This window comes from Erwinia pyrifoliae DSM 12163, from assembly GCF_000026985.1.
Lineage (GTDB): Bacteria > Pseudomonadota > Gammaproteobacteria > Enterobacterales > Enterobacteriaceae > Erwinia > Erwinia pyrifoliae.
In genome coordinates this window covers 633,287-863,972 of record NC_017390.1, presented here as the reverse complement: position 1 = coordinate 863,972, position 230,686 = coordinate 633,287, and the positions used below count along the sequence as shown (strand labels likewise).

Here is a 230,686-nt window from a genome sequence, read left to right as displayed (position 1 = left end):
GGTTGCTGCAACAGCGTCAGTGCAGGCAGGCCAATATTGCCGCCTGTGCCAACCTGCCAGCCTGCGGCTTTTGCCATCTCGCCAACCAGCGTTGTCACGGTGCTTTTGCCGTTGGAACCGGTGATCGCCACGATCGGTGCCTGTGCTTCACGACAAAACAGCTCGATATCGCCAATGATTTCCACCCCGTTTTGCGCCGCAGCCATCAGCGAAGGATGCGCCAGCGCCACGCCCGGGCTGGCAACAATCAGATCGGCGTCCAGCAGCCAGCTATCGTTCATCGACCCCAGCCAGCACTCCACGTTTTTCGGCAGCTTTTCCAGCCCCGGCGGCACGACACGGGTATCTATCATGCGCGGCACAACGCCGCGCGCGATAAAGAAATCAATACAGGAGAGACCGGTCAGCCCCAACCCGATAATGACCACTTTTTTACCCTGATAGTCAGCCATAATTAACGTACCTTCAGCGTTGCCAGGCCAATCAGCACCAGCATCAGTGAAATAATCCAGAAGCGGACAATGACGCGCGGCTCCGGCCAGCCCTTCAATTCATAATGATGGTGGATAGGTGCCATGCGGAAAATGCGCTGCCCGCGTAATTTGAAGGAGCCAACCTGCAGGATCACCGACAGGGTCTCTACCACAAACACCCCGCCCATAATCACCAGCAGGAACTCCTGGCGCAGCAGCACGGCAATGGTGCCCAGCGCGCCGCCCAGCGCCAGCGAGCCAACGTCACCCATAAAGACCTGGGCTGGATAGGTGTTGAACCACAGGAAGCCTAAACCGGCACCGACGATGGCGGTGCAGACAATCACCAGTTCACCGGCATGACGCAGATAGGGAATATGCAGATATTCAGCGAACTTTACGTTACCGGTAGCCCAGGCAACCAGCGCAAATCCTGCCGCGACAAACACCGTTGGCATAATGGCCAGGCCATCAAGGCCATCGGTCAGATTCACCGCATTACTGGTGCCGACAATGACAAAGTAGGCCAGCAGCAGATACAGCAGCCCCAGCTGCGGCATCACATCTTTAAAGAACGGCACCACCAGCTCGGTAGCCGGGGTATCTTTGCCAATCATATACATGACAAAAGCGACCACCAGCGCAATCGCCGACTGCCAGAAGTACTTCCAGCGCGCAATCAACCCTTTGGTGTCTTTGCGCACCACTTTGCGATAGTCATCGACAAAGCCGACGATACCGTAACCGACCAGCACAAACAGCACGCACCAGACGTAGGGGTTAGAGGGATAAGCCCACAGCAGCACCGAAACGGTGATCGAGGTCAGGATCATGATCCCGCCCATGGTTGGCGTACCGCGTTTGCTGAAGTGCGACTCCGGCCCGTCGTTACGCACCACCTGACCAAATGACATTTCTTGCAGTCGGGCAATCATACGCGGCCCCATCCACAGGGAGATAAACAGCGCGGTCAGCAGGCTGACAATGGCGCGAAACGTCAGATACGAGAAGACGTTAAAGCCGGAATAAAAAGTGACCAGATGCTCGGCCAGCCAGACTAACATGCGCCTTTCTCCTGTAAAATTTGCACTACCTGTTCCATAGAGGCACTGCGTGAACCTTTCACTAATAAGGTGATATGTTGATGTTGCGCCAGGAGTTCGATCGCCCGTGCGCCGAGCGCCGCTTTGTCAGCAAAGTGCTCACCAACGCCGCTGGCATCAGAAATTCCGTGGCTGAGTAAACCGGTGCTTAAGACTTTATCAATGCCGGCATGGCGAATGGCGTTGCCCACCTGACGATGGCACTCGGCGGCTTCTGCCCCCATTTCCGCCATATCGCCGACGATCATCACGCGGTAGCCGGGCATCCCGGCCAGTACCTGCGCGGCGGCGGTCATAGAACCCACGTTGGCGTTATAGCTGTCGTCCAGCAGCAGCTTGTCCGCACTGAGCGCCAGCGGGAACAGACGGCCCGGCACCGCCTTCAGGGTGCTTAACCCCCGGCGCACCGCGCTGAGCGGCGCACCAACGGAGAGCGCCAGCGCGCTGGCCGCCAGGGCATTGGCGATGTTGTGGCGACCCGGCAGCGGCAGCGTGACATCCACGTCACCCTGCGGCGAATGCAGGGTAAAATGCGTTCCCTGTGCGCTGATGATGACATCGGAAGCATAAAAGTCGCTGTCAGCCTGCCCGGGTGAGAAGCGCCAGACTGTTTTGCCGTGCAGCGCCTGCTGCCAGTGCGGCCAGTCGTTGCTTTCACCGTTAATAATGGCGGTGCCATTGAGCGGCAAACCGCTAAAGATTTCGCCCTTCGCTTTCGCCACGCCGGCCAGAGAACCAAAGCCCTCCAGATGCGCCGCCGCAAGGTTATTGACCAGCGCCGTTTCCGGGCGCACCAGATCGGTGGTGTAAGCAATTTCGCCCTGGTGGTTGGCTCCCAGTTCAATCACCGCATAGCGATGTTGCGGCTTCAGGCGCAACAGCGTCAGCGGCACGCCAATATCGTTATTGAGATTTCCGGCGGTATAAAGCGTCTCGCCGCATTCGCGCAGAATGGCCGCCGTCATCTCTTTTACCGAGGTTTTCCCCGAAGATCCGGTCAGCGCCACGATCCGTGCATCAGACTGCTGGCGCACCCATGCCGCCAGTTGCCCCAGCGCAGTGCGCGTATCGGCGACCACCACCTGGGATACATCTACTGGTAAGCGCTTACTCACTAACAGACCTGAACAGCCCGCATTGATGGCATCAAGGACAAAATCATGTGCATCAAAACGTTCGCCCTTCAGGGCGATAAACAGGCTTCCCGCCGTTGCTTTACGCGTATCGGTAGTCACATCCGCAATGGTCACGTCGCTGCCGTGCAGCGTACCGCCGGTTAGCTGTGCAATGTGCTGTAAAGTGACGGAGATCATGCCAGTCCCCCCAGCAGGCGGGCGACCGTGTCACGGTCAGAGTAGTCAAAACGCTGATGGCCGATAATCTGGTAATCTTCGTGGCCTTTACCGGCAACCAGCACAATATCGCCTTGCTGTGCCTGCATCACGGTGTTAGTGACCGCTTGCGCACGGCCCATTACCACCCTGGCACGTCCGGCATCAAGCAGGCCGCTCAAAATATCGCGGACAATCGCCGCCGGATCTTCACTGCGCGGATTGTCGTCGGTGATCACCACCACATCAGCAAACTGCTCGGCAATCGCTCCCATCAGCGGGCGCTTGCCTTTGTCGCGGTCACCGCCGCAGCCAAACAGACACCACAGCCGCCCCTTGCAGTGCAGACGTGCCGCCGCCAGCGCTTTTTCCAGCGCATCGGGAGTATGGGCATAATCCACTACCACCGTCGGTTTGCCCGGTGCGCTGAATACTTCCATGCGCCCGGTAACGGGTTGCAGCTGGCTGGCGGTAGCCGTTAGTGCGTCCAGCGGATAGTCCAGGGAGAGCAGTGTTGCCAACGCCACCAGCAGATTGCTGACGTTGAATGCGCCCATCAGACGACTGTCAATGTTGCCCTCTCCCCAGCTGGAGGAAAAGTGCACCCTGGCCCCGCCGTCGTGGTAATCCACCTTTGTCGCTTTCAGCCAGCGGCCATGACAGCCCGGCTGAAGGTTATTTTCCATCGTGACGGCCACCGCATCCGGCAGTTTTTCCAGCCAGCGGCGTCCGACTTCATCATCGGCATTGATGATGGCTTGTCCGACCTGATGTTCGGCAAACAGCAACCACTTGGCGGCCTCATAGCGCGCCATATCGCCGTGATAATCGAGGTGATCGCGGCTGAGGTTGGTAAATGCAGCCGCCGCAAAAGGCAGCGCGGCCACGCGGTGCTGTACCAGGCCGTGCGAAGAGATCTCCATCGCTGCCAGGCTTGCGCCTTTGTCCACCAGCGATGCCAGTAAATGCTGGATATCCACCGCCGATCCGGTAGTGTTTTCCGCCGGGGAGAGCTGCCCGTAAAGACCGTTACCGACCGTTCCCAGCACCGCGCCGGTTTCACCCAGCAGCTGCGCCCACTGCGCCAGCAGCTGGGTGGTGGTTGTTTTGCCATTGGTGCCGGTAACGCCAATCAGCTTTAGCTTTTCGCCGGGCTGCTGGTAGAAACGCCCGGCAAGCGCCGACAGACGTTGAGAAAGCTGCGCCAGGTAAATCACCGGGACGCCGTGCATCTCCACAATCTGTCCGTCTTCTGCTTCGCCTTCCGCTTCGGCAATCACCGCCGCCACGCCCTGGGCAATCGCCTGAGGAATAAAACGCCGCCCGTCGGCCGCGTGGCCCTTAATCGCCACAAACAGATCGGCCGACGCCGCTACACGGCTGTCCAGCGTCATTTCGCGCAATGCGCGCTCCGGTGCGCCAGGCACCCACGGAGCCAGTAAGTCACGCAAGTTACGATCTGCCACTGAGTGCCTCATTTTTGTTAGTTACCATCTCGTTCTTATCCGTAGTGGGTAACGCATCCGGTTCAATGTTCATGGTACGCAATACGCCGCCCATGATCGCACCAAACACCGGCGCGGATACCGCTCCGCCGTAGTATTTACCCGACTGGGGATCGTTTATGACCACTACCAGCGCAAAACGCGGTTTGCTGGCAGGGGCAACCCCGGCGGTATAAGCAATGTAGCGATTGACGAATTTACCGTCTGGCCCCACCTTTTTGGCGGTACCGGTTTTGATCGCGATACGATAGCCTTTGATGGCCGCTTTGACGCCGCCGCCGCCCGGCAGGGCAACGCTTTCCATCATGTGCAGCACCGTACGCACCAGCGATTCAGGGAAAACGCGCTGCCCCGCAACCGGTGGGTCAACTTTGGTTATCGACAATGGGCGATAAATGCCATAGCTGCCCATCGTTGCATAGACTCGCGCTAACTGTAACGGCGTGACCATCAGCCCGTATCCGAAAGAGAAGGTGGCCCTCTCTATGTCGGCCCACCGTTGTTTTTGCGGATAGAGACCGCTGCTTTCTCCAACCAGTCCCAGATTGGTCGCTTTGCCTAAGCCAAAACGTGAGTAGGTGTCCACTAACGCGTTGGAAGGCATCGCTAACGCCAGGCGGGAAACGCCGACGTTAGACGATTTCTGCAGTACTCCGGTCAGGGTCAGTTCGTTGTAGCGGGCCACGTCCCTGATTTCGTGGCCGTTAATCCGGAAAGGAACGGTATTCAGCACGCTGCTGTCATGGACTACGCCACGCTGGAGTGCGGTCATCACCACCATGGGTTTCACCGTCGAGCCAGGCTCAAACATATCGGTGATGGCGCGGTTGCGCATCACGTCTTTGGTGGTTCCGCTCAGGTTATTCGGGTTATACGCCGGGCTGTTGGCCATCGCCAGCACTTCGCCGGTATTGATATCCAGCAGAACCGCCGTACCTGATTCCGCTTTGTTAAAAGCCACCGCGTTATTGAGTTCGCGATAGACCTGCGCCTGCAGGCGTTCATCGATGCTCAACGCCAGATTATGTGCCGCCCGACTGTCCACCGAGGAGATATCCTCAATCACCCGGCCGAAACGGTCTTTACGTACCGTACGTTCGCCTGGCTGTCCGGTCAGCCATTTATCGAAGCTTTTCTCAACGCCTTCAATGCCCTGCCCGTCAATATTGGTAAAACCAATCAGGTGAGAAGTGACCTGCCCGGCGGGATAATAGCGGCGTGATTCCTCGCGCAGAAAGATGCCTGGCAGTTTCAGCTTCTTAATGTAGTCACCGATCGCCGGATTGACCTGGCGCGCCAGATAGACGAAACGACCATTAGGATTGGCATTTACCCGGGCTGCCAGCTGGTCGAGCGGGATCGAGAGCGCGTCTGACAGCGCTTTCCAGCGGCTGTCGAGCGTAATCCCGCCCTTGTTGTGTAGCTCTTTCGGGTCGGCCCAGATGGCATTCACCGGCACGCTGACCGCCAGCGGGCGACCGGCGCGATCGCTGATCATGCCGCGCGATGTCGGGATCGCCTGCACGCGCAGTGAACGCATATCCCCTTCACGCACCAGCCGGTCGGGGTTGATCACCTGCAAATAAGCCACGCGCAGCAGCAAACCCACCAGCGCGAGGAAAATACAGCCACACAGCAACGCAAAGCGCCAGCTGACAAAGCTGGCCTGATCTTCTACGCGTTTCGATTTCTGCTTCTGCGCTTTTTTTGCGGCTCTCATCCAGTCCTTGTGCCCTTAGTTGTGAACCACAATATTTTCCTGAGAAGGATCAACATGCTGCATCTGTATTTTCTCCGTGGCGATACGCTCAACCCGGCTGTGATCGCCCAGGGCATTCTCTTCCAGAATCAGATTGCGCCATTCAATGTCCAGCGCATCCCGCTCCAGCACCAGCTGCTCGCGCTGGGCGGTGAGCAACCGCGTTTTATGCGCGGTCGTCACGACAAACAACGCAGAAATCAACACCGCGATAAAAAGCAAAACCGGGATCTTACCGTGGCGTATCAGATCTCCGCCTATTACCCCCGGCAGGCTATGACGCTCGTTGCCGATCATGAGGCGGTACGCTCTGCGATGCGCAGCACAGAACTGCGCGCGCGCGGGTTATCAGCGACTTCGCTTTCGCCCGGCATCATTTTTCCCAGCGCCTTGAGTTGACGCCCGCCCATGCTGCTAAGCTGCGCTTCCGTCATCGGCAAACCGTGTGGAACCTGCGGCCCACGGCTTTGTTCGCGCATAAAGCGCTTCACGATGCGGTCTTCCAGCGAATGGAAACTGATCACCGACAGACGGCCGCCTGCCGCCAGCGCGCTAAGTGCCCCTTTGAGCGCCTGTTCAATCTCTTCCAGCTCGCTATTAACCCAGATGCGAATCGCCTGGAAGCTGCGCGTTGCCGGGTGTTTGAATTTGTCTTTGACCGGGGTTGCGGCGTAGATCACATCAGCCAGCTCTTTAGTCCGCGTCATTGGCTGCTCGCGATTGCGCTCGACGATGGCACGAGCGATGCGCCTGGCAAAACGCTCTTCACCAAAGGTCTTCAGCACAAAAGAGATATCGCTCTCTTCCGCTTTCAGCAGCCATTCCGCCGCCGACAGGCCGCGCGTAGGATCCATACGCATATCCAGCGGTCCATCGCGCATAAAAGAAAAGCCGCGTTCGGCGTCATCCAGCTGCGGGGAAGAAACGCCAAGATCCAGCAAGATGCCGTCAATTTTCCCCGTCAGTCCGCGTTGTTCGGCGTATTCTGCCAACGCGGAAAACGGGCCATGAATAATGGTGAAACGAGGATCGGTAATTTCAGCGGCGGCGGCAATGGCCTGCGGATCGCGGTCAATGGCGAACAGGCGACCGTGCTCACCAAGCTGAGAAAGGATCAGGCGCGAGTGCCCCCCGCGCCCAAAGGTGCCATCAATGTAGATGCCGTCAGGCTTGATATTGAGACCGTTTACCGCCTCGTCTAACAGCACCGTGGTATGTTTAAAAGTATCCTGCATCGTTATAATGACAAATCCTGTAATCGCTCAGACATCGGCTGCTGAGAAGACTGTTCCGCGTCTATATCTTCCTTGACTTGTTGATACCAGGTCTGTTCATCCCACAGTTCAAATTTATTAAACTGCCCAACCAGCATCACTTGTTTACTCAGGCTTGCATGTTGGCGCAGCGTACTCGCCAGCAGTATGCGGCCTGCATTATCCATCTGGCATTCACTGGCATGCCCCAACAGCAGACGTTGTACACGGCGCTCGACAGGGTTCATGCTGGACAGGCGAGACAGCTTTTGTTCAATGATTTCCCATTCCGGGAGGGGGTAAAGCAGCAGGCACGGTTGATGCAGGTCAATGGTACAGACCATTTGCCCTTGGGATCCCTCGTTCAGCATGTCGCGATAGCGCGTTGGCACGGCAAGCCGGCCTTTACCGTCGAGATTGACTAACGTTGCCCCACGGAACATGCCAGCCTCACTCCTCATCCACCCGATTTCACCACTTTACTCCACATTTTCCCACTAAAAGAGTGTACGGAGCGGAGGAAAACATTGTCAAGCCGCAGTATCGGTGGATTCGTAATATTTCTGTGCGAAATAAAACTTCTGCAAGTTACAATCGAGGCGCAATACGGCAATTTAAAAATAAGCCAATGAATAATGTCAGAAATTTTTCGCGCCATGCGTAACTGCTCAAAAATATACCAGTTCTTAACCGCCGAAAATAGGTTGACTGCTTTGTAACATAAATTGCATTTTAAGTAAGTTCTTACCCTTTGCTCAGTACGCCAGCACCCGCGCTGGCGCACAGGGTGCTGACCCGGCAGCATATTAATAAAGGTCATTTTTATAATGAGATGCTGCAGTGGGCTCTTTTTTTACCTTTATTTACGCGCCAGTTACCAGCAGGCCGATTAAATGAACTGAATCATCATCTGCCGCCGTTAACATCGTGGAATAAGAATAGACCAGATAAGTGACAGGCCGCTTTCGCCACCAAAAAGAGTTAGTTTATTTTACGATTTAAACGACCGCGCCGGTAAAGGTTACGGCGAATACGCGTCAGCCCCACCTTCGGCTTACGCGGCTCGTCAAGGCTGGCCAGCACCAGCTCAAGAACACGCTCTGCCACATCGCGATGCTTCTGCCCGACCGACAGCACCGGGCATTCAAGAAAATCAAGCAACTCATGATCGCCAAAAGTGGCAATCGCCAGATTTTGCGGTAAGCGCCCTTCGCGCCGCAGTGTGACATCCATTACCCCCTGCAGCAGCCCGAAGGAGGTGGTAAACAGCGCCTCCGGCATATCATGCGTGTCGAGATAATTTTCGAATAGCGCTGCCGCCGCACTGCGCTCAAAGCTATTGGCGTAGATAAAGTCGGGCTGGCGTTCATCTCCTTTCCAGGCATCGCGAAAACCCAGCTCACGCAGAAAGCTGACGGACAGCTCCGGCAGCGCGCCCATAAACAGCACGGACTTCGCCGGCAGCTTGCGCAGCTCTGCGCCCAGCTCCTGTGCGTCATCCTGGTCTGCCCCCACCACGCTGGTAAAATGTTCACGATCCAACGCACGATCGAGCGCGATAATCGGCAGCGGGTCGTTAATCCAGCGCTGATAGAATGGATGCTCCGGCGGTAATGACGTGGAAACGATAATGGCGTCTACCTGGCGTTGCAGCAGGTGCTCCACGCAGCGCATTTCATTATCGGGCTGATCCTCTGAACAGGCGATCAGCAGCTGATAGCCCCGCTGCCGTGCCTGGCGTTCAAGATAGTTGGCAATGCGCGTGTAGCTGGTATTTTCCAGATCGGGAATAACCAGTCCAATAGAGCGCGTGCGGCCAGCGCGCAATCCTGCTGCGACGGCGTTAGGATGGTAGTTGTGCTCGCGCACCACCGCCATGACTTTCTCGACGGTTTTATCGCTGACGCGATACTGCCTGGCTTTGCCATTAATGACATAGCTGGCCGTGGTACGCGAAACCCCTGCGAGGCGCGCAATTTCATCCAGTTTCACAATAACCCCATACTTTTCTATGGATTAGAATTCGTAACATCTAACCGCAGAAAAGTGTGGCGAGCAACCGCTTTCGTGCAGCAACCCCGGCTTTATTGTAAAAATAAAAAAACCCGACATTACGCCGGGTTAGCTGACATTCCTGACAATCACTGCAGGAAACTAACGCATAATACGATCGCCGCGCGCCACGCCAACGAGGCCAGATCGGGCCACTTCTACGATTTCCGCTACTTCACGCACGGTGCTCAGGAAAGCGTCCAGTTTGTCGCTGGTGCCTGCCAGCTGAACCGTATAAAGCGTCGGCGTGACGTCGACGATCTGTCCACGGAAGATTTCTGCGCTGCGTTTGACCTCTTCACGACCATAACCACTGGCCTGAATCTTCACCAGCATGATTTCGCGCTCGACGAAAGCGCCCTGGCCAAGCTCGCTGACGCGCAGCACGTCAACCAGCTTATGCAGCTGCTTCTCGATCTGCTCGATCACCTTTTCGTCACCCACGGTCTGAATAGTCATGAGTGACAGCGTTGGATCGTCCGTCGGCGCCACGGTCAGGCTCTCAATGTTGTAGCCGCGCTGGGAAAACAGCCCCACCACGCGGGATAATGCGCCGGATTCATTTTCCAGCAGAACCGATAATACGCGACGCATAATTAAGTCCTCTCCGTTTTGCTCAGCCACATTTCGTCCATGCCGCCACCGCGAATATGCATCGGGTAGACGTGCTCGCTGCCATCAACGTTGACATCCACAAACACCAGGCGATTTTTCGCTAACTGTTCCAACGCCTGCGCCAGTTTTGACTCCAGCTCGTCGGGGCGGGAAATGGAGATACCCACATGACCGTAGGCTTCCGCCAGACGGACAAAGTCAGGCAGCGATTCCATATAAGATTGCGAATGGCGGCCGGAGTAAATCATGTCCTGCCACTGCTTCACCATACCCAAAACTCGATTATTGAGGTTTAGCACCAGCACCGGAATGCCGTATTGCAGCGCGGTCGACAGCTCCTGAATATTCATCTGGATACTGCCGTCCCCCGTCACGCATACCACCGTTTCATCGGGCAGAGCCAGTTTCACCCCGAGGGCTGCCGGCAGGCCAAAGCCCATCGTGCCGAGGCCGCCAGAGTTGATCCAGCGGCGCGGTTTATCAAACTGATAGTAGAGCGCAGCGAACATCTGATGTTGTCCGACATCGGAAGTCACGTAGGCGTCGCCTTGCGTCAGGCGGCAAATGGTCTCGATAACCGCCTGCGGTTTAATGTTGTCACTGGTACGATCGAACTCCAGGCAGTGACGGGAGCGCCACCGTTCGATGCTCTGCCACCAGTCGCGCAGCGCGTCAAAGTCCTGCCGGGTTTCATTCTGCGCCAGCAATTCCAGCATCTGTTGCAGAACCTGTCTGGCATCACCCACGATTGGCACATCGGCAGCGATGGTTTTTGAAATCGACGTTGGGTCAATGTCGATATGCAGCACGGTCGCGTTCGGGCAATACTTTGCCAGGTTATTGGTGGTACGGTCATCAAAGCGCACGCCAACGGCAAAGATAACGTCGGAGTGATGCATGGTCATATTGGCTTCATAGGTGCCGTGCATGCCCAGCATACCCACGCACTGGCGGTGAGTGCTGGGAAAGGCCCCCAGCCCCATCAGCGATGTGGTAACCGGCACGTTCAGCGCTTCGGCCAGCTGGCGCAGCTCGTCATGACAGGCGGCATTAATCACCCCGCCGCCGGCATAAATCACCGGGTTTTTCGCCGCCAGCAAGGTGTGTAATGCGCGCTTAATTTGGCCTTTATGCCCCTGTGTCGTCGGGTTGTATGAGCGCATACTGACCTCATCAGGCCAGACGTACGGCAGCTTATTCGCCGGGTTCATCATATCTTTTGGCAGATCGACCACGACCGGCCCCGGACGGCCGCTGGCAGCCAGCCAGAACGCCTTCTTCATCACGGTCGGGATATCTTCTACCCGCTTAACCATAAAGCTGTGTTTAACCACCGGGCGGGAGATCCCCACCATATCGCACTCCTGGAAGGCATCGTAACCAATCAGGGAGGACATCACCTGGCCGGACAGCACCACCATAGGAATCGAATCCATATACGCCGTGGCGATACCGGTAATGGCATTGGTTGCACCAGGGCCGGAGGTGACCAGCACCACGCCGACATCACCGGTGGCACGGGCATAGCCATCGGCCATATGCACCGCGCCCTGCTCGTGGCGCACCAGGATATGATCCACGCCGCCAACGGTTTGCAGAGCGTCATAAATATCAAGGACCGCTCCGCCGGGGTAGCCGAATACATGTTTTACGCCCTGATCGATTAACGATCGGACCACCATCTCGGCTCCTGACAACATCTCCATTTTTGCCTCCAGGCTTTAAGGTGCTGATTTATCTGTCGCTGAGAGCACAGCTTTGCCAGACAAGGTCAAAACCTGTTTTATGCTGAGATTTTGGAAATCATTTCCGAAATCTGGGTACGGGGCTAAGCCCCAGTGTAGAGGTTATGGCAAATACCATAACCGTAGAAAAGTTGACAGGCAAACGGCAAACCCCGGTGCGGGTGCGGAAAACGTGTATTAAGGCTCTGCCTCATCCCCCAGCCAGCGGCAATTACACTAAGAATAAAGCGTTATAAAAGCGAAATGTACTGCTACAGCGTTATTTTTCAGCGCGATCGTGTTGTTATAAAAACCACATCACGGTCAGAGAACGGTTAGCCGTTCTAACCAGCGTTAATTTCTAGTTTTATATGCTAACTTTCAGAGTAAAGATGGAATATTTATCCAGAATGTTCAGCGCTGACAGCAGGTGAAAGCGATGTGCCAAAAAAAAATAAACCAAGCTAAATCATAATCATAAAGAAAAACAGCGCGCTAAATATGGCGATAATGACCGCCGTGATTGACCTGCATGGCCATCATTTTTCGCTATTCTGCTGCTGCCTGGTCCGTCGCCAGAATAATTTCCTTATGGCTTTCTGCGCAGCACATTCATTGTACGGGCATTTCAGTTGACAGCCCCGACCGTTATCGGGTATCAATATTGCCACTTTGAATTAATGAGGTCTGAACCAATGATTCGTTTCAACCGCCTACTCGGCCTACTACTCAACGCATTCTCAATGCGCGGTAGGCTTGTGGGCGGAATCAATCACTGATTCAGACTTGCAAAACTAAGAAACCCGCGCCGATGCGCGGGTTTTTTTATGCTCGCGAAAACCGGCGACATACTGACGACAAGGAATCACCCAATGAGCGAACAAGTCATTATTTTCGATACCACTCTGCGCGATGGCGAGCAGGCATTACAGGCCAGCCTGAGTGTGAAAGAAAAACTGCAGATTGCCCTGGCGCTGGAGCGTATGGGGGTTGATGTCATGGAGGTCGGTTTCCCGGTCTCTTCCCCCGGGGATTTTGAATCGGTACAAACCATTGCCCGCCAGATCAAGAGCAGCCGGGTGTGTGGCCTGGCGCGCTGTGTGGAAAAAGACATCGACGCCGCTTATGAAGCGCTGCGCGTGGCGGATGCTTATCGCATTCACACCTTCCTGGCGACCTCGCCTATGCATATCGCCACCAAACTGCGCAGCACCCTGCCGGAAGTGATTGAACGCGCCGTGAAGATGATCAAGCGCGCACGTAATTATACCGATGACATAGAGTTCTCCTGCGAAGACGGCGGTCGCACGCCGATTGACGACCTGTGCCGCGTGGTGGAAGCCGCGATTGATGCCGGTGCCACCACCATCAATATCCCGGATACCGTGGGTTATACCTTACCTTACGAATACGCCAATATTTTCAGCGCTCTGCGCGCACGCGTGCCCAATATCGATAAAGCGATTCTGTCAGTGCATACCCACGATGACCTGGGCATGGCCGTGGGTAACGCCCTGGCCGCAGTGAATGCCGGTGCGCGTCAGATAGAAGGGGCGATGAACGGACTGGGTGAACGTGCCGGAAACTGCGCGCTGGAAGAGACCATTATGGCGATCAAAACCCGTGGTCAGCTGATGAACGTGCACACCCGCATCAATCATCAGGAAATTTACCGCACCTGTCAGACCGTCAGCAAAATTTGCAATATGCCGATCCCGGCACATAAAGCGATTATCGGATCTAACGCTTTCGCTCACTCCTCCGGTATTCACCAAGATGGCGTGCTGAAAAACCGCGAAAACTACGAAATTCTGACGCCGGAATCAATCGGCCTGAAACAGGTGCAGCTAAACCTGACTTCGCGTTCCGGTCGCGCCGCCGTGAAACACCGCATGGAAGAGATGGGCTACGGCGAAACCGAATACAACATGGACAAGTTGTACGACGCGTTCAAGGCGCTGGCCGATAAAAAAGGTCAGGTGTTTGATTATGACCTGGAGGCGCTGGCCTTTATCAATCAGCAATCGGAAGAGCCGGAATACTTCAGGCTGGATACGTTCAACGTGCAGTCAGGCTCCAGCGTGATTGCCACCGCCACCGTGCAGCTGCGCTGCGGCGATGAACAGAAAACCGAAGCCGCTACCGGAAACGGCCCGGTTGATGCGGTTTATCAGGCGATTAACCGTATGGCGGAATTCAACGCCGAACTGATCGGTTATCAACTGACCGCCAAAGGTCACGGTAAAGACGCGCTGGGCCAGGTCGATATTGTGGTGCAGTACAACGGACGCAAATTCCACGGCGTCGGTCTGGCGACCGATATCGTCGAATCCTCCGCCAAAGCGATGGTCAACGCGCTGAACACTATCTGGCGCGCACGTCAGGTTGAGCAGGAATTGCAGCGCAAGTCCCAGGTAAAAGATCAGAAGGAAACCGTATAACATGTCTCGCATTTACCATATCGCAGTGTTACCCGGTGACGGCATCGGACCGGAAGTGATGGCCCAGGCCAGCAAGGTGCTTGACGCTATCCGCCAGCGTTTCGATCTGCGGATCACCACCAGCGAATACGACGTCGGCGGTATTGCTATCGATCGCCACGGCGTACCGCTGCCGGACAGCACGGTGAAAGGCTGTGAGCAGGCTGACGCCATCCTGTTTGGCTCGGTCGGTGGGCCAAAATGGGAACACCTGCCCCCGGCAGAACAGCCGGAGCGCGGTGCGCTGCTGCCGCTGCGTAAGCATTTCAAACTGTTCAGCAATCTGCGCCCCGCCAGCCTGTACCAGGGACTGGAAAATTTTTGCCCGCTGCGCCGTGATATCGCCGACCGTGGCTTTGATATTCTGGTGGTGCGCGAGCTGACCGGCGGCATCTACTTCGGCCAGCCGAAAGGCCGTGAAGGCAGCGGCATGCATGAACGTGCCTTTGATACCGAGGTTTATCACCGTTTTGAAATCGAGCGCATTGCGCGTATCGCCTTTGAATCGGCGCGCAAACGCCGCCACAAAGTGACCTCGATTGATAAAGCCAACGTGCTGCAATCCTCCATTCTGTGGCGCGAAATCGTCGGCGAAGTGGCGCGGGACTACCCGGACGTTGAGCTGAACCATATGTATATCGACAACGCCACCATGCAGCTGATCAAAGCGCCGTCACAATTTGATGTCATGCTGTGTTCTAACCTGTTCGGGGATATTCTGTCGGACGAATGCGCGATGATCACCGGTTCAATGGGCATGCTGCCTTCAGCCAGCCTCAACGAGCAGGGTTTTGGCCTGTTCGAACCGGCAGGCGGCTCCGCGCCGGATATCGCCGGCAAAAACATCGCCAACCCGGTGGCGCAAATTCTGTCACTGGCGCTGCTGCTGCGCTACAGCCTGAACGCGGCCGATGCCGCCGATGCCATTGAGCAGGCCATTAGCCGGGCGCTGGAAGAGGGCTATCGTACCGGTGACCTGGCCGGTAACGGCAAGGCTATCGGCACCGATGAAATGGGCAGCGTGATTGCCCGATTTATTCGCGAAGCATAATACGATGAAAACACTGTACGAGAAGCTGTTTGATGTCCATGTCGTGCACGAAGCCAACGGCGAAACGCCGCTGATCTATATCGACCGCCACCTGGTGCATGAGGTGACCTCAGCCCAGGCCTTTGACGGCCTGCGCGCCCATAATCGCCCGCTGCGTCAACCGTCGAAAACCTTTGCCACTATGGATCACAACGTCTCTACCCAGTCGCGCGATATTAACGCCAGCGGCGAAATGGCACGTATCCAGATGTCGATGCTGATGAAAAACTGTGAGGCCTTCGGCGTACAGCTGTTTGACCTCAGTCATCAGTTCCAGGGAATTGTGCATGTGATGGGCCCGGAGCAGGGACTGTCGCTGCCCGGCATGACCATCGTCTGCGGTGATTCGCACACCTCAACTCATGGCGCGCTCGGCGCGCTGGCGTTTGGTATCGGCACCTCGGAAGTGGAACATGTTCTGGCTACCCAGACGCTGAAGCAGTCACGCGCCAAAACCATGAAAATTGAAGTACGAGGTCACACGGCGGCGGGGATCACCGCGAAAGATATCGCGCTGGCGATTATCGGCAAAACCGGCAGCGGCGGCGGTAACGGTCACGTTGTCGAGTTCTGCGGGGCGGCGGTGGAAGCGCTAAGCATGGAAGGCCGCATGACGCTGTGCAATATGGCGATCGAGCTGGGTGCTAAAGCGGGGTTAATCGCCCCGGATGACACCACGTTCCGCTACGTGAAAGGCCGTCGCTATGCCCCGAAAGAAGCCGAATGGCAGCAGGCGGTCGAATACTGGCGCACCCTGCACACCGATGAGGGCGCGCACTTTGACAAGGTGGTGATTATCGATGCGCCCGACATTGCGCCACAGGTGACCTGGGGCACCAATCCGGGACAGGTGATCGCCGTCAGCGACCCAATCCCCGATCCGGCCTCCTTCAGCGACCCGGTGGAGCGCGCCTCGGCGGAAAAAGCGCTGGCCTATATGGATCTCAAGCCCGGCATTCGTCTGACCGAGGTTTCTGTTGATAAGGTGTTTATCGGTTCCTGCACCAACTCGCGCATTGAAGATCTGCGTGCGGCGGCGGCCATCGTTAAAGGGCATAAAATTGCCCAGGGCGTACAGGGTTACGTGGTGCCAGGCTCCGGCCCGGTGAAAGCACAGGCGGAAGCGGAAGGATTGGATCGCATTTTTATTGATGCCGGGTTTGAATGGCGTCTGCCGGGCTGTTCAATGTGCCTGGCGATGAATAACGACCGCCTGCAGCCGGGCGAGCGCTGCGCCTCAACCAGTAACCGTAACTTTGAAGGCCGCCAGGGGCGCGGCGGACGAACTCATCTGGTCAGCCCGGCGATGGCGGCGGCGGCGGCGATAGCCGGTCACTTTGCCGATATCCGCGACCTGACGTAAGGAACCTTTATGGCAAAAAAATTGACTCAACATAGCGGCATCGTGCTGCCGTTGGATGCCGCAAACGTCGATACCGATGCGATTATCCCGAAGCAGTTTTTGCAGATGGTGACGCGCACCGGTTTTGGCCGCAACCTGTTCTACGACTGGCGTTATCTGGATGCCGAAGGGCAGATTGCCAACCCGGATTTCGTGCTGAATAAACCCGAGTTCAGCGGAGCCAGCATCATGCTGACGCGCGAAAACTTCGGCTGCGGTTCATCACGCGAACACGCCCCGTGGGCGCTGACCGACTACGGCATTCAGGCCATTGTCGGATCGGGCTTTGCGGATATCTTTGCCAATAACGCGTTCAATAATCAGCTGCTGCTGGTGACGTTAAGCGAACAGCAGGTCGATGAACTGTTTCAGTTAGTGGCAGCACAGCCGGGAATACGCTTTACCGTCGATCTGGAAAATCAGCAGGTACAGGCAGGCGATCACCTTTACCCGTTCGCCATCGACCCTTTTCGCCGTCACTGCCTGCTCAATGGCCTGGATGCGATTGGCCTGACCCTACAGCATGATGCCGATATCAGCGCTTATGAGCGGCAGCAACCGTCATTTCTGCGCTAATCCCCCCGGTACGCGCAGATTGCCGCGCGCCCCGGGGGCTTTGGCTGGCGGTCAGGCAAGCGGCACCGATTTCACCGTCCGTGCCTCTCTGACCTGCCAGGATAGGGCGAAGGAAATCAGCGCCAGTAGCGATGCCAGCCAGTACACCGCATGGTGGCCGAAGGTTTCCGCCATCACACCCTGCAGCACCCCGGCCAGAATCACCCCGGTGGAAATACTGTTAGTAAACAGCGTGGTGGCCGAACCGGGCCGGCCCGGCATCAGATCCTGGAACCAGATCATACCAATCCCGGCAATAATGCCGATAAACAGCGCATTAAGCAGCTGTAGCAGCATTAATTCAGTGCGGCCATGAAACAACACCAGCCCGAGATAAAACAGCACCCCGCAGCCCACGGCCAGCAGCATCATCGGCCGCTTACCGAAGCGTTTCACATAATGCCCGGCCAGCAGCATCACCGGAATTTCCAGCCCGGCAGCGGTGCCCATCAGCAGGCCCGCCAGTTTATCCGGCAGACCGAGTACGATGCTGATATACAAAGGCATATCAATCACATACATGGTATTGCAGGTCCACATAAACACCGATGCAATAAACAGCATGCGCACATCGCGATGCTTCCAGCCGCTGATATCGCTGAGAGGCTCCGCTGCGGTGTTTTCCGCACGCGGCACCGACGGCAGCGTGAACCAGATCAGCGCCACGCAGACGAAAAACAGCAGGGCAGCCACCAGGAACATGGCGGTAAAACCGTAGTTAAGCGCAATGGCAAACGACAGCGGCGGGCCGATAACCCATGCCAAAGACAGCTGCGCACGCATTACCGAGCTGAACATCACCGCTTCACGCGCCGAGCTGTCGGCATATTCACGCGCCAGCGCGAAAATCTGCGGCATCGCTACGCTGGCAATCGACGATAACAGCACGCCGGCAATAACCAGCGTCAGATAGTGGCGGTTAAAGGCAAACAGCACGGCGTTGGCAATGGCCATCACGCAGCAGAACAGGATCAGCATGCGCCGGTCGCCCTGATTATCCGAGCGCTTTGCCAACAGCAGGCTGACGATAATCCCCGCTACCGCATTCACCGTATAAAACAGCCCGACCCAGAATGGCCGTACGCCAACCTCACGGCTGAGGAACAGGCTCAGGGTGGGTGACTGCAATGCGCCAGCGATACCGACCATAAAAGAAACCGCCATAAAAGCGAGGTAGACCGGATGAATACGACGACGACGGCTCCAAAGCGCTTTCATGACTGATGCCTCAACTGATCGGAGTGCTAAACCCATAGCTTATAAGAAAAACCACGAAAAAAGCCAGCGGCCTGTCTGCCCGCTGGCGGGTGAAATGCACCATACTCAGAAATACCCTATCAAGCCAAAGCTTTTGGGTAAGATGCCAGAACGCCATTCAGATGATGAATGCCTCCCGCTCTTTCATCTGTTGCCATTATCGCCGTAATATGGGGTAAGAAAAACAGACAGCTTTTAACACGGAGTTCCCCTTTTATGCCGTCGAAGCGTTTGCAGCAGCAGTTTATCCGGCTCTGGCAGTGCTGCGAGGGCCAGCCACAGGAAACCACGCTCAGCGATCTGGCGGTGCAGCTCAGCTGTTCACGCCGCCATATGCGTAATCTGCTCAATGCCATGCAGCAGCAGGGATGGCTGGAGTGGCAGGCCGAGGCCGGGCGCGGCAAACGTTCCGCGCTGACTTTCCGCTACACCGGGCCGACGTTACAGCAGCAGCGCGCACAGGAACTGCTGGATCATGACGAAATCGACCAGCTGGTGCAGCTGGTGGGGGACAGAGGGCGCGTACGCCAGATGCTGCTTTCCCATCTGGGCCGCAGCTTCCGCCAGGGCAAGCACATTCTGCGCGTGCTGTATTACCGCCCGCTGCTCAATTTACTGCCCGGCACGCCGCTCAGGCGCTCGGAAACCCATCTGGCGCGGCAGATCTTCAACGGCCTGGCGCGGATAAATGAGGAAAACGGGGAAGTCGAGCCGGATATCGCCCATCACTGGCAGCAGATTAGCCCGCTACACTGGCGCTTCTTTATTCGTCCGGCCATCCACTTTCACCACGGACGCGAGCTGGATATGAATGATGTGATCACCACGCTGCAACGGCTAATGCCCCAGCCGCTGTTCAGCCACTTTTCACGCATCGAATGCCCTGGCCCGTGGACGCTGGATATTCACCTGCATCATCCTGACGGCTGGCTGCCGTGGCTGCTGGCCAGCGTTAATGCCATGATCCTGCCTGAAGAATGGCCTTCTCTGCGCAATTTCGCCCGCCAGCCGGTGGGGACCGGAGCCTACGTGGTGGAGCTTAACCAGCACAGCCAGCTGCGTATTGCCGCCTTTGATGATTATTTCGGCTACCGGGCGCTGATCGACGAGGTCAACATCTGGGTGCTACCGGAGTTCAGCGACGAACTGGTCTATTCCGGCGTCAAACTACAAAGCGAAAGCAGCGATGAAAAATCAGAGGAGAGCCGTCTGGAAGAGGGCTGCTATTTTCTGCTGTTCGATCAGCGTTCAGAGCATGGGCGCAACGAACAGCTGCGGCGCTGGATCTGCACCATTTTTAACCCTATTGCCCTGCTCAATCACAGCGGGATTGCCTACCAGCGTTACTGGTTCCCGGCTTATGGCCTGCTGCCGCGCTGGCACCATCGTCGCTATATGAAGACGGCGGAAAAACCCAGTGCTCTGACCTCACTGACCATCACCTGGTACAGCGACCATATTGAACACCGGGGCATCGCTAACGCGCTTGGCCCGATCCTCGCCGCACACGGCGTTGAGCTGATAATCCAGGAGATCGACTATGAAAGCTGGCATCGCGGCGATGCGCCGAGCGATCTCTGGCTCGGTAGCGCCAACTTCACGCTGCCGCTGGAGTTTTCCCTGTTCTCCATGCTGTATGAAATGCCGCTGATCCACCACTGTGTACCTATCGACTGGCCGGAGACGGCGCGCCAGTGGCGCGAGCAGCAGCTGACGCTGGCCGACTGGAGCAAACAGCTGATCAACAGCCATTATCTGCACCCGCTGTTCCATCACTGGCTGCTGCTGCACGGCCAGCGCAGTATGCGCGGCGTACGCATGAATACTCTGGGCTGGTTTGATTTTAAATCCGCCTGGCTTGCCCCACCTGACGAAGAGGCTTTCGTCACAACAGCGAAACCTCTAGAATAAACCGTTCTCAACGGGGTGCGGAAAACCCTGATGTTGATGCCGGATCAATGGCGCGCAGCAGGTCAAAACGCTGCGAGCAGCCATTCAGGCGGTGAAGGACAGCGCGCAGCAACCGCAGCATACAAACAAGTATGTGAGGATTGCGAGCACTGCCCGACGCCGGATCAATGGCGCGCAGCACGTTAAAACGCCGCGAGCAGCCATNCAGGCGGTGAAGGACAGCGCGCAGCAACCGCAGCATACAAACAAGTATGTGAGGATTGCGAGCACTGCCCGACGCCGGATCAATGGCGCGCAGCAAGTTTTCCGCTGAGAAAAACCCGTCGAACCTGATCCGGATAATACCGGCGTAGGGATTTGAGAGTATCACTCACTCAGATCCTTTGCGCATTTTCCATTTAAGGAACGCAAAGTGTTAAAAAGACTGTTACCCCTGCTGGCGCTGTTCTCCCTGCCTTGCCTCGCAGCAAAAGAGACGTTGACCATTTATACCTATGATTCCTTCGCGGCAGACTGGGGCCCCGGCCCGGCGGTCAAAAAAGCGTTTGAAGCCCAGTGCAACTGCGAAGTGAAATTTGTCGCGCTGGAAGACGGCGTTTCGCTGCTTAACCGACTGCGCATGGAAGGCAAAAACAGCAAGGCCGATGTGGTTCTGGGGCTGGATAATAACCTGCTCGACGCCGCCGAAAAGACCGGGCTGTTTGCCGCGTCGAACGTCGATACGGCTGCCAGTACCGTGCCCGGCGGCTGGCACAACAGCACCTTTGTTCCCTATGACTACGGCTGGTTCGCCTTTGTCTATGACAAAACCACACTGCCAAACCCGCCGAAAAGCCTGAAGGAACTGGTGGAAAGCGATCGCCCGCTCAAAGTGATCTACGAAGATCCGCGTACCAGCACGCCGGGGCTGGGACTGCTGCTGTGGATGCAGAAGGTGTTCGGCGCTAACAGCCCGCAGGCCTGGCAGCAGCTGAGCAAAAAAACCGTCACCGTCACCAAAGGGTGGAGCGAAGCCTACGGCCTGTTCCTGAAAGGTGAAAGCGATATGGTGCTGAGCTACAGCTCTTCCCCGGCTTATCACCTGATTGAAGAGAAGAAGGATCGCTACGCGGCGGCTGATTTTAGCGAAGGGCACTACTTACAGGTAGAAGTCGCCGGACAGCTGAAGGCCAGCAAACAGCCGCAGCTGGCGCAGCAGTTTATGCAGTTCGTGCTGAGCCAACCGTTCCAGCAGCATATGGCCACCGGCAACTGGATGTACCCGGCGATAAAAACCCCTCTGCCTGACGGTTTCGCTACCCTGACGGTGCCAAAGACCACGCTACAGTACAGCCCGCAGGACGTGGCGTGCCAACGCACCCGGTGGATCGGCGAATGGCAACGCGCCGTCAGCCGCTAATCCCCGCCTGGCTGCTGCCCGGTAGCCTGGCCGCCCTGCTGCTGATCGGCGTGGCCGTGCTGGCGTTTTTTGCCCTGTGGCAAAACGCGCCCGCCACCGACTGGCGCGGCATCTGGCAGGACAGCTACCTGTGGCATGTGCTGCGCTTCTCCCTGTGGCAGGCGCTGCTGTCGGCCACGCTGTCGGTGCTGCCGGCCATCCCGCTGGCTCGCGCCCTGTACCGCCGGCGCTTTCCCGGCCGCAGTCTCCTGCTGCGCCTGTTTGCCATGACCCTGGTGCTGCCGGTGCTGGTGGCGGTGTTTGGCATTCTGAGCGTCTATGGGCGCAGCGGCTGGCTGGCACAGCTCTGCGCCCTGTCCGGCATCAACTACGGCTTCACCCCGTATGGCCTGCAGGGCATCCTGCTGGCGCACGTCTTTTTCAACCTGCCGCTGGCCGCCCGCCTGCTGCTGCAGGCGCTACAGCAGATCCCCGCAGAACAGCGCCAGCTCGCCGCACAGCTGGGATTAAGCGGCTGGTGGCATTTTCGCTTTGTCGAATGGCCGTGGCTGCGGCGGCAGATCCTGCCCGCTGCCGCACTGATCTTTATGCTGTGCTTTGCCAGCTTTGCCACCGTGCTGTCGCTCGGCGGCGGGCCGCAGGCCACCACCATTGAACTGGCGATTTTCCAGGCGCTGAGCTTTGACTACGATCCGGGGCGTGCTGCCCTGCTGGCGCTGTTACAGATGCTGTGCTGCCTGGCGCTGGTGTTACTGAGCCAGCGCCTGAGTAAAGCCATCCCGGCGGGCAGCAACAGCCTCGGCGAGTGGCGCAATCCCCAGGACAGCGGGATGGCACGCGTGCTGGATGCCATGATTATTGCCGCCGCCCTGCTGCTGATCCTGCCGCCGCTGCTGGCGGTGGTGGCCGATGGCCTTAACCGCAGCCTGAGCGGCGTATTACAGCAACCCGCGCTGTGGCTGGCGATGCTGACATCGCTGCGCATTGCCATTGCGGCGGGCGTCCTGTGCGTGCTGCTGACGATGATGCTGCTGTGGAGCAGCCGCGAACTGCGGCTGAATCAGCGCCCGCGCTGGGGGCAGGCGCTGGAGCTGAGCGGCATGCTGATCCTTGCCATGCCGGGTATCGTGCTGGCGACCGGCTTTTTCCTGCTGCTGAATCAGACGGTCGGGCTGCCCGAATCCGCAGGCAGCATTGTCGCCTTTACCAATGCGCTGATGGCCATCCCCTATGCGATGAAGGTGCTGGAAAACCCGCTGCGCGATATCGCCGAACGTTACAACCGCCTCTGTCTGTCACTGGATATTCGCGGCTGGAACCGCCTGCGGCTGATTGAGCTGCGCGCGTTGCAGCGCCCGCTGGCCCAGGCGCTGGCCTTTGCCTGCGTGCTGTCGATGGGGGATTTTGGTGCCGTGGCGCTGTTCGGTAACGAGGACTTCCGCACGTTGCCCTTCTACCTCTATCAGCAGATTGGCTCTTATCGCAGCAGCGACGGCGCGGTCACCGCTCTGCTGCTGTTGCTGTTATGTCTGCTGCTCTTCACCCTGATTGAAAAACTGCCGGGACGCCATGTTAAGCCTGACTAATCTCACCTATCTATATCATCATCTGCCGATGCGCTTTACCTTCAGCGCCCAGGCCGGTGAGCGGCTGGCGATCCTCGGGCCGAGCGGCGCGGGCAAAAGCACGCTGCTCAGCCTGATTGCCGGATTTCTGGCGGCGAAGAGCGGCGATCTGCGGCTTAACGGCGGCGATCATCGCACCACTTCCCCGGCGCAGCGTCCGGTTTCCATGCTGTTCCAGGAAAACAACCTGTTTCCCCATCTGACGGTGGCGCAAAATATTGGTCTGGGACTGCATCCGGGACTGAAGCTTAACCATCAGCAGAAGCATCAGTTGCAGGATATCGCACAGCGCGTCGGACTGACGGATCACCTGTCGCGCCTGCCGCACCAGCTTTCCGGCGGCCAGCGCCAGCGTGCCGCCCTCGCCCGCTGCCTGGTGCGTCAACGGCCGATCCTGCTGCTGGATGAACCCTTTTCCGCCCTCGACCCGGCGCTACGCCAGGAGATGCTGAAGCTGGTAGATGAAGTTTGTGCCGAACGAAATATTACCCTGCTGATGGTGTCGCACAGCATTGAGGATGCGGCGCAGATCGCCCCGCGCAGCCTGCTGATTGTCGACGGTCGGGTTTACTGGGATGGCAGCACCACACGCCTGCAGTGCGGTGCGGTGCCGGAAGCGGCGGTGCTGGGGATCGCGTTAAAAGAACACTTGCCATAGCAGGTGGCGGAATAGCGGCATCATCGGATGGAACTGGATGGCGGTAAAACTTGCCACGGCCAACAGCAGCATCAGCGGTGCCAGCCAGCGCAGCCGCGTACCGGGCAGGTAAGGCGTCGCCCAGTCATCCTGCTTACCGGCACGCAGCCAGCGCCAGCCGAGCCAGAAGCCAAGCCACACCAGCACTGCCACCCCCAGCAACAGCCATTTAAACATGCCGCTGCTGGCATCTTTCGGCACGTCAATCGCCACCCCGGCGAGAATGCCGGGCAACAGGTAGAGCGGCGGCCACAGAATACAGCCGACAATATTAGGCGGAATAAACTTGCGCACCGGCAGTTCCAGCATCCCCGCCACCAGCGGGATCAGCGGCCGCGTCGGGCCAACAAAGCGACCAACGATGATGGTAAACATGCTGTGCTGGTGCAGCGCATGCTCGGTCTTATCCATCAGCTTATGGTGTTTTTTAATAAACGACCAGCGGTGTAGCGGCCCTTTAAACTGCCAGCCAATCAGATAAGAGGTCCAGTCCCCCAGCAGACAGCCGATGGTTCCCACCGCCCAGGCAGGATAAAGCCCCATCTGCCCGCTGCCAATCAGTGCGCCGAACGAGGCCATCATCACCGTACCCGGCAGCAGCAGCCCGACCAGCGCCAGGGATTCAAAGAAGGTCACCAGTCCGACAGCGAACAGCGACCATACCAGCGATTGGGTAATTAAATGTTGCAGCCAGGCTTCCATATTGTTCCAAACTGATAAGCAGAGCTGTGGATTGTCCAGAGGACGCCGGAAAGCGTCAAGCGCTGATTTTATCCGGCAAGGCAGCGGCGGCGCGATCGGCAGCTGCACGCCAACAACACTGTATAAATAAACATGCTATTATAAACAATTAACCGCCCGAGGAGGCCGAGTGAACGACGCACGCGCAGGATTCTTGTTAACCCGCCACTGGCGCGATACCCCCGCCGGCAGTGAAGTGGTGCTGTGGCTGGCAACCGACAGCGGCCCGCAACAGGTGGTATTGCCGCCGCAGGAATCCGTGGCGTTTATCCCGGCCTGCCAGCAGGAAGAGGCCGGCAGGCTGCTGGCGGGGGATCGCCACTGGCGCTTTGCCGCACTGGCGCTAAAAGATTTTCATCAGCGCCCGGTGGTTGGCCTCTATTGTAAGCAGCATCGCCAGCTACAACAGCTGGAAAAGCGGCTGCGCGAAAACGGCATCACGCTGTACGAGGCCGACGTGCGCCCGCCCGAGCGCTTTCTGATGGAGCGCTTTATCACCGCTGCGGTGTGGTTTAGCGGCCAGCCCGCCGGGGATCGTCTGGTCAATGCCCGGCTCAAGCCGCATCCTGACTATCGCCCGCCGCTGAAATGGGTATCGCTGGATATTGAAACCACTCGCCACGGTGAGCTGTACTGCATCGGCCTGGAGGGCTGTGCCCAGCGTGACGTCTATATGCTCGGGCCGGAAAATGGCGATGCCAGCCAGATCAACTTTCACCTTGAGTATGTGGACAGCCGCCCGCAGCTGCTGGAAAAGCTGAATGCGTGGTTTGCCCGTCATGACCCCGACGTGCTGATAGGCTGGAACCTGGTGCAGTTTGATCTGCGCGTATTGCAAAAACATGCTGACCGCTACGGCATCCCGCTACGGCTGGGGCGCGGCCACAACGCCACGCTGGAGTGGCGTGAGCACGGCTTTAAGCCCGGCGTGTTCTTCGCCCAGGCCAGCGGCCGCCTGATTATCGACGGCATTGAAGCGCTGAAATCCGCCTTCTGGAATTTCGACTCCTTCAGTCTGGAAGCGGTATCGCGCCAGCTGCTGGGCGAAGGCAAAGCGATCAATAATCCGTGGCAACGTATGGAGGAGATCGACCAGCGTTTTGCTGAAAATAAACCGGCGCTGGCCCACTACAATCTGAAAGACTGTGAGCTGGTCACGCGTATTTTCCAGCATACCGAACTGATGCCTTTCCTGCTGGAGCGCGCCTCGGTTAACGGGCTGGCGGTGGATCGTCACGGCGGTTCGGTGGCGGCGTTTGGGCATCTCTATCTGCCGCGTCTGCACCGCGCCGGGTTTGTCGCCCCCAATCTTGGCGACGTTGCGCCCCAGGCCAGCCCCGGCGGTTACGTGATGGACTCGCGCCCCGGCCTGTATGACTCGGTGCTGGTGCTGGACTACAAAAGCCTGTATCCGTCGATTATCCGCACCTTCCTGATCGATCCGGTCGGCCTGGTGGAGGGGATGGCGCACCCGCAAGAGGTGGATTCCGTCAGCGGCTACCTCGGCGCACGTTTCTCACGAACCATCCACTGCCTGCCTGAGATTGTCAGTCACATCTGGCAGGGGCGTGAAGCCGCCAAAAAACAGGGTAATAAACCGCTGTCACAGGCGCTAAAAATCATCATGAATGCCTTCTACGGCGTGCTGGGAACCAGCGCCTGCCGCTTTTTCGACCCGCGCCTGGCTTCGTCAATCACCCTGCGCGGCCACGACATCATGCGACAGACGCGTGAACTGATTGAGGCAGAAGGCTACGACGTGATTTATGGTGATACCGATTCGACCTTTGTCTGGCTTAAGACCGCCCATGATGAAGCGGCGGCAGAACACATTGGCCAGCGGCTGGTGATGAAGGTCAATCAGTGGTGGCAGCAGCATCTGCAAAGCGAGTATGGCCTGGAGAGTGCGCTGGAGCTGGAGTACGAAACCCACTTCAGCCGCTTCCTGATGCCGACCATTCGCGGAGCCGAACAGGGCAGTAAGAAACGCTATGCCGGATTAATTCGTCGCGACGGCAACCAGCGCATGGTGTTTAAAGGGCTGGAAACGGTGCGTACCGACTGGACGCCGCTGGCGCAAAAATTTCAGCAGGAGCTGTACCTGAAAATCTTCACCGGGCAACCCTACCAGGATTATATCCGGGAAACCGTGCGTCAGCTGCTGGATGGCGAGCTGGACGAACAGCTGGTTTACCGTAAACGTCTGCGCCGCCCGCTGGACGACTATCAGCGCAATGTGCCGCCGCATGTGCGTGCCGCCCGTATTGCCGATGAGCAGAACCAGAAGCTGGGGCGACCGCTGCAATATCAAAAAGGCGGCCATATACGCTACGTGATCGCCACCTCAGGCCCGGAACCGCTGGAGGCGCGTATCACTCCGCTGGACTACGATCATTACCTGACGCGCCAGCTGCAGCCGGTGGCTGACGGGATCCTGCCGTTTATGCAGGATGACTTCGCTACCCTGGTGACCGGGCAGTTAGGCTTGTTTTGACAGGTGACGAACGGGCAGCCTTCCAGTACCATATGAGGCTGCCTGTGTATTTACACCCTCATATCTGAAGCTGCTGCCATGTTGATATCTTTGCTGTCATTCATTGCCAGGCCAGTTGCCTGGCAGCAGTGCTGTTGCCTGAAACACTAGACGAGAATCGAGCCGAATATTTATGCCTTTTACACTTGGTCAACGCTGGATAAGCGATACGGAAAGCGAACTGGGACTGGGAACCGTGGTTGCCGTCGATACGCGCATGGTCACCCTGCTGTTCCCTGCTACGGGCGAAAACCGTCTCTATGCCAGAAATGATTCTCCCATCACTCGCGTCGTGTTTAATCCCGGCGATACCATCACCAGCCATGAAGGCTGGCAGCTGGAGGTTGACGAGGTCACCACCACCACCGGGGTGGTCAGTTATATCGGTACCCGGCTGGACACTAGCGAAACGGGCGTGGTGCTGCGTGAAGTGATGCTGGACAGCAAGCTGGTGTTCGGCAAACCTCAGGATCGCCTGTTTGCCGGGCAGCTGGACCGCATGGATCGCTTCGCCCTGCGTTTTCGCGCGCGTAAATACCAGAGCGAGCAGTATCGCCTGGCCACCAGCGGCCTGCGCGGTATGCGTACCAGCCTGATCCCTCACCAGCTGCACATCGCCCACGATGTCGGCCGCCGCCATGCGCCGCGCGTGCTGCTGGCGGATGAAGTGGGCTTAGGTAAAACCATTGAAGCCGGGATGATCATTCATCAGCAGCTGCTGGCCGGCCGCGCCGAGCGCGTGCTGATCGTGGTGCCGGAAACGCTGCAGCACCAGTGGCTGGTCGAAATGCTGCGCCGCTTTAATCTGCGTTTTGCGCTGTTTGACGACGACCGTTACGCACAGGCACAGCTCGACAGCGACAACCCGTTTGATACCGAGCAGATGATAATCTGTTCGCTGGACTTTGTGCGCCGCAACAAACAGCGCCTGGAAAAGCTGGCCGATGCCGAGTGGGATTTGATGGTGGTGGATGAAGCGCATCACCTCGTCTGGTCCGAAGACGCGCCGAGCCGCGAATACCAGGTTATCGAACAGTTGGCCGAACAGATCCCCGGCATCCTGCTGCTGACTGCCACCCCAGAACAGCTGGGGATGGAGAGCCATTTCGCGCGTCTGCGTCTGCTGGATCCTAACCGTTTCCACGATTTTGCCCAGTTTGTTGAAGAACAAAAGCACTTCAGACCGATTGCCGATGCGGTGACGATGCTGCTGGCCGACCAGAAAATAGGCAACGATGAGCTGAACCTGCTTAACGACCTGATGGGTGAACAGGATATAGAGCCGCTGCTGCAAACCGCTAATAGCGACCGCGAAGGTAAGCTGGCAGCGCGTCAGGAGCTGATCGGCATGCTAATGGACCGTCACGGTACCAGCCGCGTGCTGTTCCGTAACACCCGTAACGGCGTGAAGGGCTTCCCGAAACGCGAACTGCATCAGATCCGTCTGCCGCTGCCGACGCAGTACCAGACGGCCATTAAAGTGTCCGGCATTATGAGCGCCCGTAAAACCGCCGACGAGCGCGCACAGGATATGCTCTACCCGGAGCAGATTTATCAGGAGTTTGAGGGCGACAGCGGCACCTGGTGGAACTTCGACCCGCGCGTCGAATGGCTGATGGGCTATCTGACCAGCAACCGTGACAAAAAGGTACTGGTGATCTGCGCCAAAGCCGCCACCGCCCTGCAGCTGGAGCAGGTACTGCGCGAGCGCGAAGGCATTCGTGCCGCCGTGTTCCATGAAGGGCTGTCGATCATTGAGCGCGATCGTGCTGCAGCATGGTTCGCTTCGGAGGAGGATGGCGCTCAGGTTCTGCTGTGCTCGGAGATCGGTTCTGAAGGGCGTAACTTCCAGTTCGCCAGCCAGATGGTGATGTTCGACCTGCCGTTTAACCCCGACCTGCTGGAACAGCGTATTGGCCGTCTGGACCGTATCGGTCAGGCGCACGATATTCAGATCCACGTTCCTTACCTGGAAAAAACCGCGCAGGCGGTGCTGGTGCAGTGGTATCACGAGGGGCTGGATGCCTTCGAACACACCTGCCCGACCGGGCGGGCGGTCTACGACAGCGTTTATGCTCAGCTTATCGCATACCTCGCCGCGCCGGAAAACAGCGAAGGCCTGGAGGCGTTTATCCGGCAGTGCCGCAAGCAGCACGATGCGTTAAAGGCGCAGCTGGAGCAGGGGCGTGACCGCCTGCTGGAGCTTAACTCCAACGGCGGCGAGAAAGGCCAGGCGCTGGCGGATATGATTGCCGAACAGGATAATCATATTGAACTGGTGAACTTTGCGCTCAACCTGTTCGATATCGTCGGCATTAATCAGGAAGATCGCAGTGATAACCTGATCGTCCTGACGCCGGGCGACCATATGCTGGTACCGGACTTCCCCGGGCTACCGGAAGACGGCTGTACCATTACCTTCGACCGCAACCAGGCGCTGTCACGCGAAGATGCCCAGTATGTGAGCTGGGAGCACCCGATCATCCGCAACGGGCTGGATCTGATCCTTTCCGGTGATACCGGCAGCTGTGCGATTTCCCTGCTGAAAAACAAAGCGCTGCCGGTCGGCACCCTGCTGGTGGAGTTGATTTACGTGGTGGAAGCCCAGGCACCGAAGCATCTGCAACTCACCCGTTTCCTGCCGCCAACGCCAATCCGCATGCTGATTGACCGCAAAGGCACCAACCTTGCCGCCAAAGTCGAGTTTGAGAGCTTCAACCGCCAGCTTAACGCGGTGAACCGCCATACCGGCAGCAAGCTGGTGAATGCGGTGCAGTCGGACGTGCATGAAATCATCACCCTGTCGGAAGATCAGGCGGCCGAAGAGGCGCGTAAAGTGATCGACGCCGCCCGCCAGGAAGCCGACGAGAAGCTGAGCGCCGAACTGTCACGCCTGCAGGCGCTGAGCGCGGTGAATCCGAACATCCGTCAGGATGAGATCGACGCGCTGGAAAGCAATCGGCAACAGGTGTTGAGCAATCTCGATGAAGCGGGCTGGCGTCTTGACGCGCTGCGCCTGATCGTCGTTACGCACCAATAAACCAAACGGGGCCAGCATTCGCTGGCCCTGATGAGGATCCTATGGAACCCTATAATCCCCCGCCGGAACCCTGGCTGCACGTCCTCTATCAGGACGAGCACATCATCGTGGTGAACAAACCCAGCGGCCTGCTGTCGGTGCCGGGGCGGCTTGCCGAGTATAAAGACAGCGTGATGACGCGCGTGCAGCGTGATTATCCGGCGGCAGAATCGGTCCACCGACTGGATATGGCCACCAGCGGTGTGATGGTGGTGGCATTAACCAAAGCCGCCGAGCGCGAGCTGAAGCGCCAGTTCCGCGAACGCGAACCGCAGAAAACCTATGTGGCGCGCGTCTGGGGGCATCCGCAGCCGGCAACGGGTTTAGTGGATTTGCCGCTGATTTGCGACTGGCCGAACAGGCCTAAGCAGAAAGTGTGTTTTGACAGCGGGAAGTCCGCGCAAACGGAATATCAGGTGCTGGACTATGCCAGTGATAACAGCGCGCGCGTGCAGCTAAAACCGATTACCGGGCGCTCGCACCAGCTGCGCGTGCATATGCTGGCGCTCGGCCACCCGATGCTGGGCGATAACTTCTATGCCCATGACGAAGCGCGGGCGATGGCACCACGACTTCAACTCCATGCCGAAAGCCTGAGCATCACCCATCCGCACTACCGCACGCCGATGACCTTTCGCCAGCCGGCGGAGTTTTAATCGCCGCCAGCACGATCCTATTGCCCCCATCTCAAGGGGCGTCAGCGGCGCAGCCAGTTCGGATGCGGGCGGAGCGTCAAAACCGCAACGCGAGGATTTTACCTGCCGCCAGGCTCGAAATGGCCAGCAAGCCCGATCACTTAAAGGATTTTTCGCGCTTGATCAGGTCATATGCCGCCTGAATCTCCTGCGTTTTTTGCTTCGCCATCTCCATCATCTCTGGCGGCAGACCTTTCGCCACCAGCTTGTCCGGGTGATGTTCGCTCATCAGCTTGCGGTAGGCTCTTTTAATGGTGGTGGCATCATCGCTGCTTTTCACCCCGAGCATATTGCAGGCATCTTGCAGCGTCGGGCCGCGCTGCCCCTGGTAGCCGCCTTGCGAAGAGCCGCCGCTCTGGTAACCACCGCCAAACTGCTGGCCGCTTTCCATCATGCGCAGGAACCGATCGAACTGCGTGCGCGATATGCCCAGCTCTTCCGCAATGACATACAGCACCTGGCGTTCGTTAGGATGCAGTGAACCATCGGCAAACGCCGCCTGAATCTGGATTTCCAGGAACATACGGATCAGATCAAAACGACCAAAGCAGGCACTGCGCAGCTCACGCAGCTTATCGCGCAGAGGGTAATCCCCCTCTTTCCCTTCGCGGAAGGCACGCTGTGCCGCCGTACGCCCTTCACCATGCAGCTGCATGCGCTCCATCAGCAGCGACGCCATCTGAATATCGGCGTCTGTTACCCGCCCTTTCGATTTGGTCAAATGCCCCATCACCTGAAACGTGGTGCGAAAGAACAGCGCCTGACGCGTTTGCTGATCGGCAAAATAGCCCTGGCGACCAGGCGAGCGCGCTTTGTCAATCATATGCCCTACCAGCAGGCCGATAACCACGCCCCAAAAGCCCGCGCCGGACAATAAACCCAGAACCAGTCCTAATACTTTTCCCCAATAGCGCATAAACTCCTCATTAGGCCATGCTGAAGGCTAAATTTTGCATTATCATACCTGTCATTTATCTCATCGCCTATTGGTACGCGGCCAAACAAACCAGAAGTTTACCCGATTGTGTTCCGGGTGAAGGCAACAGCTACCGCCTTTGCGATCGGAAAGATTCAGGGTATGACTGGCGCAACGCTACCGAGTGCGATAGTCTCTGACCGTTTGTCGGCATGATGCCAGTGATTACGGAATTTTCGATACCGCGTATGAAAAAAAGACTACCTACGTTGCTGGCCACGCTTATTGGCTCAGCGCTTTATAGCCAGCAAGGGCTGGCCGACGACCTCGCATCACAATGTATGCTTGGGGTGCCCGGTTACGATCGACCACTGGTACAGGGAAAAAGCACTAACCAGTTACCGGTGACGATCAATGCGGATAAGGCCAAAGGCAATTATCCCGACGACGCCGTTTTTAGCGGTAATGTTGATATACGACAGGGTAACGGCCGCCTGCAGTCCGACGAAGTTCAGCTGCACCAAAAAATGCTGAGCGGACAAACCGCTGAAACGCGCACTGTCGATGCATTAGGTCATGTACGCTACGACGATAATCAGGTGATCCTGAAAGGCCCGAAAGCCTGGTCCAATCTCAATACTAAAGACACCAACGTATGGGAAGGCGACTATCAGATGGTCGGCCGACAGGGACGTGGCGTTGCCGACCAGATGAAGCTGCGCGGCGACAGCCGCTACACTATTTTGGAAAACGGCACTTTCACCTCCTGCCTGCCCGGGCAGAACACCTGGAGCGTTGAGGGTTCTCAGATTATTCATGACCGCGATGAACAGCTGGCGGAGATCTGGAACGCACGCTTCAAGCTGGGTTCCGTACCAATTTTCTACAGCCCCTACCTGCAAATGCCGGTGGGTAATAAGCGCCGTTCCGGTTTCCTGATCCCGAATGCGAGTTACAGTAAAAACAGCGGCTTCCAGTTTATGCTGCCGTATTACTGGAACATCGCCCCGCAGGCTGACGCCACCCTGACGCCGCACTATATCAGCCGCCGTGGCATGCAGTGGCAGAATGAGTTCCGCTACCTGACCGGTGCCGGGCCAGGGCTGGTAGGGTTTGACTATCTGAACTCTGACCGCGTTTACAATGACGAACATGCGGACGACGAAGCATCAAGCCGCTGGCTGTTCCATTGGCAGCACGCTGGCGTCTACGATCAGAACTGGCGCTTCAACGCTGACTACACCAAGGTCAGCGATCCCTGGTACTTTACCGATCTTGATTCGCCATATGGCTCGACCACTGACGGCTATGTCACGCAGAAATTCAGCGTCGGCTACGCGGAAAAGAACTGGGATGCCACGCTGTCGACCAAGCAGTTCCAGATTTTCTCCACCAACTCCAGTAATGATGTCTATCGCGCAGAACCTCAGTTCGACTTCAACTATTACCAGAATAACGTCGGGCCGTTTGATACTCACCTCTATGCCCAGGCGGTGAAATTCACCAATGTTGATTCAAATTTGCCGGATGCCACGCGTCTGCACCTTGAACCGAGCATCAATCTGCCGCTGTCCAACCGCTGGGGAAGCCTGAATACCGAAACCAAGCTGCTGGCGACCCATTATGAGCAAAACGAGATCGATTACTACAATTCACAAAATAGTAATCATCAGCTGAAAAACGCGGTTAACCGCGTTATGCCACAGTTTAAAGTCGACGGCAAGATGGTCTTTGACCGGAATATGGACTGGTCACCGGGCTATACCCAGACGCTGGAGCCGCGCGCGCAGTACCTTTACGTGCCTTATCGCGACCAGAGTCACGTCCGTGCTTACGACTCCACGCTGCTGCAAAGTGACTATACTGGCCTGTTCCGCGACCGTACTTACAGCGGTCTGGATCGTATCGCCTCAGCCAACCAGATGACCACTGGCGTCACCACGCGAATTTTTGATAACGATCTGGTTGAACGTTTTAATGCTTCCGTTGGTCAAATCTACTCGTTTACCCCGGCACGTACCGGTTTGAATAGCGTCGATAATGACGACAGAGGCAGCCTGGTGTGGGCGGGTGACAGCTACTGGAGGATCAGTGACCGCTGGGCAGCACGCGGTGGATTGCAGTATGACACCCGCATGGATAACGTATCGCAAGGTAATACCGTGCTGGAGTGGCGTCGTGATGCTGACCGCATGGTACAGCTGAGCTATCGCTATACCAGCGCGGAATATATCCGGCAGACGTTGACCAACTACAGCAATCAGGCACTGTATCAAAAGGATATCTCTCAGGTCGGTGCTACCGCCAGTTGGCCAATTGTTGACGCCTGGTCGGTGGTCGGTGCCTGGTACTACGATACCAAAGCCAACCAGCCAGCCGATCAGCTGTTGGGTGTCCAGTACAGCTCCTGTTGCTATGCGCTGCGCCTCGGCTATGAACGTAAAATCACCGGTTGGGAAAATGACAGCAGTAAGTACGACAATAAAATCTCGTTCAACATTGAACTGCGTGGCCTTAGCCCAGGCTATGGCTTAGGTACAGGTCAAATGCTGCGCCAGGGCATTCTGCCCTATCAACGCGCTTTCTGATGTTGTTTCTTTAGAATGCCAACCCGCAGTGCGGATAGAAGAATGGAAAAAGTATGAATAACTGGAGAATGCTAATCCTCGGTGCCGCTCTGACAGCCAGCACCGCGTTCGCAGCCCCGCAAGTTGTAGATAAAGTTGCCGCCGTGGTTAATAATGGCGTGGTGTTAGAAAGCGATCTGGACAGCATGATGCAGTCCGTGAAAGGTCAGGCACAGCAGGCTGGTCAGCAGTTGCCGGATGACAAAACCCTGCGTCACCAGATTCTGGAACGCCTGGTGATGGATAATATTCTGCTGCAAAAGGCAAAACAGGCTGGCCTGCAGATTAGCGATGCTCAGCTCGATCAGGCGATTGCTAATATCGCTCAGCAAAACAAAATCAGCGTCGATCAGCTGCGTAGTCGTCTGGCTTATGACGGCATGAACTATGCCAGCTATCGTGAGCAGATCCGCAAGGAAATGGCCACTGCGGAAGTGCGTAACAACGAAGTTCGCCGCCGTGTCACTATCCTGCCGCAGGAGGTCGATTCGCTGGCAACCCAGCTGGCCTCGCAGAACAGTGCCGGTACTGAACTGAATATCAGCCACATTCTGTTGCCACTGCCGGAAAACCCGACGCAGCAGCAGGTCGACGACCAGGAGAACCTGGCGAAGCAGCTGGTCAGCGAAGCCAAAGGCGGCGCTGATTTCGGTAAACTGGCGATTGCTAACTCTGCCGATCCTCAGGCGCTGAAAGGCGGCAACATGGGTTGGGGGCGTATCCAGGAGCTGCCGTCTCTGTTTGCTCAGGCGCTGGTGACGGCGAAAAAAGGCGATATTATCGGCCCTGTCCGTTCCGGCGTTGGCTTCCATATTCTGAAAGTGAACGATATGCGCGGTGACAGCCAGAGCATTTCGGTGACCGAAGTCCATGCCCGACACATCCTGCTAAAACCGTCGCCGGTAATGACTGACGATCAGGCGCGACAGAAACTGCAGCAGGTCGCCAATGAGATCAAAAGCGGCAAACTGACCTTCAGCGATGCGGCTAAACAGCTGTCGCAGGATCCGGGTTCAGCAAACCTGGGCGGCGACCTGGGCTGGAGCTCGGCTGAAGTTTACGACCCGGCTTTCCGTGACGCTCTGCTGCGTCTGAAGAAAGGCCAGATCGGCGATCCGGTTCACTCCTCATTTGGCTGGCACCTGATCCAGCTGATGGATACCCGCAAGGTGGATAAAACCGACGCGGCGAAAAAAGAGCGCGCTTACCGCCTGCTGTTTAACCGTAAATTCGCCGAAGAAGCCCAGACCTGGATGCAGGAAGAACGGGCTGCAGCCTACGTGAAGATCCTCGATGCCAATGCTCAGTAAGCAACGCGTTGTCGTCACCTGCGGTGAACCCGCCGGGATTGGCCCCGATCTGGTGGTTCAACTGGCCCAGCAAGACTGGCCGGTTGAACTGGTGGTTTGTGCTGACCCCGAACTGCTGCGCGCCCGCGCGGCAGCTTTGCATTTACCCCTTACGCTGCGCCAGTACCAGCCGGGCATCAGCGCCCGGCCGCAGCAGGCCGGTTCACTCACCGTGCTGCCAGCTCGCCTTGCCCAGCCGGTTAGCGCGGGTGAACTGTGCGTGGATAACAGTCACTACGTGCTGGAAACGCTCACCCGCGCCTGTGACGGTTGCCTGAACGGTGAGTTCGCCGCCCTGGTCACTGGCCCAGTGCACAAGGGGGTGATTAACGATGCCGGCATTCCGTTCAGCGGGCATACCGAATTTTTTGCCGGGCGAGCGGGCTGCGAGCCTGTGGTGATGATGCTGGCCACGGAAGAGCTACGCGTTGCGCTGGCAACCACGCATCTGCCGCTGAAAGACGTGGCGGCCAGTATTACCCGCGCCACGCTTCATAAAGTCATCACCATTTTGCACCGCGACCTGCAAAGCAAGTTTGGCCGGGCTGAACCCCATATTTTTGTTTGTGGTCTCAATCCCCATGCTGGCGAAGGCGGCCATATGGGCCGCGAAGAGATTGATGTGATGATTCCGGCGCTGGACGAGCTGCGCCAGCGTGGGATCAAGCTGACCGGTCCGCTCCCTGCCGATACGCTGTTTCAGCCGAAATATCTGCAACATGCCGATGCCGTGCTGGCGATGTATCACGATCAGGGACTGCCGGTGCTAAAATATCAGGGCTTTGGTCGGGCGGTGAATATCACCCTCGGTCTGCCATTTATCCGCACGTCTGTTGACCACGGTACGGCTCTTGAGCTGGCCGCTAGCGGTCAGGCCGATGCGGGCAGCTTTAAGACGGCGCTTAACCTCGCCATTACTATGATTAAGAGCAGTAATGAATAGTCGCGTTCACCAGGGCCACTTCGCCCGCAAACGTTTTGGACAGAACTTCCTTAACGATCGGTACATTATTGACAGCATTGTCAACGCCATCCACCCTCAACGCGGCGAAGCGGTGGTCGAAATCGGCCCCGGCCTCGGTGCACTGACCGAGCCGGTAGGAGAGCGGCTGGATAGCATGACGGTTGTCGAACTCGATCGCGATCTTGCCGCACGCCTGCAAACCCATCCGTTTCTGGGACCCAAGCTGACGATATTCCAGCAGGATGCCATGACCTTTGATTTTGCTACCCTGGCACAGGAAAAAGGTCAGCCGTTACGCGTTTTTGGTAATTTGCCGTATAACATTTCCACGCCGTTGATGTTCCATCTGTTTAGCTATGTCGGTGCCATTAAAGATATGCACTTCATGCTGCAAAAAGAGGTGGTTAACCGTTTGGTTGCCGGGCCGGGTAGCAAAGCCTATGGCCGTCTGACGGTAATGGCGCAGTATTACTGCCAGGTGATCCCGGTACTGGAGGTTCCACCAGAATCCTTCACCCCCGCGCCGAAAGTTGACTCTGCGGTGGTACGTCTGATGCCTTACGCACAGCCGCCGCACCCGGTTGACGATATTCGCGCTCTGAGCCGCATCACCACGGAAGCCTTTGGTAAGCGCCGCAAAACGCTGCGCAACAGCCTGGGCCACCTGTTCACCACCGACGTACTGGCAGAGATGAACATTGACCCGACATTGCGCGCAGAAAATATTACCGTTGCGCAATATTGCCAACTGGCTAACTGGTTGACTGCGCACCCTCAGCTGCAGGAGAACTCATCATGAACGAAACGCCCCGGGTTTGTGTTCAGGTACAAAGCGCCTATATTGAGTCGCAGTCTGCGCCTGAAGAAGAACGTTACGTGTTTGCTTACACCGTTACCATTCGTAACGTGGGGCGTATTGCGGTGCAGCTAATTGGCCGCTACTGGCTGATTACTAACGGTAACGCCCGTGAAACCGAAGTTCAGGGAGAAGGTGTGGTGGGAGAACAGCCGCATATCGAACCCGGCGGCGAATACCAGTACACCAGCGGTGCCGTTCTGGAAACGCCCATCGGCACCATGCAGGGCCATTATCAGATGATCGATGCCGATAGCGAAAGCTTTCTCGTGGACATTCCGGTGTTCCGTCTGGCAATTGCCTCCCATATCCACTAACCCGGCTTGATGCATGAGCACTTACCTCATTGGTGATATCCACGGTTGCTACACGGAGTTGCAATCGCTTCTTGATCGGGTGCAATTTGCCCCTGAAACCGACCAGCTGTGGTTAACCGGCGATCTGGTCGCTCGTGGGCCAGGATCGCTGGAAGTTCTGCGCTTTGTGCGTGCGCTGGGCGACCGCGTGAAGCTGGTTCTGGGAAACCACGATCTGCATCTTTTGGCGGTATACGCCGGGATAGCCCGCAATAAACCGAAGGATCGCCTGAGCGCCCTGTTGGAAGCTGACGATGTCGATGACCTGATCAACTGGCTGCGTCGCCAGCCGTTGATACAAATCGATGAAGAGAAAAAGCTGGTCATGGCACATGCCGGGATCACGCCGCAGTGGGATATTGACACCGCGCAGACCTGCGCCCGCGAGGTCGAAGCGGTGCTGAGCAGTGATACCTATCCGCTGTTTCTTAATGCCATGTACGGCGATATGCCGAACAACTGGTCGCCGGAATTGAGCGGACTCGCCCGCTTGCGCTTCAGCACCAATGCCCTGACACGCATGCGTTACTGCTTCCCGAACGGTCAGCTGGATATGATTGCCAAAGAATCACCAGACAGCGCGCCGCCGCCGTTAAAACCCTGGTTCAGCATTGCAGGCCCGGTCTCACGCGACTACACCATCGTCTTTGGTCACTGGGCGTCGCTGGAGGGCCAGGGTACGCCAGAAGGGATTATCGGCCTTGATACGGGCTGCTGCTGGGGCGGCAACTTAACGATGTTGCGCTGGGAAGATAAACAGATGTTTGTACAGCCATCACAACGAGAAAAACAGCGTTAGTCCGCCTGAAGGCCGAACCTGAATAGCAGGTACGGCCGGGGATTAGCGGCGATCGAGGATCTCAAAGCAGAAACTGTGCGAGTTCTTCTCGTCGGCATCGTGAAACTCGCTAAAGGTCGACTGCCATTCGTCCGGCTCGTAGTCCGGAAAATGCGTGTCACCTTCCACTTCGGCATCAATATGCGTCAGATAAAGGCGGTCAGCCTGCGGCAGCAGCTGTTCATAAATGCGCCCGCCGCCGATCACCATCAGCTCTTGCACTTCTCCGGCGGCCTTTAACGCATCTTCAATCGTCGTCACCCAGGTCACGCCTTCTGCAACGCCCTTTTGACGGCTGATCACAATATTCAGACGCCCCGGCAGCGGGCGGCCGATCGATTCCCAGGTACGGCGTCCCATGATCACCGGTTTATTCAGCGTGTGCTTTTTAAACCACGCCAGGTCGGCTGGCAGGTGCCACGGCATGGCATTTTCCATCCCAATTACGCGATCGGCCGCCAGGGCCGCAATCAGGCTAATCATCATATCAAACTCAACAGGGGGTAAAATTGGCGCCATCATACGTAAAGGCGAAACTTACGTCGATAGCTAAGCAGTAGTAATTAGGTAAAGGTTTATCAAGATAACACTTTCCTCAACCCGCACAGGTTTTCCCTACTGAGATCGTGCGGGCATGCTAAAATTCTGCAATTCATTCATCACGGACTATTGCAATGTTAGAAACCGGCCTGTTTGTTGCCACCATCGTGGTGCTCGGGATGCTTTCACCCGGCCCCGATTTTTTCCTGATCGTTAAAAATGCCGCTCGTTACCGCCGCAGCGCCGCGATGATGAGCGCGCTGGGCGTCAACTGCGCCGTTGCCACCCACATGGCCTATTGCGTCGCCGGGCTGGCGGTGGTGATCACCACCACACCGTGGCTGTTTATGCTGCTGAAATATGCCGGTGCTGCCTACCTGATTTACATCGGTATTCAGGCACTGATGTCACGCGGCAACGGTAAATTCAACTTCAACAATGGCGTACAGGAAGAGACCTCGCTGAAAAAAGCGTTTATGCAAGGCTATCTGTGCAATTTACTTAACCCGAAAGCCACGCTGTTCTTTCTGTCGATCTTTACCCAGGTACTGGATATCAATTCGGGCATCAGCGAAAAGCTTCTGTATGCGGGTATTATCCTGGGTCTGTCGTCCATCTGGTGGCCATTGCTGGTGATCCTGATGCAAAGTGGCCCGGTACGTCGTGGGTTAACGAAAGCCCAGCGTGTGGTGGACAAACTGCTTGGCGGCGTGCTGATTGCGTTGGGGATTAAGGTCGCATTATCCTGACGGTTGCTAAGGTTGCGATATTTTTTTCGCCATGAAAAAAGCCCTCCTGATTAACAGAGAGGGCTTTTTTTTATGGCCGGTTATATGCCAGGTTCCCGGCACCTTAGCGGGGGGCTTCCCCCGCTGCCTGAACCTGGCCGGCGATCTGCGCGTGCATCTCCTGCACCGAAATCACTTGCCCGGTAGCGCTGGCGTTCAGTGAGGTGGCCGTGGCAAAGCCACCGTTTAACGTGGTGTCATAGTGAACCTTGTACTGCAGGGCGCTACGGCGAATCAGCTTGGAATCCTCAATCGCCTGACGTCCGGCAGTGGTGTTGACAATATAAGCGTACTCGCCGTTCTTCAGGCGATCCTGAATATGCGGACGACCTTCATGCACCTTGTTCACCAGACGGACATCGATACCGGCCGCCTGCAGTACCGATGCCGTTCCTGCGGTGGCATCCAGCTCGAAACCAAACGCCTGCAGGCGGCGCGCCAGCTCCACGATGCGTTTTTTATCGCCCTCGCGCACCGACAGCAGCGCACGACCGCTTTTCTTCATATTGCTTTGTGCGCCAAGCATCGCTTTGCAGAAGGCTTCGGCAAAGGTACGGCCCACGCCCATCACTTCACCGGTAGAACGCATTTCCGGGCCGAGGATCGGGTCAACGCCCTGGAATTTGTTAAACGGTAGCACCACCTCTTTGACCGAGTAATACGGCGGGATGATCTCTTTGGTCACGCCCTGTGCTGCAAGGGTTTTACCCGCCATCACCCGCGCGGCCACTTTCGCCAGCGGCATACCGGTCGCTTTGGACACAAACGGTACGGTACGGGCGGCGCGTGGGTTGACCTCAATCAGGTAAACTTCGTTATCCTTGACCGCAAACTGCACGTTCATCAGGCCGCGCACGCCCAGCTCAAACGCCAGCTTTTCCACCTGCTGACGCATCACGTTCTGGATTTCCGCACTCAGCGTATAGGCTGGCAGTGAACAGGCCGAGTCGCCGGAGTGCACGCCAGCCTGCTCGATGTGCTCCATAATGCCGCCAATCAGCACCTGTTCGCCATCGCAGATGGCATCAACGTCAACTTCTACCGCATCGTCGAGGAAACGGTCCAGCAGCACCGGCGCATCGTTTGATACCGATACGGCGGTGTTGAAGTAGCGCTTCAGGTCGATTTCGTCATAGACGATTTCCATTGCGCGGCCGCCCAGCACATAAGACGGGCGCACCACCAGCGGATAGCCAATCATCGCCGCTTTTTCTACGGCCATATCAATGGCGGTCACCGTGGCGTTAGCCGGCTGCTTCAGGCCAAGGCGCTCAACCGCCTGCTGGAAACGTTCGCGGTCTTCAGCGCGGTCAATAGCATCCGGGCTGGTGCCGATAACCGGTACGCCAGCGGCTTCCAGCGCACGCGCCAGCTTCAGCGGAGTCTGGCCACCGTACTGCACGATAACCCCTTTCGGTTTTTCGATACGCACGATTTCCAGCACGTCTTCCAGCGTTACCGGCTCAAAGTACAGGCGGTCGGACGTATCGTAGTCGGTGGAAACGGTTTCCGGGTTGCAGTTGACCATAATGGTTTCAAAACCGTCTTCGCGCAGAGCCAGTGAGGCATGCACGCAACAGTAGTCAAACTCAATGCCCTGCCCGATACGGTTTGGACCACCGCCCAGCACCATAATTTTGTCACGATCCTGATTCGGGTTAGCCTCACATTCTTCTTCATAAGTGGAGTACATGTAGGCGGTATCGGTGGAAAACTCCGCCGCACAGGTGTCCACGCGCTTGTAGACCGGGTGCAGGTTGTACTGCGCGCGCAGCTGACGAATTTCGCTTTCAGGTACGCCGGCCAGCGCCGACAGGCGGGCATCGGCAAAGCCTTTACGTTTCAACGTGCGCAGGAAGTCGCAGTTCAGACCGCTAACGCCCTGTTGCGCCACCTGCTGCTCCAGCTGCACCAGCTCTTCAATCTGTACCAGGAACCAGCGGTCAACGTTGGTTAGCGCAAAGACATCTTCCACCGTCAGTCCGGCGCGGAAAGCATCGGCGATATACCAGATACGATCGGAACCGGCATCCTTCAGCTCATGACGGATAGTGGTCAGCGCCTCAGGATCGTTCAGATCGACCTTCGGATCAAAACCGTTGGCACCGACTTCCAGACCGCGCAGCGCTTTCTGCATTGACTCCTGCAAGGTACGGCCAATTGCCATCACTTCACCCACGGACTTCATCTGCGTGGTCAGACGGTCGTTAGCACCGGCAAATTTCTCGAAGTTGAAGCGTGGGATTTTGGTGACAACATAGTCGATGGATGGCTCAAACGAGGCCGGGGTCAGACCGCCGGTGATATCGTTCATCAGCTCATCCAGCGTATAGCCCACGGCCAGCTTGGCGGCAATCTTGGCAATCGGGAAGCCGGTGGCTTTCGACGCCAGCGCCGAGGAGCGCGAGACGCGCGGGTTCATTTCGATGATGATCAAACGGCCATTTTCCGGGTTGACCGAGAACTGGACGTTAGAACCGCCGGTTTCCACACCGATTTCACGCAGCACCGCCATCGAGGCGTTACGCATGATTTGATACTCTTTATCGGTCAGCGTCTGTGCTGGCGCAACGGTAATTGAGTCACCGGTGTGGATGCCCATCGCATCGAAGTTTTCAATTGAGCAGACGATGATGCAGTTGTCGTTTTTATCACGCACCACTTCCATCTCGTACTCTTTCCAGCCAATCAGCGATTCATCGATCAACAGCTCATTGGTGGGCGACAGATCCAGACCGCGCTCGCAGATCTCTTCAAACTCTTCACGGTTATAGGCAATGCCGCCGCCGGTGCCGCCCATGGTAAAGGAGGGGCGGATAATGCATGGGAAACCGACATCAGCGGCCACCGCCAGCGCTTCTTCCATAGTATGAGCGATACCGGAACGCGCGGTGTCGAGACCGATACTCTTCATCGCCACGTCAAAACGGCGGCGATCTTCTGCTTTATCGATCGCATCAGCGGTAGCGCCGATCATGGTCACGCCAAATTCAGCCAGTACGCCCTGACGTTCCAGCTCCAGCGCACAGTTCAGCGCGGTCTGGCCGCCCATGGTAGGCAGTACCGCATCCGGGCGCTCTTTTTCAATGATTTTGCGCACCACTTCCCAGTGGATCGGCTCGATGTAGGTGGCATCGGCCATTTCCGGGTCGGTCATAATGGTTGCCGGGTTAGAGTTCACCAGGATTACACGGTAGCCCTCTTCGCGCAGTGCTTTACACGCCTGCGCCCCCGAGTAGTCAAATTCACAGGCCTGGCCGATGACAATCGGGCCAGCACCAAGGATCAGGATACTTTTTATGTCTGTACGTTTTGGCATTTTTTCGCTCCTGATTATTTGGCAGTCGAACGGTAAGCTTCGATCAAATCAATAAAGTGGTCGAACAACGGGGCAGCATCGTGCGGGCCTGGGCTGGCTTCCGGATGGCCCTGGAAGCTGAAGGCCGCTTTATCGGTGCGGTGAATGCCCTGTACCGTGTGGTCAAACAGCGAGGTATGAGTCACACGCAGGTTGGCCGGCAGATTGCGGTCATCGACGGCGAATCCGTGGTTCTGCGCGGTGATCATCACCGTGTTGTTATCGTGGTCTTTAACCGGATGGTTACCGCCGTGGTGGCCGAGTTTCATTTTTACTGTTTTCGCCCCACTGGCCAGCGCCAGTAGCTGATGGCCGAGGCAGATGCCAAAGAGCGGAATATTCGTTTCCAGCAGGCGGTTAATTGCCGTCATCGCATAGTCGCACGGCTCCGGGTCGCCCGGGCCATTAGAGAGGAACACGCCGTCCGGATTGAGTTTCAACACCTCTTCTGCAGGGGTTTGGGCCGGTACTACCGTCAGGCGGCAGCCGCGATCGACCAGCATACGCAAGATATTACGCTTCACGCCGTAGTCGTAAGCCACCACATGGTACGGCAGCTCACCTTCTGCTTTCGCCGTCGGCAGCTCCGTTTCCAGCGTCCAGCTGCCCTGTAGCCATGTATAGGCGTCCGGGGTGGTCACTTCTTTCGCCAGGTCCATGCCTTTCAGGCCGGGAAACGCACGCGCTTTTTCCAGAGCAAAAGCGGCATCCGGTGCTTCTCCGGCAATAATACAGCCGTTTTGCGCCCCTTTTTCGCGCAGCAGACGGGTCAGTTTGCGCGTATCAATATCGGCAATGGCGACAATGTTGTGGCGGGTCAAATAATCTGACAGCCCTTCTTCATTGCGGTAATTGCTGGCAATCAGCGGTAAATCGCGGATAACCAGACCTGCTGCATGAACCTGAGTCGATTCTTCATCACCGGAGTTGGTGCCGACATTGCCGATATGGGGATAAGTGAGAGTGACGATTTGGCGGGAATAGGAAGGATCAGTGAGGATTTCTTGATAACCGGTCATTGACGTGTTGAAAACAACTTCTCCCACTGCCGATCCGGTTGCCCCTATGGCCCGACCGTGGAATTGGGTTCCGTCTTCCAGAACCAAAAGCGCTGACTTAATCAAAACATCCTCCAGGGAATAAACAGTCATAATATATGCATATTAATTCAGGAACGAGGCTGAAATCAATGCAAAAACTGCCTGAGTGCTCGGTTTTTGGCAAATTGCGCGCATTCTAATGATCGCTCCTGCTATTGTCTACCCTGACAGGCTGATTTTCATCGCTTTTTAACTCATTGAAGTGAAAATAGGAAGATTAACCCTGAAAACACCACATATCCGACTCATAAAATCGGTTGCCTGCGATCTTTTACAGGTTGTCGGTGGCTGCGAGCTAAAAAGTAGACCAAATGGTCAGAAGTAGCCTTTTTTAAGGTTCTGAAATTAAAAAAAACCTCACTTATATTATCTTGATAAAAATAAAATCAGTAAAACGGCATTTTCACAAAATAAAAAAAGGGGCAATATCATTATTGCCCCTTAAATCATCAAGCTATATCGAAAAAAAACCTGTCAAAAACTGTACTCTGCGGTTATAAACCCTGCAAATTTAGCACATCTCTCATATCATAAAGACCTGGTTTATTCGATCCCAGCCATTTTGCTGCCCAAACGGCACCTTTGGCAAAGGTCATACGGTCTGAAGCCTTGTGGGTTATCTCGACACGTTCGCCAATATCTGCAAACATCGCCGTGTGCTCCCCGACAATATCACCGGCACGAACGGTGGCAAAGCCGATGGTCTGCGCTTCGCGCTCACCGGTAAAGCCTTCACGGGCATACACCGCATGCTGCTCCAGATCCCAGTTCATCGCGCTGGCAATGGCTTCCCCCATTGCCAGCGCGGTCCCGGATGGCGCATCCACTTTATGACGATGATGCGCTTCGATAATTTCGATATCCGCATATTCGCCCATCACTTTGGCCGCTTTTTCCACCAGTTTGAGCACCAGATTCACCCCGACGCTGAAGTTGGCGGCAAATACAATAGCGATTTCCTGCGCTGCCGCCCCGATGGCGGCTTTGCCCGCATCGTCAAAACCGGTGGTGCCAATCACCATCGTTTTTTGATGCTGGCGGCAAAATGCCAGATAGTGCAGCGTAGCTTGCGGACGAGTGAAATCGATAAGCACGTCGAAGTCATTGACCACCGCTTCAAGGTTATCGGTGATGGTAATCCCCAATGCGCCACAGCCGGCCAACTCTCCGGCATCGGTTCCAACCAGTGAGGAACCGCTGCGTACCAGTGCCGCCCCCAAACGCGCCCCTTCAGCCTGCTTTGTGGCCTGTATCAGCTGACGCCCCATACGCCCTGCTGCTCCAACAATGGCGATACGGATCTCTGCATTACTCATAGTTATTCATTCCTGACTGATATCTGTGCCTGCACAACGCTCACAGGTTAATCATGCGTTAACCTCTGCGCCACCTTTAACCACCTGTTATAAGGATTTTACGCCAGAGCGTGGTGATTATCAGTAAAACAGATTGATCAAAATGAGGAAAAAGGCACGCCGGGGATGGGGAACAGGCAACAACGCGATCCGTATAGGATAACAGTCATGGCGCGATGCAGGCAAAAAGCGGGGGCGCTGTTTCCGCGCCCCGGAGACATTAGTCCAGCTGCCGAACCTCTACGCGCAGCTCTTTAGGCACTTCAAAAATAATGTTTTCTTCACGCCCGATCAGCTCCACGGCATCCACGCCTCCCAGCTCATTCAGCCGCTGGATAACCTGCTGAACCAGAATATCCGGCGCGGACGCGCCGGCTGTGACGCCAACACAGGTAACGCCCTGGAGCCATTGTTCCTGAATATCATCTGCTGAATCAATCAGCCGCGCCAGCTTGCCGGCTCGCTGAGCCAGCTCCGCCAGACGGTTGGAGTTGGAGGAGTTTTTAGAGCCGACGACTAATACCACATCGGCATCACGCGCGAGGTTTCTGACCGCCTCCTGGCGATTCGTGGTGGCGTAGCAAATATCATCCTTGCGCGGCCCGACAATCTTAGGGAAGCGTGCGCGCAGAGCATCGATCACCTCACTGGTGTCATCAACCGACAGTGTGGTTTGCGTCATAAAGCTCAGGTTATCTTCATTCTTCACCTGAAGCCTTGACACATCTTCCGGCTTTTCGACCAGATACATGCCACCAAGCGGGTTATTATATTGCCCCATGGTGCCTTCGACCTCCGGGTGACCGGCATGACCAATCAGCACAGCCTCGGTGCCCCTACGGCTGGCACGCGCCACCTCCATATGCACTTTAGTGACCAGTGGACAGGTAGCGTCAAACAGCATCGTCAGCTTACGGGCTTTGGCTTCAGCACGCACCGCCTGTGAAACGCCATGCGCGGAGAAGATCAGGATTGAACCGTCCGGAACCTCATCAATTTCTTCGATAAAGATGGCGCCGCGCTCACGCAGGCTGTTAACCACATAGCGATTGTGTACCACTTCATGGCGCACGTAGATCGGTGCACCATACATTTCCAGTGCACGCTCAACAATACTGATAGCGCGATCAACGCCCGCGCAGAAACCACGCGGATTAGCCAACAGGATCTGCATTGCTCATCTCCAGTAGCGGATCGATTTCCAGCACTTCGATGTCGAAGTGGATGGTCTGTCCGGCAAGCGGATGGTTGAAATCGACGGTGATGGAATCGCCGGAGATTTCACGAATCACCCCCGGCATTTCATTGCCATCCATGCCGCTGAACAGCATGATGGCACCGATTTCTGGCTCTCCGGCTTCGACGAAGTCGCGGCGCGAAAAGTACTGGATCAGGTCCGGGCTGATGCTGCCGAACGCGTCTTGTGCATCCAGCGCAAACGCCGCCTTACCGCCAACGGGCAGCCCGACCAAATGGCTTTCAAGCCGTTGCGACAGGCTACCGTCGCCCAGACGAAACAGAGCCGGCTTGCCGTTATTACGCGTGGACTCCGCCGTGGAACCGTCCGCCAGTTTTAGCGTGAAATGCACCAGCACCGCGCTGTTACTCTGTACAGAATCGCTCATGCGTTACCCTTTATGCTCAGACTGCTTACTGGCCGGGCTGATAAACCCTTCCAGTACGATCAGCGCGGCACCGATACAGATACCGCAGTCGGCAATGTTAAACGTCGCAAAGTGCCAGTCACCGATATAAAAGTCGATAAAGTCGACGACGAAGCCATGATATGCCCGGTCGAACAGGTTACCCAACGCTCCACCAACAATCAGCGCATAAGCGATATTATTCAGTTTGTTACTGGCTTTGCTGCGGTACATCATCACCAGCAGCACCACGACGATAGCGATGGCAATGCCGGCGAAGAACCAACGCTGCCAACCCCCTTTATCAGCAAGGAAACTGAACGCCGCGCCGTAGTTGTGAGCGTAAAAGAAATTAAAGAATGGCATCACCGACATCGATTCGTGCAGCATCAGATTATTCATAATCCACTGCTTGCTGGCAAAATCAATGGCGATAACCACCAGCACCAGCCACAGCCAGCGCAATCCGGTTGAGAGAACGGGTTTATTCATCATGCAAACTTACGCTCTTCGCCACTGCCGGCGACGTTAGTCACACAGCGACCGCACATTTCAGCGTGTTCGGCATTCTGGCCAATATCGCTGGTGTAGTGCCAGCAGCGCGGGCACTTCTTGCCTTCCGCTTTGCGCAAGGCAATTTTCAGGCCTTTCACCGTGTCACTCTGCTGGGCATCGTCGGGAGCCTGCGCGTAATCCGCCACTTCAGCCCCCGATGTCAGCAGCACAAAGCGCAGCTCTTCGCCCAGGCCGATCAGTTTTTCCGCCAGCTGCGCGTCGGCATACAGCGTGACGCTGGCTTCCAGCGAGCCGCCCACGCGCTTGTCGGTACGAGCCTGCTCGATAACCTTGTTAACCTCGCCGCGCACTTTCAGCAGTTCAGCCCAGTAGGCATCGTTCATCGGCTGGTTATCCGCCAGGCTGAACAGGCCGTCAAACCACTCTTCGGTGAACACATACTGCGCACGCTTGCCGGGCAGGTAGCCCCAAATTTCATCAGCGGTGAAGGACATGATCGGTGCCATCCAGCGCACCAGCGCTTCAGCGATGTACCACAGCGCGGTCTGACAGCTGCGACGTGCCAGGCCATCGGCTTTAGCGGTGTACTGGCGGTCTTTAATGATATCCAGATAGAAAGAACCCATCTCAACCGAGCAGAACTGCATCAGGCGCTGTACCACCTCATGGAAGTCGTAAGCTTCATATGAGGCAACGATGTCATTCTGTGCCGCCAGCGCACGGCTGACCGCCCAGCGATCCAACACCACCATCTCTTCCGGTTTCACCTTATCGGTTTCAGGATTAAAGCCAGCGAGGTTGGCCAGCAGGAAACGCGCGGTGTTGCGGATGCGGCGATAACTGTCGGCGGAGCGTTTAAGAATTTCGTCGGAAACGGCAATTTCCCCGGAATAATCGGTGGATGCCACCCACAAACGCAGAATATCGGCCCCCAGCTTGTTCATCACGTCCTGCGGGCTGATGGTATTGCCCAGCGATTTTGACATCTTGCGGCCCTGACCATCAACGGTGAAGCCGTGAGTCAGTACCTGGCGGTATGGCGCTTTGCCTTTCATCGCCGTAGAGATCATTAATGACGACATAAACCAGCCGCGATGCTGGTCGGACCCTTCCAGATACAGATCCGGCGCATTGCCGCCAAATTCAGGGCGCTCATCAACAACTGAATAGCTGGTGGAACCCGAGTCAAACCAGACGTCCAGCGTATCCGGCACTTTCACGTAATTATCCGCATCAGCGCCCATCAGCTCGCGGGCATCGAGATCCCACCACGCCTGAATGCCATCCTGCTCTACGCGCACGGCGACTTTTTCCATCAGCTCCAGCGAATCCGGGTGCAGCTGCTCGGTATCTTTATGCACGAACAGCGCCATCGGCACGCCCCAGGTGCGCTGGCGCGAGATGCACCAGTCAGGACGATTGGCGACCATCGATTCAATACGCGCCTGGCCCCAGTCCGGGATCCACTGCACGCCTTTGATCTCCTTCAGCGACTGCGCACGCAGTCCTTTCTGTTCCATGCTGATAAACCACTGCGGCGTGGCGCGGAAGATAATCGGGGTTTTGTGACGCCAGCAGTGCGGGTAGCTGTGATGCAGTTTTTCAACGTGCAGCAACGCGCCCTGCTCACGCAGCAGCTCTACGATCAACTCGTTGGCCTTAAACACGTTTACGCCATCCAGCGTTGGGTAAGTCCCCGGTAAGAAGCTGCCGTCCGGCCCCACCGGATTGGCGGTTTCAATCCCGTACTTCTGTCCGATAACGTAGTCGTCCGGGCCGTGGCCTGGGGCGGTGTGAACCGCACCGGTACCGGCTTCCAGCGTCACATGCTCCCCAAGCACCACCGGAGAAACGTGAGCAAGGAACGGATGCTGGAAGCCCATCAGCTCCAGTGCCGCGCCCTGCACGTTGCCCAGCACGGTCCATTGCGTCACGCCAACGCGCTTCATGACGCTGTCGACCATATCTTTAGCGAGGACCAGCGCACGGCCTTCGACCTGCACCAGCTGATACTCAAATTCAGGATGCAGGGAGATGGCACGGTTCGCCGGCATGGTCCACGGCGTGGTGGTCCAGATCACCAGTGAAATCGGACCATCGACGTGGGCAGCGCCAAATTTGGCCTGCACCGCGTCTTTATCCACGGCGTTAAACATCACATCTATCGAAGGGGAGGTTTTATCGTAATACTCCACTTCCGCTTCCGCCAACGCGGAGCGGCAGTCCAGACACCAGTGAACCGGCTTGGCACCTTTGTGCAGATGACCGTTGCCGATGATTTTGCCCAGCGCACGGATGATGTTGGCTTCGGTTTTGAAGTCCATCGTCAGGTAAGGGCGACCCCAGTCACCCAGCACGCCCAGACGAATAAAGTCCGCTTTCTGCCCTTCCACCTGCCCGGCGGCGTATTGGCGGCAGGCGGCACGGAATTCCGCCGCGCTGACTTTCTCGCCCGGCTTACCGATGGTTTGCTCTACTTTATGCTCAATCGGCAGACCGTGGCAGTCCCAGCCCGGGACATAAGGCGAGTCATAGCCCGCCATGCCTTTCGACTTAACGATAATGTCTTTCAGAATCTTGTTAACCGAGTGACCAATATGAATGCTGCCGTTAGCGTAAGGAGGGCCATCGTGCAAAATAAAGGTTTTTTTCCCTTTTTTGGCTTCGCGGATGATGCTGTACAGCTTGTCATCATACCAGCGTTGCAGCATGCCCGGTTCGCGTTTGGCCAAATCGCCACGCATCGGGAACCCCGTTTCCGGCAAATTCAGGGTAGATTTATAGTCACTCATCAGATTCTCGGTTCCGTATGTCGGTTCTGTTTAAACTTGGACCGATGTCTGCTGCCCAAAAAATCGTCGGGCAGTCACGACATCGTTAGCAATTTGTTCTTTCAGTGCGTCGAGCGAAGTGAAGCGCTGCTCATCGCGTATCTTATCCAGCAATACTACGTCAATATACCGCCCGTACAGGTCAATGGTGACGTCCAGCAGATGCACTTCCAGCTGCTGACGTAACCCGGCGACGGTGGGTCTTGTACCGATATTTGCCACGCCGGGCAGTGCGCGCTCCCCCAGTCCCAGCACTTCAACGGCATATACTCCTTTTACCGGAGAAACGGTACGCCGTAGTGGCAGGTTGGCAGTGGGGAAACCGATGGTGCGGCCGAGCGCATCGCCATGCACCACCCGACCGGATATGCTGAACGGACGCCCCAGCAGAGACTGCGCCAGCGGCAAATCATCTGCAGCCAATGCCTGGCGCACCGCCGTGCTGCTGATGCGTTTTCCGCCATCGCAAAAAGTCTGAGTGCTGATGACATTAAAGCCATATTCGACGCCAGCTTTCTGTAATAACAGGAAATCGCCCTGGCGACCAGCGCCAAAGCGAAAATCATCACCCACCGCCAACAGCTGCACGCCGAGTTTATTCACCAGCAGGTCAGTTATAAAACGTTGCGCGCTGTACGCGGCAAAATGGCGATCGAAGCCCACGCACAGCACTGTGTCAACGCCAGCCTGTTCCAGATAACGCAGTTTTTCGCGCAGCCTTGTTAGCCGGGCGGGCGCTTTATCTGCCGTGAACAGCTCCAGCGGCTGAGGTTCAAACAGCATCACCACCACCGGCAAATGACGTCGACGCCCCTCTGCGCACAGCTGTGCCAGCAGCGCCTGGTGCCCGCGATGTACGCCATCGAAGTTGCCGATGGTCAGTACGCAGCCGCGATGCTGCTCTCTCAGGTTATGTATGCCGCGTATCAACTTCATGGCTGGCTCAAATTTGTGGAAATCGGCGGATTATACCTTGTACAGCCCTCAAGGTTAACCCACGAATACCGGCTTTGATGCTTTCTTCCTGGCATTTCGTTCTGTATGGTGCACTTCCAGCGCGGGATGATATTTTTCTTGTGATTAAGCTGTATTAGCCGGGACGAAGCTGATAGAATCTTGCGCCATCGAAACGTAACCAAGTGCCTTAGCTTCACCGGCGCTTATTTGCACAAATCCATTGACAACCGAAGGCGAAAAGGGCATATTCCTCGGCCTTTGAATGTCCTCATAGAACTATTTGGGAGTTGGACCTTGGCTAATATCAAATCAGCTAAGAAACGCGCCGTAACGTCTGAGAAGCGTCGTAAGCATAACGCTAGCCGTCGTTCAATGATGCGTACTTTTATCAAGAAAGTATACGCGGCTATCGCTACCGGCGATAAAGCGGCTGCGCAGAATGCATTTAACGAAATGCAACCACTTGTGGATCGCCAGGCTGCTAAAGGCCTGATCCACAAAAACAAAGCTGCACGCCATAAAGCAAACCTGGCTGCACAGATCGGCAAAATGGCTTAATGCCTGCTTGTTAGTCGAGCTTTGATAAAGAAACCGCCTGACCGGCGGTTTTTTTATTTTTTGGGGTATATAGACGTTTGCTGCGCGGGGCTGATGCGGCATTAAAAAGCGCCTCAAAATGCTCACTTACTTCAGTAAGCTGCGCTTTTTCGTTACTTTTTGCCTTGCCTCATCTTTGCTTGCTGCACTCCGGTCGGTGTGGAAAGCGCACATCAAATACTCAATTACTCCGGCAAGCTGCTATTTTTCATAACTTTTTTCCTTGCCTCATCTTTGCTCGCTGCACTCCGGTCGGTGTGGAAAGCGCACATCAAATACTCACCTCCTCCGGCAAGTGCACTATTCCACTTCTCCTATACCTGACTCACTCTTGCTCGCTGCATTCTGTACGATGTGGAAAAGCCTTTAACATCAGCGCCTGTCAAAGGCCGCGGAGCGGGCAATCGTATCGCTGCACCACGCCCTTCGCCTTATCGCTTATCTTAATTTAATACGCAGCAGCGTATAGCCAACCAGCGCGGAGATAACCGAGCCGCCCAGAATGCCGAGTTTAGCCAGCGTCACCAGCTCTTCATGCGCGCCGTCAAACGCCAGCGAAGCAATAAATATCGACATGGTAAAACCAATACCGCAAAGTACGCCCACTGCGGCAATATCAACCATACGGGTATTTTCCGGCAGCGCGGCAATATTCAACTTCACCGACAGCCAGCAGATCAGGGTGATCCCCAGCGGTTTACCGATGAATAAGCCCAGCATAATCCCCAGCGGTACCGCCGAGAACAGGCCATCAAGAGAGACCCCGCTCAGGGAAACTCCGGCATTAGCAAAGGCAAACAGCGGCAGGATCAGCCAGCTGACCCACGGATGCAGGCCGTGTGCCAGCTCAATCGCCGGGGAGTGCCCTTCGTGCTTTTCCAGCGGAATAAACAGGCCCACTATTACCCCGGCCAGCGTGGCATGTACGCCAGATTTCAATACTGCAACCCAAAGCACCATGCCGACAGCCAGATAGACAGATGTTTTTCGCACGCCACACAGATTGAGCACGGCCAGAACCCCAATGGAGGCAGCCGCCACGACCAGTGAAAGCAGTGACAGATCGCTGGTATAGAAAAAAGCGATAATGACGATGGCACCCAAATCATCTATCACCGCCAGCGCCATCAGGAACATTTTCAGCGCCACCGGCACGCGACTGCCGAGCAGGGCCAGAATACCCAAGGCAAACGCAATATCGGTGGCGGTAGGAATAGCCCAGCCGTTGATCGCCTGTGCGTCATGGTGATTGAACGTGGCATAGATCAAGCCCGGTGCCAGCATACCGCCCAGCGCGGCGATCAGCGGGAACATCGCCCGTTCCCTTCCCTTCAGCGAACCCATCATCAGTTCACGCTTCACTTCCAGCCCGATCATCAGGAAGAACAGCGCCATCAGCGCGTCATTAATCCACAACAGCAGATCTTTATTGATATCCAGCGCGCCAAAACGAAGCTGGACCGGCAGCGCCAGCAGCGCCTGGTAGGCATGCCGGGTACTGTCGTTATTGGCAAGAGACATGGCGATCGCTGCGGCGAGGATCAGTATGACGCCACCGGTGGCGTCATTTTTTAACAGTTTTTTCAGAAACAGGTTCATTACAGGCTCCGCTGACTACCCAGATGATGTTGTCCAGATTGCGGACAGCATACGTGTTAAGACCGTTCAAAAAAAACAGTTTATTTTTCACAAAAGCATCAATATTTACGATTGGTTTAAATCAGGCAAGGAGAGGCTAAAACAGGATAATTAACCAGTACGCAGGGTAAAACAACTCCAGACGCAACCATTAGCATCAGGATCATTAACTTACTGATATCAAATGGAGAAGTTTTATTAAGGGAAAATAGAACTGATAAACAGGGGCAGATAACCGGGCGTGCCCCCCTGTCACAGCAGGGAGTGACGCCCGTATCATTAGCGGGTCAAATCGTCGAAAAACTTCTTCACGCCATCGAAGAAGGTTTTAGAACGCGGGCTGTTTTTCTCACCAGACGGGCCACCGAAGCTCTCGTCCAGTTCACGCAGCAGCGCTTTCTGTTTATCATTCAGGCTGACCGGGGTTTCTACCACCACGCGGCACAGCAGATCGCCCTGCGCACCACCGCGTACTGATTTAACGCCTTTACCACGCATGCGGAACAGCTTGCCGGTCTGGGTTTCTGCTGGCACCTTCAGATTGACGCGGCCATCCAGCGTCGGGACTTCAATTTCCCCGCCCAGCGCAGCCATCACAAAGTTGATTGGCACCTCGCAGTACAGGTTATTCTCTTCACGTTCGAAGATGTGATGCTTGCGCACCTGAACCTGTACATACAGATCGCCAGCTGGTGCGCCCTGCTCACCGGCTTCACCTTCACCGCTAAGACGAATGCGGTCGCCGGTATCGACGCCCGCCGGGATTTTCACCGACAGGGTTTTCGATTTCTCAACCCGGCCATGACCGTGACAGGCATAACACGGATCCTTGATTACCGAGCCGCGCCCGTGACAGGCCGGACATGCCTGCTGCACGGTAAAGAAGCCCTGGCGCATCTGTACCTGGCCTGCACCGTGACAGGTTGAACAGGTTTGCGGTTTAGTCCCCGCTTTAGCGCCGCTGCCGTGGCAAACGCCACACTCATCCAGCGTTGGGATACGGATCTCTTTGGACACGCCGCGTACCGCTTCTTCCAGCGACAGCTCCATGTTATAGCGCAAATCGGCACCGCGAGCGGCGCGCTGCTGACGGCGGCCCCCGCCGAAAATATCGCCGAATACGTCGCCAAAGATATCGCTGAAATCAGCGCCGCCGCCGCCAAATCCGCCTTGGCCACCGCCGCCCATTCCGCCCTGTTCAAAAGCAGCATGACCGTACTGATCGTAAGCCGCTCTTTTCTGGCCATCGGTCAGGATCTCATAGGCTTCTTTAATCTCTTTAAATTTGCCTTCAGATTCTTTATCGCCCTGGTTGCGGTCAGGGTGAAACTTCATTGCCAGTCGTTTGTAGGCTTTTTTGATTTCACGCTCATCCGCCGATTTGGCAACGCCTAAAATCTCGTAATAGTCTCTTTTCGCCATTGTTATTGATCCTGCCCTTAACATGCGTGCACGGGCGTGGATAACATCCTACGCCCGTGCTGGTTAATCCCGGCAGCCTGTGGTGCGCTACCGTGCCCGCTCAAGGGCGATTATTTTTTGCTGTCTTTCACTTCTTCAAATTCAGCGTCGACAACGTCTTCATCTTTTTTCGCACCTTCGGTGGCATCCGCTGCGCCGCCAGCGGCCTGCTGCTGCTGAGCGAACTCCATCAGCTTGCCGGAGACTTCCATCAGAGCCTGCATTTTGGCTTCGATTTCCGCTTTGTCTTCACCTTTCAGAGCCGTATTCAGATCGGTCAGAGCCGCTTCAATCGGGGCTTTGTCGTCTGCCGGCAGTTTATCGCCAGCTTCGTCAAGCTGCTTACGCGTGCTGTGAGCCACCTGGTCGCCCTGGTTACGCGTCTGTACCAGCTCTTCAAACTTGCGGTCAGACTCGGCGTTAGCTTCCGCATCACGCACCATTTTTTCGATTTCTTCGTCATTCAGACCGGACGAAGCCTTGATGGTGATCTTCTGCTCTTTACCGCTGTTTTTATCTTTAGCGGAAACGTGCAGGATACCATCAGCATCGATGTCGAAGGTCACTTCAATCTGTGGCATACCGCGTGGCGCGCCCTGGATACCATCAAGGTTAAACTGACCGAGAGATTTGTTATCCGCTGCGCGTTTACGTTCACCCTGCACTACGTGGATGGTCACCGCAGACTGGTTATCCTCCGCAGTAGAGAACACCTGGCTGTGCTTAGTTGGGATCGTGGTGTTTTTGGCAATCAGTGAAGTCATTACGCCGCCCATGGTTTCGATACCCAGCGACAGCGGGGTCACGTCCAGCAGCAGTACATCTTTCACTTCACCGGCCAGCACGCCGCCCTGAACCGCAGCACCCACGGCAACCGCTTCGTCCGGGTTGACGTCTTTACGTGGCTCTTTACCGAAGAACTCAGCCACTTTCGCCTGCACCATTGGCATACGCGTCTGGCCACCAACGAGGATCACATCGTTAATATCAGAAACGGACAGGCCGGCATCCTGTAGAGCAACTTTCAGCGGCTCAATAGAACGGGCTACCAGATCCTCAACCAGGGATTCCAGTTTTGCACGGGTGACTTTAATGTTCAGGTGCTTAGGACCGGTCGCATCCGCCGTGATGTACGGCAGGTTAACATCGGTCTGCTGCGCTGAAGACAGCTCGATTTTGGCTTTCTCTGCGGCTTCTTTCAAACGCTGCATGGCCAGCGGATCGTTATGCAGGTCAATGCCCTGGTCTTTCTTAAACTCGGCCACGAGGTAGTTGATCATACGGCTATCGAAGTCTTCACCGCCCAGATGGGTATCACCATTGGTTGCCAGCACTTCGAAGGTTTTCTCGCCGTCAACTTCATCGATTTCGATGATAGAGATATCGAAAGTACCACCGCCCAGGTCATATACCGCGATGGTGCGGTTGCCCTGGCCTTTGTCCAGACCGTAAGCCAGCGCGGCGGCGGTAGGTTCGTTTATGATACGTTTTACGTCCAGACCTGCGATACGGCCAGCGTCTTTGGTCGCCTGGCGTTGTGCATCGTTAAAGTAGGCCGGTACGGTGATAACCGCTTCGGTCACCGCTTCACCGAGATAATCTTCGGCGGTTTTCTTCATTTTTTTCAGCACTTCGGCTGAAATCTGTGGCGGAGCCACGCGCTGGCCTTTCACATCCAGCCAGGCATCGCCGTTGTCAGCGCCAACGATTTTGAATGGCATGATTTTGATATCACGCTGCACTTCTTCGTCCTGGAAACGACGGCCAATCAGGCGCTTAATCGCAAACAGGGTATTCTGCGGGTTGGTAACAGCCTGACGTTTAGCAGGCTGACCAACCAGCGTTTCACCATCCTGGGTGTAAGCGATAATAGAAGGCGTGGTACGATCGCCTTCTGCATTTTCCAGTACGCGCGCTTTGCCGCCATCCATAATGGCAACACAAGAGTTGGTTGTACCCAGGTCAATACCAATAATCTTACCCATCTAAACATCTCCCACTTAAAATTTGTATCAATCAGGTTATGAACCATTAGATGTGGGCATCTTTCACAGTTTCAACTGCTCGCCCTACGTTTTTTTCAGGTTCGTACTCTTGGATGCCAAATAAGATGGGGCCGGGTAACGCGGCATCAAGGGGCGGGGTAAAAAAATTTTCACTTTACAGCAAAATAATTTGCAACCGGGCTAAACGCCTCCCCGTGTAACCCGGCACGGGTACAACAAATTTACCGAGCTATGCCAAGCCGGGCTGTCATTGTCATCCCCGAGCTATCGGCCTGCCAGGCCACGCTGTCGTCCTACCCGGTCGACGTCAATTTAGCCATCGGCTCGAAAGCCGTCGGGGTTCCCCCATGTGGCTCAGGCGATAACCTATGGCAGGAGAGCACGTCAGCTAAGTCTCTTTATCTGTCATTAATATACCATCCTGGCCGGAGATCGATTTCTCATCCCTTTTTTATCAAATCACTGTTTTAAGGATTATCTTATAAACAACCCTTAAGAAGCATAAATGATGTCAAGCCAATATCAGTTCCTTTATTGTATGCATATTATGAAATGTTAACAGGTACATGTGGGGTACGAAATGACGGCATCACAAGGCTGGTCAAAAGAGCTGGAAGGGCTGAGAGGCATAGCCTCTTTGTGGGTTTTGCTGGGGCATATTAGTTTGTTGGTCAATTTCCATATAAAACTCATCTCTTCGCCTGGGATCGGTGTCGATCTGTTCATTCTTCTTTCTGGCTATCTGATGGCAAAGAATTATATAGAACGTAAGGACAGAGAACCTTGGAATAAAGCCGAAACAATAAGAAAATTCTGGATTCGCCGCTTTTTCCGCATCGCTCCGCTTTATTATACATTATTAGTTTTCGCTATCTGCTTTGGCCCCTGGCTTGGTGAAATGCGCGACATTATCTCTCAGTATTCCCCCGGTTCTGCTACTGAAGCGTCGCGATATTCAGACCAGTCCCTGTCTAATATTATGACTCACGTCACCTTTATTTTTGGCCTCTTACCTGAATATGGGTTTAACACTGCGCTTCCCGACTGGAGCATTGGTCTGGAGATGCAGTTCTATCTGCTATTTCCCTTTATTATGCTGTTAGCCGGCCGTTTCGGCTATGCCCGCAGCCTGCTGGCCATCATGTTGCTGTGCATCATTGGGAAGTTCGTTTTCCGCGACTATTATGAAGCGTTTAAAATGCCCTCGTTGATATTAATCAAACTTAATATCTTCCTTTCCGGCATGCTGCTGGCTGAAGCCGTGCGTAGAAAATCCATGCTGTATATTTTACTTGCCCTTGCAGGCCCGGCTGCCAGCGTATTTATTGCCGCTGAAGTGATGAAGCTACAAATAGTGATGGAAGTCCTGATGATATTATTTATGGCGCTCATTCTTTGGCAGCATTCTAAAGGCAGTAAAATGGAATCACTCATTGTCTGGCCACGGAAAGTGCTTAATAATCGTTTTAGTGCCTGGCTGGGCGATGTGTCTTATTCGGTGTATTTGCTTCATCTGCTGATCGTTATTCCGGCAATCGCCCTGCTGCTTACGCACTGGAACTTAAATGAACACAGCCCTATGATACGTTTCTCCATCGTTGCTGCTGTTGTTATCCCGCCCATTTATCTGTTATCTACCGTGCTTTATCATTTCATTGAGAAAAGTGGAATTCGTCTCGGAAAATCTATTCTGTCCACACGATATCCCCAGGTCGAGACATCTAAAACCTGACGGCTAATAAACGTCTCGCAGCAGACAGGTAATATAAAGTACTGCTCCGCTGAACAGCCCCAAACACGTTAAGGGACTGTTCAGCTTGGTGGTTTTTTGGGTCTTCACCGATGGTGGTAGCCAAGGCATTATGATGGCAGGCTTGATTTTCTGAGGGCACTGCCATGCACGAAAAGTGTGAGTATCCCCCTGCTGACCAGTGCCACCCGAACGTTAGGTAAACGACTTTATGGGATCCTGAATGCCATGAAGCACCGGGTATCAAACGGCAACGCAGACTTATTAAACAGTAAAATATGACTGCTGCGGAACATATCGAGGGGATAACGGAACAAAGAACGCTTCAAAGCGGCAGTGATGTTCCATTACGGTAAATGAAATTGTCCTCTGAGCGCTGAACATATCCGTTTGATTCAAATGAAAATGCACATGCTTTAATGTTAGCAATGCTTGATAGTTTTTGGGCTAGAATATGCGGGGAGGCGGGTAAAGATAATGACTCGTCAGGCTCTAAGACTTCAGGGCTGCCGAGTAGAAACACGGTTTTTCCCTGAGGCTGGTACTCTTGGTTTATACGGACCTGCATTCCTTTGTTGTAGCCTTCAATATCAGTATCTGGAATATTCTGTGGAACATGAAGATTATTTAAGATAACGCATTGCGCAAAAATTTTTGGCTTTAACATGTCTGTTGAGACGTTTTCAACTGAAGATACCGAGGCTACGAACGTGGGCTTGCCCTCTACATTAGCACAGTTTACATGTTTAACAACTGCGGTCTCTATCCTATTAAGATTATGAATTGCAAGCATGTTTTCCTCCATGACATGATCACAAATATAATCCAATTTAGGGATACTCAAGAATCTTTGAGATCTCAACATACACGAATTTCACCACACTCCGTGAAGGCCCTTTTTTATAGGATGAGAACGTGATTCAGGCTGAACCTTCAGCTATTTGTCTCGCGACGAGCGCTTTTCGGGCGAAATGCATTAACCACCTGCGGGTCGGTCTCAATGTAAGGCCCTTCCAGCAGCTGGATGCAGTAAGGCACGCTGGCAAATATCCCCGCCACCTGACTGTTGCCCTCTCCATCCTTCAGACCTTCCAGCGTCTCTTTGATCGACTTTGGCTGCCCCGGCAGATTAATTACCAGCGACTGTTTACGTATCACCGCCACCTGGCGTGACAGAATCGCCGTAGGGACGAAGTTCAGGCTGATTTGCCGCATTTGCTCACCGAAACCGGGCATTTCACGGTCGGCAACGGCCAGCGTGGCATCCGGGGTCACATCGCGCCGCGCCGGGCCGGTGCCGCCGGTCGTCAATACCAAATGACAGAACCGCTCATCGACCAGTTCGCAGATCGCCTGCTCAATCATCGGCTGCTCGTCGGGCACCAGACGTTTTTCGATTTCAAATGGCGAGATTAGCGCCTGCTCCAGCCACTCTTCCAGCAGCGGCAAGCCGCGATCCTGGTAAATGCCATTGGCGGCCCGATCGGACACGGAAATCAGTCCTATGCGTAATTTGTTCATATGCGCTTCGCTGTGTATAAAAGGGAATAGGAGAAAGGATAAACCATAGTAAAGCAGGATGTATAGCGGGCAACAGACCGGCATCGGGTCGTATGGTGAGCCAGTCCCCGGTCACTGACATACATAAGTGACCGGGTTAAACACCAGCGAACTATGCCGCTGGTGCGTCAAGGGTGACGGATATCAGAGTAAATCAGCAATCATCTTATCCAGTTTGCCCTGGTCGATAGCAAAGTTACGGATGCCTTCAGCCAGTTTCTGTACCGCCATCGGGTCCTGGTTATGCTGCCACAGGAATTCAGACTCGGTCATTTTCGCCGGGCGCGCCTTCACTTCACCGCTGTAAGAAAGCTTACGCTCAATGCTGCCTTCCGTTTCAGCCAACTCTTTCAGCAGAGCCGGGGAGATTGTCAGACGGTCACAGCCGGCCAGTTCGATAATCTCAGCTACATTACGGAAGCTGGCACCCATCACCACGGTCTCGTAGCCGTGCTGCTTGTAGTACTGGTAGATTTCGCTAACGGAAATCACGCCGGGATCTTCATTGCCGGCGTACTCTTTTTTATCGGTGTTGGCTTTGTACCAGTCAAGGATGCGGCCGACAAATGGCGAGATCAGGAAAACGCCCGCTTCAGCACAGGCGCGTGCCTGAGCAAAGGAGAACAGCAGCGTCAGATTACAGTTGATGCCTTCTTTTTCCAGCTGCTCAGCGGCACGAATGCCCTGCCAGGTGGAAGCCAGCTTGATCAGGATTCGGTCGTTGCTGATGCCGGCATCGTTATACAGTTTGATCAGGCTACGCGCTTTGGCGATGCTGCCCTCGGTGTCGTAAGACAGACGCGCATCAACTTCCGTTGAGATACGGCCAGGAACCAGTTTCAGGATCTCCAGACCGATGTTGACGGCCAGACGGTCAGCGGCGTAAGACACCTGCTCATCTTTGTTGCTGCTCTGGTCGCGCGCCCACGCCACGGAGGCGTCAATCAGCTTACGGTATTCAGGGATCTGTGCTGCGCTCAGGATCAGAGAGGGGTTAGTGGTGGCATCCTGAGGCTTATAGAGTTTCATCGCCGCAATGTCGCCGGTATCAGCAACAACGGTAGTGACTTGACGCAAGGAGGATAATTTGTCCGTCATGAATGTCATTCTCATCAAGGTTGATATGTCGGGGTGTTGAAAATCTCTGCTCTGGATGATAACACGCGCGCCCGGCCATGCAAGCTGCGCCGCTTAGGCAAACAAGGCGGCGGGATTTGCCGCACCGATAGCCGCTTCCTGTGGTATGCGGCGGCTAAAGTCGGCCACCGATGGCAGTGATTAGTCACTCTCTGGCGCTTTTTTGTTACAGTAGCCGCTGGCGAATTCTCTGCATCATAAGCGCTTAAATAATAAAAAGGACGCGAGCATGTTAATGGTGATATCCCCGGCCAAAACGCTGGATTTTACAAGCCCGTTGGCAACCGAACGCTTCACTCAACCGGGACTACTGGCAGAGTCACAAAAACTGATTAACGAGGCGCGCAAACTCTCCCCGGCAAATATCGCTTCCCTGATGCATATCAGCGATAAGCTGGCCGTGCTCAATGCCGAACGTTTTAACGACTGGCAGCCGGACTTCACGCCGGATAATGCACGCCAGGCGATCCTCGCGTTTAAAGGCGATGTGTATACCGGTTTACAGGCAGAAAACTTCAGCGAGGATGATTTCACTTTCGCCCAGCAGCATCTGCGCATGCTGTCCGGTCTGTACGGGCTGCTGCGCCCGCTTGATTTGATGCAGGCTTATCGTCTGGAGATGGGGATTAAGCTGGCAAACCCGGCGGGCAAAGATCTCTACAGCTTCTGGGGTGATAAGCTGACCACCGCCCTGAATGAGGCGCTGACACAACAGGGTGATAACCTGCTGATTAACCTCGCCTCCGATGAATACTTCAGGTCGGTTAAGCCGAAGCTGCTCAAGGCGGATATCATCAAACCGGTGTTTCTTGATGAGAAAAACGGCAACTTTAAGGTTATCAGCTTCTACGCTAAAAAAGCGCGTGGCCTGATGTGCCGCTATATCATCCAGAACCGGCTAACGGAAGTGGAACAGCTTAAAAAGTTTGACGCTGACGGCTATGCCTTTGATGGCGATTCCAGCAGCGATAACGAGCTGGTATTTAAGCGGCGGGAAATGGCATAACGTAAAGAGTTTGCACTGAAACAGCAGGGCTGCCACTTTGCAGCGGCCAGCCCTGACGGCAGATTACTTCTTCAGCAGGAACGCACGCAGGTCGGCAAATTCCGCTTTCATGCGGTGAGACAGCAACGGCAGCTCGGCACGCTCGGCCAGTGCATCCGGCAGCGGCAGGGTGCGTTGCAGGATCTCTTCCACGCTCTCTTTAAATTTCGCCGGGTGCGCGGTGCAGAGGAACAGACCAAACTCCCCTTCCTGTAATCCCTCATGCAGCAGGCGCCAGGCGATAGCCGCATGTGGCTCGGAAAGGTAACCGAGATCGGCCAGCTCACGCATGGCCGCTTTGGTGGTCTCATCGTCGACCGCACCATAGCCGAGATCCGTTAAGCGCCAGGTTTTACGCCGGAACAGCTCTTCAACGCGCGGCCAGTTGTTCGGCTGGCTGACGTCCATCGCGTTTGACAGCGTGGCCACGGTGGCGTTGGGCGTCCACTCGCCGTTGGCCAGGAAGCGCGGTACGGTGTCATTGGCGTTGGTGGCAGCGATAAAACGCTTCACCGGCAGGCCGAGAGACTTCGCCAGCAGGCCAGCCGTCAGGTCGCCAAAGTTACCGCTCGGCACCGAAATCACCAGCTGATTACGTTTTTCCTGCGGCAGCTGCGCCACGGCTTCAAAGTAGTAGCAGATCTGCGCCAGCAGGCGGCTGATATTAATCGAGTTCGCCGAATTCAGGCCAATGGCCTTTTTCAGCGCTTCATCGTCAAACGCCTGTTTAACCAGCGACTGGCAAACATCGAAATCGCCGTCAATGGCGATGGTCTCGATATTGCCACCGAGGGTACAGAACAGTTTTTCCTGTAGCGGGCTGATCTTGCCCTGTGGATAAAGGATCACCACGCGCACGTTTTCCATGCCGTAGAAAGCATGAGCAACGGCGGCTCCGGTATCGCCTGAAGTCGCAGTCAGAATAGTGATCTGCTCGTCCGCATCGCTGACATAAGAGAGCATCTGCGCCATAAAGCGGCCGCCAAAGTCTTTAAACGCCAGCGTCGGGCCGTGGAACAGCTCCAGCGCGGCGATATTATCAGTGACTTCCACCACCGGTGCCGGGAAGGTAAACGCCGTTTTCAAACGCTCATTCAGCTGATGCGGAGGAATTTCATCACCGATAAACGCCGAAAGAATTTTACTGCTACGGGTCACGAAATCCATTTCCAGCATGTCATCAATTTCAGTCAGTTCAAACTCAGGTAACTCCAGAGGAAAGAACAGGCCCTGCTGTTTGCCCAGCCCCTGCTTCACCGCCTGGGCGAAGCTCACCTGCTCGTTGTGATCCTTAAGATTATACAGTTTCATACGTTATCCCAGTTTACGTGCGCCTGCCGTGTCTAAACGGCAGATATGAACGAAGCCTTCATCATTTTGCAGATAGTTCTGGCTGAGCCAGTCTGCCATACGTTTTGCGGTATCCGGCTGATTACAGACGGCAAACAGCGTCGGCCCGGAGCCAGAGATACCGCAGCCCAGCGCGCCAATATCAGTGGCTGCCTGGCGAGCCTGTGCAAAGCCCGGTAACAGTTTGGTGCGATAAGGTTCAGCAATCACATCCTGCATCAGCTTCGCGGCCAGCAGCGGCTGCTGCGTATGACAGGCGTGAATAAAGCCGCCGAGATAGCGACCGTGGCGAATAATATCTTCTTTGCGGTACTGTGCGGGCAGGATGGCACGCGCTTGTGCCGTCGAAACCTTGATACCCGGATAGGCCATAACCCACAGCCAGTCATCAAAGCCCGGCACCGGCTGGCTGATAATGCCGTTCTCTTCCAGCATCAGCTGCATACCGCCGAGAAAACAGGGTGCCACGTTGTCAAAGTGAACGCTGCCGGAGACGCGCCCTTCCAGCTCGCCCATTAATACCAGCAGCTCGTTATCATTCAATGGTTTATTGCAAAATTCGTTCATCGCCATCAGCCCGGCAACCACCGAACAGGCGCTGGAGCCAAGGCCGGAGCCAATCGGCATATTTTTTTCCAGCGTGATAGCGACCGGAACCTGCTGGCCAATGGCGCTACAGAAACGATCCCAGCACTGGTAAACAATGTTGTCTTTCGGATCGGCAGGTAGCTTACTGACAAAACGACCTTCATTGCGCAGACTGAACTCTGCGGCGGCTTCCACGCTGACACAGTCGCCCAGCAGGGTGCCATCAACCGGCGACACCGCAGCCCCGAGCACGTCGAAACCGACGCTGACATTGCCAATTGAGGCAGGGGCATAAATTTTAACCATGATTAAACTCCCAACTTCCACGACAGAGTACGTAACAGATCGGCAAACACGCCCGCCGCAGTGACATCATTACCGGCACCGTAACCACGCAGCACCAGAGGGATAGGCTGGTAATAACGGCTGTAGAACGCCAGCGCATTTTCACCATTTTTGACTTTATACAGCGGATCGTTACCGTCAACGGCAGCGATTTTAACCCTACACGCCCCGTCTTCCTCAATCGCACCAACAAAACGTAACACTTTACCCGCGTCACGGGCACTGGACACCTGAGCGGCAAAGCCATCGTCCAGCTCCGGCAAACGCGCCATAAACTCGTCAACGTCGGCAATGGCGGTAAGCTCTGGCGGCAGCACCGCTTCAATGTCAATATCGCTCAGCTCCAGCTGATAACCGGCTTCACGCGCGAGGATCAATAGCTTACGCGCCACGTCCATACCGGACAGATCGTCTCGCGGATCCGGCTCGGTGAAGCCCATTTCACGCGCCATTTGGGTAGCATCAGACAGCGAAACGCCTTCATCCAGCTTGCCGAAAATAAACGACAGGGAGCCGGAAAGGATACCGGAGAAACTGATCAGCTCATCCCCTGCATTCAGCAGGTTTTGCAGGTTCTCGATAACCGGCAGACCGGCACCGACGTTGGTATCGTACAGGAATTTGCGGCGCGATTTTGCCGCTGCCGCACGCAACTGCTGGTAGTAATTGTACGATGAAGTATTGGCCTTTTTGTTCGGCGTCACCACATGAAAACCGTCGGCGAGGAAATCGGCGTACCGATCCGCCACCTGCTGGTTGGAAGTACAGTCGACAATCACCGGATTGAGCAGGTGATACTCTTGCACCAGGTGATTCAGGCGGCCGAGGTCAAACGGTTTCTGCGCGGACTTAAGCTGTTCCTGCCAGTTATCCAGCGGAATACCGTGAACGTTAGTCAGCAGCGCTCGCGAGTTGGCAATGCCACAGACGCGCAGATCGATATGCTTATTTTTCAACCATTTTTGCTGGCGATGCAGCTGGTCGATCAACGCGGCACCCACGCCGCCAACGCCGATCACGAAGACTTCTATCACCTGGTCGGTGGCAAACAGCATCTGATGAACCACGCGCACGCCGGTAATCGCCTGAGAGTTATCTACCACCACCGAGATGGAACGCTCGGACGAGCCTTGAGCGATTGCAACGATATTGATATTGGCCCGCGCCAGGGCTGAAAAGAACTTGGCGGAGATGCCGCGCAGCGTGCGCATACCGTCACCCACCACTGAAATTACCGCCAGCTGTTCCATCACATCCAGAGGTTCCAACAGGCCGTTTTTCAGTTCCAGATAGAACTCTTCTTCCAGCACCCGGCGCGCACGCGGCAAATCGCTCTGCGATACACAGAAGCTGATGCTGTATTCAGAGGAGGATTGGGTGATCAGCACCACTGAAACCCCACTGCGTGACATGGCGGCAAAAACGCGTGCCGCCATGCCGACCATGCCCTTCATCCCCGGGCCGGAGACGTTGAACATCGCCATATTGTTGAGGTTAGTGATGCCTTTAACCGGGTTGTCATCATCGCTGCCGTTACCGCCTATCAGGGTGCCGGGTGCCTGCGGATTGCCGGTATTTTTGATCAGGCAGGGGATCTGAAACTGGGCGATAGGGGCGATAGTGCGTGGGTGAAGAACTTTAGCACCGAAATAGGAAAGCTCCATCGCTTCCTGATAGGACATCGACTTCAGCAGCCGTGCATCCGGTACCTGACGCGGGTCACAGGTGTACACGCCGTCAACATCGGTCCAGATTTCGCAACAGTCGGCACGCAGACAGGCAGCCAGCACCGCCGCAGAGTAATCAGAGCCGTTGCGTCCCAGCACCACCAGCTCCCCACGCTCATTACCGGCGGTGAAGCCGGCCATCAGCACCATATCATCGGGCGGGATCTGTCGTGCAGCAATGCGGCGGGTGGACTCGGCAATATCAACGGTCGATTCCAGATAATGACCGATGGCCAACAGCTGTTCGACCGGGTTTATAACGCTAACCCCGTGGCCGCGCGCCTGCAACACACCTTCCATAATGGCGATAGAGAGCTTTTCACCCCGGCAGATAATGGCCGCATTGACGCTGTCCGGGCACTGCCCCAGCAGCGCAATACCATGCAGCACCTGTTTGAGCTGGACAAATTCCTGGTCCACCACCGCTTTCAGACGGTCATAAGCAAATCCCGGCTGGGCGTCGGTCAGCCCCTGCAACAGCCCGGCGAAAATACGCTCGGCATCGCTGATATTCGCTGAGGCATCCTGGCCGCTAATGGTTTTCTCAATCATCGCCACCAGATGGTTGGTAATTTTTGCTGGCGCGGACAACACGGTAGCAACCTGTCCCTGTTGTGCATTGCTTTCCAAAATGTCAGCCACACGCAGAAAACGTTCCGCATTGGCTACCGAGGTTCCACCGAATTTCAGCACTCGCATGTTTAAACTCTCCTGAATTTTGCCGAAAAAAAANGCCCGCACTGGTCAGGTGCGGGCTTTTTTTTNGATTTATCCTGTATGCGTCAGCCCGCACCGTTACCTGTGGTAAGGGTGGTGGTAATAATGATTGTGATAATCAGGCTGTCATTACGCATTTGAAATTTATAGTTTGTCTGTAAAATCTGTCGGCCTTCAGAAGTAAAGCAAAGTCCCGGCTAAGTCAATTTTTTTATCAAACAGGGCCAGAAGTAGCAACAACGATGGCAGGCTATATTTTGCCATCCGGCCAATTTGTTGTGTTACTTTTCTGTAATAAAGCCGTAAAAATAGCTAATTCTCACTTATTTATCAGAATTTCTATCTGTCCATTTTTTCTATGCCATGTCGCAAGCGGCGCAGAGGGAAACGCATGGCCACCTTACCTGAACAACATAACGCCGCTTATCTTGCCACGATGCTCATCGGCATGAAAACGGCGAGCGCTGGCAACCTGAGTACCGGCTTCATCTGTCAACGCAAACCCGCTCAATCGGATGACACGTCTGGTTTTAGTTAGGTCTTAAGCAAAAGAAGCCTTATTGATAAATAAAACCTATCCTATCAATCAGTTAAACTTCATTAAAAAGCAATGTAAAATGTGGGTTAACGAACAATGTTCACGCGTTAATATTTTTCCATGTTTGTCAGCTAAACCAGCCTCTTGGTAAGCATTTTTCACTAAAGTGTTAACGTGCTACAATTAGTTTGATGCAAGTCAATCAGACGTTAATTTACCGCATCACGATTGTAATTGTACCTGCTGTGTGGCCGTTAAAGCAGTTAGCATAAGACCGTTAAGACACTTCCGCTATGGGCTGGATCTGTCTTGATCGCTGCGCGACCCCCATATCGCCGCTGCAACGGCAAGTCCCGGCATCATCTGGCGCTAACCCGGATCTGTTACCTGGATAAACGGACGCAAAAAGCAACGCTGTGACCTCCAAATTGGACGCCAGGCTGTTGTGGAAGGTACAGGGACGCCGTACCAATAACATAATTCTGTACTGCTGTTGTTATTTTCTGGCTTTTAACACCAGGCCCTTGCCAGGGCAACAGCCGTATGTCCTGTTTCGATTTTGTTGGCAATTTTAGGTAGCGAACACATGCAGACCCCGCACATACTTATCGTTGAAGACGAATTAGTCACTCGTAACACGCTCAAAAGTATTTTTGAAGCCGAAGGCTACATGGTTTATGAAGCTACGGATGGCGCTGAAATGCACCGGATTTTGACCGAGAACGACGTCAATCTGGTGATCATGGACATCAACCTGCCAGGCAAAAATGGCCTGTTGCTGGCGCGTGAACTGCGTGAGCAGGCAAACGTCGCCCTGATGTTCTTGACAGGCCGTGATAACGAAGTCGACAAAATTCTCGGGCTGGAAATTGGTGCTGATGACTATATCACCAAGCCGTTTAACCCACGCGAGCTTACCATCCGTGCACGCAACCTGCTTTCGCGCACCATGAACCTGGCTGCGGTCAGCGAAGAGCGAAAGCTGGTGGAAAGCTATCGCTTTAACGACTGGGAACTGGATATTAACAGCCGTTCGCTGGTCAGCCCGCAGGGCGAACAGTTCAAATTGCCCCGCAGCGAATTTCGCGCCATGCTGCATTTCTGTGAGAATCCGGGCAAGATCCAGACCCGTGCTGACCTGTTAAAGAAAATGACCGGTCGTGAGCTGAAGCCACATGATCGTACCGTTGATGTGACCATTCGTCGCATCCGTAAACACTTTGAATCTACCCCTGATACGCCGGAAATCATCGCCACAATTCACGGCGAAGGTTACCGTTTCTGTGGCGAACTACAGGACTAAATATGTCGGGACGGACGCCTTTTACCGGTTCGTCCCATCGTTTTCATTTTCCCACAGTCTTAAAGCCGGGCTATCCCGCCAGGTTATTTACTCCACGGCATAATCGGCACGGCGCTAAGCGCATTTTTTGGTGAACCATCCACTACCTTATCAGAATAACTGAGGTAAATCAGGGCATTGCGATTCTTATCATAGAAGCGCACGACCTGTAGTTTCTTAAACACCAGCGAGGTACGCTGACGGAACACCACATCCCCTTCTGCTTTACCTTGGGCAATCTTGTCGCTAAGTTCCACCGGGCCAACCTGCTGGCAGGAGATGGCAGCATCCGCTGTATCTTCCGCCAGGCCCAGCCCCCCTTTGATACCACCGGTTTTCGCCCGGCTGAGATAGCAGGTGACATTCTTCACGTCCGGGTCATCGAAGGCTTCAACCACAATCTTGTGGTCAGGACCAAGTATCTTGAATACGGTATCTACCGAGCCAACCTGCTCCGCCTGCAACACCGTTGAGAATAGCAAAGTTGAAGTGACTACTAACACTTTTTGAATTGTCATGACGTTACCATTTCAATGAAAATAGATGACATTGTAAGATACCCCATAAATAAAGCTCGGTTAAATACTTTTAACACATCGTGGCTGATGGCGGTGGACAGCGCGTTTTTTCGCAAAAAAACGTGATATTTTGCTTTGACAATAAGTGCTAGTATTCATTGTCTTTGCTCTTATTGCATCAAAACCGAGTCACATGAGGACGATATATGGACCAAGCCGGTATCATTCGAGATTTGCTTGTCTGGCTGGAGAGCCACCTTGATCAACCGTTATCACTTGATAACGTCGCAGCAAAGGCAGGCTACTCAAAATGGCATTTACAAAGAATGTTTAAAGACGTCACCGGTCATGCCATTGGCGCGTATATTCGCGCCCGTCGCCTGTCTAAAGCAGCCGTGGCTTTACGTTTGACCAGCCGCCCTATCCTGGACATCGCGCTGCAGTACCGTTTTGATTCGCAACAAACCTTCACCCGCGCCTTTAAAAAACAGTTTTCCCAAACGCCCGCCTGGTATCGACGCTCATCCGACTGGATTGCGTTTGGCCTGCGCCCGCCGATCCGCTTTGGCAACTATGTAATGCCGGAGCCGGCCTGGATTACTTTGCCAGAAACCGTACTGGTTGGATCGGCCCAAAGCTATAGCTGTGCGCTGGAACAGATTTCCACTTTCCGCGATGAAATGCGCCTGCAGTTCTGGCGTCAGTTTTTGACCGAAACGGACACGGTTCCACCGATACTGTACGGCCTGCACGAGGCACGCCCCAGCAATGAGAAAGATGATGAGCAGGAGATCTTCTATACCACTGCGGTGTTATCTGACCAAATGTCCAGCCAGTTGCACGCCACGCACAGGGTGCTGCTGGAAGCTGGTGACTATGTGCAGTTTACCTATAAAGGGCCACGCAGCGGGCTGCAAGAATTTGTTTTGCAAGTCTACGGTACCTGCATGCCAACATTAAAACTCACCCGGCGTAAGGGGCAGGATATCGAGCGCTTCTATACCCATGGCGGTAAAAAGCGCCCTGAGCCTCCGACCGATATTCACTGCGAGTATTTAATCCCTATCCGGCGTCAGCCAGAAGCTGGCTGACAGCCCCACCTGACAGTGTAAGCACAGGCGCTCTTTCCACGGCTGTACTGAAATAGGTACGAATGAGTCAAATCGTACCTGTTTAATCAATATAAGGCGATCCTCATGTATAGCTTCGCGGCCAGCGAGGCCAAAATTCAGTTTGGTGATGTGCTCGTCAAAGCGCAGCGCGAACCGGTTGTTATCACCAGGAACGGTAAACGCTCTGTGGTCGTCGTTTCCGCTGAGGATTACGCAGGAATGGAAGCGATGAAAATGGCTTGCCTGCGCGAAATAGTTGATGAAGCAGACAACGACATCAAGGACGGTAATCTGGTGGATGGCTCTGAGCATTTCAGCAAACTGCGGTAAAAGCGTGTCATCCATGACGTATAAGTTAACCCGCCCGGCAATACGCCATATGAATAAAATATCCCTTGATACGCAAAACGAGCGAGACCCTGATAAGGAAGAAGAGTACATGCGTCAGCTGCAAACCAGCATGGAGATATCGGGGGAAGAATCCACATCTGGGAACGCCGCGTGATGATGTTCGCCCAGGACCGCGCGCCTTCCTCAGCGGACGCCACAAAATTGACTTTCGCCGGGCGACGCACGGGGTAGATATCACTGCCGTGCGACATCAAAGCCAGGATCCTAAAAAGCACCTTTAATCATCAAAATAATGATGCCGCATATCACTCCAACTCACTGTTAATTCAATCATACCGCATCACTTACCACCACAGTCAGTGTGCCGATATGCGCTGCCCTTTCTGTTGTACAACAGTCAGCGCTGCAGCTCGTCGAGCGCCGTATCATCAAGATGAGCAACATCACCCGCCGTTTCCACCACCCAGCCAGAGGCCAGCCACGGGCTTTGCTGATGGTCGACGCGGGAAATTGAGCAATTGCGCAAACGCAAACGGCGTTCGGCATTGGCCGGCAGGCCGAGGATGGTACTTAACAGCACGCCCAGCGCCATGCCGTGGCTGACAATCAGCGGGAGGCTGCCTTCTGGCAGCGACAGGCAGGCATCCAGCGCCTGACGCATACGCTGAGCCATTTCGCTCATCGACTCGCCCTGGGGGATACGGCCGTTTTCCGTACCGTCCACCAGCGCTTTACGCCAGCTCTCTTCTTGCGCACTCAGTGAGTCCAGCTCACGCTGCTCCAGCACGCCCATATTCAGCTCGCGCAGACGAGGGTCGACGACCACTGAGCAGCCGCAAGCATCGGCAATTATCTCGGCGGTACGGCGGGTACGGCCCAGATCGCTGGCGATCACATGGGTAATGCCGAGGTTTTTCACCCGCAGCCCCACCTGATAAGCCTGCTGCTCTCCTTTCTCAGTCAGCGCGCTGTCTGACTGCCCCTGAATGCGACGCGCCGCATTCCATAGCGTTTCTCCGTGGCGAACAAGATAGACCTGTAACATGCATTTTTCCGTTATACTGCGACAAATTCGCGTAGAGGGTTCAAACAATTATGTACCACGTTGTCGCTGCTACCATCAATCCAGCCAAAATTAAGGCAATTTCTCAGGCGTTCAGCGATATCTTCGGAGCAGGATCCTGCCATATTGAGGGTGTCGAGGTCGACAGCGGCGTTGCTGCGCAGCCAATTTCCAACACGGAAACGAGAACTGGCGCACGTCAGCGCGTCATGAACGCGCGCCAGGTCAGACCGGAAGCTGACTTTTGGGTGGCGATCGAAGCCGGTATTGAAGATGATACTGCCTTCGCGTGGATGGTGGTGGAAAATCAAAAACTGCGCGGCGAGTCGCGTTCTGCCAGCTTTACACTGCCCGCCATCGTGATGAAAGGCATCCATCAGGGGCGCGAACTGGGTGATGAGATGGCACGCCTGACCGGCATTGATAATATCAAGCACAAAGGCGGCGCTATCGGCGCTTTTACCGCTGGTCACCTGACGCGCTCAAGCGTATACCATCAGGCACTGATCCTCGCGCTCTGCCCTTTCCATAACGACATCTATCAGCGCAAGGCAGATGATGAGGATTCAGGCCTTATCTGAATCCGTTAACAGCTGCGCCTCCAGCCAGGCTTTCAACGCCGGGGGCGCGCTTTTAAGGCTGTTAGAACCGCGTGTGATGGTCGCTATCCCCGCCCCGAGTTCAATCTTCAGTTCGCGCTGGCTCATTTCACCGCACATAAGCTCTTCGACAATGCGCAGTCGCGTACCCAGTGCCTCACGCTCATCCGGGGTCAGCATCAGTTGCAGCAACGGCAGCTGTAGATCGCTCTGGCATGCACGCTGCAACAGTGTGACAAAGCGTAGCCAGTCTTTATCTGGCGCATCGGCGGTAACGGGAACGGATGAGTAGTCGGTCATAATGGTGAGCTGCCATACTATTTAACTAGTACAACAGCATACCATCATAACCTGCTGACTTGAAGCCGCCAGCAGGCGGCGGCCAATCAGTAGCGTTGCTGCCATTCATTATCGGCAAAAAGCTTATCCGACTGGTTCAGGAAGTGGCGGTAATAGGCATCGTAGGCCAGCACGTTTTTCACATAGCCCCGGGTTTCAGAGAACGGAATGGTTTCGATAAAGGCCACTACGTCCAGTTTCCCCGCGCTGTTGCCCTGCCAGGTGCGCACCCGGGACGGCCCGGCGTTATACGCCGCCGAGGCAAAGATACGGTTCTCACCGAACTGCTGATAGACCGACTCCAGGTACTGCGTGCCAATCTGAATGTTGGTTTCTGCATCCAGCAGCTGGCTGCTGTTGCTGTAACCCGGCATATTAAATTTGCTGACGGTATGCTGGGCGGTGGCTGGCATCACCTGCATCAGTCCGGAGGCTCCGACCGGCGAGCGCGCTTTCGGATTCCAGGCGCTCTCCTGGCGGGCAATCGCCATCGCGTAGCTGACCGGTGTCGCCTTGCCGCTGATATAGCGCGTGAACTGCGGCTGCCACGCCAGCGGGAAGCGCTCCTGCAGGCTGTTCCACAGTTTGCCGGTAATCGTGGCCTGCACGCTCAAGTCCCACCAGTTTTGTGACAGGGCGTAGCTGGCCAACATCTGCTGCTGGGCAGTGGTACGGCTGGAGATCAGATAGCTCCACTCGCTGCGCGCCAGGTTATCCATGCCCCAGTACATCAGTTCACGCACGCGGGCAATTTCCGTGCCTTGCGTCAGGCTGCCGTCTGGCGCCGGAGCTTTATCCACCTGCAACGGGTAATCCACGCCCAGCTTTTGAGCCGCCACCATCGGATAGAAACCGCGCTGTTGCATCAGCTTGCGCAGGATGCTATCGGCTTCTTCTTTGCGCCCCTGCTCAAGCAGCAGATCGGCCTGCCAGTACTGCCACTCATCTTTCTCTTTGGCTTCAACCGGCAGGCGGGCAATCCAGGTATTCATGCCGTGGCGGTCATTGTTGCCTAACGCCATGCGTACCCGCCGCTCAACCAGCGTGGTGGAGTCGCTGCGCATCACCACATCATCGCGCCAGCGCGCCTGCTCGCTGGTGATATCATTGCTCATCAGACGCCAGGCCACCGCCTCTTTCAGCGCCTGCGTCTGCTGCTCGTCCAGTTTTTGCAGTTGTACCAGGCGCGGTATCAGCTGCCGCGCCTGCTCCGCATCGCTGCGCGCCAGGCTGGCAAACGCAATCGTGCTGGCCTGGCGGGTAAAGTCAGTCGGCCCGACCGTGGCGGCAAACGACGCCACCGTCTGCGGATTATTTTGCAGAGCCAGTACCGCATTAGCAATGGTCTGGTAATCCTCGGGAAGCTGCTTCGCAAGGGCGTTGACCAGGCTGGTGTTACCGGCTTTCATCGCCAGGCGAATGCGCTCAAGGGTGGTGATCGGATTTTGCTGCCCTGCCTGCTGCCAGGCGCTGAACAGTTTGTCACAGGCGGCAGGTAGTGTACTCCCCGTCAGCCAGATGTCTTTAGCCCCTCCCCAGGCAACCTGAGGTTGCCCGGTGGACCATTTTGCATAGTACCAGTTACAGCGCGCGGCGACCGGCTTAGGCGGCTGTGGGCTGAACACCAACAGCCCGCGCCAGTCTTCACGCGCCGCCAGCTGGTTAACAAAGCGCGCGGGAAGCGAAGCCACCGGCGGCAGCGTCGGGTAGCGTTTGATAAACGCATTCACCGCCAGCCCGGTTTCCTGGTCAAGGTTTTGCGCCAGCTGGCGATACTCAAGATAGGGATACAACGGGTAATCACGCAGCGAGGGCATCAGCTGATTCACGGTGTCCATCTGTTTGTTATCCCACGCCTGCTTAATTTGCAGATAGCGGGAACGCTGTTCATCGAGTGAGTCTGCCCGCACGCTGCCGGCGACCACCGTTAAACAGGCCGCTGCTATCCACCACTGCCACTTGTCTGCCATGACTTTCTTCACGTTACCGCCTCGTTTTGCCCTGAACCACTGAATGAACTTCCATTATGCTAACCAGGAGCGGCCCTTCCTGCCATGAGCACAACAAATATTTACTGTATCTGCGCATTTACCTACCTGTCGTTGCTCAGGCAGCACGTAACGGTTGTGCAATATGCCAACCGTCATTTCAAAATGGGTTAACGATAGCCAGATAAGAAATGGCGAAACCTTTGCTCTGTTGCATCTCATCTTGTATACCGGACGGAATTCATCCTATGGCTTTGATCACCGGGTTTACGTTATAGGGCTGGCGGCATGATTATCAGCAGCATCCCCGGCTGGAGCCGCTGCTGGCTGGCTTGCAACAGACCCAGCCTCGCTACCGCTATTTAGCGCTCCTTTTTGCGGTAAAAAGACAATATTAATATCGCCGGCTGGCCGGATAGCGCCAGAGTTTACGGCGCTGTCGCAGCCGTCGCTGATGGACAGCCTGTGCCCGGACATAGCCTTTATCTTTGCCGCCGGGGTTAGCCGACGTCAGGGAGCCAGTTGCTATAACCTCAACGAGCTGCCGCTCAAGCATCTGGCGCTACAGCGCTCACGGCAGAAATTTTTGGTCGCCGACAGCAGCAAGTTTGGCCAGGTGCTGCCGGCACGCATTGCCGGCCTTAGCGCTTTTGATCTGCTGATTAGCGATGCGCAACCGCCTGAAGAACTGCCGATTGCGGTAACCGCACCACGCTACGAATGAAATCTGATGAAACTACGCATCTTTATTATGATGCTGCTCGCAGCGATCCATTCTGAGACCTGACAGCCTGCCGGAAAGTTTTGTAGACTCGTCTCTAAGCTCAGAAAGCGACCTGCCTCAGCACGAGCTGGCTGAAAAACGACAGAAAATCATTAACAGACGGGAAGCTTTTTCACTTAAATCAAGGAAAAGATGATGAACAGACTAAAACTATCTGAAATGCCTGGCGGATCACAAGAATCACGGCCTGGACAAGAGGAGGGTTACGGTGAATTAGCAGGCTATGGTATTGGCGGCGGCAGGGATGATGAAATCGATATTAAAGTGTCTCAACTTGCAACCGATGTCGATTATATCAGGCATGATGCTGCTGAAATTAAATCAGATGTTAAGGCAATGGATTCCAGACTCATTAAAATTGAAACCGGCATCAGTGCGGTTAAATCCGCGCTTAAATCTTCCGCCGCCGTTGTCAGTATCGGGTTTGCACTCTGCGCCTGTGTATTCGGCAGCTATGTTTTAAAGATACTTGATGCCCTTAATGGCCTGGTGCTCAGGTAATCTTCTACCAGGCCATTGCTTCCCGGCACGATATGACAAACAACATATCAGCCGCCTGGATGGTCGCGCCCTCAGCCACAGGCTCCCCAAAAACCAAAAAAAACCTGCACAGTGGTTTTCACCGATGGATTCGCGAAACGTCGCAGGTAATTGCTTTTATCGAAGGTGAATAATCATTTTCCTATAAAACTCAAGATCTTTTAAAAAAATTCAGAGAACAGAATTTTTGGAGTATGATAATGGACGACATGACATCTTCAGATACAATTGAGCAAATACAAATGGCTGAAATAAATAAAAAATATTTAGTTTGGAACAATAAAGGTGGCGTTGGTAAGACCTTTCTGACCTACAATCTCGCCATTGAGTATGCCATCATACATCCGCATGAAGACGTTGTTGTGATTGACGCCTGCCCACAGTCCAACGTATCTGAAATAATTTTAGGCGGAAATGGTGTTGGCGAGGAGAACTTAAACGCGCTTCGTGACAGAAATACCACCATTGCCGGATATATCAAAGAAAGATTCAGCAACTCGCCGTTAAGTCGCATGGGAAACGAGTCAACTTACTTTGTCAAAGCCGATTCAGTGAATGCAAAAATGCCTGATAACTTATATCTGCTCCCTGGAGATGTGGATCTGGATATTTGCTCAAGATTAATTTCTCACATTGGGTCTTCGCCAGTAAAAGAAGCGTGGAAAAAAAGCCGCTCTTTGCTGATCGATCTGATCGCTTCTTTTGAAGCAGACAAAAGCATTCCGGACAGGCCAAAAACCTTTTTCATTGACTGCAATCCGAGTTTTGCCAGCTATACGGAGCTTGGCGTTGTTGCCTCAAACAGAATTATTATCCCTTGTACAGCTGACGCTGCATCGATTCGCGGCATAAAAAACCTTGTAAAACTGATATTTGGCGTTTCCATTGATAATTCAGAACAGGATGAGATGTTCCTTGATTTCAACAAAGAAGCGAAGCAAAACAAGATAGAGTTACCGAAACTTCATCTATTCGTTCAAAACAGATCCCGCACAAATGAAAGCGATGCGGCTAAAGCGTTCAAATCACACGCTGAAGAAATTCGCAGGATTACAGATGATCTGCTAAAAAGTCATGCAAATCTTTTTACTCCGGATGCTCTTGCAGAAAGAGTGAAGAATGTTAAAGATGGCAACACCTTAGCAGCGATTATAAATCATGAAGGCTGCCCGTTGAGCAAGCTCCAACACAAAAGCTATACCATATATGGCATGGCCACACAGGCTAATAAGGCACAAATTACTTCGCTCGAATCAGATGTGATCCAGGTTGTTGAGAACCTGTAAAACCTATATTCATCACCCGGTCACCACGCCGGGTTCTTGTTCCTGGCCACACATCAACATCATCCTCCCATTCAGAAAACGCAGTGCTGCTTCGCGAATTACTCACCATCGCAAATATCATCCCAGCCCCGTCAGCAAGGAAATTCCGCCCCCTTCCCTGCCATAAAATAATCTATCCGCAATGACAACATTATGCCGGTTTTACCTGCGGGGATTCATTCGCATCGGGTAGTCGACGATTGCTATACTATTCGCTCAGTCAGCAACAGCTGGGATAACGCGCGAAAAAACGCTAAAATTCGCAGCGTAATGTCTGGCCTTTGCGCCACATCTTTGCGTGCTGGCGTTTATCAGCCGCAGCTGGCGCGGAATTTATTGCGACGCAAATGGGGCATCACCAGCCAGCTCTTGAAACACCCGGCCTGGAAAAATGCCCCATAAGAAGGTCAGGCAACCTCAGCAACCCGTTAACCAGAGGCTCAAACTAACGTGGCTCAATTCGTTTATAGCATGCACCGCGTGGGCAAAGTCGTCCCGCCGAAGCGTCATATTTTAAAGAACATCTCCCTCAGCTTCTTCCCAGGAGCCAAAATCGGCGTTCTGGGTCTGAACGGTGCGGGTAAATCCACCCTGCTGCGCATTATGGCCGGTATCGATAAAGATATCGAAGGGGAAGCCCGCCCACAGCCGGGAATTAAAATCGGCTACCTGCCACAGGAACCCCAGCTGAATCTGGAACACACCGTGCGCGAATCGGTGGAAGAAGCGGTTGCTGAAGTGGTTGGCGCGCTGAAGCGCCTTGATGAAGTGTACGCCCTGTACGCGGCAGAAGATGCTGACTTCGACAAGCTGGCGAAGGAGCAAGGCGTGCTGGAAGAGATTATCCAGGCGCACGATGGCCATAACCTCAATACTCAGCTGGAGCGTGCTGCCGATGCGCTACGTCTGCCGGACTGGGATGCGAAGATCGCCAATCTGTCCGGGGGTGAGCGCCGTCGCGTAGCCCTGTGTCGTCTGCTGCTGGAAAAGCCGGACATGCTGCTGCTCGACGAACCGACCAACCACCTGGATGCAGAATCCGTGGCCTGGCTGGAGCGCTTCCTGCACGACTTCGAAGGCACCGTAGTGGCGATTACCCACGACCGTTACTTCCTTGATAACGTCGCCGGCTGGATTCTGGAGCTGGATCGCGGCGAGGGTATTCCGTGGGAAGGGAACTACTCTTCGTGGCTGGAGCAGAAAGATGCACGTCTGGCGCAGGAAGCCTCTTCCGAAGCCGCTCGTCGTAAATCAATAGAGAAAGAGCTGGAGTGGGTGCGCCAGGGGGCAAAAGGCCGTCAGTCAAAAGGCAAAGCCCGTCTGGCGCGCTTTGAAGAGCTGAATAACACCGACTACCAGAAGCGTAACGAAACCAACGAACTGTTTATCCCACCGGGCGCGCGCCTGGGTGATAAAGTGCTGGAAGTCAGCAATCTGCGTAAATCCTACGGCGACCGACTGCTGATTGACGATCTCACCTTCTCAGTACCTAAGGGCGCGATTGTTGGCATCATCGGCCCGAACGGCGCGGGTAAATCCACCCTGTTCCGCATGATGTCCGGCCAGGAACAGCCTGATTCCGGCAGCATCGTACTGGGAGATACCGTTAAGCTGGCGTCGGTCGATCAGTTCCGCGACACCATGGATAACAGCAAAACCGTATGGGAAGAGGTCTCCGGCGGTCAGGACATCATGCGCATCGGCAATACCGAAATGCCGAGCCGTGCCTACGTAGGTCGCTTTAACTTTAAAGGGGTCGACCAGGGCAAGCGCGTGGGCGAACTGTCCGGCGGCGAGCGCGGTCGTCTGCACCTGGCCAAGCTGCTGCAGGTGGGTGGCAACGTGCTGCTGCTGGATGAACCGACCAACGACCTTGATATCGAAACCCTGCGCGCGCTGGAAAATGCCCTGCTGGAGTTCCCAGGCTGCGCGATGGTCATCTCGCATGACCGCTGGTTCCTTGACCGCATTGCCACCCATATTCTGGATTACCAGGATGAGGGCAAGATCGCGTTCTTCGAAGGTAACTTCACCGAATACGAAGAGTACAAGAAGCGCACCCTGGGCGCGGATGCGCTGGAGCCGAAGCGCATCAAGTACAAACGTATGATCAAGTAATGCCAGCAGCGGCCTTCTGAAGGTCGCTATGGTTGTTAAAGGGTCGATCTGACCGGGTCGGCCCTTAACGATAAAAATCGCGCAATATTTCTGACCGCATGGCGAAATCAACAAAGCGCGACAGCGCGGGTGAGTTCAGCTTGCGGCCTGGATAAACCAGCCATAACTCATTGCCCTCCACTTCCCACTCTGGCAGCACCTGCACCAGCTTTTCACCGCTTAAAAAGCGCGGCAACAGGGTGATCCCGCCCGAAGAAAGCGCACACTCACGCGCATAGACCAGATTATCCGTCATATGGGTGGGCGGCAGCAGCCAGCGGTAATACTCTTCGTTGCGCTTCAACAGCCATTCATTCCAGGCGCGATGGGCAATGCAGCGATGATCCGACAGCTGGCGGGGATGAGCGAGCGCCGGATAATCCGCAAGATAATCCGGCGATGCCACCAGCAGCCGCTGGCAGTAGCCAATGCGCCGACCAATCAGCGAGGAATCCTGAGGCCGACCAGTGCGCAGCGCCACATCAAACCGGCTCTGCACCAGATTGCACATCTCATCAGAAATAGAAACTTCCAGCGTCACATCCGGGTATTTATGCTGAAAAGCGGTGTTAACCCGCGCCAGCAGGGTGGCACCAATACCGGCTGGGGATGTGATACGTAAACGCCCGCTAGGATTATCACGCAGCCGTTCAATCACCACTCCGGCCCTTTCACTGGCCTGCAACATCTCCTGACAGTGCACCAGATAACGCTCACCGGCAAAAGTCAGGTTGAGCTGGCGCGTGGTGCGGTTGATCAGCCGTATCCCCAGCGCCTGCTCCAGCTGGCTGATGCGCTGGCTGACGCTGGACTTGGGTAGCCCCGCACGCACAGCCGCCGCCGTGAAGCTGCCGCACCCGGCGACCAAAGCAAACAGAGCCATATCCTGTAACTGTTTAAACACGATTGTTCATCCTTTACGAACACTGAGTACGCTATTGTCCATCTTATCATCACCCCGATTGTTGCCTGGACTGAATATCAACTTATTAAGGAGACGCATTATGACGCACAAAGCCATTGCTATTAGCCCGGAAAATCCACAGCATTTTATTGAAATCCGGCAGCCGCAGCTGACTCCCAACGAATACGATCTGTTGGTGGAAGTGAAAGCCGCTTCGGTCAATCCGGTCGATACCAAGGTGCATAAAGGCGCACAGAAAAACGGTTTGCAACAGCCGCGCGTACTCGGCTGGGACGCCAGCGGCGTGGTGCTGGCGACAGGAAGCAAGGTCAGTGGTTTTAACGTCGGCGATGAGGTTTTCTACGCCGGTGATATCACCCGCCCCGGCAGTAACGCCACGCATCAGCTGATTGATGCGCGCATCACCGGCCACAAGCCGAAAACCCTCGACTGGGCACAGGCGGCAGCCATCCCACTGACCGCGCTGACCGCATGGGAGGGGCTGTTTGACCGCCTGCACATCGATAGTGAGGGTGAAGGTAAAACGCTGCTGATCGTCGGCGGGGCTGGCGGCGTAGGATCGCTGGCTATTCCGTTCGCCAAACTGCACAGCAAGGTGAAAGTGATCGCCACCGCCTCACGCCCGGATTCAGTCCAGTGGTGTCTCGATCGCGGCGCTGACCTGGTGATCAACTATCATGACATGCCGGGTGAGCTGGAGAAGCATGGCCTGAAGCAGGTTGACTACATTTTCTGTCTGAACGATACCGACGGTCACTGGCCGGCCATGAGCCAGCTGATTGCGCCGCAGGGCCAGATCTGCACCATCGTGGAAAACGCCGGGCCGCTGGATATGGAGCAGCTGAAACTGAAAAGCGCTGCGCTTCACTTTGAATTTATGTATACCCGCAGCATGTTTACTACCCCGGATATCGCCCGCCAGGGGGATATTCTCAACGCCACGGCACAGCTGCTGGATGAAGGTAAAATAACCACATCGCTCAGTAAGACCCTGAACGGTCTGAGCGTGGACACGCTGTCTGAAGCGCACCGCCTGGTGCTGGAGGGGCATATGCGCGGCAAAGTGGTGATGGTTTACTAAGCGCGCCTGCCGATCCTGCCAGTCAGGATCGGTCTTTTCTCTCAGCCCGGCGCAGCCCAACGACTGGAGCTGCATCCTTTTTCGAGGGGCGGGATCAGGTACCGCTGTTAAAGTTGTAAGTGAAGGTCGCGCTGAAACGCCAGTCGCGCTTGCTACTGTCAATCGGCACATCGGCAATCGGACGTGCCGCTTCCAGCGACAGGGCGTAGTGCCGGTTATCACCAAACGTTACCCCGGCCCCATACGAGGCCAGCTTCTGGCTGGCCAGCCCCGACTGATGAAAAGCGGTGTGGGCAGCATCGATCATCACATAAGGCTGAATGGTTTTAACCCAGTCCCCCGTACTGCGATCGTGGAGATAACGCATCTCGACCTGGCCGCCCATACCGTAATCACCCGTAGCACCTGAATCGGGATAGCCACGGCCAAAATGGAAAGCGCCAAAGGTGAGGCGTTCCGGCTCCGGCAAGGAGCTGTCAGACCAGTCCCCCTCTACGGCGCTACTCAGACGCCATTTTTGATTAAATACCCATGCAGCATCACCATTGAAGCGCCAGCGGGTAAAGGAGAGGTCCCCGGGGCCGGTAGTATTGCTGGCACCCAGACCGTCTATCCCCTGGCGCACGCTGAAGCGCGTATTCCAGCTGGCCTGCTGATACTGACGACTGCCGGACAGGTTAAGCTCTGCTGCCGGATAACGAAGGTGCTGGTTGATAGCGGGCAGACTCACCGTCTGCCCGCCCTGCTCGGCCTGTAGCGTATAGTCATAGCGCTTATGAACATAGTCCAGCTCGCCACCCAGGCTCCACTGTTGCTTAGCCGTGAGTAATAGCGGATAGTTCAGCCCCACCCCGGCGTTGTACAGCACCTCTTTCTCACGCGCATTAATATTCACGCCGTTGGCCTGCGTCAATAATGTGGTGAAATCCCTGGGGTTTTGGTTGAGATAACTGCCTTTGACCTGCAGTTGCAGACCATCGTCGCCCAGGAACTGCTGGTAGTTCAGCCCGAGATACGATTCACGGGTCTGGTTATTCAACGGGATGATGGTAGCCACGCCCAATTGCTCACCGTAAGGCGTTAATCCGCTGAGTGTGGCACTCACCAGGTCCAGACTTTGCTTTTTGCGCATATCCAGGGTGTTAATTACATTCCAGTTATGGGTACGCTGCGCATCGACATCCAAAACGGTCGCGCCATAAATATTTTCGGGATTTTTAGCCGTTGCCTTCACTTTGGTATCCGGCGTCCTCGCCATCAGCATGCTGTAGCGATCGAAAGTGTCCTGAGTTAATGGTTTCTCTGCCATAATCCGCTGCGACAGAGCGCCCAGCCAACGGCCAATCTGCTGGTTATCGCTGCGTATCTGGCTGTTAGCGACATACCCTTCCACCAGACCAATGTTAAGCACCCCCTGGTGGAAATTATCGGCAGGAATATACGCATAGGAGAGAGGATAACCATCGCGATGATAGCGTTGAGTAATGCTGTCGGTGGCGGCCAGTAACGTCTGCAGGGGAACCTTTTTCCCCACCAGCGCGCTAAATGGCTCTGTCAGGGTGGCCAGTGGATATCGCGTTCCGCCAATAAAGTGGATACGATCAAAGGTGACCAGGGTTTGCAACGTCATCGCTGGCGGCGGTGCGGCTAATTCAGGAAGCGATCCTGTCGGTGCTGGCGAGCGCGCGGGTTCGGGGCCGGGCACATCTCTGGACTGCCGGGTGGGATTATTGGGGTCAATCAGCGTTGGCAGCATTTCGCCCGAGCTTTGGCCACTGACGATGGTGATAAAAACAACAACGCTTGGTTTTATTTTCAAAATAATTGTCTCCATCAGCCCGTTCCGGGCAAAAGGCCCCCTGTAAACAGGGGGCATATAAAGACATTCCGTTGTTAGTGGTGCGGGGCGATTAACCCTGAATTCACTCCAGATGTTAAGCCGCTCACCGTATTACCAATCAGCGGTAAACCGCCAGGTGAAGCCGCGCCCGCAGGCGTAGTGACGATACCACCCAGTGACCCGCTCACCGCAGCCGATCCTGCCACCGCAGTTGCGACGCTACCCAGTGGCCCACTCACCGCAGCCGCTCCTGCTCCTGCCCCTGCTCCACTGAGTGACAGGCCACCGCTGAGCAGTCCGCCGGAGGGGCTGCTACCCGCTGGGGTAACAAGTCCACCGGTTTGAGAAACCGCTATCCCGGTATTCTGCTCGGCCTGACCCAGACCGTTTAAAGCCGGTGTCGTGGTACTGATTTGCGTTCCGACGCCGGTCACAACGTTACCCACACTGTTAAGTAAACCGCTGACAGGCGCGCCCAAACCGGTTGCGCCACCCACGCCCTGAGTCACGCCCTGTACCTGGCCCACTATCGGCGTGACCAGGCCAGTTGCGGCCGTGGTCACACCGGATGCAGGACCCGTTTGCAGGCTCTGCGCCAGGCCGTTGCCGGTAGAGGTCACCAGCCCACCGACCGAACTGACCAGATTGCCACCGGTGCCCGTGACGCCACCAAGCGGCGTGTTAGCCGTGGTACCGGACAGTGAATTTCCCAGCCCGCTGATACCGGTTCCCAGTATAGCCACCCCTGTAGGAACCCCTGCGGCGGTAACGCCAATAGCATTAGGATTGCTACCTAACTGACCCACACCATTTTGTATGCCGCTGCCGACAGCAGTCACGGCATGTCCTGCGCTGTCAAGTAATGTGACAACGCCCGAGCCACCAACCGGCAGGTTGCCAATCGGCGTCTGGGTAGAAATACTGCTGACCTGCGATCCCACATTGCCGACCGCAGCCCCCACGCTGTTAAGAATAGTACCGGTGGTCAGCACACCGGAGCCAGAACCACCGCCGCTGCCCGATGAACCACCGCTGCCCGATGAGGCACCACCACCCGAGGAGCCACCGGAGCCTGAACCACTGCCGCTGCCCGATGAACCACCGCCGGATCCGTTACCACTGGTTGATGCACTGCCGTTTGATCCACTGCCACTGCCGGCACTTGCTGCCGTAGTGTGTTTTGCCGTATCGCCTGAACGACTACCGCCGCCGCCGCTGCAAGCAGCCAGAGATAATGCAAGCAGGATTGCCAGCCCAACCTTTCCCAGCCGGCCGGGATTGCCAGGGCGCATGATAAGCCCTCCACAATAAATACGCCTGTTGGCGTTCTTTAAGTATATGCGTTTTTGCATTTAATGCGCTGCGCGGCAGCTGTTTATTTTTCAAGCAAAGCAAACCTGATTTATATGCTAATTTTCAATCAGATAGAATGAGGTGTAGGCGGAAAAAATTAGGGGAAAAATGGACAAAATGTCTGGCCAGGGACCGGTTGTGATCGCGGCTGCAAAACTGAAAAAAAAGCGCTGAGATGACCATTGATCGTCCACCGCAAATTCCCGCTGCTTGGAGTTTACATAAGGGTGGGTGCAATATTTAGGTAACGCCTGGTGAGCCAGGCGTTACCATCGCAGACAGCAGGAACCCGGGCGGCGCTGCCGGCAAGGACAATGACGATTAAGCGCCGAGCATCTCTTTTACCAGTTCCACGCAGCGCAGAAAGCGCTCATCATAGTTGTCCTGTTTAACCTGCACATAGCTGATATTATTCTCTTCCAGCAACGACATCAGCAGCGCCTGGAACTCTTTGCGATCCACCGAGCTGCCCAGGCTGCGTAACCCATCCGCCACCCAGGGCACGTTGTTCTCCACCAGTATCACCAGGTCGAAACGATACTCATCAATCAGCGCCTGCACAAACGGGTGTTCACGCCCTTCATACTTTTTGCAGAATGCCTGAGTAGTGACAAAATCGGTATCGATAAATGCCACCTTGTTGGCGTATTTTACCGCAAAGTCGATGTACTGTGCCTGGCCGAGGGCGATTTTGTCGTAGTCGGAGTACTGCAACGCCATTTCATCGCCGCCCAGATGGGAGAACACATAGTCGCGGCCAAATTCCCAGGCGCTGGTGGTATTGAAGATATTAGCCAGCTTGTTGACCAGCGTTGACTTACCGCTCGACTCACCGCCGAGGATCGCCACGGTGCGTACAAAGAACGGCTTCACCTCGGTGGGGATATATTCCCAGTAGTGGAACGGATCCTGACGGATTTGGCCACCGCTGATATTCATAAATGAACGCTTCGGATCGATCAGCACCGCCTCCACACCGAGATGAGTGCGGAACTGCGGCGCATCGGCCTCTTCGCTGGTGTAGATCAAATCCGGGATAATGCCCCGATCTGCCATAAACTCTTGAATACCGGCGCTCCAGACGTCCCAGCCGTGCGGGTACGGCTCCATCCCCTGTTCATTAAAAGAATGAATATGGATGTTTTTCTGGTATTTGAAGGTCTGCAGCAGCCAGCGCAGACGATCGCTCACCGTGGGCTGCTGCGACATGGCGCTCTCTTCAAACAGCTTGCGGTCACGCGGCTCGTCGTAGCCCATGATGATATGCAGCTCGTCAACCTGGCTACAGGCGCGCTGGATAAGATAAATATGCCCGGTATGCAGCGGGTAGAACTTACCAACTACCACGCCAATGCTCTTTTCGCGGCGCGGAAACTCCAGTCCGAGGAAGCGGTGCAGCGCCTCAAGCTTCTGCGCGCTGGGGCTTTTAATTTTGGCATTCAGCAGCTGGCTAAGATAGCCCTTAGTCATGCCGCTGGCATCGGCCACCTGTTGCAGAGTACAGCCCTGCTGCCGGATTGCGGTTTTCAGATAGTCAAAAGACGACACGTATGCCTCCTGCAGGATCGGCGAGCCGTACCGGCCCGCGTCATGTCATTATAGGTCGTCAAGGATGGCCAGCGCATCGGCCAGCTTCTTCACACCGTACACTTTCATATTTTCCGGCGGCTTCTTCGGCACGTTGGCGGTGGGAACAATCGCCCGGCGGAATCCATGTTTGGCCGCTTCAGAAATACGCTCCTGTCCGCTGGGTACCGGACGTATTTCTCCCGCCAGCCCCACTTCACCAAAGACCACCAGGTCGTGCGGCAGCGGACGGTCGCGCAGGCTGGAGACCATTGACAGCATCAGCGCCAGATCGGCGCTGGTTTCCGTTACCTTGACGCCGCCGACCACGTTAACGAACACGTCCTGGTCGGCCATTTGCAGGCCGCCGTGGCGGTGTAGTACTGCCAACAGGATCGCCAGACGGTTCTGTTCCAGCCCCACGGCAACGCGCCGGGGGTTACCCATCATCGAATGGTCCACCAGCGCCTGGATCTCGACCAACAGCGGACGCGTCCCTTCCCACAGCACCATCACCGAGCTACCGGAGGTAATTTCATCCCCCCGGCTCAGGAAGATTGCCGACGGGTTGCTGACTTCGCGCAGCCCCTGCTCGGTCATGGCAAATACGCCCAGCTCATTGACCGCGCCAAAACGGTTTTTATGGCTGCGCAGGGTACGAAAGCGCGAGTCGGCATCGCCATCCAGCAGTACCGAGCAGTCGATACAGTGCTCCAGTACTTTTGGCCCTGCCAGCGAGCCATCTTTGGTGACGTGGCCGACCATTACGATAGCCACGCCTTTGGTTTTGGCAAAGCGCGTCAGGTAAGCGGCGGTTTCACGCACCTGAGCAACGCTGCCGGGTGAAGACTGGATATCCGCCATATGCATCACCTGGATCGAGTCGATCACCATCAGCTTCGGCTGTTCCTGTTCAGCGATCAGGCAGATCTGCTCAATGCTGGTTTCCGACAGCATATTCAGGTTGGCGGTGGGTAATCCCAGCCGGTGGGCGCGCATGGCGACCTGTTGCAGCGACTCTTCCCCGGTGACGTACAGGGTTTTCATCCCCTCTGCCAGCCGGCACAGGGTTTGCAGCAACAGGGTACTTTTCCCGGCACCGGGATTACCGCCGATCAGGATGGCACTGCCCGGCACCACGCCGCCGCCGAGCACGCGGTCGAACTCTTTAAAGCCGGTAGAGAAACGCGGCAGCTCATCAAGACTGATCTCCGACAGCTTCTGCACCCGGCTGGGGCCAGCACTGCCGGCATAACCCGTCAGACGTTCATTGCGTGCCACGGTGGGCGATGCCGCCAGACGCACTTCGGTGATGGTATTCCAGGCATGGCAGGCGCTGCATTGCCCCTGCCAGCGAGGATAATCTGCGCCGCATTCATTACAAACAAAAGCGCGCTTTACCGCTTTGGCCAAATCTTCCCCTTAACGCTCTTCGTGGATCAGGCTACCGCTGAGGATGCAAAACACCCCCATCAGGTCCGCATGGCGGATAATGAATTCGCTCTGTTGATTGACCTTCGGCTTGGCATGGTAAGCAATGCCGAGCGCCGAGGCTTTAATCATTGGCAGGTCGTTGGCACCATCGCCAACGGCGACCGTCTGCTGCGGTGAAATGGCAAAACGTGTTGCCAGCTTTCGCAGCGTATCCGCTTTGTATTGTGCATCGACAATATCGCCCACCACTTCACCGGTCAGTTTACCGTCGCGGATTTCCAGCTCGTTGGCTACCGCCGCCGACAGTTGCAGCGTATCACGCAGATATTCGGCAAACCAGGTGAAGCCGCCGGAAGCAATCGCCACCTGCCAGCCCAGCGCCTGAAGCTTTTGCACCAGTGAAGTCAGACCCGGCATCAGCGGCAGCTCATCGCGCACGGTTTTCAGGATATTCGCATCGGCACCTTTCAGCGTGGCCACGCGCTGGCGCAGGCTGGCGGCAAAGTCCAGCTCGCCGCGCATCGCACGCTCGGTCACCTCGGCAACCTGCTCGCCGCTGCCCGCCAGTTTGGCTATCTCGTCGATACATTCGATCTCAATCGCCGTCGAGTCCATATCCATCACCAGCAGACCCGGCGTTTTCAGGTGCGGAATGCGCCCCAGCGGCGCGACGTCCAGACCGGCATCATGCGCCAGGCGCGTCGCCAGCGGCGTCAGTGAACCGGCAAGGCGCACCACCTGATAGTCTTCCACCCCCCAGGCGCTGACAATGACCATCGCCGCCCCCAGCTGATGCTGCAAAGCTGTCAACCGGGCTTTATCGAGTTGACGCCCGTACAGCAGCCAGCCGCTGCGGCCTGCACGGTAGTCAAGCGGCATCACTTCATCACCGCTTAAAGATAGAGGTAATCCCGGCCAGAGAGAGACTTCTGCAGGCAGGTCGCACCAGGTCAGACTATTTGGCATTACAGCTCCCGTAAGGACTTTTACCCCCTGTTATGCGCAAAACAGGGAGAGCATTAAAACCTGGCAAGAGGCTACCCTGTAAGCCCGCCTTCTGGCAACATAAAGCTATCCCCGCCCGACTTCAGGCGGCAGGTGTTTATCTGGCAATTTTTAAGGGTCGACATGGCAAAAGCCAAAATCAAGTTTCGCCTGCACCGCACGGCGATCGTACTGATCTGCCTTGCGTTACTGGTTGTGCTCATGCAGGGCGCATCATGGTTCAGTCTGAGCCATCAGGCGGCACGTTCCGAACAGGTTGAGGAGCTGGCGCATACGCTGACCCGTCAGGTCGCCTGGAGTCTGACGCCGCTGATGGATAATACCGACGATAATCAGCAAAAAATCGTCGATACGCTTAATCAGCTGACGCATGAAAGCCGTATTCTTGATATTTCACTGTACGATGGCGCGGGCAACCTGGTGGCGCGCAGCGGTGAAAATATCAATGTGCGCGATCGCCTGGCGCTCGACGGACAGCGCGCCGGCAGCTATTTCAACCATCAGATTGTCCAACCGCTGGAGAGCAAAGACGGCCCCGGCGGTTTTCTGCGCGTTACGCTCGACACCCATGTGTTGGTCACCGAAGCCAAACAGGTGGATAACACCACCAATATTCTGCGCCTGATGATGCTGCTGGCGCTGGCTATCGGTATTATTCTCACCCGCACGCTGCTGCGCGACCGCCGCACGCGCTGGCAGCAGTCACCGTTCCTGCTCACCGCCAATAACCCGGTGAAAGAAGATAATGAGGATGATCTGCCGTCGGCCACCTCGGAAAAATAGCCCGGCCAGCCGCTATCGCTGCCGTTCACTCAGGCCATACGCGCAATCTGCCCGGCCAGCCCGGGCAGATTGCGCTGCATCTCCGTCGCCAGCTGCCTGAAGCCCGCACTGAAGGCGCTCTCTGCGCTGATTGACTGCCAGTATTGCCCGGCCATTTCCAGCGCGGTTTGCCACTGGTGCTGGCTCACGCTGTCATCAAGCCGCAGCTCCACGGCGCTGTCGCGCATATAACCCGCGCTGTTCGGCGCGAAGCTCATCGGCAACATGTCATAGGCTGGCGTCAGTCGTAAGCCGCCTTCGGTGAGGAAAAACGACAGGTTGCCGGCGTGCATATCGCCATTGGCAATCAGACGACCAAACGCCCACTGCAAGATGCCGCGCTGTGCATCGCGCTCGCTCAGGCGCTTCTGCTGTACCAGCTGCCGTAACGCAGCAGGCCAGTGGTGTGAATTGCCGATAAACTCTGCCTGCACCGCCTCAAGCGAGACCATGCTGCGCCGCCCGTTTTCCCCTGTGCGGTCAAAACGCACCACCTCAAGGAACAGCTGACCGCTGTCGGCGGCGATCGCCGCCGTCTGCGCTGCTGCCAGCCCGTGCTGCTGCATCAGCCGCAACGCCAGCGCCTCGGCGCGCAGCAGATCGCACCAGCGCTGGCTGTTTTCGTTGGCGCGTGCCGGGGTAAATTTAACTAACACATGAGCCAGACTGCCGTCGGCCAGCTCGGCCAGGCTGGCAAATTTGGGCTGTTCGCCCCCCGCAGAGGAGCCGGGTTGCTCGCCTGCCAGAACCTGGCTGGCCAGCTGCGGATAGCAGGTGGCTTTATCGGCCAACATCACCGCCGCCGCCGGACGCGGTTGTTGCAGCCACTGCTGGTAGCTATGCTGACCAATCAGCCAACTGCCCGTGACGTCTGCACCCCGGCTGCTCAGTGCCAGCAGACAATGATCGTCGTTCCACTGGCGGATATCTTCCGGCAGCGCCAGTTGCTGCGCGCAGTCGCGCCCCCACGCCCGCCCGAGAAAACCCTGCGGGCGCATATCGCTTAAATACCAGGGTAATCCGGGATAGTAGTGCCAGCTGGCGCTCGCGTCCTGCACCACGCAGCTTCCCGCCGGCCAGATGCTATAGAGTTGCCCGGCTGCGTGGGCCTGACCGGTTATATCTATTTGCCACAATGGAAACTGACTGACCTCGCGCAGCGGTCGCAGCAGGGCATAGCGCGTGGCGCGGGCGCGACCGTATTTCAGCACCTGCGGCTGGGACTTAATCAGGCGGGACAGCGTGGCCTGGCTGATGCCGAGCCGCGCCTGGAGGCTGGCGGCATCCAGCGGCCCCTGTAACAGCAGTGTCGTCAGTTCGCTCATGGTGAATAGATTTATGAATAGATTTGTGAATAGATAATTATCACTTAATTGCTTGTGATAAAAGAAAAATAGTTATTATGAGAGATAAAACATGAATAGATACTGGGTAAAAAAGGCTAGCAAATACCAGCCTCGACAGCGAGAAAATTACGCTTTATCACCCAGCAGAACCGACTCCAGCGCGATCTCAATCATCTCGCTAAAGGTGGTCTGGCGCTCGGCGGCGGTGGTCTGCTCGTGGGTGCGGATATGATCCGACACGGTGCAGATCGCCAGCGCTTTGGCCCCAAACTCTGCCGCGACGCCGTAAATACCGGCTGCTTCCATTTCCACGCCGAGAATGCCGTATTTCTCCATCACGTCGAACATCTGCGGGTCCGGCGTGTAGAACAGATCGGCGGAGAAAATATTCCCCACGCGGGCCTTCACGCCCAGCGCCTGCGCCGCATCTACCGCGTTGCGTACCATATCGAAATCAGCAATCGCTGCAAAATCATGATCTTTGAAACGCATACGGTTCACTTTGGAATCGGTACAGGCTCCCATGCCAATCACCACATCACGCAGCTTCACATCGCTGCGCACCGCGCCGCATGAGCCAACGCGGATGATCTTCTTCACGCCGAATTCAGTGATGAGTTCTTTGGCGTAGATTGAGCAGGAAGGGATGCCCATACCGTGTCCCATTACCGAGATTTTGCGGCCTTTATAGGTGCCGGTATAACCCAGCATGCCGCGCACGTTGTTCACTTCTACCGCATCCTGCAGGAAGGTTTCAGCAATATGTTTAGCGCGCAGCGGATCGCCGGGCATCAGCACCACGTCAGCGAAATCACCCATCTCAGCGTTAATATGAGGCGTAGCCATGTTAAATCCTTATGTTGTCAGGCCAGGGGCTGCCTGGCCGGTTACGAATAGTGTTAAAGCGCACTTTAACCTTCAGAAGAGTGGTTTGCCGTAAGCCATCGGTGACAGGCCAAAATAGTGGGCAACCGTCTGGCCAATATCGGCGAACGTCTCACGATAGCCATAATCACCCGGCTTGACGCCCGGCCCGAAGATAAGTACCGGGATATGCTCACGCGTGTGCTCAGTTCCGTGCCAGCTTGGGTCGCAGCCGTGATCCGCCGTGAGGATCAGAATATCCCCCTCTTTCACCTGCGCCATCAGTTCCGGCAGGCGGCGATCGAACAGCTCCAGCCCGGCGGCATAGCCTGGGACATCGCGGCGATGCCCCCACGTCGAATCAAAATCAACGAAATTGGTGAACACGATGCTGTTGTCCGGCGCGGTTCTCATTTCGCCAACCGTGGCATCAAACAGCGCATCCAGGCCGGTAGCCTTGACCTTTTTGGTAATGCCAACATGGGCATAGATATCGGCGATTTTACCGACGGAGATCACCTCTCCGCCCTGCTCATCGACCAGTTTTTTCAAAACGGTCGGTGCCGGGGGTTCTACCGCCAGATCGTGGCGGTTGCCGGTGCGCTCGAAGTGGCCCGGCTTATCGCCAACAAATGGGCGTGCAATCACGCGACCAATATTGTAACCGCCTTCGGTCAAGGCTTCGCGTGCTATTTCACAGAGTGCATAGAGACGCTCAAGGCCGAAAGTCTCTTCATGACAGGCAATCTGGAACACCGAGTCGGCGGAGGTATAGAAGATCGGTTTTCCGCTCTTCATATGCTCTTCGCCAAGCTGGTCAAGGATCACCGTTCCGGATGAATGACAGTTGCCGAGATAGCCGGGCAGCTCGGCTTTTTCCACCAGCAAATCGAGCAGTTCCTGCGGGAAGCTGTTCTGGGTGTCGCTAAAGTAGCCCCAGTCAAACAGCACCGGTACGCCAGCAATTTCCCAGTGGCCTGACGGCGTGTCTTTGCCGGAGGAAAGTTCGCTGGCATAGGCGTAAGCACCGATAATTTCAGCATTTCCATCCAGCCCCGGCGGAAACTTCCCGCTTGAGGCCTCTGCCGCTTTACCTAAGCCTAACGCGGTCAGATTGGGTAGATGGAGCGGGCCTTGACGCCCCTTGTCTGCTTCCCCCCTGAAGCACGCCCCGGCAATATGGCCGAGGGTATCTGCGCCTTTATCGCCGAATTTATCAGCGTCTTTGCTGGCCCCTATTCCGAAAGAATCCAGCACCATGATAAATGCACGTTTCATGCCGTTCTCCTGCGCGGTTCTCGCATTGAGAGTTAAAAAAATCCGATCGGAACAGAATACCGCTTATTGCGAGATTCTGCGATAAATAACTGGCGTTGATGCCGGCGCCACCTGCCCGACAACGACGGCGTGCTGCAAGGCCCGAGCGGCCTGCTGCCAGCCGGCTTCGCTGGCAGCATGGATCACCGCCAGCGGACGCTGGCTACCCACCTTATCGCCCAGCTGCACCAGGTCGCTGAAGCCAACGCTGTAGTCAATGCTGTCGCTGGCCCGGCGGCGACCGCCGCCCAGCGCCACTACCGCCATCCCCAGCGCACGGGTGTCCATCGCGCTGACGATGCCGCTGGTGTTGGCATAAACCGCTTTGCTCAGCATCGGGACAGGCAGATAACTGTCGATACGCTCGATAAAGTCAGTCGGCCCCTTCTGCGCCGCTACCATGCGCGCAAACACCTCGGCGGCGGCACCGTTGTCCAGCACCGCCTGCAGCTTAATCTGCGCTTCATCGCCTGACTGCGCCAGCCCGCCGGAGAGCAACATTTCGCTGCACAGCGCCATCGTCACTTCCAGCAGGCGCGGATTGCGGTATTCGCCGGTCAGGAACTGCACCGCTTCACGCACTTCCAGCGCATTACCGGCGCGGGAAGCCAGCGCCTGGTTCATATCGGTTAACAGCACGGTGGTGTGACAACCGGCACCGTTTGCTACGCCAAAAATGGCCTGCGCCAGCGCTTCGGATTGTTCAAGAGCAGGCATCAGCGCCCCGGAACCCACTTTCACGTCCATGACCAAGGCATCAAGACCTTCAGCCAGTTTCTTGGCGAGGATCGAGGCAGCAATAAGCGGGATTGAATCTACCGTGGCGGTAATATCACGCGTGGCATAGAAGCGCTTATCCGCCGGAGCCAGCGACCGGGTCTGGCCGACGATCGCCACCCCTACCTGTTTGATAATCTGGCGGAACCGGTCGTCCTGCGGGAAAATATCAAAACCGGGAATGGCTTCCAGTTTATCCAGCGTGCCGCCGGTATGACCCAGCCCACGGCCGGAGATCATCGGCACATAGCCGCCACAGGCAGCCACCATTGGGCCAAGCATCAGCGACGTGACATCGCCCACGCCGCCGGTTGAGTGTTTGTCCACCACCGGGCCGTTGAGATCCAGCGCTTTCCAGCTGAGTACCGAACCGGAATCGCGCATCGCCATCGTCAGCGCCACACGCTCCGGCAGCGTCATATCACGAAACCAGATGGCCATCGCCAGCGCGGCGATCTGCCCCTCGGAAACCGAGTTGTCACACACGCCGTTAATAAACAGACGGATCTCTTCTTCGCTTAGTGCATGACCATCACGTTTTTTGCGGATAATTTCTTGTGGCAGAAACACGATGACTCCCAGGACAATACCATCAATGATGCGGGTCCATACTGGCGTGATGGCCATCGCCGGTCTGGAGACGCACATCGCCGCGTACGGTGTTACCCCGCCACGGTGCAGGTGCGCAATGGCAACCAGCCTGTTAATAGTCGCTGTCGCTGGTAGCGGCGCTGAAACCCGCCGCGTTTAACAGGCTGGCGAGCAGGCTGGATGCACCGAAACGGAAATGGCGCGCATCGGCCCAGTCCGGGCCAAGGATATCGTCTGCCAGCTGCAAATACAGCGCCGCATCGTCTGCGGTACGCACGCCACCGGCTGGCTTAAAGCCCACCTGCTGGTGAACGCCTTTCGCGGCAATAGTACGCATCATGATCTCCGCTACCGCTGGCGTGGCGTTGACCGACACTTTTCCGGTGGACGTTTTGATAAAATCAGCGCCGGCATCGATGGCTATTTCAGAGGCTTGACGGATCAGCGCTTCCTCTTTCAGCTCACCGCTTTCAATGATGACTTTTAGCAGCACATTCGCCGCTGAACACGCCTGCTTACAGGCCTTTACCAGCTCAAAGCCGACAGTTTCATTACCGGCGATCAGCGCACGGTACGGGAATACCACGTCAACTTCATCTGCCCCGTAGGCAATCGCCGCACGGGTTTCCGCCAGCGCAATATCAATATCATCATTGCCATGTGGGAAGTTGGTCACTGTGGCAATACGGATTTCCGGCGTCCCCTGCTCACGCAGCGTTTTGCGCGCCAGCGGAATAAAGCGCGGATAGATGCAGATGGCGGCGGTGTTACCGGCCGGGGATTTCGCCTGGCGACAAAGGCCGATCACGTTGGCATCAGTATCGTCATCATTGAGCGTGGTGAGATCCATCAGTTGCAGCGCGCGCAGCGCCTGAGCTTTGGCATCGGACATGGTTATTTCCAGGTAAGTTGAATGGGGAGGCATTTGACAGGCTCACGCCGGACAACGCCTGCAATGTTAGGATTATAACAGCCTGAGCGGCATGATTTTGTGGGAAGTTTCACGATACGAATATGACATCTGCATTAACGTCAACTGAAACCTGGAGGTGTTCGCCATTAAGCGGCGGCCGGGCGGGCGGGACCCGGCACGAAGTCAACGCCGGGGAAATGTTATCATTATCACATCACAGGATCGTCAGGTTGGCGCTATCTGCATTCACACGCCAAACAGAGTACGGGTATTCTCGCGTAGCGTTTCGGTTATTTGTTGCGGGGATTCATCGCGCAGAGCGCACAGGGCGTGCCAGATATCTCTGACTCGCTCAGGGCGGTTGGGCTGCCCCTGAAAACCTTGCAGCGGCATATCGGGTGAGTCGGTTTCCAGCACCAGTGAGGTCAGCGGCAGACGGGCAATGGTTTGACGAGTTTTGCTGGCGCGTTCATAGGTGATAGTACCCCCGACGCCAATCGCATATCCGGCACGGATAAACGCCAGCGCCTGCTGTTCACTTCCGGCAAAACCGTGCACCACGCCACGCCTGGCCAGATCGAAACGCCGCAGCTGCTGCGCCAGCTTGTCATGAGTGCGGCGCGAATGCAGGATCACCGGCAGACTGTAATCACGCGCCAGGCGCAGCTGCGCATCAAGCAGTGCCTGTTGCCGCTCAAACTGCGGGTTATCGATAAACAGATCGAGGCCGATTTCGCCGATGGCGACCACTTTGTGATGACGCCGTTGCAGATGCTGTTCAAGTGCGACAAGGCTTTGCTCATTATGCTCTGCCACCGCCATCGGATGCAGCCCAAGCGCGGCATACACCGCATAATGCCGTTCTGCCAGCGCCATCACCCGATCAAAACGCGTGGCCGATACGCTGACGGCAATCATTTTCTCAACCCCGGCCTGAGCCGCCCGTTGCAGACTTGCCTCTTCATCGCCAACGAAGGGCGGAAAATCGAAATGGCAGTGCGTATCGACAAAACATGGCGTCATGCCAGCGACCCCTTGTCATAATCAGTATCAGCTCCCAGACGGTCTGCCTCATTGGCCACGGGGGCAGGCGGTATCACAATCTGCTGACGCATCTGTTGAGCATCATCGTTCAGCCGCTGGCCAAGCGTGGCAAGGAAGTAACGTCCGCAGCGTCTGCCCAGATGATAATCTTTATTCAACGAGGCCACCCGGCTGCCGAGCGCCATGCTGGACAGCGGATGCGGCGGATAGATTTCAATAATGCGTAACTTACCCGGCGGCTGGTTGATGAAATGCTCGGTCTGAAGATAGCTTTCTTCATGCAGCCGCATAATGTTAATTAGCGGTTGCAGTGCGCCATCGCTCAACCAGCATTCCGCCCTTTTCAGCCAGTGCGGCGTCAAGGTAGTTTGCGGTGGCACGGTGCGGATAACGACGATAGTTTCAGCCCCGCGCCGCGCCGCCTCACGCACCGGAATGGCATCGCTGATACCGCCATCCAGATAGCTGACGCCCGACAGGTTAACGCCGGGACGATAGAAGCCCGGAATGGCGCTGGAAGCCCTGATTAAATCGTGCCAGTTTTCTGAAGTGGGCGCGAAGTAGCTGGCGCTGTAATCGTCGCTGCGGCAGGCACACATATAGAATTCGCGCCCGGATGCAAACAGCTTCTCACCGGCGTCAATCGCCAGCGGCAGCTCCTGGCGCGTGATATCAATCAGCCAGTCAAGATCGAGCAAATGCCCGCCGCGCATAAACCGCAGAGGATCAAAGAACAATTTGCTGGTGGTGTAACGCGTGATCACCCGGCGGGCATAACCCGGTTGAGCGCAGACAAAGGCTGAAAGGTTTTGCGCACCAGCGGAGGTGCCAAGCATTAAATGAAAGGGGTTGAAGAGAGCACGTTGAAATTCGTCAAGCACGCCCGCAGTAAAGATACCGCGCTGTCCGCCGCCTTCACACACCAGGGCAAGCTTGCCTGGCCGGAATCGCTGCAACCTTAACGGCTCGGTGTTGCCAGGGGTAATCGGAATATGTATGCCCAAGTCAGGTATCCTCTCAGTATCAGCGCGTAAAGAGGATACCCGTCATCATTTACCGCCGTGGAGCGCTTGTTGCTATCCGTAGCAATGCGCTTGAGCGATGTCCGTTACCACTATAACTTCTTGCGCCCGGTAAACAGGCTGATCAGGAAGATAACGATACCGACAACGAAGACAACCTTAGCAGCCCATGCTGCCGTACCCGCCAGACCACCAAAACCTAATGCCGCTGCAATCAACGCGATAACCAGGAAGATAATACCCCAACGAAACATAAGCCTCTCCTTACCAGTAGTGAAATCGGACTCATTTTTTACCATTCGGCTGGCCTGAGCTTAGCCAAACTTTTTCTTTACGGGTAAAACGGGTAACGACCCCGGTACGGGGTCGCCAACCTGTTACGGCTTAACGCTCAGATCGTTTTTAACGCTTTTCACGCCTTCAATGGCTTTAGCAATGCCTTCGGCACGTTCAGACTGTGCCTGAGTTTTCACCGAACCGCTCAGCTGTACCACACCGTTGGTGGTTTCCACTTTCACATGGCGTGAGGGAACAATATCGTCAGCTAACAGTTTAGCTTTGATTTCGCTGGTGGTTGCCGTGTCGCCGGCATAACCGCTAACGGTCTGTTTGGTGCTGTCTTTCACATGCAGTTTATCGCTAACGGATTTGACGCCTTCGACTTTCTTCGCTACCGCTACCGCTTTTTCCGCCTGATCCTGCGTGGTCACGAAGCCGTTTAGCGTGACCACACCGCTGTGGGTCTCGACAGAGATATCGGTACTTTTGATCGCTTCATCATCCACCAGCGCCGCTTTTACCTTAGCGGTAACGCCGCTGTCATCCATATAGCCGCCCACTTTTTTCATTGAGCTGTCAAACCTGGCACCGGCGCTGTCAGCGCTTGACTGCGCTTTATTGGTCATCGACTCGTCTGCCAGCGCAGAGCCGCTTACCAGTACAGACCCTACCATTACTGCCATCAGAGTTTTTGCAATGTTAGTCTTCATCATCGATTTGTTCCTTTTGTCTTAGACAACTCACAACGGTGAGCTTTTCAGCCACAAACGACGTGACTGTAGGGGTTGGCATCGTGCTATCGCCTGTGAACGTTGCAGCAACCGCGCCGCATATTTTCGTCCTGTGGCAATGAATATAGTTGGTAATCAGGATTTCACCGGGAACGGGAAAGAGATTGATGGATAAAGCAGCAAATAAAAGGTTCTTTCAGAGGAGTCTGTAAGCGGGCGGGCCAGGGAAACCCGCCCGCCGTTGGGGAAAGTGAGGATTAATGCTCGCGGGTTTTACGGAATACCACGTCAGGGTAACGTTCCTGAGTAATATTCAGATTGACCATGGTAGGAGCGATATAGGTCAGGTTATCGCCGCCGTCGAGGGCCAGATTAATCTCATTTTTACGCTGGAATTCGTCAAACTTCTTCACGTCGTCACATTCAACCCAGCGCGCGGTAGAGACGTTGATCGCTTCGTAAATCGCTTCGACGTTGTACTCACTTTTCAGGCGCGCCACCACCACATCAAACTGCAGCACACCGACCGCGCCAACGATCAAATCGTTGTTGTGCACCGGACGGAACACCTGTACAGCGCCCTCTTCCGACAGCTGTACCAAGCCTTTCAGCAGCTGTTTCTGCTTCAGCGGATCGCGCAGACGGATGCGGCGGAACAGTTCCGGCGCGAAGTTCGGAATGCCGGTGAACTTCATATTCTCACCCTGGGTAAAGGTGTCGCCGATCTGGATAGTACCGTGGTTATGCAGGCCAATAATATCGCCGGGATATGCCTCCTCAACGTGTGAACGGTCACCGGCCATAAAGGTCAGCGCATCGGCTATCACCACGTCTTTACCGGTACGCACCTGGCGCAGCTTCATGCCCTTTTCGTACTTGCCGGACACCACGCGCATAAACGCCACGCGATCGCGGTGTTTCGGGTCCATATTGGCCTGGATCTTGAACACGAAACCGCTGAATTTCTCATCGGTAGCGGTGACGGTGCGCAGATCGGTGTTACGCGGCATCGGCGATGGCGCCCACTCCACCAGCCCGTCGAGCATATGGTCAACGCCGAAGTTACCCAACGCCGTACCGAAGAATACCGGGCTGAGTTTACCGTTGAGGAACGCGTCACGGTCGAATTCGTGCGAGGCACCCTGCACCAGTTCAAGCTCGTCGCGCAGCTGGGCAGCGAGGTCTTCGCCGATGGCGGCATCCAGCTCCGGGTTATTCAGTCCTTTCACCACGCGCACTTCCTGAATGGTGTGGCCTTTACCGGACTGATACAGATAGGTTTCATCTTTATACAGATGGTAAACGCCCTTAAACAGCTTGCCGCAGCCAACCGGCCAGGTAATCGGCGCACAGGCGATTTTCAGCTCGCTTTCCACCTCATCCATCACTTCCATCGGGTCACGGATATCGCGATCCAGCTTGTTCATAAAGGTCAGGATCGGCGTATCGCGCAGGCGGGTGACTTCCATCAGCTTGCGGGTACGATCCTCAACGCCTTTTGCCGCGTCGATCACCATCAGGCAGCAGTCCACCGCCGTCAGGGTACGGTAGGTATCTTCAGAGAAGTCTTCGTGCCCTGGGGTATCCAACAGGTTTACCAGGCTGCCGCGATAGGGAAACTGCATCACCGAGGTGGTGATGGAGATGCCACGCTGCTTCTCCATTTCCATCCAGTCAGATTTGGCATGCTGGCTGGAGCCACGGCCTTTTACCGTACCGGCGGTCTGGATTGCCTGTCCGAACAGCAGCACTTTTTCGGTGATGGTGGTTTTTCCGGCGTCCGGATGGGAAATGATGGCAAAAGTGCGGCGGCGGGCCACCTCTTGCATAAAAGGTGCATTTGACATGAAGATTCTTCTGGTTTGGCGCTGTGCCACTCCGTCACGCAGCGTGCGTAGCGGGATCCACAGCTGATTGAACGTTAATGGTCGGCATTTTCGCCGATCCCAGCGCCAGACACAATGCAGAACGGCGCTGAATCAGTCGAAAGACGACAGTGCGCTGCATTAATTCGCTAAGAGCGCCCCGCTAATAGCAAGCGGGCGGTTTCGCATGCCTCACGGCAGCAGCAGCCTGCAAGATGATCGTTCACCAGCCCCAGCGCCTGCATCAGTGAATACGCGGTTACCGGCCCTACCCACGTCCAGCCGCGCTTCTTCAGCGCCTGCGACATGGCTATCGCCTGTGGGGAGGTTTTGTGCGTCTGCCAGTCATCAAAATCAATAAGCGCCGGGCGATCCTCTGCTGCGGGGGCAAATTGCCAGAACCACGCGGCCAGCGAACCCGCCTCCTGCTCCAGCGCCAGCGCACAGCGCGCATTATTGATTGCCGAGCAGATTTTCGCTCGATTGCGCACGATGCCTTGATCCGCCATCAGCCGCGCCACATCCTCGTCGTCGTAGCACGCCACGCGCCGATAGTCGAAGCCGTCAAAGGCGCGGCGAAAATTTTCACGTTTGTGGTAAATCATCTGCCACGACATGCCGGAGTGGAAGCTCTCCAGGCAGACTTTTTCAAATAGCAGGCGGTCGTCCACCACCGGCCTGCCCCACTCATTATCATGATAGTCCGGCATTGACGGCTGCCAGAAACAGCAGGGACGCCCGTCAGCACTGAGAATCAGTCCCGGCGGCTGTCGGTCTGAGCGGTTTTTTTGCATCGTTACTCCGGGGCGGTTGCGCTAAGTACGGAAGGGATTCGGCGGTCAGACTGGGCAATAATGCGCTACGCCACCGGCGCGGCTGCAAACAATTGCTGCGCCAGCAGGGCAATGCGCGGCTCTTCGACCAGTTTTTTTCGCCACTCCAGCGGGATGGCGCTGTAGCCGTAAAGCGCCCCGGCAATCTGACCGGCGGTGGCGGCCACGCTGTCGGCATCGTCGGCCAGATTGGCCGCCAGCAGCACCGCATCACGGAAATTATCCGTCTGCCATACCGCCCACATCGCCGCTTCCAGCGTATCAATAACATAGCCGCTGGAGCGGATCTGCTCGCGGGATTTCTGCTGATATTCCCCGGCGTTAATCAGCGCGGTTCGGGCATTAAACGGACACAGCGCCGGAGCCATTACCGTGCGCTTATCTGCGCCATTCAGCAGTAAACAGAGCACCCGCGCCAGCAGGCGGCTGGCATCCAGCGACTCCAGCGCGCCGTGAGTGGCGCGCCCCTGCTGTTCTGCATCATGCAGGGTACGCAGCAGAGAGTGACGCTGAAAAATCGCCGCCGGGGCCAGACGGATAATCGCCGCATTGCCCGCGCTATGAGGCTCGGTATTGCCGAACCAGTCAGCGCCCTGAAGCAGGTACTGCTCCAGCGCATAACGGGTGGCATTACCGATATCAAAACAGGTACCGTTGGCGCTGTTGACCCCTTGTCGATACCAGTTAACCAGCCGGTTACGAAACTCGGTCAGATCCAGCCTGCCGAGATCAAGATAGGTTTCCGCCAGGCACAGCGCCATTGAAGTGTCATCGGTCCACTCGCCCGCGTTCAGCTGAAAGGGGCCGCCGCCCACCATATCGCTGACGAACTGCTGGTCACGCGGCAGAAACTCCAGCGTGGTGCCCACCGCATCCGCCACCGCCAGCCCGACCAGCGCCCCTTTGGCGCGATCTAACCGCTGTTGTTCGCTGCCCTGCGGCGGCGGATGACTCAACCAGTGCGGCAGTGGATTTTGCCCGCTCAGCCAGCGGCCATAATCCGGCTGCAGGCAACGGTCATGCGCAATGTCATCGTGATACTCCGCCGGGCAGTACTGGCGATAGTGATTAAATACATAGCTGTTAAGCAATGGATAAGGTTGACGCAGATCGATGGGCATAACTCTCTTCTTATCTAAGGTAAAAGGGAGACAAGTGCAAAGCGGTTAGCATCTGCACACCGGGCAGTGCAAACTGCCTGCCCCCGATGCGGCAGGCATATCAGCCGGTGCAAGGGCAGAGCATGTGTTAAAAGCACCAGTCCGGGCTTCGTGATCCCGGACGACCATCTCCAGCCATGATCATCAGGCAACCAGCTTCATACCCCGGTTGCTTTGAATAAATCTTACCATCTCATCCAGGCGCTTAAACCTTTCTCTGGAAACGATATCCCAACGAGGTTCATTGGTATTCAGATAAAAATGATTATCTGTCGTCGTCTCTATCGGGTACTGCATTAAATTAGACTCTCTATCCATATATATCAGAACGTTTTTATTACCTCTGCGCTTGATAACGAACTGACCGGGAATATGTAATAAACTTTCTGCAGAAGGCGGTGCCGCCACGCGGCGCATATCAGTGACCCCCATTTCAAGTAAAAAATCCGCTTGTGCAATCCTTGCGCGGCTCGCACGAAAACAGTGATAAACCTCACCAGGATCTTTAAATATTCCGCCAGCTTCACCCGCGGGAAGATCGTTAACCCGAATACTGACGATTCCGTTTAAGTCAGCCAGACCAGGCACACCTTCGAAAGTATTTGTATGAGCGCTCCCCACCAGCGCAATCCATTTATTTTGGTGGTGTAACTGATTTTTATTTATCAGTAAGTGAGAGTAGTAATTCATTAATGCCACCCTGTCAGTGTTTCCTGAACCTGGCGAAAATCCATTATAACTGACAAATGAATCGATAGCCGTAATCCGAATTTTCCTCTTCTGTGCCGTTTGAATCAGCGTCATAAAGTTATAAATTCCGAGCAGGTCTGTCCAACCCATAACATCCATGTCATTGATGAATTCTTTCAGGCTGAGCGACATTTTCCCTGTCTGAAAGTAACTATCCAGATCGGCCTGATGCATATCCGTCTGCAGGTGTTCGATATAAAGTGTCCTGACGCCGTTTTTATAGAGAATATCAATATTATCAATAATAAACTTTTTACTGGCTATTGATGAATGGTCCTCACCTATGGCGACACCGTTGTTCCTTTCATATATCTTTGAAAAAATATCTTCCGGTTTATCCGTTAATGCTATTGCGGGGATATGACATTTATTAATATAACTCACTCCCTTTTGAAAGAACTTCCCTGCCTCCGCCAGCATTTCGTCCGTCTGCTTTCTGAAAACACTGACGATATTTTCTTCTTCTGGTGTAAGATCATTTGCGTAATAATCCCTGTTATTCAATATTTTTTTATCCATCCTCAATACCGTCTCCCTCATTTCTGCAGGCATAAGAAATTTTCGATATTCCATAAACGACAACCTTCTCATGGCTGAATGCAGCTGTGCCAATGCCTGGCTGGTTCCTGCGCACTCCATCATATTCTCTTCTGGCGTGTTGAAGTAATACCCTCCCCCATCTCTGCTGGTAGTAACCTCTGCAATTCTCTTTTTAATTAATTTTCCAAAAACACCACCTGATTTTGGCCCGATAACAGAAAGAATTTCATCCGAATGGTTGGGATGTTCATTTTTAAATCTGAAAAAGACGTCCTCGTATTTTATATATAGCTTTCCATCCGGATTCGCAAACAGCCCAGGATGGGATTTTGCCGGCTTAATAGAAGCATTCTCGCTCTCAGGAACGCCATAACGCTTATTTTCTTTGAAAATAGTTTCCAGCCTGGGGGACAGATGCACGCAGCGTCCGCCAGGTGAGCGCCCCGCCCGACAGGGCTTATACTTTACATCCAGCCTGTTAGCATAATTGATTTTGTAAAACAGGTGATCAAACCGGGCTACTTCTACTCCATTTTTATCACCAACGTGCCATAACCAATTTTCTCTTCCGGGGTAAATCCGATAGAACTGGTTATTCACTTTCAATGCCTGGATTGTTTGTTTCGTCAGCGGATCTGTGTAGGTATATAAACCGTTATCATCAGGAGTAGCATGTATTAAACTTGGTGAAGAAAGCGCAGGAACATCATTAAGTACATATTGAAGTTTATTGGCGGGATAAAGGTTTGCCGCAGCATTTTTTATTACGCCAGGATGGAAGTATCCATCCTCCAGAAGGTAGTGTAAGCCGAACGCTTCCCCCGTTTCAGGATTAAAACGAACATAAACCTTTCGGCCGTTTTCATCCCCGACACGTTTTAAAGGTAATCTAATTTCCGCGTCGGAGATCAGTGCGATTACTGATTCATCTGATGATGCAACAGACTTGATATCATTTATGCCTGGCGGCATGATTTTGCTCGCCAGGTCAGCTGTCTGGCTGTCGGAGGCCAGCAACGTCTTAATTTTTTTGCAAAAGCTCCTGCTGACAGTAGTCAACAGCTCAAAACCAGGATCGATGCTTCTCAGTGTTGTTTTTCCTAATAAAGCCATCTCAGCCATACTGGGCAAGCTGACATAGTTGAGCGTGCTTTTAGCCGCTACCCGTACTCCTGCCCCCTTGGCCAGACTGGCTACACCATGACGAACCCCAACAGCAAGCTTCATAGCAAAACGTCCTCCCAAACCTGCTGCTCTCCCTATTCCAGGAACAAGCTGTGCAGCGTCCATCATGCATGAAGGAACAGCCTGCATGGGATCATTGCTTATTATTCCTTCGAGACAGTCATAAAAGGGAATGCCTACCTTGACTACCTTCCAGACCTTTTCGAAATCGGAAGGATCGTTACCCACTTTATAAAGAGAATCATAGAGATCGTCACGATGGATTTTGCTAAGAAATTTTATCAGTAATTGAATATCTCCATTACGAGCGGTAACAACATTATCGTCAGCTTTTATTGTATAGTGAAATTCATTGCCGCTACTCCTGACCGTATGATCGGAAAATTCATAATTTTTTCCAAAAAAATTATAATCAATAATCCCGGAATCGATATAGTTACGGATGCCATGATCAACCCGGATGATATTATAACCAGTCATTCCTGCACTTATTCTTGTCAGCGCATAGATTCTCTCTTCATTTCCCTGACTCACGGAAACAAGATCGATTTTCTTCAGTGAGAGATAGGTTACCGTCGGCGTTGCTACTCCGTATGTGGCCCAGGTGCCCTTATGGGTTTTCATACTAAATTTGACAGGACGCATTATGGCGTCTGGTGCAGTAATGAAAGTATATTCAACCCTTGGCAAATTTTTTAATGATGAATAAATAAGATATTTGTCGAGTTCAAGGAAGCTGTTTGCCACATTATTTGTCAGCTCCCTGTACTTATCACTCAAACTAGCGGGGGCGCCTTTACAGGGCGTTGCCGCCCCAGTCATATAATGCTGCCTGAGCTTTTCACGGTTCTGTTTTGGAGAAAGAGAGGCATATCCCCAATTGTCTGCCAGGACGGCTGATCCAGGGGGGCACTGGGATATGATACTATCTGCCAGTTTTCTCTTAGGTAGCCATGATTTGATCGCATCGTAATATTTTTGGTAGGTCGGGCGGATAGCATTTTTTTTTCTGATTTGTATATATTCGTCAACTTCAGCCGGACTAATATCGCGGAGGTTCATCTCATAGCGGACATTTTTGGGTGAATGTTTAGCCATATAAAAGAGGGTTGGCACTCGAAGATAACCTATTTGATCTTCAGTAAGATTTCCGTCTGCGGCTAAATCCCATATTCTGTCACCGGCTTTCACTGCGTCTTCTAAGGTAATGTTCGGTTGTTTAATATCATCAAGAAATCTTGCACCAGCATAAAGTGAAGCAAACTTATCGCTATACAGTAAGGGATCTTTGTCCGAGTAATCTGCAAACCTTAGAAACGGCATGTCTTCATTGAGTATGGATAACCATATCTGGTTGAAAGCATCAAAATATCTTTTATCAGATCCATTTTCTGATACGTAATTGTGTTTATACAGTGACGGCAGTGAGAAATTCTCTTTGATACTTTTGGGCTTATTATCAGAATGATACTTATTGAAAGCTATCCTCCTGGCAACAATTTCTACCGGAAGACAATCCAGTACATTGCTGAAAAACCAGTGACGGACAACCGATGTTGCCTGCATGGCAGAGAGTGGCTCGCTCTCTCTTCCTCCATACAGATCATCTGCTTCGAGTATTATTCTCGCTAATATACCTGTTCTTTCTTCTTGCATACTCATGCCATCTGAATCTACGCTTAAAAGATAGGCTGCTGCTGCAAAATAGATATCTTGTTTATTGACAGCCAATTCTTCAAGATAATTTTCGTTATAAAGATGCCAACTAATTTCACGGTTTGCCTCTTTTACCCCTACCGGAGTTTCCATATGCCGTCTTCCCCTTATGGGGACGGATTCTGACTCCTTCGCCGTCGTTTTTTTCAAACCCGGCACAACGGATGGAAAAGCCGGGGGTTCAATGCTACTAAAGTTCACCGCATCGTCGTGGCTAAAAGGATAAATAGCGGATGAATCCTCTGCCGCTCTGCCACTATCAGCGTCAGTAAAATTTGAAACAGGGTAGCCCGTAGCGGCTTGATGACCGGAATAATCCCCTTCCTGAGGATCCCTGCCACCTCTTTTGAAATAGTATCCCGCCCCGAGGCCCGATCCGGCAAGTAAAGCCGCGCCCAGAGCAATCCCTACCTTCCCCTTCAGTAATAACGGCAGAATCTGCTGCCCATTTTGTATACGGCGTGAATCATTGATTAACTCAGCCTCGCTGCGAAAAACCTCGCCCTCTGTGTGAACGGCTTTTAATTCAATATGTTGTTCGCAGGCCCGGTATACTTGCAAGGGAGACCGCTCACGCAACGAGCGGTAAACACCTTTCCCGGCGTTCAAAACCGGATTGACAACATACCTGAAGGTCGAATTGGTTACAGACTTCAGCAAGTTACTGAGTAAAGTTGCCTCCGTGTTAGGTTCGGATGAATCGCCAGGAGCACAGGATAAAAGGGGCTGAGGGGGTATTTGCAGGGTTATATTAGGCACGATGCAGTCTCCAGAGATAAAATGAGTGAGGAAAACCTACATCAATTTAACGTAATTCTCACAGTAACTTTAGCCATTCGATATCAATTAATATCAAAAAACGATTTTTATTTTTTACGGAGCCATTCTTTATCTGGAAGATTTTACCCGGGTGAAATATATGAACTTTTAGACGGCTCGACTTTATTTTTATGCCAGGCATGACAGCTGCGTTTATAGTGAGTAATCACACATTAGCGCGAATATATCGCGCTATGCTCTGGCAAACCGGCTTTATTGGAAACAAACTGCACGGCATTACGATAATAACACTGCTAATTTTCACAGCAAGGCGTTCATAGAACGCCACCTGCCTTAGGCTTATGCCCGTGAAATAGTCATGAATACTACGGATTTCATTGATAGAGCAAGAGACTTCTCAGATGCTAATAGCAGAATAGCAAGACTCCAAAAAAATCGTTACGAAATACTGGCTCTGCTCACACCTGCCGAAGTAGTGATAAAAAGGATCGATGAATGGATCGGTTTTAAATCCTGTTAATTAGTTAATAAGATTACCCCTAGCGTAATCTTATTCGAATATCGACTGATGAACGCGACAATTCCTTTTGCGAAGGCAACACCTACCTGCGGGAATGGGCATTCCTGTCTCACCAGCCAGCGCGCAAAACCGTTTGATTCTTTATAAACACCCGCGTGCCGATGGGATATGTCAATGGCCGCTGGCGTGGCGGGCTGTTCAAAGTAAAAAGCCGGAAGGATCTGGGGATCGCTTCCGGCTCTATTTTGTTTATTTAATGAGTATCGTTTAAAAGTGAAGCTAAAATTGCCAGACTGGTGTTCATCGAGCCTATATTGCTTGCCAGGGGCATTTTAATGCCATTACCCATGATTTCATCGTTAAATATTCCCCAAACTAACTATGTGTGTTAAATATTTTCAAATCGTTATACTGATAAGCAAAAGCATTAACAGACAGGCAAAATATAAAAGCCAGTGAGAATTTAAGTTTTTTTATCACTGTAACCTCAAAGACTTATTTAGCTGATAAATACGTCGTTTTCTAAAAACGAAAATGGAGATAAAACTTATAATAGTATTATCGTTATCGGTGCGACGATCTGCTTTCAGTACTTACATCCACCTTCCCGTCTGGTTTACCAGCATCTGATTACCCTGAGTGACTTTTAGCGTTGGTGGTTCAAAAGAGATATGGTATTCGACAATGCCACTTTTAAAAATAGCGCCTGTCGCCCGGTGAGTTTTATCATCAATAGTTCGCCCGCTAAGTTTTATTTGACTGTTATCTTTATTGCGTAAACCATAATAAGNCACGTCCTGGCAGGACACATTAAAATCCCCACACCCGTTCACAATGGTAATGGTGAAACTANCCGTCGAAAACGTTCTGGTTTTCATCATGCTGGTTAATTTAGCATCTTCTTTTTTAAGTGAAAAAGACTTGGGGGCATAGAACTCCCCTGCGATGGGATCGCTGACTAATTTCCACATCATACCCTTGTTGATTTATTGAAAGTTCAGCCCTGCCGTTTTTTCCACCAAANGTAGAATTAAAAAATATATTTGCTTTATCGCCGCTGACGCTGCCGTGTAAATTATCTTCGCCGTCATCAGCACAATCAATGCGGTTCCCTTTCTGGGTAACGTAACAATAGCTTCCGTTTAATTTCTCACCAGTCTGATTTATCTTTAGTGATAAGTTTGAATAAGGCGCGCCATCTTCATCATTAATTGATCCTATCCATTTTCCCGAAAAGTCTGTCATTGAAAATGTTGAAAGAGAGAGCGACGCGGTTAATAAAGCAATGCCATTTATTATTTTACTCATATATATTTCCGCAGCAGGTCGGGCACAAGACAAATTTCAGTGATAACGGTGGCGCTATGACTACCGTTCGCCTTGCCGCCCCTAAATAGCTGCGCGGAATAGTAGATCACTTTGAGGGAACTCAGCCCGGATTGTGCGATCTGATCAATCGCCAAATCAAAACAAATCACCAACCGGACTGAGCAATGCCGATCATAGCACCCATTTCCCGTGAAGAACGACGCCTGATGCGAAAAGCTATCCATAAAACGCGCGATAAAAATCATGCCCGCAGGCTGACGGCCATACTGATGTTGCACCGGGGAAACCGTGTCAGCCACGTCGCCAGAACGCTCTGTTGCGCCCGTTCATCCGTCGGGCGCTGGATTAACTGGTTTACGTTGTCCGGTGTTGAAGGTCTGAAATCGTTGCCCGCAGGGCGCTCCCGCCGATGGCCATTTGAGCATATCTGCACTCTGTTACGTGAACTGATAAAGCACTCTCCCGGCGATTTTGGTTATCAGCGTTCACGCTGGAGTACGGAATTGTTGGCTATAAAAATTAAAGACATAACCGGCTGCCGGTTGCATGCAGGAACCGTCCGTCGCTGGTTGCCCGCTGCCGGGCTGGTGTGGCGCAGAGCTGCGCCAACCCTGCGGATCCGTGACCCGCACAAAGATGAAAAGATGGCGGTGATCCGCCAGGCGTTGGACAAATGCAGCGCAGAGCATCCGGTATTTTATGAAGATGAAGTGGATATCCACCTCAATCCAAAAATCGGTGCTGACTGGCAACTGCGCGGGCAGCAAAGACGCGTGGTAACACCGGGTCAAAATGAAAAATATTACCTGGCGGGTGCGCTGCACAGCGGAACGGGCAAAGTCAGTTACGTTGGCGGTAACAGCAAAAGTTCGGTGCTGTTTATCAGCCTGCTTAAGCACCTGAAAGCGAGTTACCGCCGGGCAAAAACGATCACGCTGATTGTCGATAACTATATCATCCACAAAAGCCGTGAAACGCTGAGCTGGCTGAAACAGAATCCAAAGTTCAGGGTGATTTACCAGCCGGTTTACTCGCCGTGGGTCAATCATGTTGAGCGCCTGTGGCAGGCGCTGCACGATACCATTACACGCAATCATCAGTGCCGGTCAATGTGGCAACTGTTGAAAAAAGTACGCCACTTTATGAAAACGGTCAGCCCGTTCCCGGGCGGTAAACACGGACTGGCAAAAGTGGAGCGCTATTAGACGCAGCTATTTAGTTTACTGGCTAAAATCATCGGCGCGTTGCGCCGTCATCTTCAAATAGCAGCTATCGGCAATCACGGCAGACAGCGTTCCACCGGCTTCCTGAGAGGCAAAAGCATTGCAGTCTAAATCCCTGAATTTTACCCACTGTCGCTGCGCATCAATAAAGTTTTTTTTTCACATCAGCACTCATTGTCGAGATAAACTTCCTGTAGTTATCATTCAGCCTTTTATCCTGAACGATTATCTCATCAGCATAACAATCACGCATTGACACTGTTACCCCGGCCGCTTTATCCATACACTGATTATAGCTGTCAGAATAAGCATCCTCTTTAGCCTGCACGGTAAAAGAAAACAGAAGCACAATAAATGCAGCAATAAATAATTTCATTTTACATCCCGCCAGTTAACATTCTAAGCACGCTCTTTAATGCTTAAAAAAAACATACTGATTATTTCTTTTCTGGTTGCGAAAGCTGCTGAGGATCGGTAGACCAGACGCCTCTTTCCGTCAGCACTTTTCTGTCGTTCACTTTGACCGTTAAGGACGAATCGTCTGTTTCAAGGATATATTGCGTGTTTTTATTGGTAAACTCATAAACATTCACCGGGCATACGATGCTATCGCAATGAAATCTGATAACCTTACCTGATAACACTAATGTCGCGCCATCCGACTTTCTCTTACCGGTATAGGTGGCGCTGTTGCAAACTTTGTTTTTATCCTGACAGTTAAGATCGACTCTGATCACAAAACCTGGTGTGTTTAAATATCTTGTCTCAGGTTCTTTATTGACAAAGCCGGAGGGTGTTTCCTTATCGTTAAAAGTGACATTTTCAAAACGGCCGCCCCATTGCTTTATATCTGGCTGGATATCGCTACTCTCTTTATCATTGGTAAAATAGACTATTTTTGTGTTATCAGGTATCAGCCATGCGGCGTAGATTCTGCCATCAGGCTTAATCACCATCGCCGAGGCATTTTGCATTCTCAGATCCTGTAGCCATCCCTCGATAAATAACCCATGATCAGTTGTTTCATGAGGCTCTCCATAGACATCAAAATTCCCAATGAAATCTTGATAGTGCTCACCAAGAGTGCTTTTAATGTCGTTATCCAAATTTTTATCTTTGAATATATTAACCACGCTATTTAAGTTATTGAACTTTCTCAAATCATCATACTGATAAGCAAAAGCATTAATAGACGTGAAAAATATAAAAACAAGAGAGAATTTAAGGTTTGTTATCACTGTAGCCTCGAAAATCAATTAACTGATAATTTGGAAAATTTTTGCAGCTCATATTCATAGCGATCCGACAATCCTTTTCCATAAGCGTCCCACCGTGTTATTTTTGCACTTTCACAGTGGGATTTTTAAAGAAAAAGCTATTTCTTTACCGAATAAAAAGAACCATCAGTGGTGCCAGCATCAGTTAACAGTGAGAGATTTTGACGATCGACCTTAAATCTGAACAGATGTACTGATGTGTCCGGGTCTCCTCCGCAGATTGCGTATTTTTTATCCTCACGCACGTCAACAATATAATAATTCTTATCTGATCCCTCATCAAAATCGTAAGCCAGACAGTGATCCCTTAATGAAGATAATTTGTTATCACGGATCGCCTGATGGACAATCAGTACGGCAATATCTTCATTTGTTTGTTTAATCTGAAAAGTCTTTTTATTTATTTCTAACTTGCTCAATGGCTGAGAATTTACTGAGAATAAAGCCAGTGAAAAAATAAAGCTTAGAGTAATAACAATTATATTCCTCATCATATAAAGCTTCTTAATCAAGAACGGTTAAATTTTGCGTTCGAATAAGTCAGGTTCTGACAAAAAATTGAGATAGTTTGAACAATGCCATCATCTTTATTATCCATGCGATGATCTATTGTAAATGATCACATCCACCTTCCAGTCTGGTTTACCAGCACCTGATTACCCTGAGTGACTTTTAGCGTTGGTGGTTCAAAGGAAACAAGATATTCGACAATGCCACTTTTAAAAATAGCGCCTGTCGCCCGGTGAGTTTTATCATCAATAGTTCGCCCGCTAAGTTTTATTTGACTGTTATCTTTATTGCGTAAACCATAATAAGNCACGTCCTGGCAGGACACATTAAAATCCCCACACCCGTTCACAATGGTAATGGTGAAACTANCCGTCGAAAACGTTCTGGTTTTCATCATGCTGGTTAATTTAGCATCTTCTTTTTTAAGTGAAAAAGACTTGGGGGCATAGAACTCCCCTGCGATGGGATCGCTGACTAATTTCCACATCATACCCTTGTGATTTATTGAAAGCTCAGCCCTACCGTTTTTTCCACCAAAAGTAGAATTAAAAAATATATTTGCTTTATCGCCGCTGACGCTGCCGTGTAAATTATCTTCGCCGTCATCAGCACAATCAATGCGGTTCCCTTTCTGGGTAACGTAACAATAGCTTCCGTTTAATTTCTCACCAGTCTGATTTATCTTTAGTGATAAGTTTGAATAAGGCGCGCCATCTTCATCATTAATTGATCCTATCCATTTNCCCGAAAAGTCTGTCATCGAAAATGATGCAAAAGAGAGTAAGGCCGTCGATAAAGCAATACTATATTTTATTTTTCTCATCCGTACTCATCCTTTAAATTTTAAGCAATCATTAACACGGTTAAGCCAACCGTCTATATTCGCTTTATTACTTGGGTTTACATCCACTAAATGCTTATAGTATGCGACTCTTACTTTGGCAATACTGTTAGTTAGTTTACCAGAGTCTGAAACACTGTTCATCGCAGAAATCGTATCAGGGCCAATAGCTCCGTCTACTGCAAGCTTATGCCCAAATTCATTGTTTAGCAGCTTCTGTATCTCCTTCCCCGCACCACCAGATGTAATGCTCCAGTCATATGCCATTAGAGCCAGTTTTGGATCTTTAATATCATTAAACCCACTCACTTCCCAATAACGCTTTCTATAGATGACCTCAGCTTGCTCCGCGGTAATTTTTTTTAAATTAGGAAGGGTAGGATCTATCCCCAGATCTTCTTTGGCATATTTTTTCCATGTGTTCCATGCAATGCCATGATTTGTTGGCCCTCCTTTATCTGCTACTCGATTAGAATAACCTCCTTCATGCTTCAAAATAATTGCCGAAAGCTTAGAGAAGTTATCACCTTTGCCAACAGGGTAATTTATTGATTGAGTTGGTGCAGTAGAAGCGTTACTCCCCTTTTTTTGTCGGGAACAGCGCTTCCACGGCACGGGTAATATTGGCTTTATGGGATGAACCCGGTGCGGCGGTGGCTGCCCCCGTACCATCATTAATATTCAGCTTACCGCCGGTATTGATAAAGCCGTCCTGTTCTACACAGAAATTAAAGCCCTTGCCGACAATATTGATCTGCCCGCTGGCGGTCAGTTCAATGACGCTTTCACCACACTCCAGGCGCAGCGTGGTGCCGGAACCTATTACATAGGCTTCTGCCGCCGCATCGCTTTTCCCTTTGCCGGTCAGCAGCTGTTCGCCGCCCTTAATGCCGTGCACGCGATCGGTCTCTACCCGGTGCAGCTCACTTTCTCCAACGTAATGACTGTGATTTTTACCCACGCTGTGGCTGGCATCATTCTTCACCTGGGTATCCATATTGCGCTCGGCCTGGATCCACACCTGCTCCTCGCCCGCCTTATCCTCAAAGCGCAGCGCGTTGGCGTTGTCCGGCGTGCCGTCTTTTGAGCGGCTCATAAAGCCCATCTGCGTGGCGGCGGCGGGCAGCGCCCACGGCGGCATGCTCGCCTCGTTGTACACGCGACCGGTGACGATTGGCCGATCCGGATCGCCGTTGATAAAGTCGACAACCACCTCGTCGCCCACGCGCGGGATCTGCACCCCGCCATAGCCCTGGCCCGCCCAGGCGCTGGAGACGCGCACCCAGCACGAGCTAGTATCGTCGCCTTTTGCCAGCCTGTCCCAGTGAAATTTCACTTTGATGCGGCCATATTTATCGGTCCAGATCGACTCGCCCTTCGGCCCCACCACCTTCGCCGTCTGCGGCCCGTGGGTGCGCGGCCACGGCGTTCCCGGCGTGGCGCGGAAAGTCACGCCGGAGGGGATTACGCGGATGGCGATATTGTGTTTTGTTCCGCCACCACCGTCACCGCTGGCATACTGGTTCTCTTCAAAATCGTAGTACGCCTCCGTGGTCAGGTACTCGCCGTTATCGCTGATAAACGGCGTGTTCAGCACCGTAAAGGTGTTGCCCGGCGCCAGCCCCAGCGCGGTGCCGGCGGCGCTAATCTGCTGGTGCTCCGCCTGCCACACCTCCTGACGAATGCGCGCATAGAATTCGCCGTGGTCGTGGTCAACAAAATGCCCCGGCCAGTCGTAAACGTCGATGGCACCCGGCTGCGGCGACGCCGGATTCTGCCGCGCCTGCAGCATCCATGCGTTCGGTTTGCGGAAGTCGTAGTCGTCGATGCTGTACATCCCCGGCGTCACGCTGTCCTCCAGTGACCACAGCCCGATGCCCTCTTCACTGGTGCTGCCGCCGGACGGCGTGACGTGGTAAGGGATCGCCTCGTAGCCGCTGAACGGCTGATGCTGCTGCGCCGCGTCCATCAGCACCAGCCTGTGCCCGTCCGCCTCGTGGCGGAAGTAGTAGTAGATCCCCTCCAGCTCCATCAGNCGGCTGATAAAGTTAAAGCTGCTCTCCTGGTACTGCACGCAGTACTCCCAGCTGCGGTAGCTGCCGGTCAGCCGGTCTTCCAGCGCCACGTTGTACTCACCCAGCAGGGTTTTGACGATCTGCGGCACCGTCTGCCCCTGGAAAATGCGCAGATTTTTGTCGCGCTTCAGCGGCCACAGGTCCGGCTCCATCACCAGGGTNTACACCGCGTAGCGCGTGCCGCTCAGCTCCTGGCTGCGGACCGAAACTTTGGTGATTTTGCCGTTCAGATAGCGCGTGCTCATTATGCCCTGGGTGGGGATGCAAACGGTGATCGGCTGGCCGAGCAGCGCCCTGCGCTCAATGCGCGCGTCGGTGCTTAACAGCTGCACGCTCAGTTCAAATGACTGCGACAGCGCTTCGCGCCCGCTCATGCGCCAGAACAGCAGGCCGTCCATCGGCAGCTGTACGGTGATACGGTCAAACATAACTCTCTCCTTAAAACAGCACCCACAGGTTGGCGGGCGTGGTCTTTTATTCTGCGGTTTTAGCCGCCGGGCGCTCCGGTCTTATTTTGATGGCGCATATGGCAGCTATTTTTTAAATTATTGGGATATAACACTAACGTGACAGGGAATGATATCAGCGGGGGAAGTAAACGAATTTGAGGCACCGGGCCTGTTCAGATACGCACTATCTTAACCCCGCGCTACAGGGTGACCGGGCAAGGCCCGGCCACTTATCAGCCGTCATTCAGTATCGCTCTTAATGATTTCCATCGTTGACAAAATCAGTTCCAGACAGCGCTTATTTTCTTCGTAATGATAATCTTTATAATTTATATGCTTGCCGACCAGCTCAGCATAGCACCACAGGCCGGCCTGCTTGAAAATCACCATCTGATAGAAAGCGCGCATATTCTCTTTTGCGCTGAATATCTCACCGGTGCAGGTATAAAAAACATCGCTTGAAGCCTCATTAACTTCGTTGGCGACGATCTCCATTTCATTCGCCGCCAAGGTTACGCCGTTATCCTGCTGATGAAAACGCACGGTAGAGTCTCTGTAGACGCCATTGGGTGACTGGTAGCTTTCCTTCGGGTAGAAATAGATATTCACCACGCCGTAATTAATATTATCAAGGGTATGTTCAACCACCAGGCGGTTATCTGCTATGCCCCTGGCTTTCCACGAAGCGGGAATTTTAAACGAGCTGGTTTTATTCAGTTCGACCGGCGTTAACAGTTCAGCCGTTGGCAGATTACTGCGATGCAGAAGATCCCAACTGACGACAATAGCAAAGACATCGCTGGCTAATACCGCATAGTCGCGCGCGGCGCAGGATGCTTTTAGCAGGAAGTAGTTACCGCCGCCGTCCTTCGGGTTATAGTCCTTTTGCACCGTATAACGCGAGATCACTTCATCACCGGAACTATGCGTTTTCAGGGTTAAGACATCAGCAAAGCTGCCGCTGCCTGACGGGTTCTCAATAATGCGCTGATGAAGCACTTTTTCCCCCATCAGGGCAAGACGGTTAAATAACCAGTCCGAGGCGTTCATCTCCCAGCGGCAGTGCTGATACGCCGCCCACACTTCCAGATACGGTGACTCATCGTTGGTGATATAGCGCCCGATATTGGTTAATCCGACCTCAGGAAAGGAAACCGGAGCCAGTTCGGCAGGCTGAACCCTTTGCGGCAGCAGCACCCAGTAATGCAACATCTGATGATCTGCTGAGGTATACAGACATTTCCAGAAGCGCTGCTGCACATCTTCTTGCGTAAAAGCAGATTTCAGCGGAAAGTCAAAACCATATTTAATGCTCATTGAAATACCTCAAGTACAGATGTTCAAGCCAGCCAGATACCATAAAATATTAACACGCTGCCACATGAAACAACACATTTCGCCAGAATAAGCAATGACGGGGAAAAACCGTTTGAAAGAGAGGAAAGCGCCTGGTAATTTTCTGAGTTATATTTTTTATGAAATCTCATAAATCCTGAAAACATCGTACATAACATGACTACAAGGAATTTCATTCCCAGCACAGAAAGAAATGATAACCCCAGCCTTGTCATCAAATAACGAGCAAGCTCATTGGAGTAAGAAGGGAATATCGCCATCAAGCCTTTTTGAAAAAAGCCGAATATAATGATACCTGTGAAAATCGCAAGGAATTTCAGACCAAACTTTAACCAAGACGCCCTATCAAAGAAGTCATTTCCATTCCAGATATAAAACACAGCACCCATTAAGAACATTAAAAAAACTATCACACTCATATTTACAAAGCCTCAATGATAAAACTATTAATTCCCAATTATGACCGTTACACATCCAGAAATAATGATACCACCATCATTATCCGACTTAATGCTAACTTCGGATGCAACGTCCTTCTTACCGTAGAAATATTCATCTAAAGGTTTTAATGCAATCTTGATGCTAACATCAGCCTTTAACCCTACCGCAATAGCCAGTTCGCCTGAAATCTTAAGATTAAGCGAATAGTCAGTAGTATCTACGTAACCACTTACCCCCGCAGATGCCCCCGCACCACCTGCCGTTCCTCCCAGCTTAGCCTCCGATACGAAGACGCCATAGATATCAAAATTCACCACGCCCTCGCCCTTAACGACCGCCGTTTCCGCGCCCGCTTCGGCGGTAAATCCATAGCGCCCCTGGTTACCTTTATAAACCTCGCCGATAAGCTTTGTTTCGGCGGTAACAACCGTGACGTCCCCGGCGATACTGCCATATAGCCCGCCCGGCTTTCCTGCGGCGGCGGTTCCGCCATACTGAACGCCGCTGGCAGACGCGTTAGCGTTAAAACCGGTGATATCACTATCATGGTCATAACCATAATAAGTCCCGCTGGCACTACCAGACGCAACCTTAGTGCGGCTCTCCCCCCTTAACAGACTGTCACTTTTCATATTGCCCAAAGTGAGATCCGTCAGGGCGAATCCCAGCGAAGCGGTATCTGAATCACCCTCGCCGGTTTTATCCTCCGTACTGGCAAAAGCCCCCAGTGCGCGCGCGTCGTAGAGGTCGCCGTGTAATAACCCGTCTTTTGCCGCGTTTTTAGCTAACGTTGCGCCCCAGTACTGCGGCGGGGCGGCTTTTTTCGGCGGAACGGGCGGTTTACCGTCGGTTTGACACTGGGTTTTGTCTCCCAATCTCGCCAGCGGTTGTCCATTGACGATAACGCTGGCAGAACCTCCGACGATAATCCCGCTGCCGTGCTGTGAACAGCTTACGCTGTCGCCTTTTCTTGCCGCCGGAAAGCCGCCAATCATCACATCAGGGCTTCCGGATTGTATTGGCCCGCTATGAGCGCCTTGATCAATTAGCGCTCTGGCCGCTGGCTTACCCATGCAGATCCCTTATCCGGTACGGTTAGCTGTTTACTTTGACCAGCGCGCCTTTGATATCGGTGGCGTTGGTTCCGGTAATACTGACGGTGTCACTGGCGCTCAGTTCCGCATCGGTTCCTCCGCCCAGCAGGGTAAGCTCGTTGCCTTTCAATAAGGCCCCTTTCTCGCTTTCCGCCATCAGATCCCCTTCCGCCACCTGTATTTCGATCGCTGATGGGGTGATCAGAATGTAATTATTTTTCACCTTCAGCCTGATGCTGGCAGTGGCTTCAAGCAGCACATTACCCTGCTTATCCATGGTCAGAACGGCCTGATCCTCACCGACGTTGATGATATGTTTCTCTGCGGTATGGCTGGTTGCATGCATACCAACGTCAGTCAGCATGTTGCGTTTAACGATGTTTTTCTCGTCGCGGCCAACGGTTTTATGACGATCGACGCCGACATCATGGGTTTCGCAATGTTCAACCTCGGTATCCATATTTTTTTCCGCATGCAGCCAGATTTGTTCATGACCCGCTTTATCCTCAAAGCGCAGCGCGTTGGCGTTGTCCGGCGTACCGTCCTTCGAACGGCTCATAAAGCCCATCTGCGTGGCGGCGGCGGGCAGCGCCCACGGCGGCATGCTCGCCTCGTTGTACACGCGCCCGGTGACGATCGGTCGGTCCGGGTCGCCGTTGATAAAGTCGACCACCACCTCGTCGCCCACGCGCGGGATCTGCACCCCACCGTAGCCCTGGCCCGCCCAGGCGCTGGAGACGCGCACCCAGCACGAGCTGGTATCGTCGCCCTTCGCCAGCCTGTCCCAGTGAAATTTCACTTTGATGCGGCCATATTTATCGGTCCAGATCGACTCGCCCTTCGGCCCCACCACCTTCGCCGTCTGCGGCCCGTGGGTGCGCGGCCACGGCGTGTCCGGCTGTGCGCGGAAGGTGATATCCGAAGGGATCACCTGAACAGAGATATTGTGCCTGCTGCTGCTATCGCCGCCGCTGGCGTAGCTGTTTTCCTCAAAGTCATAGCAGGCTTCGGTGGTCAGATATTCACCGTTATCACTGATAAAGGGCGCATTCAACACCGCAAAGGTGTAACCCGGTGCCAGGCCGAGTGCGGTGCCTGTGGCGCTAATCTGCTGATGCTCCACCTGCCACACTTGCTGGCGGATTTTCACGTAGAACTCACCGTGATCGTGGTCAACAAAGTGGCCAGGCCAGTCGTAGACGTCTATCGCCCCCGGCTGCGGCGAGGCCGGATTCTGCCGCGCCTGCAGCATCCATGCGTTCGGTTTGCGGAAGTCGTAGTCGTCGATGCTGTAGATACCCGGTGTGACCGCATCGGCAAACTCCCAGCCGCTGATACCTTCTGCGCTGGTAATGCCACCGGATGGCGTGGCGTGGTAAGGGATCGCCTCGTAGCCGCTGAACGGCTGGTGCTGCTGCTCCGCGTCCATCAGCACCAGCCTGTGCCCGTCCGCCTCGTGGCGGAAGTAGTAGTAGATCCCCTCCAGCTCCATCAGNCGGCTGATAAAGTTAAAGCTGCTCTCCTGGTACTGCACGCAGTACTCCCAGCTGCGGTAGCTGCCGGTCAGCCGGTCTTCCAGCGCCACGTTGTACTCACCCAGCAGGGTTTTGACGATCTGCGGCACCGTCTGCCCCTGGAAAATGCGCAGATTTTTGTCGCGCTTCAGCGGCCACAGGTCCGGCTCCATCACCAGGGTNTACACCGCGTAGCGCGTGCCGCTCAGCTCCTGGCTGCTGACCGACACTTTGGTGATTTTGCCGTTCAGGTAGCGGGTACTCATTATCCCCTGGGTGGGGATGGAGATGACGATCGGCTGGCCGAGCAGCGCCCTGCGCTCGATGCGCGCATCGGTGCTTAACAGCTGCACGCTCAGTTCAAATGACTGCGACAGCGCTTCGCGCCCGCTCATGCGCCAGAACAGCAGGCCGTCCATCGGCAGCTGTACGGTGATACGGTCAAACATAGGGGAACTCCAGAAGAACAGCGCCCGCACGACGGCGGGCGAGGGGTTAGCTTTGCGGATTTAACAGCCACGCACCTTCGTGTTCGATGGTGATGGTCTGGCTGCGCGTCTGGCGGCCGTTGGAGATGCGGAACTGGTATTCACCCGGCGGCAGCTGCAGGGTGGCAAAACCGTTGGGGGACGGCATCAGCGCTTCGGCCTTGCCGTTGATCTCCACCTGGTCACCCCGCGCCAGCTGCAGCCAAACCTGTGCCACCGGTTCAGGCGGTGGCGCGACCGCCGCCGGGGCCGCTGGCTGCTGCGCCGGAACGGCAGCCGGGGCGGCGTTGGCTACCTCTGTAGCGGGTTGCACCGCCGGAGGCTGGCTGGTCTGCGGCTGAACATCGTCGCCGCCGGAGTTCAGCAGCGCACCCACGCCGATCCCCACCAGCACTCCGGCGGCAATCATTCCCGGCAGCTTAAAGCGCTGCAGCTTGTTGGCCACCGTTGGCGCGGGTTCTTCATCCTCAACCGCCACCAGCATGGTGCTGGATGTGCCGACTTTGACCTCGTGAATGGCATCGAGATCCGATTCTTTCAGCTCCATCAGCGCTGCCAGCTGGTCAACGGTCTGCGGACGATCTTCCGCCTGCAGCGCCAGCGCCCGGTCGATGGCGGTCAGCAGCGGCAGCGAATAGCCCGCCGGACGGCGCTGCGCTAACGGCTGGTAGTTATCCTCAATGCTGCGCACCACGCTGACCGGCGGCGGTGAACCGATAATCAGCGTATGCAGCACCGCGCCCAGCGCGTAGATATCGGTCCAGGTGCCCTGCTCGCTTTCGTTGTCGTCGCTGTACTGTTCGATTGGCGCAAAACCCGGCTTGAGCATGGTTTCAGTTTCGTCGGACAGGTTGCCAATCGCCTTGCGCGCTGAACCAAAGTCCAGCAGCACCGGCGCGCCGTTATCCTGAATCTGGATATTATCCAGCGAGATATCGCGGTGCAGATAGCCTTCCCGATGGATGGTGTTAATGGCACCAAACAGCGGCGGTAGCAGCTTGCGGATCCAGGCTTCGTTAATGATTTCCGGGCGCTGCTGCTGCAGACGCGACAGGGTGGTACCGCTGTAGAAGGCCGTGCCCATATAGGCGGTATCGTTCTGCACCCAGAAGCGCAGTACGTGCAGCAGGTTCGGGTGGGTAAAGCGCGCCAGCAGGCGCGCCTCCTGAATAAAACTGTTCAGCCCGGCATGAAAGGTTTTGCTGAAGTGTTCGCTGCGCAGCACCAGCGTCAGGTCGTCGTTGCGCACCGCCAGCGAGGCGGGCATAAACTCTTTGATGGCGATGGTGCGTTCCAGCTGGTGATCGCGTGCGCGGTAGACAATGCCAAAGCCGCCGCCGCCAATCACCTGCTCGATTTCAAACTCATTGAATCGGTAGCCAACCGGTAATGCATTAGGCATCGCCTGGCTGTTATCCTGTTGTGACATAATTGATAACTCTCTGATAGCTAATGGCTTTACGCCTCAAACTGACACTGGAATTCGCCCTGATGTAACGTAACGCGCAGGCGACGGTATTGTTCGTCGCGCGCGCTGGCAGACAGCAGCATCTGGCTCATTTGCGGCAACAGGGTATTGGTAAGAATGGCGTCGACCATGCGACCGCCGGACTCCACTTCGGTACAGCGCTGGACAATCTGGCTAATCACGCTGTCATCCACTTCGGAGATAATACCGTGATTCTCCTCCAGCCGCCGCTGAATACGCTGTAATTGCAGACGCACGATATTGGCCAGCACCTCATCACTGAGCGGATAGTAAGGCACCACCAGCAGGCGGCCCAGCAGCGCCGGGGGGAACACCTCCAGCAGCGGCGGGCGCAGCGCTCCGGCCAGATCCTCCGGCTGCGGCATCAGTTCCGGGTCAGCACACATGGCGCTAATCAGCTGCGTACCGACGTTAGAGGTGAGAATAATGATGGTGTTGCGGAAATCGATATGCCGCCCTTCGCCATCCTCCATCCAGCCCTTATCAAACACCTGGAAGAAGATTTCATGCACGTCCGGGTGCGCCTTTTCAATTTCATCCAGCAGCACCACGCTGTACGGACGGCGGCGTACCGCTTCGGTCAGGACTCCGCCCTCACCATAGCCGACATAACCCGGCGGCGCACCTTTCAGGGTGGAAACGGTATGCGCTTCCTGGAACTCACTCATATTGATGGTGATAATATTCTGTTCGCCGCCGTACAGCGTTTCCGCCAGCGCCAGCGCGGTTTCGGTTTTACCCACCCCGGATGGCCCGCACAGCATAAAGACCCCGACCGGCTTGTTCGGGTCGTCCAGGCGTGCGCGCGAGGTGCGCACCCGTTTGGCGATCAGGTCAAGCCCGTGGCGCTGACCAATCACCCGCTGATTAAGGGTATCAGCCAGCTTGAGCACCGCATCAATTTCGTTTTTCACCATGCGCCCCAGCGGAATGCCGGTCCAGTCGGCGACCACCGCCGCCACCACGTTGGCATCCACCGCCGCGAACAGCAGCGGGGCTTCGCCCTGAAGTTCACGCAGCTGCTGCTGGCGTGCGGTAAGCTGCTGATGCAGGCTCGCCTGGTCTTCCGCCGTCTCTGCACTCAGCTGCCCGCGCAGGGCGATGATGTCGTCCACCAGCGCGCGCTCCTGCTGCCAGCGTTCGTTAAGCCTGTCGCGCTGTTCGGCCAGCGCCGCCAGCTGCTGCTCCAACTGCGCCACGCGCCCGGCCTCGCCGATACCGACTTTCGCTTCACGCCCGGCGATATCGCGCTCAATCTCCAGCGCATGAATGCGATGCAGGCAGTCTTCCAGCTGCGGTGGCTGGGCGCTCTGGCTGACGGCAACGCGTGCGCAGGCGGTATCCAGCAGCGCCACCGCCTTATCCGGCAACTGACGCGCCGGAATATAGCGATGCGAGAGCTTGACCGCCGCCGCTACCGCTTCATCCAGCAGCAGGACGCAGTGGTGCTGTTCCAGCGGACTGACGGTACTGCGCAGCATCAGCAGCGCTTTCTCCTCGTCCGGCTCGTGCACCTGCACGGTCTGGAAGCGGCGGGTCAGCGCCGGATCTTTCTCGATGTACTTTTTGTATTCCGCCCAGGTGGTGGCACCGATGGTGCGCAGCTGGCCGCGTGCCAGCGCCGGTTTCAGCAGGTTGGCGGCATCGCCGGTACCCTGCTGACCGCCCGCGCCGACCAGGGTGTGGATCTCATCAATAAACAGGACGATCGGCGTCGGGCTGGACTGCACTTCATTAATCAACGCCTGAAGCCGCGCCTCAAATTCACCCTTCATCCCGGCTCCGGCCTGCAACATGCCGATATCCAGCAGCCACAGCTGCACCTGCTGCAACGGTTCAGGCACGTCGCCTGCGGCGATACGCAGCGCCAGCCCTTCCACCACCGCCGTTTTGCCTACCCCGGCTTCCCCGGTGAGTAGCGGGTTGTTCTGGCGGCGGCGCATCAGAATATCCACCATCTGGCGGATCTCCTGGTCGCGCCCGGCCACCGGATCGATCTTGCCATCGCGCGCGCGCGCCGTCAGATCCTGCGCGTACTGCGCCAGCGTACCCTGCTGCTGTGGGATTTCACCGCTGGCAGTCTGCGGCGCGGCGCTGACCTGCTGTGCCTCTTTGCTGTCGCCAAATACCTGATCAAACTGCTCCAGCAGCACATCAACGCTGATGCGGCTGAACTGCGGCGAGATGCCTTTCAGCAGGTTGGCGAGGTTAAAGGTTTTCAGCAGGCCAATCAGCAGGTGACCGCCACGGATCTGCTGTACGCCAAACTTCAGCGAACCGTAAACCCAGGCGCGCTCCACCGCGCTGTCGATATGTTCGGACAGGTCAGAGACCGCGCTGGCTCCGCGCGGCAGCCTGTCGAGCGCCGCCACGATATCCCGCGTCAGCGCCTCTTCATCCAGTGAAAAATGGCGGATAAGCTGCTGTAAGTCACCGCCCTGATGCTGCATCAGCTGGTGCAGCCAGTGCACCAGCTCCACATAGGGGTTGCCGCGCAGTTTACAAAACGCGGTGGCGCTCTCCAGAGAGGTAAATAACAGCGTATCCAGTTTGCCGAACAGTACGGCGCGGCTGATTTCTGACATGATTGATCTCAGTAGTTAGTGTTCTGTTTAAAAACGGCATGATTGCGCAGCGTGCAATCCTCATCAGACGGCAGATTGATAAGCGTTAACCGGGTTATCTTTTTAGCGATTTAAAATCAACCACGAAAATAATATAAGCTACAAAGAAGAACATGGCAGAGTATCTTATTGAAGAATCATCCCATGCAGCGTAGCCAAAGAATCGATATATATCGTCAGCACCAAACTTGATAATCTGATACTGGATAAATGAAAAAATCATCACTACTATAATGGTAAATAAATTATGATATCTGAAAATAATTTCGTGCCTGAACCTTAAGAAGACAAAAAAAACTAAAATAGCAACCGAGCATACTTCATAACCGAGGGTAATTAACCAGGAGTTGTCAGAGATAGTCACTTCACTGTACATAATAAATTCAACCTAATTGAGTTGACGGATACTATATGCTGTAGAGGCAACGCCTGTTAACTCCGCAGCCATAGGGACTTTTCCCATCTCTTGCCAACCCCGAATAAAATCAGAGTTGATATGATTAAACAAGCGCCAGGAGTCTTGCTTTGGTACGTTACGCGCCATGCCATAGCCGGACAAAGCAATATCAATGCTTGCATAGGCCAGGTTCGCCTTATTATCACTGTATCCAAGCTTTTGCGCCACTTCTCGATAGGCCTGACGCGTATAACCTTGTTTTTCCGTCCGGTACAGAAGGTAATAACCACTTTCATAGGTGTTGTTCATCCCATGTACAATCAGAGGTGTTCCGTATGTCGCACATGCAACCCCTAAGGATGCAGCACAAACACCGAAACCAGCAAACACCTGACTACCACCGCTGACAAAACCTATCTGTTTCAGAAAAAGATTAGCTTTTTTATCCCGAACTGATTTTTCTATAGCCAGGTATTGTTTCACTTTCCCAGAAATAATATCAAACTCCTGAAGCCTTAACCTTTCCGTCTCTTTTTTGATGATTTCATAGCCACCCTGTACAGACAGACAGTTAATATCAACTTCATTGCTTACGTAACGAATAAGATCATTAATCTCTTTTTGAAAAAGGTGACGCGTTACACCTTGAGGAAGCCAGGTTAGCGAAAGTGAATAACTCAGCTGGCGTAATTGATCTACTGCAGTTTCAAATTCAGATTTTCTGACACTTGTAAACATAACCACCTCCTTGTTGTATTTTTTATATTATCAAAAGTTATTTAAACACTTTCCTGCGGCTCCGGACTAAAGGTGAGATCGCTGCGGTGCTGTGGGATAGCCGGCTGTCCCAGCCAGCTGCTGTATCCCAGCCGGGATGCGCCGCCGAGGGTGACGCCCTGCACATCGGCGGCGTCAAGGATCAGCCGCACCTCCCAGAGAAATTCAATGCCCAGATACTGACGCACCCAGTCGCGCAGCTGCACCGCCCAGGGTTCGCCGGGCAGAAAACGCTGGTAGCTGGCCATTGGCAGCGGTCCCAGATCCAGACGTAACTTGTGCTGCACATCGCGCACCGCCACGCCGAGAAACGCAGAAACCCCGAGTCGCGGTTTGCGCCGTCCGGCCCCCAGGCTGGCGCGGTCGCGACGGTCAACCGGCTGCCAGTGAGGCACGTTTTCCACCAGCCGCACCGGCACCTGAAAGTAGTGACTGAGGACTTTTTGCAGTCCCTCGGCATCGCGGGCGTGGCGGGTCAGATGCCCGGCCAGCGCCAGCCGTGAATGCGCACTGAGGCTGCCCTGTTTTAGCTGCCCCGGCTGCCCCATGCCGATCAGGCTGGCGAGCCAGCGCTCAAACTGGCGTTTTTCCGCCCGGTCCAGCGCCACCGTGGGCTGCGCATCTGCCCAGGCGCGGTAAAACAGCAGCGTCAGGCGATGGTGGAACAGATCGGCAAAGGCGCTCAGGCTGTTGTCCTGGTGGTGGTCGCTGCGCTCACGCGCATATTCCGTCAGATGGACAGGCAGCGGGCCGTTGGGGCCAAACAGGCCGAAGCTGTAGATCGAGACATCGTGCAGCGCACTGTTTTCACGCGGCGTGACGCCGGCGATGGCCGCCGGGGCAAAGGCCAGCGACGGCCGCTGGCCGATGCGCAGCGGTTCGTGGCGCGGCAGCGGCGCACGCCCCAGCGGATAGCGGTGACCGCCCTGCGCATCCAGCCGCCGCAGCAGCTGGAACAGGTCATAGCGCCACGGCGTGGCGCACAGCGCCGCCCAGAAGTCCGGCGGCAGGCGATGCAGGCGGTGAATTTTCTCTGCCTGCGCGGCGGGCTGCTGTGTCATATCAGTGTCCTTTTGCCCATGCGCGGCGCCCAGTAGCCGACCTCGCCGCGCTGCTGGCTGGTCAGCGTCATTTCGGTAAAGGTGTTGATCGCCACCAGCCGCGAGAACACCCGCTCCAGCACGCTGCCGAGTAGCCACGGGCTGCTGCCGGAAAACGCCTGCTCGTCCACCTCCAGCTCAATGCCGATGCCACGGGCAAAGACAATCGGGCCAGGCTCCGGCACGCGCCGGAACACCGGCTTCAGCTGGCAGTGGCGAATACCGTCGATCTGGCGCGCCGCAGCGGCTTCGGCGAGATTAGCGTAAAGCCCGAGCATCTGGCGTAACGCCGCCGCCCCCTGCCCGTCATCACCGTCCATCAGGCTGAGATAGTTCATCTGCAAATGGCTGACCAGCCGCCAGGCCATTTTTCCCTCGGCCAGCGCCGGACGTGGCGGCGTCGGCCCTTTACGCAGCGTAAGCTGGCGCACCGGGATCGAATCAGGCATCACAAACTGCCCCTGCTGTTGCAGCAGCAGTAGCGGCAGATCGCGGCTGGTACACATCACCTCGGCAGTCAGATAGCGCAGATCCTCATGCCAGGGCGAATTGTGCTCGTCGACCAGCGACAGAAACACTTCCGACCCGACGTAGCCGGTGCGCGTGCCGAAGCGCTGCGCATGTTCGGACAGGGTGCGCTGTTCGCGCCGCAGCGAGAAGTAAGCCCCGTAGTTACCGCCGTCATCGCTGAAGGTGCTCCAGAACGGGCGGAACTGCTGCTCCTCGCGCTGGCGCTCGCCACTGGCGTATAGCTTCTGCACCGAGAAAATCTCGTAGTCCAGCGGGCGGATGTTATCCACCACCAGATGATATTCGTGCACGCTGTCGCTGAGCTTTTGCCGCTGCGCCACTTTCGGAAACAGGTTGATTACCGGGGTGCAGTGCAGCGCCAGATGGCTGTGGTCAATCACCCGCTCCAGCCCCGGGTTGGCGCTGTCCAGCAGCAGCACGATATCGAATTCACGCGCCTGTGGGTCACAGGCTTGTAACAGCGGGCGCAGCTGGCTGATGCTGATAAACTGGAAGCGGGCCGGGAAGGCGAAGTACTCCTGCAACAGGCGATAGCCATCGAAATTACGCAGATCGTTTGGCAGCAGCGCCTGGTCTGCGGCAAACCCTTCCTGCTGGAGCGCATCATCGCCCAGTAGCGTGCGCTGCGGGCTGCTGCCCACGCTCTGGCAGTAGCCGCCCACGTAGTGCTGCATCACCAGCTCCAGCAGCTGCAGCGCCTGCATATCCGGCCCGCTGAGGAAGAACATCAGGCTGTCGAAGCTAAGATGTGCAAGCGTGATGCTCTCGTCACAGGCGATGCGGATGCGCAGGGCGCTGACCGCGCCGCGCTGGCTTAACCCCAGTTCGCCGAGCGGGACGTTGGCCGGAATGCCGCCCAGCTCAACGCTTTTGATGCGCACCGGTTGCAGCATCACGTCATGGGCGGTGGTGTAACTGCAGGTGACGCCGTTTTGCTTTAGCGCCTGGCTGTCCATCATGGTGCCGCGCGGCACCAGAAAACCGTTGCTGATATCGCCTTTGCGGCTGTCCGGCTGCAGTTCGGCTATCGCCATCGACGGCGTTGGCGACAGGTAGTTCGGCGCAATCATCTCCAGCAGGCGCTGGGAGAAGCGCGGAAACTCGGCGTCCATTTTCAGCTGCACGCGTGAGGTGAGAAAGGCAAAGCCCTCCATCAGCCGCTCAACGTAGGGGTCGGCCACCTCATCGCCGCGCATGCCAAGACGGCCTGCCACCTTTGGATAGCGCCCGGCAAACTCCGCGCCCATTTCGCGCAGATACGCCAGTTCACGGTTGTAATAGTCGAGCTGCTTACTGTCCATGACAATTGACCTTCTTGATTAACCCATATCACGCAGGGCAAAATGGCCGTTTTCCAGATCCACATCGGTACGAAACAGAAATTCCAGCGGATACGGCACGCACCACAGGCGGCCCTTGATCTCAATCGACAACACGTTGTGCAGGTCAAGCGAGCTGGTGTCGGACACGCAGCGCACCTGTAACCCGGCGGGCAGAATGCGCGGTTCGAAGTTGAGGATCGCCGCGCTTAGCTTGCGCTGGATATCCTGCCATTCAATATCCGACATGCGCTGCCCCGCCAGCGGCGAAATGCCAAAGTTCAGCGTCGAACGCTGTACATGCGGGAATGGTGACAGATCCTGCTGCGCTTCATTGTTAATGGTATTAAACAGCCACTGCAGGTCGCGCAGCACGTTGCGCCGCAGCGCGCTGTGCGAGATCAGCGTGCTGTGCGCCGCTTCACGCGGATTATCCGGCGCGTTGTCGGTCAGACGATCGAGCAGCGATGGCTGCATTTTGTCGCGGATGTTCAGCCCTTCCTGCTGGCGGCGCTGGCGGTAACCGCCGTGCAGCAGCTTATGCCCTTCATCGCTGTGCTGGCTCATAAGGCTGGCTCTGCATCGCTAAACGCCAGCATCTCCATGCCCAGCAGCGGGAATTCGGCGTCGGCGCTGAACCAGCATTTCTGCCCGTGGCCGCTGAACTGCTGGTCATCGCCCGGCAGCGGTTGCCATTCGGTCAGCGTGGCCAGCCGGTAGCGGTCGTCGGCCTGTTCGACAAACGGATAGCGTACCGGTATCTGGCACACCTGCTCGCTGCCATCCACCAGTCTGACCAGCGTATGCCGCCATACCAGGTCGGTGACGCTGACCGGAGCCTGAAAGCGTATTTCGCTGATGGCGCTGAACGGCAGCCAGCTGTACTGTCCGTTGGCAATCAGTTCGCACACCGGGCCGAGCCGCCCGTCACCGTCTGTAAGCCAGTCAAAGGTTTGCTGCTGGTTCTGGTGCGTCAACTGCCCGGGATTCAGCTGCGCCGCTTCTAAAGCGCAGCCGCGCAGCCGTTGCGCCTGAGCACGATCGCCAGCGGCATCGGCCGCCAGCGCGGCCAGCAGCTGCTCTGCCCAATTCCATGCCGCGCCCGGCATACGCGGTGATGCTTCACCGGCAAATACCGCCGCACGCTGGCGTTCAGCGTTAATCGTCTGGTCCAGCAGCTGGACCGTGGGCTGCGCCTGTGGTTTCAGCGCCAGCCAGGATTTTAGCTGCGTCTGCGCCCGGCTCCAGTTGCCCGCCAGGCACAGCAGCTGGACAAAGCTGGCGCGCAGATCGGCATCGGCAGGCTGGCGTTTTATCTGGCTTTCGATTCTTGCCAGAGTTTCAGCCAGCGACTGGCCGTCCATCAGATGTTGTAACGAATGCATGGCGTGTCCTTAATGCAGGGTACGGAAGGCACCGGCGGCCGGGTCCTGCAGCTGTGGATGCAGCTCATCCACCAGTTTGATGGTCAGGTCAGTGCTGTTTTTCAGCAGCGGCGACCACAGATTACGCACTTCATTCAGCCGTTGTTGCAGAGTGTTGTTATTGGCAGCCTCTGCGGCAGAGATCCGTAACACCAGTAAGCCGTTCGCCTGCCAGCCGTTCAGCTCCGGGGCATAGGGCAGCACCATCCAGCTGTCTGCCAGCTTGCTGTCGTTCAGCACCATGCGCTGATTGTTTACCGTGACAATTTGCAGGCCGCTGCCCGGCGTTTTACCATTCAGACCAGCCACCGGGAAGCCTTGCAGGAAGGTCATCGGCAGATTTTTCGCCGCACCATTTGCCAGCTGGGTGGTTTCGCCCGATCCCTTTAGCCAGCCGTCGCTGCCGCAGCTGACGCCGCCTTTGGCCGGAACAAACAGCGCGCTGGTCTGGCTGCTGCCGCGCCAGTAGGTGCGGAAGTGACAGCCGTCCAACAGGCTGAACTGCACCCACGGCGTGGTATCTGCCGCTGGTGAAAGGTCTTCCGCCGCCGGGGTTTGGCCCACTGCTGGCGTATGCACTGGCGCTTGCGCCGTGGCTCTCACCGCCCAGCCCTGAGCTTTGCTGGCGCTTCCCGCAGCCAGCTTTTTGCCGCTGCTGTCAGTCATCTGCCAGTTAATCTGATTGAGTGCGGTGCACTGCTTCTGCAAAAAGCTGCCCACCTTTGGCAAATAGTCATCCAGCAGCGCCGGATCTTTTTTGCCATTGGCCACAATGCGCAGCGGCAGCTCGCGCGCGCACCAGCCTTCGGGGCTGTTACTTTTTACGTTATCGATCCAGATATCCAGCTTAAGCGCCGGGGACTGGACGAGCCGGAAATCCTGCGCCCATGCGCTGGACGCGATGATGAAAGTCAACGCACCTGACAGCCAATATTTCATAAGTTCCTTTTCCTGTATTAATCGCGCAGAGCAATAAATTGTGCTGCTTCCGACAGGGAATGCAGCAGCGTGGTGTCTTGTGGCTCCCCCACCCAGACGGCAACCGCACTGTAGTTGTCCTGCTTGTCGTCCGACTGTTGGTCATTCTTTTTAATCATCTGCTGCATTAACGTCAGCCATTCTTGCGGCGTGTTGACCATATGCAGCGACTGCTGCATATGGTGCTGCGACACGCCGTGCCAGAAGCCATCGGTACACAGCAGAAACGCATCGCCATCTTCTATTGGCACCACGTCGCTGTAGCTGGCATCCCGGTCTTCATCGCCCATCCCCAGGGCAAAATAGAGCAGGTTGCCGTTGATGCCGTCGGTCTGATGCCCGGCATCCTTCATCTGCTGCACCAGGCTGTGATCGGTGGTGACGTGGTAGAGATAACCACGCCGGAACAGATAGAGGCGGCTGTCACCGGCATGCGCCCAGTAGGCCAGCTGATAATCGCGGTCGATAAACAGACTGACCAGCGTGGTGCCCATACGGTGATGGGGCGGATCGGCTTTCTGCCGCTGACGGATGGCGCTGTTGGCATCGTTGACATACTGGCGGATCAGCTGGGCGTTAAGATGCTGCTGACCGTCAAAGCGCTGCAACAGGGTATCGCGCGCCACGCTGGCGGCAATATCGCCGCCGGGCAGGCCCGCCACGCCATCGCACACCACAAAGCAGGCGGAACGGTCGCCGACAATTTCACCGACCTGATCCTGATTGCTGGTGCGCGCTCCCTGATTCGACATTGAGGCTAAAGTAATATTCATCTTTCTTCCGATCTGATCTGTGAGTCTTTGTACTGGTTGACTTCCATATCGTAAGCATGGAGGAAGGCTTCACCAAACAGGGTATGGAAGTCGTCTTCAATCTCGCCGGCGGTTTCGCTATAGCGTTTGCTGAAGTGGTCCCACAGCGCGGCTTTGCGGCTGCCCGGCAGCGACAGGCGCGAGATGGCACCTTCCTGGCGCGCTTCCTCCTCCAGCTGCTGGGGATTAAATGATTGCAGCATCGAGGCAATCAGCGCACGGATGCCGGCGATCATCCCCAGCTGGTGCGCCTGCAAATCGACCAGCGCATCGCGCACCGACTGTTTTGGCGGCATAAAGCCCGGCATGCGGCTGCCAAACATCTGCATCAGTACCGATTTGCCGGACGGCAGCAGCTTAAACGGGTTATTGGCCTCGTCGAGGATCACCGTCATTTCGGCTTTTACGCCGCGCTTAAGGATCGAACGCGAAGAGAGCAGCGCCACCGTGCCCTGCGAGAACATGCTGAGCATCTGCCCCAGCTCCTGCATCGCGTGCTGGTCAAAGCGCGGTGTGGGTTGCAGATCCTGCAGGCCCATACCGCCGACCAGCGCCGCCATCAGATCGCCGTCCAGCACTTCACCGCTGCTGCCGCTGCTGTGCGCCGTGCTGTTGGCCACCGGGTCGATACTCAGCCGACCTTTCGGTGGTGGAGTGCTGCTACGCGCGCGCGCCTGAGGGGTCGGCAGCGTAATACCGCCGTAGTCACCGCTGGCGGAGGACGCCGTAGGCTGAGCGGCGGCCGGGCCAGGCGGCGGCACGTCAAACAGCGGCGAGTTGGCCTCGTCTGACTGCTGCGTTTTGTCGTCGCCAAACAGGCTGAAATCGCTGTCCGGCAGCTCATCCGCCGAAGATGATGTTTTTTCCCCGGTGACAGGCGGCACGGGTTCTGGCGTTAGCGGAATGATCGGCTGCTCTGAGGTCTGCTGCGGCTTATCCTCTGGCGGCGTCAGCGGCACGGCGCTGCCCATCATCAGGCCGAGCGGGTCGTCGCGATCGACCTGTGGCGCTGCGCCTGCGCCGAACAGCGCCAGCGGGTCCTGCTCATCCTGACGTGCGCCCTGCGTAACGCTGCTTTTTGCCCCCGGCGGCTGGAACAGCGTACTGGGGGTGCTGTCATCAAAGATGCTGTCCTGTTTAAACAGCGGATCCTGGTTAAACAGGCGGTCGGGGGTGCGATCGCGGCGTTCGAGGTTTAGCGGATCGCTGTTCTGCGCCAGCTGCGCCAGCGGATCGGCCGGATTACGCTCGGCGGCGGCCGGGGCGGTCAGCGGGTTAGCCTGGCTTTGCGGTTTGGCTTTGCTGCGGCTGGAGAGGTTATCGGAGATCGAGAACTCCTGCGCCAGGCTGTCCCAGATCTCGCTGGGGATAGCAGCTGGCGCAGCGGCTGCCGCCGGGGCGACCGGCTGCGGGCGCGGCGCTGCGGGCGCTGGCACCGGCTGGCTTAGCGGCTGCGCGCCTGCGCTCAGTTCGCTGACCTGCAGGCGATAGTCGTCAATGCCGATAATATCGCCATCCTGCAGCTCGACCTGGCGGCCACGCTCCAGCGGAATATCATTCAGGTGGACGCGCGTCACGTTGCCACGATTGGTGATATGGCACTCGCCCGTGGCGCTGATATGCACGATAGCCTGCAGGCGTGAAATGGTGCGGTCATCATCCGGCAGCACCAGGTTGTTATCAGCACCACGACCAATGGTGCCGCCGGGCGGCAGAAAGTCGCAGCTGCCCTGCGGCGGCTGCTGGCCCTGTTTGCTCGTTATAATTGTAAATCGCATAACGTGTTCCTGCGTTTAGGTGGTTACCTTTCTGCATCAATGATGCAGGGTAATACGGCGGTTAAACTGCGCCCCTCTGGGGAAAAGCGGCGGGGTTTAGGCGCTGGGTTTGGGGTGCTGCGTAGGTGGCGATCGTTTTAACTACTGCTGATACGCTTAACGCAGACTGCCAGCTGGAGCGCATAATTAAAAGAGAGAGTGATAATAATTTATTCATGGTTTTCCTTATCGATGGTGACTTATGAGATAACCAGCTTGCTTTCACCATTTGCAATTATTAGTTATATGCAACCTTAAATACAATGCACCGTAAAAAGCAGGGTGCATTTTTTTGATGCAAACAGCTAAATTCAATCGTATGGTATTTCTTTTAACTGCTTGCTTCTGTTTTCATCTAATTCAGCAATGCAATTATTAGTGAATACAATATAAGGATTACTGTTTTTGTCAGCAATGTGTGCAAATAACTTACATTGCCCATCGCGATATTTCAGCCACCCCCGCTGAGACTCAATAAAAGTAGTGAGGTATTCTTTTTTTACATCAGCCTCATGAGAAAACAGATCATCGATGCGTGTCTTCGCCGCGAGGTACTCATGATTAAGGTTCTTTTCGGCTGTGTCTTTATTTTTTTCCGCACAGGTAAAAACAGCCGGATCGCTGGTTTCCTTTGCACAATCGTCGATTGCATAAGCGGAGCAGCTTATCTGTAGCCCTGCGAGCAGAAGAGAAAGTGATAATAGCCTATTCATCGTTTTCCTTATCAGGGGTTATCTATTTAGTTACATATTGTGGCCTGGATAGCCATTCAGATATTGATAAAAGCTGATAAGGAATAGCAATAAATATAAACAACATAGTTACCTGGTATCAGGTAATTCATTGTTAAATAATTAAGCACCACGTTTTATTGAATATGGAATGAATATATTATCACTCCATAGCGTGGTAACAGATCAACTTACTTTACCGCCTCAACAAGGACAGAGACACGATTCTGCATTTTATCCGAGATGCATTGAGTGTTATCACCACAGGAGTTGCGTTCCTTCAACCAATTACGTTGCGAAACCTTCAACGCTTCCAGCTCCTTTTTCACGTTAATACCGATACCCTTTATATATTGTTCAGAGATACTGTACGCCAGGGTAACACTTCTATCCCAGGAGGAGAGTTCATAATCAGGGCAGATTGCTTTCTCAGTTTTTGATGTGGCTTTTTACAATCAAATGATGGTGTAGGAGTGACTTTCGCCGGTAACTTTTCAAGTAATAGATAGGTTTGATTAAACCAGTTTGTCAGGATCTTATCATCATCATATTTTATCAGCCAGTTGCCAATTTCTTGTCCCCTAGGTCCCAAAAAACCGCTCTTGCATGAGATTAAGTAAGGTGTCACCTTAGTATTTCCAGCTAAGGGTAAGTCATACTCTTTAGCTGCTTTATCGTTTGGTTCTTCACCAGCAGTTAAAGCTACAAGTGAATCGAGTGGTAGCGGTGATTTTTTAGTGAATGTTGGAAACTGGCACCCCTGTATAACGACCCCGCCATTAATAATGGCTGTCCTTAAAATTCACGGTTCGCCCAACTAAATTAGGGTCTCCAGGGATAAGATCAGGACGTCTTGATATATTTGTGTTTTTATAGAGATTTTTCACCTCCCAGTCACCTTTGAGGTTTAGTGAGGAATCATTACGAGCGTATGCCTGAAATAGAGAAAATGGCCCACTAATTAAAAGTAAAAGAATATTTAATCTCATAAAGAATACCTTCTTTCTAAAATTGGCTTATTCATTGTATTCCTTATCTGCGCTGTAATAGTCGATCGCTACTCATTTTGAGTTTCTGCTAATTTTTCCATACGCTCTGTCATACTTTTAGCCAGGCACTGAGGATCAGATCCACACTGGTTTCTGTTCATCAGCCAGGCTTTCTGACTGGCAACGACGGTAGCTAACAGCTCTGTGTTAGCGACATCTTTAGCCAGTGCTTTAGCAACACGCCAGGCATCAAATACGCTCTTATCCAGAGAAGAAAGACGATAGTCAGCACAGATGGCCTTTTCACTTTCCGCTTGTGCTTTGCCGCAATCAAACGAGGGTTTTATATCATTTTTATTAACCGGATTAAGTTCAACAAGGGTTGTCTCACCCCAGTTAATAATAATCTCTGCGGGTGAAAGCTGGGCTATCATTGCCCCATATTCCCCATAGCCACCTCCGTCAAACATACCTGTCTGGCAATGCACAGTAAAGGTGGTGACAATATCACTGCCTCTGACATTTAAACGCCAGGCTTTGGCACCGGTTGTTTCAGCTATCCCGGTTGCTCTTTTTACCCATTCATCAAGCGCTAATTTTTGCTTTTGATAATCAGGCATTTTGCAGTCAAAAAAGTCAGGCAGATCGCTCTCTATATTATTTTTATTGAGCTGGAGAAAACGACCTACAAGACGAGGATCGTTTTCACCGTAAATCATTCGCCTGCCAGAATCGACGTCTGGATGTACTTTTTTAACTTGCCAAAGTGTATTTTCTAAATTTAGAGCACTGGCATTAAGCGCATAAGTTGCAGTTACCATAAAACTGATAAGGACAGTAAATATTCTCACACCAGGTCCATGTATTGAGTTTCAAATTTTTAATGGATTATTAAACGGGCTGCTTTCAGTTTCTACTACGGTGTTATATGGATGGCTAATATTAGCACTTCAACCCATACAACACCGTATATATCTGTATTTATCACAACTAAAAGCTCAATAAAACACTCAGATAGCAATTAAGGAATCTTCTTCAATCGTTTTATTCTTTCAATATTACGATTAGTGATACAAACATTAGTGAAAGTAATACTTGGATTTGATCCTTCATCCGCCGCGCAACCTGCTAACTGACAATCATACTCACGGTATTTAAGCCAGGCTCTCTGCGCTGCCAGTAACTTATCAAGATATCTTTTCTTTTCAGCCTGGTCACTTTTTAAGTAATACTCAACGCGACTTTTGGTTGCTGCGTATTCTTTGTTTAAATCAGCCTCGGCCTCAATTCTGTTTTTGTCTGCACAGGCATAAACCTTAGGATCAATCTTGCCCTTAGAGCAATCATCGATGGCATAAGCGGTACTTGCCTGTAGGGCAAGGATCAGTAAAGAGAGTGATAATAATTTATTTATAACGTCCCTTATCTGCGCTGGTTTCTCACATAGCTATTGATATGTTATAAACAAAGGTTGGACTAACTCTAATTCAGCAAAGAGAGATCGGACTTTAAAATATAGCCGCGAATATTGCCGGACATCTCTGGCTTAGATTCATCATAAATGGCCGCATAGATCCACTCAGCGTTGATACTCTTTATCTTTACTACAGTATCGTCAGTGGTAACGGTATAGACAACTTTACTTTTTGCATCTGGCTGTGATTTAAATGTCACCGTTTCTTTATTAAGATTTTTGGAAAAGCGTTGTAACCAGGGATAACCCCCACAACCACTGCGCCTGGCAATATCCTCTGCGTTATGCTGACCGCTGGCCGTCGCCTTAAAAGAGATAAAGTGCGCATAATAATTTTTGTTGTCGCACTCCACATTTTCCAACTCGCTGCTCAGGGTTAATGAACCAGCCTGTTCAATATGCCCCTCTTTGAAACGAAAGAAGTTATCGGGGATAGCGATAAACTCTTTTTTAATTAAGGCAATAGTTCTGGCATCCGTAAAATTGCTGTTCTCTGGTAAACCTTCTCTGTTTTTTGTTTTGAACAGATCAATCACTTTGGGAGATGTCTGGCTACTGCCATCCAGGAAGCGCAGCATCAGTTCAGACTTACCCTCTGAACCGTCATCATTTACAGCAGGAAACCAATATGCCTGTAATATGCCTTCGATATTTTTTTCATTGGCTTCGCTATCGTTGGCGTAAACTGCGAATGAAGAAAGTAAAGTAACAATCAACAAAAAAATATACTTTTTCAACTTTAACATCACTACCTCTTTGAAGTTTTTGATCTATCGACATAATGAATAACAACTGGTAATTCTTACCTTGACGTTTTCAATACCAACTCTTTGCAAAAACTCTTTCAACTCAAGTAATTTAGGAACACTGGAAAGTACGCTATTCTGAGTTTTCACGGAACCAATTAATAAACAACCATCACTATCAGATGCTACATTTCCATTGTGGATTAATATATATCTCGAAACAGGAACAGTGGCATTATACAAAAGCGGAACAGGATTATGTTTAGCAATTGAGTGTTTCCCGCTATTATGCCACTTTAAATTATATATTCCTTCTGGAATCCTCAACCTTAAATTAGATATTATAGTATCAGGCCCCGGTCTTTCCAGCATGAACCCTGAAATATCTGTTCCGGAAATAGAAAATTTACTTATTGTTGATAATGATGTTTCCCACATTCTAACAATACTTATTGTCGCAGAAGTCATTACTCATTCCTTATAAAAAAAGTAACCCCTGATGGGGTTACTAAAACGTAGTGATTACGCTTCTTTATTCTCTTTAATATTCCAGCCAGCGCTGCTTTCTGCGCCTTTACCACCGGTGGTGCTCTGCTCCCAGTACTGCTGTTTCACTTTGGCAGCCTGGAATGCGTAGGTTACGCCCAAAGTTTCCCCGTTTCCTGCACCCGAGAACTCGACGCGGGTTACCAGCACGTCTTCCAGAGTAATACGGGTGTACTCAATCTGAGTGCCGCCCGCTTTACATACGGAAACTTCTACTTTACCGACGTGCTTACCGCTGGCGCAGTTTTTCAGCAGCGCGGTAACTGCTTTATCGATTTTTGCATCAACGTGCAGATCGTTAAAGTTCACTTTACCGGCACCGCCGCCGCCGCCTACGGACATGTTGCCCGGCTGGGTAGCGCCCCAGGAGAAAGAAGTCACATCGATCCAGCCGGTGTGGTTAGCATCTTTAGATTCACCGGTAACACCGTCAACTTTCAAATACATATCAATAGCCATGGTTATCTACTCTCATTAGTTAAGTTATTGCTTTTACCCTGCTTCCTTCAGGAAACCTTTGGGTTTAGATAAAGCACTGATATAGCATACAGATAAATATACAAATAAATATTCTATATTTACCTCTGCCCTGCTTCTGAATATCGCCACGCGGGAGGTATTCAGAGATATATAGCGATCAATCATATCCCCACTATTAACCGCTAAATTTGATGACGCTTAGCCTGCTTTATTTACCAGCAGGCCAGCGCTGATTATTTACTGTCGGCCGTTAAGCTGACCTGAGTTTTTCTGCAATACCATAAATGCCAATCAAAATAGCTATAGCAACGATCATCAGGGCAATATGCAATGCGATTGCAGTCGCGGAAATATGCCAGTCGAATATCAGAACATAATAGCCAGCACAGGCAACAAAACCGAGGAAAGCCAGGTACGTCAGCGCTATACGCAATAACCAGCGCAGCGATTTTCTCAACACCCGCTTTCCTCCCGCTAAAGAGGCGGTATTGCCGCCCCTTTCTGTCACCCCGCCCCGCTTTATCACGCGTCGTTCGATTTCAGCGACGGCAGTTTGGACACCAGGCGCAGCGACACGGTAAGACCTTCCAGCTGGTAGTGCGGACGCAGGAAGAACTTGGCCGCGTAGTAGCCCGGGTTATCTTCGATCTCCTGCACCTGCACCTCAGCGGCAGCCAGCGGCTTGCGTGATTTGGTTTCCTGCGAGGAGTTAGCCGGGTCACCGTCAACGTAGTTCATCACCCAGTCGTTCAGCCAGCGCTCCATCTCGTCGCGCTCGCGGAAGGAGCCAATCTTGTCGCGCACGATGCACTTCAGGTAGTGAGCAAAGCGGCAGCAGGCGAACAGATACGGCAGGCGCGCCGCCAGTCGGGCGTTAGCGGTGGCGTCGGCATCGTGGTACTCCGCCGGTTTTTGCAGCGACTGTGCGCCGATAAAGGCGGCAAAATCGGAGTTCTTGCGGTGCACCAGCGGCATAAAGCCGTTTTTCGCCAGCTCGGCTTCACGCCTGTCGCTGATGGCGATTTCGGTCGGGCATTTCATGTCCACGCCGCCGTCGTCGCTCGGGAAGGTGTGGCACGGCAGGTTTTCCACCGCGCCGCCGGACTCGACGCCACGGATCGAGGTACACCAGCCAAAATCTTTAAACGAGCGGTTGATATTGGCCGCCATCGCGTAGGCGGCGTTGGTCCAGGTGTAGTTGCCGTGGTTAGCGCCGTCGGTCTGCTCTTCAAAGTCGAAGCTGTCCACCGGGTTGGTGCGGATGCCATAAGGCAGACGCGACAGGAAGCGCGGCATCACCAGGCCGAGGTAGCGCGCATCTTCCGATTCACGCAGGCTGCGCCAGGCGGCGTATTCGGTATTCTGGAAGATTTTGGTCAGGTCACGCGGGTTGGCCAGCTCCTGCCAGGACTCCATCTGCATCACTCCCGGCGCGGTGCCGGTGATAAACGGACAGTGGGCGGCAGAGCCGATACGCGCCATTTCGCTTAGCAGCTCCACGTCCTGTGGGCCGTGATCGAAGTAGTAGTCGCCCACCAGGCAGCCAAAGGGTTCGCCGCCGAACTGGCCGTACTCTTCCTCATAGATCTTCTTAAAGATCGGGCTTTGATCCCAGCTGACGCCCTTATAGCGTTTCAGGGTGCGGCCCAGCTCCTGCTTAGAGATGCTCATAAAGCGGATTTTCAGCATCTCGTCGGTTTCGGTGTTGTTAACCAGATAGCTCAGGCCGCGCCACGCCCCTTCCAGCTGCTGGAAGTCTTCATGGTGGATAATCTGGTTGACCTGCTGGGAAAGCTTGTCGTCGATCTCGGCAATCAGCGCCTGGATGGTGCGGTAGGCATCGTTGGAGACGGTAACGCTATTTTCCAGCGCCTGCTGCGCAAGGGTTTTCACCGCGCTTTCCACCGCCGCGCGCGCCTGGTCGCTTTTCGGGCGGAACTCTTTATTCAGCAGCGCGCTGAACGCGTCCTCGCTGTAGGCCTGCTGCTGCAAATCGCCTGACTGTTGGAATGGGTTGCTCATCGCTTACTCCTTGTTGCCGTGGTCGTCGGCTGCCTTGTCGTCAGCTTTCGGCAGATGGCTGAGTGATTGCAGCAGCGTCGGGTCCTGCAGGATTTTGCCGATCAGTTCTTCCGCACCGTTTTTGCCATCCATATAGGTCAGCAGGTTAGCCAGCTGGGTACGGGCATCCAGCAGCTGATTGAGTGGCTCGACTTTACGTGCCACCGCATCCGGCGAGAAGTCTTCCATGCTGTTAAAGGTCAGATCGATATTAAGACGCCCTTCTCCGGTCAGGGTGTTTTCTGCCTGGAATGCCACGCGTGGTTTGAGCGCCTTCATGCGTTCGTCGAAGTTGTCGACGTCGATTTCAAGGAACTTACGTTCATCAACGCCCGGCTGCGGATCCAGCGGTTTCCCGACCAGGTCGGACATCACGCCCATCACGAAGGGCAGCTGGATTTTGCGTTCCGCACCATAGATTTCCACGTCGTACTCAATCTGCACGCGTGGCGCGCGGTTACGGGCAATGAATTTTTGCCCACTGGATTTACTGACTGCCATGGTGTTCTCCATTGTGTGTGCGCGTTATGAAATTTTGACGCGTATAGCGCCTGCGATGCAGGCTATGAGTGGTCGCGACGCCCGAAAATCGTCTCCAGCTGGTGTACGCCGTCCGGGGCGAGATCGCGGATAATGTCCATAAAGTCCAGCTCTATCATGCGTTGTACCCGCCCGATCATCAGCGGGGCGGGATGGCTTGGCTCGTGCTGGCTGAAATACTGTTTGACCTTTTCCAGCATCAGCTGCGCATCGCTGCGCGAACCCAGCTGCACGCTGCGCCAGTCGGCGTGCAGCTGGGCGGCGGGCGGCGGCGTAGCGCTGCTGGCGGCGGTTTCCGTCTGGGGGATCAGGGTGTTGAGGTCGGTGGCCTGACAGCCGGCAGCCACGGTATTAATGGTTTTCAGCAGCTGCTCCATTTCCGGCAGGGCCGTAGCGCCCAGCTGTTCGGTCAGGGTCTCGCGAATTGTCAGTAACCGCTCACTTATCTTAATGACCGCTTCAATACCGGGCTGCCCTCCACGCGCCAGCTCATCCTGCAGGCGGGCGCGGCCACCGGGATAGCCGGAGCATTCGGTTTTGCTGCCGTCGAGCAGCGCACAGGCGTCACGCAGACTGATTTCGTCGGTGGCATAGCGCAGCAGCGGAGCCTGGCGCAACGCGCCGGTCAGTGCCGATTTGTCCCCCAGCGCCGCCAGCGCGTTAAGGCGGTAAAACGGATCCTCTACGCCATCTTCTTCCAGTGACGGCCACAGCGGCTGCCAGTAAAGCAGCAGCGCCTGCTGGATCAGCTGCAGGCCGTCGGCATAGCCGCTCAACCCTCTCAGCTGGGTCCAGGCGCGGGTTAGCGCCAGCATCACGCGCAGATCTTTGCTGCGCCCCAGCAGATCCAGCGCCAGCCGCTCGACTTTGTTCCAGTCCGCCGGTTCCGCCGGAATGATGGTATCGCCAAACTGCTGTTCGGCTTTACCGGCGCTGGCCTGGTCCATCGCCATGTAGTCGGCGTCATATTCAAGGTTTTCCCCACAGGGGCGGTCAGGCGTGACCGGGGCCAGCAGCGCTTCAAGATTCATCGCGTTTCCTTACTCGGTTACTCAAACATCGGTGGGTAAAGCCCGTTACGACCGGGCTTCGCGCCCGCCGCCGGGTCGAACAGCATCGAAAATAGCTGGCTGGTGAAGTTGCCGCTGTGCACATGGGTATAAAGCGGATAGCCATCGGTGCGGTTGGTCCACCAGAAGCTGCTGTACTGCTGTGGGCTGAAGCAGTCCGCCGCCTGACGCCAGCCCAGCGTGTCCTGCTGGTCATCGTAGCCAATCGCCTCCAGAATGCCGGATGCGTCGTTCTCCTCCGGCTCGGGCGGGGCGGGGATCGCCAGCAGCGCCGCGTCGAGCTGTTCGGCCGAACAGCCGTTGCGCACGCCCAGCAGCAGGGTACGCCCCAGCTGCTGATACCACTCGCCCGCCCGCGCCAGGCGCTGGGGGGACCACTGCGTCAGGCTGTAACTGAGCAGCGCACAGACCGGATACTGCCGCCCCACGCTGTCGCGGGCGGGTAGCAGGCAGCCCATTTGCACCAGGCGGCTACCCAGCAGCGGCGGAACGACAAAGTTCCATACCGGGGCATTGCCGAACTGGCGGCCGCCGTCCGGGCGCTGCTCTTCGCTCTGCTTCCAGTCCAGCAGCCCAAGCTGGAACCAGTGGCTCCACGCGTTAAACAGCGCATCCGGGAAGCGGCGTTTCAGAAAATCACCGGCACTGGGCAATTTGCCGTACCAGCCAATTGCAGGCATCTGGCTCATCATCATTTCCTTGCGGCTACGGGCATGAGAACCCGGAAAGCTGAAACGGATTGCGGATGCTGTTCGGAGTGAACTCCAGCGTCACGCGATGGCCGTCAACGTTAAAGCTGGCCTGACGGCTCAGGCTGCTGCTGCCCGGCGCTAACTGTGCACGGTCAAAGAAGCGGTTCAGCGCCCAGACGCCGTTAGTCACCAGCGTAGAGGTGGTGCCATCCACCAGCCCCAGCTGCATACGCACCTGGCTGGTGCCGCCACTGCCCGGCCAGTTCATCAACTGTACCGCCTGCGGCCCGTGGCTATAACGCAGCAGCTGGCCGTCAACATCCAGCGTCAGGTTAAGGATATCGTTATCCATGCGCAGCGTGCGCACCGTCACGCGAAACGCTGGCGTGGTGGCACCGTTAGCAAAGAAGGCATCACGGATGCTTTGCGCCTGCTGGAACGGGCGCAAAATGTCTTCGCCGCCGATGCTCTTGCCGTCAATGCCCGGCGTAAAACGCCAGGCCGACTGCGTGGTATCCACTTTATTGGCGAGGTTATCGCGGAAGAAGCTGTCCATCAGGCCGCTGCCGGGGGCAAACATGCGCGCCAGGTCATCCGGCGTCACTTCGCTGCGCGCCGAACGTACCAGCGGGTAGCGCCCGGCAATCGCCTGGCGGCAGAAGCCGCCCACTTCGCTGCTGATGCGCTTGCGTACGTTTTCCAGTTCGCGGCGCTGCGCGTCACTGCTGGCACCGACCGCGAGCGTGGAGAACAGGGTTTGCAACGAACCGGGTAACCGTCCGGCGCTGGCCTGCAGATGGCTGATGGCATCTCCGGCGGGCGGCGGCATGCCGCTGTTGGCGGCATCCTGCACCGCCGTCAGATAGCGGTACAGGTCATCAATCTGGCGGATAAAGTCATCAAAGGCGATGGTTTTACCGCCCTGTTCCAGCGGCTGTGCCAGTTCGATAACCGGCGCAAAGTGGTTGGCCACCGCCTGTTCAGGAGCCTGCTCTGCCGCCGCCGCCGTACTGTTCTGGCGCGAGCGGAACAGCGCCTGCAGGGTACGGGTGGCGCTGTTATCGGCTTCTGCGTCCTTCTCTTTGCCCGTCTGTTTCTCATCCGTTGGCAATTTTTCCAGCACCAGATAATGGCTGAGGTTCATCACCAGCTTGCGCAGCGGCGAGTTGTTACCGGAAAGCAGCCGGGCGCTATTGATGCGCTGGGCAAGATCGGCGCTGTTGTTCAGCTGAATGTCCTGTAACAGGCCATCCCACTGGCGGATATAGTCGCCGATATACAGCTGGCGCACCGCCGCATCGGTTTGCTGCTGGCTCTCCCCGGCTGACTGTACGCCCAGCACCCAGCGGTCGTCATCATGCAGCGCCGCCGTCACCGCCGCAATATGCTTATCAAAGCTCTGCCAGTAGCCGGCCGGGGTAAACAGGCCGGGAATGCCCTCTGCAATCGAGCGCCCGCTTTTGCGCGAGAACACCAGCTCGCTTTGCGGGCCGCCAAGAGAGGCCAGCGACACCGCTTTCAGGCTTTCATCGCGCTCCAGCAGGCGCTTGAGCCGCCCCCAGACGCGCTGTGACAGCGGCATCTGGTTAATCAGCGCCTGCTCGCGCTTTACCAGCGCGTCATCCCGCGCATAGGGAGAAGCCTGGATCTGGTTTTCCAGCAGCTGGCTAAGATGCCATTCCAGCTGCTTCAGCTGCGCCTGAGTGACGTTCTGCGGCAGAGTGCGCTGCAGGTTGAGCATCAGCCAGGCATGCAGGAACTTGCCGTCATAATGCGGCGGCTGATACAGCATCTGATAAGCTTTCAGCGCCTCATAGCTGTAATCAGCATCGCTGCCGTTATCGTTGCGCAGCCAGCCGGTAATCAGCTGCGCCACCTGCGGCAGCAGCAGCTGCTTCAGCGATCTGTGGTACAGCGCCTGGGTGGCATCGCTGACCTCGGCTCCGCGATACAGCCCCATACGGCGGCTTATCGGCGGTGAGTTCAGGTCAAATTCGCTGCTTTCCGGCAGCGTCAGCAGGCTGTTGAGGAACGGCAGCAGCGCAAACAGATCGCCCTGCTCGCTGCCCTGTAGCGCACTGCTTTGCCGCACCACTTCCGGCACCCGCGCCTGCACCTGTTGCAGATAGCTTTTGTTATTGCCATAGCTGGTAAACCACAGCAACGCGCTAATCACCAGCGCGGCGGCGAGGGCGATATAGCCCGACCACAGCAGCGCCCGGTTGCGCAGCTCCCACCAGCGGTTGCTGCCCGCCAGCCCGGACTCGGGGAAAATCACTTTTTGCAGCACGTCCGTCAGGAAGAAGCTCTGCCCCTTGTTGCCGGGGATCGGCGCGTCTTTACTGGTCTGGTCCCAGCTGCCGCTCTGGCCGCTGGCCGCATCCTGTTGCGGCAGCTGTAAGGCGCGGTTAAGCTCGCCCATAACCCGGTCAAACGGCAGCCCTTCCTGGGTGCCGCTGGCAAAATAGATGCCGCGCGGTGAAAACTGGGTCTCAAAGTCGGAGCGGGCAAACACCCTGTCCAGGTATTCCGCCAGCAGCGGGCGCAGCGCGGCAAATTCTTGCGGAAAGAGAAAACTTTCGGCGCGCGCCTGGCCATCGCTCTCCTGCAGCAGCGTATCCGGCAATCCGGCATCCAGCCGCTGTTGCAGCCGGGCGTACTCCTGGCTGAACGCCGCCTGCAGGTCAAAATCGCTCATCTTCGCCCGTTCCCACGGGAAGGTGAAACCCCAGATCTGTTCGCGCTGGGCCTTGTCGAATTTGGCGAAGTAGGCGCGGAAGCCTTTCAGCAGGTCGGCTTTGGTGACCAGCACGTAAACCGGGAAACGAATGCCCAGCTGTTCATGCAGTTCGGTCAGGCGCTGGCGCAGCGCCACTGCTTGCTGCTGTGCGGCCTCGGCCGACTGAGTTAACAGGTCGGATACGCTGACGGTGACAATCACGCCGTTGATCGGCTGGCGAGCGCGGTATTTGCGCAGCAGGTTGATAAAGCCTTGCCATTCTCCGGCATCCTGCTGCTGCTGGCTCTCCTGGGTGGTGTAACGCCCGGCGGTATCGAGCAGCACCGCTTCATTGGTAAACCACCAGTCACAGTTGCGCGTGCCGCCAATGCCGCGCAGCGCGGATTTGCCAAAGCGGTCGGCCAGCGGGAACTGCAGCCCGGAGTTGACCAGCGCGGTGGTTTTCCCGGCTCCCGGCGCGCCGATAACCACATACCACGGCAGCTGATAAAGATACTGACGGCTGAAGCGCTGCGCCCAGAACGGCGAGCGGCGGCCGGCTGCGTGGGTGAAATGCGCTTTTTTCAGCAGCTCGGAGGCTTCGTTAAAGCGTTCAGCCAGCACCCGGTCTTCGCTGGTCAGACGCGGATTATCACCGTCCGGCTGTTCGCCAGGGGTGGTTTTCAGGCTGCCCATCAGCTTGCGGTTCATCCAGGCGTTGTACAGGCGCGGCACCAGGTTGCCCAGCGCCCACACCAGATAGAGCAGGCCGATACTGATCTGACGGTTGACTTCAGGCTCCAGCGGGCGCGAGTCGGCTATCGAAAATACCGGGCCAATCACCCAGATAATAAACGACAGCGCGGTGATACCGACAAAGCCCCACAGCAGGCGGTGGGTTAAAACGGCAAACAGCATATTCAACATCGGTTAATTTCCTTGCGCCATGTCGTTCAGCTCGGCCCGGGTACTGCCCGGTGACACCAGCAGCGTGATTTCTACGCGTCGGTTGCGGGCGCGATTGCCGGCGCTGTTATTCGGCGCAAGCGGATTGCTATCGCCACGCCCTTCCGCTTTGACCCGCTGCGGCTGCGTCAGATGCTGCTGCAATTGTTCGCTGACCGACTGCGCACGCGCCAGGGAAAGCTCGTAGTTGGAGGCAAAGCGTGCGCTGCGGATCGGTACGTTATCACTGTAGCCCACCACCAGGATGCGGCCGCTGACGTTGTTCATGGCGGCGGCAACGCGATCCAGCACCTCGGCGTAGCGGCCACGCACGTCGGTCGATGCGGAGGTGAACAGGCCGTCACCTTTCAGCGTCACCACGCTGCGGTCGGCTTCATCGCGCACCACCACCAGCCCCTGTTCAATTTCCGGTTTCAGGAAAGTTTTCAGGTTAACCGCTGCTGGCTGCGGCGGCGCGGGATTGTGAATACTGACTTCGGGTAGGGTCGTCTGGTAAATTGAGGCCAGCACCGGGCTGGTATAGTCGCCCAGCCGCCAGTTGAGCAGAATATAGAGCAGGCAGGCGAGGAAGCCCACCACAGCGGTACAGGCCCACAGCGGCACCACCGGACGCCACAGTTGACGCGTCACCGGGTGATCTTCCGGATGTGCCGACAGCGGCGGCGCATAGCCACCGCGCACCGAGCGGATCATCTGCAACAGGCGCTGCCTGATGGTTTCCAACTGGGATCGCCCGTTGTCCATCACCCGGTAGCGCCCCTCAAAGCCCAGCTGCAGGCAGAAGTTAATCAGCTCCAGCAGGGCGATTTGTTCGCGTGGCGTCTGCGACAGACGCGCCAGCAGCTGGAAAAACTTCTCGCCGCCCCAGGTTTCGTTGTGAAAGGTGACCAGCAGCCCGTTGCCGGGCCAGACGCCGCGCCCGCCCCACGGGGTAAGCGCCGCCGCTTCGTCCAGCGCGGTACACAGACAGTAACGCGCGCCAATGATCACTTCCCACGGCAGCCCGGCGCGCTGACAGTTCATTTCAAACTGGCGGATCTCATCGACCAGCCGCTGGCGTAAACCGGCCGGATCGGGATGAGAAATCGAATGGCGAATCTGTGGAATGGCGTTCAGCAGCGGGTTCGCTGCGGCCACCAGAGGATTATGGCTGTTGGCACCGCCCATACCCGCCTGGGCGGCTTCAGAATGTCTTTCCTGTATCATTATGCTTTAGTCCCTGCTCAGACTGAGTGACTGCGGATTGCCCAGAACTCCATCTCCAGCCCCGGGAACTCGCCGGCCAGGTGCAGCGCGAAGGTGCCGGACTTTTCCATTTCCTGCCACAGTTCGCTGCCCTTATCGAGCTGAAAATAGTTGTAGCCAGCGTGCCACGGAATTTGTGGTGGAGCGGCCGGCATTGCCCGCAGCATAATGCCGGGCAGCTGCAGCTGGACCAGATCGCGGATTTTGGTGACGGGAGCCACTTTCATCTGCGCCGGGAAGTGGGTTTGTATCGCTTCGGCCGGCACGTTGGCGCGCACCGCCAGCACAAAGCCAAACTCGCGCACCATCGAGGACTCCGGCACCGTAGCCACGTTCAGGCCGTGTGAGCGCTCGGTCAGCGGCAGCTGCAGCGCATTCTCTTCCATCACCTGCGACAGCCCCTGACGTAGCAGCAGCAGCAGCTGGCTAAAGCAACCAGCCAGATCGTCATGTTGGTAAACCGGCAGCGCCGCGTCCGGGGTGCGCGACGGCATCCAGCTGGTCAGTTCAGCCGCGAACACCAGCCAGCCGTGAAACAACGTTTCAGGATGGACAAGCGGCAGACTTTTCACATGGCTGATATGCCCCAGCTGCTGGTTGATCAGCGTCAGCAGCATAAAGTCGACCATGTCGGCGGTATTAAAGCGCCCAGGCTGCTGCAAGCGCTGGCCAATCTGCTGGCTGCGCTGCGCCAGCAGGGCGTGGATATCGCCTATGTATTCCATCAGCTGCGACTGGTTGATGGCATTGAGCATCGGCGGGATATAGCTGGCGTCCAGACGCAGTTGGTGGTCACTGCGCTTTTCACTGATGCGCGCCACGCCGATGGCGGTCCATTCGGCGCTCAGTTCACTTTCCAGCATCAGCCGCAGACGTAAACGGCCAAACTGTACCGCCGCCTGACCGACCGCCATGGCGTTAAAATCATCCACTTCCCGCTCGAAGCTGATAAAGCGCGCCAGCGAATCACCAGCCTCGCTGAAGATCACCTCTTCACGCCCGCCGCGCCTTGCCGGCAGCGCCAGTACCACTTTGGCCTGAGTCAGATTATCGGGGATAAAGAGCGGCGGTGGCGCGTCGTGACCATTGTAGAAGGCAAACGCCGTGCCGTCCGGCAGCAGGCCGCTGGCCGAGAGCAGCGCGACTTTGCCCTGGCGCAGCATCGATTTATCAAATTCAATGTCGTGCAGACCCCAAAGCCACGGACGCTGCGCCTGTCCCCAGTCGCGCAGCGTGCTTTGCAGGTAGTTTTCGCTCTGCTGAAAATGATGCGGACGCAGAAACATTCCTTCGGTCCAGACTACTTTTTCTGCTTTGCTCATGATGACTCCTGTGTCCGCGTTAATCGCGGGCGTTAATAACACGGACACCGTTGATATCGGCGATAACGTCGGCGCGCAGATTATCCGCATCCCCTTGCCAAATTTGATAAAAATGGCGTTCGGCAGGAAGGGGCACCGGCAAAGAAACTCGCCACTTTTTGCCATCAAGCGTTTGATATTCCGCCATAATGCCGATATAACGCGCCTCCGGGCTGCTCTGCCCGACCCGTTTTTTGTCAGTCTGCCCCGGCATCAGGAAAAACTGCTCACTGTTCAACAGGTTTTGCCCCAGCACTGCCTGCGGATGGGTTTGCAGCGAGTAGAAATCAGCCGCCATAAAATCCGCATCCGACTTCAGCAACAGCACCCGCACCTTTAGCGGAGCCGAATCATTGATCTGAGGGTGAGCCTGAAAAACCAGGCTGTATTGCGCGGGGACACTGCGTGAAGACGAAACACAACCGGCCAGCAGGGTAAACGCTGCCAGTAAAAACGACTGAGTTATCAGGCGAGAAATCGAGAGTCTGTGCATAGTCATGCTGCCATTAACGCGTTATCAGTCAATGATCCAGGTACCGTTGTTGTTGTTCTGGCAGGCTTTGCTGTCACCGTCCACCGCAACACAGGTCTTCTTTTTCGCCGGGGTGCGCACACGTTTACGCCGCTGGTCCGCTTTTACCGTTTGATCGTACAGTGCGCTTTTCACACCGGCACGCAGCGGCACATAGCCGATAAGCTGCTCCTGTCCGGCATCAGCAATGGCAAACCAGTTGTTTTCAACTGAACCCAGCACGGTAAAGGTCTGACCGTTTTCCAGATGGCGTACCAGCTTGCCGCCAAAATCCGGGCGAGCCATTACCGAGGCCGCATACAGCGCACGATACTCTTCATTGACCGGCGTAAAGCTTTGCGGCGGCGTAATAGCGTGGCGGTAGCTCAGTTTAACGCCGTCAACCGTGCTGGAAACCACCGTGTCGTCGGTGATTTGCGGAGGCGGGGTTTTACATCCAACGACGCTCAACACGAACAGCAGACTTAATGCGATACGAATTTTCACCATAATCCTCTTAACGTTTTCTCAAAAATAACGGGGAACGGGCAGTCAAACCCGCAGTACAACCTTAGAAAAAATGACAGTAGCCTGGTTAGCAAAGAAGGATGACGACCCGGCTGGCGCAGTAGTGGCACAGGTCGCCACGGTAAACTGAATATTTTGCTGGCAACGTCAGCCGCTTTCGGGCTGTCGCCAACAAAAATGATTTACATCAGCACAGATAATTGATTGCACACGCCATGCCAAATTAACCAGGCGGGGACACAACGGCTTGAATGATTAATTTTCAGCGTTAAATAAGTCATTAATCGCTCACTGAAATATCACCCGCAAATGTCGCTTGCGGTAACAGGGCATAACCTTTTGAAATATTTGAATGGGCGGTCTGAACCGCCCCCGTGAATGACCGTTTAAAATATGACCTGTCGTGCTGCGGCTGAATCAGCCCAAATGCAACGGATTACGCGTTCTAACAAGAGTGTCAGGAGAGGGTTTTTTAGCAATTACTCGCATAGCTACCGCACGAGATAAACATCAGTCATCCCGCTGACCAGAAAAGGTTCACCCTGAATTGTAAGTTTTTCGGCAATTTTACAGACAAAAATCAATAATTCAACGGCGACCTGGAGCGGGAGTTATCTTCAGATAAACTTATATAAGAATAAAGGAAGTAATTCTACGTAAAGTCTGAAATTAGTTAGGATTTTTCCTATATTAATAAGGGATTTTTTATCATCAACCGACGTTAACCTATCGATAAATCACATTTGCATGACAGGAATTTTTTTTAAAAATTTTGCTCGCCACGCCAAGAAAAAAAGCGCAAGCGGCAGAACAGAGGGCAGGATGGCGATGATGGCTAAAAAGACGTGCACAAAGACAGATTGTTAGAATAAAAAAATGAATCAGCCTGATCATTAGCACAAACAACCAAAACCATAGATTAAGATTCGCTAATGAATGGTTCAGAGCGCAGCAAAGGCGCTTACGCGCCCAGTAAAGTCTGCAATTCGGTCAGGGAGGAGACCTGCCAGTCAGGATTGATCCCTTGCGGCTTGCAGCGGTGATCCTGGTTTAGCCAGCAGGTCGCCATGCCGGCATTGATGCCGCCGAGAATATCCGAATCCGGATTGTCCCCCACCATCAATACGCGGTTGCGCGGCGGGTTAGCCATGTGATTCAGCGCATAACCAAAGATCGCCGGATGCGGTTTGGCATATCCCACCTGCTCAGATATCACCAGCAGGTCGAAGTAGCCGGAGAAACCGGTGTGTTCAAGCCGCGCCTGCTGTAGCGCGGTAAAGCCGTTGGTGATAATGCCAATTTTAACCTTGCCCTTCAGCGCGTTAAGCAGTTCCACGGCACCGGGTAGTGGAGTACAAAGTTCGGCCATGGCCGCCAGAAAACCGCTATTGAGACTATGTGCCGTTACATCCAGCTTTGCTGCCCAACCCTCAAAACGCTGGTGCTGCAACTGCAACGCGCTGATGGTGCCATTCTGGTAGTCGACCCATAGCGGCTTGTTGATCGCCTGATAGTCGTCGTAGTCGGCACGACTGAACGCGACATCGTAACGTTGAAAAAGCCGCTGCAAACCGGCAAACGCGTCAAAGTGAAACAGCGTGTCGTCCGCGTCAAACAAAATCCAGTCCCAGTTGTTAAGCATCGATCAGGTTCCCGTTAAATGGTAAGCGCCATAATGACCGCGTCTTCTTTGCCGTTGGCAGTGGGATAATAATGGCGGCGAACAGAGACTTCATTGAAATTCAGCTGCTCATACAGCGCAATCGCGGGGCGATTAGAAGCACGAACTTCCAGCCATAACGTCATCACGCTGTGCTGCTCCAGCTCTTTTATCAGATGCCGTAACAGTTCACGCCCCAGCCCACGGCGCTGAAATGCCGGATCGACCGCCAGGTTAAACAGCGTGGCTTCATCAAGCACCACCTGAGTAATGGCGAAGGCGGCCAGTACGCCGTCAACCGTCAGCCGGAAGTTGAGATAACGCTCGCCCTGATTGCTGGCAAAGGTCTTTTGCGTCCAGGGAAAAGCATGGCTGCGCTGCTCAATGGCAAACGCAGCGTCAAGGTCGTGCAGAGTGAGTAAAGAAATCTGATTCATGTTGGCAAATTTGCTGCCAGAGCGACCGTTTGGCCTCGGCATTATGATAAAGCTCCGCCAGTACGGGCGAAGCAATTTGGGTTCCGGCTAATGTCACCGGGGCTTCCAGCCCTAAACGCCAACTGGGACAGCAGGCATCATCCGGCAGCATCGCCAGCTGGTCTGGGGTAAGTACCTGCACCTGCGGTTGATGCAGATTCAGGGCGCGTAAAACGTCCGCCACCAGCGGGTCGTGCAGCATGGGCGGATTATCCGCCACGATCACCAGGCGGGTTTCAGCGGGTAACGTTATCGCGATCTCGCCCTGCAAGGCGCGCGGACGCCGCAGCGTATACTGCGTAATCCCCATTTGCTGTAAGAACCAGTCACGTCTGGGAGACATCATTTTTTCCTGTCCGATTGCCGGGGGGCCGCTTTTCGCCAACATTATGGCGTTGCAGAAGGGCGGCGAACGCCTTAGCGGCTTAAAGTATGCCGGACGTATGCTAACAAAGCCGATGATTATGCGCCAACAAACAACTATAATCGCCGCTCTGATTTATAAGGAGCCATCGATGTCCGCATTTACCCCGGCCAGTGAAGTCATACTGCGCCACAGTGATGAATTTATTCAACGCCGCGTGCTGTTTGCTGGCGATCTGCAGGATGACCTGCCCGCCCAACTTGAAACCGCGCTGAGCCGGGTACATACCCAGCAATATCATCACTGGCAAATCCTCAGTCGCGTGCTGGGGGAAAATGCCCATTATGGCCTTGTTGCCAGCGCCGCGATGGTAGCCGACTGTGATACCCTGGTCTATTATTGGCCGAAGAATAAGCCGGAAGCACAGTATCAGCTGCAAAACCTGCTGGCCCTGCTGCCGGTTGGCAGCGATATTTTTGTCGTTGGTGAAAATCGCAGCGGCGTGCGTAGCGCAGAGCAAATGGTGGAAAGCTGGGCAAAACTGGAAAAAATCGACAGCGCCCGCCGCTGCGGTCTGTATCACGGCCGCCTTGACAGCAATTCCACCTTTGATGCCGACGCGTTCTGGGATGAGTATCCGCTGGGAGAACTGACCGTCAAAACCTTACCGGGGGTGTTCAGTCGAGATGGTCTGGACATCGGTAGCCAGCTGCTGCTCTCCACCCTCAAGCCGCATATGAAAGGTAAAGTGCTGGATATGGGCTGCGGTGCCGGGGTGCTCTCCGCCATGCTGGCCAGCTTCTCACCGAAAGTTCGCCTGACATTGACCGACGTCAACGCGGCGGCGATTGCCTCCAGCAAAGCGACGTTGACGGCCAACCAGCTGGAAGGTGACGTATTTGCCAGTAATGTCTACTCCGACATCAGCGGCCGCTTCGATATGATCATTTCTAATCCCCCGTTCCACGATGGCGTGCAAACCAGCCTGGATGCCGCGCAGACGCTGATCCGTGGCGCGGTGAGCCATCTGAATACCGGCGGTGAGCTGCGTATCGTCGCTAACGCCTTCCTGCCCTATCCACAGGTGCTGGACGAAGCCTTCGGCAGCCATGAAGTGCTGCTGCAAAACGGCCGCTTCAAGGTTTATCGTGCCGTTAAGGGCCGCCCGGCCAAAAAGTAACCACGCATCAGGGGGCGGCTATTTTTTCCGCCCTCTTCTCTTTTTTACGCTAATCACACCTGCAAGATGTTTTTTCCCGCGTTTGTTTCAACCATAAGAAATAACTGTTGACGTACCGGGTAAAACCTCTAGAATGCGCCTCCGTGGTTGCGATATAACCTTGTTATATTGCGGGTATGCGAAGGTGGCGGAATTGGTAGACGCGCTAGCTTCAGGTGTTAGTGTCTTAACGGACGTGAGGGTTCAAGTCCCTCTCTTCGCACCAAAAACCACGATATTCATATTACGCAGCATCTGCGCGAAGGTGGCGGAATTGGTAGACGCGCTAGCTTCAGGTGTTAGTGTTCTAACGGACGTGAGGGTTCAAGTCCCTCTCTTCGCACCATGTTGAATCCCACTGATTAATCCCCCTGTCTCCCCGCATCTGAACCTCTGACGCCAGTCAACACGCCCTGTCATTTTTTCATCGCCACTGCCCATGAACCCTTTATATCGAGCTGAAATTCGCCGAGACCGCAGCAAGCCCACCGCCCACAGCAATGCAGGACGGCAGCAGCAGAAAGTGACGCAGGCGCTGATGAAACAGCATTAACACGGTTGCCAGAAACGCCGCCACCATCAGCACGCGCCATTCGCCAAATGACAGTTTCATCAGCGCCAGCAATGGCATCATTGCACAGGGCACCAGCACGCCCCAGCCACTATCCATTCTTTTGAACATTATCCGGCATCCCCTTAACGTCTTAATTGATAATGATTACCAATATCATATGGTAATCATTATCAATTTGCAGCAACAATTGTTGGGGAATTCTCCTTGCTGATGACAGTGCTGTTTTTAAATGATAGATTGACAACCACACTCCAGAAAATTCTCACCATAACGACTCTAAGCTATTCCACTATGAATCAGTGGCTTAACGGTGTTGGCACGTTGATATTTCAGGGCAGTCACGAGTAAATATAATGAATTTGCAAAGCTACGATGAGTTACTGGACAGCAAGCAACGGCTGTCGTTGATGCTATTTCTTTTCCTCAACACCGCTACGGCAACCTTTTGCATCCTTCGCGTTATTCATCATGCAACATTGACTGTCACCGTGCCGACCATCGCCATTATCGTCACCAGTGCCGGCATAATCGCGTTAATGCTGTTAAAACCTGCAATAAAGTTACCGCTATTAAATCTCGCGGCGGCGTTAATCGGAATACTTTGGGCATGGCATATCATTATCAGGTATCAGCAGGGTTTATTTCTTGATGGCGCTTATCTTCTGGTCGCGCTGGTCAGCGTATTATTTATCAGCGCTATTGCGCTGGGTGACTATCTGCCGGCCTTTATCCTGCATACAGCACCGGCTTCGATCGCCGTACTGACGCTCGATAAAAGCCAAAATATGCTGATCATCCTGTTTATCATTATTCTGCCGCTGATGGGTTTTACTCTGCATCATCTGATGCAGCGGCAGAGCGATAAGTTCACCCGGCGTCTGGTTCGCCAGCTCTATGAAGAGAAGGAAACCTACTGTGACCTGAGTATGCTGGACCCGCTGACCGGGCTGTATAACCGACGCGGGCTTAAGAACCGGCTGGCGGATATCCTCGATAAACACATGGGCAACCATTATGTTATGCTGCTGGATATCGACCACTTCAAAGCCTATAACGATAATTACGGTCACGCGATGGGCGATCAGGCGCTGACGCGCGTGTCGGTGGCTATCCGCGACGCGGTGCGCTCCCGTGATATTGTTACCCGCTATGGCGGAGAAGAATTTCTGGTATTACTGACTAACGCCACCGAATCCATGGCCATAAAGCAGGCCGAACGTATTCGTGAGTTCGTTCTGGGTCTTGAGATCCCCCACCGATTCAACAATAAGGTCGCTACTCACGTCACCATCAGCGTGGGGATTGCGCCCTTAATGGCAGATGACTTTGACAAGGCGCTGGCCCATGCCGATCGCGCATTATACCTGGCTAAAAGCCGGGGGCGTAACAGGGTTATCCACCTTCAGGACGCGTTAAACAGACCGCTCGGTAAACCTGCAGATATCGTATAACACCCGGCCGAACGGCGCTGCGAGCCAGCCTCTCTGATTTAACTTTTTATTAGCAAAAAAAAGTATTCACTTACGGGTTACCGCATTGATATCCGGCGGCGGCGCGCTTTATCACCGTTTAAGGTGGGCTGGCCGGCTGCTGAGGCCGGCCCGTTACGTAAGATGCTAAGACTGGCCCGAAATCCTGATACCGCGCGTTTCACGACCGACGGCAACAATCAGGCAGATCAGCACCGCTACCGTTGCGGCAACGATAGCCATCGCCAGCCCGTAATTATTACCGTGCGCTTCCGCAATGCCGGATTGCAAGGTGGCATTCACCGAAGCAATCAGGTTTCCCAGCTGGTAGACAAACCCCGGCAGTACCGCACGCACATTTGCGGGTACCAGTTCGCTCAGATAAGTCGGCACCACGCCCCAGGCACCCTGCACCATAAACTGCATCAGAAACGCGCCGATACCGATGGCCCAGGAACCGCTGGAGAAGGCCCATAACGGCAATATCGGTAGCGCAAGAATAACTGCGATGATAATCGCTTTTTTACGGCCAATTTTCTCCGACAGTACGCCAAAGAAAACCCCGCCCAGCATCGCCGCAATGTTATAGAAGATGGCAATAATGCTGATGATGTGCGGTTCCAGTCCGTGCTGCACTTTAAGGAAGGTCGGGTAGAGATCCTGCGTACCGTGGCTGAAAAAGTTAAAGCAGGCCATCAGCAATACCAGATAAACGCACAACTTCCAGTGGCTTTTAAGCACCGGCAGCAGCGCCACGTTTTCTTTGCGCTGACGCGCTGCCAGCCATGCCGGCGATTCAGGCACTTTAAACCAGATAAACGGCAGCAGCAGGATCGGCAGTGCGCCTATCAGGAACATACCGCGCCAGCCCACCAGCGAGTAGCACAGGCCGAAAACCACCGAAGCCAGCAGATAACCGCATGGGTAACCCGCCTGGAATACCCCGGACATCAATCCCCGTGAACGGTCAGGTATGGTTTCCATCGCCAGCGATGAAGCCACGCCCCACACGCCGCCCATTGCCACACCGTAAATCACGCGGAAAATCAGGAACCATTCCAGCGTCGGCGACCAGGCGGACAGCAGTTCAAACAGGGTGAAAGTGATGATATTGACCATCAGGATCGGCCTGCGGCCATATTTTTCCGCCAGACGGCCAAACAGCAGCGCGCCGACAGGCCGTACCGCCAGCGTCAGCATTATCGCCAGCGAGACCTCGGAAATACGGGTGTGGAAGTTGACGGCGATATCACTAAGCACAAAGACCAAAATAAAGAAGTCAAATGCGTCCAGCGTCCAGCTGGCAAAGCTGGCAAACGCCACATTGCGCTGGGTGGAAGTCCAGTTGAGCATTAGGCTGTTTCCTGTCTGAAGGCGGAGTAAGATGTTAATTATTTGTTTATATCATGTCATTGCAGCATGACCCCGGGCGCATTTGTCAGTCTTCGCATCAGAATGTAAATGTAAGCGATATTGTGTTACCAGACGAATCATTAGCCGTACAACACAATCTCCGCTGCGGGAGTAGGCTTTGCCGACCGCCATCACTTCCAGACAGACCTGCTAACCCTGTAACAGCTCAAGCGTATTGCCGTACGGATCGGCAAGAAATGCGCCATAGCCTACCGGCTGTGCTAACGGTGGCGGTGCACGCCGCAACCCCCTTCTTGCCGCGCCATCTGCGCGTTGTCAGCCAGCTTTTCACGGCTGGCACAGGCAACGCCAGGATGGCCAAATGCCCCCAGCGGCATATCTTGCCTGGTGCTCGTCTGCACCAGGCAAGCGCACACGATCGGGTTAAACCGGACAGCCAGGCGACTTTCTCCGCCGCAGCAATAGCTGGCTCCCGCTGATGTATTATCTGCATTCCGGTGCCGTGCGGGTAAAAACCGATGTTTTTTGGCCGATCCGCAATGACAAATGCCATATGCGTCAATCCGATATCGTGACCCGCCATGCAGGCTCCTCAACAGGTTTTCAGTATGACAATGATGGCCTGTCTGCCGGACAGCAGACGATGGTCAGTGCTGGCGGCGGTGAAAAAGCCCGCCGGTCATCATCAAGGTTATTTCGCCAAAATAAGCACGTTCGACAGTATTCCTTTTTACCTCGCGCCGTAAATTCCAGTACAATCCCACAGAATATTCCTGGTTCTGAGAAGGATGTTGACGATCCTGCACTCTGTCACACATCGCCGTTTTGCCGCCTGCTCTGCCCTGCTGGCCATGCTGCTGCTGTTTATCGCTCCGGTGATTTCAAAATCACTGGCGCAGCAACGCGGCGGCGACAGCATGATGATGCATCACGCCATGGGCATGGCGATGGAGGCAGAGTGGGATATATCAGCGGACGATCGTTCGCTGGCCGCAGCCGATTCAGCTGCCGACAATACCAAACGCCCGGTGCTGCCGGTAATGGATGACAGCGCCTGCGGCTACTGCCTGCTGCTGGTGCATCTGCCGCTCGATCTGCTGCCGTCATTGCTGCTATGGTCAGCCTTACTGGCGGCGGGGATCCCGGACGTGACGCGATCCCCGCCGCCGCCGACCCTTTTTACCCCAGGCTTCTTCCACCCACGCGCCCCACCCCGCTACCGAGCTTGACGTTAATCCCGTGACATATTGACTGTGGGAAATCCCCGCAGCCCGTGGTTTATGCCTGGTAAACAGGCGGATGGAAGAGTTTATGTCAGAACAAATCCGGCATGCGCCCGCGCACGCCACCTCTGCCCGCAGCAGCCTGCTACCGCTGCTGCGTCGTCTGCATTTCGATATTGGGCTGTTTATCGCCCCGTTTATTTTTATCGCCGCGTTCACCGGCACCCTGTACGTTGTCACCCCGCAGCTGGAGAAGGTGCTTTATCAACGGCAGCTGTTCATTTCATCATCTGGTGCTGACCAGCCGCTCTCCGCTCAGGTCGTTCGCGCCAGTGAGTTTATCGGCGCAGACGCGCAGATTGCCGCCGTGCGCCCCGCGCCCTACCAGGGGGAAACCACCCGCGTGATGTTTTACCGAGCCGATCTTGCTCCCTCGGAAACACGCGCAGTATTTATCGATCCAAAAACCCTGGAGGTACGCGGCGTCATGACGGTGTACGGCACCAGCGGCATACTCCCCCTGCGTACCTGGCTGGATTACCTGCACCGCAATTTGCTGTTGGGCGATGTCGGCCGTATTTACAGTGAGCTGGCGGCCAGCTGGTTGTGGGTTGCCGCATTCGGGGGGGCGCTGCTGTGGGCAAGCAACCGCGCCGCGCGCCGTCAATCGTCAACTCCCCAACCCCCGCCGGCACGGCGCCTGGGGCGATTTCGCCGATGGCACACGGCTGTTGGCCTGGCGTTGTTGCTCGGAATGGTGTTTTTCTCTGCCACCGGGCTAACCTGGTCACGCTGGGCCGGGGATAACATCGCCCTGTTGCGCAGCCATTTTGGCTGGATGACGCCGGTGGTAAATACCTCACTTCAACCCGCCCCGGCGATGGATATGGCAATGGACGAGCATGCCGGGCACCACGGCCACAGCATGATAATGCACGGCGGCGAGGCGGTTACCATCAATCCAGCCCGGTTCGATAGCGTACTGCATGCGGCGCGCGCAGCAGGCATTGATGCGGCGAAGCTGGAAATCCGCCCGGCTTATCGTACGGATAAGGCCTGGACAGTAACCGAGACAGACCACCGCTGGCCGACCCAGGTGGACAGCGTGGCGGTGGATCCACAGAATAATACGATTGTTGATAAAGTAACGTTCGCGCAATTTGGCCTGCTGGCCAGGCTGACGCGCTGGGGGGTGGATGCGCATATGGGCGTACTGTTCGGCATAGCCAATCAGCTGGTACTGGCGCTGTTTGGCCTCGGGCTGTGCCTGATGATTGTGATTGGCTACCGCATGTGGTGGTTACGACGTCCGCAGGCGGGAGAAACGTCCCCGTTCGCTACGCTGCTGGGATGCTGGCGGCAGTTAACTCCCGGCATTCGTCTGATGCTGCTGGTGCTGACGGTATTGGTCGCGGTGAGTTTACCGGTGATGGGCGTGAGCCTGCCAGTTCTGCTGGCCATTGACCGCTGGCGCTGGCAGCGGTCAATGAAATGATCTGACGGGCGGACCTGAATGAAAGCAGAGGCTCGCCCAGGCGATCTGCCATTACCCCAATGGCTGTGCCAGATACTGTTCCAACATAGCCAGCAGTAATGCGTTATCAACCGTTTGCAATACCTGCACCGGGCTGCCCTGCGGCTGACCAATACCGACATCAAGCCGCAGCGGGTGGCGATAACGCCATGATTTACCGCGCGTCATGCCTTCCCGCAGTTCAACATTGACAAAATAGTCACCAGCGGTCGCTACCTGCTGGTTGAGCAGCCAGGCGACGACCAGCGCATCATGTATCCAGCAACCCGCCAGACGTCGGGTTTGCATGGAGTAATCGATCCACGGGCGCAGCGTCTCGGTCACAAAGTGCGCCAGCGGCGTGTCTATTTGCGCAATACGGTCGAGATCCTGATGGGTCATTCGCGTTTGGCTGGTGACATCCATCGGCACCAGCGTGATGTTCGCCCCGCTGGTCAGCACTTTGTGTGCCGCCTCAGGATCGATACCAAAGTTGGTGTCTTTGATAAAGTCATCCAGCGCAAATACGCCGCCCATAATGGCAATTTTCTGCACCGCATCAGCCATCTGCGGGTAACGTTCCAGCGCCAGAGCAACGTTAGTTAATGGACCAATTGCCACCAGCGTTATCTCACCCGGATTGGCGCAAATCAGTTGTCCGATGGCATCGGCTGCTTCTTCCGGCGGCGGTAAATAAACTTGTGGCTGGCGTACGCCCTGCCAAAGATGCGCCAACTGCTGCTGGTGCACCCGCAAATCCAGGACACCACGCCACGGTGCACTGGGTTCAATTAACGCCGCATCCGCCCCTTTAATCACCGGCACCGATTGACCTGCGCGCTCGATCAGATCTCTTGCCACGCTGTAACCAATCTCGCTTGGGGTATTCCCCGCTACGGTGGTGACCAGTTCCAGTGAAATCTCTGGCGCGGCCAGCGCCAACGCGATAGCCAGCCCGTCATCAACGTTGGCACCTGCAATTCCATTCCCCGGATCGCAGTCAATAATTAATCGTTTCATCTGATGTTATCTTTTTATCTGACCAGCTTGCAGCCGCAAGACTCGCCAATTTCTAATTGATGAGAAAACTCACGTAGCACGGTTTCTCCGTTCCAGTTCGCCAGCATTTTGATGGCAGCCTTTGCCATTTCACGCACCGGCTGACGAGCGGTCGTCAGCGACGGCAGGTGATAAGCAGATTGGTCAGTTCCGTTAAAACACACCAGCGCGACGTCATCCGGCACCTTGATACCGTGCTCCGATAAGGCACGAATACAGCCAATGGCCTGTGCCTCGTTGGTGGCAAACAGCGCGCGCGGAAGTGTTCCGCCCTGTAACATTCGCTGTGCCGCCTGATAGCCTCCCTGACGGGTATAAGGCGTGGAGAAGATCCACTCAGGGCGCTCCGGCACGCCATATTCTGCCAGCGCCTCGCGCCAGCCATGCAGCCTGTCCTGCGAGTTAAGCCTTTCCAGCGGACCGCAGATAATGCCCACCTGCTGATAGCCATGACTCAGCAGGTGAGATGTCACCTGACGCGCGGCTTCACGCTCATCCACGCGCAGCACATTGACCTGCAAAGCCGGATCGACGCGGTCGAGCATAACGCATGGCGTACCGCTGGCTTGCAAAACATCAATATAGGGATGGCGGTCGACGCTGACATAAATGATCCCGTTAATCTGCTGACTCAACAGGTTATTGATCAGCTGCAGCTCGCGTTTGCGATCGTCGCCGGCATCGCCCAGCAGCATGACCATATCGTTGGCTAACGCTTCCTGTTGCAGTTCATGAGCGAGAGAGGCAACAAACGCATTATCAATATTTGGCACCACCAGCCCGTAGGTTTTGGTGGTGCCTGAAGCCAGCGCCCGAGCGACATTGTTCGGCCGATAACCGGTTTTCTTGATCGCAGCCAGTACCCTTTCGCGCGTTGCGGGAGCGACCGGGCGCGGACCGTTGTTGACAACGTAACTGACCACCGCCACCGACGTGCCAGCCTCCTGCGCCACATCGGCTCGGGTGGCGCGCTGCTTAACCTGTTTCGCCACTGCTGATACCCCCCATATATCGAAACGATAAAGGCCAGAGAAAATCTCTGGCCCATCTATCACGACGCTGTCAGTTCGTCGTTATATCGCATCTTCTGCCGCATTAAGATCGCGCCCACGCGTTTCCGGTGCCACGAAGGTGGTAAGGAAACCAATAGTCGCCATCACCGCAAAATAGGTGGCAATCGGCCACCAGTGCCCTGTCCAGGAAAGCAGTGCCGCCGCCACCAGCGGTGCTGTTCCACCAGATAGAATCGACCCCAGCTCTTTGGCCGTGGCCATTTTAGTATAGCGATGATGCACGCCAAACATTTCCACGCCCCACGCTGCCTGCACGCCAAAGATCCCCAACGATGCCAGCCCCATGCCCGTCACAATAGTGGCAATGACAATGGCGGGTTCACGCGAATCCAGCAGCATAAAGGCCGGGAAAGCATAGATGATTAACAGCAGACAGAACCAACGGTAAGTAATGCGGCGACCAAAGCGATCCGAAAGCCAGCCAGCCAGCGGTATGATCAGAAAGCCCAGCAGTGAAGCAATTAAGACCGCGCTGGTGGCGACCGACTTATCTACCGCCAGCACTTTGACCACATAGCCGATAATAAAGCCCTGGGCCAGATAGGAAGGACCATTCTCACCGATACGCAGACCGACCATGGTCAGAAAAGCACGGCTACGACGCCAGAAAGAACGCGTATCCTGGACCTGTGACCGTGTAGCCAGCACCTGTGCACGCTGCGTTTCCATCTCGGCTTTTTTACGTTCGAATACCGGAGTTTCTTTCAGGTTACGGCGGATCCACAACGCGACCAGCGCAATCAGCGAGCTGCACAGAAACGGAATGCGCCAGCCCCATTCCAGCAGTGACTGCTGGTCCATCTGCACCACCGCCAGCCAAACCAGGGAAGCCAATAGCGTACCGCTGTTTGAACCCAGTGCGATGATCGAGGAAACAAGGCCGCGCCGCCGCGTAGGCGCATATTCGGCCAGCGTCACCGTGCCTCCGGAGAGTTCCGCCCCGGCACCGAAGCCCTGACTGAAACGCAATAGCACTAAACAGGCCGGCGCCCACAGGCCAATCGACGCGTAGCTGGGAATAAGACCAATAAGGGTGGTTGAGACGCCCATCAGGATAATGGTAGAGATCATTACCGTTTTGCGACCTTTACGGTCACCCAGCCAACCGAAGAAGAGTGCACCAATCGGGCGGGCAATAAAACCAACCGACCAGGTAGCGAAGGTAGAAAGCAGTGCCATGGCAGGCGTCGATTCGGGGAAGAAGACATCGCCAAAAATAATACCGGCGGCCAGTCCGTATAGCGCAAAATCGGCATATTCCATCGCAGTACCCAGCCAACATGACAGGGTGGCGCGCCAGAAATCTTTGCGCCCTTCGCGAGTGGTGAGACGTTCATCTGCCGCAGAAACGGCTGATAAAGCCATATCCTGTGCATGGTTTTGAGGTGTAGACATGAAAATTTCCCTGAGGTGAGGAGCTCTGTTTTGCACCTTCCCTGGTACACACTCCTCAGTGGAGGAAAATTCGCCAGTGAAGATGCGATGTTAAAAAGCCATAACTAAGGATCGTTATAAAGTTCCCTGGTGTTGGAACGCTATATTCGCTTTACGCCGACGGTCCAAAATGACCAGCCGCATAAGTAACGTAAAACAAATGTGACCTTGTGGTAGCTGACAATTATCAAACACCGTGAATTTTCACTACCCCTTCATTGTATCTACGCGTGTAGATAAATCAAGTAGTCTTACCAATTTTAGAAGCGTTTTTTCGAAGCCCTGCATCACAATAACCATTAATAGTTAATTAAATCATTGTGATACAATGAAAAGAAAAATGAAAATATTCTTTCCACCCAGGAATAAAGCCAGAAAACAAGGATTATTCTTACATGTTGCGCACCGGGTGCCACCCAGAACTATAACCACTTTGTATGACAAACAGATGACAGCTCGAAAAACTGCAGATTTGTTAGCGTACCGGGCGAAAGTTAAGATGCTGAAAGCAGCCCTCGACCAGGCGAAAAAATGATGACCATCACACCGATGCGCCACGGTTAACCCAATGACTCGCTGTCCGGTCGCCGCTCCGCGCTGGCAATGACGCGATGGTGCGAAACCTGGGATCTGGCTGAAATTTGCGATCGACCTCCGGACAGTAGCCTGCACCTTTCCGGGCTGGCGGATATTATTGTCACCAGCCCGCTGCCGCGTGCGCGTTCATCGCTGGAGAAGCTCGGCAAGACTGCAAACAGGGTTGTTGCGCTTTATAGTGAGTTGACACTTCTGGTGATGCCGCTGGCATTTCCCGCTCTGCCACCGTTTATATGGCTGCCGCTGCTGCGCGCCCTGGGGTTGTTTGGCTATAGCGGAAAAGTTGAATTTCACGAGCAGGCTAAGCAGCGCGCGGCAGAACAGCTGGCGCAGCACGGCAATGTTCTGCTGATGAAGCATGGCATGATGAACACACTTATCTCCCGCCCGCCAAGAAAGCTTGGCGGGCGTGGCGAACAGCGGCAAACGGATGAATCCCCGATATCTGATTAAGCTATAGCGCCGATCCCTGACGCTGAAGGTGCGTGATAACTGAAGCTGGCAAGATAAAGTTTAAGATTCAACTGCTTCCCGGCATAGTGAGTTTGCCTGGAAATACAGCAATCAGATGTTAAATGCTGGATCGTACCGCGCAGTTACACTATAATCCCGCGCCACAGGCCCCTTAGCTCAGTTGGTTAGAGCGCGCGACTCATAATCGCTCGGTCGCTGGTTCAAGTCCAGCAGGGGCCACCAAATTTTAGCTCTAAAATCATATAATTAAGCCACTCTGCAAGGAGTGGCTTTTTTGTTTATGGCGGCCAGTGCCGCAAAAGTATCCCGTGAGATTTCCGTTATCACCTGCGCTCTGATCTGAGGGGTTAGCTATAGCGACTAAAAAGACAGGGTAGTGAAAATTTATAGCTGTTATTTTCTCCCCGTTTTTTTCGAGACAACCCTTTAAAACGGTGCCGCCACAGCGGGTTTATCCCCTTTGACTATCTAATATCCGGTGGCCATCACGTCACCTCCTGAGGACATGCCTGAACGGAGACCAGAAAATCATCAGTCAGGATACGGGGGGGCCATTTCCTCGGCAGAGTACGGTGCTTTTTCGCCAGGTAAGCCTGGGCCGCGCATTGACTGTTTCCAGCCAGTTCAACTTCAGACGGGAAGCCTTTAATCCGTATTGAGCAGAGTAGAAGGCCGCTGATGCGGCCTCGACAGGAACAGATGCCAGCATTTTGGTGCAGTCAAAAACGGGCTACGATACGCGTTTTTCCTGCACTCCTTTATTATGCGGCGGTGCTGAACTGATTTTTGCCGGCCGGCTGACCGTTCGGACAAAGCTTTCATGCGTGACGAATGTGTGCCCACATTCAATATTGGTGCATTGATTATAGCGCTCTTTGGTTTCCGTTGAAACCTGGAAACTGCTTCTGGTGTGGGCCGACCGACCACATAACGGACAATTCATCATAATTGCGTACCTTTAATATTCCATATTGAGCTATAATAATATCAAGTAGTTCCATTTTGGGAAGTAAAAAATCCATAAAGAGAAAAAAATCAAAAAAACCATTATGTGCAACAACAGCTTTACCCGATGCCAGATTATGGGGCAGTTCGCTGATGATCCAGGATCCTCAACAATTGGCGCTTTTAGGCCTCTGAGTTTTACCCGCATCGCCATATGCCGTTCGTCTCGCGCTGCTGCCGGCCGTAGCTGGAACGAAGCCACCCCGTATTTGCTGCACTGTCATTGCGCCGGGGTCGCCTTCTCGTATTTACGCGATCCCCCGGCAGCTGCGATGAGAAAAGTCACCGCTATCAGGCAAAGCGCAGATGACGATCGGAAATGTATAAACCACATAATGTCTTTCAGTTTAGCGCCAGAAAGGCCAGTAAATTCCTTAAGTTCCAAATTACTTTTTGGTGGTGCCAGGGATTAGGTGACATATTGGGTTACACAGAAAAATTAATAGCTTTCTTCCGTTGAGATTATGAATCTTTCAAGACAATCACTTATCATTCCGCCATGACTAACGGCAGCTAAAACTTGACAAAATTGCCTTGTATTTATCACAGGCCTGGTTCCTTTATAAGAAATGACAGGCAGTGATATGAAATGATCAAACTCTCAGGACAGTGATAGCATACGTCACCTTCCCGACACGGAAACGGGTAGGATTGGGTAGAAAAAGCAGAAAATAGCACAGTAATTTACCCTTACCAGTAATAGCGATATTCATTCTGCGACTTACTCCATCTGGCCTTTTGCTGAATGGCTGATTCTGAATAATCACTATGCTTTATCTTCTTTACGTAATAACCCTTACCGCCGGCCATCAATGCAGTAAAACGATTTTCTTCAGAAACTGAGCACTGCCTCGCAAAATCCCGCAAGATCGAAGCAGCTGTTAATGTTAATATAATTAACAATAAATCCCCTTCGAAATGGAATAACCATTAAAAATAATTCAACATCCGAAAAATCGGCAAATACGTGAAGCGTGATGAGCTAAACTTACGTATGAAAAAAATGCGATCAATACCTATATATCTTGAGGCATGACGGATTCGGATAATAAAGTCACCTTTACTGATTATTTGTTATATCTGAACTTCTTAGCCGAGGGTAATTCACGCAATAAACACCGGACAGATTATTTCATCTCTCCGGATTTCAGTCCTGTTGCCTGTTGGTGGGCCTGAGTCAATGCTCGCTACTGCCCCCACTGTTGATATTGTCTTTATCACTCCAACATGCGTGCAGCTGGTTGAGACAGGCATTACCCGGTTGGCGCTGCGGGCGGCTAAGGACACATCATAATCCCGGCTGCGTCAGTGAAATGTTGCCTGGTTATCTCTTTATTCCTAGCGCGATAATAAAGTGGTAGTCGTCCATAAAAAGACCCGTAACCTGTTTAATTCCCCCTCAATAAGCTAAAACTGGAGTTAACAATCATGCGTAAATCGATATTTTTTGTGCTGGCTATCATCATGTCCCCCCCGGCGGTCGCCACAGACGCACCTGAAATTTCCGTCGGCTTTTCTCCTTCTGCGGGCCAGGCCGCATTGCAGATCGTGTTGAGCACCATTAATGGTGCAGAGCAAAGCATTGATATAGCGGCTTACAGCTTCACCAGTCACCCCATTGCAGCCGCACTCATCGCCGCCCAGAACCGTGGAGTATCTGTACGGCTGGTAGCCGATGCAAAGGCCAATAACGATAAGTACACCGCAGTTACCTTCCTGACTAACCAGGACGTGCCGGTGCGTTTGAACGCGCAATACATCTTCATGCACAATAAATTTATGGTCATTGACAGCAACACGGTACAGACTGGCTCATTTAACTACACATCCAACGCCGCGAAGCGCAACGCTGAAAACGTGCTTCTGGTGCGAAATGCGCCGGCACTGGCAGCAATGTACCAGCAGGAGTTTAATCGCCTGTGGAGCGAGTCACAGGGATTCGACAGCCTCTATTGAAAACTGCTCCCTCATGGGCGACCACCGCCGAAGCCTGGCAAGACATCAGGGACGTTATCAGAAACATCATTAAAGATTTCCAGAAGGTAATTTTATCGTCATATCAGCAATAACAGTTTCGTTGATAGTTGAAGAAAAATCGCCTCCGGAAATAACCAATTTATAGTGACGCAAGGCAAGTAACTATTGCCAATTTATGAATTTAATATTCAATAACGGATAAAAAGCGACATGATAAAATATCCAGTGAGATTTACTTCCATGCCTGAATTCTTCAAGACACTGTCCACTTCACTGCACCTCAGAAAAAATATCAGTAAGGCGTGGAGTAAAGTATTCGTTGGTTTATCAAGCGCTGGGTTTTATTCTCACCACCGCACATTCGATTAAAATCGCCAGTTCAATCAGGCCTTCAGCGGCCAGCTCACACTACAAGCCGAACAGGGAAATAAAAATGAATATATGGCAAAACAGGCTCGCCGCTCATATTGAAACACCCTGGTGCAACACGCGCTGGTACCACACTCTCAACAACCTGTAGCAAGTTATAAAAAATATCCCCCGCCCATTACCCGGACAGTCCCGTTAATGGGTAAAAAAAGATAGATACAGAGAAAGATAATCGACTGCTACCCAAATCATTTTCTCTTCCTGTTATCGTTAATGACTGTTTACAGTACCACAGGACGACGAAACGATCGTTCCCCGATAGTTGCCCGCTTATCCCACAACAAACCGTAACCGCGTGCCTCCCCGAACCGGACGCCAGTTTGCTGTGCGTTGAGTGTTGGCGGCGGTGATCCTGCGGCATCGAACCGTCCCCGCTTGCCGCCAGCAAGTCGTTTGTTTCCAAAGGCACAGGCAAGCGTCTGACGGAGTTATCGCGGATTGAGGTCAGTGCGCTGTTTAAGTTTTGCTGCTTGTTCGCTTTCTCGCTTCTGCCAGTTAATTAGGGTGTCGACTTTGTCAGCACAGGCCGCCCATGCAGCCTCTGTTTCATCCAGAACGGCGTTCAGATCACCATTATCGCGCGGAGCGGACCTCTCCAGCCGGCACGGCGTCACTTCGGGACAGCCACTCACGGTAAGATGCGCCTCCGGTGAGCGCCGGTCTGCTGCGCAGCCGGATAATATCATCAGGCAAAGAAGTGTCGTTCCAGCGGCGTAAATCTTCGTTTTCACGTTTTAGCTCCTCAATCCGGCGCTGACGCTGGCGCAATAGCGCGGTGGTGTGTTCCGCCGCCGCATAAAGCCGCATCTGCTCCCGACTGTTGGTTTTGGTCAAAATGGCAAGGCCGATAAGCTGGCCGTTCTGTTTGTTAAGCGCCTGCGCCTGGCTTTTCAGCGTTACCGCCTGCTCTTCAATAATGTTGCGGTCTTCGCTTCGCTGCCACGACTGCCAGCCCTGCACTACCAGCACTAACATCACCACCAGTGCGCGTATCATATTCCGGTCAGGCACCACGCCATCTCCCTTGCGCGGCGCTTTTTAAGCCCCGGGTTGAACACGCCTTTAACATAGATCCAGCGCGGCAGCTGCTGGCAGGCGTCACGCCAGCGCTTTTCGTTTAGCAGCTTCACCATCGTCGAACCACAGGTTTTAGTGGTACCGACGTTAAAGGCCAGAGAGACCAGCGAGTCATACACTGACTGCGGCACAGGTTCCGTCAAACACTGCGCCAGTGCTGATTCAACGCGCAGTACATTGGTGATTAAATTCCCTGCTGCCTGCTGCCCGGTAATGCTGCGGCCCGATACCACGCCTTCGGTGTTGCCGATGCCGTCCGTCCATATCCCGGCGCTGCACTGATAAGGCATCAGATGACAGCCTTCATAGTCCGCCAACAGTTTCAGCCCATCTGGTGAGGTATGCAGCTGCTGATATTTCGGCAGCATGGCAGCAGCAGCCAGTACCGCGCCGACAGCACAATGTTTAACGATTGAATGATTCATATTCCCCTCGCGTGATTTGGCCACGGCGCAGCAGCTGCCAAGATTTGTGTTTGTAATGCCAGTTAATAGCCAGCATCAGTATGCCAGTCAGCATACCGGCCAGTGTCGAAACATCCTTTAGAGACAGATGGCCCAGCCACGTCAGCTGTACAGCGACGTTGTAAGAGATCAAAGCGCTAACCCGCTCAAGACACATCATTTTCCCTATTCCCTTAACTGGACACAGCCCGGGCAGGCCCGTGATGCCTGTGCATTACCATCCTGGGTAGGCCCGTAAGCACGCCCGCAGAGGGCGATTCCCGTGTTAGTTTGATGAGCACATATTTTCATTGGTTAAGTTCCTCTGTGTGATGCAGCCCCATGCGCCGCGCTTGAGGCATAGGATCGTACTGCAAGACCACGGCTCGCGTATCACGCGTATAAGTGAAAACAACACGCTGATACCCTATGTTTGCGGGGATTAAGGTCATTGACAATGCGCGCACTTTGTGCACTCAAACACACAAGGCGCAGTCAGAAAACGCGAGCTGGCAAGGCTTGTGCGGCGAACATCAACGTCGCGCAAATGGCCCGGGTGCGGCCAAAAGCTGACGATATGTGTTCCAAAAGGGAAAGGTGAAAAAGCCAAAATGACGGAAGTTTACAGAGCGAGATAAGTTTTATGAGCAATGGCCTTTATGGACTGCCCCTATGCCAGTAGACGATCCTACCGTATATTTGGACTGCCCCTATGCCAGTAGACGATCCTACCGTATATTTTGAGCATAGGAGGAACGTATGGGCACACCACGATTTACACCTGAATTTAAAGAAGAAGCCGTCCGTCAAATAACGGAACGCGGCTATTCCGTCGCTGAAGTTTCNGACCGTCTGGGCGTCTCTGCACACAGTCTCTACAAGTGGCTTCGGGCTGTCAAACCTGATAACAGCGAACAGCATGCCCGGGATTTACTGGAAGCCAAAAGCGAGATCCTGAAACTACGGGCGCAGCTAAAACGCACCGAAGAAGAACGGGATATCCTGAAAAAGGCCGCGCGGTACTTTGCAAGGGAGCCCGACTGAAGTACCGCTTTATCAATGAGCACCGCACTGTATGGGGTGTGATGACGATGTGTCGGGTACTTCATGTCGCCCGGGCCGGGTTCTATGCGTGGCTGCACAACCCGGTCTCGGCGCGTGATAAAGATAACCAGCGTCTGCTGACGCTTATCCGTGACTCATATTCACTGAGCGGAGGCGTATACGGTTACCGGCGGGTTCATGGCGACCTGAACGAAATCGGGGAAACCTGCGGTAAAAACCGGGTGGGCCGTATTATGCAACTGAACCGGATTAAAGCCGTGCGCGGCTATAAAGCTCCGCGTCGTATTGCTGGCAGACCTTCAGTGGTTGCCCCTAATCGCGTGCAGCGGCAGTTTACTGTTGTCCGGGCCAATCAGGTCTGGGTGACCGATATCACCTACATCCGCACCTGGCAGGGCTGGTTGTATCTGGCGGTGGTTATCGACCTCTTTGCCCGTAACGTGGTGGGGTGGTCGATGAAGCCCACCCTCTCACGCGAACTGGCACTGGATGCGCTCATGATGGCGGTCTGGCGACGAAAACCGGACGGCGAGGTGATTGTGCATAGCGATCAGGGCAGCCAGTACGGCAGCGACGACTGGCAACGGTTTTGCCGGGCCAATAACCTGGTCCCGAGTATGAGCCGGCGTGGTAACTGCTGGGATAATGCCGTGGCCGAATCGTTCTTCAGTTCACTGAAAAAAGAACGGATCAGAAAGCGGATGTATAAAACACGGGATCTGGCCCGCGCGGATATCTTCGATTACATTGAAGTGTTCTACAACCGGGCCCGGCGTCACAGCCATCTCGGTGGCGTCAGCCCGGAGGCCTTTGAACAGGCCTCGTCGTGAGGACAGAATTTGTCTACCGTTGTGGGGTCAGTCCAAACTATCCTGGCGAAAAAACATGCCTGTTTCTTTAAGGAACTTTAAGGGCTGCATGGCCGATCTTTTTTTTAAACACGTCTTTACTTGTACAGTACAGCCTCATGGGTCGAGATGGTTTGTGGACCTGGTGGATTGATGACTCCGTATTTTTGCCATCAATTCATTTGTGAGTTCACAAACCCACTGAATAGCAAGTTTTTTTTCCTCTTCATCGCATTCACTCGCCGCAACAAGTTTGATAAAAAAATCAATGCGCTGTAGCTTGACTGACTCAAAAAGATAGTCTTGCATGTTCCCTCCTGATAGGAAAACTGTACATTATTACATATGTTTTTATAAACAGTATAGAAGCCATTTTAAAATGTAAAATGTTTTTTGGCTTTATCATCAGTTGTGTGCAATGAATATCAATTATTAGTCGTTCGCATAACCATTATGAGTTATCACATCAACTCTATTCATCATTTTGAGGTTAGTGCAGAGAGCGCCAGAAATGCACATACCGTCACATGACGTTTGCAGCGCGTTTTCTGATTACTGTCGATCTCGGTGAGTGACCTAATCAGTTGCTACCGACAGGCGGTTTGATACCGATCAAATCAGGGAGCTTGAACGTTACCTAAATTGGGGCATAGAAGATGGTAAAGCTCATCATCGTGTTCAAGAAAATAAAGCCGATTGAATTAACACACATACAGCTGCTTTTGAAGACGACAAAATAAACGGTTTCAATCGTCAGCACGAACCTGTTCACTTCATCAGGCTATGGCACTGCAACCTTGTTTGGAACAAGCTTATACCCTTCACAAAGCGCCTGACGGGCACAGGTAGGCTTGTCGCCGGTACGCCGACAGAACGCATTCTGGATAACCTGACGTGCAGATACCACAAAATTGATGCCGGGACGCAATAAAATCCGTGGTTTTTATGATGCATAAATCATCAGTTTGTGTTGTATAATTCACTATCCAAATCTATCCGTCGCTATCGCGACAGCCATACCAGGAGCTTAATGACCATATGCCTGCCCCTAATGACAACCCAAAACGGATGACGAGATTTAACTTCTTATCTCAGAGTGGTGGAAAGGCAGCCATAACCCGCATCCTGCAGGCTTATGGATTAACCACCAGACAGGCGTTGTGCGATCATCTTGGCGTGTCACAAAGCACCATGGCCAACCGCTGGATGCGCGATAACTTCCCTCACGACTGGCTGATTGCCTGCCATCTTGATACCGGCGCATCGCTGCTGTGGCTTACCACCGGTGAAGGGCAGGCGTTTTCCTCTGCCGGCACCTCATCCGCATTAACGTTGCAATGCCATGAAATCACCAATGGGGCATACACTTCTTCAGATTGGGTGAGCTATGATGCCCGATTGATTCCCCATCAAAGCGCATCACTGCTGCTGGTTAAGTTTGAACAATCGATTTACCTGGTGGATGAACTTACCGGTGAGATCAATGATGGGCGCTGGCTGATTGAAATCGACGGTTTTAAAAGCATCAAAAATGTTTACCGTCTGCCGGGCGACAGAATACGCGTTGAGAATGGCCCCGCATCCTTTGAATGCCATGCCACAGAGATTGCAGTTCATGGCAAAGTAATAGGAAAAACAGCATTTACCGAGTGAGGCTGAGTGGCGCTGCGGATGGGATGGAAAGTGGCCGTTGCCCGCATACGCTCAATATCGAGCTGGCTTTCTTCCATGAAACCTATATCGAACTGTACCGCCTGAGTCAATGAACCTTGCTCAATCCATTGAAAATACGTGAGGGCATTTAACACTGACGTATAAGAAATGGATTATTTGTACCATGATGATAAACGTGCACTGCTGGCAGAATACAAAATATGTCGTGCGACTGCATGATAAACTTTACGCACCACGCTTCTACGCCAATGCCCGTTCTTAGCATTATCGCCTTTATCTTGAGCTGTTCGATGATGATGGTCCGGGCTACCCATCATTGTCGCTGGTTCAGCACCACTCCATGGCGACCCGGTAAGAATAACTCTGATGGGAAACCGTCTGACGACGTCCCCTTTTTATCTGAATCGAGTCAGATAGGCCATTGCCGCTCTCTTTCATGCTGTTATCACACCGCCAGCTCCTCGGACGGTGCTTCGCCACAATATGGCCTTGTTTTACACTGTGCTTACCCCATCGTGTTACTTAAATGATATCTTGCAGTACGACGTCGAAATCAGCACCTGATAAATCAGACGACGTACTAAGCATATCCCTGGCAAGAGATCGACGTCTGTTGAGAAGTTCGTCCAGCGTTTCTTCAAATGTCGTCACTTCACTGTCTCTCACCGTTGGATAATAGACGTAAACATCTTTAGTTTGCCCAATACGATAAGCACGATCGGTAGCCTGATCCTCTTTCGCCGGGTTCCAGCAGCGCGTGAAATGGATAACATGGTTAGCTTTTTGCACATTTACACCAAATCCGACAGCAACGGTAGAAAGGATAATGACGTCAAAACCGGGCTGTGACTGGAAGTCATCAATCAGCTTTTGCCTGCTATTCTGGCTATTACTTTTGGTACTGGTATCACCATTAATGATAACCGGCCGAAAACCAAAACGCTGATAAATGGCGTGCTGAAGCTCACGTTGCAGGTCTCTTAATTCGGTGAAAACAATCACCTTATCTTCCCCACTACGCTTTATCCCATCCAGCGTGTGCAACATCCAGTTAAGCTTGGGTGAATGCTCGCGATAACCTGGTTCCGGGTTGACGCTAAAAGGATGTGCGCAAATTAGCTTCAATTTATGCAGCAACCCAAGCATTCCCGTACCTGCCTCCTGCATACCTTCCGCTACATCTTGCTGCTGCTGCCAGGCACCAATGGATGAGAGGTAAAGCTGGCGCTGAATGCCTGACATCATTAATGCCTTACACTCAGCCACCTCAATTTTTTGTGGCAAATCGCCCGCGACTTCTTCTTTAGTTCGCCTTAACGTTTGTGGTTCAATCAGTCGCCGAAGTTGCTCTAATGCCCGATGATGACGGCCATCTTCATTTTCTATCGTTCGGACATAGCGTTTGCCAAATTCATTTAGCGCCCCCAGCAGGCCTGGCTGCACGAAGTCGAACAGGCTCCACAAATCGACTAATGTATTTTCTACTGGCGTTCCGGTACAGGCGACTTTAAATCGTGCCTGCACGGCATTAGCTGCCTGTGTAATAAGTGCTGCGGGGTTTTTTATTTTTTGCGCTTCATCACATACCATAATTGACCAGGGCTGCCGCGCCAGCGAAAACTCCTGATCGCGCAATGTTTCGTAGGTCGTGAGCACGATTTTGGCCTCTCCCCGCCAGCCAGGTTGCAATAAACTTTTAATGCCCTGCGCTTTTAAATGTACCGGGATATCCTGTTGACGATATTTCATCGCGCCGATCGTGTCTCCGTACAATTTCAGCACCGGTATTCCAGTGGTATAGAAAAAATTGTCCAGCTCGCGCTGCCAGTTATCCAGCAAGGAGACGGGAGCGACGATCAAACCCGGCTCGCCGTCCGGATTTTGCTCAATATTCCATACCAGCAAGGCCAGTATCTGCAGCGTTTTACCTAATCCCATATCATCTGCCAGCAGGCAGCCTGTGGTCTCGTAAGGCGATTTAAGAAATAACTGTTGCAGCCAGGCAATCCCTTTTTTCTGATGCGCCTTAAGCTGAATATCTTCTTTCAGGTGAAGAGGGATCTCTGGCCCCGTTTGATGAGCTTCAAGCAATGAAATACGCCGCTGCCTGATATACATCGGCTCATCAATATTCTGCTCAATCTTCAGCACTGCCCGCGCAACGTTTTCCTTTGCAAAATCCTTATCACCATTCTTACTCTGGCTCTGCTTCTGCCAGGCTTTAAGCAGTGCTTGCGCTGAACCAAGCGGGATCTCCCTGTCATTCCACGGCGCGATGACAGTTGATGCGCCGCTTGCTTCGGCATCAGCTATTCGCTGCTTGAGACTGCTCAAATGCTGCGGATTATCCTGCTGCCAACCGTTAAATACCTCCGCTGAAACGGTAGGGAAATCAATATCATCGGGTAGCCAGTTCTCACCTTGTGCGTTGGTTAACCACGGCGAAGCCATTTTTTCAAATTCACCGATGCCAATAACCCGGTCACCGTATTTATTGATATCCAGAACGTCAGAAAACTCTTTTCCCGCCGATTCCTCCTGCCACCGGGTCAGCAATGCCTTACAGTTCAGCCACTGCGCCTCACCGAATTGGCTGAGTTCGAGTTCATAGCCCTGCCACTGCCCCGCCGGCATTTGAGAAGCCACGCTGATACCCAGCTCGTTGATAAATCTCTCTAATTCCCAGGGTGATGAGAAAACGAAAGACGTTTCTGGCTGCGGTACAGTAGAAATCGGCTCTAACAGTAGCGTGACATCTTCGATAGCATTCTTTTCGCTCACGCGCGGCAGCAGACGAAAATGGTGGAAGAAAATATGCGCATCATAAAGCGCCTGCTCATGATCTTCAGGTGCAATAACAGCAGCAGCTTGCTCACCCAAAAACGTATAGGGGTTACGCACAAAAGACAGTGCCTCACCGCCTGCCACGCGCCGACCGGGAATGGCATGAACAGAAGACAGCACTTCCTTAACTTCAGGCGTAAAAATAACATGGCTTAACTCACCGTCCGGCCCGGGCACGCGATAAGTGTCATTTACCTGCGCATTGCGATCAAAACTCGCCAACCAATTTTCCGGCTGATCCTCAAAGGACGGCTCAATTTCAATCACCGCCGTATCGGCAATGGTGGCTTTACGCAGTTTGAGTTTCAGGGAGGCCGGTTTTACCACCACGGTTTTCGCCAGGTAATCATCAAACTGCGCTCCGGCCTGTTTTGCTAACTTGCGCACATTTGCCCAACCAATCTGATTGGTTAACTCTCCGGGGGCAGAGCGTTGCCGGGCGTGAAATTGTTTTAATCCCTGAATCAACTGCCAGTCAGCCTTTGTCAGCAGACGGGGATGGCCGTCATGGTTAAATATCGGTCTGACAAGGCTAACAGTAACCGTGCGACCGCTGTCGCTGGCTTGCCATTCACCCAGATAAAGCTGGAAATCTTCATCGCTGAGCGCGCCGCCAGAACTCAGGCTGGCCCGTAGCGGCAAAATGGCGGGTACGCCCAACAAAGCCAGGCTGCTGGCATGTTCTTCATCCTCCAGTAAACGATAAAGTTCATCCCAGGTCAGTAGCCAGCGATCGGCGAGTTCGATCAGATAATCTTCATCCGCCAGCTGTTCAAGCCAGGCCTTCAGCGCCCATAACTGTTCGTCCGTCACCCGCTCAAACGAAAAACTGAGTCCGCTATCTTCCATTTGATACTGATGACGCAGACGGGATTCAACCTGTTGGCGATGGCCAGTGAACTGACTAAGCAGACGTTTTAGCATTATTTAATCCAGTAACGACGGGGGTTTTTATTGGTTGCAGTAAAGCCCAGCTTGAGCAATTGCATCACGATAGCGGGTTGGTTTTTTTCAACAATCACCGAAAGTACCCCGCCACGCTGACGGTTATCAACAACCTCACAAGACATGGTATTAATCAGATTTTGAATGGCCCGATCGCGAACCGGGTTCAGCAACGCAATATGATGCCGCTGAAGCGGATTACGCGTTATCGGGCTGGGTTTAACCGCAGCAGCAAGGGTTTGTTCGGCAATACAGGTTATCCCCAGACGGCGGAGTTCATCATCGTATTTTTTCATCCAGCCGGTGATCCGCCCGTTGTTATAGTCTTCTGCACGCGGACGATGGGGAAGGCGCAGAATGTAGGATAATTCGTGGGGTCTGTCTTTCAGCTGAGTGGTAATATCAAGCTGGTCCGCTTCCGGATTAAAAGGCGCCTGACCAATCCGATAGGCATACATCGCATTGCCAACGCCAGAAAACTCGACAAACAGATAATCGTTAATCTGCATAATCATGGCGTTGTCTAAAGCACGCCCGCCGCGCAGCTGGCTAAGACGGCCTTTGTTATCGGCGCGGAACTGAACAAAATCGCCGCTGCGATCCTGCCGGGCATCCTGCCCCATTACGATGCGGGTGAAGCCCATCTGGTTGGCAAAACGTAGCCAGTAAAACAGACGCGCCTGATCAACATCACCCTTACCGCGCAGCAATTCAAAGAAGTGGGTCAAATCCTGTTTGGCCAGCCAGGATCGCACCATCGCCGCAACATTTTCATCCACATATTGATGCCACTTATTCTGCTGGCTTTTGAGCTGCGGGCTTTGCCAGTAATCAAGTGCCGCTTGCTTTAGCTGGCTGTGGGGCTGCTCGCGATATCGGGACTGATAATAGCGCGTTAAACAGGCGGACATAATGTCATCGCGGAAACGCGCCCAGCCCACCGCCTGCTCCAGCAGCCAGCTGATTTTATCAAGGAAAACGTCGTCGCTGTCTTGATATATCTGTGCCAGCAACACGGTAAAAATACGTTTCCACAGCCAGCTGCTCTCCGGAATTTGGGCGATCTTCTCCAGCGTGTCTGAAGCGGTTTTCTCACGGTTTACCATCTGCTGCGCAATCAGCGTTCCCGCCTGCGCGGTAAAAATATCGTGATAATGCTCAACAACACGCATCCATGATTTTTCTCGCCGGACGGAGGCTTTCACCACCTGATACCCGCGCGAAATATGACTGCGCAGCACGCACCAGTGGCGGTTGAGATCCGGGGCGTCATTTTGATAAGCAAAATAGCTTGAGCACAATGCCGCCCACTCCCGGCGTTTAAGCGTCTTATCTTCAATCAGTTCGCAGATTTTGCGCTCAACCCGGGGGAAACTTTCGTCATCTTCCAGCAGTATTGGCCGATGCGGTGCCTGCGGATCGTTGTCCGCAAGGCCATAAAAAACCATTCGCCATTCCAGCGCCGTTAACTCTTTTGCCAGACGAAAACGGCGCAATGCTTCCAGCCTTTTTTCCTGCGGCGGCAGCGGCAGTTTTTCTGCCTTTTCAAACTGTTGTTCAATGGCATGCCCGGCCAGGCTCAGTTGGGCAAAATCATGATGCAGCCATTGCTCACCGCTAAACCGCCTGCTGAGTGAATCAGCAATACGTCGTGACAGTTTATTAAGCGCCTGACTCATAGCGGCATAACCAGCTGACAGACTTCTTTATCGATCACCGCCGGGAAATCATGGATATCGTCAGCGCGCTTGTCTTTGAGACCGTAGAATTGCATACGCAGCTCTACCCTGCGGCTGGCTTCTTTACTCTCTCTGGCGTTATTAAACGATACGCCACCGGCCAGAAACAGTTTGCGGATCTGTACCTGCTGGTGCGGGTTGATATGCTGCTGCAGCGGGCTGCGGCTGTCCAGCAGGCTACACATCACCCATTCAGAACGTTGCAAGGATAAATGCAGGTTATACAGATAAGAGCCGTCGGTATCGGTAAACCCTTCAATAACAATCTGCTTAAACCACTTTTTTCCTTCTTCACTGTCAGCCGCTTCCAGCACTAACGGCACCACATCCTGCAACGCTTTTTGCCCGCCGGGATTGAGGAAAAAACGGTTGTGGTCGAAGCGCCCGGCTTCACCAAAGCTGATGCGGTTGTCGTGGCAGTCCACCACGATGGTTTTATTCAGCTCGCGTGCGCGTAATTCCAGACGTTGACACAATCGGGTGATGTCCTGCCCACGCCGCTTTTCCCCCGCTTCAGCCCGCTGTATACGTTGCGTGACTGAGCTCAGCGAAGCCACCATCACCACCAGAAACAGCACCATCATCGCCGTCATCAGGTCCGCATAGGAGATCCAGAATGGCTTTTCAGCCTCGTCGCTACGGCGCTTTTTCGCACCAAATGCGTTACCGAACATTGGCATCGACTCCCGTTAGCGACGCGTACGCGACAGAAGATCGTCGAGATCGTTGATGCTTTCACTCATGTTCTCCACCGCGCCGGCAAGCAGCGTCGAGGCTTTTGCCATCTCGACATCCAGCTTGCCCAGCGTCTGATCCAGGCTGCGCGTAACGCCGCCAGAGAAGTCGTCAAAGCTCTGGCCCAGCACCTCGCCGACCTTGTCCATAAAGCCTTGCGCCTCTCGGTTATAACCCTGCAAGCGTTCGGCATGCGACTTAAGGTCAGCAATAAACTGGCTACGCGTGGTCTGCTCTGCCTGCGTATTGGCGGCCACCGCCTCCAGCATGGCTATCGACTTAGCCACCGCTTCGCGGTTATGACGATAATCAGCGACCACCGTTGTCAGTTCACTGGCCGCCATCGCCAGTGATGAACCGGCCGTTTGCGTTTTATTCAGCACCTCAGCAGTGACGTGATTAGCCTCGCTGACCCGCTCCCCGGCATGCTCAAAGCGTTCTGCAGCAAGGCGCATTTTCTCTGCGCCCTGCTGCATATTGTCAATCTGATGGTTGGCGCTGTCGGCAAGCTGACGCAAGGTGGCATGAGTCGCTTCCTGCTGCTGCGCAACCGTATCGATCAGCTGCTTAACCTGCCCGTCAAACTCACTCATTACGCTTTGCGTTTGCTGGTGTAATTCAAGCTGTGAAGCCTGCTGGCCCGGAGATATTTGCTGCTGCCCCTGTTCAAGCTGGGTAAATAGCGAACTCAGTTGCCCACCCAGTGCGCTAACGGAGTCGGCCATTTTCTCCATAGTTTCACTTTGCCCCTGCTGCACCGAGCGCTTAATGGCGTCAATAAAGGCGGTCATCTGTTCAGCCATCGCTTTTTCACGCGCTGCACTTTCGGCGAACATTTTCTCCAGCTGGCGCGCCATACGTTCACCGGCCCCTTCGCCCTCTGCGCCAATTTTTGCCACCGAAGCTTGCAGGCTGGTCAGCATCTCGTTCATAGCGGATTGCATCGCCTGCTGGCCAGACTTCATCTCTGCCAGCAGTTGCCCGATAAGCTGCGCGCTGCCCTGGCGGGACTCATCGCTTGCCTGGCGCATATCCTGTAGCAGGGTTGAGAAGCCGGTTTGCATCCCCTCAATAGCCCCAACCGTTTGCCCCATCATTTCATTGAGGCGGGTAAACTGTTGCCCGAAGGTACTGTCCAGCTTCGACATAAAAGCGGTCAGAACATCCTTTAGCATGTTTTGCACCATGCCACTCTGATCGCCGCTGGCGGTTTGCACCGCACCGGCAATTTTATCCAGCGGCGATTTCAGGCTGTTTTCAATCGCTCCGCTCACCTGTTCGGCAAAGTGCTGGCCCGTTTCACGATAAGTGGTGGTCAGCGTTTGCGCTAAATTTTCACTCTCTTTTTTTTGGCTGGCGGTCAGCTCCAACAGCATGTTGCGCAAATCACCCACCAGGCTCTCTTTCAGCTGGCGCGCCTGGGTTGAACTCTCCTTACCGGACTTCACCAGGTCCGCCAGATACTCCTCGCCGACCCCGCTGACATACCGCTGGTCAATGGCTGCGGTAAATTTCTCCAGATGCTTATAGCACTTGGCTAAATAAAACTTCTCCAGCGAGGTAATCAGGATCGAAGCGAAAATGGCAAAAGCCGAACCGAGAAAAGCATACAGCACATCATGCAGCAGGCGATTAACGCTGCTGCTCACCTGTTCAGGAGTGCTGGGGTCAAAGTGATGCAGGCCAATCATCAAACCATAAAAGGTACCGATAATCCCCACGCCGGTAAGAATGCCCGGCAGATGTTTGAACAATTCAGTATTAAGCGGGATATCAACCAGCTGCTGCTCAGAAAAGTAGCTGGCACTCGGGGCCGTGGCGCGTATTCGGGCGGTTTTCTGCTCGCCGTCGACCACCTCAAACTGAGGATGCAGTGAATCTTTAAACTCACTCCAGGCGTGTTTCAGCTGCGGTTTCTGAAACAGCGAGTCCAGCTGAACGGAGTGCTCTTCGATCGTCTGGCCGCGCAAACTCTTGACCGCCTGAGTGTGTCTTTTAAGGTCTTTAACGACAATCACCGCACGCGCCAGATAAAAGACGATAAATAATATCCCCGCAAGGATGACCAAACCAATAACCGTCAGCGGAACCTTATAAGGCTGCACTGAAGTCAGCGCCGCTAAGAAAGAATCAAACCAGGACATGCTATTACCTGCTTTTGCCGTGTGCTGAACCGCGCCAGCAGAAGACTATGCCGACGGTAAAAAATCTTAACATACAAGTTTTCAGAAACTATTATCTCAGAAATATGGCGATTTTCTTATCATTAAGTATAAAAATTCCTGAAGGGAGGCGGAAAGTCATTTAACCGAGGGGCGCTTTGCATCAGGCGGAATGCCGGCGGTAAGGGGCAGCGTGATATCCGAAGCAATCATATCCGGCAAAACAGCGGCGGTGATTTCAACCCGGCGGCAATTTGCGTCGATTAAGACTTAAGTTTTTTAGCCACCACTGTTTATTTCTTTTTATATAAAATACACAGCTCACGCGCTTTTGCAGCGCCGGTTTCTGTGGTTATCCGCCACTTCTTTTGCGCAACCCCGTTTATGATTAACCGCGTTACAGGTATCATTTTGTGTTATGCACTGCAAAACACATTTCGTGACCGGGCATGATGCACGGTTACTGCGATCTCTCCCAAGGATTCAGATGAACAACACCGAACAACAGTTTCTGAAAGAGCTGGATAGCAAATTCTGGAAGGCGGCCGACAAGCTGCGCGCCAATATGGATGCCGCCAACTACAAGCATGTGGTGCTGGGGCTTATCTTCCTGAAGTATGTTTCCGACGCCTTTGAAGCACGCCAGCAGGAGCTGACCAAGCTGTTTCGCCAGGTCGGCAATGCCGACAATACCTACGCCATACCGCGTGAAGAGTATGACAGCGAAGCAGAGTACCAGCAGGCGATTGACCAGGAGCTGGAGGTTGAAGACTATTACGCCGAAAAAAATGTGTTCTGGGTGCCGAAAGCCGCCCGCTGGGAGACGCTGAAAAGCCAGGCGGCATTGCCGGTGGGCAGCGTGCTGGGGAGGGATGAAAACGGCAAAGAGCTGAAGCTGCGTTCGGTTTCGTTACTGATTGATAATGCGCTGGACAAAATCGAACAGTCCAACGGCAAGCTGAAAGGCGTTCTTAACCGCATCGCCCATTACCAGCTGGGTAACGAGGTGCTGATCGGCCTGATTAATACCTTCTCCGATGCCAACTTCAGCAACCCGCAGTACAACGGCGAGCAGCTCAAGCTCAGCAGCAAGGATATTCTCGGCCACGTTTACGAATACTTCCTCGGACAGTTTGCGCTGGCAGAGGGCAAACAGGGCGGCCAGTACTACACGCCAAAAAGCATCGTCACCCTGATCGTTGAAATGCTGCAGCCGTATCAGGGGCGCGTGTATGACCCGGCGATGGGCTCCGGCGGCTTCTTTGTTTCCAGCGACCGATTTATTGAGCAGCATGCCGACGCGCAGCGCTATAACGCCGCCGAGCAGAAGCAGAAAATCGTGGTCTACGGCCAGGAATCAAACCCGACCACCTGGCGGCTGGCGGCGATGAATATGGCCATCCGCGGTATCGACTTTGATTTTGGCACGAAAAACGCCGATACCCTGCTGGACGACCAGCACCCGGATCTGCGCGCCGACTTTGTGATGGCCAACCCGCCGTTCAATATGAAGGAGTGGTGGAGCGCGAAGCTGGAGAACGACGTGCGCTGGCAGTACGGCACGCCGCCGCAGGGCAACGCCAACTTTGCCTGGATGCAGCATATGATCCACCACCTGGCACCGCAGGGATCGATGGCGCTGCTGCTGGCCAACGGCTCGATGAGCTCCAACACCAATAACGAGGGCGAAATCCGCCGTAAGCTGGTAGAGGCGGACCTGGTGGAGTGTATGGTGGCGCTGCCGGGGCAGCTGTTTACCAATACCCAGATCCCGGCCTGTATCTGGCTGCTGACCAAAAATAAGTCCGGCGGCAACGGTAAGGCGCACCGTAAAGGGGAAGTGCTGTTTATCGACGCGCGCCAGACTGGCTTTATGAAAGACCGCGTGCTGCGCGACTTCACCACAGAAGATATCGCGAAAATCGCCGCTACCTTCCACGCCTGGCAGACGGATAAGGATTATCAGGATCAGGCCGGTTTCTGCTTTGCCGCCTCGCTGGCAGATATCCAGAAAAACGACTTTGTGCTGACGCCGGGGCGCTACGTCGGCGCTGCCGAACAGGAAGAAGATGCTGAGCCGTTTGCTGAGAAGATGACGCGCTTAACCCAGCAGCTAAAAGTGCAGCTGGCAGAGAGCGCCGAGCTGGAGAAGCAGATTAAGGCAAATCGTGGGGGGGTTGGGTTATGAGTTGTGATTGGTCTTTTGTTCGCTTAGGCGATCACTGTTTAAAAATAGGAAGCGGTGCTACGCCAAAAGGTGGGAAAAGCGTTTACCTTGATAACGGTAAGACTTCCTTGATTCGAAGTCAAAATATATATAATGATGGTTTTAAAAACAGCGGATTGGCTTATATTACTGAAGATGCTGCAAAGAAACTTAATAATGTTGAAGTTCAGGATGGTGATATCCTTTTAAATATTACTGGAGATTCTGTAGCCAGAGTTTGCCTTGCTCCTGAAGGGCATTTACCAGCCAGAGTTAATCAACATGTTGCGATCATTCGGCCAAATTCCAAGGAATTTGATGCAAGATTCATTCGCTACTTTTTAGCATCTCCCGCACAACAAAATGTTCTCTTAACTATCGCAAGTGCAGGCGCAACACGCAACGCATTAACTAAATCAAATATTGAATCTCTCCTTATATGCAAACCTTGTCTGAAAAATCAAAAATGGATTGCGGACCAGCTGGAATCACTTGACAAAAAAATTCATTCAAATCAACAAATCAACCAAACCCTCGAACAAATGGCGCAGGCGCTGTTTAAAAGCTGGTTTGTTGATTTTGAACCGGTAAAAGCAAAAATCGCGCTGCTGGAAGCCGGTGGTTCACAGCAGGAAGCCACCCTTGCGGCAATGACGGCGATTTCCGGCAAAGATGCTGATTCACTGGAAGTTTTTAAGCATAAGCAACCGGAAAAGTATGCCGAGTTAAAAGCCACCGCAGAACTTTTCCCCTCTGCAATGCAGGAAAGTGAGCTGGGGGAGATTCCGCAGGGGTGGACAAATTCCGAAATTGGGGAAGAAATTGATATTGCGGGAGGGGCCACCCCATCAACTAAAGAACCTAAATTCTGGGAAAACGGCGATATAAACTGGACAACCCCTAAAGATCTTTCAAATTTACAAGATAAGATTTTAATAAAAACAGATAGAAAGATAACAGACAGAGGACTCGCTAAAATCTCATCCGGACTGTTAGCAATTGATACCGTGCTAATGTCGTCACGCGCACCAGTTGGTTATTTAGCTCTTACTAAAATTCCAGTTGCAATTAATCAGGGTTATATTGCAATGAAATGTAACTATGATTTAAACCCAGAGTTTGTGTTGCAGTGGTGCAACCATAATATGCCTGAGATAATTTCTCGAGCGAGCGGTACTACTTTTGCGGAAATTAGTAAAAAGAATTTCAATCCAATTCCACTTATTAAGCCTACAAAAAAAATGGTAGATATTTATACTCGTGAAGTACGCAGCTTATATTTACTTATTGAAAAAAATGTCAGAAAAACTGAGATCCTACAGCAACTCCGCGACACCCTCCTCCCCAAACTTCTCTCCGGGGAAATCACCCTGCCGCAAGCGGAGCAGGCGCTAAGTGAGTAGGAAAATTCCTGGATTTGATCTACTTTTAAACGGCCGCTATGCGCGCTGCGCTATTGCAGGCGCGCCGCACCACAGACAACAGAGAGAAAACAGGGAAGCCTGATGCTAAGCGAAGACGATTTGGAGCAACTGAGCCTGGGCTGGTTTGCCGGACAGGGATGGGAAGTACTATACGGGCCGGATATCGCCCCCGATGGCGCTAACCCGCTGCGCACCTCCTTTCAGGATGTGTTTCTGCGCCCGGTGTTACGCCAGCAGCTGGCGCAGATCAACCCGCATCTGCCGGACAGCGTGCTTGACGAGGTGGTCAGCCGCGTCACCCGGCCAGAAAGCCCCGATATCGTCGCCAGCAATAAAGCCTTTCACCATCTGCTGTTAACCGGCGTGCCGGTTGCCTATAAGCGCGACGACCAGATAATCCACGATACCGCCCTGCTGATGGATTTTAATCGCCCGGACCATAACCGTTTCAGCGTGGTCAACCAGGTGGCGATAAAGGGAACGAAACAGGTGCGCCGCCCGGACGTGATTGGCTATATCAACGGCCTGCCGGTGGCGGTTATCGAACTGAAAAGCCCGGTTGATGCCAATGCCGATATCTGGGCGGCGTTTAACCAGCTGCAAACCTATAAAAATGAAGTCAGCGACCTGTTTATCTGTAATGAAGTGCTGGTCATCAGCGATGGCTATAACGCGCGCATCGGTTCCCTGACCGCCGATGAAGAGCGTTATCTGCCGTGGAAAACCCTCAGCAATGAAGACGATAAGCCAGTGCGCGAATGCCAGCTGGAAACGGTGATTAACGGCTTTTTCAACCGCGAACTGCTGCTGGATTATCTGCGCTATTTCATCCTGTTTGAACATGACGGCCAGCGCACGATGAAAAAAATTGCCGCCTGTCACCAGTTCCACGCGGTGCGTGAAGCGGTCAGTGCCACCATCGTCGCCGCCACCGGTCAGTATTTGCTGCTGCGCAGTGATATTAAACCCGGCAGTAAGAAAGCCGGCGTGGTGTGGCATACCCAGGGTTCAGGCAAGAGCATCTCCATGTGCTGCTATGCCGGGAAACTGTTACAGCAGGCAGCGATGAATAACCCGACCATCGTGGTGGTCACCGATCGCAACGATCTCGACGGCCAGCTGTACGCCACCTTTTGCCAGGCGAAAGACCTGCTGAAGCAGGAGCCGCAGCAGGCCAGCGACCGCGAGCAGCTGCGCGCCATGCTGGCAGCGCGTGGATCCGGCGGTATCATCTTTACCACCGTACAGAAATTCGCGCCGCTGGACGGCGAGCAGGCCCATCCGGCGCTGAATCTGCGCGACAATATCGTGGTGATCTCCGACGAAGCCCACCGCAGCCAGTATGGCTTAAACGCCACGCTGGACAGGCAAAGCGGTGCCTATAAATACGGCTACGCGAAGCATATGCGTGATGCGCTGCCGAACGCCGCATTTATGGGCTTCACCGGCACGCCGGTCTCGGCAGAAGACAAAGATACCCGCGCCGTGTTTGGTGATTACGTGTCGATTTACGATATTCAGGACGCGGTCGATGACGGCGCAACGGTACCGATTTACTATGAATCGCGGCTGGCAAAACTCGATCTCAATCATGACGAGCTGGAAGCGCTCTCCAGCCAGGTCGAGGAGCTGGTCGAAGACGAAGAGAGCGGACAGAAAGAGAAGACCAAAGGTGACTGGAGCCGTCTGGAAAAGCTGGTCGGCTCCAGGCCGCGTATTGAGCAGGTGGCGGCCGACCTGGTCAAACATTTTGACGCGCGCAACGCCACCATGAACGGTAAGGCAATGATCGTCGCCATGAGCCGCGATATCTGCGTGCGCCTGTATGATGCGCTGGTGGATCTGCGCCCGCAATGGCACAGCGAGGAGGTGGATAAAGGGGCAATTAAAATCATCATGACCGGCTCGGCGTCGGATAAAGCGCCGCTTCAGCCGCATATCTACAATAAGCCGACGAAAAAACGCCTCGAAGCACGCTTTAAGGATCTGAACGATCCGCTAAAAATCGTTATCGTGCGCGATATGTGGCTCACCGGTTTCGATGCGCCCTGCTGCCACACCATGTATATCGATAAGCCGATGCGCGGCCATAACCTGATGCAGGCCATTGCCCGCGTCAACCGCGTGTTTAAAGATAAACCCGGCGGGCTGGTGGTGGATTATATCGGCATTGCCAATGAGCTGAAGCAGGCGCTGAAAACCTATACCGACGCCAAAGGTAAAGGACAGACGACGATTGATGCCAGAGAAGCCTTTGCCATACTGCTGGAAAAACTCGATATTATTCACGGCATGTTTGCCAAAACCCCCACCGATGCCGGCTTCGACTACTCGGCGTTTGCCGATAACCCGCAGCGGGTGCTGCTGGATGCGGCAAACTATATTCTCGGCCTCGACGAGGGTAAAAAGCGCTATTTCGACGTGGTGCTGGCGCTGAATAAGGCCCTGTCGCTGTGCAGCACGCTGGATGAGGTGAAACCGCTGCAAAAAGAGCTGGCCTTCCTGTCGGCGGTGAAGGTGGCGATGATTAAACTCACCACCACCGACCAGAAATTCAGCCAGTCTGAGAAGCATTCACTGCTGAGCCGTATTCTGGATAACGCCATTGTGGCAACCGGCGTCGATGACGTGTTTGCGCTGGCCGGGCTGGACAAGCCCAATATCGGGTTACTTTCCGATGAGTTTTTGCAGGAAGTGCAGGATATGCCGCAGCGTAATCTGGCGGTGGAGCTGCTGCAAAAGCTGCTGAATGACGGCATCCATGCGCGCACCAACAATAACGTGGTGCAGGAGAAGAAGTACTCGGAACGCCTGAAAGCCGTGCTGCTCAGATACCACAACCGGGCGATTGAAACCGCTCAGGTGATCGAAGAGCTGATCCAGATGGCGAAAGATTTTCAGGCGGCGATGGCGCGTGATGATGCGCTCGGCCTCAATCCTGACGAAATTGCCTTTTATGATGCGCTGGCGGAAAACGAAAGCGCGGTACGCGAGCTGGGCGACGAGATCCTCAAAAAACTGGCGGTTGAAGTCACCCAGAAGCTGCGCCAGTCGACCACCGTTGACTGGCAGAAGCGGGAAAGCGTGCGTGCGCGTCTGCGCATTCTGGTGCGCCAGACGCTGCGTAAATACAAATATCCGCCGGACAAAACCCCTTATGCGGTTGAACTGATCCTGAAGCAGGCGGAAGTGATGTCGAATAGCTGGACGGTTCAGGGCTGAATTGCGCAGACGTCGTGTCTGGCCAGGAGGATTAACGTTTGTTATGAGCGAGATTAATCTTATTGTGGTTTTTCGTCGTGCTAAGTCTTTGTTCCAATTAATAGCGGCACCAGGCCGCTTTATAAAATCCCTGATGCCAGACTTTGCTTTAGCCAGCCTCTCAACAAAAGCGCCTTAGAAAATCCCCGCGTCATGGATATCGTGCATATTGATGGCCCCGGTCACCCGCCCTTGCTCATCAACAACCGGCGCGGCGGAAATTTTCTGCTCATGGAACATCGCCAGCGCTTCGGTCGCCAGCTGACCGGCGTTCAACGTTTTGCTGCCCGCCGTCATCACACGCGAAATACCGGCCTGGATATTTCCGCCCTTGTGCAGCCAGCGCCGCAGATCGCCATCGGTAAATACCCCGGCCAGCACGCCAGCATTATCGGTCACCGCCACCAGACCCAGCCCGGTCCGGGTCAGTTCGGCCAGGGCGTCACCAATGGTCACGTCACTGGTGATGCGCGGGAGTTTTTCCCCTTTGCGCATCATATCCCCCACGCAGCACAGCAGGCGGGTGCCAAGGCTACCGCCGGGATGGGTTCGGGCATAATCATGCTCGCTGAAGTTACGGCTGCGCATTAAGGCGATTGCCAGCGCATCCCCCATCATCAGGGTGTTGACCGCCGATGAGGTCGGCGCCAGCCCAAGCGGGCAGGCTTCGCGATCGGTATGAATGTTGATAACGTGGTCGGCAGCCGTGCCCAGCGGCGAAGCCGGGTTTCCGGTAAACGCGATAATGCCCACCGGTAAGCGCTTGAGCATAGGAACCATGCGAATAAACTCGGCAGCAAAACCCGAATAAGAGATAAGGATCACCACGTCCCCGGCGGCAATCATGCCTAAATCGCCGTGCAGCGCTTCAGCAGGGTGGACATAAAAAGCCGGCGTGCCCGTACTGGCGAGGGTAGCGGCGATTTTTCTGCCGATATGCCCGGATTTGCCAATCCCGCTGACGATCGCTTTTCCCCTGCATGCCAGCATCATTTCACACGCCTGCACAAAATGATCGTCCAGTCTCGCAGCCAGGTTAATCGCGCCGCTCAGTTCCGTCTCGATGGTTTCCCGTGCGGCCTGCAATAATTTCTCACGCATAGATTTAGTCCTCTCCTGCTGTGATGACGCTGATATTCATCCCTGCCAGCTGTTGAACGATATCGGGTGAAATCGCGTTGTCGGTGATCAGCACGTCAACCGCATCCAGGCTGCACACCACATTCGGGCTTTTACGTCCAAACTTGGAAGAATCGACCAGCAGGACGATTTTTTTTGCGGCGCGGCACATGGCCTGGCTGACGGAAAAAACTTCATTAAAGGTGGTGACGCCAGCGGTCAGATCCACGCCATCGGCGCCGATAAACAGGGTGTCGAAGTTGAAATGGCTGAATGCCGACTCCGCCACGCTGCCGTGAAAAGAAGCCGAGTTTCTGCGATAAGTGCCTCCTGGCATCAGGATAACCTGATCGTTATCGTGCTCCACCAGCTGATTAACGATAGTCAGACTGTTGGTCATCACGGTGATATTGTTGTAGCGGGCCAGATAGGGCACCATTTGCAACACCGTGCTGCCAGCGTCAAAAATCAGTGAGTCGCCTTCGTTGATAAGTTCGGCGGCCCGACGGGCAATATGCTTCTTTTTCTCCGTATTGATCAGCGTTTTTCTGTCAATCGGCTGGTCACCCTCATCACGATTAAGCATCACTCCACCATAAGTGCGTATCACCGCCCCTTTCTGCTGAAGATGGGTCAGATCCTTACGAATCGTCGTTCCGGTGGTGTTGAAGCAGGCGATCAGTTCGTCTACCGTGCTGCGCCCGTTGCGCTGCAAAAATTCGAGGATCTGCGCCTGACGTTGTATCGGTTTCATCGGAATATCCTTTTCGGTGGCTGAAGTATTCCCCCCATCCCAACCGCCTCAACGCGTGATGCAAAAGGAATTATCTTTCATAATGAAAGTAATTATCCTTTATGTGAAATGGCCAGAGCAAGCGCTTGTTGAGTTGCCGCGCTTTTAGGGAACAATATTTGGGGCTGGATCTCATTTAAGCACAATCCATTCAACTTTGGCTCTTTCGCCGGACGCGCAAAAATCGTTATGCCTTTCATCACAAAGTTGTCCGTCACGCGCTGATCCTCATCCAGACTCAGCGCTAAAACCACCCGGGGCTTAAAGCGCCCGCCAGAGCGTCCAATCACCACCTGGCCAGTCTGCGCCAGAGCCGCCAGCGAGCGGTTGAAGTTTTGAATCTGCAACCATCCGAGTAAGATTTGCCCTACCCAGGCCATCACGGCCAGCAATATCAGCGTATTCGTTGCATCCATATGTCACCTCTGAATAAAGCCCTGGCAGCCTGAGCTGCCAGCATTCATTAAAACATCACCTGCCCACCGGTGACATTGATCGACTGGCCTGTGCAATAGGCCGCCTTGTCACTGGCGTAAAACAGCAGAACATTGAGTACATCCTGGTAATCGCATCCGCGTTTAAGCGGCACCTTGTCGACATAATAGGGTTCGACTTCTTCCGGCGCGATCCCCAGTTTCTCGGCATATTGTGGCAACAGAGACTGGAACATCGGCGACTTCAGCAGATTACCCAACATCAGAGAATGCACGGTGATGCCATACTCAGCCAGATCCAGCGCCAGAGACTGTGTCAGGCCCACACCGCCAAATTTAGCCGCGCTGTAGCCAGAGTTATGCTTGCTGCCAACCTTGCCGGATTTAGAGTTGATCTGAATGATACGGCCTTTAATACCGTCCCTGATCATCAGCTTAGAAAACTCACGCGAGCAGAGGAAATAGCCCACCAGATTCACCTGCAGCGACAGGTCGAAATCCGTCAGCCTGAACTGGGTAATAGGGGCAGCTTTCGCCACGCCAGCACTGTAAACCAGCAGGTCTGCACGACCAAAGGTCTCATCTACTGCACGCGCCAGGGCCTCCACGCTGGCTTCATCGGTGGCATCCACCTTAAAACCGTTTGCCCGGCCCGCACCGTAGCGGCTGTTAATGGTATCTGCCAGCCGGTTTGCATTACTTTCATTAAGGTCCGCCACCGCAACGTGGTAGCCAGCCTGCGCCAATCCCTCACAGAGAAAAGCGCCTAACGTCTGACCACCACCGATGACTACAGCAACCTGTTTCATCTCATCTCTCCTGATAATTCACTGACAACACGAAATTTTTGGCCGGGTTCAATCACCGACGGGGGCAGACCGGTTACGTGAACCGTGCCGGGAAACTCGGCGTGATTTGCCCCGTCAAAACGCACGGTAATATGTCCGAGGTCGCGCAAATTTTCCCTTGCCACCTCCCCGACGGCGGTCACCGGATAATGCTGTTCACCAATGGTCAACGTCGAGCCAGCACCTAACAAGCCGCCTTGATTAATATCGTTACGATGGATAAAGCAGTATTCAGCGATATCTTCCGGCGCGCCTTCACCAAAGGTGATGAGAAAATCATCTTCCAATGATTCGCAGGCCGATGTACCGACAGCAACAAAAGTAGATTCATAAACAATCGTCATCATCTCTTCCCCAGTTATTGATAGATAAAGCTGGATGCCGCCCAGGCAAGCAGAACGGTGGGCGCCCCGGTAATGAAACGTCCGACCAGCACGGAGGGTACGCCAACACGTACGGTCTCCTGGCGCGCATTAGCCAGCGACAGGCCGACCGGAATAAAGTCACATGCTGCCTGGGCGTTAATCGCAAATAAGGCCGGTAGCGCCAGATGTGGCGGTATCGTGCCCTGGCCTATCTGCACCCCAACCAGCACGCCAATAACCTGGCCAATAACCGCGCCCGGCCCCAGAAACGGCGAAAGCAGCGGGAAAGAACAAATCAGAGCCAGCGTGACTAATCCTATCGGGCTATTTGCCAGCGGCGTCAAACCATGTGCGATAAAGTCACCGAGTCCGGAAGCCATGATGATGCCGATTAATGCTGAAACGAATGCCATAAATGGCAATATGGTTTTCAGCACCGTGTCGATGGTTTCGCGTCCTGCCTGGAACAAAATGGCGACGGCGGAGCCCATTCCCATCCCGACTTTGGCCAACAGGCCATCGCTTTGCTCGGTGATCTTTTTACTGGTGTCGTAATCACGCCCGGTGCTTTTGCCGGTATTGGCTGCAACTTCCGCGACGGCGACTTCTGGCGGCGCAACCTCTGCGTCATTAGCGACACGTATATCGGCCACTCTGACGCCTGACACATAGATATCTTCGGTGATGAATTGCGCCAGCGGGCCTGATTTCCCGGTGGCATGAATGTTTATCGTTGGAATGCGTCGCTTAGGGTAAAGCCCGCAGCGCAAGGTTCCGCCGCAGTCAATAACGGCAACGCCAATCTCTTCTGCCGGCGGCTCGCCCTGTTTGAATCCGTCTACCGCTTCCCAACCGGTCAGCGCGACCAGATGGTCAACAATCGCAGGCCGGGTACCGGCAGTGATATAAACTATTTTTTTTCCCGCAGTGACGTTAATAGAGAGAGGGCCGCCCCAGCCGCTTTCCCCTTTACGTATCTCAATCGTATTGGCCATTTGCTGCTCCGTTTCTTATAGATGCACTGATTTATCAAGTTTGATGCCCATTTTTTTCTCAAAAATAGAGGTCGTCAGATCGGTCACCCAGCCACGGAAAAAGTTAGTGATAAGTCCCACCAGCAGATAGCTCACGGCAAGAGGCCCGAGCGGTAACCCCAACGTAGTAAGACCGTTAGCGATGCCGAGATAGACAAACAGTTCACCCGGATTGATATGCGGAAACAGGCCGTTCATCGAATGACAGCTGTACGAAGCCGCAGCGTAATAGCTCGGCTTGTATTTTTCCGGCATAAACTTGCCCAGGCTGTGGGTCATGGGATTGCAAAACACAAAGGTGCCGATAAATGGCAGCACCAGATAGCGTGTAATGGGGTTACCGGCACATTTCTGGGCCAGCTTTTCAATTCGGCGCTGACCAACAAATACAATCAGCGCGTTCATGATAACTAACAGACTAATAAGGAGAGGGAGTATGCCGGTCACCATCCCGACAAACACCTCGCCCCCTTTCTGGAAAAGACCGATAAACCATTCGGCTCCATGTGTGATCGCTTCAATCATTCTTGATCTCCTGGCGTAAAGAACTGTCGTTTTTTCTTAATGCAGGAATAAATTAGATCGAAAATGAAGTAAATAAAGCTACCAAAGTCACAAAACGAGCAAAAAACCTTTTATTATGAAAGAAAAAATGAAAGGCTTTATCTTTCATTGTACCTATTTATGCCTTTGCAGCAGCATAAGGGAGCCTGGTTCAGGCGGCGTCTGAACCGATGGAGCAGCTAAAATTAGCGGTAAAATAGGATATTTATCATTAAGATAAGAAGGAACTTAGTGCAGCAAGCAGGTCTGTGCGGCGGGTTAGGTGCGCGGCGGGCAACGAAAATAAAATGTTTTAACGAAAAAGCTGAAAGTCTGGTGCAGGCCCGGACGGATACTTTATGCAATCCAGTCATCACTCCGCCCCCTTATAACCACGGCCTGGTGCGGATATAAGGGGGGAGTTACGGATTAAGCACTGGCCTGAAGAAGACCATCCTGATGTCACCGGGGCAAATACCCGCATCGTCAAACTGACTGAGATAACCGTTGGTAAACGGCAGTTTTACAGTCTTTAACGTCGGTAAATAACGTTCAGTCGCTTACAATATTACTTCCCATAAAATCCAGTAAACAACCCATCACCGATCTGTTGAGTCATTATCATCCGGCAAAAATCCTTTCGGTGTCTGAAATTCACAACCCTTAATGCTCAGGTCGCAGCATCTGTCACGCCGTTTTGGTCAGACTTCAACCTCTCAAGATCGGTAATCTACGGCTTTTTTTCATCATTTTTGATTAATGATTCAATAAACTTCCTTTGCTTTTCATCGAGGTTAAGCTTTTTTAATTGCTCGACCAGCCTGTTTAGATCGTCTTTAACCGGCTGTTGCAGTCCCTTCTTTATATCGTTCGCTACCCGCACCAAAGCGATAAAGATCAGCGTCAAAACTAATACACAAAAGATGAAGACGGCTTTCCACGTCGTTCTTATACTCATTTTCATTTTCCATCCCCATATACATAAGCATTATTAAGACAAATCTCATGCTTAAATGGTTCAAAGCAGGAATGATAACAGTCAGAAGCTTTATTCTTAGCGGAATAACCGAAGTAACTACGTTCGATATGCTGCAAAAACTATTTTTTACGGCATATAAAATTATTATCTTCTGATGCCGCTTGACGATTTCCTTACATTCAGACAGGTCGTACGGCCGGGCAAATACCCGATGCCCCCCCCTAAGTAAATGGGCGGCAGCGCCCGCTGGGTGAATTGCCGCCGGGGCGACAGGGGAAGGTGACAAACGTTTCGATATCGGGAACAGCAGCGAAATGTGCAAACGCCTTTTAGCAGCGATTTGCCGTGGTGCCGACCAGCGTCCAGGCGTTTTGGCGGTCGGAAAGCAGGCGCTGATGGTAGTCTGACAGGCGTTCTGGGGTCAGCCCCTGTAGAACGCCCTTATCGGGCTGTGGCGCTCGTTGTTGCGCGGCAAGCCAGCGCTGCCGGCACTCCTGCTGAAAATCAGACGCCGCCAGCCTTTGTTGCGCCAACAATGCTGCCCCCTTTTCGCCCACTGTTTCCATGCTGACAGCGGCCAGTTCATCGTTCATTCCCACTAAAAATCGGTCGATATGCGCCGACAGTTCGCCGGTATTCAGATGCGGAGATTGCAGGGCAAACAGCAGCCCCGACCGCCCCGCCGCCTGGTAAAAACGGCAGCTGACCACATAGCCAATATTCTGCTCAACGCGCAGGCGCTGGAAAAATGCAGGCTGATAGATAATCGCCAGCAGCTGCCAGGCCGCACGGCACTGCGCGCTGTTTTCCACCAGCGGGCAAAAGCGTAACAGGGTGGCATCGTGGCTGGTGGTCGCCACCTGATATTCAGGCTGCGGCGCTGGCGGCGCTGGCTGCATCCGGCGCGGTGGATTAACGGTGCCGGGAAAAGCGCTAAGCAGCTGTGACAACGACTGGCAGAGCGCATTGTCCCCGCCATCCAGTACCGCCTGCCACGCCAGGCGCGGCAGCCGCTGCCCTGCCGGCTGGTAATGCGATGAGCGCAACAGCGCGGGCAGTGCATCGATCAGGGCGCGCACCGCAATGCCCTCACGCAGCGCCTGCTGCTGGCGCTGGTATTCGCGTTCTCCCTGATCCATCATCACAGGGGATATCTCGCACAGCTGGTGGGTAAGCGATGCCAGCGTGCGCACCATCAATGCCGGGCTGCCACTAAGCTGGATCAGCCAATGACCCTGCTGACAGCTGATGCTCAGATCGCCGCCCTTATGGGCACAGTCGGCCGCCAGCGCTCGCAAGCGCGATTGCATAATGACTCCCCAGGGCGCATGAAGGTCATCCAGCGGGCTTAGCAACAGCGCCGCACGGCCCTTACCCGCCCGCTGATGGTTCAGCGCTACCTGGCCGTCAGGTAAGGCTAACTGAGCGTCAGGCTGGCTTTCGCAGAAAAAAGCCAGCGCTTCAGCGGGGATCAGCGCGGTTACCGGCGCACGCGTTTGCGCTGCGCAGTGCAGGCTGAAGCCCTGAACGCTGCACTGCGGCGCCAGCGGCTGCGTGCCGATCCACAAGCGGGTTAAACGCGCTGCTGACAGCCGTGCACAGAACCCGAGCCAGTCGTCTTGCCGGACGTGCGCTGGGGCAAAACCAAAGGCGCGTTCGCGTAACTGATCCATTGGCGAAAGCATGGCAAACTGAAGATCAGCGAGCCGCATATAGTGCTGGCGCTGCTGCGCCGTCAGCGTCGCCAGCCGTTGCAGCCAGTGACGCAGCCAGCCTTCCACCTCTGCTGCCTGACTCTCGTCAACCAGCACCATTTCGAAACTGACCAGCGTCTGCAACGCACTGTGATAAGGCAGCAGCAGCCGTGCGCCATCGCACAGATTACGCGCACGTAGCGTCGCCATCAGGCCACCTGCTGCTTCATCCAGCCATAGCTGGCGCAGCAAGGTTAGCTCGCCGCTGCGTGGCCGATCCAGCAGGAATGAGAGACGCAAACGCGGCGATCCCGCCAGTTGCAGAGCAAAATCAGGCTGCGATGCGTATCGCAGTAACGGAAGCGCTGGCGGTTGCACACCACCGGCAGAAAACGCGCTGCCGTACTGTCGGGCCAGCTGCCAGAGCGCTTCGGGCGACTGCGGCCCCTGCAACCATAGCGTGATATTCGCCGCGTGATAATAGCGTTGATGAAACTGCCGTAACGCCAGCCGCAGCGCTGACCAGTCCTTGGTAAAACTCGCGGCGTTACCGATATGAAAACGCTGCCACGGATGTGCGGCAAACGCCAGACTCTGCGCGGCATCGCACAGCGTATCCTGCTGCCCGGCCAGCAGGCGGCACTCGGCGTCAATGGTAGCCACTTCCTGGCGAATGGCATTTTCTGCCAGCAGCGGAGCCAGCAGCATATCGCTCAATCGAGCCAGTCCCGGGGCCAGCAACCCGGCAGCGCATTCGAAAAAAAAGGCCGTACTGCTGCCCAGGGTGGTGGCATTCAGCCGCCCTCCCTGGGCCGGTAGCCATGCCATCAGCCGCTCGTCATCCTCATAAGCGCCACTGCCGGCAAACAGCAGATGTTCCAGCAGATGAGCCAGCCCCGGCCAGTTATCGGGTTCATGATGGCTACCGACATCGACCTGTAGCAGCGCCGAAGCGTGCACGGCCTGCGCATCGCTCATCAGCACCACTCGCAAACCATTGTCCAGCCGTTGTCGCTGTGGCTGCATTCGTCAGCCCTTAAAGATCAGCCGGGCGTTAACCCGCTGGGAATTTGCGCGATTGCGAAACCGTAGCTGGTTCACCTGAATATTGCTGCAGTTGGCCTGCTCACGCGCAGCAAGGATGGTGCCGTGATGTGCCGACTTGCTGCATACCGGGTCGGCGTTATCGGCATTGCCGGTCAGCATAAACGCCTGGCAGCGGCAGCCGCCGAAGTCTTTCTCTTTTTCATCACAGGAGCGGCACGGCTCCGGCATCCAGTCAAAACCGCGATAGCGGTTAAAGCCAAACGAGTTAAACCAGATATCCTGCAGGCGCTGCTCCAGCACCGACGGGAACTGGATCGGCAGCTGGCGTGCGCTGTGGCAGGGCAACGCCGTGCCTTCCGGCGTCACGCTAAGGAAGATCGCCCCCCAGCCGCCCATACAGCCCTTCGGCCGATCTTCGTAATAGTCCGGGGTGACAAACAGCAAATTGGCCAGATTACCGCTGGCGGCCATCTTCTCACGGTAGCGATGGACCACCGCCTCGGCGCGTACCAGCTGGTCACGCGTCGGCAAAAGTCCTTCACGGTTAAGCTGCGCCCAGCCGTAAAACTGACAGGTGGCCAGCTCGACGTCATCGGCTTCCAGTTCGATACACAGCTCGATAATGCGGTCGAGCTGGTCAATATTGTGGCGATGCAACACAAAATTCAGCACCATCGGATAGCCGTGCGCTTTCACCGCACGCGCCATCTCCAGCTTTTGCTGAAACGCCTTTTGCGATCCGGCCAGCGCGGCATTCAAGGTTTCATCGCTGGCCTGGAAGCTGATCTGAATATGATCCAACCCCGCCTCGGCAAAGGCGTCGATCTTCTTCTGCGTCAGACCGATCCCGGAGGTAATCAGATTGGTATAGAAACCGAGATCGCGTGCGCTGCGGATCAGTTCGGGCAGATCCTTACGCACCAGCGGTTCGCCGCCGGAGAAGCCGATCTGTACCGCGCCCATCGCCCGCGCCTGCTTAAAGACATCGATCCACTGGGCGGTGGTCAACTCTTTTTCCTGTTGGGCAAAGTCGAGCGGATTCGAGCAGTACGGGCACTGCAACGGGCAGCGATAGGTCAGCTCGGCCAGTAACCACAGCGGCGGTTTAACGTTAGATTCAGAGGGGTTCACGGAAAATTATCCATTTCTGTTCACGCGCGGCGGCAAAGAAATCAGTCACGTCATCATCGACGCCGCCCGCCCCCGGGAAGCGGGTATTCAGTGCCAGCACGATCTCCGCCAGCGAGCGTTTGCCATCCACCAGTTCGAGGATCATCGTCGCGCTATCGTTAAGTTTCGCCATCCCCTCCGGGTAGAGGATCACATGGCAGTTCTGCACTTCTTCCCACTGCAGGCGATAGCCCCGGCGAAACACAGGAATGGTTTGACCCAGGCTCACAGCAGTTTTCCTTTATGCCAGACGGGTTGATCGGTGACGGTATGGTAAGGCGCACGATGAAGTGTATACGCCATGGTCATGGCATCCAGCATGCTCCACAGGATATCCAGCTTGAATTGCAGGATCTCCAGCATACGCTGCTGTTTTTCCACGCTGTCGCAGTACTCCAGCGCCAGCTGTAAGCCATGTTCAACATCGCGCCGGGCCTGGCCCAGGCGACCACGGAAATAGCCGTAGCCTTCCCCCTCAATCCACGGGTAGTGCTGCGGCCAGCTGTCGAGACGCGACTGATGAATTTCGGGGGCAAACAGTTCGGTCAGGGAGCTACAGGCGGCCTCCTGCCATACCGCACGCCGGGCAAAGGAGACATAGGCATCAACGGCAAAGCGCACGCCGGGCAGCACCCGCTGCTCCGACAGCAGCACATCACGATCCAAGCCAACGGCTTCACCGAGGCGCAGCCAGGCTTCGATACCGCCATCGCTGTCGTCATGGCCGTCGTGGTCAAGGATACGCTGCACCCATTTACGCCGGGTTAAGGCATCCGCACAGTTGGCCATAATCGCCGCGTCCTTCAGCGGAATACGCGTCTGGTAATAAAAGCGGTTCGCCACCCAGCCCTGGATCTGCTCACGCGTTGCCTCGCCATTATGCATAGCGATATGGTACGGGTGATGAATATGGTAGTAAGCGCCGCGTGCGCGCAGCGCCTGTTCAAACTGTTGTGGCGTCATCAATGTCGGTTCGGTCATAGTTCTATGCTCATGCCGTCGTAGCTGACCTCAATACCGCGTGCGGTCAGCGACAGGCGCTCGGCAGAGGATTCATCAAGGATCGGATTAGTATTATTAATATGGATCAGGATCTTGCGCGGCGCGGGCAGATCGTTCAGTAGCGCCATCAGCCCGCGATCTTCACCCAGCGCCAGGTGGCCCATATCGCGGCCGGTATTGCGCCCAACGCCGGTGTTCGCCAGCTCGTTGTCCTGCCACAGCGTGCCGTCAATCAGCAGGCAGTCGGCCTGCGACATCAAATCCAACAGCGGCGCGTCAGGCTCCCCTAAACCGGGGGCGTACAGCAGTTTGCTGCCGCTGCTGGTATCTTCGATCATCAGCGCGATATTGTGCCCGGGCAGCGGACGCCCGCGAAAGGGCGAATACGGCGGCGCGTTGCTGAGAATGGGGATAGCGGTAAACCGCAACGCCGGGCACACCGCAACGGAAAACGGCTGCGCGGGCTGAATAGCATGATGTGCCAGTCCGCCGTTCCAGTGCTGCAACATGGTGAAGATTGGAAAACCGCTGGTCAGATCCGCGTATACCTCCGGCGTGCACCATACCTGATGCGGGCAGCCTTCACGCAGATTCAGTAACCCGGTGCAGTGATCGATCTGGCTGTCGGTCAGAATAATGGAGCCAATCGCCGAACCGCGCAGTGCGCCAGGCTGATGCAGCTCGGGGTTAGCAGCAATCTGATGGCAGATATCGGGAGAGGCGTTGCACAACACCCAGTCACGGCCGTTATCACTGACCGCAATGGAAGACTGGGTGCGCGCCGTGGCGGAAATGCTACCGTTACGCACGCCCTGGCAATTGCGGCAATAGCAGTTCCACTGCGGGAAACCGCCGCCGGCCGCAGAGCCGAGAACTTTGATTTTCATGGGTTAACCGGGAAAGGGAATGAAAAAATGCCTGGGTTTAACCACAGGCATCACCGTTTTAACCAGCATTATTCACGTAGTGATAAAGAGAACGGTTAACGATTAGAGATATATAAGGTCACTTCCAGACCCAGACGCATATCGATAAACGTTGGTTTAGTCCACTGCATTATCAATTCCTCAGGTGTAAAAAAAATCAAGTTTTCAATGTTGACCAAAATAGCTACATTACCGATGTTGATAACGCAGCGGGACAGATGTTGCACCGATGGTAAATCGATATCAACCCTGTTATTTGCGCAGATTATGCTAATTGTACTATTTGGTTCAAATATAAGCGGTTATTTTCCCCACGTTTTTCGCAGTACCCCTAGCCAGTTGGCGCGACACAGCTTTTCCAGCAGCGGCTCGCTATAGCCTGCCTTGCGCAATACGGCCAGCAGGCGGGGCAATCCGCTGACGTCGCCAATATCATCCGCCAGGCTAACGCCATCAAAGTCGGAACCGAATGCCACGCGATCTTCCCCCAGTTTTTCCAGCAGATAATCAAGATGCTGCACCATGACGCTTAACGGCATATCGCCCCCGCGCTGGCCGTCGCGGCGCAGAAACGCAGTGCCAAAGTTCAGGCCCACCAGCCCGTCGCTATCCGCGATTGCTGCCAGCTGGCTGTCCGTCAGGTTACGCGGCTGCGGGCACAGGGCGTGCACGTTGGAATGGCTGGCTACCAGCGGGGAGTTGCTCAGCCTGGCCGTATCCCAGAAAGCCTTTTCATTCATATGTGAAACATCAATCATCAGCCGACGCTGGTTACAGAGGTGGATAAGCTGTTTTCCCGCTGTGGTCAGACCCTTACCGGTATCCGGCGAACCGGGGAAACTGCCACTGACGCCGAAACCGAAGCGGTTGGGAAGGTTCCAAAACGGCCCGATGCTGCGCAGTCCGGCGTCCACCCAGCGATCCAACTGGCTCAGGTCGCCATCCAGCGCTGCCGCCCCTTCGATATGCATCACCATCGCCAGTATGCCGCTGGCCAGACAGTGTTCAATATCGCTGGTGCTGCGGCAGATCCTCGCCCGCCCGCCCGACTGCGATGCCAGCTGTTGCAGGATGGCTATCTGGCTTTCAGCTATCGCCAGCGCATCGTGCCGCTGCGCTTCCTGCTGCGCGTCGCGCCGGTAGAACTTTGCCACGTATTCTGCTGGCGGCACAAATACGGCAAACAGCCCACCGGCAAAACCGCCCTGGCACATACGGGTAAAATCGAGATGACCACTCAGTCGCCGGTTGAAAAAAGCATCGGCAGGGTTTTCCGGGTGGTTCAGCCACAGATGGAGCAGCAAATCGTTATGACCATCGAAGAAGGAGTCTAACGGGGAGGAATCGGTCATCAGGTTGCCATCTTCTCAATCGTAAAGCCTTAATCATTTACCCTCAATCATATACCCTCAATCAGGAGCCGGGCAGCAAAAAGGCCACGCTGTTGCCGTGGCCTTATCTCTTGTTGCGCGCTTTTTACGCCAGCTTAACCGGCCAGTGGGTTAGTTGGATACCCCGCTGTTGCGCCTCATCGCCAAATTCCTGCAGTACCGCAGTCACATCCGGGTCAAGATATTCTGCATTGTCGTGGTCAACGATCACCACGCTGTTTTCCGGGATCTGCGCCAGCAGGCCTTTCAGACGAGGATTATGCATAAAGTTCAGATTTTGCTGGAAGCGCAGGACGTAATGGTCGTCATAACGCGTCAGCATCATCGCATTACGCTGGCTTCGCCAGGTACTGAACAGGATCTGTGTAATAAAGCCAATCGCGATCCCCGCCAGCATACCGAAGATCAAAATGCCGCCAATGGTGGCGAAGAAAGGCACCGACTGCTGCGTACCCTGGCGAATTTGCGATACAAAAAGACCCGGTGAGGCCAGCTTATAGCCGGTATATAACAGCACGGCGGCAAGGCTGGCGAGCGGGATGGCATTCAGCAAACCACTAAACCACAGGCCACAAATCAGCAAAAGCAAGCCGTGGATCAAAATGGACAACTTGCTCTGTGCTCCGGCACCCACGTTCACCGAACTGCGCACGATCACGGCGGTAATCGGCAGGCCGCCGAGGAAACCGCACAGCGCATTACCGATCCCCTGGGCGCGCAGCTCTTTGTCCGGCGAGGGTGCCGGATGCTGCACGCGTATTTTCTGCAACGCCTCCTGGCTGAGCAGGGTTTCCAGGCTGGCGACCAGAGCCAGCGTGACGCCAACCATATACACCGCCGGGTTTTGCCAGGCCATCCAGTCAGGGCGCTGCAACTCACCGGTCAACGACGTGATGCTGTCAAGTGCAGGCAACGAGATGCGCGGCAGGTTGCCGGCCAGTTCAGGAAACAGACGCCCGCCGAAAACCGTTGCCAAGCAGCCAAGCAGCACCGCCACCAGCGGGCCTGGCATCCATCCCATCCAGCGACTGTTCTTCACCGCCGCCGTTGTCCACAGCCAGAGAACCAACAGCCCACTGAGGGCGACCGCCATGGCGGGTAAAGAGATATTCAGTGCACTGCCGGTCAGCAACGAGGCCAGATCGTTTTCACCCGCTGCGCCAAGCGCAACCGGAATTTGCTGGATAATCAGCAGGATGCCAATAGCCGCCAGCATGCCTTTGATCACGCTGCCCGGCACCAGGCTGATAAAGCGCCCCGCACGTACCACGCCCAGCAGAAATTGCAGCACGCCAGCCACGATCAGCGCCAGCAGAAGCGCAGAAAAGGAGCCGAGCGTTTCAATCGCACCGGTGACAATAGTGACCAGCCCGGCCGCCGGGCCACTGACCGCGAACTTAGAAGGGCTGAAAGTGGTGACCACCAGGCCTCCCACTACGCCGGTCAGCAGCCCGACAAACGGCGGCAGACCGCTGGCCTGGGCAATCCCCAGGCACAGCGGCAGGGCAACCAGAAAGACCACTAATCCAGCGGGAATATCCCGGCGTAAGGTTTGCAGATTCATGCGCGACCTCCCTCTGACTGTTGCTGAACAAGCTCTTTCAGATGCCCACTGTGCAGGTCGTAAACGCAACCAAATACGTCAAGATCGACACCTTTACGCCACGCGTTAACCACCGGTACGGTTTTCACCAGCTGGCTGAACTGCGCCAGGACATTGGCTTCCACAAGGCGATTGAGCCGAGCAACATCGTCTTCCTGCGCGGAAAGCGGAGCGAGATCGGAGGTGATCGCCGTGCGCAGTAACGTAATGCGCCTTGCCAGCGCTGAATTCTCATCGTTTAACGGCAGATCCGGCAAAGTCAGTGCCGCCTGCACGCCGCCGCAGCCGTAGTGCCCACAAAGGACAATGCGCGAAACCTGCAGATATTCGATGGCATACTGCAATACGCTCATAAAATTATCGTCATTACTGACGACCATATTGGCGATATTGCGATGCACAAACAGTTCGCCCGGGTGAGCGCCAGTCAGGACTTCCGCCGGAACCCGGCTATCGGAGCAGCCAATCCATAACGAATGTGGCTGCTGGCCTTCTACATTTTGCTGAAAATATTGTGGATGACGCTGCTGTCGCTGTAATGCCCAACTGCGGTTTTTCGCTAACAGGGGTTTGAGTGTCCTCAAGATATTATTCTCTCTTCAAGAAACAGATGCTTACATAGCTGAAAATAAGTTTTAACACCTTAGCCAATAAAAATTGACTAAGAATAGCCTTAAGCTTGAAAATGTATTTTTTGAAAGTCATTAAGCGATCTTTGGGGATAGATGTTCCCTCGTGCGCTCCTGAAATAAGCTAACTGTATTTCCAGCATAAGGCAAGAGCAGGGAAGAAATAAAAAAATCATATTTTTCATATAATTAAAAAACTGATAGCAACCCATATTTTATTAAATGGCGTTTTTTGAAGCGAAATAAACCTTTCTGCGCTTTTATTGAACTCAGTTTAACATGTGATTAAAATGATTTTTTTAAAACTTTACCTACTCCATAATGAATTAGTTAGTTGCCTGTGTTATCAAATAACGTCAACTAATCTGGAATTATTTAAATAAACTTACATTCCATAAGGAAAGCGAAAATAAACGTCCTCCTGTTTTTCTTTACCCGGGGCCATTTTTTTCGCTTGCAGCCCTGTCAGAAAGTTTCACGAATAATATGGCTAAATGGGATCCATTAAAGCGACAAGGCAGATTTTGCCTGCTGGCGAAACGGTGTTGCGCCGGCAGAACCCTTGGCGAGATAGCGAAAGTCGATGTGACCTGTAACCAGAAGCAGGTTGTCCTTGCGCCATTGTGCTAATCAGTGGCATTCATCACAAAGCGCTAAACCCCTCTTTCACCCTGCACATTTGCCCGCTACAGTAAAACTCATCCGACCACTTCAGGATCGTCAACCATGAGCGTGTCACTGTTTGCCCCGCTGGACCTGGGTTTCACCCAGCTAAAAAACCGTTTTCTGATGGGATCAATGCATACCGGTCTGGAGGAACACCCTGACGGGCCAGCCCGGCTGGCGGCATTCTATGCCGAGCGCGCCCGCGCCGGGGTGGCGTTGATCGTCACCGGCGGTATTGCGCCGGCGGAGGAAGGCGTAGTCAGCGCCGGCGCGTCAGTGCTGAATACCGCTTCACAGCTGCCACCGCATCGCCTGGTGACCGATGCGGTGCACCGGGCCGGGGGAAAAATCGCCATGCAGATCCTGCATGCCGGGCGCTACAGTTATCAGCCCGGGCTGGTCGCCCCGTCCGCGATCCAGGCACCGATCAATCCTTTTTGCCCGCGTCAGCTAAGCCATGCGGAGATCTTGCGCCTGATTGCTGATTACGCCCGCTGCGCTGCGTTGGCTAAACAGGCTGGCTACGATGGCGTGGAAATAATGGGTTCTGAAGGTTATTTGATTAACCAGTTCCTCGTGGCGCATACCAATCAGCGTAGCGACGAATGGGGCGGCGATGAAGTACGCCGCCAGCGTTTTGCACTGGCGATCCTCAAAGCGGTGCGCGCGGCTACCGGGCCGGCGTTTATCATTATCTTCCGCCTGTCAATGCTCGACCTCGTCGAACAGGGCAGCACGCTGGATCACACTATCCGCCTGGCAAAAGCGCTGGAACAGCAGGGAGCCACGCTGCTCAATACCGGCATCGGCTGGCATGAAGCGCGTATCCCGACGATTGCCACCTCGGTGCCGCGTGCTGCTTTTGCCTGGGTGACGCAAATCCTCAGGCAGCATGTCAGCATCCCGCTGATTGCCACCAATCGCATCAATCATCCTGATGTCGCCCAGGCGCTGCTCGATGAAGGCTGCGCCGATATGGTGTCAATGGCGCGTCCGTTTCTCGCTGACGCCGAGTTCGTGCTGAAAGCCAGCGAGGGGCGCAGCGACGAAATAAACTCCTGTATCGGCTGTAACCAGGCCTGCCTCGATCGCGTCTTCGTCGGTGAACTCACCTCCTGCCTGGTCAATCCGCGCGCCTGCCACGAAACCGTCCTGGTCAGCCGCCCTGCCCGCCAGCGGAAAAATCTGGCGGTGGTCGGTGCCGGGCCGGCCGGGCTGGCGTTTGCCGTTAACGCCGCCGCACGCGGACATGCAGTCACGCTGTTTGATGCGCACGCGGAAATCGGCGGCCAGTTCAATATTGCCCGGCAAATTCCCGGCAAAGAAGAATTTAGCGAAACGCTGCGCTACTTTCGCCGCCAGCTGGAGCTGCACGGCATCACCCAACGGCTTAATCACTGCGTCAGACCGGAGGATGTCATCGGGTTCGATGAAGTGGTGCTGGCAACCGGGATCGTGCCACGCACGCCCGCCATTCCGGGTATCAATCACCCTTCAGTACTCAGTTATCTGGACGTGATCCGCGATAAAAAACCGTTGGGCCAGCGCGTAGCGATTATCGGTGCCGGGGGCATTGGCTTCGATACGGCCGAATACCTCGCCGTCAGCGGCCCATCACCCAGCCTGGATATCAGCCGCTTTTGTCAGGAATGGGGCATCGACCGCAGCCTTAAGCAGCCGGGGGGGCTGCTTCCCGCGCAGCCCCCCCGGCATGCACGTCAGATCTGGCTGTTGCAGCGTAAAGAGGGCAAACCCGGTGCCGGACTGGCAAAAACCACCGGCTGGATCCACCGCGCCAGCCTGCAAATGCATGGGGTAGAGATGTGGGGCGGCGTACGGTATCAACGTATTGACGACGAGGGCCTGCATATTATCCGCAACGGCGAACCGCAGCTGCTGTCGGTCAATAATGTGGTGATCTGCGCCGGGCAGGATACACAGCGGGAACTGGAAAAGGATCTGCTGGCTTATGGTCTGCCGTTCCATATCATCGGCGGTGCGGATGTTGCCGCCGAACTTGATGCAAGGCGGGCCATTGCCCAGGGCACCCGGCTGGGTTTAGAGATTTGACCCGGTGCGTAGGGATTGATTAACGGCGGTGCCTCGTTGCCAGGCACCTTCCTTCGCTGCGCCGATCGCCTAAGGCATTTTCACCGAGCGCAACACCACAAACTTCTGGTGAGTCGCCACGGTGGTGCAGTTACCAAACAGCTTCTTCATTTTGTGGTAGTAGTCGAGATGACGATTACCGACGATACGCAATTCGCCACCGTACTGCAGGCAGCGGCGGGCATCGCGGAACATCTGCCAGGCGATATGATCGGTGACCGCGTTCTGCTGGTGGAATGGCGGATTGCACAGCACCGCGTGCAGACGGTCCGAGGGATAACCGGCCAGCGCATTGTTCACCCGGAACTCGCAGCGTGCCAGATCGTCCGGGCAATTTAGCTCGACGTTTAGACGGCTGGAGGCAACCGCCATATATGACTCATCAATGAAGTGAACCTGCGCCAGCGGGTTCTGTTGCAGAGCAACCAAACCAATCACGCCGTTGCCGCAGCCGAGATCGATGATTTCGCCGTCGATATTGTCCGGCAGATGCTGCATAAAGAAACGCGCACCGACATCCAGGCTGCCGCGAGCAAACACGTTAGCATGATTGTGGATTTGCCAGGGCGTCCCGTCCAGCGGCCAGCGGGTTATCACCTCGCTCTGTGGCAGATCGGGTTGGCTGAAGGTGCCGTAAATCAGGCGCGCCTTTTTCCAGGCCAGCGAGGTGGTAGTCGGGCCAAGTACTTTTTCAAACATCTGCAGGGTCGAAGTGTGGATCTCTTTTGCTTTGCCGGCGGCGATGATTTGCGTTTCTGGCGTGACCACCGCTCGCAGCGCTCGCAGCTGATGCTCAAGTAGCGCGAGGGTTTTTGGCACTTTTATCAGCACCCGCGTCGGAGCCGCAGGCAGAGGAGCCAGGCTATCGAGTAGCCGCACGTCGCCCTCGTCAAGCTGATTCAGCGCCAGATTCTGCCGGGTAGCCTGTTGATTCAGCCAGGAGTCGCTGATGCTCCAGACGTTTTCCCCCGCCAGCGCACAGGCCAGCGCGCCGAAAGTATCATTAAAGATCAGCGTCGAGCCGTTGACCGGGGCATCCCCCAGGTGGTTAAGCAGGTATTCATCGGCCGCATCCCACGCCTGCAACGGGCTTTCTTCGCGCATTTGGGGAAAGCGATGCAGCGTCAGCATGCGGTTGCTCAGTTCAAGTTGGCTCATGGGATCACCTTAGTGGTAAAATTCCCGCGTTTTATCCCCTAAAACGGGCGTACAGTAAACGTTTTTCTTCACCGGAGTCAGCATGTCATCGCTTATCTATCTGCAAGGTTACCCTGAATCGCTTCTGTCACAGGTGCGCACACTGATTGAACAGCAGCGGCTGATGAAAGTTATCAACCAGCGTTACCCCGCGATGCACAACATCACCAGTGACAAAGCGCTGTACGACTACGCGCTGGATTTAAAAAATCAGGCGCTACGCAATGCACCCCCGCTGAACAAAGTCATTTACGACAGCAAAATTAAAGTGATGAAGCACGCGTTGGGACTGCATACGGCGATCTCACGCGTCCAGGGCGGCAAACTCAAGGCCAAAGCTGAAATCCGCGTTGCAACCCTCTTTAAGCAGGCCCCGGAGGCGTTTCTGCGTATGATCGTTGTCCATGAACTGGCGCACATTAAAGAGAAGGATCACAACAAAGCGTTTTACCAGCTGTGCTGCCATATGGAACCGCAATACCATCAGCTGGAGTTTGATACCCGCCTGTGGCTTACGGCACAGGCGCTGGAGGGGCGTGCCGGCTAATCAACATTAAAGCCTGCTGAGGGGTAATTCATTTATCACAATGCGTCATACCCCAATCTGGCATTCCCGTCAGTCTAATCAGCTTAAACGCGCCCCGTCCGGCAGGCAGCACGCATCAGATAAAATCCTGCGCCTGTTGAATAAGGCTGGTTTTGGTCAGCGCGCCGAGATACTTTTTTTCCTGCGCATTATTCAGTACCGGCAGGCGTTCGAGCGTGATCTGAGTAAAAGCTTCCCACCCTTCTCTGATGGTCTGCCCGGCATAAATAGTGGGGAAATGCGTGTCCATCACGCAACTGACCGGGGAAGTCAAGGCGATCTCCTTATCCAACACCTTGTGAGCGATATCGTGAATTGAAACGGCACCGAGAAACTTCCCCTGGTCATCGATTACATAAACAAAGCGCTCACGCTTCAGCGAGCTGACCGCCAACGCTTTCCCCACCGAGTCCTGCGGGGTCAGCGCCGCACCGGAAACAATAAATTGTGATATGACGCCATTGTCGAAGTCGAACTTGGCGTCCGAGCGGCTAAAATGACGGCTGACAACGGCATAGGTGCTGCTGGAGTGCAGGCGATAAACCGTCATCGAAGCCAGTACGCTGGCGATCATCGCCGGGAATAACAGGCTGCTGTTCAGCGTCATCTCCAGTACCATCAGCATCGCCATCAACGGTGCCTGACTGACCGAGGCCAGCAGCGCACCCATGCCGATCGCCGCAAACACCGCAACGTGACTCACAGGCAGCCCGCCTTTTACCGCCAGCAGCGCGACCACGCTGCCCATCAATGCCCCAATTAGCAGTGCCGGAGTAAACAGCCCACCCACGGCACCGGAGCCGACGGAAATTGCCGTTGCCAGCATTTTAAGCAACAGCAACGTTAGCAGCATCGGCAACAGGAAATCGCCTGCCATAATGCGCACAATCACCTCATAGCCATTGCCGAGGATCTGGCTACTGCCGACAGCCAGCCCCCCGACCAGCAGGCCGCCAAAACCCAGGCGCAGCGGCAGACTGCGCAGCGGGGCGAACAGCCGCTTGCTGTGACTTATCAGCGCAATCATCCCCCAGCCCAGCAAACCGGCCAGCAGCCCAATGGTAATGGTCAGCGCAATATTGCCCGGCGTCAGTTCAAACTGACCGTGGGAAAATGGGTAGATAGCCGAACCGTGACCGAGCGACCACATAGTCAGTACCGCCACGCCGGAGGAGATGATCAGCGGGATCAACCGCTGTATTGCGGTAATACCAAAGGCGATTTCTGCGACGAATATCGCCGAAGCCAGCGGTGCATGATAAACCGAGGAAAGGCCGGCTGCGGCGGCCATCGCCACCACATCGCTATTTTTCAACGCCAGATTTTTAAACACCCAGCGCCCCATCAGGCTGCCACTCAGCGCCGATAGCTGCACCATTGGCCCTTCCCGTCCAATGGATGCTCCGCTGCTAATACTGGCCAGGGAGGAAAGCCCGCGAAACAACGAGGTGCGGGTTGGCACCGCATCCAGCCGGGCGTTGATCACGTCCAGATAATCGGTGCGCAGCGTTTGCTTTTGCTCAATTGCCGTGGCATAGCGCAGAAAGAACCCGGCGATCAGGCCGCCAGCGCCGACCATCAGCGGCCAGCAGTACCACGGGTAAACCCGCATCGCCTGAGTAATATCAGTCTGTCCGGCAAATAGCAGGCCATCAATCAGGGCTATTGCTTCACGAAAGGCCAGCGTCACCAGCGAGGCCATCAGCCCCACCGGGATAGCGACCAGAATGCTGCTCCAGTTTAGTGCGTGTCTGCTGCGTGAGCTCATCGGACCCCCGGGATGATTTGCTTTATCGTGTGAGAGGATAGCGGAAAAATCAAATTGCCAGGACAGATGCCGGCGTTAACAGGCGCCGGAAGCCATATCACCGCCGGGCGAAATGCCCGTCAGGACGGACTACTGCTCGCGTGCCGCTGGCTTTGGTCTGTAAATATGTCTAAATATTACTGAAGAATATTGACCTTCGGCGCTCGGCACCCTATCTTTTGCCTTAGCAAAGGGGAGTAACTTCTTCGTCAGTCAATCGTCAACACGACATCCACATGATGTCCGGTTACTGAGCAACCGATACAAGGTTGTAAGTGAGACCTTGCCGGAAGGCGAGGTTTGCTTACAGCAGCAATAATAGAGTGGCTGCCGTCTTCCGACGTTGGCCATTTTTATTTTGCGCGGGATATTATATGAATACTGTTGGTACGCCATTACTCTGGGGCAGCTTCGCTGTCGTTGTCGTGATTATGCTGGCGATTGACCTGCTGTTACAGGGACGTCGCGGTGCGCACACCATGAGCATGAAGCAGGCAGCGGCCTGGTCACTGCTATGGGTAACGCTCTCTCTGTTATTCAATGCCGCCTTCTGGTGGTATCTCACCGGCACCGTCGGGCGCGAAGTCGCCGATACTCAGGCGCTGGCATTTCTCACCGGTTATTTGATCGAAAAAGCGTTGGCGGTCGACAATGTGTTCGTCTGGCTGATGCTTTTCGGTTACTTTGCCGTGCCGGCAGCATTGCAGCGCCGGGTACTGATCTACGGCGTGCTGGGCGCGATTATATTGCGTACCATCATGATCTTCGCCGGAAGCTGGCTGGTCACCCAGTTTAGCTGGTTGCTGTACCTGTTCGGTGCATTCCTGTTGTTTACCGGGATCAAAATGGCGCTGTCGAAAGAGGATGATAGCGCCATCGGCGATAAACCGTTGGTGCGCTGGCTACGTGGCCGACTGCGTATGACCGATAAAATCGAAGGCGAGCATTTCTTCGTGCGTCGAAACGGCCTGCTGTTTGCCACCCCGCTGCTGCTGGTGCTGATTATGGTGGAGTTGAGCGATGTGATCTTCGCGGTCGACAGCATTCCGGCGATCTTCGCCGTGACCACCGACCCGTTTATCGTGCTGACTTCTAACCTGTTCGCCATCCTCGGCCTGCGCGCCATGTACTTCCTGCTGGCGAATGTGGCCGAGCGCTTCTCAATGCTGAAATATGGCCTGTCGGTGATTCTGGTGTTTATCGGGGTGAAAATGTTGATTGTCGATTTTTACCATATCCCGATCGCCGTATCGCTTGGCATCGTCGGCGGTATTCTGGCGCTGACGCTGTTAATCAACGCCTGGGTAAACTACCGCCGCGATCGTAAGGCCGCCCGGGTCAATACCACGCGTTAATCACGGTGTTCACACCAGCGACACGGGGCGAGCATAATAAACAGCCGCCCCGCCCCCGTTAGCGAAAACAGCCCCTTACGCCTGAACGGGCTGTTTCCTGCTGTGTCTTTTGCCACATCAGGCAAAAATTGCGCAATTTTCCCTTTCCCTGTCAGAGCATTTCCTTATACTCCCCTTGGCAAATACCCCATGTTGCCGGCATCTGTGGGCAGCTGAACATCGATAACGACAGTGATTTTAATGATGAGTAAAGAAAATAACGGGCTGATACAACGCCTGATGAACGGTAGCCTGGTAACACAAATTGTGGTTGGGCTGCTGGCTGGCATCGCATTCGCCTGGATATCGAAAAGCAATGCGCTGGCGGTCGGCCTGCTTGGAGAGCTGTTCGTCAATGCCTTAAAAGCGGTCGCACCGTTACTGGTACTGGTTCTGGTTGTCTCCTCCATTGCCAATCATCAGCAGGGTCAGAAAACCCATATTCGCCCGATTGTCATGCTCTATCTGCTGAGCACCTTTTTTGCCGCCGTGGTGGCGGTGGTGGCCAGCCATCTGCTACCGCAAAACCTGACGCTGCAAACCGCCAGTAACGAAATCGTGCCTCCTTCCGGCATTCTCGAAGTACTGCGCGGCCTGCTGATGAGCATGGTCACTAATCCGGTTGAAGCGCTGATGAAAGCCAACTACATCGGCATTCTGGTCTGGGCAATTGGACTGGGCTTCGCTTTCCGCCACAGCAGCGACAGCACACGCGCCTTTCTTAACGACGCCTCCGATGCGGTCACCTGCCTGGTGCGCATTGTGATCCGCTTTGCGCCTGTCGGCATTTTCGGTCTGGTCGCTTCCATTCTTGCCTCAACCGGATTTGATGCACTGTGGCAATATGCCAGCCTGCTCGGCCTGCTGCTTGGCTGTATGCTGCTCATGGCGCTGGTCTGTAACCCGCTGCTGGTGTGGTGGCAAATTCGCCGTAACCCTTACCCGCTGGTATTTACCTGCCTGCGTGAAAGTGGCGTCACCGCCTTCTTTACCCGCAGCTCCGCCGCCAATATTCCGGTCAATATGGCGCTGGCGAAGAGACTGGGTCTGGACGAAGACACCTATACGGTATCTATACCCATTGGTGCCAATATCAGTATGGCCGGAGCATCGATTACCATCACCGTGCTGACGCTGGCGGCGGTACATACATTAGGCATCCACATTGATGTCGGCACTGCTATCCTGCTGAGTCTGGTGGCCTCCGTTTGTGCCTGCGGCGCATCCGGCGTGGCGGGCGGTTCACTGCTGCTCATCCCGGTGGCCTGTAATATGTTTGGTATTCCGAATGAAGTGGCGATGCAGGTGGTGGCGGTCGGCTTTATTATCGGCGTCCTGCAGGATTCAGCAGAGACCGCGCTGAACTCATCGGCGGATATTTTATTTACCGCCGCAGCCTGTATGGCGGAAGACCGCCGGCTGGAGCAAAACGCCTGATAATACGCTTCCCGGCACAGAGCGCCCCCTGATGAAGAGAAAGGGCTTCCCGCATAACGGAAAGCCCTGCATGAAGGCGCTCGGGGCTTGTCAGAACACCAGAAACCCTGAAAAGACACGGGGCTTTCTTCTTTCTGCCTCACAACGTCCGAATCATTAAAACATCAATGAGGCTAAAAGCCTCGCGCCACAAACCACGGTGCGGAAAATATCGCCCCGATGCAGCGAATACTCACCACGCCCGAATGAAAACCCCATATCAACCCTGCCGTATTTGCTAAAAACACGGACTTCACCTGCAATAACTCCCCTGGCAGGCAAAAAAAACGATAATCCGCCTGCCTGATATGCCTCTCGGTGCAAAATACGTTCAGTTATGTCAGCCTGTGTAAAGCTCCTTTCAGACGGTCTGCCACCACGGTAAAACTTCATTGGGTGGGCGTTTCTTACTGTCCTGTCATACGTTATTTTGTTACAGTTGGCCGTCTTTTTTTACCCTTTCAGCACAAGTTAAAAAAGATGCGGTTTTTACGCGCCATGCATTTTATCCGCCCCGTAACTTGCAAAATGCACCAACAAGACGATTAATTAAGTGTGCAAATTGCCGTTTAACGGGCCAATGATGATGTTCAGGACGACTAATGGATATTTTTAAATCTCTTGTACAAGCCCTGTGGCAGCAGGATTACGCCGCCCTTGCAGATCCCTCGCTGGTTTGGGCGATCTATTTCGTGCTTTTCGTCATTTTGTTTCTGGAAAATGGCCTGCTGCCAGCCGCTTTCCTGCCGGGTGACAGTTTACTTATTCTGGTCGGCGTGCTGATCGCTAAAGGCACGATGAGCTTTACCATGACGTTATTTATCCTGACGACTGCCGCCAGCCTTGGTTGCTGGATCAGTTACATACAGGGAAGATGGCTGGGAAATACGGTTACGGTACAAAAATGGTTGTCACATCTGCCCGCGCACTATCACCAGCGGGCGCACCAGATGTTTCACCGTCATGGCCTTTCCGCGCTGCTGATTGGCCGTTTTATCGCATTTGTCCGTACGCTGCTGCCGACCATTGCCGGGCTTTCCGGCCTGAGTAATACCCGCTTCCAGTTCTTCAACTGGGTAAGCGCGTTCCTTTGGGTGCTGATTTTAACCGTGATCGGTTTTGCGATCGGTAAAACGCCGATTTTCCGACAATATGAAGACCAGCTGATGTTCTGTCTGATGTTACTGCCGCTGGTGCTGCTGGTATTCGGCCTGTGCGGTTCATTGTATGTGTTGTGGCGCAAAAAACGGTCTGATAATGAGAAAGGAAACTCATGATAACTGCTCTGCTTAAAAAGTGCGCTCCCCAGCGGCGCTTCTTGCCGTGGCTCGTTGTGGCTATCGTCGCCCTGACAGGGCTGGCGAAAATACCCGCCCTGTTTCGTCACGACAGCACGTTGCAAATCCGCGCCTCACGTCAGGGGGTCTCATTGCCAGACGGCTTTTACGTCTACCAGACACTGAGTACGCAAGGAATTCACATCAAGAGTATTACGCCGGAGCAAGATTCGTTGGTTATCCGCTTTGATTCACCGGAGCAAAGTTGTGCCGCTGAAAGGGTGCTGCGCGAGCTATTTCCACAGGGTTTTGATATTGCTCATCAGCCAGGTCAGGGCGCAACCAGCTGGATAAACCACATCAGCCTGCTTCCACAATCTGTCGGCTAGCCATCAGGCCCCACCGTTCAGGAGGGGTTATCGCTAAAATTATTCTCTGTTTTGAGCTTTCACCATTTTCTGTCTATGCTTTATCGGGCATCAATAGCGGTAACCACGTTTCAGGAACCCGATATCATTACTCGTTGATATCGCTCAAAGGAAGGTCAAGGTTATGATGAAATTATACATCATCTTCAGCATCAGCCTGCTCACTGTCGGTACATTTGCCCATGCCGGTGCATTGTGCCAGCAGAAAGAGCAGGCCGTTCAACATGAGATCGACCTGGCCGAAAAGCATGACAACAAACATCGCATTACTGGCTTGCAGCAGGCATTAAGTGAAATCCGAGCCAACTGTCGCGATAATGACCTGAAAAAAACGCAGCGCGAAAAAATCAGGCATCACGAGCAGAAAGTGACCGAACGGAAACATGAATTACAGCAGGAAATAGCGAAAGCCGGTAGCCGCGAAAAGATTGATAAACGCGAAAAGAAACTCTCTGAAGCTCAACGTGAGCTAAAGAAAGTGCTGGATGCACCGTATTAAGGTCTCTGCCCGACATCACTAAATAAAATTTGAGGAGTTTCAATGTCTAAAGATATCACGTCAGAAAACCTGCGCGCCGAGCTGAAAAGCCTGGCGGATACCCTTGAAGAAGTACTGAGTTCCTCCAGTGAGAAATCCAGATCCGAGCTGGACAAGCTGCGCAGCAAGGCACAGAGCGCACTTAAAGACACTCGCGCTCGTCTTGGCGACTCTGGCGACCTTATCGCGCAAACAACGCGTGAAGCGGCCGGGCGTGCTGATGTTTATGTGCGCGATAACCCCTGGACCAGCGTGGGTGTCGGTGCTGCTGTCGGGGTGGTACTGGGCGTGCTGCTGACGCGTCGTTAATATGGCCGATCATTCGCAAAGCCACGGCCCCGGCAAGGGGGTCATCAATATCGGACAGCGCATAGTCACTACTCTGGTGGGCATGGTTGAAACCCGTGTCCGGCTGGCAGTCGTGGAGCTGGAAGCGGAAAAAGCCAACCTGCTGCAGATGCTGCTGATGGTGGGTCTGACCATGCTGTTTACCGCATTTGGTCTGATGAGCCTGATGGTGCTGATTATCTGGGGTATAGATGCTCAATATCGGCTGATGGCGGTTGCCATCACTACCGGGGTGCTTTTTGCACTGGCGCTGATCCTCGGCTTGTGGACGCTGGTTAAATCACGGCGTTCCACCCTGTTAGGTGCCACGCGTAAGGAGCTGTCGGAAGACCGTAAGCTGCTGGAGGGTGACTAATGAGCCGCAAGCGTGAAGCGCGTAAGGCCGAGCTGCTGCGCCAGATACAGCAACAGCGTTTGGATTTGAGTGCCGGGCGTAACGCCTGGCTGGACAGTACGGCACGCTACGATCACGGCTGGCTGGCTCTGCTTAGCGCCAAACGCTGGCTGGCGCTTGGCGGCGGGATGATGGCTATCTGGTCCGTGCGCAATCCCCGTAAGATCACGCGCTGGGCCAGGCGTGGTTTGGGGGCATGGAGCACCTGGCGCATGGTTCGTAACTATCTGCCCCGCCGTTAATCGCCCCAATTCTTAGCCGCACGCCCCGTGCGGCTGCATTACCTGCAATTTTTTGAACAACATCGACAGATTATCTCGCTAACAATGTTTCCTTAAGCAAACTATCATCTCCAACAACGAATCGTACTCGGCGCTCAACCCGCTTCAGGCACGCTCCTGGTTGGTTATGCCACCTGTATGGCCATCAATTTCTTGTTTGGGGAATATCATGAAAAAATGTGAAGATATCGGTATCCTGGTCGCACGTATCCTGATGCCAGCTCTGTTTATCTACGCCGGTTGGGGAAAAATCAGCGATTATGCCGGGACACAGCAGTATATGGCAGCGATGGGCGTGCCGGGCTTCTTCCTGCCGCTGACGATTTTACTGGAGCTAGGCGGCGGTCTGGCTATCCTGTTCGGCTTCCTGACGCGCTTTACTGCGCTGTTCACCGCAGTATTCACGCTGCTGACGGCCTTTATTTTCCATACCGACTTTGCTCAGGGCGTGAACTCGCTGATGTTCATGAAAAATCTGTCGATTGCCGGGGGCTTCCTGCTTCTCAGCATCACCGGTGCTGGCGCATTCAGCATCGACCGCCTGCTGGGTAAAAACGGCTAAGTCCGCTACGCTGACAGCAATTTTCCTCGCTCGGGCGGCTGGGCCAGCAGCGCTAGCTGGCCGCAGACCGCCTCACCGAAGCGGATACAGGTTTGTGGATCACGCGGGTGACTTCGATCCGATCGAAGTCACCCGCTTCAAATACGACCGATCTTGCATCTGTGATAACCTGAATCTGAACGTTTACTTGCGTAACCTCTATCAAACCGCAGCGCTGGCCGCGACGGTGAATATCGACCACATCAGCCATCACTATTATTGCAGCCACAAAACCATTAATCCTGGCGGGGTCTTTTCACTCGGTTCGTACCACCACCAGGATAAACCTCACGGGCGCGATCGGTGCTTTGAACGTTGGTCTGCTCCCTGCTGAGAACCCTGCCCATAGCCTTTAGCGCTGTTGCGGATTAATTCTGGCGTCGGGCTAGCAGTTTAGGGATTTCCCGCAGGCACCAGGCTTTGGCTTCTCCCATGCTGTCGCGCCGCCAAGCCATAATGATATCGACCTCAAGTTTATATTCCGGACTGACCACGCGTAAACGCCCCTCGGCAACATCCTTTTCTACCATCGTATAGGGCATCGTACCCACACCTAACCCTGCCAGCAGGGCGCGGTGCTTGTCTTCAATGCTACTGACCGTCAGACGCTGCTGCTTGTCGAGCAGCGTCACCGTCAGTACCGGGCGCTCACGCGCGGTATCCGCTACGGCAATACCGCGATACTTGACGCGTGTGGCTTCGGACAGCGGTTCCGGTTCCTGATGGATCGGGTGATCCGGGCTGGCGACATAGACGCTCATCAGGGTAAAAAGCTTACGGGTGTTGATCTCCGACGATGCTCGGAAGTGCATATCCGGGGCGATGACGATATCGGCTCGCCCCTGTTCCAGGCGTTCCCACGCCCCGGCCAGCACTTCCTTAACCAGTGAGAGTTGGGTATTGGCTTTATTCGCCAGTTTTTCTACCAGGGGAAACAGCCGCTCGGTGGACACCAGCGCTTCTGTGGCAATGGTAAGATGGGTTTCCCAACCGCGTGCCAGCGCTTCGGCGTCGGTGGTTAATTTGTCTGCCGCTTCCAGCAGGACGCGGCCGCGTTCAAGCAGCATACGGCCAACGTGAGTAAATTTGGTACGGTGGCCGGAGCGGTCGAACAGCACCACATCCAGCTCATCCTCCAGCTTCTGCATGGTATAACTGAGCGCGGAAGGCACTCTGCCAAGTTCATCTGCAGCCGCCGCGAAGCTGCCGCGACGATCGATAGCATCCATAACGCGCAGCGCTTCCAACGTCAGAGCACGGTCTTTAGCCATAGTCATTCTCTGTCAGGAATTTTGAATATAGCCAGCAGATTAACTGGCTAACAATCCGGCGTCCACAAACTTACCATGACAGAATCAGAAACGGCTGGCAGCACCGCCCTGTAAGGAGATACCTGTGATTGATAGTCGAACCGCTCAACAGTGTGGCACAGCCGATTATGGCTGGTTGCAAGCGCGTTATACCTTCTCCTTTGGCCACTACTTTGATCCTTCACTACTGGGTTACGCATCATTACGCGTACTGAATCAGGAAGTCCTGGCACCCGGCAGCGGTTTGCAACCGCGAACTTACCCCAAGGTGGACGTGCTCAACCTGATTTTGCAGGGTACGGCAGAGTACCGTGACAGCGAAGGTCATTATGCGCAGGCGCAGGCGGGTGAAGCCCTGCTGCTGGCAACCCATCCCGGCGTCAGCTATTCCGAACATAACATCAGTAAAGAGCACGTTCTTACGCGTATGCAGCTGTGGCTGGATGCCTGCCCACAGCGGGAAAACGCGCAGGTACAACGGCTAAATATAGCGGAATGCCGGCCGTACACCCTGGTTGCCTCGCCAGACGGCAGTGCTGGCAGCATGCAACTTCGCCAGCAGGTATGGATTCATCAGCTGGTGCTGAAGCCGGGTGAGAATTACCATCTGCCACTGAACGGGCATCGCGCCTATCTGCAATCGATTTATGGCGCGCTGACGGTGGCCACCCCGTCGCCACAGCACGAAACCCTGAGCTGTGGCGATGGCGCGTTTCTACGTGATGAGCACAGTGTTACCCTGGTAGCGACAACGCCCGTACGCGCGCTGGTGATTGATTTGCCGGTGTGAACACCACAACAATGCATGCCTGTGCTGCTGCCAACACGGCGCCATGCCATTTTAAATTAGCCGTTTGTCCATAAATTCCGGCGCATGACTTGCGCCAAACTATCCGGCGCGGCTAATCCTTATGATGAAAATAGCCGCTGCGCAATAACCCCAAAAATATCGCTGTAACAGATATTAAGGCGGCTGTAAGGGAGATAAATCCGTCCATAGCAGTAATTCATTGCACTGCAATTCACAAGGAAGATCGATATGCCCAAGCAAGACAATAAGTTTGTCAACACCAGCAAACAACAACACTATGAGCTGGAAGACTGGCTCTATCGTAATAGCTTTTCAAAAAAACATGACAACGTTGAAGAGATAAGAAGAATTATCAATACAAAGATAAAACAAGGCGTTACCTCACATAACATCAAATGGGCGGAGCTTGACGCTGCACTGAAAACTCATCCGGAGTGGTTTGCTCTGCTGGTGGCGCCAGGAAAATGAAAAAATCCGCCGCGCTGAGGGGAGCCAGGTAACGGGCAGGTAAAAAAGGATGGGCATAGAGCAAGATGATCTACTGATTGTGCAACCAGCTAAGGGAGACCAACTTTATGCCCGTCCACCCGCTGCGCCAGATGGCATCCGGTGCCGGAGCGCTTTCCACCCGCATCAGCAACACGCGTTATGGCGCTCTTTTTCGTCGTCGCTGGCCATCGATAGTTCCACCGCATCGGCGATATCTGCTGCCTTTTCAGCGGCCCGACCCGTTACCGATTTTTCACCCTGTCATTTGCCATACGGGGTGGTCGGTGCGTTTTGTTTTGAAGAAGTGTGAAGCTGACCGGTAAGCCACCTTCTCTTCATGGAAAGCGTCGTGGACGGTGATTCATCTTGCCGTTCCGGCTGCAAAAACAAAACCCCGCCGAAGCGGGGTTTTGTTTTGAATAGTGTGAAGCTGACCGGTAAGCCGGGTTCTGTCGTGGACAGTCATTCATCTAGGCCAGCAATCGCTCACTGGCTCAAGCAGCCTACCCGGGTTCAGTACGGGCCGTACCTGGTGAACCCCTATTTGGCCTTGCTCCGGGTGGAGTTTACCGTGCCACGAACTGTTGCCAGCCGCGCGGTGCGCTCTTACCGCACCCTTTCACCCTTACCTGATCCCACTTGCGTAGGCCATCGGCGGTTTGCTCTCTGTTGCACTGGTCGTGGGCTTGCGCCCCCCAGGCGTTACCTGGCACCCTGCCCTATGGAGCCCGGACTTTCCTCCCCTCTGTCTGTCTCCCCCGGAGGAGGACGGCAACAAAGCGGCGACTGTCTGGTCAGCTTCGGCGCGAAGTGTATAAGGTTTTTAACCGCTTGTCACTCGCCCTGCTGCTCAAGTGCATACTTATACAACGCATTCTTTTTCACGCCGTGAATTTCGGCAGTCAGCTGAGCCGCTTTCTTCAGCGGCAGCTCGCCTTGCAGCAGTGCCAGCGTGCGCAGCGCTTCAGGCGGCAGGGACTCTTCTTCCGCGTGGTAGCCTTCTACAATCAGTACCATCTCACCCTTACGGCGATTCTCGTCCTCCTGTACCCAGGCCAGCAGCTCGCCGACCGGCGCACCGAAGATAGATTCCCACGTTTTGGTGATTTCACGCGCCAGCACCACATAGCGATCCGGCCCCCAGACCGTCACCATATCGTGCAGACTGTCGAGCAGGCGATGGGTGGATTCGTAGAAAATAAGGGTGCGAGGCTCCTGCTCAAGCGCTTTCAGGGTGTCGCAACGACCTTTGCTTTTCGCCGGCAGAAACCCTTCGTAACAAAAGCGGTCGGACGGTAATCCGGCGGCGCTTAGCGCGGTAATCGCCGCGCAGGCACCCGGTAGCGGCACCACCCGAATACCCGCTTCCCGGCACAGGCGCACCAGATGGTAGCCCGGATCGTTAATCAGCGGCGTACCGGCATCGGACACCAGGGCGATGCTTTGCCCCTCGCGCAAGCGCGTCAGCAGGACTTCGGCTTTCTGCTGTTCATTATGGTCATGTAATGCGAACAGCCGCGCATTGATGGCGAAATGTTGTAGCAACAACCCGGTATGACGTGTATCTTCCGCAGCGATCAGATCGACGCTCGCAAGCACCTTCAGCGCCCGCTGGGTGATATCGCCCAGGTTACCAATTGGTGTGGGAACGATATAGAGCGTGCTGGCAGAAATATCTGCCCGATCGTGTTGTTTCATTGTTTGATCCGCATAGCCGATTTAATATTGAGCATCTTGAAAAAAACATCACTGGATACAGTATGCTTCCTTCGAACGTAGTTCACCGCAAAGCGGTACGTAACGTGCCGCTTCTGCTGGCCGTCCTGATTTTTGCCGGTTGTACCGGCCAGGCCCCACAAACCCCCCCGGTGAATGTGCAGGGCGCGGCCAACGGTACCTCTGACTATTATCTGCAGCAGGTGCAACAAAGCTCAGATGATAACAAGGTTGACTGGCAATTACTCGCAATCAGAGCGCTGTTAAACGAAGGTAAGGTTCCTCAGGCTAATGATGCGCTCATGCAGCTGGCAGCGGATCTGAACGCCGTTCAGCATCAGGAACAGCTGCTGCTGCAGACTCAGCTTGATATTGCCCGCCAAAATTTGTCGGCAGCTGCCGACCAGCTGAAGCAGGTTGATATCAGCACACTCTCACAGGATCAGCAGGTTCGCTACTACCAGATGCAAATCGCCGCCCGTCAGGGACAGCCTTCACTTGACGTGGTACGTGCCTGGATCGCCCTGGAACCGCTGCAAACTCACCCAACGGATAAGCAAAAAAATATCGATGACACCTGGCAAGCGCTGCTGCAAATCCCCCAGCAACAATTCAGCACGCTGACCATCAATGCCGATGAAAACGTGCTGCAAGGCTGGTTAGATCTGCTGGGCATCTATAAAACCAATGCCAGTGACCCGGATATGCTGAAATCGGCGATCGGCGACTGGCAGACGCGTTATCCGTTTAATCCTGCGGCTAAAATGCTGCCCGGCCCCCTGACCCAGGCAAAAAACTTACGCCCTGCCTCGACAGGTAAAATCGCGCTGCTGCTACCGCTAAGCGGACAGGCCCAGGTATTTGCCAACGCCATCCAGAAGGGTTTTAACGACGCGAAAAATGGCGTACTGGCTCCGGCTGCTGCCATATCGTCAACTGCGCAGCCGATGCAGGCACCTGGCGCGCTTCCCGGTGACGCAACCGTGGCGATCAGCCCCTCGGCCAGTCCGGTCGATGCGGCTGCCCAGCCAGCCGAACAGCCGCAGCCTGCTACGGAGCACGACATTGCCACCGCCGCACCGTCCAGCAGTACCCAGATTCAGCTCTACGACACCAACGCGCAGCCCGTCGAACAGGCTTTGACTCAGGCACAAAATGACGGTGCCACGCTGGTGGTTGGCCCATTGCTGAAAAACGACGTCGATAAAATGCTCAACAGCCAGACGGCGCTTAACGTGCTGGCGCTGAACGAGCCGGAGACCGTCCAGAACCGTCCGAATATTTGCTACTTTGCGCTTTCGCCTGAAGACGAAGCCCGCGATGCTGCGCATCATATGTGGGAACAGGGAAAACGCGCCCCGCTGCTGCTGGTGCCCCGCTCCTCACTCGGCGATCGCGTTAACAAGGCTTTTGCCACCGAATGGCAGAAGCTGGGTGGCACCACGGTATTGCAGCAGCAGTTTGGTTCATCAGCCGAGTTGAAACAGGGCATCAACAGCGGCGCGGGTATTCGCCTGAGCGGCAACCCGGTTGACGTGCAGCCGCAGCAACCGGCAGGCATTACCATTGCCGGCTTGACTATCCCGCCACCGCCAACCGATGCTCAGATTGGTGTCTCCAGCAGTAACGGCCGCGTCGATTCAGTGTATATTGTCGCCACTCAGGAAGAAATGATCCTGATCAAACCGATGATCGCCATGCGCATCAGCAGCCGTGATAACGTGGGCCTGTACGCCAGCTCGCGCAGCTATCAGGCCGGTGCCGGCCCGGATTTCCGTCTGGAGCTGGAGGGCTTGCAGTTCAGTGATGCGCCGCTGCTGTCCGGTGCTAACCCGGCGCTGATGCAGCAGGCTGCCAAAATGTTTAATAATGATTATTCACTGGTTCGCCTGTATGCCATGGGCATTGATGCCTGGACGCTGGCTAACCGTTTCAGCGAGATGCGAAACCAGCCGGGCTTCCAGATCAGGGGCGACACCGGCAATTTGAGCGCTAATCAGGACTGCATCATTAACAGGAAGTTAGTATGGAGCCAGTATCATCAAGGACAGATCGTTCCGGCCACCTGAGCCGACAGCAGCAGGGAGCGAACCGTGAAATTCAGGCTCGCCGCCTGCTGGAAACTTCAGGGCTGCATTTTGTCGCCGCCAATGTGCGCTACCGCAGCGGTGAAATTGACCTCATTATGCGCGATAAGCAGGTGTGGGTTTTCGTTGAAGTGCGCTATCGTCGGGATGCGCGGTTTGGCGGCGCCGCCCTCAGCGTGACCCGCAGTAAGCAGCTGAAGCTGTTACAGGCGGCAGCGCTATGGCTGCACAGCCGCAAGCAAAGTTTCGATACGGCCGACTGCCGTTTTGACGTGGTGGCGATAACCGGCGAACAGGTTGAATGGCTGCCCAATGCGTTTACAGCGGATTAAGTCGCCGCGCAAACAACCAGGTGAATGACGTGCTGGAAAGAATAAAAGTCTGTTTTACCGAGAGTATTCAAACTCAGATCGCGGCGGCAGAAGCCTTGCCGGACGCAATTTCACGAGCGGCGCTGACGGTGGTGCAGTCGCTGCTCAATGGCAATAAAGTGCTCAGCTGTGGCAACGGCACCTCCAGCGCCAATGCACAACACTTTGCCGCCAGTATGATTAACCGCTTTGAGACCGAGCGCCCCAGCCTGCCGGCCATCGCCCTCAGCGCCGATAACGTGCTGCTGACGGCCATTGGTAATGACCGGCTGCATGAAGAGATCTACGCCAAGCAGGTACGGGCTTTGGGCCATACCGGCGATATTTTGCTGGCGATTTCAACGCGCGGCAACAGCCGTGATATCGTCAAAGCCGTAGAGGCAGCGGTCACGCGTGATATGACCATTGTCGCGCTGACCGGGCACGATGGCGGGGAGCTGGCCGGCCTGCTGGGGCCACAGGATGTCGAGATCCGTATCCCTTCGCACCGCAGCGCAAGGATTCAGGAAATGCATATGTTAACCGTGAACTGTTTGTGCGATTTAATTGATAACACGTTGTTTCCACACCAGGAAGTTTGAAGGAGCTAAAAATGAAAGCACTATCTGCATGTGCAGTGATTCTAACCGCGTTGTTGTTACAGGGCTGTGTGGCTGCGGTAGTCGGCAGTGCGGCGGTGGCAACCAAAACCGCCACCGACCCGCGCACCGTCGGAACTCAGGTTGATGACGGAACCCTGGAGCTGCGCGTCACTAACGCGCTGTCTAAAGATGCACAGATTAAGCAAACTGCCCATATCGTCGCCACCGCCTATCAGGGCAAGGTGCTGCTGACCGGTCAGGCACCGGGTAGCGAGCTGGCATTACGCGCGAAACAGATCGCCGTAGGCGTCGACGGGGCCACCGAGGTGTATAACGAGATCCGTACCGGTAATAAAGTGAGCTTTGGCACCGCGTCGTCCGACACATGGATAACCACCAAAGTGCGCTCGCAGCTGCTGGGTAGCGATCGGGTAAAATTATCAAGCGTTAAGGTGACCACCGAAAATAGTGAAGTGTTCCTGCTGGGGCTGGTCACCAATGAAGAAGCCAAAGCGGCAGCGGATATCGCCAGCCGGGTCAGCGGTGTGAAGCACGTCACCACCGCTTTTACCCTTCTTAAATAGCGGCTTACGCGGGCGATCGCCGTGTCGGTCGCCCTTTCATCCCGCGCCGTATGTTCCGCCCTGGAACCGATTTAAACAATCCATCGCCACCGCTTTAAAAGCGGCAAAATCCTTGCTGTCTCTTAGCCTTACCATTGCCCTTTCGCGCATAAACGTCACAAACAGATCGTAAATCGCCATCGCTTCCTCATACTCCGTCTTGCCGATAGCCAGCAGAAAAATCACGTACGCCGTTTCATCTCCCCACGTAATCCCCTGTGGAGCCAGCACGGTATAAACACAGGTTTTTTTTGCCAGCAGCCCGAGGGAGTGCGGCAGAGCAATGCCTTCGCCCAGTATCGTCGTGACGATGGCTTCACGCTCTTCCACGGAGGGGTAAAAGGTGTTATCCACCATTCCTTCCTGCTCCAGCTGGTCGCACAGCTGACGAAACAGTAATGAGCGATCTATGGGCCTGTCGAGGATCATAAAGTGGCTGGCATCGAAGAATTTCTCCAGCATATAAGGCCGGGTACGATCCAACAGCACCAGCTTACCAAGCTGTTCCAGCTGGTATTCGGTGGGGAACGGCGACATAACCACCACTGGCTTATCCTTGTCGCTAAGGCGTACGGTAGAGATAACAAAATCCTCTTCGACGCTCGCCTGCAGCGCGTAATCCCGCAGTGAGATAATCTGGTTAACCACGATCTGCGGGTATTTACGCCACAGCATGGCCTGGATCATACGCACGGTAGAATTTCCGGTATCGCATACCAGCAGGATCTGCGGGTGACGCTGGTAGCCAACATGGTAATGACGCTCCAGCCCGACGCCAATGTGCAGTACCAGAAAACCGATTTCATTCTCGCAGATGGTATAGGGCGTGTATTTACTCCAGCTGGACACCGCCGCCAGCGTCACATCCCATGCCAGTGGATAGTGCTGTTTGATATTGGTCAGCAGGGGATTGGGAATATGTATCTGATAGCGCACGCGGGTGATCATCGTTTTAATATGCGTCAGCAGGTCGGCGTGCAGCTGCGGGTCGTTTTGCAGGTTGAAGTTGTAGTGGGTATTGATATAGGTGAGGATATATTCCACCAGCGAATCGCCGTCATCTGCACCGATCGCGCTGGCTGCCAGCTCCTCAACCCGTCGGGCGGCGATATTAACCCGCAGATACGCTTCCTCGGCTGGCGAGATCGCCTTGCCGACGATAGGGCGCATCAGATTGACGATATCGCGAGCCGCAGCGCAAACTTCATCATTCACATCCTCGGCGCTAAAATCCGTTAGCGGATAGCCCTCGCCTATGCGTCGTACCGCTACCGCACAATAGAGGCGCAGATAAAATTCGCCATCATCTGTCAGGCGTATATTAAAGCGCGACAGGCTCTGTTGTAGCAGCGGCTGCAGCCGTTCCAGCATACCGCTGTTAACCCCTTCCCCCCTCAGTAGCGGGCTATCGCTATGCCCAAGTGCTATCTGATACAGCAAATCGGTCAGACAGGTACGCATTGCCACTTCGCTGCCAAACAGCTTCATGCCGTAGCGCGGCTTGGTTTCAATCGCCAGCTGGTAGCGCGCCAGCCATTCCCTGACCTCAGCCATATCGCTTTGCAGCGTGGTGCGACTGACAAACCACTCGTCGGCCAGATCTTCAAGCTTAAGCGCAAAGGCCGAGGTGAGAAAACGGGTTAACAGGTAATTTACGCGTTCCTCTGAAGTGCGCGGCACGCGCAGAGGGGAAGAAGACTGCTGTAACAGTTGCTGATAACGCTGCGCATCAGCAATTTTCAGCTGATAGCCCGCACCACGGCTGAGTACAAAGCAGGCCGTATAATCCGTCAGCAGCTCATTGAGCGCGTTAATATCGGTACGCACCGTACGCGTAGAGACATTAAGACGCCGCGCCAGCTCATCCTGCGGCAGCGTTTCGTTTTGCAAGATAGTGAACAGCTGAGCCAGTCGTTGGTTAGGAAATCTCACAAGTTGCCACTTGTCCCGTTGGCGGCTAAAGGGAAACGAATACTTTCCTCAAGCCTAACTTTTTTCGTGGTGAAAAAATAGCCCCAGAGTGAACATGGGGCCGGGTTGATGTCAATCCACCAGCTGCTTCGTTATCGTCAGCAGCCTTGCCACGTCCTCTGGCCGCGTAAGGCCAGTGCTTTTATCAATTATCGAGCTGTAGATATGCGGGATGATCTTACTGACGCCAGCATCCAGCGCGGACTGCAGGATCGCAGCAAAGTTATTCAGATCGATGCCACCGGTCGGTTCCAGCCAGAAGTCCTGTGCCGCGCAGGCGGCGGCCACCGCCTTAAACTCGTCAAGAGTTTCCAGGCCACCCATCGGGAAGTATTTCACTGAACTGCCGCCCATATCCTTCAGTAGCGCCACCGCCGTAGCCACCGGAACAATGCCGTCTGCCTGCCTGCTACTGAGCGAGCCGGTGGAAATCTTCACCATCCCAGGCTGGCCGCTGGGTGAGATTAACCCGTTAACCACCGTCTGCGGCTGCCCAAGCAGCGCACGCGCGGTCGCCACGCCGGTAAACACCTGGTTAACGTGCTGCGGCTGGATACGGGCGGCGATTGCGCTAACCATTGTTGACTGGTTCGGATCGCCAGCACCAAGACCAACCGACAGCGCGTTATTGATCAATGCCGCGTATTCGCGCATATCGGTCACCGCGCTGTCCACGTCGCCATAATCCTTCGACAGTACGCCGACCAGCACATGGCCTTCGGCCGCTTCCCAGATATCACGGGCGTTCTGTTTTGAACCGGCCAGAACGTTCAGGCATACCCGGTTACGGTAAAATTGTGGTGTCAGCGTCATGCGCGTTTCTCTCCAAAAAGCAAAGCGTGAATACAGGTAAAAATAGTGTGCAGTTGATCGACGGTCACGCTGCGGACGTCCACCTCGACGATGCCCTCGTTAGCCTTGTAGCCACGGAAATAGATAGCGATATCGCCGGTTCTCAGCGACTGGACGATCTCCCCGGTGGTGCGCCCCACGGTCGCCTCGTCGAAGTGGATTTCCGCACGGGCGATATCCCGTCCCGCTGCATCCCACACCACGCGCGCCTCGATACCCGGCAGCTGGTTAAGATTAGCGATAAAGGGCGTCATTTTTTCTACCATCTGCGCCCCGGTGGCCTTCTCACGCAGCAGGTAGTTTTCAATCGCCAGCGTCAAACCGAGAATGCCCTCTTTGCCGACCTTCATCGCTCGGCCAATGCCCTGCGACTGCCTTTTCACCCATTCGACATACTGCGTTTTGCCGACAACCAGCCCGCTGGTCGGTCCTTCAATTGCTTTGGCACCGCTGTAGATAACCAGATCGGCACCCGCGTTATAATAAGCCTGTAAATCTTCTTCAGCAGCAGCGTCAACAATTAGCGGTACACCGTGCTGATGCGCCACCACTGCCGCCTGCTCCACGCTAAGATGACTTTTCTGCACACAGTGGTGCGACTTGATATACAAAATCGCAGCGGTTTGCGCAGTGATCGCTGCTGAAAGCTGCTCCGCTGAGCATTCGTTAGCATAGCCAGCTTCCACCAGCCGCCCCCCGCCTAATGCCACCATGGTACCCACCGGAGCGCCGTAGTTCACGTTGTGTCCTTTCGGCAGCACGATGTCGTGAGCCACGGCTAACGGGGCAACATGCAGGTTATCCAACAGCCAGGCGTTATCCTTGATAATCAGCGCGGCCACCGACTGGGCAAGCCCCGCCGACGCACAGGAAACCACCACCGCCGCCTCACAGCCCAGCAACCCGGCGATACAGGCACCGCTCTTATTCACCAAATCGTTGATTTCAAAGTAGTGATTCAAGCCAAACTTCACCGTTTCCACCACATCCGCACTCGGGGTAGAAACACCAAGAAGGGTCATGCGGCCGGAAGCGTTAATCACCTGCTTTAAGCCATATTTTTCATAAACTGAGGTCATTACGTTTTTTCCCTTCGTCGGTCACGAACTCCTGTCCGCCGACCACGGCGGCCAGCGGCACCAGTTGCATTTCACCGGGCA

General features: G+C 54.6%; 200 protein-coding genes, 3 tRNA genes, 1 other RNA gene, 3 pseudogenes, 1 riboswitch and 1 other annotated feature (2 of these 209 cut by a window edge). Of the genes and pseudogenes, 70 read left to right on the top strand and 137 right to left on the bottom strand.

Annotation, left to right across the window (positions count from 1 at the left end; translation table 11 throughout):
• The 11 genes from murD to ilvI all read right to left on the bottom strand — a co-directional run.
• A protein-coding gene (gene murD, locus EPYR_RS03830) for a UDP-N-acetylmuramoyl-L-alanine--D-glutamate ligase (RefSeq protein ID WP_012667096.1) crosses the window boundary here: on the bottom strand, positions 1-452 show its beginning. It extends 865 nt beyond the left edge of the window; 452 of the gene's 1,317 nt are visible here — the first part of the coding sequence; its start codon is at positions 450-452; its stop codon lies beyond the left edge, outside the window.
• Between the two features lie 2 nt (positions 453-454).
• Positions 455-1,537: a phospho-N-acetylmuramoyl-pentapeptide-transferase gene (mraY, locus tag EPYR_RS03825; RefSeq protein WP_012440500.1), complete on the bottom strand. Its 1,083-nt coding sequence runs from the start codon at positions 1,535-1,537 to the stop codon at positions 455-457.
• A complete protein-coding gene (gene murF / locus EPYR_RS03820) occupies positions 1,531-2,889 on the bottom strand; it encodes a UDP-N-acetylmuramoyl-tripeptide--D-alanyl-D-alanine ligase (RefSeq protein WP_012667095.1) in 1,359 nt (452 codons plus the stop codon). The genes mraY and murF overlap by 7 nt, the downstream gene beginning before the upstream one ends.
• Entirely contained in the window at positions 2,886-4,373 is a 1,488-nt protein-coding gene (murE, locus tag EPYR_RS03815) for a UDP-N-acetylmuramoyl-L-alanyl-D-glutamate--2,6-diaminopimelate ligase (RefSeq protein ID WP_014538601.1), read from the bottom strand. Before murE ends, murF begins: the two co-directional genes overlap by 4 nt.
• Positions 4,360-6,132: a peptidoglycan glycosyltransferase FtsI gene (locus tag EPYR_RS03810; RefSeq protein WP_012667093.1), complete on the bottom strand. Its 1,773-nt coding sequence runs from the start codon at positions 6,130-6,132 to the stop codon at positions 4,360-4,362. Before EPYR_RS03810 ends, murE begins: the two co-directional genes overlap by 14 nt.
• Before the next feature lie 15 nt (positions 6,133-6,147).
• Positions 6,148-6,468, bottom strand: a complete 321-nt coding sequence (ftsL, locus tag EPYR_RS03805) for a cell division protein FtsL (RefSeq protein ID WP_012667092.1) — start codon at positions 6,466-6,468, stop codon at positions 6,148-6,150.
• Positions 6,465-7,406, bottom strand: coding sequence for a 16S rRNA (cytosine(1402)-N(4))-methyltransferase RsmH (rsmH, locus tag EPYR_RS03800; protein WP_012667091.1), 942 nt, complete (start codon positions 7,404-7,406; stop codon positions 6,465-6,467). The genes ftsL and rsmH overlap by 4 nt, the downstream gene beginning before the upstream one ends.
• 2 nt (positions 7,407-7,408) lie before the next feature.
• Positions 7,409-7,867, bottom strand: a complete 459-nt coding sequence (gene mraZ, locus EPYR_RS03795; RefSeq protein WP_012667090.1) for a division/cell wall cluster transcriptional repressor MraZ — start codon at positions 7,865-7,867, stop codon at positions 7,409-7,411.
• 538 nt (positions 7,868-8,405) lie between these two features.
• Positions 8,406-9,416 (bottom strand): catabolite repressor/activator, encoded by a 1,011-nt coding sequence (gene cra, locus EPYR_RS03790; protein WP_012667088.1) that lies wholly within the window; start codon positions 9,414-9,416, stop codon positions 8,406-8,408.
• 162 nt (positions 9,417-9,578) lie between these two features.
• Complete coding sequence (ilvN, locus tag EPYR_RS03785) at positions 9,579-10,070, bottom strand: acetolactate synthase small subunit (protein WP_012667087.1); 492 nt, start codon at positions 10,068-10,070, stop codon at positions 9,579-9,581.
• A 2-nt stretch (positions 10,071-10,072) separates the two neighbouring features.
• Positions 10,073-11,797 carry an acetolactate synthase 3 large subunit gene (gene ilvI, locus EPYR_RS03780; RefSeq protein WP_012667086.1) on the bottom strand — a complete coding sequence of 575 codons (1,725 nt, stop codon included), beginning with the start codon at positions 11,795-11,797 and terminating at the stop codon, positions 10,073-10,075.
• A gap of 698 nt (positions 11,798-12,495) precedes the next feature.
• Between ilvI and leuL the strand changes: the two genes are divergently transcribed.
• The 5 genes from leuL to leuD all read left to right on the top strand — a co-directional run bounded on the left by leuL (position 12,496) and on the right by leuD (position 17,363).
• On the top strand, positions 12,496-12,594 hold the full coding sequence (gene leuL / locus EPYR_RS21505) for a leu operon leader peptide (RefSeq protein ID WP_366206270.1): 99 nt from the start codon (positions 12,496-12,498) through the stop codon (positions 12,592-12,594).
• 93 nt (positions 12,595-12,687) lie between these two features.
• Positions 12,688-14,256 carry a 2-isopropylmalate synthase gene (gene leuA, locus EPYR_RS03775; protein ID WP_012667085.1) on the top strand — a complete coding sequence of 523 codons (1,569 nt, stop codon included), beginning with the start codon at positions 12,688-12,690 and terminating at the stop codon, positions 14,254-14,256.
• Position 14,257: 1 nt separating this feature from the next.
• Positions 14,258-15,346, top strand: coding sequence for a 3-isopropylmalate dehydrogenase (gene leuB, locus EPYR_RS03770; protein WP_012667084.1), 1,089 nt, complete (start codon positions 14,258-14,260; stop codon positions 15,344-15,346).
• Positions 15,347-15,350: 4 nt separating this feature from the next.
• Positions 15,351-16,748, top strand: a complete 1,398-nt coding sequence (gene leuC, locus EPYR_RS03765; protein WP_012667083.1) for a 3-isopropylmalate dehydratase large subunit — start codon at positions 15,351-15,353, stop codon at positions 16,746-16,748.
• Positions 16,749-16,757: 9 nt separating this feature from the next.
• Positions 16,758-17,363: a 3-isopropylmalate dehydratase small subunit gene (gene leuD / locus EPYR_RS03760; protein ID WP_012667082.1), complete on the top strand. Its 606-nt coding sequence runs from the start codon at positions 16,758-16,760 to the stop codon at positions 17,361-17,363.
• 51 nt (positions 17,364-17,414) lie between these two features.
• Here leuD and EPYR_RS03755 read toward each other — a convergent pair whose 3' ends face one another.
• Positions 17,415-18,620: a sugar efflux transporter gene (locus EPYR_RS03755; RefSeq protein ID WP_012667081.1), complete on the bottom strand. Its 1,206-nt coding sequence runs from the start codon at positions 18,618-18,620 to the stop codon at positions 17,415-17,417.
• Positions 18,621-18,875: 255 nt separating this feature from the next.
• Here EPYR_RS03755 and sgrR point away from each other — a divergent pair, with 255 nt between their 5' ends.
• The 4 genes from sgrR (at position 18,876) to thiQ (ending at position 24,252) form a co-directional block, all read left to right on the top strand.
• Positions 18,876-20,570 (top strand): HTH-type transcriptional regulator SgrR, encoded by a 1,695-nt coding sequence (gene sgrR / locus EPYR_RS03750; protein WP_012667080.1) that lies wholly within the window; start codon positions 18,876-18,878, stop codon positions 20,568-20,570.
• Between the two features lie 278 nt (positions 20,571-20,848).
• Positions 20,849-20,944, top strand: a riboswitch (TPP riboswitch).
• A 38-nt stretch (positions 20,945-20,982) separates the two neighbouring features.
• Positions 20,983-21,969 (top strand): thiamine ABC transporter substrate binding subunit, encoded by a 987-nt coding sequence (gene thiB / locus EPYR_RS03740; protein ID WP_012667078.1) that lies wholly within the window; start codon positions 20,983-20,985, stop codon positions 21,967-21,969.
• Positions 21,945-23,555, top strand: a complete 1,611-nt coding sequence (gene thiP, locus EPYR_RS03735; RefSeq protein WP_014538597.1) for a thiamine/thiamine pyrophosphate ABC transporter permease ThiP — start codon at positions 21,945-21,947, stop codon at positions 23,553-23,555. The genes thiB and thiP overlap by 25 nt, the downstream gene beginning before the upstream one ends.
• Positions 23,539-24,252: a thiamine ABC transporter ATP-binding protein ThiQ gene (gene thiQ, locus EPYR_RS03730; RefSeq protein WP_014538596.1), complete on the top strand. Its 714-nt coding sequence runs from the start codon at positions 23,539-23,541 to the stop codon at positions 24,250-24,252. The genes thiP and thiQ overlap by 17 nt, the downstream gene beginning before the upstream one ends.
• On the opposite strand, the gene EPYR_RS03725 is transcribed toward thiQ, so the two are convergent.
• Complete coding sequence (locus tag EPYR_RS03725) at positions 24,232-24,993, bottom strand: DedA family protein (protein WP_012667075.1); 762 nt, start codon at positions 24,991-24,993, stop codon at positions 24,232-24,234. The genes thiQ and EPYR_RS03725 overlap by 21 nt on opposite strands.
• A 169-nt stretch (positions 24,994-25,162) precedes the next feature.
• Between EPYR_RS03725 and polB the strand changes: the two genes are divergently transcribed.
• From polB to rluA, 3 genes are all read left to right on the top strand, one after another.
• The gene (polB, locus tag EPYR_RS03720) at positions 25,163-27,526 is read left to right on the top strand and encodes a DNA polymerase II (RefSeq protein ID WP_012667074.1); all 2,364 of its coding nucleotides are present in this window, start codon (positions 25,163-25,165) and stop codon (positions 27,524-27,526) included.
• A gap of 172 nt (positions 27,527-27,698) precedes the next feature.
• Positions 27,699-30,605: an RNA polymerase-associated protein RapA gene (gene rapA / locus EPYR_RS03715; RefSeq protein WP_012667073.1), complete on the top strand. Its 2,907-nt coding sequence runs from the start codon at positions 27,699-27,701 to the stop codon at positions 30,603-30,605.
• Positions 30,606-30,646: 41 nt separating this feature from the next.
• Positions 30,647-31,300, top strand: a complete 654-nt coding sequence (gene rluA, locus EPYR_RS03710) for a bifunctional tRNA pseudouridine(32) synthase/23S rRNA pseudouridine(746) synthase RluA (protein WP_012667072.1) — start codon at positions 30,647-30,649, stop codon at positions 31,298-31,300.
• Positions 31,301-31,436: 136 nt separating this feature from the next.
• Here rluA and djlA read toward each other — a convergent pair whose 3' ends face one another.
• Positions 31,437-32,255 carry a co-chaperone DjlA gene (gene djlA, locus EPYR_RS03705; protein WP_012667071.1) on the bottom strand — a complete coding sequence of 273 codons (819 nt, stop codon included), beginning with the start codon at positions 32,253-32,255 and terminating at the stop codon, positions 31,437-31,439.
• A gap of 212 nt (positions 32,256-32,467) precedes the next feature.
• Between djlA and lptD the strand changes: the two genes are divergently transcribed.
• Genes lptD through apaH form a run of 6 tightly spaced genes read left to right on the top strand, consistent with a single transcriptional unit; the run spans position 32,468 to position 39,206 of the window.
• Complete coding sequence (lptD, locus tag EPYR_RS03700) at positions 32,468-34,843, top strand: LPS assembly protein LptD (protein WP_014538595.1); 2,376 nt, start codon at positions 32,468-32,470, stop codon at positions 34,841-34,843.
• 53 nt (positions 34,844-34,896) lie between these two features.
• The gene (gene surA / locus EPYR_RS03695; protein ID WP_012667069.1) at positions 34,897-36,192 is read left to right on the top strand and encodes a peptidylprolyl isomerase SurA; all 1,296 of its coding nucleotides are present in this window, start codon (positions 34,897-34,899) and stop codon (positions 36,190-36,192) included.
• Positions 36,182-37,174 carry a 4-hydroxythreonine-4-phosphate dehydrogenase PdxA gene (gene pdxA, locus EPYR_RS03690; protein ID WP_012667068.1) on the top strand — a complete coding sequence of 331 codons (993 nt, stop codon included), beginning with the start codon at positions 36,182-36,184 and terminating at the stop codon, positions 37,172-37,174. Before surA ends, pdxA begins: the two co-directional genes overlap by 11 nt.
• A complete protein-coding gene (gene rsmA / locus EPYR_RS03685; protein WP_012667067.1) occupies positions 37,167-37,994 on the top strand; it encodes a 16S rRNA (adenine(1518)-N(6)/adenine(1519)-N(6))-dimethyltransferase RsmA in 828 nt (275 codons plus the stop codon). The genes pdxA and rsmA overlap by 8 nt, the downstream gene beginning before the upstream one ends.
• Entirely contained in the window at positions 37,991-38,368 is a 378-nt protein-coding gene (apaG, locus tag EPYR_RS03680; RefSeq protein WP_012667066.1) for a Co2+/Mg2+ efflux protein ApaG, read from the top strand. The genes rsmA and apaG overlap by 4 nt, the downstream gene beginning before the upstream one ends.
• A 13-nt stretch (positions 38,369-38,381) precedes the next feature.
• The gene (gene apaH, locus EPYR_RS03675; RefSeq protein WP_012667065.1) at positions 38,382-39,206 is read left to right on the top strand and encodes a bis(5'-nucleosyl)-tetraphosphatase (symmetrical) ApaH; all 825 of its coding nucleotides are present in this window, start codon (positions 38,382-38,384) and stop codon (positions 39,204-39,206) included.
• A 42-nt stretch (positions 39,207-39,248) separates the two neighbouring features.
• On the opposite strand, the gene folA is transcribed toward apaH, so the two are convergent.
• Positions 39,249-39,731 carry a type 3 dihydrofolate reductase gene (gene folA, locus EPYR_RS03670; RefSeq protein WP_187298260.1) on the bottom strand — a complete coding sequence of 161 codons (483 nt, stop codon included), beginning with the start codon at positions 39,729-39,731 and terminating at the stop codon, positions 39,249-39,251.
• Between the two features lie 188 nt (positions 39,732-39,919).
• On the opposite strand from folA, the gene EPYR_RS03665 reads away from it, so the two are divergent.
• Positions 39,920-40,534, top strand: coding sequence for a LysE family translocator (locus tag EPYR_RS03665; RefSeq protein WP_012667063.1), 615 nt, complete (start codon positions 39,920-39,922; stop codon positions 40,532-40,534).
• Between the two features lie 103 nt (positions 40,535-40,637).
• On the opposite strand, the gene carB is transcribed toward EPYR_RS03665, so the two are convergent.
• The 8 genes from carB to ribF form a co-directional block, all read right to left on the bottom strand.
• Positions 40,638-43,892 (bottom strand): carbamoyl-phosphate synthase large subunit, encoded by a 3,255-nt coding sequence (gene carB / locus EPYR_RS03660; RefSeq protein ID WP_012667062.1) that lies wholly within the window; start codon positions 43,890-43,892, stop codon positions 40,638-40,640.
• A 14-nt stretch (positions 43,893-43,906) separates the two neighbouring features.
• Positions 43,907-45,055, bottom strand: coding sequence for a glutamine-hydrolyzing carbamoyl-phosphate synthase small subunit (gene carA, locus EPYR_RS03655; RefSeq protein ID WP_014538592.1), 1,149 nt, complete (start codon positions 45,053-45,055; stop codon positions 43,907-43,909).
• 470 nt (positions 45,056-45,525) lie between these two features.
• A complete protein-coding gene (gene dapB / locus EPYR_RS03650) occupies positions 45,526-46,347 on the bottom strand; it encodes a 4-hydroxy-tetrahydrodipicolinate reductase (protein ID WP_012667060.1) in 822 nt (273 codons plus the stop codon).
• A gap of 259 nt (positions 46,348-46,606) precedes the next feature.
• Positions 46,607-47,560: a 4-hydroxy-3-methylbut-2-enyl diphosphate reductase gene (ispH, locus tag EPYR_RS03645; RefSeq protein ID WP_014538589.1), complete on the bottom strand. Its 954-nt coding sequence runs from the start codon at positions 47,558-47,560 to the stop codon at positions 46,607-46,609.
• Positions 47,541-48,011: an FKBP-type peptidyl-prolyl cis-trans isomerase gene (fkpB, locus tag EPYR_RS03640; RefSeq protein WP_012667058.1), complete on the bottom strand. Its 471-nt coding sequence runs from the start codon at positions 48,009-48,011 to the stop codon at positions 47,541-47,543. The genes ispH and fkpB overlap by 20 nt, the downstream gene beginning before the upstream one ends.
• 3 nt (positions 48,012-48,014) lie before the next feature.
• The gene (gene lspA / locus EPYR_RS03635) at positions 48,015-48,524 is read right to left on the bottom strand and encodes a signal peptidase II (protein WP_014538588.1); all 510 of its coding nucleotides are present in this window, start codon (positions 48,522-48,524) and stop codon (positions 48,015-48,017) included.
• A complete protein-coding gene (gene ileS / locus EPYR_RS03630) occupies positions 48,521-51,337 on the bottom strand; it encodes an isoleucine--tRNA ligase (RefSeq protein ID WP_012667056.1) in 2,817 nt (938 codons plus the stop codon). The genes lspA and ileS overlap by 4 nt, the downstream gene beginning before the upstream one ends.
• 30 nt (positions 51,338-51,367) lie before the next feature.
• Entirely contained in the window at positions 51,368-52,312 is a 945-nt protein-coding gene (gene ribF, locus EPYR_RS03625) for a bifunctional riboflavin kinase/FAD synthetase (RefSeq protein WP_012667055.1), read from the bottom strand.
• A gap of 315 nt (positions 52,313-52,627) precedes the next feature.
• On the opposite strand from ribF, the gene rpsT reads away from it, so the two are divergent.
• Entirely contained in the window at positions 52,628-52,891 is a 264-nt protein-coding gene (gene rpsT, locus EPYR_RS03620; RefSeq protein WP_004159769.1) for a 30S ribosomal protein S20, read from the top strand.
• Positions 52,892-53,368: 477 nt separating this feature from the next.
• Here rpsT and nhaA read toward each other — a convergent pair whose 3' ends face one another.
• From nhaA to dnaK, 3 genes are all read right to left on the bottom strand, one after another.
• Positions 53,369-54,529 (bottom strand): Na+/H+ antiporter NhaA, encoded by a 1,161-nt coding sequence (gene nhaA / locus EPYR_RS03615; RefSeq protein WP_012667053.1) that lies wholly within the window; start codon positions 54,527-54,529, stop codon positions 53,369-53,371.
• Positions 54,530-54,847: 318 nt separating this feature from the next.
• Positions 54,848-55,990, bottom strand: a complete 1,143-nt coding sequence (gene dnaJ, locus EPYR_RS03610; RefSeq protein ID WP_012667052.1) for a molecular chaperone DnaJ — start codon at positions 55,988-55,990, stop codon at positions 54,848-54,850.
• Between the two features lie 110 nt (positions 55,991-56,100).
• On the bottom strand, positions 56,101-58,014 hold the full coding sequence (dnaK, locus tag EPYR_RS03605) for a molecular chaperone DnaK (protein ID WP_012667051.1): 1,914 nt from the start codon (positions 58,012-58,014) through the stop codon (positions 56,101-56,103).
• 601 nt (positions 58,015-58,615) lie between these two features.
• Here dnaK and EPYR_RS03600 point away from each other — a divergent pair.
• Positions 58,616-59,767: an acyltransferase family protein gene (locus tag EPYR_RS03600; protein ID WP_012667050.1), complete on the top strand. Its 1,152-nt coding sequence runs from the start codon at positions 58,616-58,618 to the stop codon at positions 59,765-59,767.
• Positions 59,768-60,110: 343 nt separating this feature from the next.
• Here EPYR_RS03600 and EPYR_RS03595 read toward each other — a convergent pair whose 3' ends face one another.
• The 3 genes from EPYR_RS03595 to tal all read right to left on the bottom strand — a co-directional run bounded on the left by EPYR_RS03595 (position 60,111) and on the right by tal (position 62,443).
• A complete protein-coding gene (locus EPYR_RS03595) occupies positions 60,111-60,578 on the bottom strand; it encodes a hypothetical protein (RefSeq protein WP_148217823.1) in 468 nt (155 codons plus the stop codon).
• Between the two features lie 140 nt (positions 60,579-60,718).
• A complete protein-coding gene (gene mog / locus EPYR_RS03590) occupies positions 60,719-61,306 on the bottom strand; it encodes a molybdopterin adenylyltransferase (RefSeq protein WP_012667048.1) in 588 nt (195 codons plus the stop codon).
• A gap of 183 nt (positions 61,307-61,489) precedes the next feature.
• On the bottom strand, positions 61,490-62,443 hold the full coding sequence (gene tal / locus EPYR_RS03585) for a transaldolase (RefSeq protein ID WP_012667047.1): 954 nt from the start codon (positions 62,441-62,443) through the stop codon (positions 61,490-61,492).
• A gap of 33 nt (positions 62,444-62,476) precedes the next feature.
• Between tal and EPYR_RS20715 the strand changes: the two genes are divergently transcribed.
• Both EPYR_RS20715 and yaaA read left to right on the top strand, forming a co-directional pair.
• On the top strand, positions 62,477-62,623 hold the full coding sequence (locus EPYR_RS20715) for a hypothetical protein (RefSeq protein WP_014538583.1): 147 nt from the start codon (positions 62,477-62,479) through the stop codon (positions 62,621-62,623).
• 88 nt (positions 62,624-62,711) lie between these two features.
• Complete coding sequence (gene yaaA / locus EPYR_RS03580; RefSeq protein ID WP_012667046.1) at positions 62,712-63,488, top strand: peroxide stress protein YaaA; 777 nt, start codon at positions 62,712-62,714, stop codon at positions 63,486-63,488.
• 63 nt (positions 63,489-63,551) lie between these two features.
• Here yaaA and thrC read toward each other — a convergent pair whose 3' ends face one another.
• The 4 genes from thrC to thrL all read right to left on the bottom strand — a co-directional run bounded on the left by thrC (position 63,552) and on the right by thrL (position 68,391).
• A complete protein-coding gene (thrC, locus tag EPYR_RS03575) occupies positions 63,552-64,838 on the bottom strand; it encodes a threonine synthase (protein ID WP_012667045.1) in 1,287 nt (428 codons plus the stop codon).
• A 3-nt stretch (positions 64,839-64,841) separates the two neighbouring features.
• Complete coding sequence (gene thrB, locus EPYR_RS03570; protein WP_012667044.1) at positions 64,842-65,771, bottom strand: homoserine kinase; 930 nt, start codon at positions 65,769-65,771, stop codon at positions 64,842-64,844.
• A gap of 2 nt (positions 65,772-65,773) precedes the next feature.
• Positions 65,774-68,236, bottom strand: coding sequence for a bifunctional aspartate kinase/homoserine dehydrogenase I (gene thrA / locus EPYR_RS03565; RefSeq protein ID WP_012667043.1), 2,463 nt, complete (start codon positions 68,234-68,236; stop codon positions 65,774-65,776).
• Between the two features lie 25 nt (positions 68,237-68,261).
• Positions 68,262-68,384 (bottom strand) — a sequence feature (Thr leader region).
• On the bottom strand, positions 68,320-68,391 hold the full coding sequence (gene thrL / locus EPYR_RS21500) for a thr operon leader peptide (RefSeq protein ID WP_071819565.1): 72 nt from the start codon (positions 68,389-68,391) through the stop codon (positions 68,320-68,322). Its footprint overlaps the feature before it by 65 nt.
• A 254-nt stretch (positions 68,392-68,645) precedes the next feature.
• Between thrL and EPYR_RS20585 the strand changes: the two genes are divergently transcribed.
• Together EPYR_RS20585 and arcA are read left to right on the top strand one after the other, a co-directional pair.
• Positions 68,646-68,792, top strand: a complete 147-nt coding sequence (locus EPYR_RS20585) for a hypothetical protein (protein WP_157861012.1) — start codon at positions 68,646-68,648, stop codon at positions 68,790-68,792.
• A gap of 586 nt (positions 68,793-69,378) precedes the next feature.
• Positions 69,379-70,095, top strand: coding sequence for a two-component system response regulator ArcA (gene arcA, locus EPYR_RS03560; protein ID WP_012667042.1), 717 nt, complete (start codon positions 69,379-69,381; stop codon positions 70,093-70,095).
• Positions 70,096-70,178: 83 nt separating this feature from the next.
• Here arcA and creA read toward each other — a convergent pair whose 3' ends face one another.
• A complete protein-coding gene (gene creA, locus EPYR_RS03555) occupies positions 70,179-70,652 on the bottom strand; it encodes a protein CreA (RefSeq protein WP_012667041.1) in 474 nt (157 codons plus the stop codon).
• Positions 70,653-70,858: 206 nt separating this feature from the next.
• Here creA and robA point away from each other — a divergent pair, with 206 nt between their 5' ends.
• The 3 genes from robA (at position 70,859) to EPYR_RS20710 (ending at position 72,269) form a co-directional block, all read left to right on the top strand.
• Positions 70,859-71,743, top strand: a complete 885-nt coding sequence (gene robA, locus EPYR_RS03550) for an MDR efflux pump AcrAB transcriptional activator RobA (RefSeq protein ID WP_012667040.1) — start codon at positions 70,859-70,861, stop codon at positions 71,741-71,743.
• Between the two features lie 105 nt (positions 71,744-71,848).
• On the top strand, positions 71,849-72,094 hold the full coding sequence (locus EPYR_RS03545; RefSeq protein ID WP_012667039.1) for a type II toxin-antitoxin system Phd/YefM family antitoxin: 246 nt from the start codon (positions 71,849-71,851) through the stop codon (positions 72,092-72,094).
• 13 nt (positions 72,095-72,107) lie between these two features.
• On the top strand, positions 72,108-72,269 hold the full coding sequence (locus EPYR_RS20710) for a hypothetical protein (RefSeq protein ID WP_167317652.1): 162 nt from the start codon (positions 72,108-72,110) through the stop codon (positions 72,267-72,269).
• Between the two features lie 243 nt (positions 72,270-72,512).
• On the opposite strand, the gene gpmB is transcribed toward EPYR_RS20710, so the two are convergent.
• Positions 72,513-73,160: a 2,3-diphosphoglycerate-dependent phosphoglycerate mutase GpmB gene (gene gpmB / locus EPYR_RS03540; RefSeq protein WP_012667038.1), complete on the bottom strand. Its 648-nt coding sequence runs from the start codon at positions 73,158-73,160 to the stop codon at positions 72,513-72,515.
• Between the two features lie 50 nt (positions 73,161-73,210).
• Here gpmB and yjjX point away from each other — a divergent pair, with 50 nt between their 5' ends.
• Entirely contained in the window at positions 73,211-73,759 is a 549-nt protein-coding gene (gene yjjX, locus EPYR_RS03535; RefSeq protein WP_012667037.1) for an inosine/xanthosine triphosphatase, read from the top strand.
• Here yjjX and trpR read toward each other — a convergent pair.
• The gene (gene trpR / locus EPYR_RS03530) at positions 73,745-74,077 is read right to left on the bottom strand and encodes a trp operon repressor (protein WP_014538579.1); all 333 of its coding nucleotides are present in this window, start codon (positions 74,075-74,077) and stop codon (positions 73,745-73,747) included. The genes yjjX and trpR overlap by 15 nt on opposite strands.
• An 86-nt stretch (positions 74,078-74,163) precedes the next feature.
• Positions 74,164-76,086 (bottom strand): murein transglycosylase, encoded by a 1,923-nt coding sequence (gene sltY, locus EPYR_RS03525; protein ID WP_014538578.1) that lies wholly within the window; start codon positions 76,084-76,086, stop codon positions 74,164-74,166.
• 445 nt (positions 76,087-76,531) lie between these two features.
• Here sltY and EPYR_RS03520 point away from each other — a divergent pair.
• The 4 genes and pseudogenes from EPYR_RS03520 to ettA all read left to right on the top strand — a co-directional run.
• Positions 76,532-76,828: pseudogene (locus EPYR_RS03520) on the top strand (DNA-binding transcriptional repressor DeoR); the annotation flags it as partial.
• A 192-nt stretch (positions 76,829-77,020) separates the two neighbouring features.
• Positions 77,021-77,389: a hypothetical protein gene (locus EPYR_RS03515; RefSeq protein WP_014538574.1), complete on the top strand. Its 369-nt coding sequence runs from the start codon at positions 77,021-77,023 to the stop codon at positions 77,387-77,389.
• Positions 77,390-77,628: 239 nt separating this feature from the next.
• Positions 77,629-78,714, top strand: coding sequence for a ParA family protein (locus tag EPYR_RS03510; protein ID WP_012667034.1), 1,086 nt, complete (start codon positions 77,629-77,631; stop codon positions 78,712-78,714).
• 489 nt (positions 78,715-79,203) lie between these two features.
• On the top strand, positions 79,204-80,871 hold the full coding sequence (gene ettA, locus EPYR_RS03505; protein ID WP_012667032.1) for an energy-dependent translational throttle protein EttA: 1,668 nt from the start codon (positions 79,204-79,206) through the stop codon (positions 80,869-80,871).
• A 64-nt stretch (positions 80,872-80,935) separates the two neighbouring features.
• Here ettA and EPYR_RS03500 read toward each other — a convergent pair whose 3' ends face one another.
• The gene (locus EPYR_RS03500; protein WP_041473972.1) at positions 80,936-81,817 is read right to left on the bottom strand and encodes a LysR family transcriptional regulator; all 882 of its coding nucleotides are present in this window, start codon (positions 81,815-81,817) and stop codon (positions 80,936-80,938) included.
• A gap of 97 nt (positions 81,818-81,914) precedes the next feature.
• Here EPYR_RS03500 and EPYR_RS03495 point away from each other — a divergent pair, with 97 nt between their 5' ends.
• Positions 81,915-82,916, top strand: a complete 1,002-nt coding sequence (locus tag EPYR_RS03495; protein ID WP_012667030.1) for a zinc-binding alcohol dehydrogenase family protein — start codon at positions 81,915-81,917, stop codon at positions 82,914-82,916.
• Positions 82,917-83,010: 94 nt separating this feature from the next.
• Here EPYR_RS03495 and EPYR_RS03490 read toward each other — a convergent pair whose 3' ends face one another.
• The 5 genes from EPYR_RS03490 to serB form a co-directional block, all read right to left on the bottom strand.
• Positions 83,011-84,750 (bottom strand): ShlB/FhaC/HecB family hemolysin secretion/activation protein, encoded by a 1,740-nt coding sequence (locus EPYR_RS03490; RefSeq protein ID WP_012667029.1) that lies wholly within the window; start codon positions 84,748-84,750, stop codon positions 83,011-83,013.
• Between the two features lie 59 nt (positions 84,751-84,809).
• Positions 84,810-86,048, bottom strand: a complete 1,239-nt coding sequence (locus EPYR_RS03485; RefSeq protein ID WP_012667028.1) for a collagen-like triple helix repeat-containing protein — start codon at positions 86,046-86,048, stop codon at positions 84,810-84,812.
• Positions 86,049-86,430: 382 nt separating this feature from the next.
• A complete protein-coding gene (gene nadR, locus EPYR_RS03480; protein WP_012667027.1) occupies positions 86,431-87,657 on the bottom strand; it encodes a multifunctional transcriptional regulator/nicotinamide-nucleotide adenylyltransferase/ribosylnicotinamide kinase NadR in 1,227 nt (408 codons plus the stop codon).
• 48 nt (positions 87,658-87,705) lie between these two features.
• Positions 87,706-89,088, bottom strand: coding sequence for a DNA repair protein RadA (radA, locus tag EPYR_RS03475; protein ID WP_012667026.1), 1,383 nt, complete (start codon positions 89,086-89,088; stop codon positions 87,706-87,708).
• Between the two features lie 9 nt (positions 89,089-89,097).
• The gene (serB, locus tag EPYR_RS03470; protein WP_012667025.1) at positions 89,098-90,075 is read right to left on the bottom strand and encodes a phosphoserine phosphatase; all 978 of its coding nucleotides are present in this window, start codon (positions 90,073-90,075) and stop codon (positions 89,098-89,100) included.
• A gap of 162 nt (positions 90,076-90,237) precedes the next feature.
• On the opposite strand from serB, the gene EPYR_RS03465 reads away from it, so the two are divergent.
• Entirely contained in the window at positions 90,238-90,897 is a 660-nt protein-coding gene (locus EPYR_RS03465; protein WP_012667024.1) for a YtjB family periplasmic protein, read from the top strand.
• A 29-nt stretch (positions 90,898-90,926) separates the two neighbouring features.
• Here EPYR_RS03465 and yjjJ read toward each other — a convergent pair whose 3' ends face one another.
• The 13 genes from yjjJ to EPYR_RS03405 form a co-directional block, all read right to left on the bottom strand.
• Complete coding sequence (gene yjjJ, locus EPYR_RS03460; protein ID WP_012667023.1) at positions 90,927-92,261, bottom strand: type II toxin-antitoxin system HipA family toxin YjjJ; 1,335 nt, start codon at positions 92,259-92,261, stop codon at positions 90,927-90,929.
• A 147-nt stretch (positions 92,262-92,408) separates the two neighbouring features.
• The gene (deoD, locus tag EPYR_RS03455) at positions 92,409-93,128 is read right to left on the bottom strand and encodes a purine-nucleoside phosphorylase (RefSeq protein ID WP_012667022.1); all 720 of its coding nucleotides are present in this window, start codon (positions 93,126-93,128) and stop codon (positions 92,409-92,411) included.
• 72 nt (positions 93,129-93,200) lie between these two features.
• Positions 93,201-94,424: a phosphopentomutase gene (gene deoB, locus EPYR_RS03450; protein ID WP_012667021.1), complete on the bottom strand. Its 1,224-nt coding sequence runs from the start codon at positions 94,422-94,424 to the stop codon at positions 93,201-93,203.
• A gap of 63 nt (positions 94,425-94,487) precedes the next feature.
• Positions 94,488-95,810: a thymidine phosphorylase gene (deoA, locus tag EPYR_RS03445; RefSeq protein ID WP_012667020.1), complete on the bottom strand. Its 1,323-nt coding sequence runs from the start codon at positions 95,808-95,810 to the stop codon at positions 94,488-94,490.
• Positions 95,811-95,943: 133 nt separating this feature from the next.
• Entirely contained in the window at positions 95,944-96,723 is a 780-nt protein-coding gene (gene deoC, locus EPYR_RS03440) for a deoxyribose-phosphate aldolase (RefSeq protein WP_012667019.1), read from the bottom strand.
• A 267-nt stretch (positions 96,724-96,990) separates the two neighbouring features.
• Positions 96,991-97,767 carry a metal-dependent hydrolase gene (locus tag EPYR_RS03435; RefSeq protein WP_012667018.1) on the bottom strand — a complete coding sequence of 259 codons (777 nt, stop codon included), beginning with the start codon at positions 97,765-97,767 and terminating at the stop codon, positions 96,991-96,993.
• Complete coding sequence (locus EPYR_RS03430) at positions 97,764-98,792, bottom strand: patatin-like phospholipase family protein (protein ID WP_012667017.1); 1,029 nt, start codon at positions 98,790-98,792, stop codon at positions 97,764-97,766. Before EPYR_RS03430 ends, EPYR_RS03435 begins: the two co-directional genes overlap by 4 nt.
• A 110-nt stretch (positions 98,793-98,902) precedes the next feature.
• A complete protein-coding gene (locus EPYR_RS18865) occupies positions 98,903-99,064 on the bottom strand; it encodes a DUF1328 domain-containing protein (RefSeq protein ID WP_004159835.1) in 162 nt (53 codons plus the stop codon).
• 123 nt (positions 99,065-99,187) lie between these two features.
• The gene (osmY, locus tag EPYR_RS03425) at positions 99,188-99,802 is read right to left on the bottom strand and encodes a molecular chaperone OsmY (RefSeq protein WP_012667016.1); all 615 of its coding nucleotides are present in this window, start codon (positions 99,800-99,802) and stop codon (positions 99,188-99,190) included.
• 275 nt (positions 99,803-100,077) lie between these two features.
• Positions 100,078-101,667: a peptide chain release factor 3 gene (gene prfC, locus EPYR_RS03420; protein ID WP_012667015.1), complete on the bottom strand. Its 1,590-nt coding sequence runs from the start codon at positions 101,665-101,667 to the stop codon at positions 100,078-100,080.
• 167 nt (positions 101,668-101,834) lie between these two features.
• Positions 101,835-102,479, bottom strand: a complete 645-nt coding sequence (locus EPYR_RS03415; RefSeq protein WP_012667014.1) for a DNA-3-methyladenine glycosylase I — start codon at positions 102,477-102,479, stop codon at positions 101,835-101,837.
• Between the two features lie 65 nt (positions 102,480-102,544).
• Complete coding sequence (gene tri1, locus EPYR_RS03410; protein WP_012667013.1) at positions 102,545-103,639, bottom strand: ADP-ribosylarginine hydrolase Tri1; 1,095 nt, start codon at positions 103,637-103,639, stop codon at positions 102,545-102,547.
• A gap of 183 nt (positions 103,640-103,822) precedes the next feature.
• Positions 103,823-108,628, bottom strand: coding sequence for a membrane-targeted effector domain-containing toxin (locus EPYR_RS03405; RefSeq protein ID WP_012667012.1), 4,806 nt, complete (start codon positions 108,626-108,628; stop codon positions 103,823-103,825).
• A 2,034-nt stretch (positions 108,629-110,662) separates the two neighbouring features.
• On the opposite strand from EPYR_RS03405, the gene EPYR_RS03395 reads away from it, so the two are divergent.
• A complete protein-coding gene (locus EPYR_RS03395; RefSeq protein WP_012666458.1) occupies positions 110,663-111,703 on the top strand; it encodes an IS630 family transposase in 1,041 nt (346 codons plus the stop codon).
• 15 nt (positions 111,704-111,718) lie between these two features.
• On the opposite strand, the pseudogene EPYR_RS21385 reads toward EPYR_RS03395, so the two are convergent.
• From EPYR_RS21385 to EPYR_RS03200, 39 genes and pseudogenes are all read right to left on the bottom strand, one after another.
• Positions 111,719-111,974: pseudogene (locus EPYR_RS21385) on the bottom strand (lysozyme inhibitor LprI family protein).
• Between the two features lie 184 nt (positions 111,975-112,158).
• Complete coding sequence (locus tag EPYR_RS03385) at positions 112,159-112,827, bottom strand: hypothetical protein (RefSeq protein WP_226060701.1); 669 nt, start codon at positions 112,825-112,827, stop codon at positions 112,159-112,161.
• Between the two features lie 269 nt (positions 112,828-113,096).
• Positions 113,097-113,492 carry a hypothetical protein gene (locus tag EPYR_RS03380; protein WP_226060700.1) on the bottom strand — a complete coding sequence of 132 codons (396 nt, stop codon included), beginning with the start codon at positions 113,490-113,492 and terminating at the stop codon, positions 113,097-113,099.
• Positions 113,493-114,337: 845 nt separating this feature from the next.
• Positions 114,338-114,844 (bottom strand): glycoside hydrolase family 108 protein, encoded by a 507-nt coding sequence (locus EPYR_RS03370; RefSeq protein ID WP_012667005.1) that lies wholly within the window; start codon positions 114,842-114,844, stop codon positions 114,338-114,340.
• 79 nt (positions 114,845-114,923) lie between these two features.
• The gene (locus EPYR_RS03365; RefSeq protein ID WP_014538562.1) at positions 114,924-116,852 is read right to left on the bottom strand and encodes a type VI secretion system Vgr family protein; all 1,929 of its coding nucleotides are present in this window, start codon (positions 116,850-116,852) and stop codon (positions 114,924-114,926) included.
• Positions 116,853-117,113: 261 nt separating this feature from the next.
• Positions 117,114-118,190: a hypothetical protein gene (locus EPYR_RS03360; protein WP_012667003.1), complete on the bottom strand. Its 1,077-nt coding sequence runs from the start codon at positions 118,188-118,190 to the stop codon at positions 117,114-117,116.
• 23 nt (positions 118,191-118,213) lie between these two features.
• On the bottom strand, positions 118,214-118,648 hold the full coding sequence (locus EPYR_RS03355) for a hypothetical protein (protein WP_012667002.1): 435 nt from the start codon (positions 118,646-118,648) through the stop codon (positions 118,214-118,216).
• A 27-nt stretch (positions 118,649-118,675) separates the two neighbouring features.
• Positions 118,676-119,743, bottom strand: coding sequence for a PAAR domain-containing protein (locus EPYR_RS03350; protein WP_012667001.1), 1,068 nt, complete (start codon positions 119,741-119,743; stop codon positions 118,676-118,678).
• A gap of 22 nt (positions 119,744-119,765) precedes the next feature.
• A complete protein-coding gene (locus EPYR_RS03345; RefSeq protein ID WP_014538561.1) occupies positions 119,766-121,727 on the bottom strand; it encodes a type VI secretion system Vgr family protein in 1,962 nt (653 codons plus the stop codon).
• 46 nt (positions 121,728-121,773) lie between these two features.
• Positions 121,774-123,195 (bottom strand): serine/threonine protein kinase, encoded by a 1,422-nt coding sequence (locus tag EPYR_RS03340; protein WP_012666999.1) that lies wholly within the window; start codon positions 123,193-123,195, stop codon positions 121,774-121,776.
• Positions 123,196-123,224: 29 nt separating this feature from the next.
• Positions 123,225-125,840 (bottom strand): type VI secretion system ATPase TssH, encoded by a 2,616-nt coding sequence (gene tssH, locus EPYR_RS03335; RefSeq protein ID WP_012666998.1) that lies wholly within the window; start codon positions 125,838-125,840, stop codon positions 123,225-123,227.
• Between the two features lie 427 nt (positions 125,841-126,267).
• Positions 126,268-127,014, bottom strand: coding sequence for a DUF4225 domain-containing protein (locus EPYR_RS03325; RefSeq protein ID WP_012666996.1), 747 nt, complete (start codon positions 127,012-127,014; stop codon positions 126,268-126,270).
• Positions 127,015-127,055: 41 nt separating this feature from the next.
• Positions 127,056-128,114, bottom strand: coding sequence for a type VI secretion system baseplate subunit TssG (tssG, locus tag EPYR_RS03320; protein WP_012666995.1), 1,059 nt, complete (start codon positions 128,112-128,114; stop codon positions 127,056-127,058).
• A complete protein-coding gene (gene tssF / locus EPYR_RS03315) occupies positions 128,111-129,985 on the bottom strand; it encodes a type VI secretion system baseplate subunit TssF (protein ID WP_012666994.1) in 1,875 nt (624 codons plus the stop codon). Before tssF ends, tssG begins: the two co-directional genes overlap by 4 nt.
• 18 nt (positions 129,986-130,003) lie before the next feature.
• Entirely contained in the window at positions 130,004-130,570 is a 567-nt protein-coding gene (gene tssE / locus EPYR_RS03310; protein WP_012666993.1) for a type VI secretion system baseplate subunit TssE, read from the bottom strand.
• Positions 130,567-131,388, bottom strand: coding sequence for a type VI secretion system accessory protein TagJ (locus EPYR_RS03305; protein ID WP_012666992.1), 822 nt, complete (start codon positions 131,386-131,388; stop codon positions 130,567-130,569). The genes tssE and EPYR_RS03305 overlap by 4 nt, the downstream gene beginning before the upstream one ends.
• Positions 131,389-131,397: 9 nt before the next feature.
• Positions 131,398-132,366 carry a hypothetical protein gene (locus EPYR_RS03300; RefSeq protein ID WP_012666991.1) on the bottom strand — a complete coding sequence of 323 codons (969 nt, stop codon included), beginning with the start codon at positions 132,364-132,366 and terminating at the stop codon, positions 131,398-131,400.
• A 17-nt stretch (positions 132,367-132,383) separates the two neighbouring features.
• The gene (locus EPYR_RS03295) at positions 132,384-133,178 is read right to left on the bottom strand and encodes a PP2C family protein-serine/threonine phosphatase (RefSeq protein WP_012666990.1); all 795 of its coding nucleotides are present in this window, start codon (positions 133,176-133,178) and stop codon (positions 132,384-132,386) included.
• Positions 133,175-134,995: a type VI secretion system-associated FHA domain protein TagH gene (gene tagH, locus EPYR_RS03290; RefSeq protein WP_012666989.1), complete on the bottom strand. Its 1,821-nt coding sequence runs from the start codon at positions 134,993-134,995 to the stop codon at positions 133,175-133,177. Before tagH ends, EPYR_RS03295 begins: the two co-directional genes overlap by 4 nt.
• Positions 134,996-135,345: 350 nt before the next feature.
• The gene (locus tag EPYR_RS03285) at positions 135,346-135,747 is read right to left on the bottom strand and encodes a lysozyme inhibitor LprI family protein (protein WP_012666988.1); all 402 of its coding nucleotides are present in this window, start codon (positions 135,745-135,747) and stop codon (positions 135,346-135,348) included.
• 209 nt (positions 135,748-135,956) lie between these two features.
• A pseudogene (locus EPYR_RS21495) lies at positions 135,957-136,193 on the bottom strand (lysozyme inhibitor LprI family protein); the annotation flags it as partial.
• 629 nt (positions 136,194-136,822) lie between these two features.
• A complete protein-coding gene (locus EPYR_RS03280) occupies positions 136,823-137,605 on the bottom strand; it encodes a lysozyme inhibitor LprI family protein (protein ID WP_012666987.1) in 783 nt (260 codons plus the stop codon).
• 170 nt (positions 137,606-137,775) lie between these two features.
• Entirely contained in the window at positions 137,776-138,081 is a 306-nt protein-coding gene (locus tag EPYR_RS18850; protein ID WP_226060722.1) for a lysozyme inhibitor LprI family protein, read from the bottom strand.
• A 155-nt stretch (positions 138,082-138,236) separates the two neighbouring features.
• A complete protein-coding gene (locus EPYR_RS03275; protein WP_012666986.1) occupies positions 138,237-138,974 on the bottom strand; it encodes a hypothetical protein in 738 nt (245 codons plus the stop codon).
• A gap of 24 nt (positions 138,975-138,998) precedes the next feature.
• Positions 138,999-139,442, bottom strand: coding sequence for a DUF5675 family protein (locus EPYR_RS18845; RefSeq protein ID WP_012666985.1), 444 nt, complete (start codon positions 139,440-139,442; stop codon positions 138,999-139,001).
• Between the two features lie 54 nt (positions 139,443-139,496).
• A complete protein-coding gene (locus tag EPYR_RS03265) occupies positions 139,497-139,979 on the bottom strand; it encodes an Hcp family type VI secretion system effector (protein ID WP_012666984.1) in 483 nt (160 codons plus the stop codon).
• Positions 139,980-140,250: 271 nt separating this feature from the next.
• Complete coding sequence (locus EPYR_RS03260) at positions 140,251-140,508, bottom strand: hypothetical protein (RefSeq protein ID WP_231839703.1); 258 nt, start codon at positions 140,506-140,508, stop codon at positions 140,251-140,253.
• Between the two features lie 14 nt (positions 140,509-140,522).
• Positions 140,523-142,022, bottom strand: a complete 1,500-nt coding sequence (tssC, locus tag EPYR_RS03255) for a type VI secretion system contractile sheath large subunit (protein ID WP_012666982.1) — start codon at positions 142,020-142,022, stop codon at positions 140,523-140,525.
• Positions 142,023-142,025: 3 nt separating this feature from the next.
• Positions 142,026-142,562 carry a type VI secretion system contractile sheath small subunit gene (gene tssB / locus EPYR_RS03250; RefSeq protein ID WP_012666981.1) on the bottom strand — a complete coding sequence of 179 codons (537 nt, stop codon included), beginning with the start codon at positions 142,560-142,562 and terminating at the stop codon, positions 142,026-142,028.
• Between the two features lie 62 nt (positions 142,563-142,624).
• A complete protein-coding gene (gene tssA, locus EPYR_RS03245) occupies positions 142,625-143,632 on the bottom strand; it encodes a type VI secretion system protein TssA (protein WP_012666980.1) in 1,008 nt (335 codons plus the stop codon).
• A 17-nt stretch (positions 143,633-143,649) separates the two neighbouring features.
• A complete protein-coding gene (tagF, locus tag EPYR_RS03240) occupies positions 143,650-144,360 on the bottom strand; it encodes a type VI secretion system-associated protein TagF (RefSeq protein WP_012666979.1) in 711 nt (236 codons plus the stop codon).
• A 16-nt stretch (positions 144,361-144,376) separates the two neighbouring features.
• Positions 144,377-148,009 carry a type VI secretion system membrane subunit TssM gene (tssM, locus tag EPYR_RS03235; RefSeq protein ID WP_012666978.1) on the bottom strand — a complete coding sequence of 1,211 codons (3,633 nt, stop codon included), beginning with the start codon at positions 148,007-148,009 and terminating at the stop codon, positions 144,377-144,379.
• Positions 148,010-148,012: 3 nt separating this feature from the next.
• Positions 148,013-149,254: a DotU family type VI secretion system protein gene (locus tag EPYR_RS03230; RefSeq protein ID WP_012666977.1), complete on the bottom strand. Its 1,242-nt coding sequence runs from the start codon at positions 149,252-149,254 to the stop codon at positions 148,013-148,015.
• Positions 149,255-149,271: 17 nt separating this feature from the next.
• On the bottom strand, positions 149,272-150,615 hold the full coding sequence (gene tssK, locus EPYR_RS03225) for a type VI secretion system baseplate subunit TssK (protein WP_012666976.1): 1,344 nt from the start codon (positions 150,613-150,615) through the stop codon (positions 149,272-149,274).
• Positions 150,616-150,634: 19 nt separating this feature from the next.
• A complete protein-coding gene (gene tssJ, locus EPYR_RS03220) occupies positions 150,635-151,147 on the bottom strand; it encodes a type VI secretion system lipoprotein TssJ (RefSeq protein ID WP_012666975.1) in 513 nt (170 codons plus the stop codon).
• Positions 151,148-151,171: 24 nt separating this feature from the next.
• A complete protein-coding gene (locus tag EPYR_RS03215) occupies positions 151,172-151,672 on the bottom strand; it encodes a hypothetical protein (RefSeq protein ID WP_012666974.1) in 501 nt (166 codons plus the stop codon).
• Positions 151,673-152,654: 982 nt separating this feature from the next.
• Complete coding sequence (yjjG, locus tag EPYR_RS03210) at positions 152,655-153,335, bottom strand: pyrimidine 5'-nucleotidase (protein WP_012666973.1); 681 nt, start codon at positions 153,333-153,335, stop codon at positions 152,655-152,657.
• A gap of 14 nt (positions 153,336-153,349) precedes the next feature.
• The gene (gene rimI, locus EPYR_RS03205; RefSeq protein ID WP_012666972.1) at positions 153,350-153,790 is read right to left on the bottom strand and encodes a ribosomal protein S18-alanine N-acetyltransferase; all 441 of its coding nucleotides are present in this window, start codon (positions 153,788-153,790) and stop codon (positions 153,350-153,352) included.
• Entirely contained in the window at positions 153,753-154,175 is a 423-nt protein-coding gene (locus EPYR_RS03200) for a DNA polymerase III subunit psi (RefSeq protein ID WP_041474086.1), read from the bottom strand. Before EPYR_RS03200 ends, rimI begins: the two co-directional genes overlap by 38 nt.
• A 169-nt stretch (positions 154,176-154,344) precedes the next feature.
• On the opposite strand from EPYR_RS03200, the gene rsmC reads away from it, so the two are divergent.
• From rsmC to EPYR_RS03185, 3 genes are all read left to right on the top strand, one after another.
• Positions 154,345-155,373 (top strand): 16S rRNA (guanine(1207)-N(2))-methyltransferase RsmC, encoded by a 1,029-nt coding sequence (rsmC, locus tag EPYR_RS03195; protein ID WP_012666970.1) that lies wholly within the window; start codon positions 154,345-154,347, stop codon positions 155,371-155,373.
• Positions 155,374-155,551: 178 nt separating this feature from the next.
• Positions 155,552-155,638, top strand: a tRNA-Leu gene (locus EPYR_RS03190).
• Positions 155,639-155,671: 33 nt separating this feature from the next.
• Positions 155,672-155,758 (top strand) — tRNA-Leu (locus EPYR_RS03185).
• Between the two features lie 102 nt (positions 155,759-155,860).
• Here the strand turns inward: EPYR_RS03185 and EPYR_RS03180 are convergent.
• Positions 155,861-156,094 carry a DUF1435 domain-containing protein gene (locus EPYR_RS03180; RefSeq protein WP_012666969.1) on the bottom strand — a complete coding sequence of 78 codons (234 nt, stop codon included), beginning with the start codon at positions 156,092-156,094 and terminating at the stop codon, positions 155,861-155,863.
• 245 nt (positions 156,095-156,339) lie between these two features.
• Between EPYR_RS03180 and EPYR_RS03175 the strand changes: the two genes are divergently transcribed.
• The gene (locus tag EPYR_RS03175) at positions 156,340-157,437 is read left to right on the top strand and encodes a GGDEF domain-containing protein (protein WP_012666968.1); all 1,098 of its coding nucleotides are present in this window, start codon (positions 156,340-156,342) and stop codon (positions 157,435-157,437) included.
• A gap of 165 nt (positions 157,438-157,602) precedes the next feature.
• Here EPYR_RS03175 and EPYR_RS03170 read toward each other — a convergent pair whose 3' ends face one another.
• Positions 157,603-158,808, bottom strand: a complete 1,206-nt coding sequence (locus tag EPYR_RS03170; protein ID WP_012666967.1) for an MFS transporter — start codon at positions 158,806-158,808, stop codon at positions 157,603-157,605.
• Positions 158,809-159,065: 257 nt separating this feature from the next.
• Here EPYR_RS03170 and EPYR_RS21490 point away from each other — a divergent pair, with 257 nt between their 5' ends.
• The 4 genes from EPYR_RS21490 (at position 159,066) to EPYR_RS03155 (ending at position 161,547) form a co-directional block, all read left to right on the top strand.
• Positions 159,066-159,308, top strand: coding sequence for a hypothetical protein (locus EPYR_RS21490; RefSeq protein ID WP_157861010.1), 243 nt, complete (start codon positions 159,066-159,068; stop codon positions 159,306-159,308).
• 129 nt (positions 159,309-159,437) lie between these two features.
• Positions 159,438-159,575, top strand: coding sequence for a hypothetical protein (locus EPYR_RS21615; RefSeq protein ID WP_162013506.1), 138 nt, complete (start codon positions 159,438-159,440; stop codon positions 159,573-159,575).
• Positions 159,576-159,617: 42 nt separating this feature from the next.
• On the top strand, positions 159,618-160,058 hold the full coding sequence (locus EPYR_RS03160) for a DUF2946 domain-containing protein (protein WP_012666965.1): 441 nt from the start codon (positions 159,618-159,620) through the stop codon (positions 160,056-160,058).
• Between the two features lie 70 nt (positions 160,059-160,128).
• Positions 160,129-161,547, top strand: a complete 1,419-nt coding sequence (locus EPYR_RS03155) for a PepSY-associated TM helix domain-containing protein (protein WP_012666964.1) — start codon at positions 160,129-160,131, stop codon at positions 161,545-161,547.
• Between the two features lie 51 nt (positions 161,548-161,598).
• Here EPYR_RS03155 and EPYR_RS03150 read toward each other — a convergent pair whose 3' ends face one another.
• From EPYR_RS03150 to EPYR_RS03140, 3 genes are all read right to left on the bottom strand, one after another.
• Positions 161,599-162,585: a nucleoside hydrolase gene (locus EPYR_RS03150; protein ID WP_012666963.1), complete on the bottom strand. Its 987-nt coding sequence runs from the start codon at positions 162,583-162,585 to the stop codon at positions 161,599-161,601.
• A gap of 14 nt (positions 162,586-162,599) precedes the next feature.
• Entirely contained in the window at positions 162,600-163,616 is a 1,017-nt protein-coding gene (locus EPYR_RS03145) for a LacI family DNA-binding transcriptional regulator (RefSeq protein WP_012666962.1), read from the bottom strand.
• 81 nt (positions 163,617-163,697) lie between these two features.
• Positions 163,698-165,092, bottom strand: a complete 1,395-nt coding sequence (locus EPYR_RS03140; RefSeq protein ID WP_012666961.1) for an MFS transporter — start codon at positions 165,090-165,092, stop codon at positions 163,698-163,700.
• A 642-nt stretch (positions 165,093-165,734) separates the two neighbouring features.
• On the opposite strand from EPYR_RS03140, the gene EPYR_RS03130 reads away from it, so the two are divergent.
• Both EPYR_RS03130 and EPYR_RS03125 read left to right on the top strand, forming a co-directional pair.
• Positions 165,735-166,181 carry a hypothetical protein gene (locus EPYR_RS03130; protein ID WP_012666960.1) on the top strand — a complete coding sequence of 149 codons (447 nt, stop codon included), beginning with the start codon at positions 165,735-165,737 and terminating at the stop codon, positions 166,179-166,181.
• Between the two features lie 166 nt (positions 166,182-166,347).
• A tRNA-Ile gene (locus EPYR_RS03125) sits at positions 166,348-166,424 on the top strand.
• A 508-nt stretch (positions 166,425-166,932) separates the two neighbouring features.
• On the opposite strand, the gene EPYR_RS18840 is transcribed toward EPYR_RS03125, so the two are convergent.
• Positions 166,933-167,148, bottom strand: coding sequence for an ogr/Delta-like zinc finger family protein (locus EPYR_RS18840; RefSeq protein ID WP_014538548.1), 216 nt, complete (start codon positions 167,146-167,148; stop codon positions 166,933-166,935).
• A 1,487-nt stretch (positions 167,149-168,635) separates the two neighbouring features.
• Between EPYR_RS18840 and EPYR_RS03120 the strand changes: the two genes are divergently transcribed.
• Positions 168,636-169,163, top strand: a complete 528-nt coding sequence (locus tag EPYR_RS03120) for a phospholipase D family nuclease (protein ID WP_012666958.1) — start codon at positions 168,636-168,638, stop codon at positions 169,161-169,163.
• 878 nt (positions 169,164-170,041) lie between these two features.
• On the opposite strand, the gene lysC is transcribed toward EPYR_RS03120, so the two are convergent.
• Genes lysC through EPYR_RS03105 form a run of 4 tightly spaced genes read right to left on the bottom strand, consistent with a single transcriptional unit; the run spans position 170,042 to position 171,311 of the window.
• Entirely contained in the window at positions 170,042-170,299 is a 258-nt protein-coding gene (gene lysC, locus EPYR_RS20945; RefSeq protein ID WP_104945143.1) for an Rz1-like lysis system protein LysC, read from the bottom strand.
• The gene (lysB, locus tag EPYR_RS03115; RefSeq protein ID WP_012666957.1) at positions 170,187-170,609 is read right to left on the bottom strand and encodes an Rz-like lysis system protein LysB; all 423 of its coding nucleotides are present in this window, start codon (positions 170,607-170,609) and stop codon (positions 170,187-170,189) included. The genes lysC and lysB overlap by 113 nt, the downstream gene beginning before the upstream one ends.
• A complete protein-coding gene (locus EPYR_RS03110; protein ID WP_012666956.1) occupies positions 170,606-171,115 on the bottom strand; it encodes a lysozyme in 510 nt (169 codons plus the stop codon). The genes lysB and EPYR_RS03110 overlap by 4 nt, the downstream gene beginning before the upstream one ends.
• Positions 171,096-171,311: an HP1 family phage holin gene (locus EPYR_RS03105; RefSeq protein ID WP_104945199.1), complete on the bottom strand. Its 216-nt coding sequence runs from the start codon at positions 171,309-171,311 to the stop codon at positions 171,096-171,098. The genes EPYR_RS03110 and EPYR_RS03105 overlap by 20 nt, the downstream gene beginning before the upstream one ends.
• 581 nt (positions 171,312-171,892) lie before the next feature.
• On the opposite strand from EPYR_RS03105, the gene EPYR_RS03095 reads away from it, so the two are divergent.
• A protein-coding gene (locus EPYR_RS03095; RefSeq protein ID WP_104945024.1) for an IS3 family transposase occupies positions 171,893-173,028 on the top strand; the annotation gives its coding sequence in 2 pieces (ribosomal slippage) (positions 171,893-172,139 and positions 172,139-173,028; 1,137 coding nt in all).
• 135 nt (positions 173,029-173,163) lie between these two features.
• On the opposite strand, the gene EPYR_RS03090 is transcribed toward EPYR_RS03095, so the two are convergent.
• Positions 173,164-173,355, bottom strand: a complete 192-nt coding sequence (locus EPYR_RS03090; RefSeq protein WP_012666953.1) for a hypothetical protein — start codon at positions 173,353-173,355, stop codon at positions 173,164-173,166.
• Between the two features lie 729 nt (positions 173,356-174,084).
• Here EPYR_RS03090 and EPYR_RS03085 point away from each other — a divergent pair.
• A complete protein-coding gene (locus tag EPYR_RS03085; protein ID WP_012666952.1) occupies positions 174,085-174,699 on the top strand; it encodes a phage repressor protein CI in 615 nt (204 codons plus the stop codon).
• Positions 174,700-175,242: 543 nt separating this feature from the next.
• Here the strand turns inward: EPYR_RS03085 and zorD are convergent.
• Genes zorD through zorA1 form a run of 4 tightly spaced genes read right to left on the bottom strand, consistent with a single transcriptional unit; the run spans position 175,243 to position 183,127 of the window.
• The gene (gene zorD, locus EPYR_RS03080; protein WP_012666951.1) at positions 175,243-178,488 is read right to left on the bottom strand and encodes a type I Zorya anti-phage system protein ZorD; all 3,246 of its coding nucleotides are present in this window, start codon (positions 178,486-178,488) and stop codon (positions 175,243-175,245) included.
• Entirely contained in the window at positions 178,488-180,188 is a 1,701-nt protein-coding gene (gene zorC / locus EPYR_RS03075; RefSeq protein WP_012666950.1) for a type I Zorya anti-phage system protein ZorC, read from the bottom strand. Before zorC ends, zorD begins: the two co-directional genes overlap by 1 nt.
• On the bottom strand, positions 180,185-180,922 hold the full coding sequence (zorB1, locus tag EPYR_RS03070; protein ID WP_012666949.1) for a type I Zorya anti-phage system protein ZorB1: 738 nt from the start codon (positions 180,920-180,922) through the stop codon (positions 180,185-180,187). Before zorB1 ends, zorC begins: the two co-directional genes overlap by 4 nt.
• Before the next feature lie 15 nt (positions 180,923-180,937).
• The gene (gene zorA1 / locus EPYR_RS03065) at positions 180,938-183,127 is read right to left on the bottom strand and encodes a type I Zorya anti-phage system protein ZorA1 (protein WP_012666948.1); all 2,190 of its coding nucleotides are present in this window, start codon (positions 183,125-183,127) and stop codon (positions 180,938-180,940) included.
• A gap of 505 nt (positions 183,128-183,632) precedes the next feature.
• Between zorA1 and EPYR_RS03060 the strand changes: the two genes are divergently transcribed.
• The 3 genes from EPYR_RS03060 to EPYR_RS03050 all read left to right on the top strand — a co-directional run bounded on the left by EPYR_RS03060 (position 183,633) and on the right by EPYR_RS03050 (position 189,997).
• Positions 183,633-185,333, top strand: a complete 1,701-nt coding sequence (locus EPYR_RS03060; protein ID WP_014538542.1) for a class I SAM-dependent DNA methyltransferase — start codon at positions 183,633-183,635, stop codon at positions 185,331-185,333.
• Positions 185,330-186,754: a restriction endonuclease subunit S gene (locus EPYR_RS03055; protein WP_014538541.1), complete on the top strand. Its 1,425-nt coding sequence runs from the start codon at positions 185,330-185,332 to the stop codon at positions 186,752-186,754. The genes EPYR_RS03060 and EPYR_RS03055 overlap by 4 nt, the downstream gene beginning before the upstream one ends.
• A gap of 102 nt (positions 186,755-186,856) precedes the next feature.
• Complete coding sequence (locus EPYR_RS03050; RefSeq protein WP_012666945.1) at positions 186,857-189,997, top strand: type I restriction endonuclease subunit R; 3,141 nt, start codon at positions 186,857-186,859, stop codon at positions 189,995-189,997.
• Between the two features lie 174 nt (positions 189,998-190,171).
• Here EPYR_RS03050 and EPYR_RS03045 read toward each other — a convergent pair whose 3' ends face one another.
• The 17 genes from EPYR_RS03045 to EPYR_RS02970 form a co-directional block, all read right to left on the bottom strand.
• Positions 190,172-191,137, bottom strand: a complete 966-nt coding sequence (locus EPYR_RS03045) for a KpsF/GutQ family sugar-phosphate isomerase (protein WP_012666944.1) — start codon at positions 191,135-191,137, stop codon at positions 190,172-190,174.
• Positions 191,138-191,141: 4 nt separating this feature from the next.
• On the bottom strand, positions 191,142-191,909 hold the full coding sequence (gene srlR / locus EPYR_RS03040; protein ID WP_012666943.1) for a glucitol operon DNA-binding transcriptional repressor SrlR: 768 nt from the start codon (positions 191,907-191,909) through the stop codon (positions 191,142-191,144).
• A gap of 92 nt (positions 191,910-192,001) precedes the next feature.
• Complete coding sequence (gutM, locus tag EPYR_RS03035) at positions 192,002-192,364, bottom strand: transcriptional regulator GutM (RefSeq protein WP_012666942.1); 363 nt, start codon at positions 192,362-192,364, stop codon at positions 192,002-192,004.
• 47 nt (positions 192,365-192,411) lie between these two features.
• Positions 192,412-193,191: a sorbitol-6-phosphate dehydrogenase gene (gene srlD / locus EPYR_RS03030; RefSeq protein ID WP_012666941.1), complete on the bottom strand. Its 780-nt coding sequence runs from the start codon at positions 193,189-193,191 to the stop codon at positions 192,412-192,414.
• Entirely contained in the window at positions 193,188-193,574 is a 387-nt protein-coding gene (locus EPYR_RS03025; protein WP_012666940.1) for a glucitol/sorbitol-specific PTS transporter subunit IIA, read from the bottom strand. The genes srlD and EPYR_RS03025 overlap by 4 nt, the downstream gene beginning before the upstream one ends.
• Positions 193,575-193,588: 14 nt before the next feature.
• Complete coding sequence (gene srlE, locus EPYR_RS03020; RefSeq protein WP_012666939.1) at positions 193,589-194,590, bottom strand: PTS glucitol/sorbitol transporter subunit IIB; 1,002 nt, start codon at positions 194,588-194,590, stop codon at positions 193,589-193,591.
• A gap of 15 nt (positions 194,591-194,605) precedes the next feature.
• On the bottom strand, positions 194,606-195,154 hold the full coding sequence (srlA, locus tag EPYR_RS03015; protein ID WP_012666938.1) for a PTS glucitol/sorbitol transporter subunit IIC: 549 nt from the start codon (positions 195,152-195,154) through the stop codon (positions 194,606-194,608).
• Between the two features lie 748 nt (positions 195,155-195,902).
• Positions 195,903-196,130, bottom strand: a complete 228-nt coding sequence (locus tag EPYR_RS03010) for a hypothetical protein (RefSeq protein ID WP_226060699.1) — start codon at positions 196,128-196,130, stop codon at positions 195,903-195,905.
• 350 nt (positions 196,131-196,480) lie between these two features.
• Entirely contained in the window at positions 196,481-198,871 is a 2,391-nt protein-coding gene (gene pqqF, locus EPYR_RS03005) for a pyrroloquinoline quinone biosynthesis protein PqqF (protein WP_012666936.1), read from the bottom strand.
• 3 nt (positions 198,872-198,874) lie between these two features.
• Positions 198,875-200,023 carry a pyrroloquinoline quinone biosynthesis protein PqqE gene (gene pqqE, locus EPYR_RS03000; RefSeq protein WP_014538538.1) on the bottom strand — a complete coding sequence of 383 codons (1,149 nt, stop codon included), beginning with the start codon at positions 200,021-200,023 and terminating at the stop codon, positions 198,875-198,877.
• Complete coding sequence (gene pqqD, locus EPYR_RS02995) at positions 200,010-200,291, bottom strand: pyrroloquinoline quinone biosynthesis peptide chaperone PqqD (RefSeq protein WP_012666934.1); 282 nt, start codon at positions 200,289-200,291, stop codon at positions 200,010-200,012. The genes pqqE and pqqD overlap by 14 nt, the downstream gene beginning before the upstream one ends.
• Entirely contained in the window at positions 200,288-201,043 is a 756-nt protein-coding gene (gene pqqC / locus EPYR_RS02990) for a pyrroloquinoline-quinone synthase PqqC (protein WP_012666933.1), read from the bottom strand. The genes pqqD and pqqC overlap by 4 nt, the downstream gene beginning before the upstream one ends.
• Complete coding sequence (pqqB, locus tag EPYR_RS02985; RefSeq protein WP_012666932.1) at positions 201,040-201,951, bottom strand: pyrroloquinoline quinone biosynthesis protein PqqB; 912 nt, start codon at positions 201,949-201,951, stop codon at positions 201,040-201,042. Before pqqB ends, pqqC begins: the two co-directional genes overlap by 4 nt.
• A gap of 95 nt (positions 201,952-202,046) precedes the next feature.
• Positions 202,047-202,121, bottom strand: coding sequence for a pyrroloquinoline quinone precursor peptide PqqA (gene pqqA, locus EPYR_RS18830; RefSeq protein ID WP_004160001.1), 75 nt, complete (start codon positions 202,119-202,121; stop codon positions 202,047-202,049).
• A gap of 171 nt (positions 202,122-202,292) precedes the next feature.
• Positions 202,293-203,342 carry a dipeptidase gene (locus tag EPYR_RS02980; protein WP_014538537.1) on the bottom strand — a complete coding sequence of 350 codons (1,050 nt, stop codon included), beginning with the start codon at positions 203,340-203,342 and terminating at the stop codon, positions 202,293-202,295.
• A gap of 124 nt (positions 203,343-203,466) precedes the next feature.
• Positions 203,467-204,945: a SulP family inorganic anion transporter gene (locus EPYR_RS02975; protein WP_012666929.1), complete on the bottom strand. Its 1,479-nt coding sequence runs from the start codon at positions 204,943-204,945 to the stop codon at positions 203,467-203,469.
• A complete protein-coding gene (locus EPYR_RS02970; protein ID WP_012666928.1) occupies positions 204,942-205,568 on the bottom strand; it encodes a carbonic anhydrase in 627 nt (208 codons plus the stop codon). Before EPYR_RS02970 ends, EPYR_RS02975 begins: the two co-directional genes overlap by 4 nt.
• Positions 205,569-206,339: 771 nt before the next feature.
• Here EPYR_RS02970 and EPYR_RS02965 point away from each other — a divergent pair.
• Entirely contained in the window at positions 206,340-208,349 is a 2,010-nt protein-coding gene (locus EPYR_RS02965) for an NADPH-dependent 2,4-dienoyl-CoA reductase (RefSeq protein ID WP_012666927.1), read from the top strand.
• 69 nt (positions 208,350-208,418) lie between these two features.
• Here EPYR_RS02965 and rlmG read toward each other — a convergent pair whose 3' ends face one another.
• The gene (gene rlmG / locus EPYR_RS02960; protein WP_012666926.1) at positions 208,419-209,546 is read right to left on the bottom strand and encodes a 23S rRNA (guanine(1835)-N(2))-methyltransferase RlmG; all 1,128 of its coding nucleotides are present in this window, start codon (positions 209,544-209,546) and stop codon (positions 208,419-208,421) included.
• Positions 209,547-209,628: 82 nt separating this feature from the next.
• Here rlmG and EPYR_RS02955 point away from each other — a divergent pair, with 82 nt between their 5' ends.
• Positions 209,629-210,132, top strand: a complete 504-nt coding sequence (locus EPYR_RS02955) for a M48 metallopeptidase family protein (RefSeq protein ID WP_012666925.1) — start codon at positions 209,629-209,631, stop codon at positions 210,130-210,132.
• Between the two features lie 115 nt (positions 210,133-210,247).
• On the opposite strand, the gene EPYR_RS02950 is transcribed toward EPYR_RS02955, so the two are convergent.
• Positions 210,248-211,939 carry a chloride channel protein gene (locus tag EPYR_RS02950; RefSeq protein ID WP_012666924.1) on the bottom strand — a complete coding sequence of 564 codons (1,692 nt, stop codon included), beginning with the start codon at positions 211,937-211,939 and terminating at the stop codon, positions 210,248-210,250.
• Between the two features lie 413 nt (positions 211,940-212,352).
• Between EPYR_RS02950 and EPYR_RS02945 the strand changes: the two genes are divergently transcribed.
• A complete protein-coding gene (locus tag EPYR_RS02945; RefSeq protein WP_012666923.1) occupies positions 212,353-213,333 on the top strand; it encodes a TerC family protein in 981 nt (326 codons plus the stop codon).
• Positions 213,334-213,576: 243 nt separating this feature from the next.
• Positions 213,577-214,809: a serine/threonine transporter SstT gene (gene sstT / locus EPYR_RS02940; RefSeq protein ID WP_012666922.1), complete on the top strand. Its 1,233-nt coding sequence runs from the start codon at positions 213,577-213,579 to the stop codon at positions 214,807-214,809.
• A 156-nt stretch (positions 214,810-214,965) separates the two neighbouring features.
• Here the strand turns inward: sstT and EPYR_RS02935 are convergent, their stop codons facing one another.
• Positions 214,966-215,241 (bottom strand): hypothetical protein, encoded by a 276-nt coding sequence (locus EPYR_RS02935; RefSeq protein WP_014538533.1) that lies wholly within the window; start codon positions 215,239-215,241, stop codon positions 214,966-214,968.
• 209 nt (positions 215,242-215,450) lie between these two features.
• On the opposite strand from EPYR_RS02935, the gene EPYR_RS02930 reads away from it, so the two are divergent.
• The 8 genes from EPYR_RS02930 (at position 215,451) to EPYR_RS19915 (ending at position 219,049) form a co-directional block, all read left to right on the top strand.
• Positions 215,451-216,125, top strand: a complete 675-nt coding sequence (locus EPYR_RS02930; protein ID WP_012666921.1) for a DedA family protein — start codon at positions 215,451-215,453, stop codon at positions 216,123-216,125.
• Positions 216,122-216,514 carry an EnvZ/OmpR regulon moderator MzrA gene (mzrA, locus tag EPYR_RS02925; protein ID WP_014538532.1) on the top strand — a complete coding sequence of 131 codons (393 nt, stop codon included), beginning with the start codon at positions 216,122-216,124 and terminating at the stop codon, positions 216,512-216,514. Before EPYR_RS02930 ends, mzrA begins: the two co-directional genes overlap by 4 nt.
• Before the next feature lie 166 nt (positions 216,515-216,680).
• Complete coding sequence (locus tag EPYR_RS02920) at positions 216,681-217,052, top strand: DUF1090 domain-containing protein (RefSeq protein ID WP_012666919.1); 372 nt, start codon at positions 216,681-216,683, stop codon at positions 217,050-217,052.
• A 42-nt stretch (positions 217,053-217,094) separates the two neighbouring features.
• Positions 217,095-217,400 (top strand): ElaB/YgaM/YqjD family protein, encoded by a 306-nt coding sequence (locus EPYR_RS02915; RefSeq protein ID WP_012666918.1) that lies wholly within the window; start codon positions 217,095-217,097, stop codon positions 217,398-217,400.
• 1 nt (position 217,401) lies between these two features.
• The gene (locus tag EPYR_RS02910; RefSeq protein ID WP_012666917.1) at positions 217,402-217,794 is read left to right on the top strand and encodes a phage holin family protein; all 393 of its coding nucleotides are present in this window, start codon (positions 217,402-217,404) and stop codon (positions 217,792-217,794) included.
• Positions 217,794-218,075 carry a YqjK-like family protein gene (locus tag EPYR_RS02905; RefSeq protein WP_012666916.1) on the top strand — a complete coding sequence of 94 codons (282 nt, stop codon included), beginning with the start codon at positions 217,794-217,796 and terminating at the stop codon, positions 218,073-218,075. Before EPYR_RS02910 ends, EPYR_RS02905 begins: the two co-directional genes overlap by 1 nt.
• Before the next feature lie 208 nt (positions 218,076-218,283).
• Positions 218,284-218,676: a DoxX family protein gene (locus EPYR_RS02900; protein WP_014538530.1), complete on the top strand. Its 393-nt coding sequence runs from the start codon at positions 218,284-218,286 to the stop codon at positions 218,674-218,676.
• Between the two features lie 94 nt (positions 218,677-218,770).
• Entirely contained in the window at positions 218,771-219,049 is a 279-nt protein-coding gene (locus EPYR_RS19915) for a glutathione S-transferase family protein (protein ID WP_081441619.1), read from the top strand.
• A gap of 34 nt (positions 219,050-219,083) precedes the next feature.
• Here EPYR_RS19915 and EPYR_RS02890 read toward each other — a convergent pair whose 3' ends face one another.
• Positions 219,084-219,986 (bottom strand): LysR family transcriptional regulator, encoded by a 903-nt coding sequence (locus EPYR_RS02890; protein ID WP_012666914.1) that lies wholly within the window; start codon positions 219,984-219,986, stop codon positions 219,084-219,086.
• Positions 219,987-220,110: 124 nt separating this feature from the next.
• Between EPYR_RS02890 and EPYR_RS02885 the strand changes: the two genes are divergently transcribed.
• Positions 220,111-220,815: a pirin family protein gene (locus EPYR_RS02885; RefSeq protein WP_012666913.1), complete on the top strand. Its 705-nt coding sequence runs from the start codon at positions 220,111-220,113 to the stop codon at positions 220,813-220,815.
• A 249-nt stretch (positions 220,816-221,064) separates the two neighbouring features.
• A complete protein-coding gene (locus EPYR_RS02880; RefSeq protein WP_012666912.1) occupies positions 221,065-221,304 on the top strand; it encodes a hypothetical protein in 240 nt (79 codons plus the stop codon).
• Positions 221,305-221,747: 443 nt separating this feature from the next.
• On the opposite strand, the gene rnpB is transcribed toward EPYR_RS02880, so the two are convergent.
• An RNA gene (gene rnpB / locus EPYR_RS18695) (RNase P RNA component class A) lies at positions 221,748-222,127 on the bottom strand.
• Positions 222,128-222,159: 32 nt separating this feature from the next.
• A complete protein-coding gene (gene rsmI, locus EPYR_RS02875; RefSeq protein WP_012666909.1) occupies positions 222,160-223,023 on the bottom strand; it encodes a 16S rRNA (cytidine(1402)-2'-O)-methyltransferase in 864 nt (287 codons plus the stop codon).
• A 62-nt stretch (positions 223,024-223,085) separates the two neighbouring features.
• Here rsmI and EPYR_RS02870 point away from each other — a divergent pair, with 62 nt between their 5' ends.
• From EPYR_RS02870 to dolP, 4 genes are read left to right on the top strand one after another with little or no spacing between them, the layout of a single operon-like run.
• Positions 223,086-225,110 carry a penicillin-binding protein activator gene (locus tag EPYR_RS02870; protein ID WP_012666908.1) on the top strand — a complete coding sequence of 675 codons (2,025 nt, stop codon included), beginning with the start codon at positions 223,086-223,088 and terminating at the stop codon, positions 225,108-225,110.
• A complete protein-coding gene (locus tag EPYR_RS02865; RefSeq protein WP_014538526.1) occupies positions 225,068-225,460 on the top strand; it encodes a YraN family protein in 393 nt (130 codons plus the stop codon). Before EPYR_RS02870 ends, EPYR_RS02865 begins: the two co-directional genes overlap by 43 nt.
• A 29-nt stretch (positions 225,461-225,489) precedes the next feature.
• Complete coding sequence (gene diaA, locus EPYR_RS02860; protein ID WP_012666906.1) at positions 225,490-226,080, top strand: DnaA initiator-associating protein DiaA; 591 nt, start codon at positions 225,490-225,492, stop codon at positions 226,078-226,080.
• Positions 226,081-226,091: 11 nt separating this feature from the next.
• Positions 226,092-226,664, top strand: a complete 573-nt coding sequence (gene dolP, locus EPYR_RS02855; RefSeq protein ID WP_012666905.1) for a division/outer membrane stress-associated lipid-binding lipoprotein — start codon at positions 226,092-226,094, stop codon at positions 226,662-226,664.
• A gap of 36 nt (positions 226,665-226,700) precedes the next feature.
• On the opposite strand, the gene EPYR_RS02850 is transcribed toward dolP, so the two are convergent.
• The 4 genes from EPYR_RS02850 to EPYR_RS02835 all read right to left on the bottom strand — a co-directional run.
• Positions 226,701-228,635, bottom strand: coding sequence for a BglG family transcription antiterminator (locus tag EPYR_RS02850; protein WP_012666904.1), 1,935 nt, complete (start codon positions 228,633-228,635; stop codon positions 226,701-226,703).
• A 111-nt stretch (positions 228,636-228,746) separates the two neighbouring features.
• Positions 228,747-229,487 (bottom strand): 2-dehydro-3-deoxy-phosphogluconate aldolase, encoded by a 741-nt coding sequence (dagF, locus tag EPYR_RS02845; protein ID WP_012666903.1) that lies wholly within the window; start codon positions 229,485-229,487, stop codon positions 228,747-228,749.
• Positions 229,484-230,605, bottom strand: a complete 1,122-nt coding sequence (locus EPYR_RS02840; RefSeq protein ID WP_014538525.1) for a DgaE family pyridoxal phosphate-dependent ammonia lyase — start codon at positions 230,603-230,605, stop codon at positions 229,484-229,486. Before EPYR_RS02840 ends, dagF begins: the two co-directional genes overlap by 4 nt.
• Positions 230,589-230,686: the end of an amidohydrolase/deacetylase family metallohydrolase gene (locus tag EPYR_RS02835; RefSeq protein ID WP_012666901.1), read on the bottom strand. It continues 1,036 nt past the right edge of the window; the window shows 98 of its 1,134 coding nt (coding positions 1,037-1,134); its start codon lies off the right edge, out of view; its stop codon occupies positions 230,589-230,591. Before EPYR_RS02835 ends, EPYR_RS02840 begins: the two co-directional genes overlap by 17 nt.

Bases quoted from the DNA above. Each gene is read 5' to 3' on its own strand.
- ftsL (WP_012667092.1), bottom strand. From the start codon at position 6,468: ATGATCGGCAACGAGCGTCATAGCCTGCCGGGGGTAATAGGCGGAGAT.
- leuA (WP_012667085.1), top strand. From the start codon at position 12,688: ATGAGCGAACAAGTCATTATTTTCGATACCACTCTGCGCGATGGCGAG.
- dapB (WP_012667060.1), bottom strand. From the start codon at position 46,347: ATGAGTAATGCAGAGATCCGTATCGCCATTGTTGGAGCAGCAGGGCGT.
- leuD (WP_012667082.1), top strand. From the start codon at position 16,758: ATGGCAAAAAAATTGACTCAACATAGCGGCATCGTGCTGCCGTTGGAT.
- rsmH (WP_012667091.1), bottom strand. From the start codon at position 7,406: ATGCAGGATACTTTTAAACATACCACGGTGCTGTTAGACGAGGCGGTA.
- EPYR_RS03130 (WP_012666960.1), top strand. From the start codon at position 165,735: ATGACGCGATGGTGCGAAACCTGGGATCTGGCTGAAATTTGCGATCGA.
- djlA (WP_012667071.1), bottom strand. From the start codon at position 32,255: ATGCGCTATTGGGGAAAAGTATTAGGACTGGTTCTGGGTTTATTGTCC.
- ribF (WP_012667055.1), bottom strand. From the start codon at position 52,312: ATGAAGTTGATACGCGGCATACATAACCTGAGAGAGCAGCATCGCGGC.
- srlD (WP_012666941.1), bottom strand. From the start codon at position 193,191: ATGAAACAGGTTGCTGTAGTCATCGGTGGTGGTCAGACGTTAGGCGCT.
- dnaK (WP_012667051.1), bottom strand. From the start codon at position 58,014: ATGGGTAAGATTATTGGTATTGACCTGGGTACAACCAACTCTTGTGTT.
- ispH (WP_014538589.1), bottom strand. From the start codon at position 47,560: ATGCAGATCCTGTTGGCTAATCCGCGTGGTTTCTGCGCGGGCGTTGAT.
- folA (WP_187298260.1), bottom strand. From the start codon at position 39,731: ATGATGATTAGCCTGATTGCGGCCCTGGCGGCCGATCGCGTAATTGGG.
- EPYR_RS03515 (WP_014538574.1), top strand. From the start codon at position 77,021: ATGATGAACAGACTAAAACTATCTGAAATGCCTGGCGGATCACAAGAA.
- tssH (WP_012666998.1), bottom strand. From the start codon at position 125,840: ATGTCAGAAATCAGCCGCGCCGTACTGTTCGGCAAACTGGATACGCTG.
- creA (WP_012667041.1), bottom strand. From the start codon at position 70,652: ATGACAATTCAAAAAGTGTTAGTAGTCACTTCAACTTTGCTATTCTCA.
- EPYR_RS03595 (WP_148217823.1), bottom strand. From the start codon at position 60,578: ATGCTTGCAATTCATAATCTTAATAGGATAGAGACCGCAGTTGTTAAA.
- EPYR_RS02920 (WP_012666919.1), top strand. From the start codon at position 216,681: ATGAAATTATACATCATCTTCAGCATCAGCCTGCTCACTGTCGGTACA.
- apaH (WP_012667065.1), top strand. From the start codon at position 38,382: ATGAGCACTTACCTCATTGGTGATATCCACGGTTGCTACACGGAGTTG.
- surA (WP_012667069.1), top strand. From the start codon at position 34,897: ATGAATAACTGGAGAATGCTAATCCTCGGTGCCGCTCTGACAGCCAGC.
- tagH (WP_012666989.1), bottom strand. From the start codon at position 134,995: ATGCGATTTACAATTATAACGAGCAAACAGGGCCAGCAGCCGCCGCAG.
- EPYR_RS02965 (WP_012666927.1), top strand. From the start codon at position 206,340: ATGAGCGTGTCACTGTTTGCCCCGCTGGACCTGGGTTTCACCCAGCTA.
- srlA (WP_012666938.1), bottom strand. From the start codon at position 195,154: ATGATTGAAGCGATCACACATGGAGCCGAATGGTTTATCGGTCTTTTC.
- zorA1 (WP_012666948.1), bottom strand. From the start codon at position 183,127: ATGTCCTGGTTTGATTCTTTCTTAGCGGCGCTGACTTCAGTGCAGCCT.
- lptD (WP_014538595.1), top strand. From the start codon at position 32,468: ATGATGCCAGTGATTACGGAATTTTCGATACCGCGTATGAAAAAAAGA.
- lysC (WP_104945143.1), bottom strand. From the start codon at position 170,299: ATGATATTATCCGGCTGCGCAGCAGACCGGCGCTCACCGGAGGCGCAT.
- EPYR_RS02930 (WP_012666921.1), top strand. From the start codon at position 215,451: ATGGATATTTTTAAATCTCTTGTACAAGCCCTGTGGCAGCAGGATTAC.
- EPYR_RS03600 (WP_012667050.1), top strand. From the start codon at position 58,616: ATGACGGCATCACAAGGCTGGTCAAAAGAGCTGGAAGGGCTGAGAGGC.
- dnaJ (WP_012667052.1), bottom strand. From the start codon at position 55,990: ATGGCGAAAAGAGACTATTACGAGATTTTAGGCGTTGCCAAATCGGCG.
- EPYR_RS03150 (WP_012666963.1), bottom strand. From the start codon at position 162,585: ATGAAACGATTAATTATTGACTGCGATCCGGGGAATGGAATTGCAGGT.
- EPYR_RS03350 (WP_012667001.1), bottom strand. From the start codon at position 119,743: ATGGGTAAGCCAGCGGCCAGAGCGCTAATTGATCAAGGCGCTCATAGC.
- EPYR_RS02870 (WP_012666908.1), top strand. From the start codon at position 223,086: ATGCTTCCTTCGAACGTAGTTCACCGCAAAGCGGTACGTAACGTGCCG.
- dolP (WP_012666905.1), top strand. From the start codon at position 226,092: ATGAAAGCACTATCTGCATGTGCAGTGATTCTAACCGCGTTGTTGTTA.
- EPYR_RS03465 (WP_012667024.1), top strand. From the start codon at position 90,238: ATGGCAAAAGCCAAAATCAAGTTTCGCCTGCACCGCACGGCGATCGTA.
- rlmG (WP_012666926.1), bottom strand. From the start codon at position 209,546: ATGAGCCAACTTGAACTGAGCAACCGCATGCTGACGCTGCATCGCTTT.
- prfC (WP_012667015.1), bottom strand. From the start codon at position 101,667: ATGTCAAATGCACCTTTTATGCAAGAGGTGGCCCGCCGCCGCACTTTT.
- thrC (WP_012667045.1), bottom strand. From the start codon at position 64,838: ATGAAACTGTATAATCTTAAGGATCACAACGAGCAGGTGAGCTTCGCC.
- rsmC (WP_012666970.1), top strand. From the start codon at position 154,345: ATGTCCGCATTTACCCCGGCCAGTGAAGTCATACTGCGCCACAGTGAT.
- sstT (WP_012666922.1), top strand. From the start codon at position 213,577: ATGAGTAAAGAAAATAACGGGCTGATACAACGCCTGATGAACGGTAGC.
- EPYR_RS18845 (WP_012666985.1), bottom strand. From the start codon at position 139,442: ATGACTTCTGCGACAATAAGTATTGTTAGAATGTGGGAAACATCATTA.
- EPYR_RS02980 (WP_014538537.1), bottom strand. From the start codon at position 203,342: ATGACCGATTCCTCCCCGTTAGACTCCTTCTTCGATGGTCATAACGAT.
- EPYR_RS03435 (WP_012667018.1), bottom strand. From the start codon at position 97,767: ATGACGCCATGTTTTGTCGATACGCACTGCCATTTCGATTTTCCGCCC.
- nhaA (WP_012667053.1), bottom strand. From the start codon at position 54,529: ATGAACCTGTTTCTGAAAAAACTGTTAAAAAATGACGCCACCGGTGGC.
- EPYR_RS03230 (WP_012666977.1), bottom strand. From the start codon at position 149,254: ATGATACAGGAAAGACATTCTGAAGCCGCCCAGGCGGGTATGGGCGGT.
- pqqB (WP_012666932.1), bottom strand. From the start codon at position 201,951: ATGAAAATCAAAGTTCTCGGCTCTGCGGCCGGCGGCGGTTTCCCGCAG.
- zorB1 (WP_012666949.1), bottom strand. From the start codon at position 180,922: ATGTTCGGTAACGCATTTGGTGCGAAAAAGCGCCGTAGCGACGAGGCT.
- EPYR_RS02840 (WP_014538525.1), bottom strand. From the start codon at position 230,605: ATGACCTCAGTTTATGAAAAATATGGCTTAAAGCAGGTGATTAACGCT.
- thiQ (WP_014538596.1), top strand. From the start codon at position 23,539: ATGTTAAGCCTGACTAATCTCACCTATCTATATCATCATCTGCCGATG.
- trpR (WP_014538579.1), bottom strand. From the start codon at position 74,077: ATGACCGACTACTCATCCGTTCCCGTTACCGCCGATGCGCCAGATAAA.
- EPYR_RS02890 (WP_012666914.1), bottom strand. From the start codon at position 219,986: ATGGCTAAAGACCGTGCTCTGACGTTGGAAGCGCTGCGCGTTATGGAT.
- yjjG (WP_012666973.1), bottom strand. From the start codon at position 153,335: ATGCTTAACAACTGGGACTGGATTTTGTTTGACGCGGACGACACGCTG.
- EPYR_RS02880 (WP_012666912.1), top strand. From the start codon at position 221,065: ATGCCCAAGCAAGACAATAAGTTTGTCAACACCAGCAAACAACAACAC.
- tssF (WP_012666994.1), bottom strand. From the start codon at position 129,985: ATGGACAGTAAGCAGCTCGACTATTACAACCGTGAACTGGCGTATCTG.
- EPYR_RS03110 (WP_012666956.1), bottom strand. From the start codon at position 171,115: ATGAATCATTCAATCGTTAAACATTGTGCTGTCGGCGCGGTACTGGCT.
- rapA (WP_012667073.1), top strand. From the start codon at position 27,699: ATGCCTTTTACACTTGGTCAACGCTGGATAAGCGATACGGAAAGCGAA.
- EPYR_RS03265 (WP_012666984.1), bottom strand. From the start codon at position 139,979: ATGGCTATTGATATGTATTTGAAAGTTGACGGTGTTACCGGTGAATCT.
- EPYR_RS03010 (WP_226060699.1), bottom strand. From the start codon at position 196,130: ATGAGTATAAGAACGACGTGGAAAGCCGTCTTCATCTTTTGTGTATTA.
- tal (WP_012667047.1), bottom strand. From the start codon at position 62,443: ATGACGGACAAATTATCCTCCTTGCGTCAAGTCACTACCGTTGTTGCT.
- yaaA (WP_012667046.1), top strand. From the start codon at position 62,712: ATGTTAATGGTGATATCCCCGGCCAAAACGCTGGATTTTACAAGCCCG.
- EPYR_RS03495 (WP_012667030.1), top strand. From the start codon at position 81,915: ATGACGCACAAAGCCATTGCTATTAGCCCGGAAAATCCACAGCATTTT.
- EPYR_RS02945 (WP_012666923.1), top strand. From the start codon at position 212,353: ATGAATACTGTTGGTACGCCATTACTCTGGGGCAGCTTCGCTGTCGTT.
- EPYR_RS02955 (WP_012666925.1), top strand. From the start codon at position 209,629: ATGTCATCGCTTATCTATCTGCAAGGTTACCCTGAATCGCTTCTGTCA.
- EPYR_RS03155 (WP_012666964.1), top strand. From the start codon at position 160,129: ATGGAAGAGTTTATGTCAGAACAAATCCGGCATGCGCCCGCGCACGCC.
- rsmI (WP_012666909.1), bottom strand. From the start codon at position 223,023: ATGAAACAACACGATCGGGCAGATATTTCTGCCAGCACGCTCTATATC.
- EPYR_RS02900 (WP_014538530.1), top strand. From the start codon at position 218,284: ATGAAAAAATGTGAAGATATCGGTATCCTGGTCGCACGTATCCTGATG.
- zorC (WP_012666950.1), bottom strand. From the start codon at position 180,188: ATGAGTCAGGCGCTTAATAAACTGTCACGACGTATTGCTGATTCACTC.
- dagF (WP_012666903.1), bottom strand. From the start codon at position 229,487: ATGACGCTGACACCACAATTTTACCGTAACCGGGTATGCCTGAACGTT.
- EPYR_RS03275 (WP_012666986.1), bottom strand. From the start codon at position 138,974: ATGTTAAAGTTGAAAAAGTATATTTTTTTGTTGATTGTTACTTTACTT.
- EPYR_RS02915 (WP_012666918.1), top strand. From the start codon at position 217,095: ATGTCTAAAGATATCACGTCAGAAAACCTGCGCGCCGAGCTGAAAAGC.
- tssM (WP_012666978.1), bottom strand. From the start codon at position 148,009: ATGTTGAATATGCTGTTTGCCGTTTTAACCCACCGCCTGCTGTGGGGC.
- thiP (WP_014538597.1), top strand. From the start codon at position 21,945: ATGGCAACGCGCCGTCAGCCGCTAATCCCCGCCTGGCTGCTGCCCGGT.
- EPYR_RS02935 (WP_014538533.1), bottom strand. From the start codon at position 215,241: ATGAAGTTTTACCGTGGTGGCAGACCGTCTGAAAGGAGCTTTACACAG.
- EPYR_RS02905 (WP_012666916.1), top strand. From the start codon at position 217,794: ATGAGCCGCAAGCGTGAAGCGCGTAAGGCCGAGCTGCTGCGCCAGATA.
- thrB (WP_012667044.1), bottom strand. From the start codon at position 65,771: ATGGTTAAAATTTATGCCCCTGCCTCAATTGGCAATGTCAGCGTCGGT.
- EPYR_RS03175 (WP_012666968.1), top strand. From the start codon at position 156,340: ATGAATTTGCAAAGCTACGATGAGTTACTGGACAGCAAGCAACGGCTG.
- EPYR_RS03340 (WP_012666999.1), bottom strand. From the start codon at position 123,195: ATGTCACAACAGGATAACAGCCAGGCGATGCCTAATGCATTACCGGTT.
- lspA (WP_014538588.1), bottom strand. From the start codon at position 48,524: ATGATGAATAAACCCGTTCTCTCAACCGGATTGCGCTGGCTGTGGCTG.
- EPYR_RS03755 (WP_012667081.1), bottom strand. From the start codon at position 18,620: ATGAAAGCGCTTTGGAGCCGTCGTCGTCGTATTCATCCGGTCTACCTC.
- EPYR_RS03295 (WP_012666990.1), bottom strand. From the start codon at position 133,178: ATGAATATTACTTTAGCCTCAATGTCGAATCAGGGAGCGCGCACCAGC.
- tssA (WP_012666980.1), bottom strand. From the start codon at position 143,632: ATGAATCTTGAAGCGCTGCTGGCCCCGGTCACGCCTGACCGCCCCTGT.
- srlE (WP_012666939.1), bottom strand. From the start codon at position 194,590: ATGGCCAATACGATTGAGATACGTAAAGGGGAAAGCGGCTGGGGCGGC.
- deoB (WP_012667021.1), bottom strand. From the start codon at position 94,424: ATGAAACGTGCATTTATCATGGTGCTGGATTCTTTCGGAATAGGGGCC.
- EPYR_RS03085 (WP_012666952.1), top strand. From the start codon at position 174,085: ATGCCTGCCCCTAATGACAACCCAAAACGGATGACGAGATTTAACTTC.
- EPYR_RS03395 (WP_012666458.1), top strand. From the start codon at position 110,663: ATGCCGATCATAGCACCCATTTCCCGTGAAGAACGACGCCTGATGCGA.
- tssJ (WP_012666975.1), bottom strand. From the start codon at position 151,147: ATGCACAGACTCTCGATTTCTCGCCTGATAACTCAGTCGTTTTTACTG.
- EPYR_RS03355 (WP_012667002.1), bottom strand. From the start codon at position 118,648: ATGAGTGTGATAGTTTTTTTAATGTTCTTAATGGGTGCTGTGTTTTAT.
- lysB (WP_012666957.1), bottom strand. From the start codon at position 170,609: ATGATACGCGCACTGGTGGTGATGTTAGTGCTGGTAGTGCAGGGCTGG.
- tssC (WP_012666982.1), bottom strand. From the start codon at position 142,022: ATGAGCAACCCATTCCAACAGTCAGGCGATTTGCAGCAGCAGGCCTAC.
- EPYR_RS03305 (WP_012666992.1), bottom strand. From the start codon at position 131,388: ATGCATTCGTTACAACATCTGATGGACGGCCAGTCGCTGGCTGAAACT.
- yjjJ (WP_012667023.1), bottom strand. From the start codon at position 92,261: ATGAGCGAACTGACGACACTGCTGTTACAGGGGCCGCTGGATGCCGCC.
- EPYR_RS20710 (WP_167317652.1), top strand. From the start codon at position 72,108: ATGACGTATAAGTTAACCCGCCCGGCAATACGCCATATGAATAAAATA.
- zorD (WP_012666951.1), bottom strand. From the start codon at position 178,488: ATGCTAAAACGTCTGCTTAGTCAGTTCACTGGCCATCGCCAACAGGTT.
- tssB (WP_012666981.1), bottom strand. From the start codon at position 142,562: ATGGCAGTCAGTAAATCCAGTGGGCAAAAATTCATTGCCCGTAACCGC.
- sgrR (WP_012667080.1), top strand. From the start codon at position 18,876: ATGCCGTCGAAGCGTTTGCAGCAGCAGTTTATCCGGCTCTGGCAGTGC.
- sltY (WP_014538578.1), bottom strand. From the start codon at position 76,086: ATGGCAGACAAGTGGCAGTGGTGGATAGCAGCGGCCTGTTTAACGGTG.
- EPYR_RS03485 (WP_012667028.1), bottom strand. From the start codon at position 86,048: ATGCGCCCTGGCAATCCCGGCCGGCTGGGAAAGGTTGGGCTGGCAATC.
- EPYR_RS02975 (WP_012666929.1), bottom strand. From the start codon at position 204,945: ATGAATCTGCAAACCTTACGCCGGGATATTCCCGCTGGATTAGTGGTC.
- deoC (WP_012667019.1), bottom strand. From the start codon at position 96,723: ATGTCCGATGCCAAAGCTCAGGCGCTGCGCGCGCTGCAACTGATGGAT.
- leuB (WP_012667084.1), top strand. From the start codon at position 14,258: ATGTCTCGCATTTACCATATCGCAGTGTTACCCGGTGACGGCATCGGA.
- EPYR_RS20585 (WP_157861012.1), top strand. From the start codon at position 68,646: ATGGCCACCTTACCTGAACAACATAACGCCGCTTATCTTGCCACGATG.
- mraZ (WP_012667090.1), bottom strand. From the start codon at position 7,867: ATGTTCCGTGGGGCAACGTTAGTCAATCTCGACGGTAAAGGCCGGCTT.
- EPYR_RS02950 (WP_012666924.1), bottom strand. From the start codon at position 211,939: ATGAGCTCACGCAGCAGACACGCACTAAACTGGAGCAGCATTCTGGTC.
- apaG (WP_012667066.1), top strand. From the start codon at position 37,991: ATGAACGAAACGCCCCGGGTTTGTGTTCAGGTACAAAGCGCCTATATT.
- EPYR_RS02910 (WP_012666917.1), top strand. From the start codon at position 217,402: ATGGCCGATCATTCGCAAAGCCACGGCCCCGGCAAGGGGGTCATCAAT.
- yjjX (WP_012667037.1), top strand. From the start codon at position 73,211: ATGTACCACGTTGTCGCTGCTACCATCAATCCAGCCAAAATTAAGGCA.
- EPYR_RS03380 (WP_226060700.1), bottom strand. From the start codon at position 113,492: ATGATGAGGAATATAATTGTTATTACTCTAAGCTTTATTTTTTCACTG.
- mraY (WP_012440500.1), bottom strand. From the start codon at position 1,537: ATGTTAGTCTGGCTGGCCGAGCATCTGGTCACTTTTTATTCCGGCTTT.
- EPYR_RS03160 (WP_012666965.1), top strand. From the start codon at position 159,618: ATGTTGACGATCCTGCACTCTGTCACACATCGCCGTTTTGCCGCCTGC.
- EPYR_RS03045 (WP_012666944.1), bottom strand. From the start codon at position 191,137: ATGCGTGAGAAATTATTGCAGGCCGCACGGGAAACCATCGAGACGGAA.
- leuC (WP_012667083.1), top strand. From the start codon at position 15,351: ATGAAAACACTGTACGAGAAGCTGTTTGATGTCCATGTCGTGCACGAA.
- ilvI (WP_012667086.1), bottom strand. From the start codon at position 11,797: ATGGAGATGTTGTCAGGAGCCGAGATGGTGGTCCGATCGTTAATCGAT.
- EPYR_RS03725 (WP_012667075.1), bottom strand. From the start codon at position 24,993: ATGGAAGCCTGGCTGCAACATTTAATTACCCAATCGCTGGTATGGTCG.
- tssK (WP_012666976.1), bottom strand. From the start codon at position 150,615: ATGAGCAAAGCAGAAAAAGTAGTCTGGACCGAAGGAATGTTTCTGCGT.
- EPYR_RS03025 (WP_012666940.1), bottom strand. From the start codon at position 193,574: ATGACGATTGTTTATGAATCTACTTTTGTTGCTGTCGGTACATCGGCC.
- EPYR_RS18865 (WP_004159835.1), bottom strand. From the start codon at position 99,064: ATGTTTCGTTGGGGTATTATCTTCCTGGTTATCGCGTTGATTGCAGCG.
- EPYR_RS03050 (WP_012666945.1), top strand. From the start codon at position 186,857: ATGCTAAGCGAAGACGATTTGGAGCAACTGAGCCTGGGCTGGTTTGCC.
- thrA (WP_012667043.1), bottom strand. From the start codon at position 68,236: ATGCGAGTGCTGAAATTCGGTGGAACCTCGGTAGCCAATGCGGAACGT.
- gpmB (WP_012667038.1), bottom strand. From the start codon at position 73,160: ATGTTACAGGTCTATCTTGTTCGCCACGGAGAAACGCTATGGAATGCG.
- EPYR_RS03140 (WP_012666961.1), bottom strand. From the start codon at position 165,092: ATGTCTACACCTCAAAACCATGCACAGGATATGGCTTTATCAGCCGTT.
- fkpB (WP_012667058.1), bottom strand. From the start codon at position 48,011: ATGAGCGATTCTGTACAGAGTAACAGCGCGGTGCTGGTGCATTTCACG.
- serB (WP_012667025.1), bottom strand. From the start codon at position 90,075: ATGCCAAATAGTCTGACCTGGTGCGACCTGCCTGCAGAAGTCTCTCTC.
- EPYR_RS03490 (WP_012667029.1), bottom strand. From the start codon at position 84,750: ATGGAGACAATTATTTTGAAAATAAAACCAAGCGTTGTTGTTTTTATC.
- carB (WP_012667062.1), bottom strand. From the start codon at position 43,892: ATGCCAAAACGTACAGACATAAAAAGTATCCTGATCCTTGGTGCTGGC.
- mzrA (WP_014538532.1), top strand. From the start codon at position 216,122: ATGATAACTGCTCTGCTTAAAAAGTGCGCTCCCCAGCGGCGCTTCTTG.
- EPYR_RS03090 (WP_012666953.1), bottom strand. From the start codon at position 173,355: ATGCAAGACTATCTTTTTGAGTCAGTCAAGCTACAGCGCATTGATTTT.
- ileS (WP_012667056.1), bottom strand. From the start codon at position 51,337: ATGAGTGACTATAAATCTACCCTGAATTTGCCGGAAACGGGGTTCCCG.
- EPYR_RS03055 (WP_014538541.1), top strand. From the start codon at position 185,330: ATGAGTTGTGATTGGTCTTTTGTTCGCTTAGGCGATCACTGTTTAAAA.
- EPYR_RS03200 (WP_041474086.1), bottom strand. From the start codon at position 154,175: ATGATGTCTCCCAGACGTGACTGGTTCTTACAGCAAATGGGGATTACG.
- murF (WP_012667095.1), bottom strand. From the start codon at position 2,889: ATGATCTCCGTCACTTTACAGCACATTGCACAGCTAACCGGCGGTACG.
- EPYR_RS03545 (WP_012667039.1), top strand. From the start codon at position 71,849: ATGTATAGCTTCGCGGCCAGCGAGGCCAAAATTCAGTTTGGTGATGTG.
- mog (WP_012667048.1), bottom strand. From the start codon at position 61,306: ATGAACAAATTACGCATAGGACTGATTTCCGTGTCCGATCGGGCCGCC.
- tagF (WP_012666979.1), bottom strand. From the start codon at position 144,360: ATGAGCCAGATGCCTGCAATTGGCTGGTACGGCAAATTGCCCAGTGCC.
- EPYR_RS03325 (WP_012666996.1), bottom strand. From the start codon at position 127,014: ATGTTTACAAGTGTCAGAAAATCTGAATTTGAAACTGCAGTAGATCAA.
- robA (WP_012667040.1), top strand. From the start codon at position 70,859: ATGGACCAAGCCGGTATCATTCGAGATTTGCTTGTCTGGCTGGAGAGC.
- EPYR_RS18840 (WP_014538548.1), bottom strand. From the start codon at position 167,148: ATGATGAATTGTCCGTTATGTGGTCGGTCGGCCCACACCAGAAGCAGT.
- EPYR_RS03360 (WP_012667003.1), bottom strand. From the start codon at position 118,190: ATGAGCATTAAATATGGTTTTGACTTTCCGCTGAAATCTGCTTTTACG.
- tri1 (WP_012667013.1), bottom strand. From the start codon at position 103,639: ATGCCCATCGATCTGCGTCAACCTTATCCATTGCTTAACAGCTATGTA.
- EPYR_RS21490 (WP_157861010.1), top strand. From the start codon at position 159,066: ATGCGCCATAGCCTACCGGCTGTGCTAACGGTGGCGGTGCACGCCGCA.
- ilvN (WP_012667087.1), bottom strand. From the start codon at position 10,070: ATGCGTCGCGTATTATCGGTTCTGCTGGAAAATGAATCCGGCGCATTA.
- rimI (WP_012666972.1), bottom strand. From the start codon at position 153,790: ATGAATCAGATTTCTTTACTCACTCTGCACGACCTTGACGCTGCGTTT.
- EPYR_RS03285 (WP_012666988.1), bottom strand. From the start codon at position 135,747: ATGAATAGGCTATTATCACTTTCTCTTCTGCTCGCAGGGCTACAGATA.
- EPYR_RS03810 (WP_012667093.1), bottom strand. From the start codon at position 6,132: ATGAGAGCCGCAAAAAAAGCGCAGAAGCAGAAATCGAAACGCGTAGAA.
- EPYR_RS03415 (WP_012667014.1), bottom strand. From the start codon at position 102,479: ATGCAAAAAAACCGCTCAGACCGACAGCCGCCGGGACTGATTCTCAGT.
- rsmA (WP_012667067.1), top strand. From the start codon at position 37,167: ATGAATAGTCGCGTTCACCAGGGCCACTTCGCCCGCAAACGTTTTGGA.
- arcA (WP_012667042.1), top strand. From the start codon at position 69,379: ATGCAGACCCCGCACATACTTATCGTTGAAGACGAATTAGTCACTCGT.
- srlR (WP_012666943.1), bottom strand. From the start codon at position 191,909: ATGAAACCGATACAACGTCAGGCGCAGATCCTCGAATTTTTGCAGCGC.
- EPYR_RS21615 (WP_162013506.1), top strand. From the start codon at position 159,438: ATGACAATGATGGCCTGTCTGCCGGACAGCAGACGATGGTCAGTGCTG.
- EPYR_RS03105 (WP_104945199.1), bottom strand. From the start codon at position 171,311: ATGTGTCTTGAGCGGGTTAGCGCTTTGATCTCTTACAACGTCGCTGTA.
- rluA (WP_012667072.1), top strand. From the start codon at position 30,647: ATGGAACCCTATAATCCCCCGCCGGAACCCTGGCTGCACGTCCTCTAT.
- EPYR_RS03300 (WP_012666991.1), bottom strand. From the start codon at position 132,366: ATGAAATATTGGCTGTCAGGTGCGTTGACTTTCATCATCGCGTCCAGC.
- EPYR_RS03060 (WP_014538542.1), top strand. From the start codon at position 183,633: ATGAACAACACCGAACAACAGTTTCTGAAAGAGCTGGATAGCAAATTC.
- deoD (WP_012667022.1), bottom strand. From the start codon at position 93,128: ATGGCTACGCCTCATATTAACGCTGAGATGGGTGATTTCGCTGACGTG.
- EPYR_RS03180 (WP_012666969.1), bottom strand. From the start codon at position 156,094: ATGTTCAAAAGAATGGATAGTGGCTGGGGCGTGCTGGTGCCCTGTGCA.
- leuL (WP_366206270.1), top strand. From the start codon at position 12,496: ATGAGGTCTGAACCAATGATTCGTTTCAACCGCCTACTCGGCCTACTA.
- osmY (WP_012667016.1), bottom strand. From the start codon at position 99,802: ATGATGAAGACTAACATTGCAAAAACTCTGATGGCAGTAATGGTAGGG.
- EPYR_RS03120 (WP_012666958.1), top strand. From the start codon at position 168,636: ATGCGTAAATCGATATTTTTTGTGCTGGCTATCATCATGTCCCCCCCG.
- pqqC (WP_012666933.1), bottom strand. From the start codon at position 201,043: ATGACCGAACCGACATTGATGACGCCACAACAGTTTGAACAGGCGCTG.
- tssG (WP_012666995.1), bottom strand. From the start codon at position 128,114: ATGACACAGCAGCCCGCCGCGCAGGCAGAGAAAATTCACCGCCTGCAT.
- EPYR_RS02865 (WP_014538526.1), top strand. From the start codon at position 225,068: ATGGAGCCAGTATCATCAAGGACAGATCGTTCCGGCCACCTGAGCCGA.
- pdxA (WP_012667068.1), top strand. From the start codon at position 36,182: ATGCTCAGTAAGCAACGCGTTGTCGTCACCTGCGGTGAACCCGCCGGG.
- EPYR_RS03510 (WP_012667034.1), top strand. From the start codon at position 77,629: ATGGACGACATGACATCTTCAGATACAATTGAGCAAATACAAATGGCT.
- pqqF (WP_012666936.1), bottom strand. From the start codon at position 198,871: ATGCAGCCACAGCGACAACGGCTGGACAATGGTTTGCGAGTGGTGCTG.
- EPYR_RS03665 (WP_012667063.1), top strand. From the start codon at position 39,920: ATGTTAGAAACCGGCCTGTTTGTTGCCACCATCGTGGTGCTCGGGATG.
- gutM (WP_012666942.1), bottom strand. From the start codon at position 192,364: ATGGATGCAACGAATACGCTGATATTGCTGGCCGTGATGGCCTGGGTA.
- EPYR_RS03170 (WP_012666967.1), bottom strand. From the start codon at position 158,808: ATGCTCAACTGGACTTCCACCCAGCGCAATGTGGCGTTTGCCAGCTTT.
- tssE (WP_012666993.1), bottom strand. From the start codon at position 130,570: ATGAGCCAGCACAGCGATGAAGGGCATAAGCTGCTGCACGGCGGTTAC.